The organism is Paraburkholderia sediminicola, from assembly GCF_046030555.1.
Lineage (GTDB): Bacteria > Pseudomonadota > Gammaproteobacteria > Burkholderiales > Burkholderiaceae > Paraburkholderia > Paraburkholderia sediminicola_E.
Genome location: NZ_JAQQCH010000012.1, coordinates 57510 through 227801, shown reverse-complemented (window position 1 = coordinate 227801; position 170292 = coordinate 57510). Strand labels below are relative to the sequence as shown.

At 62.2% G+C, this 170292-nt stretch carries 158 protein-coding genes, 1 tRNA gene and 1 pseudogene (1 of these 160 cut by a window edge); 83 read left to right on the top strand and 77 right to left on the bottom strand.

Annotated elements, in window-relative coordinates; genetic code table 11:
- Positions 1 to 99: 99 nt before the first annotated feature.
- The gene (locus PQQ52_RS19105; protein WP_408214403.1) at positions 100 to 1755 is read right to left on the bottom strand and encodes a Na+/H+ antiporter; all 1656 of its coding nucleotides are present in this window, start codon (positions 1753 to 1755) and stop codon (positions 100 to 102) included.
- Positions 1756 to 2160: 405 nt separating this feature from the next.
- Here PQQ52_RS19105 and PQQ52_RS19100 point away from each other — a divergent pair, with 405 nt between their 5' ends.
- Both PQQ52_RS19100 and PQQ52_RS19095 read left to right on the top strand, forming a co-directional pair.
- A complete protein-coding gene (locus tag PQQ52_RS19100) occupies positions 2161 to 3429 on the top strand; it encodes a sensor domain-containing phosphodiesterase (protein WP_408214400.1) in 1269 nt (422 codons plus the stop codon).
- A 175-nt stretch (positions 3430 to 3604) separates the two neighbouring features.
- Positions 3605 to 4321 (top strand): copper homeostasis protein CutC, encoded by a 717-nt coding sequence (locus PQQ52_RS19095; RefSeq protein ID WP_408214397.1) that lies wholly within the window; start codon positions 3605 to 3607, stop codon positions 4319 to 4321.
- A gap of 162 nt (positions 4322 to 4483) precedes the next feature.
- Here the strand turns inward: PQQ52_RS19095 and PQQ52_RS19090 are convergent, their stop codons facing one another.
- The 9 genes from PQQ52_RS19090 to PQQ52_RS19050 form a co-directional block, all read right to left on the bottom strand.
- On the bottom strand, positions 4484 to 8071 hold the full coding sequence (locus tag PQQ52_RS19090; RefSeq protein ID WP_408214395.1) for an indolepyruvate ferredoxin oxidoreductase family protein: 3588 nt from the start codon (positions 8069 to 8071) through the stop codon (positions 4484 to 4486).
- Positions 8072 to 8379: 308 nt separating this feature from the next.
- Positions 8380 to 9348 (bottom strand): ion channel, encoded by a 969-nt coding sequence (locus PQQ52_RS19085; RefSeq protein WP_408214393.1) that lies wholly within the window; start codon positions 9346 to 9348, stop codon positions 8380 to 8382.
- Positions 9349 to 9585: 237 nt separating this feature from the next.
- Positions 9586 to 9831: a hypothetical protein gene (locus PQQ52_RS19080; protein WP_408214390.1), complete on the bottom strand. Its 246-nt coding sequence runs from the start codon at positions 9829 to 9831 to the stop codon at positions 9586 to 9588.
- 61 nt (positions 9832 to 9892) lie between these two features.
- A complete protein-coding gene (locus tag PQQ52_RS19075) occupies positions 9893 to 10123 on the bottom strand; it encodes a hypothetical protein (protein WP_408214388.1) in 231 nt (76 codons plus the stop codon).
- A 134-nt stretch (positions 10124 to 10257) separates the two neighbouring features.
- Entirely contained in the window at positions 10258 to 11166 is a 909-nt protein-coding gene (locus PQQ52_RS19070; RefSeq protein ID WP_408214386.1) for a carbohydrate kinase family protein, read from the bottom strand.
- A 5-nt stretch (positions 11167 to 11171) separates the two neighbouring features.
- Entirely contained in the window at positions 11172 to 12446 is a 1275-nt protein-coding gene (locus PQQ52_RS19065) for an AGE family epimerase/isomerase (protein WP_408214383.1), read from the bottom strand.
- On the bottom strand, positions 12443 to 13429 hold the full coding sequence (locus PQQ52_RS19060; RefSeq protein ID WP_408214381.1) for a LacI family DNA-binding transcriptional regulator: 987 nt from the start codon (positions 13427 to 13429) through the stop codon (positions 12443 to 12445). The genes PQQ52_RS19065 and PQQ52_RS19060 overlap by 4 nt, the downstream gene beginning before the upstream one ends.
- Before the next feature lie 200 nt (positions 13430 to 13629).
- On the bottom strand, positions 13630 to 15483 hold the full coding sequence (locus tag PQQ52_RS19055) for an EAL domain-containing protein (RefSeq protein WP_408214378.1): 1854 nt from the start codon (positions 15481 to 15483) through the stop codon (positions 13630 to 13632).
- A 275-nt stretch (positions 15484 to 15758) separates the two neighbouring features.
- Positions 15759 to 16787 carry a bile acid:sodium symporter family protein gene (locus PQQ52_RS19050; protein WP_408214376.1) on the bottom strand — a complete coding sequence of 343 codons (1029 nt, stop codon included), beginning with the start codon at positions 16785 to 16787 and terminating at the stop codon, positions 15759 to 15761.
- Between the two features lie 557 nt (positions 16788 to 17344).
- Between PQQ52_RS19050 and PQQ52_RS19045 the strand changes: the two genes are divergently transcribed.
- From PQQ52_RS19045 to icmF, 4 genes are all read left to right on the top strand, one after another.
- Positions 17345 to 17896, top strand: coding sequence for a hypothetical protein (locus PQQ52_RS19045; protein WP_408214417.1), 552 nt, complete (start codon positions 17345 to 17347; stop codon positions 17894 to 17896).
- 510 nt (positions 17897 to 18406) lie between these two features.
- A complete protein-coding gene (locus tag PQQ52_RS19040) occupies positions 18407 to 19495 on the top strand; it encodes a porin (RefSeq protein ID WP_408214374.1) in 1089 nt (362 codons plus the stop codon).
- A 221-nt stretch (positions 19496 to 19716) separates the two neighbouring features.
- A complete protein-coding gene (locus tag PQQ52_RS19035; protein ID WP_325046206.1) occupies positions 19717 to 20661 on the top strand; it encodes a LysR family transcriptional regulator in 945 nt (314 codons plus the stop codon).
- 237 nt (positions 20662 to 20898) lie between these two features.
- Positions 20899 to 24513 carry a fused isobutyryl-CoA mutase/GTPase IcmF gene (gene icmF / locus PQQ52_RS19030; protein WP_408214371.1) on the top strand — a complete coding sequence of 1205 codons (3615 nt, stop codon included), beginning with the start codon at positions 20899 to 20901 and terminating at the stop codon, positions 24511 to 24513.
- Between the two features lie 58 nt (positions 24514 to 24571).
- On the opposite strand, the gene PQQ52_RS19025 is transcribed toward icmF, so the two are convergent.
- On the bottom strand, positions 24572 to 25531 hold the full coding sequence (locus PQQ52_RS19025) for an NAD(P)H-dependent flavin oxidoreductase (protein WP_201129319.1): 960 nt from the start codon (positions 25529 to 25531) through the stop codon (positions 24572 to 24574).
- A gap of 306 nt (positions 25532 to 25837) precedes the next feature.
- Between PQQ52_RS19025 and PQQ52_RS19020 the strand changes: the two genes are divergently transcribed.
- The gene (locus tag PQQ52_RS19020) at positions 25838 to 26728 is read left to right on the top strand and encodes an alpha/beta fold hydrolase (RefSeq protein ID WP_408214369.1); all 891 of its coding nucleotides are present in this window, start codon (positions 25838 to 25840) and stop codon (positions 26726 to 26728) included.
- Between the two features lie 131 nt (positions 26729 to 26859).
- Here the strand turns inward: PQQ52_RS19020 and PQQ52_RS19015 are convergent, their stop codons facing one another.
- On the bottom strand, positions 26860 to 27330 hold the full coding sequence (locus PQQ52_RS19015; protein ID WP_408214368.1) for an Lrp/AsnC family transcriptional regulator: 471 nt from the start codon (positions 27328 to 27330) through the stop codon (positions 26860 to 26862).
- 114 nt (positions 27331 to 27444) lie between these two features.
- Between PQQ52_RS19015 and PQQ52_RS19010 the strand changes: the two genes are divergently transcribed.
- Positions 27445 to 28344 carry a DMT family transporter gene (locus PQQ52_RS19010; RefSeq protein WP_408214365.1) on the top strand — a complete coding sequence of 300 codons (900 nt, stop codon included), beginning with the start codon at positions 27445 to 27447 and terminating at the stop codon, positions 28342 to 28344.
- A 340-nt stretch (positions 28345 to 28684) separates the two neighbouring features.
- Here the strand turns inward: PQQ52_RS19010 and PQQ52_RS19005 are convergent, their stop codons facing one another.
- From PQQ52_RS19005 to PQQ52_RS18980, 6 genes are all read right to left on the bottom strand, one after another.
- Positions 28685 to 29605 (bottom strand): MBL fold metallo-hydrolase, encoded by a 921-nt coding sequence (locus PQQ52_RS19005; RefSeq protein WP_408214362.1) that lies wholly within the window; start codon positions 29603 to 29605, stop codon positions 28685 to 28687.
- Entirely contained in the window at positions 29602 to 30099 is a 498-nt protein-coding gene (locus tag PQQ52_RS19000; protein WP_408214359.1) for a MaoC family dehydratase, read from the bottom strand. Before PQQ52_RS19000 ends, PQQ52_RS19005 begins: the two co-directional genes overlap by 4 nt.
- The gene (locus PQQ52_RS18995) at positions 30096 to 30341 is read right to left on the bottom strand and encodes a DUF1289 domain-containing protein (protein ID WP_408214356.1); all 246 of its coding nucleotides are present in this window, start codon (positions 30339 to 30341) and stop codon (positions 30096 to 30098) included. The genes PQQ52_RS19000 and PQQ52_RS18995 overlap by 4 nt, the downstream gene beginning before the upstream one ends.
- Before the next feature lie 4 nt (positions 30342 to 30345).
- Positions 30346 to 30867 (bottom strand): YbaK/EbsC family protein, encoded by a 522-nt coding sequence (locus tag PQQ52_RS18990; protein WP_408214353.1) that lies wholly within the window; start codon positions 30865 to 30867, stop codon positions 30346 to 30348.
- Between the two features lie 43 nt (positions 30868 to 30910).
- A complete protein-coding gene (locus PQQ52_RS18985) occupies positions 30911 to 31837 on the bottom strand; it encodes a hydroxymethylglutaryl-CoA lyase (protein ID WP_408214351.1) in 927 nt (308 codons plus the stop codon).
- 205 nt (positions 31838 to 32042) lie between these two features.
- Positions 32043 to 32984: a 2-hydroxyacid dehydrogenase gene (locus PQQ52_RS18980; protein ID WP_408214349.1), complete on the bottom strand. Its 942-nt coding sequence runs from the start codon at positions 32982 to 32984 to the stop codon at positions 32043 to 32045.
- A 281-nt stretch (positions 32985 to 33265) separates the two neighbouring features.
- Between PQQ52_RS18980 and PQQ52_RS18975 the strand changes: the two genes are divergently transcribed.
- Together PQQ52_RS18975 and PQQ52_RS18970 are read left to right on the top strand one after the other, a co-directional pair.
- A complete protein-coding gene (locus PQQ52_RS18975) occupies positions 33266 to 33868 on the top strand; it encodes an RBBP9/YdeN family alpha/beta hydrolase (RefSeq protein ID WP_408214347.1) in 603 nt (200 codons plus the stop codon).
- A 192-nt stretch (positions 33869 to 34060) separates the two neighbouring features.
- Complete coding sequence (locus tag PQQ52_RS18970) at positions 34061 to 35086, top strand: sulfate ABC transporter substrate-binding protein (protein WP_408214344.1); 1026 nt, start codon at positions 34061 to 34063, stop codon at positions 35084 to 35086.
- A 146-nt stretch (positions 35087 to 35232) separates the two neighbouring features.
- Here PQQ52_RS18970 and bioB read toward each other — a convergent pair whose 3' ends face one another.
- From bioB to PQQ52_RS18905, 13 genes are all read right to left on the bottom strand, one after another.
- Complete coding sequence (gene bioB / locus PQQ52_RS18965) at positions 35233 to 36333, bottom strand: biotin synthase BioB (RefSeq protein ID WP_408214342.1); 1101 nt, start codon at positions 36331 to 36333, stop codon at positions 35233 to 35235.
- A gap of 34 nt (positions 36334 to 36367) precedes the next feature.
- Entirely contained in the window at positions 36368 to 37099 is a 732-nt protein-coding gene (bioD, locus tag PQQ52_RS18960) for a dethiobiotin synthase (RefSeq protein ID WP_408214339.1), read from the bottom strand.
- Positions 37096 to 38280, bottom strand: coding sequence for an 8-amino-7-oxononanoate synthase (bioF, locus tag PQQ52_RS18955; protein ID WP_408214336.1), 1185 nt, complete (start codon positions 38278 to 38280; stop codon positions 37096 to 37098). The genes bioD and bioF overlap by 4 nt, the downstream gene beginning before the upstream one ends.
- Positions 38280 to 39629, bottom strand: a complete 1350-nt coding sequence (gene bioA / locus PQQ52_RS18950; protein ID WP_408214334.1) for an adenosylmethionine--8-amino-7-oxononanoate transaminase — start codon at positions 39627 to 39629, stop codon at positions 38280 to 38282. The genes bioF and bioA overlap by 1 nt, the downstream gene beginning before the upstream one ends.
- 1296 nt (positions 39630 to 40925) lie before the next feature.
- Positions 40926 to 42200, bottom strand: a complete 1275-nt coding sequence (locus tag PQQ52_RS18945; protein WP_408214332.1) for a dienelactone hydrolase family protein — start codon at positions 42198 to 42200, stop codon at positions 40926 to 40928.
- 324 nt (positions 42201 to 42524) lie between these two features.
- Complete coding sequence (locus PQQ52_RS18940) at positions 42525 to 42728, bottom strand: hypothetical protein (RefSeq protein ID WP_408214329.1); 204 nt, start codon at positions 42726 to 42728, stop codon at positions 42525 to 42527.
- Between the two features lie 57 nt (positions 42729 to 42785).
- Entirely contained in the window at positions 42786 to 43235 is a 450-nt protein-coding gene (locus tag PQQ52_RS18935; protein ID WP_408214326.1) for a YchJ family protein, read from the bottom strand.
- 7 nt (positions 43236 to 43242) lie between these two features.
- Positions 43243 to 44373, bottom strand: a complete 1131-nt coding sequence (locus tag PQQ52_RS18930; RefSeq protein WP_408214323.1) for an acyl-CoA dehydrogenase family protein — start codon at positions 44371 to 44373, stop codon at positions 43243 to 43245.
- Positions 44374 to 44409: 36 nt separating this feature from the next.
- A complete protein-coding gene (locus PQQ52_RS18925; protein WP_408214321.1) occupies positions 44410 to 45087 on the bottom strand; it encodes an SDR family oxidoreductase in 678 nt (225 codons plus the stop codon).
- Between the two features lie 39 nt (positions 45088 to 45126).
- Positions 45127 to 46335, bottom strand: a complete 1209-nt coding sequence (locus PQQ52_RS18920; protein ID WP_408214319.1) for an acetyl-CoA C-acetyltransferase — start codon at positions 46333 to 46335, stop codon at positions 45127 to 45129.
- Complete coding sequence (can, locus tag PQQ52_RS18915; protein ID WP_408214316.1) at positions 46328 to 47104, bottom strand: carbonate dehydratase; 777 nt, start codon at positions 47102 to 47104, stop codon at positions 46328 to 46330. Before can ends, PQQ52_RS18920 begins: the two co-directional genes overlap by 8 nt.
- 104 nt (positions 47105 to 47208) lie before the next feature.
- Complete coding sequence (aceK, locus tag PQQ52_RS18910; RefSeq protein WP_408214314.1) at positions 47209 to 49038, bottom strand: bifunctional isocitrate dehydrogenase kinase/phosphatase; 1830 nt, start codon at positions 49036 to 49038, stop codon at positions 47209 to 47211.
- Positions 49039 to 49247: 209 nt separating this feature from the next.
- Complete coding sequence (locus tag PQQ52_RS18905) at positions 49248 to 49652, bottom strand: MerR family transcriptional regulator (protein WP_408214311.1); 405 nt, start codon at positions 49650 to 49652, stop codon at positions 49248 to 49250.
- A gap of 188 nt (positions 49653 to 49840) precedes the next feature.
- Between PQQ52_RS18905 and PQQ52_RS18900 the strand changes: the two genes are divergently transcribed.
- The gene (locus PQQ52_RS18900; RefSeq protein ID WP_408214415.1) at positions 49841 to 50914 is read left to right on the top strand and encodes an MBL fold metallo-hydrolase; all 1074 of its coding nucleotides are present in this window, start codon (positions 49841 to 49843) and stop codon (positions 50912 to 50914) included.
- A 34-nt stretch (positions 50915 to 50948) separates the two neighbouring features.
- On the opposite strand, the gene PQQ52_RS18895 is transcribed toward PQQ52_RS18900, so the two are convergent.
- The 7 genes from PQQ52_RS18895 to argS form a co-directional block, all read right to left on the bottom strand.
- Complete coding sequence (locus PQQ52_RS18895; RefSeq protein ID WP_408214309.1) at positions 50949 to 52592, bottom strand: ABC-F family ATP-binding cassette domain-containing protein; 1644 nt, start codon at positions 52590 to 52592, stop codon at positions 50949 to 50951.
- 294 nt (positions 52593 to 52886) lie between these two features.
- Complete coding sequence (locus PQQ52_RS18890; protein WP_408214307.1) at positions 52887 to 54473, bottom strand: ABC transporter substrate-binding protein; 1587 nt, start codon at positions 54471 to 54473, stop codon at positions 52887 to 52889.
- Between the two features lie 360 nt (positions 54474 to 54833).
- Positions 54834 to 55667, bottom strand: a complete 834-nt coding sequence (locus PQQ52_RS18885; RefSeq protein WP_408214304.1) for a helical backbone metal receptor — start codon at positions 55665 to 55667, stop codon at positions 54834 to 54836.
- Between the two features lie 3 nt (positions 55668 to 55670).
- Positions 55671 to 56444, bottom strand: coding sequence for an SDR family oxidoreductase (locus tag PQQ52_RS18880; protein ID WP_408214302.1), 774 nt, complete (start codon positions 56442 to 56444; stop codon positions 55671 to 55673).
- Positions 56445 to 56459: 15 nt separating this feature from the next.
- Positions 56460 to 57098, bottom strand: a complete 639-nt coding sequence (locus PQQ52_RS18875) for a thiol:disulfide interchange protein DsbA/DsbL (RefSeq protein ID WP_408214299.1) — start codon at positions 57096 to 57098, stop codon at positions 56460 to 56462.
- Between the two features lie 184 nt (positions 57099 to 57282).
- Positions 57283 to 58095, bottom strand: a complete 813-nt coding sequence (locus PQQ52_RS18870; RefSeq protein ID WP_408214296.1) for an SPOR domain-containing protein — start codon at positions 58093 to 58095, stop codon at positions 57283 to 57285.
- Between the two features lie 61 nt (positions 58096 to 58156).
- Positions 58157 to 59947: an arginine--tRNA ligase gene (gene argS, locus PQQ52_RS18865; RefSeq protein WP_408214294.1), complete on the bottom strand. Its 1791-nt coding sequence runs from the start codon at positions 59945 to 59947 to the stop codon at positions 58157 to 58159.
- Positions 59948 to 60386: 439 nt separating this feature from the next.
- Between argS and PQQ52_RS18860 the strand changes: the two genes are divergently transcribed.
- Complete coding sequence (locus PQQ52_RS18860) at positions 60387 to 60713, top strand: DUF1840 domain-containing protein (RefSeq protein ID WP_325044450.1); 327 nt, start codon at positions 60387 to 60389, stop codon at positions 60711 to 60713.
- Between the two features lie 131 nt (positions 60714 to 60844).
- Here PQQ52_RS18860 and PQQ52_RS18855 read toward each other — a convergent pair whose 3' ends face one another.
- The 6 genes from PQQ52_RS18855 to PQQ52_RS18830 all read right to left on the bottom strand — a co-directional run bounded on the left by PQQ52_RS18855 (position 60845) and on the right by PQQ52_RS18830 (position 68496).
- A complete protein-coding gene (locus PQQ52_RS18855) occupies positions 60845 to 61054 on the bottom strand; it encodes an acid-shock protein (RefSeq protein WP_408214292.1) in 210 nt (69 codons plus the stop codon).
- A gap of 157 nt (positions 61055 to 61211) precedes the next feature.
- A complete protein-coding gene (gene metH, locus PQQ52_RS18850) occupies positions 61212 to 63977 on the bottom strand; it encodes a methionine synthase (protein WP_408214413.1) in 2766 nt (921 codons plus the stop codon).
- A 43-nt stretch (positions 63978 to 64020) separates the two neighbouring features.
- Positions 64021 to 65091, bottom strand: coding sequence for a homocysteine S-methyltransferase family protein (locus PQQ52_RS18845; protein ID WP_408214289.1), 1071 nt, complete (start codon positions 65089 to 65091; stop codon positions 64021 to 64023).
- A gap of 262 nt (positions 65092 to 65353) precedes the next feature.
- The gene (locus PQQ52_RS18840) at positions 65354 to 65611 is read right to left on the bottom strand and encodes a BTH_I0359 family protein (RefSeq protein ID WP_120344435.1); all 258 of its coding nucleotides are present in this window, start codon (positions 65609 to 65611) and stop codon (positions 65354 to 65356) included.
- 532 nt (positions 65612 to 66143) lie between these two features.
- On the bottom strand, positions 66144 to 67430 hold the full coding sequence (locus PQQ52_RS18835) for a DUF3108 domain-containing protein (RefSeq protein WP_408214287.1): 1287 nt from the start codon (positions 67428 to 67430) through the stop codon (positions 66144 to 66146).
- Positions 67431 to 67608: 178 nt separating this feature from the next.
- Complete coding sequence (locus PQQ52_RS18830) at positions 67609 to 68496, bottom strand: IclR family transcriptional regulator (protein ID WP_408214284.1); 888 nt, start codon at positions 68494 to 68496, stop codon at positions 67609 to 67611.
- A gap of 169 nt (positions 68497 to 68665) precedes the next feature.
- On the opposite strand from PQQ52_RS18830, the gene PQQ52_RS18825 reads away from it, so the two are divergent.
- The 6 genes from PQQ52_RS18825 to rfaE2 all read left to right on the top strand — a co-directional run bounded on the left by PQQ52_RS18825 (position 68666) and on the right by rfaE2 (position 75220).
- Positions 68666 to 69649, top strand: coding sequence for a fumarylacetoacetate hydrolase family protein (locus PQQ52_RS18825; RefSeq protein WP_408214282.1), 984 nt, complete (start codon positions 68666 to 68668; stop codon positions 69647 to 69649).
- 250 nt (positions 69650 to 69899) lie between these two features.
- Positions 69900 to 71120: an ABC transporter substrate-binding protein gene (locus tag PQQ52_RS18820; RefSeq protein ID WP_408214279.1), complete on the top strand. Its 1221-nt coding sequence runs from the start codon at positions 69900 to 69902 to the stop codon at positions 71118 to 71120.
- Positions 71121 to 71218: 98 nt separating this feature from the next.
- Positions 71219 to 72112, top strand: coding sequence for an enoyl-CoA hydratase/isomerase family protein (locus PQQ52_RS18815; protein ID WP_408214277.1), 894 nt, complete (start codon positions 71219 to 71221; stop codon positions 72110 to 72112).
- A 179-nt stretch (positions 72113 to 72291) separates the two neighbouring features.
- Positions 72292 to 73092 (top strand): PhaM family polyhydroxyalkanoate granule multifunctional regulatory protein, encoded by an 801-nt coding sequence (locus PQQ52_RS18810; protein WP_408214274.1) that lies wholly within the window; start codon positions 72292 to 72294, stop codon positions 73090 to 73092.
- Positions 73093 to 73675: 583 nt separating this feature from the next.
- Complete coding sequence (locus PQQ52_RS18805) at positions 73676 to 74548, top strand: ferritin family protein (RefSeq protein ID WP_028198988.1); 873 nt, start codon at positions 73676 to 73678, stop codon at positions 74546 to 74548.
- Positions 74549 to 74737: 189 nt separating this feature from the next.
- Positions 74738 to 75220: a D-glycero-beta-D-manno-heptose 1-phosphate adenylyltransferase gene (rfaE2, locus tag PQQ52_RS18800; RefSeq protein ID WP_408214272.1), complete on the top strand. Its 483-nt coding sequence runs from the start codon at positions 74738 to 74740 to the stop codon at positions 75218 to 75220.
- A 92-nt stretch (positions 75221 to 75312) separates the two neighbouring features.
- Here the strand turns inward: rfaE2 and PQQ52_RS18795 are convergent, their stop codons facing one another.
- The 3 genes from PQQ52_RS18795 to PQQ52_RS18785 are packed head-to-tail and all read right to left on the bottom strand — an operon-like array spanning position 75313 to position 77323.
- Positions 75313 to 75552 (bottom strand): hypothetical protein, encoded by a 240-nt coding sequence (locus tag PQQ52_RS18795; RefSeq protein ID WP_408194412.1) that lies wholly within the window; start codon positions 75550 to 75552, stop codon positions 75313 to 75315.
- A 53-nt stretch (positions 75553 to 75605) separates the two neighbouring features.
- Positions 75606 to 76421, bottom strand: coding sequence for a type III pantothenate kinase (locus PQQ52_RS18790; protein ID WP_408214270.1), 816 nt, complete (start codon positions 76419 to 76421; stop codon positions 75606 to 75608).
- On the bottom strand, positions 76418 to 77323 hold the full coding sequence (locus PQQ52_RS18785; protein WP_408214267.1) for a biotin--[acetyl-CoA-carboxylase] ligase: 906 nt from the start codon (positions 77321 to 77323) through the stop codon (positions 76418 to 76420). The genes PQQ52_RS18790 and PQQ52_RS18785 overlap by 4 nt, the downstream gene beginning before the upstream one ends.
- 106 nt (positions 77324 to 77429) lie before the next feature.
- Between PQQ52_RS18785 and PQQ52_RS18780 the strand changes: the two genes are divergently transcribed.
- From PQQ52_RS18780 to PQQ52_RS18735, 10 genes are all read left to right on the top strand, one after another.
- Positions 77430 to 78563, top strand: coding sequence for an MlaE family ABC transporter permease (locus PQQ52_RS18780; RefSeq protein WP_408214264.1), 1134 nt, complete (start codon positions 77430 to 77432; stop codon positions 78561 to 78563).
- Entirely contained in the window at positions 78560 to 79438 is an 879-nt protein-coding gene (locus PQQ52_RS18775) for an ABC transporter ATP-binding protein (RefSeq protein ID WP_408214261.1), read from the top strand. Before PQQ52_RS18780 ends, PQQ52_RS18775 begins: the two co-directional genes overlap by 4 nt.
- Before the next feature lie 16 nt (positions 79439 to 79454).
- The gene (locus PQQ52_RS18770) at positions 79455 to 80429 is read left to right on the top strand and encodes an MlaD family protein (RefSeq protein ID WP_408214258.1); all 975 of its coding nucleotides are present in this window, start codon (positions 79455 to 79457) and stop codon (positions 80427 to 80429) included.
- A 29-nt stretch (positions 80430 to 80458) separates the two neighbouring features.
- Positions 80459 to 81085 (top strand): ABC-type transport auxiliary lipoprotein family protein, encoded by a 627-nt coding sequence (locus PQQ52_RS18765; protein WP_408214255.1) that lies wholly within the window; start codon positions 80459 to 80461, stop codon positions 81083 to 81085.
- 31 nt (positions 81086 to 81116) lie between these two features.
- Positions 81117 to 82274: a VanZ family protein gene (locus PQQ52_RS18760; RefSeq protein ID WP_408214252.1), complete on the top strand. Its 1158-nt coding sequence runs from the start codon at positions 81117 to 81119 to the stop codon at positions 82272 to 82274.
- A gap of 111 nt (positions 82275 to 82385) precedes the next feature.
- Positions 82386 to 82709: a (2Fe-2S) ferredoxin domain-containing protein gene (locus PQQ52_RS18755; RefSeq protein WP_007179515.1), complete on the top strand. Its 324-nt coding sequence runs from the start codon at positions 82386 to 82388 to the stop codon at positions 82707 to 82709.
- Between the two features lie 8 nt (positions 82710 to 82717).
- A complete protein-coding gene (locus PQQ52_RS18750; protein ID WP_408214249.1) occupies positions 82718 to 83362 on the top strand; it encodes an alpha/beta hydrolase in 645 nt (214 codons plus the stop codon).
- 357 nt (positions 83363 to 83719) lie between these two features.
- On the top strand, positions 83720 to 84949 hold the full coding sequence (locus PQQ52_RS18745) for a D-alanyl-D-alanine carboxypeptidase family protein (protein ID WP_408214246.1): 1230 nt from the start codon (positions 83720 to 83722) through the stop codon (positions 84947 to 84949).
- 13 nt (positions 84950 to 84962) lie between these two features.
- Complete coding sequence (locus PQQ52_RS18740; RefSeq protein ID WP_408214244.1) at positions 84963 to 85919, top strand: D-amino acid aminotransferase; 957 nt, start codon at positions 84963 to 84965, stop codon at positions 85917 to 85919.
- A complete protein-coding gene (locus PQQ52_RS18735; RefSeq protein WP_325043375.1) occupies positions 85891 to 86160 on the top strand; it encodes a DUF493 family protein in 270 nt (89 codons plus the stop codon). Before PQQ52_RS18740 ends, PQQ52_RS18735 begins: the two co-directional genes overlap by 29 nt.
- A 71-nt stretch (positions 86161 to 86231) precedes the next feature.
- On the opposite strand, the gene PQQ52_RS18730 is transcribed toward PQQ52_RS18735, so the two are convergent.
- The gene (locus tag PQQ52_RS18730; protein WP_408214239.1) at positions 86232 to 87200 is read right to left on the bottom strand and encodes a transcriptional regulator GcvA; all 969 of its coding nucleotides are present in this window, start codon (positions 87198 to 87200) and stop codon (positions 86232 to 86234) included.
- A gap of 98 nt (positions 87201 to 87298) precedes the next feature.
- On the opposite strand from PQQ52_RS18730, the gene PQQ52_RS18725 reads away from it, so the two are divergent.
- The 6 genes from PQQ52_RS18725 (at position 87299) to PQQ52_RS18700 (ending at position 92560) form a co-directional block, all read left to right on the top strand.
- Positions 87299 to 87625 (top strand): DUF2917 domain-containing protein, encoded by a 327-nt coding sequence (locus PQQ52_RS18725; RefSeq protein WP_408214237.1) that lies wholly within the window; start codon positions 87299 to 87301, stop codon positions 87623 to 87625.
- A 73-nt stretch (positions 87626 to 87698) separates the two neighbouring features.
- Positions 87699 to 88424, top strand: a complete 726-nt coding sequence (gene lipB, locus PQQ52_RS18720; protein WP_408214234.1) for a lipoyl(octanoyl) transferase LipB — start codon at positions 87699 to 87701, stop codon at positions 88422 to 88424.
- Positions 88425 to 88437: 13 nt separating this feature from the next.
- The gene (gene lipA / locus PQQ52_RS18715; protein WP_408214231.1) at positions 88438 to 89445 is read left to right on the top strand and encodes a lipoyl synthase; all 1008 of its coding nucleotides are present in this window, start codon (positions 88438 to 88440) and stop codon (positions 89443 to 89445) included.
- Positions 89446 to 89823: 378 nt separating this feature from the next.
- The gene (gene tauA / locus PQQ52_RS18710) at positions 89824 to 90846 is read left to right on the top strand and encodes a taurine ABC transporter substrate-binding protein (RefSeq protein ID WP_408214229.1); all 1023 of its coding nucleotides are present in this window, start codon (positions 89824 to 89826) and stop codon (positions 90844 to 90846) included.
- 41 nt (positions 90847 to 90887) lie between these two features.
- Positions 90888 to 91694 carry a taurine ABC transporter ATP-binding protein gene (locus tag PQQ52_RS18705; protein ID WP_408214227.1) on the top strand — a complete coding sequence of 269 codons (807 nt, stop codon included), beginning with the start codon at positions 90888 to 90890 and terminating at the stop codon, positions 91692 to 91694.
- Positions 91691 to 92560 (top strand): ABC transporter permease subunit, encoded by an 870-nt coding sequence (locus PQQ52_RS18700; RefSeq protein ID WP_408214224.1) that lies wholly within the window; start codon positions 91691 to 91693, stop codon positions 92558 to 92560. Before PQQ52_RS18705 ends, PQQ52_RS18700 begins: the two co-directional genes overlap by 4 nt.
- Before the next feature lie 133 nt (positions 92561 to 92693).
- Here PQQ52_RS18700 and PQQ52_RS18695 read toward each other — a convergent pair whose 3' ends face one another.
- Positions 92694 to 93377, bottom strand: a complete 684-nt coding sequence (locus PQQ52_RS18695) for a histidinol-phosphatase (RefSeq protein ID WP_408214221.1) — start codon at positions 93375 to 93377, stop codon at positions 92694 to 92696.
- Positions 93378 to 93617: 240 nt separating this feature from the next.
- Here PQQ52_RS18695 and PQQ52_RS18690 point away from each other — a divergent pair, with 240 nt between their 5' ends.
- Positions 93618 to 95285: a Na/Pi cotransporter family protein gene (locus PQQ52_RS18690; protein ID WP_408214218.1), complete on the top strand. Its 1668-nt coding sequence runs from the start codon at positions 93618 to 93620 to the stop codon at positions 95283 to 95285.
- Positions 95286 to 95402: 117 nt separating this feature from the next.
- Here the strand turns inward: PQQ52_RS18690 and PQQ52_RS18685 are convergent, their stop codons facing one another.
- On the bottom strand, positions 95403 to 96173 hold the full coding sequence (locus PQQ52_RS18685; RefSeq protein ID WP_169485360.1) for a DeoR/GlpR family DNA-binding transcription regulator: 771 nt from the start codon (positions 96171 to 96173) through the stop codon (positions 95403 to 95405).
- A 565-nt stretch (positions 96174 to 96738) separates the two neighbouring features.
- Here PQQ52_RS18685 and ugpQ point away from each other — a divergent pair.
- From ugpQ to PQQ52_RS18645, 8 genes are all read left to right on the top strand, one after another.
- Positions 96739 to 97524: a glycerophosphodiester phosphodiesterase gene (gene ugpQ / locus PQQ52_RS18680; protein ID WP_408214215.1), complete on the top strand. Its 786-nt coding sequence runs from the start codon at positions 96739 to 96741 to the stop codon at positions 97522 to 97524.
- Between the two features lie 98 nt (positions 97525 to 97622).
- The gene (locus PQQ52_RS18675; RefSeq protein WP_408214212.1) at positions 97623 to 98735 is read left to right on the top strand and encodes an ABC transporter substrate-binding protein; all 1113 of its coding nucleotides are present in this window, start codon (positions 97623 to 97625) and stop codon (positions 98733 to 98735) included.
- 158 nt (positions 98736 to 98893) lie between these two features.
- Positions 98894 to 99832, top strand: a complete 939-nt coding sequence (locus PQQ52_RS18670) for an ABC transporter permease (RefSeq protein WP_408214210.1) — start codon at positions 98894 to 98896, stop codon at positions 99830 to 99832.
- A complete protein-coding gene (locus PQQ52_RS18665) occupies positions 99829 to 100620 on the top strand; it encodes an ABC transporter permease (protein WP_408214207.1) in 792 nt (263 codons plus the stop codon). The genes PQQ52_RS18670 and PQQ52_RS18665 overlap by 4 nt, the downstream gene beginning before the upstream one ends.
- 32 nt (positions 100621 to 100652) lie before the next feature.
- A complete protein-coding gene (locus tag PQQ52_RS18660; protein ID WP_408214204.1) occupies positions 100653 to 101723 on the top strand; it encodes an ABC transporter ATP-binding protein in 1071 nt (356 codons plus the stop codon).
- A 441-nt stretch (positions 101724 to 102164) separates the two neighbouring features.
- The gene (locus tag PQQ52_RS18655; protein WP_408214201.1) at positions 102165 to 103445 is read left to right on the top strand and encodes a dicarboxylate/amino acid:cation symporter; all 1281 of its coding nucleotides are present in this window, start codon (positions 102165 to 102167) and stop codon (positions 103443 to 103445) included.
- 46 nt (positions 103446 to 103491) lie between these two features.
- Positions 103492 to 105552: a sensor histidine kinase gene (locus tag PQQ52_RS18650; RefSeq protein WP_408214199.1), complete on the top strand. Its 2061-nt coding sequence runs from the start codon at positions 103492 to 103494 to the stop codon at positions 105550 to 105552.
- Between the two features lie 19 nt (positions 105553 to 105571).
- A complete protein-coding gene (locus tag PQQ52_RS18645; protein WP_408214411.1) occupies positions 105572 to 106921 on the top strand; it encodes a sigma-54-dependent transcriptional regulator in 1350 nt (449 codons plus the stop codon).
- A gap of 104 nt (positions 106922 to 107025) precedes the next feature.
- Here PQQ52_RS18645 and PQQ52_RS18640 read toward each other — a convergent pair whose 3' ends face one another.
- A complete protein-coding gene (locus PQQ52_RS18640; protein WP_408214196.1) occupies positions 107026 to 107556 on the bottom strand; it encodes a TlpA disulfide reductase family protein in 531 nt (176 codons plus the stop codon).
- Positions 107557 to 107877: 321 nt separating this feature from the next.
- Here PQQ52_RS18640 and PQQ52_RS18635 point away from each other — a divergent pair, with 321 nt between their 5' ends.
- Positions 107878 to 108396: a hypothetical protein gene (locus PQQ52_RS18635; protein WP_408214408.1), complete on the top strand. Its 519-nt coding sequence runs from the start codon at positions 107878 to 107880 to the stop codon at positions 108394 to 108396.
- Between the two features lie 332 nt (positions 108397 to 108728).
- Here the strand turns inward: PQQ52_RS18635 and PQQ52_RS18630 are convergent, their stop codons facing one another.
- Together PQQ52_RS18630 and PQQ52_RS18625 are read right to left on the bottom strand one after the other, a co-directional pair.
- Positions 108729 to 110348 (bottom strand): YifB family Mg chelatase-like AAA ATPase, encoded by a 1620-nt coding sequence (locus PQQ52_RS18630; RefSeq protein WP_408214193.1) that lies wholly within the window; start codon positions 110346 to 110348, stop codon positions 108729 to 108731.
- Positions 110349 to 110469: 121 nt separating this feature from the next.
- Positions 110470 to 110727 (bottom strand): accessory factor UbiK family protein, encoded by a 258-nt coding sequence (locus tag PQQ52_RS18625; RefSeq protein ID WP_074285568.1) that lies wholly within the window; start codon positions 110725 to 110727, stop codon positions 110470 to 110472.
- A gap of 400 nt (positions 110728 to 111127) precedes the next feature.
- Between PQQ52_RS18625 and PQQ52_RS18620 the strand changes: the two genes are divergently transcribed.
- The 7 genes from PQQ52_RS18620 to ptsP (PQQ52_RS18590) all read left to right on the top strand — a co-directional run bounded on the left by PQQ52_RS18620 (position 111128) and on the right by ptsP (PQQ52_RS18590) (position 118916).
- Complete coding sequence (locus tag PQQ52_RS18620) at positions 111128 to 111466, top strand: P-II family nitrogen regulator (protein WP_006048089.1); 339 nt, start codon at positions 111128 to 111130, stop codon at positions 111464 to 111466.
- Between the two features lie 44 nt (positions 111467 to 111510).
- Entirely contained in the window at positions 111511 to 113019 is a 1509-nt protein-coding gene (locus PQQ52_RS18615) for an ammonium transporter (protein ID WP_408214190.1), read from the top strand.
- Positions 113020 to 113258: 239 nt separating this feature from the next.
- The gene (gene gshA, locus PQQ52_RS18610) at positions 113259 to 114548 is read left to right on the top strand and encodes a glutamate--cysteine ligase (protein WP_325043265.1); all 1290 of its coding nucleotides are present in this window, start codon (positions 113259 to 113261) and stop codon (positions 114546 to 114548) included.
- A 101-nt stretch (positions 114549 to 114649) separates the two neighbouring features.
- Complete coding sequence (gene gshB / locus PQQ52_RS18605; RefSeq protein WP_408214187.1) at positions 114650 to 115606, top strand: glutathione synthase; 957 nt, start codon at positions 114650 to 114652, stop codon at positions 115604 to 115606.
- A 331-nt stretch (positions 115607 to 115937) separates the two neighbouring features.
- Entirely contained in the window at positions 115938 to 116465 is a 528-nt protein-coding gene (locus PQQ52_RS18600) for a PTS sugar transporter subunit IIA (RefSeq protein ID WP_408214184.1), read from the top strand.
- Positions 116466 to 116582: 117 nt separating this feature from the next.
- Positions 116583 to 116852, top strand: a complete 270-nt coding sequence (locus tag PQQ52_RS18595; RefSeq protein ID WP_085482323.1) for an HPr family phosphocarrier protein — start codon at positions 116583 to 116585, stop codon at positions 116850 to 116852.
- A 315-nt stretch (positions 116853 to 117167) separates the two neighbouring features.
- On the top strand, positions 117168 to 118916 hold the full coding sequence (ptsP, locus tag PQQ52_RS18590) for a phosphoenolpyruvate--protein phosphotransferase (RefSeq protein WP_408214182.1): 1749 nt from the start codon (positions 117168 to 117170) through the stop codon (positions 118914 to 118916).
- Positions 118917 to 118996: 80 nt separating this feature from the next.
- On the opposite strand, the gene PQQ52_RS18585 is transcribed toward ptsP (PQQ52_RS18590), so the two are convergent.
- The 3 genes from PQQ52_RS18585 to gpmA all read right to left on the bottom strand — a co-directional run bounded on the left by PQQ52_RS18585 (position 118997) and on the right by gpmA (position 122578).
- A complete protein-coding gene (locus PQQ52_RS18585) occupies positions 118997 to 119755 on the bottom strand; it encodes a HesA/MoeB/ThiF family protein (RefSeq protein ID WP_408214179.1) in 759 nt (252 codons plus the stop codon).
- 176 nt (positions 119756 to 119931) lie between these two features.
- Positions 119932 to 121518, bottom strand: a complete 1587-nt coding sequence (locus tag PQQ52_RS18580; protein ID WP_408214177.1) for a S41 family peptidase — start codon at positions 121516 to 121518, stop codon at positions 119932 to 119934.
- Positions 121519 to 121831: 313 nt separating this feature from the next.
- The gene (gene gpmA, locus PQQ52_RS18575; RefSeq protein ID WP_408214174.1) at positions 121832 to 122578 is read right to left on the bottom strand and encodes a 2,3-diphosphoglycerate-dependent phosphoglycerate mutase; all 747 of its coding nucleotides are present in this window, start codon (positions 122576 to 122578) and stop codon (positions 121832 to 121834) included.
- A 137-nt stretch (positions 122579 to 122715) separates the two neighbouring features.
- Between gpmA and PQQ52_RS18570 the strand changes: the two genes are divergently transcribed.
- The 5 genes from PQQ52_RS18570 to PQQ52_RS18550 all read left to right on the top strand — a co-directional run bounded on the left by PQQ52_RS18570 (position 122716) and on the right by PQQ52_RS18550 (position 125696).
- Positions 122716 to 123141, top strand: coding sequence for a rhodanese-like domain-containing protein (locus PQQ52_RS18570; protein WP_408214171.1), 426 nt, complete (start codon positions 122716 to 122718; stop codon positions 123139 to 123141).
- On the top strand, positions 123138 to 123398 hold the full coding sequence (gene grxC, locus PQQ52_RS18565) for a glutaredoxin 3 (RefSeq protein WP_028199035.1): 261 nt from the start codon (positions 123138 to 123140) through the stop codon (positions 123396 to 123398). The genes PQQ52_RS18570 and grxC overlap by 4 nt, the downstream gene beginning before the upstream one ends.
- 163 nt (positions 123399 to 123561) lie before the next feature.
- Entirely contained in the window at positions 123562 to 124032 is a 471-nt protein-coding gene (secB, locus tag PQQ52_RS18560; RefSeq protein ID WP_054035743.1) for a protein-export chaperone SecB, read from the top strand.
- Between the two features lie 21 nt (positions 124033 to 124053).
- Positions 124054 to 125052: an NAD(P)H-dependent glycerol-3-phosphate dehydrogenase gene (locus PQQ52_RS18555; RefSeq protein WP_408214168.1), complete on the top strand. Its 999-nt coding sequence runs from the start codon at positions 124054 to 124056 to the stop codon at positions 125050 to 125052.
- 95 nt (positions 125053 to 125147) lie between these two features.
- Entirely contained in the window at positions 125148 to 125696 is a 549-nt protein-coding gene (locus tag PQQ52_RS18550; RefSeq protein ID WP_408214166.1) for an O-acetyl-ADP-ribose deacetylase, read from the top strand.
- Here the strand turns inward: PQQ52_RS18550 and trmL are convergent.
- Both trmL and PQQ52_RS18540 read right to left on the bottom strand, forming a co-directional pair.
- On the bottom strand, positions 125669 to 126139 hold the full coding sequence (gene trmL, locus PQQ52_RS18545) for a tRNA (uridine(34)/cytosine(34)/5-carboxymethylaminomethyluridine(34)-2'-O)-methyltransferase TrmL (RefSeq protein ID WP_408214164.1): 471 nt from the start codon (positions 126137 to 126139) through the stop codon (positions 125669 to 125671). The genes PQQ52_RS18550 and trmL overlap by 28 nt on opposite strands.
- Before the next feature lie 18 nt (positions 126140 to 126157).
- Positions 126158 to 126952: a phosphoribosyltransferase family protein gene (locus PQQ52_RS18540; RefSeq protein ID WP_408214161.1), complete on the bottom strand. Its 795-nt coding sequence runs from the start codon at positions 126950 to 126952 to the stop codon at positions 126158 to 126160.
- 84 nt (positions 126953 to 127036) lie between these two features.
- Here PQQ52_RS18540 and PQQ52_RS18535 point away from each other — a divergent pair, with 84 nt between their 5' ends.
- The 8 genes from PQQ52_RS18535 (at position 127037) to PQQ52_RS18500 (ending at position 134308) form a co-directional block, all read left to right on the top strand.
- Positions 127037 to 128002 (top strand): methyltransferase domain-containing protein, encoded by a 966-nt coding sequence (locus PQQ52_RS18535; protein ID WP_408214158.1) that lies wholly within the window; start codon positions 127037 to 127039, stop codon positions 128000 to 128002.
- Positions 128003 to 128316: 314 nt separating this feature from the next.
- Complete coding sequence (locus PQQ52_RS18530) at positions 128317 to 128790, top strand: DUF2244 domain-containing protein (protein ID WP_408214155.1); 474 nt, start codon at positions 128317 to 128319, stop codon at positions 128788 to 128790.
- A 79-nt stretch (positions 128791 to 128869) separates the two neighbouring features.
- Positions 128870 to 130498 carry a cytochrome c oxidase subunit II gene (gene coxB / locus PQQ52_RS18525; protein ID WP_408214152.1) on the top strand — a complete coding sequence of 543 codons (1629 nt, stop codon included), beginning with the start codon at positions 128870 to 128872 and terminating at the stop codon, positions 130496 to 130498.
- A gap of 44 nt (positions 130499 to 130542) precedes the next feature.
- On the top strand, positions 130543 to 132156 hold the full coding sequence (gene ctaD / locus PQQ52_RS18520; RefSeq protein WP_408214149.1) for a cytochrome c oxidase subunit I: 1614 nt from the start codon (positions 130543 to 130545) through the stop codon (positions 132154 to 132156).
- A gap of 120 nt (positions 132157 to 132276) precedes the next feature.
- The gene (locus PQQ52_RS18515; RefSeq protein ID WP_211607278.1) at positions 132277 to 132411 is read left to right on the top strand and encodes a cytochrome oxidase small assembly protein; all 135 of its coding nucleotides are present in this window, start codon (positions 132277 to 132279) and stop codon (positions 132409 to 132411) included.
- Positions 132412 to 132453: 42 nt separating this feature from the next.
- Positions 132454 to 133068: a cytochrome c oxidase assembly protein gene (locus PQQ52_RS18510; RefSeq protein ID WP_408214147.1), complete on the top strand. Its 615-nt coding sequence runs from the start codon at positions 132454 to 132456 to the stop codon at positions 133066 to 133068.
- A gap of 33 nt (positions 133069 to 133101) precedes the next feature.
- On the top strand, positions 133102 to 133311 hold the full coding sequence (locus tag PQQ52_RS18505) for a DUF2970 domain-containing protein (RefSeq protein WP_408214144.1): 210 nt from the start codon (positions 133102 to 133104) through the stop codon (positions 133309 to 133311).
- A gap of 139 nt (positions 133312 to 133450) precedes the next feature.
- A complete protein-coding gene (locus PQQ52_RS18500; protein ID WP_408214141.1) occupies positions 133451 to 134308 on the top strand; it encodes a cytochrome c oxidase subunit 3 in 858 nt (285 codons plus the stop codon).
- 176 nt (positions 134309 to 134484) lie between these two features.
- Here the strand turns inward: PQQ52_RS18500 and PQQ52_RS18495 are convergent, their stop codons facing one another.
- Positions 134485 to 134694, bottom strand: a complete 210-nt coding sequence (locus PQQ52_RS18495; RefSeq protein WP_007179452.1) for a twin transmembrane helix small protein — start codon at positions 134692 to 134694, stop codon at positions 134485 to 134487.
- A 114-nt stretch (positions 134695 to 134808) separates the two neighbouring features.
- Here PQQ52_RS18495 and PQQ52_RS18490 point away from each other — a divergent pair, with 114 nt between their 5' ends.
- From PQQ52_RS18490 to PQQ52_RS18470, 5 genes are all read left to right on the top strand, one after another.
- The gene (locus tag PQQ52_RS18490) at positions 134809 to 135525 is read left to right on the top strand and encodes an SURF1 family protein (RefSeq protein WP_408214138.1); all 717 of its coding nucleotides are present in this window, start codon (positions 134809 to 134811) and stop codon (positions 135523 to 135525) included.
- A gap of 70 nt (positions 135526 to 135595) precedes the next feature.
- Positions 135596 to 136258 carry an SCO family protein gene (locus PQQ52_RS18485; protein WP_408214136.1) on the top strand — a complete coding sequence of 221 codons (663 nt, stop codon included), beginning with the start codon at positions 135596 to 135598 and terminating at the stop codon, positions 136256 to 136258.
- A 22-nt stretch (positions 136259 to 136280) separates the two neighbouring features.
- Positions 136281 to 137390, top strand: coding sequence for a COX15/CtaA family protein (locus PQQ52_RS18480; RefSeq protein ID WP_408214133.1), 1110 nt, complete (start codon positions 136281 to 136283; stop codon positions 137388 to 137390).
- A gap of 6 nt (positions 137391 to 137396) precedes the next feature.
- Positions 137397 to 138302, top strand: a complete 906-nt coding sequence (gene cyoE / locus PQQ52_RS18475; RefSeq protein ID WP_408214131.1) for a heme o synthase — start codon at positions 137397 to 137399, stop codon at positions 138300 to 138302.
- A 6-nt stretch (positions 138303 to 138308) separates the two neighbouring features.
- Complete coding sequence (locus PQQ52_RS18470) at positions 138309 to 138938, top strand: SCO family protein (RefSeq protein WP_408214128.1); 630 nt, start codon at positions 138309 to 138311, stop codon at positions 138936 to 138938.
- 66 nt (positions 138939 to 139004) lie between these two features.
- On the opposite strand, the gene PQQ52_RS18465 is transcribed toward PQQ52_RS18470, so the two are convergent.
- Positions 139005 to 139295, bottom strand: coding sequence for a YciI family protein (locus PQQ52_RS18465; protein WP_408214126.1), 291 nt, complete (start codon positions 139293 to 139295; stop codon positions 139005 to 139007).
- 269 nt (positions 139296 to 139564) lie between these two features.
- Between PQQ52_RS18465 and PQQ52_RS18460 the strand changes: the two genes are divergently transcribed.
- Positions 139565 to 140377, top strand: coding sequence for a MetQ/NlpA family ABC transporter substrate-binding protein (locus PQQ52_RS18460; protein ID WP_408214124.1), 813 nt, complete (start codon positions 139565 to 139567; stop codon positions 140375 to 140377).
- A gap of 10 nt (positions 140378 to 140387) precedes the next feature.
- Here PQQ52_RS18460 and PQQ52_RS18455 read toward each other — a convergent pair whose 3' ends face one another.
- Complete coding sequence (locus PQQ52_RS18455; protein WP_408214122.1) at positions 140388 to 141314, bottom strand: bifunctional helix-turn-helix transcriptional regulator/GNAT family N-acetyltransferase; 927 nt, start codon at positions 141312 to 141314, stop codon at positions 140388 to 140390.
- Between the two features lie 370 nt (positions 141315 to 141684).
- On the opposite strand from PQQ52_RS18455, the gene PQQ52_RS18450 reads away from it, so the two are divergent.
- The 5 genes from PQQ52_RS18450 to nagE all read left to right on the top strand — a co-directional run bounded on the left by PQQ52_RS18450 (position 141685) and on the right by nagE (position 149082).
- Complete coding sequence (locus tag PQQ52_RS18450; RefSeq protein WP_325046263.1) at positions 141685 to 142419, top strand: GntR family transcriptional regulator; 735 nt, start codon at positions 141685 to 141687, stop codon at positions 142417 to 142419.
- An 85-nt stretch (positions 142420 to 142504) separates the two neighbouring features.
- Positions 142505 to 143608 (top strand): N-acetylglucosamine-6-phosphate deacetylase, encoded by a 1104-nt coding sequence (gene nagA / locus PQQ52_RS18445; RefSeq protein ID WP_325046262.1) that lies wholly within the window; start codon positions 142505 to 142507, stop codon positions 143606 to 143608.
- Positions 143601 to 144608: an SIS domain-containing protein gene (locus tag PQQ52_RS18440; protein WP_408214405.1), complete on the top strand. Its 1008-nt coding sequence runs from the start codon at positions 143601 to 143603 to the stop codon at positions 144606 to 144608. The genes nagA and PQQ52_RS18440 overlap by 8 nt, the downstream gene beginning before the upstream one ends.
- A gap of 38 nt (positions 144609 to 144646) precedes the next feature.
- Positions 144647 to 147211 (top strand): phosphoenolpyruvate--protein phosphotransferase, encoded by a 2565-nt coding sequence (ptsP, locus tag PQQ52_RS18435; protein ID WP_408214118.1) that lies wholly within the window; start codon positions 144647 to 144649, stop codon positions 147209 to 147211.
- 95 nt (positions 147212 to 147306) lie between these two features.
- The gene (gene nagE / locus PQQ52_RS18430; protein WP_408214115.1) at positions 147307 to 149082 is read left to right on the top strand and encodes an N-acetylglucosamine-specific PTS transporter subunit IIBC; all 1776 of its coding nucleotides are present in this window, start codon (positions 147307 to 147309) and stop codon (positions 149080 to 149082) included.
- A gap of 132 nt (positions 149083 to 149214) precedes the next feature.
- Here nagE and cydX read toward each other — a convergent pair whose 3' ends face one another.
- The 5 genes from cydX to rpoH form a co-directional block, all read right to left on the bottom strand.
- Positions 149215 to 149331: a cytochrome bd-I oxidase subunit CydX gene (cydX, locus tag PQQ52_RS18425; protein WP_408214112.1), complete on the bottom strand. Its 117-nt coding sequence runs from the start codon at positions 149329 to 149331 to the stop codon at positions 149215 to 149217.
- Positions 149332 to 149359: 28 nt separating this feature from the next.
- Positions 149360 to 150496: a cytochrome d ubiquinol oxidase subunit II gene (gene cydB, locus PQQ52_RS18420; protein ID WP_408214109.1), complete on the bottom strand. Its 1137-nt coding sequence runs from the start codon at positions 150494 to 150496 to the stop codon at positions 149360 to 149362.
- Positions 150497 to 150530: 34 nt separating this feature from the next.
- Positions 150531 to 152120: a cytochrome ubiquinol oxidase subunit I gene (locus PQQ52_RS18415; protein ID WP_408214106.1), complete on the bottom strand. Its 1590-nt coding sequence runs from the start codon at positions 152118 to 152120 to the stop codon at positions 150531 to 150533.
- A complete protein-coding gene (gene cydP / locus PQQ52_RS18410) occupies positions 152110 to 152370 on the bottom strand; it encodes a cytochrome oxidase putative small subunit CydP (protein ID WP_408214103.1) in 261 nt (86 codons plus the stop codon). Before cydP ends, PQQ52_RS18415 begins: the two co-directional genes overlap by 11 nt.
- Positions 152371 to 152718: 348 nt before the next feature.
- Positions 152719 to 153654 (bottom strand): RNA polymerase sigma factor RpoH, encoded by a 936-nt coding sequence (rpoH, locus tag PQQ52_RS18405; protein ID WP_172315283.1) that lies wholly within the window; start codon positions 153652 to 153654, stop codon positions 152719 to 152721.
- A 362-nt stretch (positions 153655 to 154016) separates the two neighbouring features.
- Between rpoH and PQQ52_RS18400 the strand changes: the two genes are divergently transcribed.
- Both PQQ52_RS18400 and PQQ52_RS18395 read left to right on the top strand, forming a co-directional pair.
- Entirely contained in the window at positions 154017 to 154580 is a 564-nt protein-coding gene (locus PQQ52_RS18400) for an acyloxyacyl hydrolase (protein WP_408214100.1), read from the top strand.
- A gap of 43 nt (positions 154581 to 154623) precedes the next feature.
- A complete protein-coding gene (locus PQQ52_RS18395; RefSeq protein WP_408214098.1) occupies positions 154624 to 155007 on the top strand; it encodes a nuclear transport factor 2 family protein in 384 nt (127 codons plus the stop codon).
- A 102-nt stretch (positions 155008 to 155109) separates the two neighbouring features.
- On the opposite strand, the pseudogene PQQ52_RS18390 reads toward PQQ52_RS18395, so the two are convergent.
- Together PQQ52_RS18390 and ybiB are read right to left on the bottom strand one after the other, a co-directional pair.
- Positions 155110 to 156090 (bottom strand): annotated as a pseudogene (locus PQQ52_RS18390) (2-isopropylmalate synthase); the annotation flags it as partial.
- 510 nt (positions 156091 to 156600) lie between these two features.
- A complete protein-coding gene (ybiB, locus tag PQQ52_RS18385) occupies positions 156601 to 157572 on the bottom strand; it encodes a DNA-binding protein YbiB (RefSeq protein ID WP_408214095.1) in 972 nt (323 codons plus the stop codon).
- A gap of 229 nt (positions 157573 to 157801) precedes the next feature.
- Here ybiB and PQQ52_RS18380 point away from each other — a divergent pair, with 229 nt between their 5' ends.
- Together PQQ52_RS18380 and maiA are read left to right on the top strand one after the other, a co-directional pair.
- The gene (locus tag PQQ52_RS18380) at positions 157802 to 158500 is read left to right on the top strand and encodes a fumarylacetoacetate hydrolase family protein (RefSeq protein ID WP_408214093.1); all 699 of its coding nucleotides are present in this window, start codon (positions 157802 to 157804) and stop codon (positions 158498 to 158500) included.
- A gap of 25 nt (positions 158501 to 158525) precedes the next feature.
- Positions 158526 to 159170 carry a maleylacetoacetate isomerase gene (gene maiA / locus PQQ52_RS18375; protein ID WP_408214090.1) on the top strand — a complete coding sequence of 215 codons (645 nt, stop codon included), beginning with the start codon at positions 158526 to 158528 and terminating at the stop codon, positions 159168 to 159170.
- 75 nt (positions 159171 to 159245) lie between these two features.
- Here maiA and ftsY read toward each other — a convergent pair whose 3' ends face one another.
- Complete coding sequence (ftsY, locus tag PQQ52_RS18370) at positions 159246 to 160412, bottom strand: signal recognition particle-docking protein FtsY (RefSeq protein WP_408214087.1); 1167 nt, start codon at positions 160410 to 160412, stop codon at positions 159246 to 159248.
- A 241-nt stretch (positions 160413 to 160653) separates the two neighbouring features.
- Here ftsY and rsmD point away from each other — a divergent pair, with 241 nt between their 5' ends.
- From rsmD to PQQ52_RS18355, 3 genes are all read left to right on the top strand, one after another.
- Complete coding sequence (gene rsmD, locus PQQ52_RS18365; RefSeq protein WP_408214084.1) at positions 160654 to 161268, top strand: 16S rRNA (guanine(966)-N(2))-methyltransferase RsmD; 615 nt, start codon at positions 160654 to 160656, stop codon at positions 161266 to 161268.
- A 112-nt stretch (positions 161269 to 161380) separates the two neighbouring features.
- Positions 161381 to 161896: a pantetheine-phosphate adenylyltransferase gene (coaD, locus tag PQQ52_RS18360; RefSeq protein ID WP_408214081.1), complete on the top strand. Its 516-nt coding sequence runs from the start codon at positions 161381 to 161383 to the stop codon at positions 161894 to 161896.
- Between the two features lie 63 nt (positions 161897 to 161959).
- Entirely contained in the window at positions 161960 to 162217 is a 258-nt protein-coding gene (locus tag PQQ52_RS18355; protein ID WP_325044733.1) for a YfhL family 4Fe-4S dicluster ferredoxin, read from the top strand.
- Positions 162218 to 162317: 100 nt separating this feature from the next.
- Here the strand turns inward: PQQ52_RS18355 and hisC are convergent, their stop codons facing one another.
- The 8 genes from hisC to PQQ52_RS18315 form a co-directional block, all read right to left on the bottom strand.
- Entirely contained in the window at positions 162318 to 163397 is a 1080-nt protein-coding gene (gene hisC / locus PQQ52_RS18350; protein WP_408214078.1) for a histidinol-phosphate transaminase, read from the bottom strand.
- 130 nt (positions 163398 to 163527) lie between these two features.
- Positions 163528 to 164130, bottom strand: coding sequence for an aminoacyl-tRNA hydrolase (gene pth / locus PQQ52_RS18345; protein ID WP_091796808.1), 603 nt, complete (start codon positions 164128 to 164130; stop codon positions 163528 to 163530).
- A 142-nt stretch (positions 164131 to 164272) separates the two neighbouring features.
- Positions 164273 to 164896 carry a 50S ribosomal protein L25/general stress protein Ctc gene (locus PQQ52_RS18340; protein WP_408214075.1) on the bottom strand — a complete coding sequence of 208 codons (624 nt, stop codon included), beginning with the start codon at positions 164894 to 164896 and terminating at the stop codon, positions 164273 to 164275.
- Positions 164897 to 165059: 163 nt separating this feature from the next.
- Positions 165060 to 166016 (bottom strand): ribose-phosphate pyrophosphokinase, encoded by a 957-nt coding sequence (locus tag PQQ52_RS18335; RefSeq protein WP_006048037.1) that lies wholly within the window; start codon positions 166014 to 166016, stop codon positions 165060 to 165062.
- 45 nt (positions 166017 to 166061) lie between these two features.
- A tRNA-Gln gene (locus tag PQQ52_RS18330) sits at positions 166062 to 166138 on the bottom strand.
- Between the two features lie 50 nt (positions 166139 to 166188).
- Positions 166189 to 167070 (bottom strand): 4-(cytidine 5'-diphospho)-2-C-methyl-D-erythritol kinase, encoded by an 882-nt coding sequence (gene ispE / locus PQQ52_RS18325; protein ID WP_408214072.1) that lies wholly within the window; start codon positions 167068 to 167070, stop codon positions 166189 to 166191.
- A gap of 65 nt (positions 167071 to 167135) precedes the next feature.
- Positions 167136 to 167768 (bottom strand): lipoprotein insertase outer membrane protein LolB, encoded by a 633-nt coding sequence (lolB, locus tag PQQ52_RS18320; protein ID WP_408214069.1) that lies wholly within the window; start codon positions 167766 to 167768, stop codon positions 167136 to 167138.
- Positions 167768 to 169609 carry a tetratricopeptide repeat protein gene (locus PQQ52_RS18315; RefSeq protein WP_408214066.1) on the bottom strand — a complete coding sequence of 614 codons (1842 nt, stop codon included), beginning with the start codon at positions 169607 to 169609 and terminating at the stop codon, positions 167768 to 167770. Before PQQ52_RS18315 ends, lolB begins: the two co-directional genes overlap by 1 nt.
- An 87-nt stretch (positions 169610 to 169696) precedes the next feature.
- Here PQQ52_RS18315 and mutM point away from each other — a divergent pair, with 87 nt between their 5' ends.
- On the top strand, positions 169697 to 170292 hold the 5' portion of the coding sequence (gene mutM / locus PQQ52_RS18310; RefSeq protein WP_408214064.1) for a bifunctional DNA-formamidopyrimidine glycosylase/DNA-(apurinic or apyrimidinic site) lyase. Its footprint extends 235 nt past the window's final position; only the first 596 of its 831 coding nucleotides appear in the window; its start codon is at positions 169697 to 169699; its stop codon lies off the right edge, out of view.

The following is a 170292-nucleotide window of genomic DNA, read 5'->3' as shown; positions in this document are numbered from 1 at the left end:
ACCAGACAATAAGCGCCGCGCAGGCAAACAAAACCAACAAATCCCACCACCGCAGGCAAACAACCAAACCACGCTAAAGGCAAAATCAACCCCAAACCCTCACTTCCTCCGAACAGTAAGCGCCGTCTCCGACAAATCCACCTCCCGCATGAGCTTATTCAAAGTCTCATCATTGATTTCCTGACTATTGCGCAGCGCAAGCAGCGCCTTCCTCTCAGCCCTCATCGCCGCCAACTTCATCCGGAATTCCAGCGCATCGGCACGGCGCGCCAACTCCCGCGGCTCCTGTTCGTCTCCAAGCGTGACGAGCCGGCGCCGATAAACATCCATCACCCTCGCAGTGACATCCACGGCATAAGCCGATGCCGACTCATCAAGATCCGCACACTCAACATCGTGCAATTCGTCGACGGCGCGAATCGCCGCTTGTGCCGCCGTCGTGCGCGCCAGCGCTTCCTCCGCGGCATGCGGATCCTTACCCCGCCGCCAGCCCCGCAACAACAACGGCAGCGCCACCACCGCCACCAGCAGCGATAGCAGAATCACCCCAGAAGCAATGAAAATCGCCAGGTCACGCCCCGGCAGCGGCGCACCGCCCGGCAACACCTCGGGCAGCGACAACACGCCCGCCAGCGTCACCGCGCCACGTACGCCGGCTACCGTCGTCACCGTGACCGTGCGCAAGCCCGGCACGGCGTTCACCATGCCGTGCTTCGCCGCGCCGCGGCTCGCGAACCAGCGCAGCAGCCAGACCCATACGAAGCGCAGCGCGTAAAGCGCCGCCGCCACAGCGGCGATGTAGCCGATCAGCAGCCACACCTGCGCGTCGCTGGTTTCGTGCGCGTCGAGCAGCGCCCGGCCAAGAATGTGCGGAAACTGCAGTCCCAGGAGAATGAACACCATGCCGTTGAAGACGAACTCGATCATCGTCCACGTGCTGTTCGCGCGCACTCGCGACGAAACCGGTCCGACATTCACAATGCTCGCGTAATTCATCATCATGCCGGCCGAGACCGCAGCCAGAATGCCCGACAACTCGAAGCGCTCGGCGATCAGATAAGCGGCGAATGGAATCAGCAGGGTCATCACCACACCGGGCGCCGGATCGCCTTCTTCGTTAAGACTCAGAAAGCGCGCCGACACAAAACTGAACACCCAGCTCACCGCGGCGCCCGTCGTGAGACCACCCACCGCGATGATCACAAAACTGATCGACACATCGCGCAACGAGAACACACCCGTCAGCGCCGCGGCAATCGCGAACTTCAACGCGACAAGGCCCGACGCGTCGTTCATCAATGCCTCGCCTTCGAGGATGTGCATCAGCCGTCCAGGAATCTTGCCCTTGCCGGCGATACCTGACAGCGCCACCGCATCCGTCGGCGACAACACCGCAGCCAGCGCGAATGCGACCGGCAGCGAGATCGACGGCACCAGTGCATGCACGAAGTAACCGACCGCCAGCACCGTCATGAAAACCAGGCCGAGCGCAAGCATCAGAACGGAGCGGCGCGCCATGAACAATTCGCGTTTGGGAATGCGCCATCCATCCGCGAACAGCAGCGGCGGAATGAACAGCATCATGAAAATTTCCGGATCGAACGTGACGTGGAGTCCAAGCCTGGGCCATGCGAGCAACGCGCCGATCGCGATCTGGACGAGCGGCAGCGGCAAGGCGATCGGCAGCATCCGGGTAACGACGCCGGAAGCGGCGACAGCGAGCAAAAGAATCAGTACGGTAAAGACAATATCCATCGGTCTATTTCTGAAGATATAACGGCGCTTCCTCTGCGATAGCCGGCGATGTCGCCATATATCAGTCACGAGGCGTGCGTGAGGCATAAGGCCGAAGTTTAGCCCGACGACGCGTCACGTCATCGTCAACCCGGCAAGACTACGGCGAGTGCACGGCAATGCTCCGCGAGCGTGGCCGGCGAGCGTCGAGGTAAGGCTGTGCACCTTAACGGTGCGCATTGCGCCCGCAGGCGGCGCATCTTCTCTTTCGCCGGTGCAATCTTTCATGCAAATTTCGATCGAATGTGCGCCAGCGTGCGCACGGAGCTTGCTTAAGGAATATCGATGACGCACATTTTGAGAAACGGTGCCGAGGTTGTTCGCTTCCGCGTTCGGACCGGCCCGGCTCTCGCGTGAGAGGATTGCATGACGATTGCGCAACAGGAAAGGACGGCCAGCGCGCCGCATGGCTTCGACGTCGAGGTGACGTCGGGGCTCGAACGTTTTTCTGCGCAGCATGGCGAGCTGACGCTGACCAGCGTGTTTCAGCCGATTTTCAGCCTGTCGCATATGCGGGCGGTCGGCTACGAGGGGTTGCTGCGCGCGCACGATGCGCTCGACCGGCCCGTGTCGCCGCTCGACGTCTTCGGCGAGGCGGCGCGTCTGGGCGACGTGTTGCAGGTCGACCGGCTCGCCCAGACCCTGCATCTTGAGAATTTCAAGGTGCTCGGCGCCGAGCGCGAATGGCTATTCCTGAACGTTCATCCCGGCGCGCTGACCGATCCGTATTACGCCGCCGCCTTGCTGGCCACGCTGAAGCGCCTCGATCTGCCACCGCGGCGCATCGTGCTCGAGGTGCTCGAACAGCGCGCGGAAGATCTCGAACGTCTTGCCGATGCGGTGCGGCAGTTCCGTGAGCGTGGCTTCCTGATTGCACTCGACGACTTCGGCGCGGGCCACTCGAATATCGAACGGATCTGGCAATTGAATCCCGATATCGTGAAGCTCGACCGCATCATGCTCTCGCACGCCGCGCATCGCGCGGATATGGCGACGATCCTGCCGGGACTGGTGGCGCTGCTGCATGAAGCGGGCAAGCTGGTGCTGGTCGAAGGCGTCGAAACGGAGTATGAAGCGCAGATGGCGCTCGCCTGCGACGCGGACTTCGTACAGGGTTTTTTCTTCGGCCGGCCGAATCCCGGCGCGGCCGACGCGGCGCACGCCGTGACTTGCATCAGCGAAGTGACCGAACGCTATCGCGACCAGGCCGAAGCGCGCGAGCGCCGCAATGCAAGCCGTCTCACGCCGTATTTACGGGCGTTCGAACGTGCCGCGGAACGGCTCGCCGCCGGCGAACCCCTTGAGGAAGTGTGCTGGAATTTCCTCGCGCTCGACCATGCCGCGCGCTGCTTCCTGCTTGATGCGAAGGGCAAGCAGGCGGGCCGCAATGTCGTGTTGCGCGCCGATCGCGCAGCGCATGAAACGCGCTTTTTGCCGCTTGCCGATGCGCAAGGCGCGAACTGGCTGCGTCGTCCGTATTTCCGCGCGGCGATCAATGCGCCGGAACGTGTGCATGTGACGCGTCCGTATCTGTCGATCAACGAGGCGTTGCCATGCGTGACGCTGTCGGTGGCGACACGTGTTGGTGAGCAGATTTGCGTGCTGTGCGGTGATATCGATTGGGTCGAGGAATAGCGGTTCCGCTGGTTTGATTGGGGGGGCGGCGGTTCTGGTCGTTCAGAATGGAAGGGCCAGTAGCGGCTCTGATGGTTTAGATAGGAACAGTGAGTGGCGGCGCCGGTGGCTCAGATTGGCAGTGCGAGCGCCGGTTCTGAGATCATGTCGTTTTTAACGATACTCAGTCGCCCTTATGTCCGTCCTACTCGAAGTCATCGCCACGACCGTTGCCGACGCCCGGCTTGCCGCGCAGTCGGGTGCGAACCGCCTTGAACTCGTCACCGCGATGGGCGAAGGCGGTTTGACGCCGAGCCTTGGGTTGATCGAAGCGGTGGTTGCTGCGGCCGGCGTCCCGGCGGCCGGCGTCCCGGTCAACGTCATCGTGCGGCCGCATAGCCGCTCGTTCGTGTACGACGCCGACGACTACGCGGTGATGCTGCGCGACGTGCGGGCAGTCAAGGCGGCCGGCGCGAACGGCGTGGTGATCGGCATGCTGACGGCTGATGGCGAGATCGACCGCGACGGCCTCGCGCGTGCAATCGATGCGGCCGATGGTCTGGCGATCACGTTCCATCGTGCGTTCGACGAAACGCGCGACCTGCAAAAGGCGCTCGACGTGCTGCTCGGTTTTGATGCCGTGACGAATGTACTGACCTCGGGCGGCAAGCCGTCGGTGTTGCAGGCAGAGTCGATCGTACGTGACCTGGTGCGGCAAGCGTCCGGCTTACATTGCACTGTGCTGGCGGGTGCAGGTTTGACGATTGATGCAGTCGCTGGCTTCGTGAGCGCGACTCACGTTCAAGCGGTTCACTTCGGTTCGGGCGTACGCGTCGGAGGCAACGGACTCGCGCCCGTCGATGCGGCAAAAGTCGCGCAGGTACGATCGCTAGTGGACGCAAACCATGGCTGATGCACCAGGCAAAAAATCAACGCTATTGGGCGCAACGCGTAGCAATAAGATCCGACAGAAAATCAACGCTGCCAGACGCAACGCGTGACAAATCCACCAGGCGAAAAAATGCCGCGTCGGGGTTCAACCCGAAGCGGCATTTTTCATCAACGGACGAAAGAACTACTTCGCGACGACCACCGGTATCCCGCGCAACTGCCCGGCGCCCTTCACCTCTTCCAACGACTTCTTCACCGAAGCGCTCGTCGCCGCTTCGATCTGCAAGCGTGCTGCGAGATCGCGTTCACCACGCTTCACACCTGCCAGATTTGCCAGCTTCACGTGGCCATAGCCGCGTACCCGAGCATGTAGATCGGCGAGCTTCGCGACGTCGTCCAGATTGTCCGCATTGAGCTTCGAGAACACGCGTTGCAGCGTGATTTCGTAGTCGTCGGCGAGTTCGCGTTCCATTTTGCGTTCAAGCGTGCGGCCGAACGGATCGAGCATCGTGCCGCGCAGGCCGCTGAATTTCGCCATCACGCCAAGCACCGGCCACATCCATTGACCGAACGTCTTCTTGGTCGGATTGACGCCCGGCCGCGGACGCGTGAGTGTCGGCGGCGCAAGATTGAACTTGATGCCGAAGTCCTTGCCTGCGACACCTTCGAATTGCGCTTCCAGTGCTTCACGGAATGCGCTATCCGTATGCAGGCGCGCCACCTCGTATTCGTCCTTCACCGCGAGCAGGCGATAGAACGTCGTCGCTACTGCACGCGTGATGCGCTCGCTCTTTGCATCGATCGCGGTTTCGGCACGACGCGCCGCATCGACTAGCGCGCGATAACGATTCACGTAGCTCGAACCACCGTAGGTTTGCAGACGACCCTCGCGATGCGCGATCAGTTCGTCAAGCGTATCGACGCGCACTGCAGGCTTTGCCAGATGCCGTGCTTGCCACAGCGATTCCAGCGCAGCCGGGTCTTGCGCAGCAACCCGTCCAATCGAAAATGCCAGTTGATTCATCTGAACAGCGACGTTGTTCAACTCGATCGCGCGCATCATCGCACCGAACGAAACCGGCACGAGGCCGAGTTGCCAGGCATAACCGAGCATCAGAATGTTCGCGCCGATGGTGTCGCCAAGGAAACGCGTGGCGAGCGCCTGGGCGTCACATGTCGACATGTGGTCCTCGCCTGCCGCGTGGCGCATCTTGTCGATCAACGCATCGGCATGCAGCGTCGCGTCAGGGTTCTGCACGAAGGTCGCGTTCGGAATGGCATGCGTGTTCACGACGATGCGCGTGCGGCCATGACGCACCGTTTGCAAGGCATCGGCGCTCGCGCCGACCACCATATCGCAGGCGAGCAGCACGTCGGCTTGTTGCGTGTCGATACGCACCTGATTGAGCCACTCGTCGCGCGCGGCGAAGCGCACGAACGACAACACCGAGCCGCCCTTTTGCGCGAAGCCCATGAAGTCGAGCACCGACGCGCTCTTGCCTTCCAGATGCGCTGCCATGCTGATCAATGCGCCGACCGTCACGACACCCGTGCCGCCAACGCCCGTCACCAGAATGTCGTACGGCGCGGCATCGAGATGCGTCGCGGGAATCGGCAAGGCTTCGACGCGTGCAGCGAGCGCTACCGGATCGAACGCGACGCCCGCGGCTTTCTTCAGCTTGCCGCCTTCCACCGTGACGAAGCTTGGGCAGAAGCCGTTCACGCAGGAAAAGTCTTTATTGCACGACGATTGATCGATGCGGCGCTTGCGGCCCAACGCGGTTTCAACTGGCTCGACCGACAGACAGTTCGATTGCACACCACAATCGCCGCAGCCTTCGCAAACTTCCTCGTTGATGAAGAGACGCTTGTCCGGGTCGGGAAACTCGCCTTTTTTCCGGCGCCGCCGTTTTTCCGCCGCGCAGGTCTGGTCGTAGATCAGCACGGTCACGCCGTCGGTGTCGCGCAACTCGCGCTGAACGGTGTCCATTTCGCTGCGATGGTGGAACGTCGTGCCCTTCGGAAAGAGGTCGTGGTGACCGTCGTATTTCTCCGGCTCGTCGCTGACCACGACGAAACGCGACACGCCCTCGGCTTCCACCTGACGCGCGATCTGCGGCACGGAGATGCTGCCGTCGACCGGCTGGCCGCCCGTCATCGCGACGGCGTCGTTATAAAGAATCTTGTACGTGATGGTGGCTTTCGCGGCCACCGCCTGACGGATCGCGAGAATGCCCGAGTGAAAGTAGGTACCGTCGCCGAGATTCTGAAATACGTGGCGTGTTTTCGTGAACATCGAATGCGACGCCCAATCGACGCCTTCACCGCCCATCTGAATCAGGCCGGTGGTGTCGCGCTCCATCCACGACGCCATGAAGTGACAGCCGATCCCCGCATGCGCGATCGAACCCTCAGGCACTTTGGTCGATGTGTTGTGCGGGCAGCCCGAGCAGAAATACGGCGTACGCTTCACGCTATCCGCCGCATTCGAGAGGATTTGCGGCGCAACCAGATCGACCACACGCTCACGGCGATCGAGCGCCGGCTTGTGCTTCGCGAGCCAGTTCGCGAACACCGGCAGAATACGCGACGGCCGCAATTCACCGAGCGACGACAGCAGCAGCGTGCCGTCTTCAGCATTCTTGCCGACTACGATCGGCCGCGTACCTTGAGTACGGTTGTACAGATAGTCTTTGATTTGCTGCTCGATGACCGGGCCTTTCTCTTCGATCACCAGTACTTCAGACAGACCGGAAACGAACGCATCGATGCGCGTCATTTCCAGCGGGAACGATAAGCCGACCTTATAGATCCGCACACCGGCTGCTTCCAGATCCGCGACTGTCAGATCGAGCCGGCGCAGCGTTTCCATCAAGTCCAGATGCGCCTTGCCGCACGTGACGATGCCGACGTTCGCATGCGGACTCGGCGCGATCCATTTGTCGATGCTGTTGGTGCGCGCGAAATGACGCACCGCGTCGAGCTTCGCGTGCATCCGCGATTCGATCGTCAGACTCGGCAGATCGGGCCAACGGTTATGCAGGCCACCAGCCGGTGATTCGAAATCCTGCGGAATCGTCCATTCGGTTTGCAGCGCATCCAGGTCGACCGTCGAGCCGGATTCGACCGTTTCCGAAATCGCCTTGTAGCCGACCCACGCGCCCGAGAAACGCGACAGCGCCCAGCCGTATAGGCCGAATTCGAGCATGTCGGCAATGTTCGACGGATTCACCACTGGCATATGCCATGCCATCAACGCGAAGTCGCTCTGATGCGGCATCGATGACGACACGCAGCCGTGATCGTCGCCCGCCACCACCAGCACGCCGCCGTGCGGCGACGACCCGTACGCGTTGCCGTGCTTCAGCGCATCGCCCGCGCGATCCACGCCGGGACCTTTGCCGTACCACATTGCGAATACGCCTTCGACGGTGCGCTCCGGGTCCGATTCCACTCGCTGCGTACCGAGCACGGCGGTGCCGCCGAGTTCTTCGTTGATCGCCGGTAAAAAGCGAATATCACTCGCCATGAGCAATTTCTGCGCTTTCCACAACTGCTGGTCGACCATGCCGAGCGGCGAGCCACGATAGCCGCTGACGAAACCCGCGGTGTTCATGCCGTGCGCCTTATCCAGCGCGCGTTGCATCAGCACAAGGCGCACCAGCGCCTGCGTGCCGGTCAGGAAGATTCGTCCGCGCGTGGCGGTGAGATTGTCGGACAGCTTGTAGTCGGCGAGAGCGGGCGTGCCGTCGAGGGGCAGGCGAGCGGTCATGGGTGAGTCTCCATTGTTTTGCGTCCGCGCGCCGTGGATGGGGACCACCAAAAGTGACGCAGCGAAAGAGACTCTATTTTTTAGCGCCTATTGGAGTGAATTTTTTCTACTTGGCTAGGCGTTCAACGAAACCGCGCGACGGGGCGCGCGTTTTAATGAAGTTTTGAGATGGATCTGCCACGCGGCTGGCGGGTTCGGGTATGCCCTGGTGCGTGGCGCGAGGGTGGAATCAGCCTGGGCGCGGGCCCGACCTTTTTGCGGGCGGCGGCCGAATACCCTTCAACGCGGGTGGTCTACCGTTGAGTACCCTACGGCGCGGGCGCTTTGGCCATCGGCGCGGCGACCGGCGTTGAGTCGAACGGTACGACCTCGTCGAAATGCGAGTAATCGATGTGACTCACGCCGCCTTCCTCCCGCATGACGTCGACGAAGCGGTATTGCCAGCGGATCTGCTCGCAAGCCCACATATGGCGCGCTTGCATGGTCTGCGAGGTCGATTCGTCGACCCCTTCGAGCGTGAGCCACAGCGACGCATCACGACCTATGAGCGTTTCGGCGGTTTCGCCGAACAGCGGACTATTTTCGTCGATGACGTGCATTATCACCCAGCCCAGTTTAAACACGGGATGCTGGTCGCGCACCAGCGTCAGATCGTAGAGCTTGCGCAGCGTATAACCATCGGTGGTCTCCAGCCGCATGAGGCGCAGCTTCGCACGCGCTTCGGCGATCACATTCTGACGTGCGTTGGCGGCGCGCACCATCAGCGTCATGCGGCCCTCGAGCGGCCGCACGACCGCGTAGCGGGCAAACATGATCTTCGCGTGGGGCCGTGAAAAGCGCGCGAAGATCAGCCCCGTCGCCAACGCGATACTGGACATGCCGACAAAGATCTCCAGCGTCGCGATCCAGTGGGCGTAAATAGTTTGCGGGTGCATGTCGCCATAGCCGACCGTCGCGAGCGTTTCGACGCTGAAGAAAAACGCGCCGCCGAAACCTGATGGAAACTGATTGGCGATCGATGCCCGCCCGAGCATGTAGAGCGTGGCAAACACGGTGTTGAGCAGCAGGAACAAAACCCCGAGCGAGACAAAGAACGTCGGCCAGCGGACGACGAGCGCGCGGTGATAGAGATCCTGCCAGAGCGGCGTCGGCATGCCGTGTGCAATGACCACGCGATCGTCCAGACGCAATTCCCGGCTGCCGCGCGCGCGACGTTTCTGCGCACGCGCTTCGTCGTCGGCGATGCTGGAAAGGCGATCTGATGGTTCAATGGCCATCGCGTGCTCGTGGAGATGAAAACGCGTAAAGCGTAGCACGCCGGCTAGCGCGCGGAAGCTGATTTCCAGCGCGTTGCGGTGGCGTTGAAAGTGGCGCAGCTAAGGCGTGCGGCGGGGACCGGGAGGTGACGCTTCTCGGGCGCGGCTCGCGGTGCTTCGGACGAGCGCGCACGAGATCGTGCGATTCCGCTCGCTCGACGGACCGCACACGCCTTCGTCAATGCCCCCGCCGAGGGGCTACGGAAAGGCCCGCGGCTTCGGAATACCGGCGCCGTGCTCGATGTCGTCGACGGCTTGCAGGTGCGCTGCGACGACTGCTTCGGCTTCGTCCGCGTAACCGTTGTCGCCGCCGACGGTGGTCCACGACTTGACGGCTTTCTCGCGATGCCGGATTTCGTATTCCGCGTCCCAGCGTGCGCCGTTGAGTTCGAGAGGGCGGACGTGAATCGAGTACACGCCGTAGAGGAAGAGCTGTTCAGCCATGATCGCCTCCAGCCGGTTGATTCAGGAATGGCACTGTGCGATGGGCGCGGCGCCGGGTTGCCTAAAGTTCGATTTCCCCGAGGATGCGGTGCGCGAGGGCTTTGGCTTCTTCGAGGGCTTCCTCCGGTGTGGACGAGGTGGCTTCGACTTCGTAGACCGTGGTTTCCTGGTCAGCGCTTGCCCCGCCTTCGTCGCGGGAAAGGGTAACGACGCCCTGCCACGTGTCGCTTCGTACTTCTCTTATTGAGGCGGCGGCCGTGTAGATGCCCTTGGTGTAGGTGATGTCATCCATGGCGACGCTCCTTCTTCCAAAGGGTTGGGCTTTTCATCCTAGCACGATGATCGAGGTTCGGTTTTTCGCCTGCGCGGCGCCCGGTATTGACAACCGATTGTCTGCAACAATACGCGCCGCACAAGGCAAAAAAACTACAGCAGCGCGACAACCTCATCCAGCGAAGGCGCATGCGCACCCGCGTGGCGGCAAGCCGCCGCTCCGGCAGCCAAAGAAAAGGCAAGATGCTCCGGCCAGGCTCGCTGCGGCGCGGTCATCAGGCTGAATAGCAGACCGCCAATAGACGCATCCCCGGCACCCACGGTATCGACAACCTCAACCCGGGGCGGCTCGGCCTCCACAATCATGGCGCCGTCGATCAACATGGACGTTTCCGGCCCGCGCGTCACCAGCACGGTGGCTGCGGGATTCATGGCACGCAACTGCGCCAGCGCGGCCGCCTCGTCGTCCGTCTTGAACAGCATCCGCAAATCCTCATCCGACACCTTGATCAGATCCGCCAGCGCAGCCATTTTTCGCAACGTGGGTTCGTACCCGTGCTCCATCAGGTTCCGGTAATTCGGATCGAAACTGATCTTCACACCGCGCGAGCGCAACTCGGCGGCCAAAGCAGCGAGCGTATTGCCAAGAGGCTGACGCACCAGGCTGATGCAACCGAAATGTGCCCACTTCACCTGCCCGATCCAGCCCGCCGGCAAGTGAGCAGGGTCGAACGCCAGATCAGCGCCGTTCTCACCCATGAAAAAGTACGCAGGCGGATGCGTTTGATGAACGATCGCCAGCAAGGGGGGGCGTTCCACGCGCTGCATGAAGCGCATGTCGAGACCCGCGGCGACGCTCGCGCTCCACAGTTCATCGGAAAAATTGTCGACGCCTAGCGATCCGGCACACGCTGTCGGCAAGCCGAGCTGCGCAACGCAGCGCGCAACATTCCAGCCGGCGCCGCCAGGGCGCGAGAGCCATTGCGAGTCACCGGTCCGTACGAGATCGGTGAGGATGTCGCCGGCTGAAACGAAGAAGGGGAATTCGTTGTTCGCGCTCATTTTGCTTACTCCGCGGATTCGGACGCAGCGGCCGCGCCGTCAGGCAATGCGTGCGCCAACACTTCGTAGCACGCGCCCATCGTGTGATAGTCGGTTTTGCCGGCCGGACTCTTTTCGTCGCTGTACTTACGGTTGTCGCACGTGAGGATGCGGTACCACGCGCCGTACTTGTGATCGACGAAATGCGCCCAGCTGTAGCGCCAGATCTCGTCGTACCAATCCCAGAAGCGTTCATTGCCGGTGCGCTTGCCGAGCAGCGCCGCCGTTGCGAACGTCTCCGCCTGGACCCAGAAATACTTGTCGTGATCGCACACGGTGCCGTCCGGGCCGAAGCCGTAATAGAGGCCGCCGTGATCTTCGTCCCAGGCATGGGTCATCGCAGCGTCGAATAACTCGATGGCGCGCGGCAGGAGCCACGGCAACGGACGATAACGCTCGAGAATCAGCAGCAGCTTGGCCCACTCGGTCTGGTGCCCCGGCTGAAAGCCCCACGGACGGAAGATGTTCGAGCTGTCTTCCTCGTTGTAATGCCAGTCGACCGACCAGTCCGCGTGAAAGTGCTCCCACACGAGACCCTGCGACAGCTTCGCCTGGCGTAGCGTGATATTCGACGCCACCCGTTCCGCACGATCGAGATAGACCAGGTGCCCGGTTGCTTCGTGGGCGGTCAGCAGCGCCTCGGTGGTGTGCATGTTCGCATTCTGGCCACGGTACGAGCTGACGCGCCAGTCGGGTGTCGCTTCGTCGGCGTAGAGACCGGCGGCGGCGTCCCAGAAGCGGTGTTCCATCAACTCGAAGGTCGCACCAATCATCGGTTTGGCTTCTTCGATGCCGGCCATCGCCGCATGTGAATACGCGAGCAGCACGAACGCGAGGCCGTAGCAGTGGCGCGTCGCGTCGAGCGTGTGTTTGCGGCCGTCGCGCCACTCGAGCTCCCAGTCGTAGCCGTCGTGCTCAGCGTCCCAATGCGCTTCGCGCAGGAAGCGCAAACCGTGGCGTGCGTACTCGAGATGCTGCGGGTCGCCGAACTGGCGATACGCCATCGCGTAGTTGAAGACGTAGCGGCACGTGCTTACCAGGTGCCGCGTGGTCTTGTCGTAGACCGAACCGTCGTCGCGGAAGAAATGGAAGAAGCCGCCGCTCGGATCGAGTACGTTCGGCGCGTAAAAATGCAGCGTGTCCCGTACGTGAGAGAGTAGAAAGTCGCGGCTGCGGAAGCTCTCGACGGGCGGCGCCGCGGTGGCGCTGTTGGCGGGGTGAAGCAGATCGGATTGCGTCATGGCGTTTTTACCAAAGTACTGGCACGGGCAATGAGATGGACGGGCAAGCGGACTTCGAGTTCTGCGGGTGTGTCTTCAAGCAGCAATTCGACGCCGCGCCGGCCGAGCGCTTCCTTGTCCACCGAAATGGTCGACAGCGGCGGCGTGGCATGAGCGGCGGCGGGAATGTCGTCGAAGCCGATGATCGCGATGTCCTCGGGCACGCGGATGCCGCGCGCGAGGCACGCGCGCAGCGCGGCGAGCGCGGCGGCGTCGTTGTAGGCAAATACGGCGTCGGGCCGCGGACCGGGCGCGTCGAGCAACTGATGCATCGCGCGCGCGGCGCCGCTGGCGGGATCGAGGCCGGCGTCGATGGGGACTTCAAGCGATGGGTCGAACAGCAACCCCGCTTCGAAAAACGCGCGCCGGTAACCGAGCGCGCGCTGGGCAATGCTGAAGTGCGCGAGCGAGCCGCCGATGAACGCGACGCGCTTGCGCTGCTGTTCGAACAGATGTCGCATGGCGAGCGCGGCGCCCGCGGCGTTGTCGAGATTCACGGAGCGCAGGCCAGGCGCCCACAGGTCGATCAGCACGAGTGGGCGTTGCATCGCCACCAGCGTAGTCAGCGTTTCAGGCTCGACGAAACCGGCGATCGCCACCGCGTCCGGTGCATGCAGGCGCATCTGCTGGATCACGTCTTCGGTCGGACCGGCAGTCAGCACGGAAGGGACGATGCCGCGTTCGCGGCACGCGTCTTCCACGCCGTGCAGCACGTGCGAAAAGAACGGGCTGACGGCGAAGTTGTTGTGCTGACGGTGCAACAGAAAGGTGAGACGGCGAATACGCGGACGCAATTGAGCGGCGTCATAGCCCAACTGCCGCGCCGCTTCGACGACGCGTTCGCGGGTGGCTTCCGAAAGGCCCGGCTGATTCTTCAATGCGCGCGAGACGGTGCCGATCGACACGCTGGCCGCACGGGCGACGTCGCGGATGGTTGTGGCCATCGAATGAAGCGGCCGCAAGTGGGGTGGCCGCACGGTGTTTGGATTCGGGCGATTGTATAGTAAAACGAGGTTGAATCAGCTTCGGGAGCAGGCGATCAGCCCCCGGAAATACCCGTAGATATTGACTATGATGTGTTTTACGTTGTTTAGTAAAATATGCTAAACAGCACGTTGGCGGTGCGCCCGCACCCGCCCCGCCCCTAGTCGAAGGGCATCGCCGCCACTTCCGCCTGTCCACGCAGCAGCGCCACGCTCTCATCCGCATCGATCAGCACGAAACCGCTTGTCTCGTGCTTTGCGCGCCGCTTCGCCAGCGCCGCGACGGACGCGATTTCCTCGCTGCTGTAAAGCGAGGGGCCGCCGTCCGACTCGACGCGCACGCAGCCGATCGCCATCGTCACAAAGACAAAGAAGGTCGGATTGCCGCGCCGGTCTTCGCCGTGGATGCCGCCGGCCAGCCGGTCGGCGGGTGCGTAGAAACGCTGCGCGCCCTCGTTGAACAGGTGGATCGCGCGCAGCACGCGGTCCTGCCAGTCGTCGCTCTGGAACAGGATCAGGAAGTCGTCGCCGCCGACGTGACCCAGGAAATCGCGGGTCGGGTCACAGACGTCGGCGAGCACGGCGGCCGCGAATTTCAGGACTTCATCGCCCTGCCAGTAGCCGTACTGATCGTTGAAAGGCTTGAAGTGGTTCAGATCGACGTAGCACGCGCAGAAGCCCGCGTCGTTGCCCAGCAGGCGGGCGATGTGCGAGCTGATCGGGATGTTGCCCGGCAGGAAGGTCAGCGGGTTCGCGTAGCGCGCGGCTTCGATACGCACCTCGGTCACCGCGCGCACCAGCTTCTCGCCGGTGCCGAGACCGGCGTATTTGCCGTCGTTGTCGGTGATGACAAAGCCGTCGGCGAGATAACGCTGGTCGTCGCTCGCGAGCAGCTTGGCCATCTGCTCGACGGTCATCGATTGCTCGATGATCACCGGCGATGCGTTCGCGAACAGCAGGCACGGCCGCTTGCCGAATAGCTCGCGATGGTAAGGCAGTGCGTAGCGGTCCATGAAACTGCGGCGATTGATCAGGGCTACCGGTTCGTCGTGCTCGACCACCGCCACCGCGTGCAGATCGGGCAGGCGGTTGAACAGTTCGAGCACGTCGTTGTTGGTCGCGTGGCGCGGTAGCGCCGGCGCATGCACCATCATCTTCGCCGATGCCATGCCGCCCGACGGCGACGCGCTGCTCACCGTACGCGTGTTCTCCGGGAACACGGCGATGTGACCGGCGCGCAGTGCGTCGCGCGCGTCGTCGGTGACGGTGCGGGCCGGCTGGGCATGGGGCCGGCCGAAGAAATAGCCCTGCCCGCAGCCGATCCCCATGTCGCGCACCACGATCAGATCCGCTTCGTCTTCGATGCCTTCGGCCACCAGCCTTGCGCCGCTTGCGCTGGCGAAGTGCTGCATGGCGCGTACGGCTTCAAATTTCATTGAATCGCTGGCGATGCCGTGAATAAAGAAGCGGTCGATCTTCACGACGTCCGGTTGCAGGCGCACCCAAAGATTCATGCTCGCGTTCGCGGTGCCGTAGTCGTCGAGCGCGAATTGCGCGCCCGCCATGCGCAGCGACGAAATCACTGGCAGGAAGCTGGCAACATCCAGAATCGTGCTTTGCTCGGTCAGCTCGATCACGATTCGTTGAGGATCGACGCCGCGATGACGCAGTAGCGCGAGCGTGTCGTCGAGCGCGGTGGCCAACTGACGGATCGCGCCCGCGCTGAAATTGAGAAACAGCTTGCCGTCCAAATCGAGCCTCGCGAACGCTTCGATGCAAGTGCGCGCGGCGGCCTGCTCGAGCGCGAGCGCGCAGCCCTCGGCGAGCGCCTGCGAAAACAGGGCGAATGGCGCTTCGAGCGGCGTGCCGGCCGGCCCACGAATCAACCCTTCGTAACCGAGGACCGCGCCGTCGTCGAAATCGATGATCGGCTGGAAGACGGCGGACAAGTCACGCCGGGCGATCAATTCCTCGATGCGCGGCGTGGCGGATCGGGAGGGCGAACGAAGTTGCATGGCAGTTAGGCGTAGCGATCGACCTTCGTCTTATCGACCCATCCCGCCTGGAATTAAGTGAACCTTTGGTGAAGCGTTGCACCGCGGTGGTGCGTCCCGGCGGTGAGCTCGCGGCCGCTGGCTTTGCACGGCCAGGACTTTGCCTATGCCATCCGGCTGAGGCGACAGCGGCGGCGTTTGAGCGTGAAATAACAAAAAAGCCGCACGAGGCGGCTTTCTTCAAATGACGCTCAGGGAGGGCGCTTATGAATGTCCTGTTTGCATTGCGCGCATATTCAACGGCGAGCGACAGCGGCGGCGGCCCGCTCGCGCGAAGCCGCGCGGGTTTCGCCGCTGGTGTCGCGAGCCCCCCAGCGCTGCGCGAGCGCGGCGCATACCATCAACTGGATCTGGTGGAACAGCATCAGCGGCAAGACCACGGCGCCCACCGCATGCGAGGCGAAAATCACCTTGGCCATCGGCACGCCGGCGGCGAGGCTTTTCTTCGAACCGCAGAAGATGATCGTGATCTGATCGGCGCGGCTAAAGCCGAGCCGTTTGCTGACAAAGATCGTCACGGCCAGCGCGAGCGCGAGCAGCACAACGCAGATCAACAGCAGGCCGCCGAGCGCGGACAGTGGGATCTGGTGCCACAGGCCTTCATTGACGGCCTCACTGAACGCGCCGTACACCACCAGCAGGATCGAGCCCTGGTCGACGAACTTCAGCACGCCGCGATTACGCTCGATCCACTTGCCGATCAGCGGCCGCAGCAATTGCCCGGCCACGAACGGCACCAGCAGTTGCAGAACGATGTTGCCCACCGTATGCCACGGCGAGGCGCCGCCGCTCGCAGCCTGATTGGTGACGACGAGGCTGACGAGTGCGGGGGTGATGAAGATACCCAGCAGGCTCGAGGCCGACGCGCTGCACACCGCGGCCGGCACGTTGCCTTTAGCAATGGACGTGAACGCGATAGACGATTGAACCGTCGACGGCAGCGTGCAGAGGAAGAGGACCCCCGCGTAGAGCGCCGGCGTGACAAGTGGCGAAAGGAGCGGCTTAAGCGCGAGGCCGAGCAGCGGAAACAGCGCGAACGTACTGAGCAGCACTACCAGATGCAGGCGCCAGTGCGTCGCGCCCGCAACAATCGCTTCGCGTGAAAGCTTGGCGCCGTGCAGGAAAAACAGCAGGCCGACCGCAATGTTCGTCACCCAGTTGAACCCGACGGCGGCTTGCCCGTGAACCGGCAGGAGACTGGCAAGGATCACGGTGCTTACGAGGCACAAAGTGAAATTGTCGGGAAGCAGTTTCGGGCGAGCCATGGCGGAATCTCGATTCGGTGACGCGGAAAGCAGGGCGCGTGCGAATGCGCCCGCCTCAGGCTATGGGAAACGACTATTGTTGTTGAAAACTGATTGAATATGCAAATTCATTTGCCGAATCGATTAATGAGCTTCATGCATTAAATTGCGGCATCGACTGCCTTCCGCCGATGCCCACGGCCAATTCCAGTATTGGCGACCGTCTCTATTTGGTCCACTGGCGTTTTGACATTCCGGCGAAAAATCCGGTTGAAATTCGTCATACGCAAGCACGTTAAGCGGGGCTCGATACAGCCGCGCAACCAAGCTGCTTCAAGGCTTTCGCGCAAGGGCCTTGTCGCGGAAAAACGTCGCAGTAACAAGGTGTTACAACAGCGCTCGAGGCCTAACACTTTTTGGCTCGACACCCTTTGCCCGCGCCCATAAATTACTGCTCAAAGGCCATCGGGATGCCCCGCGCCGCGACAGATACGCAGCGCTCGTGCCGGTCCCAGAACAAGTCCATCGCAGCTCGAACGGTGGATTTCAGGCAGGTCTTCGGGCATGTGAGTCACTTGGTGGACGGGTTGTCGAGAACGAAGCACTGGGCGTTGGGCGCGGTTATCGCTGCGCTGTGTTCGTTCGCCTACGCGAAAGTGCCTGGCATGCCGCACGGCGGCGGTGGTGGTGGCGGTTACTCGCATGCCGCTGCGGGCCATGCAATGCGTGGTGACGCGCGCAACGGCGGCTATTACTATGGCGCCGCCAACGCAAGGCCGGCTCGCAACAACGTGGCCGGCAGCAACGTGCACTTGCCGCGTGGCGGCGCGAACTTCGCCGCCGGCAACTACGGCAACGGCTTGGGTGGCTACAACCCAGGTATGCGCCGGGTTACCGCTCCGGGCGCATATCCGAACGAGGGCCGTGGCGGGATGCAGTACGCCGGCGCTATCACCCCTGTCAGCGCCGAATCGCGCGCAGTGCCGCGGCCGCCGCCCAACGCACCAGTTCGCGCCGGTTCGATTCGCGCCGATGTCGCCCGCTACAACGAAGAGCGCGGCTCCTCGCGTTCAATGCAGCGCCAGACGGACGATCCGCGTCAACAGGAAGGCCTGCCGTACCGTAACTAAGCACGCCCTCCTCGCCTCACCGAATTCCCCTTCCACGCTTCGCCGAATCCGCCTTTCCGGCTTTCACGCCGGTTTGCCGCGGCATCTCCCGTCGTGCCGTTCAAAGAGCTTCTGTCAATGTGACGTTTCGACGCCACACTTTTTTGAAAACATTCGGCAGCAAACCCTCTCCCGTCGTCAAATTTGGTTGTGTTTGCCGCGACGCGTCATCCGCCTGTCATCTGAAGCGTTATCACCCGGTCGGCTGCAATGTCAGTAACGCTTTGCGCCGGACCGCGAGGTCTATGGCAATGCGGTGACTTCGGACGCGGCCAGTGCTTTATCAGGCCGATAAGTGACAAAACTAATCAGACCGCTATACCCGCAATAACCCACGATATTTTTGTCCATAAAAATGGTCCGCAAAGATGGTCTCGCCCAGATTGGCTCGATGATCGAACGGACAACAACAATTCGCGCGAGCTCCCCCTTTCGCACAGCCACACCCTTTTGACAAAGACAGGAGAACCCATGAAAACAAGCATCAGCAGTGCGCTGAAGACCACCCTCAAGGCAACCGCGTGTGCCGCCCTGCTGGCCAGTGCATCGTCTGCTTTTGCGCAATCGAGCGTGCAACTCTACGGTCAGGTCGACGAATGGGTCGGCGCGCAGAAATTCCCGGGCGGCAAGACGGCCGTCCAGGTGTCCGGTGGCGGCATGTCGACGTCGTACTGGGGCTTGAAAGGGGCTGAGGATCTGGGCAACGGCTATAAGGCGATCTTCGCGCTGGAAGGCTTCTTCCTCGCGCAGAACGGCCAGTATGGCCGCTTCACGGGCGACACGATGTTCTCGCGTAACGCGTACGTCGGTATCGAATCGCCGTACGGCACGGTGACGGCAGGCCGTCTGACCACGCCGCTGTTCGTGTCGACGATTCTGTTCAACCCGTTCGTCGACTCGTACCAGTTCTCGCCGATGGTATGGCATACGTATCTCGGCCTCGGCACGTTCCCGACCTACTCGACCGATATGGGCGTGACCGGCGACTCGGGCTGGAGCAACGCGGTGTCGTACGCATCGCCGAACTTCAACGGCCTGTCCGCGACGGCGATGTACGCGCTCGGCAACACGGCGGGTGAGAACGGTTCGAAGAAGTGGAGCGGGCAGGTGCTGTATTTCCACGGCCCGTTTGCGGCGACCGCGGTGTACCAGTACGTGAACTTCAACAGCGTGCCGGGCGACCTCGGCAGCTTCGATACCTCGGGTATTCCGGGTCTGAAGAGCCAGAGCGTGGCGCAAGCAGGCGTCACGTACGACCTGAAATTCGTAAAGTTCTATGGCCAGTACATGTACACGTATAACCAGCAGACCACTTCAAGCTGGCACGTGAATACGGGGCAGGGCGGTGTGACGATCCCGGCCGGTCCGGGCTCGGTGATGGCGTCGTACGCCTATTCGCGCGACGGTGGCGGCCTCAACCAGACCCGTCAAACGGCTTCGGTCGGCTACGACTATCCGCTGTCCAAGCGTACGGATGTCTACGCGGCTTATATGTACGACAAGATCAGCAGCCAATCGAGCGGCGATACGTACGGCGTCGGTCTGCGCGCGAAGTTCTAAGCAAGCAGCCTGGCTGCAAGGCGGGCGGCGCCTGCGAGCAGGTGCCGCGTGACGCCAACCCTGCCGAACCAGGCAACGCCTGCAAAGCCCACCTTCTTCGGAAGGTGGGCTTTGTCGCTTCTGGCGTCCGCCTTTGGTGCCTGCTTCTACCCGATTTGCCGACCAGCTTTTGATAAACCCGGCAGAATGACGTCGATTGATTCCTGAAGCGAGCGATTGAGATGGATACCCTCGTCAGCATGAAAGTGTTCCGCCACGTGGTCGAAGTCGGCAGCTTTGTCGGCGCGGCTGAACGGATGGAGATGTCGGCAGCCATGGCGAGCAAGCACGTGATGCATCTCGAACAACAGCTCGGCGCGCGTTTGCTGAACCGCACCACGCGGCGTGTCGCGCCGACCGAGGCGGGCCGCGAATACTACGAGCGCCTGAGCCAGGTGCTCACCGAACTCGAAGAAGCCGAGCAGGTGGTCGGCGCGGCGAGCGTCGTGCCGCAGGGGCGCTTGCGGGTGTCGTCGCTGTCGGCATTCGGCTTGAGCCACGTGATGGCCGCAGTGGCCGACTACGCCGCACAGTATCCGCAGGTCACCGTCGACATGACCCTGTCGGACCGCGTGGTCGAACTGATCGACGAAGGTTTCGACGTCGCAATCCGGGCTTCGCCGAGCGGGCTGAAGTCGTCTTCGCTGATCGCGCGGCAGATTGCGACCGCCCATCTGGTGCTATGCGCGTCGCCGGCCTATCTGCGCCGGCATGGCACGCCGAAGACCGTTGCTGACCTGGCGCGCCACAACTATCTGCAGTACGCGGGTGTGTCCGCGCTCGAAATCGCGTCCGCATCCGCGACCGGTGATGCCGCGCCGCGCGTGCGTCTGTCCGGCAATCTGATCGTCAACCACCTGGAGGCGCAGCGCGTGATCGTGCTGCAAGGCGCGGGCATCGCGATGCTCGGCACCGAGGTGATCGGCGACGATCTGGCCGCAGGGCGTCTTGTGCCGCTGCTGGTGGACGACGTGCCGCCGCGTGAGTTGCCGATCCACGTGGTCTATGCGAGCCGTCGGCATCTGTCGGCCAAGGTGCGCTCGTTTGTCGACTTCCTGGCCGAGCGGTTCGCGAACGAATCGCTCTGGCCTTCGCTGGAGCAGATCAAGGCGCTGGCGGTGCGATAGGCGGCCGGAGAAGCGCATCGGCCTGCCCCCGGCTACCAAACGCTGTAACTGGTAAGGCCTGCCCCCGGTCACCAAGCGCGGTAAGTGATACGGTCGGCCCCCGGTCATCAAATGCAGCAAGCGGTGCGCGCCGGGCCTCCGATGCGCCGGCTTGTACGGCCAGGCCGGTCGAGGCGCTCCCACCCGTTTAGCTATACTGGTTGCCAGCACCCATACGCGTAACGATCTGGGGGAGACATGACCGATCTGTCCACGCCGCAGCGCGCTGGCGGCCACAAGCTGCCAGCGGGCCGGCGCCTGCGCTTTGTCACTGCCGCCGCGTTGTTCGACGGCCACGACGCGTCGATCAACATCATGCGGCGCATTCTGCAAGCGAGCGGCGTTGAGGTGATCCACCTCGGCCACAACCGCTCAGTCGATGAAGTCGCCACCGCGGCACTGCAAGAAGACGCCGATGGCGTCGCCGTGTCGAGCTACCAGGGCGGCCACAACGAATACTTCCGTTATCTCGTCGATCTGCTGCGCGCGCGTGGCGGCGAGCGCATCAAGGTGTTTGGCGGCGGCGGCGGCGTAATCGTCCCCGAAGAAATTGCCGAACTCGAACGTTACGGCGTCGAGAAGATCTATTCGCCGCACGACGGTCAGCGACTCGGCCTGCAAGGCATGATCGACGACATGATTGGGCGCTGCGCTGAAGTTGCGCGTGCTGCTGCTGCCGTATGGGAGAGTCCGGTTGGCGAGTGGGTGGCCGATTTGTCGACGAATGGGCTGCCGCGTTTTGAGGCGCGCGCAGAGTTTCATGTCGAGCCAGGTGCCGAGGATCACGCCAACGCGCGCGATCTTTCCGGCCAGCTCCGGCAAGCGGACGGGACCCTCTACGCCAGCCAGGTCGCCGACATCGTAAATACTGCAGCGGCCAACACGGCCAACACGGCCAACACGGCCAACACGGCCAACACGGCCGTCGCCCCCGAACAGCCAGACCCTGCCGCCTTCACTTTCCGCCGTCTTGCACAACTGATCAGCGCGTTCGAAGCGGGCCGTGTCAAATCGGCCGAGCAGGAAATACTATCGACCCTGGCTGAAGCGATCGAGGTTCCCGTCCTTGGCATCACCGGCACTGGCGGCGCGGGCAAGTCCTCACTCACTGACGAGCTGATCCGCCGCTTTCGCCTCGACCATGGCGACGCTCTCACCATCGCCGTGCTGGCTATCGACCCGTCGCGCCGCAAATCCGGCGGCGCGCTGCTTGGCGACCGCATTCGCATGAACGCAATCGGTAATTGGGGCAACGGCGCGCGCGTCTACATGCGCTCCATGGCGACACGCGACGCATCGAGTGAAATCACCGACTCGTTGTCCGACGTGCTCACGTTGTGCAAGGCCGCGGGCTTCCATCTCATCATTGTCGAGACGTCCGGGATCGGGCAGGGCGATGCGGCGATCGTACCGTTCGTCGATGAATCGCTGTATGTGATGACGCCCGAATTCGGCGCCGCGAGTCAGTTGGAAAAGATCGACATGCTCGACTTTGCCAGCTTCGTCGCGATTAACAAGTTCGACCGTAAAGGTGCACCGGACGCGTTGCGCGACGTGGCGAAGCAGGTGCAGCGCAATCGCGGCGACTTCACGAAGGCGCCCGATGCGATGCCGGTGTTCGGCACGATCGCCTCGCGCTTTAACGACGACGGCGTGACCTCGCTTTATCACCATGTCGCCGAGGCGCTGCGCACACACGGCCTGCCTTCAGGCGGGGGCCGCCTGCCGGTGCTCGGCGACCTGCGCTTTTCGAGCGGCCGTAACGCCATCGTGCCGCCGGCGCGTGTGCGCTATCTGGCGGACGTTGCACAGACCGTTCACGCATACCGCGAGCGTGCCGACGCGCAAGCACGCGTGGCACGTGAGCGCTGGCAACTCACCGAAACCCGGCGGATGCTCGGCGAAGCTGATGCAGGCACAGGCACAGGCACAGGCACAGGCACAGGCACAGGCACAGGCACAAGTGCCGAGGCAGGCGCCGCGAACACGCCCCAAACCCAACTCGACGCACTCATCTCCCAACGCACCGCCGCCCTCGGGGAGCCCGAACGCAAACTGCTCGAAGCCTGGCCGCAAACCGTGGCCGGCTATTCCGGCGACGAACACATCGTCCGCGTTCGCGATCGTGAAATCCGCACCGCACTCACCGTCACGACACTATCCGGTTCCGAGGTCCGCAAAGTCGCGCTGCCGAAGTTTGTCGACCACGGCGAAATTCTGCGCTGGCTGATGCTCGACAATCTTCCCGGCTACTTTCCGTTTACTGCCGGCGTGTTCCCATTCCGCCGCGAAAACGAAGATCCGACACGGATGTTCGCTGGCGAAGGCGATCCGTTCCGCACCAACCGCCGCTTCAAATTGCTCTCCGAAGGCATGCCGGCCAAACGTCTTTCGACGGCGTTCGATTCAGTCACGCTCTACGGCGAAGAGCCGCACGAGCGGCCGGACATCTACGGCAAGGTGGGCAATTCGGGCGTCTCCGTCGCAACGCTCGAGGACATGAAGACGCTCTACGACGGCTTCGATCTGTGCGCGCCGGAGACGTCGGTGTCGATGACGATCAATGGCCCGGCGCCGACGATTCTCGCGATGTTCTTCAACGTCGCGATCGATCAGCAGATTGTGCGTCTGAACGATAGGGCGCAGCAGGAAGGACGCGAACCCACTGGCGAAGAACTCGCCGCCGCCCGCCGTACAGCGTTGGAAAACGTGCGCGGCACGGTACAAGCCGACATCCTGAAGGAAGACCAAGGCCAGAACACGTGCATCTTTTCGACCGAGTTCAGCCTGAAGGTCATGGGCGATATTCAGGCGTATTTTGTCGATCGCGGCGTACGCAATTTCTATTCAGTGTCGATCTCCGGCTATCACATCGCCGAGGCGGGCGCGAATCCGATTTCGCAGTTGGCTTACACGCTTGCGAACGGCTTTACGTATGTCGAGGCCTATCTCGCGCGCGGCATGTCGATCGACGATTTCGCGCCGAATCTGTCGTTCTTCTTTTCGAACGGAATGGACCCGGAGTACACGGTGCTCGGCCGTGTCGCGCGACGCATCTGGGCGATTGCAATGCGCGAAAGCTACGGCGCGAATGAGCGCAGCCAGAAACTCAAGTATCACGTGCAAACCTCGGGCCGCAGCCTGCATGCGCAGGAGATCGACTTCAACGATATCCGTACCACGCTGCAGGCGCTGATCGCGATCTATGACAACTGCAATTCGTTGCACACCAATGCATTCGACGAAGCGATCACCACGCCCACCGAAGATTCAGTGCGCCGGGCGGTGGCGATCCAGTTGATCATCAACCGCGAATGGGGCCTCGCGAAGAATCAGAATCCGAATCAGGGCAGCTTCGTGATCGAGGAACTGACCGATCTGGTGGAAGAAGCGGTGCTGGCGGAATTCGATCGACTGACCGAGCGGGGCGGCGTGCTCGGGGCGATGGAAACCGGCTATCAGCGCGGGCGCATTCAGGAGGAGTCGATGCTGTACGAGCATCGCAAGCACGACGGCTCGTATCCGATCGTCGGCGTGAACACGTTTTTGAGCACGCATCCGCATGAAGCGCCGCAGCCGATCGCACTGGCCCGCTCCACGGACGAAGAAAAGCAGAGCCAGTTGAAGCGTCTGCGCGATTTTCAGGCGCAGCACCGTGACGACGCACCCGCTGCGCTCGAACGCCTGAAGCGCGCCGTAATCGACGATGACAACGTGTTCGCGGTGCTGATGGACGTCGTGCGTGTCTGCTCGCTTGGGCAAATCACGCACGCGTTGTTTGAAGTGGGCGGACAGTACCGCCGCAATATGTGAGTGCTGGACATGCTGCGGCTCCAGAACCGAGCCGCAGCAAAATGCCTTAACCGGGCATTTACCGTGCAATCCCCAGCCGCGCTTTCGCGTCGTCATATTCCTTCGTCAAACGCTGAACCAGCTCACCAACGCTCGGCACATCATCCATCAAGCCGACGCCCTGGCCTGCGCCCCAGATGTCTTTCCACGCCTTTGCCTTGTCGCTGCCGAAGTTCATCGCGGTCTTGTCCGATTCCGGCAGCGCGTCCGGATCCAGCCCCGCGTTCAGAATACTTTCGCGGATGTAGTTGCCGTGCACGCCGGTGAACAGGTTCGTGTAGATGATGTCCGACGCCGTTGAATTGACGATCGCCTGCTTATAACTGTCGACCGCGTGCGCTTCTTTGGTCGCGATGAAACGCGTACCCATGTAGGCGAGGTCCGCGCCCATGGCCTGCGCGGCGAGAATCGAGCCGCCGTTGGCGATCGAGCCGGACAGCACGATCGGGCCGTCGAACATGCGCCGCACTTCGCCGACCAGCGCGAACGGCGAGGTCGTGCCCGCATGGCCGCCTGCACCCGACGCCACCAGGATCAGCCCATCGACGCCCGCTTCCAGCGCCTTCTGCGCATGCCGAAGGTTAATCACGTCGTGCAGCACGATGCCGCCGTAGCTATGCACCGCATCGACGATCTCACGCGCCGGTGCGCGCAGGCTGGTGATGAAAATCGGCACCTTGTGTTCGACGCACACCCGCACGTCGTGCTCGAGCCGCGTATTCGACTGATGGACGATCTGGTTGACGGCGATCGGTCCGATGATTGCGTCGGGGTTGGCCGCCTTGTGCTCGGCGAGCTGTGCCTGAATTTGCGTGAGCCATTCGTCGAGCAGTTCGGCCGGGCGAGCATTCAGCGCGGGGAACGAGCCGACGATGCCAGCCTTACATTGAGCCAACACGAGTTCGGGATAGCTGACGATGAACATCGGCGAAGCGACGACAGGCAGCGCGAGTTTTTGCAGGACGGCGGGCAATGCCATGGTGCGAGTCTCCTGATGAGCGGACCGGTGCGGTGTAGTGCGCCCGGCGATTGTGAGTTTAGCGGCACATGGCCGGTGGTGCGTGAGGCTGACCGGCGTCATGCCGCCGCGATCTCACCACGCATTTGCCACGGTCGCTCTAAATTTAAGAACGATCGTTCGATTATAGGCGAAGCTGCCGCGCCATGTCCGTTTAGAACAGTTGGAAGGAGTGTTCAGGTTCTACGTTTGCGTGGGCTATCCCACCCCGCGTCGACACATTGCGCTCCTACAATGCTTTGACTCCCAAACGATAAGAGACCCGCTATGGCCTTCGAGGATTTCACGCCCTTTCGTGTCGCCGTGGGCGACGTCGATATTTTCGGAGTGAAGGGCGGGGCAGGGCCGCCCCTTCTGCTGTTGCACGGCCACCCACAGTCGCATCTGATCTGGCAGCGCTGCGCGGCGCAACTGGCAGAACACTTCACCGTCATCGCGACCGACTTGCGCGGCTACGGCGCCTCGGGCAAACCACCGAGCGACGCCAATCACACGCCGTATTCCAAACGCGCGATGGCGGCCGATCAGGTCGCTGTGATGCGCCACTTCGGCTTCGAACGTTTCCTGGTATGCGCACATGATCGCGGCGCCCGGGTCGCGCACCGGATGGCGCTCGATCATGCCGACGCCGTCGAGCGTCTGATGCTGCTCGACATCGCGCCGACGCTCGCGATGTACGAAGCCACCGACCGCGCCTTCGCCACGCATTACTTCCACTGGTTCTTCCTGATCCAGCCCGAACCGCTGCCGGAGACGCTAATCGGCGCGAACCCGGCCGCGTATGTCGATGCGGTGATGGGCAGCCGTCACGCGGGCCTGGCGCCGTTCGCGCCCGAAGCGCTTGAGGCCTATCGCAGCGCGCTGGCGCAACCCGGCGCCGTGCATGCGATGTGCGAGGACTACCGTGCGTCGGCGAGCATCGACCTCGAACACGACCGGGCCGACATCGAGCGCGGCCACAAGATCGGCTGTCCGCTGCGCGTGCTGTGGGGCGATAAGGGGGTGATCGAGAAGTGCTTCGACGCGCTGGCGGAATGGCGTCACGTGGCGCGGGACGTGAGCGGACGTTCATTGCCGTGCGGGCATTACATCCCCGAAGAGGCGTCCGGTGAGCTGGTCGCGGAAATGCTTTCGTTCTTCGAAGCGGTCGAACAGTAAGAAGCTTTGTTCCTATGCAATGCGGCCGCCGACTCGGCCATGCACGAAACGGCTGCTGTTTCGTTTACCGCTCGATGCGGCCGCAGTTTCGCTCGAACGCGAGGCGGCCACGACGCGGCCGCGTGTATCGCTCAGCCTAGCGGCGGCAAGCGGCGCGCGACCGGCGTCGACTTGACGATTGCGGTGCTAGTCTCCGCGCGCTCGGTGACCTTCGACAGAATCTCGTCGAGTTGCTCGATCGAATGCAGATACAGGCGGCAGATAAAGCAATCGTCGCCCGTCACCTTGTCGCATTCGACAAACTCCGGAATTCGCCGGATCACGTCTTCCACCAGATGCAACTGCCCCGGTAAAGGCTTCACGCGCACGATTGCCTGTAACGTGAAGCCGAGTGCGCGCGGATCGATCTGCACGGTGAAGCGCTCGATCACGCCTTGTGCTTCGAGCCTTCGGACGCGTTCCGCCGTGCTCGGTGCTGAAAGGCCAACCAGACGGGCCAGTTCGCTGACCGGCTGGCGGGCGTCCACCGCCAGCGCGGCGAGCAGCGCGCGGTCGGTTTCATCAAGTGTCGCGGGTGCGGCGGGAGCAAGGCGTTTGGTCATGATGGCCTTCGATTATTAGGTTCCTTTGCAGGAAGCCTTAAGTTTAACCATGTATTCGGGCGATTGGATTAATTACACTGCTTCTCATGCAGGAATCAATTCGAGGATCGAATCATGGCGTCAAATGAAATTCGCCGCGGCGCGGCAGAAATGACCATGGCCATGCTGATGTCCGGCACCATCGGCTGGCTGGTGGTGTCGTCGCAGCAGAGCCCCTTCAATGTGGTGTTCTTTCGCTGCATCTTCGGCGGCGCGACGCTGGCGCTTGTGTGCGCTGTGCTCGGCCTGTTCAGGCGCAAGCTCTTTTCCTGGAAGATGCTCGGCCTCGCGCTGATCGGCGGCGCGGCTATCGTCATCAATTGGGTGCTGCTGTTCGCGGCCTATTCACGCGCTTCGATTTCGATGGCAACCGCCGTCTACAACACGCAGCCTTTCATGCTCGTCGCGCTCGGTGCGCTAGTGTTTCGCGAGCGCGTCAGCGCGTCGACGGTGGCCTGGCTGGTGGTCGCGTTTATTGGCCTCGTGTTCGTGGTGAAGGTCGAGCCGGCGGTATTGGCGGTGCCGGGTCAGTATCTGGTCGGCGTCGCCTATGCCGTGGGCGCGGCGGCCATGTATGCGGTCTCGTCGATCATCACAAAGCGTCTGAAGGGCACGCCGCCGCATCTGATTGCGCTGATCCAGGTGTCGCTCGGCGTTGTGATGCTGGCGCCGTTCGTGCGCTTCGATGCGCTGCCGACTAGCGGCGTGCAGTGGCTCGAGTTGATCGTGCTCGGGATCGTCAATACCGGGCTCATGTACGTGCTGCTCTACGGTGCGATCCAGAAGCTGCCGACCTCGATGACCGGTGCGTTGTCGTTCATCTATCCGGTGGTAGCGATCATTGTCGACCGGGTCGCGTTCGGGCAGAAGCTGGCGTGGATTCAGGTGCTCGGCGCGGTGCTGATCCTGGTCGCGGCGGCCGGCGTCAATCTCGGCTGGCGGATCGTGCCTCAGAAACGCTTATCTTCGACCTGACGCGCGGGGTGCGGCGCCGATGGATCGGTCGCCAATAATATGGATTCCGGAGCAACCGCAGCACTGCTTTGTTCATATAGACGGACCAATGACGCCTAACTTGCGCGACTACGGGGCTTCGTAGCGTGGTCTGTATGGGGGTTGACAAGGCGGCGTCAAGCTTCTGTAGGGAAATCACTGATGCGGTCAAAAAACCGGCACGCGTATGATTCATATCGACGCTGATCACGTCCGACAGAATTTCCGCCGCTCGCCTTGATAGTCGAGCGGCTTTCTTTTTGTGGCGACTGTTTTAGTGTTTTCGTGTGTCGTACGCCGCTTACCGCCGGCCCCGAATACGTCACGCCGGGCGCGCGACGATGCGCTCGTCATCGATTTCCAATGGCCCGTTTCTCGCCGCCAGCTCCTCGACGATCGTGTGCACCAAGGTGGGCCATTCACCACGCGGCTTGAGCATTGCGGCGGCGGCGCGCATCACGGCGGCACCGTCGACCATCTGCAGCAAAGTGTCGAAGCGCATCGCGCGGACTTCGAGCAGCTTGAACACGATCAACACCTTCAACGCATTCTTCGCATTACGCGCCGGATCGGCGCGCAGCCACGCGACGCGCGAAAATGCCCGTTCAAGCGCCTGATCGACGTTCGTGAAGGGCGAGCCATGGCCGGGAATCACGAGCCGCACGTCGAGCTTCACAATGGCTTCGAGCACCGCCTGTTCTTCGGCGAAACCGCTTTCACCTTCCAGCTCGGGAAAAATCACGCCAAAGCCGTTTTCCCACAGCGCGTCCGCGCTGATCAGAATGCGCTCGTCCGGGCAATAGAGCATCAATGAATGCGGATCGTGGCCCGGTGCGCCGAGCACTTGCCAATCGAGCGCGCCGAGCCGTAGTTGCGCGCCGGGCGCGATCATCTCGGTGAAGGTGAAGCGCTCGCAATGCTGGCCGGTGGCGCGAAACGTCAGACGGGCTTCGTCCCAATCGCGCACCGCGTCGGCTTCGGAGGCGGGAATTGCGGTACGGCATGGCCACGTCGACTGCAATAGCGTGTTGCCGCCGCAGTGATCCGAATGCAGATGTGTGTTGACGATCAGATCGAGTGGCCGCGCGCCGAGCGTTTGCTTTACTAGCGCGACGGTTTGAGTCGCGTGCGTCGCGTAACCGGTATCGACGAGTGCGGCACACGTGTCGTCGACCAGCAGCACGTTATTCGACGACAGCCAGCCGCGTTCGAAGACCCGGATCGATTCCGGTAGCGTGATCATGGTGCGCTTGTGTCCGCGTTTGTGCTCATGCCCGTGTCCGCGCCTGGAGTCGCCGACGCTTCCGGTTTCGGCATCACCAGGATCGTCGACGTGCCGATCAACATGGTGTCGCCGCGCTGATTCACCACGGCTCCTTCGAGATGCGTCAGATCGCCGTTCAGACTCGGCTTCCAGTAAGCGTCGCGTACACGCCAGGTGATCGTCAGCGTATCGTTCGCGTGGACGGCTTTCTTCAGCTTGATATCGAACTCCAGTCCGAGCGGTTGCGCGTAGGTCGAAAAATGCGTCGCCAGCAGCGCCATGAAATACGCGGTGGGTTGCGTGCCGGACGCGATCAAACCGCCGAAGCGGCTTTGCGCCGCATAGGCATCGTCGTGATGCAGCGGGTTGAAGTCGTTGACGAGTGTGGCGAACGACTTCACCGATTCGGCCGATAGCGCCAGCGTTGAGCTGAAGGTCTCGCCGATCTTCACGATACGCGGCGCTGCGTTCATCGTTGCGCCTTCGGCGGGTTTGCCGCGTTGACCTGCTTCGCCATGAACTCCGCGTGGCGTTCCTCGATCGCGTCCCAGATCGCGCGCTTCGCGTCGTCGTCGAACGAAGACCAGCCGGCGATTTCGCCGATCGTGCGCAAGCAGCCCTCGCACCAACCGGTCGAAGCGTCCATCTTGCACACGCTGATACAGGGTGACGGCACGGCAGCCTCGTCGTCTTCGTTATCGATGCCCGCTGTCATGGCTTCACACCGTCTCGCGCAATGCCACGTCGATCACCGGCGCACCCGTCAGCGCAATCAATTCCTGCACCGTCAGATTGAACACCGCATGCGGATGACCCGCGGCAGCCCACAGGCTGTCGAGTGCCAGCAGATCGGCATCGATCAGCGTGACCGGTTCCGTGGCGTGGCCGATCGGGCATACACCGCCAATCGCATAACCGGTTTTCTCGCGCACGAATTTCGCGTCCGCACGGCCGATCTCGCCGACTTGCGCCGCGACCTTTTTCTCGTCGACGCGATTCGCACCGCTCGCGACCACCAGTACCGGTGCGTCGTCTTCGCGGCGGCGAAACAGGATCGACTTGGCGATCTGCGCAACCGAGCAGCCGAGACCGGCTGCGGCTTCCGCGGAGGTCTTGCCGGTTTCCGGCAGCATCACAATGCGCCCCGCGTGGCCGCGTTCACGCAACAACAGTGCGACGCGGCGCGCGGAGTCAGGCAACGCGGCGAGATTGTCGGAATCGGGGGAAGCGTGGTCCGTCATCGTTTTTCAGGTCCTCAAAGAGTGGCGAGATGAGTGGCGGCGATCAGACGCAGTTGGCTTGTTCGCTGCGCGCTTTGGAGAGCAGCGCCTTGCCGGCGCGCGAGACGTTAGGCCGGCCGATCGACGTCGAAATGAAATCGCCGATCGCGACGACTTGGGCGAGGTCGATGCCGGTTTCGATGCCGAGGCCGTTCATCAAATACAGCACGTCTTCGGTCGCGACATTGCCCGTTGCGCCCTTCGCGTACGGGCAGCCGCCGAGCCCTGCCACTGAAGCGTGATAGATCTCGATGCCTTCCTGCAACGCGGCGTAGATGTTCGCGAGTGCCTGACCGTAGGTGTCGTGAAAATGACCCGACAGACGTTCACGCGGGAATACCTGGGTGACCGCTTCGAACACTTCGCGTGTGCGCTTTGGCGTGCCGACGCCGATCGTATCCGCGATATCGATCTCGTCGCAGCCGAGGGCCGCGAAACGTTCGACCACATCGACCACCGACGCCACCGGCACTTCGCCTTGATACGGACAGCCGAGCGCGCACGACACGCTGCCGCGAATCCGCAGACCATGTTCCTTCGCCGCCTGCGCGACGGGCGCGAATCGATCGATGCTTTCCGCGATACTGCAATTGATGTTCTTCTGCGAGAACGCTTCGCTGGCGGCGCCGAAGATCACGATCTCGTCCGCGCGCGCGGCGAGCGCGCCTTCGAAACCTCGCAAATTCGGCGTCAGCACCGAGTAGATCGTGCCTGGGCGACGCTCGATGCCGGCCATGACGTCGGCGCCGTCGGCCATTTGCGGCACCCATTTCGGCGACACGAACGACGCTGCTTCCACGTTGCGAAAGCCCGCGGCGGACAAGCGGTTGATCAACTCGATCTTGATCGCGGTGGGGACGAATTTTTTCTCGTTCTGCAGTCCGTCACGCGGACCGACTTCGACGATTTTGACGTGCTGCGGCAAGGCCATGATGTGTCTCCAGTGTCGACCGGAGTTTGCGCTTTAGCGCATTACTCCGGTCCCATGCAACGCGGTCGACCGGAGTTTGCGCTTTAGTGCATTACTCCGGTCCCATGCAATGAGCCCGCGCGTGGCGGCGCTCCTTCAATTGCTCAGTTGGTTTCGGTACTCGTGTTCAAAACCCGTGCTCGAGAGGTGTGTTCAGTAGATGTGTTCAGTATCCACGTTCAATATCGACCACGCCGCTCACCGTCGCGCCGCGCATCAGCGCTGCCATTTTCCGTGCAACCTGCGCGACGCTTTCTTCGCGCAAGGTGAGCGCGGACACGTGTGGCGTAATTGTGATGCGCGGCTCCTGCCAGAACAGATGATCGGCCGGCAACGGTTCTTCGCGGAACACGTCCAGCGTCGCGGCGGCGAGCTGACCGCTTGCGAGCGCTTCAAGCAGATCCTGTTCGACCAGATGGCCGCCGCGTGCGACGTTGACCAGATACGCACCCTTTGCGAGTTTCGAAAAGGTGTGCCTGTTCAGTACGTCGCCCGTATCCGGCGTATGCGGCAGCAGATTCACCAGCACTTTCACGCCGTCGAGAAATGCATCGAACTGCGCTTCGCCTGCGAACGTCGTGATACCGTCGATTTGCCGCGCACTGCGGCTATACCCGCGCACCGGCATGCCGAATGCCGCGACCGCTTGTGCGACATGCGCACCGAGCACACCCAGCCCGAGCACGCCGACGGTGAAGGTCTCGCGCGGATGCGGTTCGAGCACCTCCCAGCGGTGCTCGCCTTGCAGCGTCTGATATTCATCGAAGCGGCGCAGGTAGCGCAGCACGGCATGCGTCACGTACTCGGCCATTTGCGGCGCCATGCCAGTGTCTTCGAGCCTGATCAACTGGGCGTTGCGCGGCAGTGTGCCGGGTTGCTCGTGTTCGAGCGCGAGGATTGCATCGACGCCCGCGCCGAGATTGAAGATCGCGCGCAGGTCGCCGCGGCCGGCCAGCATCTCACGCGGCGGCCGCCATACGACCGCGAAGTCGGCCGGTTCGGTGTCGCCCATTTGCCATTCGCGCAGATCGGCTTCCGGCAGCGCACGGGCGAAGTCGTGAAGCCACGCGGCGGCGTCGGCATGCGGCATGTAGAAGAGTATTTTCATACGGTCCGAAAGGCGCGTGCGTTGTCGAGTCTGATGGCGGGAAAGGCCCGAAAGTACGGCGGCGATGCCAGCGGCGCTGCAGACGACGCTTGCGGCATGAGGCCTCCTCCTTTTATGGATAGGCTTCATTCTACTTTTTCGACGCGAATCGCGTGCGTTTGCGCACGGGCGTGCGATTTTGGCCGCGCCTTCACCCCATAACCAAAGCACAAAAACTTGGTTCACCCTTGCGGCGCCTGGCGGGACAATCATTTTCCGGATTCCGGCAGCGAGGAACAGACATGCTTTCATGCACCAAATCGACATGGCCGCCGCGGCTCGTCACCGTTCCCGGCCTGCACGGCAGCGAGGGCGCGCATTGGCAAACATGGCTTGAGAGGCAATTCGCGCGCTCGCTACGTGTCGAGCAGGCCGACTGGGACGCCCCGGACGTCGCCGTCTGGGCGAAGTCGCTGCGCGATCTGATCGCGCGCGAACGTGGGCCGTTCGTGCTGGCTGCCCACAGCTTCGGCTGCCTCGCGACTGCGCATGCGTTGCAGCAGGCCTCGTTTGCGAACGATGTAGTCGGCGTGCTGTTTGTCGCGCCTGCGAGTCCGGAGAAATTCGCCTTCGCCGGACCGTTCGACGCGCGGCGCCTCGGCGTGCCGTCGATTCTGATCGGCAGCGAAACCGACCCATGGATGCCGCTCGCCGGTTCGCGGGATCTCGCACAGCGTTTTGGCAGCGCATTCGTCAATCTCGGCGACGCGGGACACATCAATACCGCGGCGGGATTCGGCCCGTGGCCGCGTGCCAAGTATTTCGTCGATACGCTGGTGCATTGCGCGGCGCCGCTGCGCTTTCGCGAGGAAGCCTACGAGGTCGCGCAGCACGCGTTCGTTTGAGCGGGGCTGAGTGGGTTTGAGTGCTCCGTCCGGCGTTTGCGTGTCGATTGCCGGAGAGGTGATTGCGTCACCCGATGCATCATTGAGCGCCCAATTGAGCGCGAGTGAACAAGTAAGCGATCCGTTAGAATCCCGCTTCACGCCGCACGTTTGTGCGGCCACAGATTTTTATCATCGATAGGCGGGGACAGGATGGCAGGCAAGACGGGGACATCGCGCTGGTTCGCAGCCGGCATGACGGCGATAACGCTCGCGCTCGGCGGCATCTCGACGGCGTACGCGGACACGTCGCTGCTCAACGTGTCGTACGACGTGACGCGCGAGTTGTATAAGGACATCAACGCCGGCTTCATCGCGGCATACAAGCAGAAGAGCGGTGAGACCGTGTCGATTCGCCAGTCGCATGGCGCATCGAGCGCGCAGGCGCTGTCGGTGCTGCAAGGACTGCAGGCTGACGTCGTGACGATGAACCAGCCGAACGACATCGACCTGCTCGCCGAAAAGGGCCAACTGGTGCCCGCCAACTGGCGCGCGCGTTTGCCGGACGACAGCGCCCCGTACACCACGACGATGGTGTTTCTCGTGCGCAAGGGCAATCCGAAGCACATCAAGGACTGGGACGACCTCGCCAAACCTGGCGTGCAAGTGGTGATCGCGAATCCGAAGACGTCGGGCAACGGCCGCTACGCGTATCTGGCGGCATGGGGTTATCGCAAGCAACACGGCGGCACCGATGCACAGGCGCTCGACTTCGAAAAGGCGATCTTCAAAAATGTGCCGGTGCTCGACACGGGCGGCCGCGGCGCGACGACGACCTTCACGCAACGCGGGATTGGCGACGTGCTGGTGACGTTCGAAAACGAAGTGTCGTTGATCGACACGGGTGTGGGCGCGGGCAATTTCGAAGCGGTGTATCCGTCGGTGAGCCTGCTGGCTGCGCCGCCGGTGTCGATCGTCGACAAGGTGGTCGACAAGCGCGGCACGCGCAAGGAAGCGCAGGCGTATCTCGACTATCTGTGGTCGCCGGCTGCGCAGGAAATCATTGCGGAGCATCATCTGCGGCCGCGCGACAAGAACGTGCTCGCGAAGCATGCGTCTGAATTCAAACCGATCAAGACCTTCACCGTTGAAGAGATGTTCGGAAGCTGGCAAAAAGCCCAGCAAACGCATTTCTCCGATGGCGGGACGTTCGATCAGATCATCGTGGATAAGAAGTAAAGCGCTGTCTCAGACGTAAAAAGGCCGCCTCGTTTCTGAACTGCACTCCAGATCGTTGGACGAATGTCCAACGTCGAGGGGGAGTTCTTTGCGAGGCGGCCTTTTTTATTGCGCATGCTCATCACGCGCCGGGTGCATGGGGTTCTTCAGTTCGGCGCAGCGTGCGCGTTCTGATCATGCGCGCAGCTATGCTCGCAACCGCTCTGATCCAGCGGCATCTGCTGCGCCGCTTCCGCGCGAATGCCGAGGCGTTCGAGCAGCTTGCGGTCCGCTTCGGCTTGCGGGTTGCTCGTGGTCAGCAACTGGTCGCCGTAGAAAATCGAGTTCGCGCCAGCCAGGAAACACAACGCCTGCAATGCTTCGTCCATCTGCTCGCGGCCGGCCGACAGACGCACCATCGCGCGCGGCATTGTGATGCGGGCAATCGCGATCGTGCGGACGAATTCGAACGGATCGATTGCTTCGGTGCCAGTCAGTGGCGTGCCTTCCACTTGCACCAGGTTGTTGATGGGCACCGATTCCGGATACGGCTCCATGTTCGCCAGTTGCGCGATCAGGCCGGCGCGCTCACGGCGCGATTCGCCCAAACCGACAATCCCGCCGCAGCATACGTTGATGCCGGCATCGCGCACGCGCTCCAGCGTGTCGAGACGGTCCTGATACGTGCGCGTCGAAATGATCTGGCCGTAGAACTCCGGCGACGTATCGAGGTTGTGGTTGTAGTAGTCGAGACCCGCTTCGCGCAGACCTTGCGCCTGATGCGTTTCGAGCATGCCGAGCGTCACGCAGGTTTCGAGGCCCATCGCTTTCACACCGCGGATCATGTCCTTGATCGGTTCGAGGTGGCGGTCCTTCGGATTGCGCCACGCCGCGCCCATGCAGAAGCGCGTCGCGCCATTTTCCTTGGCAACCTTGGCGGCAGCCAGGACTTCATCGACCGGCATCAGTTTGTCGGCTTGCAGGCCCGTATCGTGATGCACCGACTGCGGACAGTACGCGCAATCTTCTTCGCAACCGCCGGTCTTGATCGACAGCAACGTCGACAGTTGTACCGTGTTGGCGTCGAAATGTTCACGGTGAGTTTGCTGTGCGCGGAACATCAGGTCGTTGAACGGTAGTTCGTACAACGCGACGATGTCGGCGACGCGCCACTTGGCCACCGGCTTGGCACCTGTTGTGGCGTTGTTGGCGTTGTGGTTGGCGGCGGCCGTGTCGGCTGGCGTCGGAGCGATGTTCAGTTGCGTCATGTCGTCAATCCTCGTGGATGGATGTGATGGGTTTTCAGCGCTGCGCGTGACGCAGCGTCTGCAGGAGTCGGCTGATATCGAGTTGGTCCGCCGCGAGCTCGGGTGAAGCCGGGTTCAAGTGCGGCACGATACCGAGCAAGGGGGCGTCGTGTTCGCGCGCAAGATGCTCGCGAATCGAGGCGATGTTTTCATCGGGGAACGTCATGTCGGGATCGACGCGATTCGCCACCCAGCCGGCAAGCGTGAGGCCGCGCGCAGTGATCGCTTCAGCGGTGAGCAACGCATGGCTGATGCAACCGAGGCGCATGCCGACCACCAGTACGACCGGCAGTTTCAGCGCGACGGCGAGATCGGCGGTGTCTTGCGTTACGGTCAGCGGCACGCGAAAACCGCCGACGCCTTCGACTACGATCACGTCCGCTTTCTTCAGCGCTTGCGCATGGCAATCGACGATGTGATCGAGATCGAACGTGACGTTTTCCAGCGCGGCGGCAATATGTGGCGCGGCGGGTTCCTTCAACATATACGGCGTGCGAATCGCGGGCGGCAGCAGGACGCTTGACGCGGCGTCGAGTTGATCCGCGTCTTCGTTATGCAACACACCGTCGACTTCGAATGCGCCCGCGGCGATCGGCTTCATCGCGGCGGCTTGCAGGCCTTCGCGAACAAAACCGCGCAGAAACGCTGCGGATACGAGCGTCTTGCCGATTTCCGTATCGGTGCCGGTGACGAATAGCGACAGCGCGCGTTGACTCGAGCCGATCATGCGGCCTTCGCCCCGAGTTGTTGCAAGCCCGCTTCCAGCCGGTCCAGATCCGCCTGCGAATGCGCGGCGGAAAGCGAAATGCGCAGCCGCGACGTCCCTGCAGGAACGGTCGGCGGACGGATCGCCGGCACCCAGAGGCCCGCGCGATCGAGCGTGGCCGCGATATCGAGCGTGGCATCGTTCGCGCCGATGATCAGTGGTTGCACGGCGGTGTGCGAATCGACTGGCAGCCATGGCGTGGCTTTAAGCATTGCGCGCGTGCGGTTGATCAGGTGCTGGAGATGGGCGCGCCGCGCATCGCCTTCTTCGCCACCGATGATGCGCAGGCTCGCCGACACCGCATGCGCTGCAGCGGGAACCGAAGCGGTCGTGAAGATGTACGGGCGTGCGCGCTGCACGAGCCATTCGATCACGGTCTCATGAGCTGTCACAAAGGCGCCTGATACACCCGCCGCCTTGCCAAGCGTGCCGATCGAAATCAGATTCGGCGAGCGCAACGCGGCTTCCGCGATCGCGCCGCGGCCTTGCGGACCGAGCACGCCGAAACCGTGCGCATCGTCGACGATCAACCACGCGCCGTGCTGTTCCGCGAGTTCGAGCAGGCGTGGCAAAGGCGCGATATCGCCGTCCATGCTGAACACCGTATCGGAGACGATCACTTTGACGTCGGCATCCGACGCGTCGAGCATCGCGCTCAAGGCTTCTGTATCGCAGTGCGGATAGATCTGCACGTCGGCGCGAGACAGGCGCGCACCGTCGATCAGTGATGCGTGATTCAGCGCATCGGAAAAGAGTGTCGTGCCGCGGCCCGCGAGCGCGGTGAGCGTCGCGAGATTCGCCATGTAACCGGTGCTGAAGTAGAGCGCCCGCGCATTGTCGACGAAGCCACCGGCGAATTCGGCCAGATCGTCTTCCAGTTGCGCATGCGCGCGCGAGTGGCCACCGAGCAGATGCGAGCCGCCGCTGCCCGCGCCATAGCGCTGCGCGCCTTCCGCGATTGCCGCGATCAGCTGCGGATGGGCGGCGAGCCCGAGATAGTCGTTGCTGGCGAAGCCGATGATTGCACGGCCGTCGACCGTCATGTGCGCGGCGCACGGCGTGTCGGCGGTGCGCCGCCGGCGGCGCAGGCCGCGTTCATCGATTTCCTTGAGGCCTTGTGTGAGCGTGTCGAGCAATTGCATTAGCGGGTCTCCGCGAGCGTCGCTTCGAAGGTCTCGCGTGTGCGTAAGGCAAGCAGCGCGATTTCTTCGTCGTCGAGGATGTAGGGGGGCATCAGATACACCGTGGTCGAAATCGGCCGCAGCAGCAGTTCACGCTGCAACGCGTTTTCGAAGAAGCGCCGCGAGAATGTTTTGGCTTGCTGAGCGTCGTCGATGATTGCGTCGAACGCGAAGATCGTGCCGCACTGGCGCAGATTGCGCACGTGTTTGTGTTCGGCCAGCGGCGCGAGTGCCGCCTTCAGCTTCGCGGATTTCTGCGCGTTGACGGCGAGTACGCTGTCGCTTGCAAAGAGATCGAGCGTGGCGAGCGCCGCGCGGCAGGCGAGCGGATTGCCCGTGTACGAATGTGAGTGCAGGAAGCCGCGCGCGGTATCGTCGTGATAGAAGGCCTCGAAGATTTCATCGCGGGACAGCACGATCGACAGCGGCAGATACCCGCCGCTGATGCCTTTCGACAGACACAGGAAGTCCGGCCAGATGCCGGCTTGTTCGCATGCGAAGAAGGTGCCCGTGCGTCCGCAACCGACGGCGATTTCATCGGCGATCAGATGTACGCCGTACTGATCGCAGAGCGCACGCAAGCCGGCGATATACGACGCATCGTGCATTGCCATACCGGCAGCGCATTGCACCAGCGGCTCGACGATCAGCGCGGAGATTTTCGTGGCACGTGCTTCGAACAACGAGCGAACCTGATCGAGCGCGCGGCGTGCGACGTCGGCTGAGGTTTCGCCGGATTGCGCGAGGCGCGCATCGGGCGATGCAACGACGTGCGCGTGGCGGATTAGCGGATCGTAGGCGTCTTTGAAGAGCGCGACATCGGTGACGCCGAGCGCGCCGATGGTTTCGCCGTGATAGCTATTGGCGATGCAAACGAATTCCTGCTTGTCGGCGAAGCCGCGATTGCGCCACGAGTGGAAGCTCATCTTCAGCGCGATTTCGACCGCCGACGCGCCATCGGACGCGAAGAACGCGTGACCGAGCGTGTTGTTGGTGAGCGCGCGGAGCCGCTCCGCGAGTTCGATGGCCGGTTCATGCGTGCAACCGGCGAGCATGGCGTGTTCGAGCGTGTCGAGCTGATCTTTCAGTGCTGCATTGATGCGCGGGTTGGCGTGGCCGAACAGGTTGACCCACCAGGAGCTGATCGCGTCCAGATAGCGGTTGTTCGCGCGATCGTAGAGCCACGCGCCTTGACCGCGCGCGATCGGGATTAGCGGCAGGCGTTCGTGGTGCTTCATCTGGGTGCAGGGGTGCCAGACGGCACGCAGGCTGCGGGTGATCCAGTCTTCAGGGGGTGCTGAGTTTTCCAAAAGGTACTCCAGAGTGCTTTTTTGCTCGCTGCTCGGCTGGCTTTTTTGGGGCCGTTTCATTCGCGCGGCGGTTTTTCTTTACGCTGCGCGCGGCCTTGGGAAGGCGTGCGGGGTCGAGATTAGCGGTTTATTTCGCGCTGCGCACCAGGGGCGGGAGGTGGGTTTTTGCCTGCGGCGCTGGGGTTGGGTGCTGTTCGCTGCAGGTGGTTTCAGATTCGTTCTGAAGGTCGCTGATCGGCGGAGTTAACGACGGCAAAGTAGTTGGATGTTGTGGGTGGGAATTTGCCTCCGGCGGTGGGGTTTTGGTTGTTTGCCTGCGGCGTTGGCCTTTCCTTGTTTTGTTATTGGTTTATTAGCGTCGCCCCTGTGCGGGGCAGGCACTTACTTCTCTTTGCCGGCCGCAAAGAGAAGTAAGCAAGAGAAAGCGGCTCAAACCGCTAACTCTTAAGCGGGTCCCCCGGCTTGGAGAGGATAGTGGTGCATCTGGAATCCGTGCCCTCGTACCTTCAGCGTCAGTGACAAAGGATTCATCAGCTCGCACTCCGCACTACGTGCGTCGCGGATGGGTCTGCATGGGAAACCCGGGGCTTCGTTTGGGCGTGATGGGGGTCCTCGGCTTCGCCCCGGCGACAACGGAGTTGCGTGGGAAACCTGGCGCTTCGTTTAGGCGTGGTGAGCGCCATCGGTTTCGCCTCCGCGACGGCGGCGTTGCGTAGGAAACCAGGGGCTTCGTTTAAGCGCGGTGGGCACCATCGGCTTCGCCTCCGCGACGACGACGCTGCTTGGGAAACCAGGGGCTTCGTTTGGGCGCGGTGGGGACCATCGGCTTCGCCTGGGCGGGGCGCCGAATGGAGCGCGAGTGCGAAAACGCGGTGATCGGTTCTAAGGAGGGTGCTTCGGCGCGCGTAGCGCCACCGGAAGTATGACGGCCTTGTCAGGAACGTCGAATGTGCAAGGGCACAGATTCCAGATGTGCCACTACCGCGACTGCGCGAGGGACCCGCTTAAGAATTAGCGGTGTGAGCCGCTTTCTCTTGCTTACTTCTCTTTGCGGCCGGCAAAGAGAAGTAAGTGCCTGCCCCGCACAGGGGCGACGCTAATAAACCAATAAGAAAACAAGGAAAGGCCAACGCCATAAAAACACAGACAAACAAGCGCCGTGCAGGCAAACAGATCAAGGAAAGGCCAACGCCACAGGCCCACAACAACAAGCGCCGCGCAGGCAACCAGATCACCAAAACCCAAACGCCGCGGGCATACAGATGAACAACCGCCGAGCAGGCAAAAACCTAACCTTCAATTCCGACTAGCAATAGCCGGCCGCCCACCATCAGACCCAGACGAAGAAGACTCCGCCGTCTGTGAAGACTGAGCCCCCCATACAACGGAGTTATCCACCGCATACAACCGGCAAGGCGCCGAACTCTGCTTCTGGCAATTCGCAATAGCGACTGACATCGGATTGTCGCCGCCTTCCGCCCACGACCAGGCCCCCGAGTCCGACACGGCAAAAGCCCGGCTAGGATACTGATGCAGGAAATTACGGTATCCATTACGGCCGGCTTCGTCGACAAACGGCACAGAGTCAACCGCATCGACAGCAGCAAATCCACTCGCCTTCGGCGCCGAAGGATCATCGACCCGATATTGCACGCCGGTAGGCATCCCCACCTGAGCAAGAAACGCTTCGACCGCCGGCCACCACACATGCACGCCGTCGCGATCGCCCACGAGCCGATGCGCGTCATTCTTGTAGTTGCCGAAATCCACCATCTTGGCGCTCGCACCGTGTGCGGCATACGCGGCATACATGCCGGCTACAAGCGGCGCCGTCCACACCGAATCGTTATCGCCATACAACCACAGCGACGGCACCTTCGTTTTCTCGCCATACGCGCCGAATGCGTGGGTCAGATTGCCCTGCCAGTCGGCACATGCGTCCTGCCGCAAACCACCCGAGAAATTGATCAAGGCTCGCACGCCCGGCGCAGCCTCAGGACCATAAGCGATCGTCGCAAGGCCGCCGTGTGAAGTACCGGCCACCACAATGTGCGTCGCGTCCACGTACGGCTGCTTCGACATGAAATCGATCGTAGCGGCGACGTCGCTGGCCTGGCCGATGCCGTTGCGTTCGACGTCGCAACCGTCCTGCTGATAAGTGCCGTCGGAATGGCCGAAGCCCTGGCGGTTCGGCGCCACCACCACGTAACCGCGGCGCACGAATTCGCGCGCGAACGGCAACGGGTCGCTGCGCTCCTGCGTGCGCGGGTCGCCGGGAATCTTGCCGTGGTTGAAAACGATCATCGGAAACGGGCCTGCGCCGTCCGGTTTGTAGATCGTCGTTTCAAGCGTGACCGTGCCGGCAGCGTTGACCGGCACGCGGATGATCTGTTCGTTGAGGCCCGCAGTGGGCAGATAGACATCGTCGTCGAGCGCGATGCGCGGCACGTGTGCGCGGGTGAGCGGCCCCGTCTGGGTGTCGGCGAGGGGGGCGGCATGCGCGAGTGCGACAGCGCAGATCGCCGTTGCACACATCACCACACCCTTCGTCAGAACCTTGCTGAACACCATTGACGCACCTGCCTCAAAAACCTGCCCTGAACACGTGACGCTTTGTCTGTCGAATATCGTCGCTAACAATTGCCTTTCATCGGCGTTTTCGACAAACAAAAACACACTCGCGTACGTAGTGCGCCAGGCGCACGCACGCTAATCGAGATCGCACGGGATAAACCCAAACGGCCGACGCGACCCCACGCGCCGATGATGAGCGCCACACACGCTGCCCGGAACCGCCGTCGAACCCTTGCTGATGGGCTCGCGGCCGGGCGTCTGCGCATTTTGCGGAATCGGTATGGACCTGTTCTCGCAACGTGACGTCACAAACCTACGGCCTCATCCTGGCACGACAATTTTGTTTTGTGCAATCAAGGAGAACCCGCGACGAAAAAATTGCCGCATGTCGATCAGGACACATTCGCCTGCCGGCAGGCCGCAAAGCGCCTGTTTCGCGGTGCTTGGCTGGACGAAGCAATTCGTCGCATCATGCGCGCTGTGGTGTCGAGCCAACACGAAAAAAAGCCCTCGTTTGAGGGCCATATGTGATCACGGTGCGATCTGCGCAGCTGAGTTATGTAAGGCTTTGGAAGGTGCGGCCTATTCGCTCACGTCACCGTCGACATAACGCCAGCATCCGTCTTCACCACGTACGAAGCGGCTCAGTTCGTGCAACCGGTGGGCGCGGCCGCCTACCTTGTATCGTGCGACGAATTCGACTGTCGCGTGATCGGCATGGGTTTCAGCGAAGGCCTTGATCTGCAGTCCGAGCCAATGCGGTGCGTCGGGGGCGGCAGGATCGGCGTCGAGATCCGTGGGACAGGTGTGCGGTGCCCAGGTCGCGCGCAAATAATCCGTTGCGCCCACAACATATGCGCTGTAGCGCGAGCGCATCAGTTCGAGCGCGCGCGGCGCGGTTTCGCCGCCATCGATATAGCGACCACAGCATTGCGCGAAGCGCGGCGGTTTAACGCCGCTGCGCTGATCGGGCGCAGCGCCGCCGCAAGGGCAGTCGGACGGTCGTTGCGTTGACAACAATGGCTTATTCATCAGACTTTCAGGCAAGACCGCGCGCGATCAAAATTTTCTGGATGTCGCTAGTGCCTTCGTAGATCTGGCACACGCGCACATCGCGGTAGATGCGTTCGACGGGGAAGTCGCTCAGATAGCCATAGCCGCCATGAATCTGCAAGGCTGCCGAGCAGATGCGCTCCGCGGCTTCGGAGGCGAACAGCTTGGCCATTGCGGCTTCGGTCAGGCACGGTTGCCCTGCATCCTTTAGCGACGCGGCGTGCCAGATCAACTGGCGTGCGGCTTCGAGTTGGGTCGCCATGTCGGCGAGGCGGAACTGCACGGCCTGGTGCGAAAACAGCGGCTGGCCGAAGCTCTCGCGCTCCTTCGCATAAGCCAATGCTGCCTCGAACGCGGCGCGCGCCATGCCGACGCTTTGCGCCGCGATGCCGATGCGCCCGCCTTCAAGCCCCGATAGCGCAATCCGATAGCCTTCGCCTTCCGCGCCGATCAGATTCGCAGCCGGCACGCGGCAATCCTCGAAAATAATCTGTGCCGTGTCCGACGAATGCTGGCCAAGCTTTTCTTCGACCCGCGCAACGACGTAGCCCTTCGTATCGGTGGGCACGATAAACGCGCTGATGCCGCGCTTGCCCGCCGCCTTGTCGGTCACGGCCATGACGATCGCGACGTTGCCGTTTTTGCCACTCGTGATGAACTGTTTGACACCGTTCAACACGTACGTGTCGCCATCACGCGTCGCGGTGGTGCGCAGCGCGGAGGCGTCCGAACCCGCTTGCGGTTCGGTCAGACAAAACGCGCCGAGCATCTCGCCGCGCGCGAGCGGCGTGAGCCAGTCGCGTTTTTGCGCGTCGTTGCCATAGGTCAGCAGAATGCTGCACACCGGGCAGTTGTTGACGGAAATCGCGGTCGAAGTGCCGCCGTCGCCCGCAGCGATTTCTTCGAGGATCAACGCGAGCGCCAGCGCGTCCATGCCGGCGCCGCCGTACGTTTCGGGCACCAGCACGCCATACGCGCCGAGTTCGGCGAGCTGGCGATGCACGTCCTTCGGAAAGATGCGCTCACGGTCCCATTGCGCCGCGTGCGGGGTGACCGCTTCGCGGACGAACGTGCGCACCGCATCGCGGATCATCCGGTGATCCTGATCAAGCACCATGGCTCGGTCTCCTCGTTAGTCGCCCCATGTGTCTCCTCACCAGTCGAGCGCCGTGCCGTCGTATTGATAGAAGCGTCCGTTGAACGCTTCGGGTGCGGCAGCTGCCTGCGCGAGCACGTCACGCATGCCGGTGACGCTACGCGCCGGATCGATCGCCGCTTGCGCGCCACCCATGTCGGTACGCACCCAGCCGGGGTGTAGCGAAATACATGTGGCGCGTGTTGTTTCGAGCGACGCGATTTTCAGCGCGTCGTTCAGCGCTGCCTTACTCGCCCGGTACAGCCAGCCCGTCGTGCCGCTTGCGTCGCCGATGCTGCCCATCTTGCTTGAAATCACCGCGAATACACCGCCGGCCTCTTCGACGAGCGGCAGCAGGATCGGGATCAACTGCATCGGGCCACGCACGTTGGTATGCATGACCTGGTCGAAATCCGCGGCGGTGATCGTCTCGAGGCCTTCGGTGCGCGGGCCGTACACGCCCGATACCAGCACCGCCGCGTCGAGCCGTTCGCCGTCGAGCTTCCGGCCGAGTGCGGCGATTTCCTCGGGCGCGGTGACGTCGAGTGAAAAGGTCTCCGCGCCGAGCGCCTTCAACGCGTCGAGTGCGGCGCCGTCGCGCGCAGTGGCGAGCACGCGCCAGCCGCTCTTCCTGTACTGCCGCACAAATTCCTGGCCGATGCCGCGCGATGCACCGACGATCAATACTGTCTTCATCGAATCACCTCAAGCCCTCAAACGCCTGGAAGCGGCGTGTTAAACCAGTTCGATGCCCATCGCGGTCGCTTCACCGCCGCCGATGCACAACGTCGCAACGCCGCGCTTCAGACCGCGTTTTTTCAACGCGCCGATCAGCGTCACGAGAATCCGTGCGCCCGACGCACCGATCGGATGACCGAGCGCACAGGCGCCGCCGTTCACGTTGACCTTGTCATGCGGCAGATGATGCTCCTTCATCGCGGCCATCGTGACCACCGCGAACGCTTCGTTGACCTCATACAGATCCACTTCATCGGCGCGCCAGCCATTCTTCTCGAACAACTTGCGAATCGCACCGACCGGCGCGGTGGTGAACTTCGCCGGTTCTTGTGCGAAGGTCGAGTGGCCGACCACGCGAGCAAGAGGCTCGACGCCGAGACGCTTTGCGGTCGACTCACGCATCATCACGAGCGCCGCGGCGCCGTCGGAAATCGACGACGAGTTCGCCGCCGTTATCGTGCCGGTTTTACTGAACGCGGGCTTGAGCGTCGGAATCTTCTCGAGCTTCGCTTTGAACGGCTGCTCGTCGTGATCGATGGTCACGTCGCCCTTGCGGCCTGCCACCTTCACCGGTGCGATTTCCCATGCAAACGAGCCGTCTTCATTCGCGCGCTTTGCACGATTCAGGGACTCGATGGCGAACGCATCCTGCGCTTCGCGCGTGAAGTCGAACGACGCTGCGCATTCCTCGGCGAAGGTGCCCATCAGACGGCCTTTTTCGTAGGCGTCTTCGAGACCGTCGTAGAACATGTGGTCGATTACCTGGCCGTGGCCCATGCGCATGCCGTTACGCGCCTTCGGCAAAAGGTACGGCGCGTTGGTCATGCTCTCCATGCCGCCGGCGACAATCACATCGACCGAGCCCGCGGCCAGCATGTCGTGCGCGAACATCGCCGCGCGCATGCCGGAACCGCACATCTTGTTGACGGTCGTGCTGCCCGTGGCAAGCGGCAAGCCGGCGCCGAGTGCGGCCTGACGCGCGGGCGCCTGGCCGAGGCCGGCGGGCAGCACGCAACCCATCACCACTTCGTCGATCTGCCCGGGTTTCAATCCGGCGCGTTGCACGGCGGCTTCGATTGCGACCGAGCCCAACTGCGGCGCGGTTAGCGTTGCGAAATCGCCCTGAAATGCCGCCATCGGCGTGCGGGCTACACCTACGATTACGATCGGATCAGACTTTGTCTCGCTCATGTTTGTCTCACTCATGTTTAAGTTCTTTGATCACACCTTCGACGATGGCCGGCACGTCGCCGAGCTGGGCCGCATCGGCGGCCGCTGCATCGTTGTCTGCCTGGTACGCACCGCCGGCCGATACGGCTGTGATGCAGCGCTTGTAGGTTGCATCGAGTGTCGCGGGGTTGTTGATTGTCATGCCGAGGTCGCGCACCTTGCCGTCATGGACGCCATACACCCAGCCGTGCACCGTGAGTTCCTGGCCGCGTGCCCACGCGTCGTTGATGATGGTGGTCCGGCATACGTTCATGACCTGCTCGATCGCATTCAGTTCGACCAGACGACGATGGCGCGCCTCGCCAAGCGGCCACTCTTCAATCAACGCGGCGTGCTTGGTGCGCACGTCCTGCACGTGATGCAGCCAGTTATCCGCCAGACCCACGCGACGGCCGTGCAATGCCGCGCCGACGCCCGAGCAGCCATAGTGACCCACCACCATGATGTGCTTGACCTTGAGTAGATCGACGGCAAACTGGATCACCGACAGGCAGTTCAGATCCGTATGCACCACCACGTTGGCGATATTTCTGTGCACGAACACTTCGCCCGGCGGCAGGCCGATGATCTGGTTGGCCGGTACGCGCGAATCGGAGCAGCCGATCCACAGATATTCGGGCGTCTGCTGGTGCGCGAGACGCGAGAAGTACTCCGGATCTTCGGACAGCTTGCGGGCCACCCACGCGTCGTTGTTATCGAACAGATGGGCCAGCGGATTGGCAGCGGGAGAAGCGTTCATGGTCATGGTGAGTCTGGGCGGTTGCTCGACCGATTGGCCGGTCGATGTCGTTACATAAGGGTTCGGACGACGCATTCAACGATGCGGGCGGCGCATGATGCGCATGAGGTTCAAGCCGCGCGCACGGTGCGCTCGTCTGCCTGGTTCTCCGGGGGGCCGGACGCCGCATCGGCGAATCGTTCCGGATAGCGGATGCAGAAGCGCACGCTGCTGTCGTACGGGAAAAAGTCGGGCAGTTCGCCTTTCAATAAATGATCCTTGTGCCGTTGCCACAGCGCTGGATCGAAGAAGTCCGCGTGATGCTGCATGAAGGACCGGCGCACGCGTGGGTCGCCGAGCAAAAACGTGCCGTATGTCTCCGGGAAAATGTCGTGCGGGCCGACTGAGTACCACGGCTCGCCCGACATTTCGTCTTCCTCGTTACGTGGCGCCGGCACGGCGCGCACGTTGCATTCAGTCAGATATTCGATTTCATCGTAGTCGTAGAACACGACGCGACCGTGACGCGTCACGCCGAAGTTCTTGTACAGCATGTCGCCAGGGAAGATGTTCGCCTGCATCAATTCCTTGATCGCGTTGCCATATTCCTTGATGCCGTGATCGACGTCGTCGTCGCTGCCGTTTTTCAGGAACAGATTGAGCGGCACCATCCGGCGTTCGATATACATGTGGCGAATCACCAGGTTGTCGCCGTCGTATTCGATCAACGACGGCACTTCCTTTTCGAGTTCGCGCACCAGCGCTTCATCGAGCCGCGAAACCGGCAGCGCGACGCTCGAATATTCGAGCGTGTCGGCCATGCGGCCCAAGCGGTCATGCCGTTTGACGAGCTGATACTTTCCCTTGATCTGCTCGCGCGTGGTGTCCTTCGGCGGCGGAAAGTGGTCTTTGATCAGCTTGAATACATATGGAAACGACGGCAGCGTGAACACCAGCATCACAAGTCCCTTGATGCCGGGCGCGATGATGAAGTGATCGCTGGAATGTTTCAGATGGTGCAGCAGATCGCGATAGAACAGATTCTTGCCCTGCTTCTGCAAACCCACCGACGTATAGATTTCCGCCTTTGGTTTGCCCTGCATGATCGTGCCGAGAAATTCGACGTAAGCGGACGGCACCTCCATGTCCACCAGGAAATACGAATGCGAAAAGCTGAAGATGATCTGCAACTGATCGCGTTTGAGCAGCACCGTGTCGAGCGCCAGCACGCCCGGCTTCACATGGCGCAGCGGCACGGCGAACGGCAATAGCAAGTCGCCGTTGATGATTCGTCCGATGATATACGCCGACTTGTTCCGATAGAACAGCGACGACAGTACGTGAATCTGGAAGTTGGGCGCTTCGTCGAACACGCCGAACGCATCGTGGATCGTCTGCATGACACACGCGACGTCGCGCTTCAGATCCTCAAACGGCGGCTCCAGCTGGAAGTTCGTGACGATGCGCTCGAGCGTCGCGGCAAGCCCGTCCTTGCCGGGGTAATACGCACGGTAGGTTGGCTTCGCGGCGGGTTCGTCGTTCTCGATATATTCGGTCGAGATCGCCGGGCGCACAAAAATGAAGTCGTTATTGAAATACGAACGGTGCAGGATCTTGCAGCACACCGAATTGAAGAACGTCTCCGCGCACTCGGGTTGGCGGTGCGTGGTCAGGAGGCCGATGTAGTGCAGCTTGATCTGCTGCCACACTTCGTCGTCGATATTCTCGGCGTCGTATTCGTCTTCGAGCAGTTCGACGCATTCCTCGACGCGATCGTCATATGAGGTAATGCGCTCGCGCGCCAGCGTTTGCAGCCCGTGCCAGTCGGCAGCTTCGAAGAGCGTTTTGGCATGGATCGCGGCGTCGCGGAAGATCCGGTAGTGCCGATCGAATCCTTCGAGCATCGTCTGGGCGACGTCGAAGCCGATCTGCGACGACAACAGTTTGGGGAAGTGATTCATGTCGACCGTGCATTCGTCCCATGTCGTGAAGACACCCGCGATTGTATCGTCCGGGTGGGCCCGCGACGCATCGCGCCGCTCGACTCGTGCCTGGCGTCTTTTGGAAGTTGCCAGGCGTTAGCCGACTTTCAGACTATCTCCGCTCAATGCCTCAGTTTGGCATGTCTTATCGGCACAACTTTCTGCAAAAATATTTGCGCGATCGCCGCTTAGGCGGACTTGGTCTCGCGTGCTCCGCTCTCCAGCAGCGCGCGCGCCTGGGTTTCGTACTGCGCGAGGTCTTCGAGCGTCGCGTTCAGGTCTTCCAGTTGACGTTCGAGCACCCCGCGATGGCGCGCCACCGTGGCAAGGAATGCGTGCAATTGCGGCACGGTGTCGGTGGGCGACTCGTAGACATCGAGCAGATCGCGGATTTCCGACAGCGTGAAGCCAAGCCTCTTGCCGCGCAGCGTGAGCTTCAGGCGAGTTCGATCGCGGCCCGAATAGACGCGCCGTAGGCCACTTGAACCTTCGCGGCTGGGTGAGAGTAAACCCTGATCTTCGTAGAAGCGAATCGCCCGCGGCGTGACGTCGAATTCCCGCGCGAGCTCGGTGATCGTGTATTGCGTGTTCATCGGGGCATCCCGTGGCCGGGCAGAAAATCGGATTGAACGATAGAATCGACGTTTACGTTATCGTCAACTTGATCGAAACGCAACTGCGGCGCTATACGGCACCGGTCTGTTACGACCGGGCCGCAACCACGCCGTGCGGCATCGCATACCTCGCCATGCCGGACGGCCGACGGAGGAAGACACCCACAATGAATGCACTTGAACATCAACTCAACTATCCGTTCAACGACACCCTGCCCGAAGCGGGCCACGCGATGGAAGTCGCGCCCGGCGTGTTCTGGCTGCGCATGCCGCTGCCGTTCGCACTCGACCACATCAATCTGTGGCTGCTACGCGATGAAATCGACGGTCAGCAGGGGTGGACGGTAGTCGACTGCGGTATTACGTCGGACACGATCAAGGAGAACTGGGAGAAAGTGTTCGACTCCGTGCTCGACGGCCTGCCGGTGCTGCGCGTGATCGTCACGCATTGCCATCCGGACCACATCGGCCTCGCGCACTGGATTTGTACCGGCGGCGACAAGAAGCGCTGGGACGTGCGCCTGTGGATGACGCTCGGCGAATATATGCAGGCACGCGTGATGGCGGCCGGCGACGGCTCCAATGCGGGTGGCGAGGGCGCGGCGCGGCACTTCGCGCGTCATGGCTTGAACGATCAGGTGTCGCTCGAAAAGCTGCGCAATCGCACGAGCTACTACGCGAGCCTCGTGCCGGCGGTTCCCGGTCAGTATCGCCGCCTGCGCGAAGCCGATGGCGTGAAAATCGGCGGCAAGACGTGGCGCGTGGTGACCGGTTTCGGCCATTCTCCGGAACACTGCGCGTTGCATTGCGAAGAGACGGGCACGTTGATCTCAGGCGACATGGTGCTGCCGCGCATTTCGACGAACGTCTCGGTGTTCGACATGGAACCGGAAGGCACGCCGCTCGCGCTGTATCTGGAATCGCTCGGCCGCTACGAGACGATGCCCGAAGACACGCTCGTGCTGCCGTCGCACGGCAAGCCGTTTCGCGGCGTGCGCACGCGGATCAAACAGTTGCGTGAGCATCATGACGCGCGTCTGGCGGAAGTGCGCGAGGCCTGTGCGGAGAAGCCGCAAAGCGCCGCGGATATCGTGCCGCTCATGTTCAAGCGCCAACTCGACATCCATCAGATGACCTTCGCGATGGGCGAGGCGTTGGCGCACTTGCATCTGCTGTGGCTGGCCGGCGAGTTGAAGCGCACGCAGGATGCGGATGGAGTGATCCGGTTCTCGATGGCTTAGCGCCATGACCAGGTGGCCACGCATCGTCGCGTGGTCAGTCCACCTTGACCGGTTCGAAGCGCCAACCCTCGATGGTCCATTGCATCGTATGGGTTGGTCGCAACGCTTCGAGGAAACCTGTGTCATGCGACACCGCGACGATCGCGCCCGGGAAATCCACTAGCGCGCCTTCGAACGCTAGCACCGACCCGAGGTCCAGGTGGTTGGTCGGCTCGTCGAGCAGCAGCAATTGCGCCGGCGTGCCACGCCACAACGCACAAGCAAGTGCCGCTTTCAGCCGCTCGCCGCCACTCAGATTCCGTGAGGGTTGCGTCGCGCATTGGGCGTCGAGTTGCAGCAATGCGAGGCGGCTGCGTAACTCACCTTCGGCCAGCGGCGTGTCGAGCAGGCCCAACTGCTCGACGATCGACCGCTCCTGATCGAGCAGATCGAGGCGTTGGTCGAGGTATGCGCACGGCACGTGTGTCAGATGCGTGCCGCCCTGGGGCGAGACTTCACCCGCGAGTACTCGAAGTAACGTTGACTTACCGCAGCCGTTCGGGCCTGTTACTGCGATGCGCACAGGGCCGCTGACTGTCCACGTCACCGTCGCCGCCGGATCGTTCGCTTCCAGCCAAGGCAGACGCACCTCGTCGAGCGTGAAAACTGTACGGCGTGCAGGAAGCTCAGCGCCGGGTAACGAGAGCAAGACAGCGCTTTCCGGTATGACGCGCGCCGCCGCTTCGCCGACCTTGTCGTTGAGATCGTTTTTGACCGTTTGCTGAGACTTGCGGACATGTCCCATCGCTTCGGTCGCTCGACCTTTTATCTTCGCGCGCTCCATACGTGAGACGTTAGCCGTATCGGCATAGTGCCGTGTGCGCGCTGAGCGGCGCTGGACCGTATCATGTTCCCGCGCCAGACGCTGGTGTTCACGTGCGCGTTCGGTTCTCGCGTGTTCCAGCGCGGATTGCGCGGCCTGCTGCTCCGCTTCGCGCTGCGCATGAAAGACTGCGTAGTTGCCGCCATACGCGCGCGGGCCATGCGGCGTCAGTTCGATGATCCGTTCAACCTCGCCGAGCATCTGCCGGTCGTGGCTGACGACGATCAACCCGCCACGCCACTCATGCAGTTGATCGCGCAGCCATGCGCGGCCGTCGCGATCAAGGTGATTGGTGGGCTCGTCGAGCACGAGCAAATCCGCCCCCGACAACAATGCGCCGACGAGCGCGACCCGCGCCCGTTGGCCGCCGCTTAACGTGTCCGCGCTCTCGTGTGCTTGCAGTTCGGGCAGATGCGCCTGCTGCAGTGCGATTTGAAAGCGCGTGGCGAGATCCCAGCGATCTGCGACAACGTCGAGATCGTCGGGTTGAGCGGCGCCCGCGGCAAGGCGTGCGAGCGCATCGAGTGCATCGTCGAGTCCGGCGGCTTGCGCGATCGTTTCCCCCTCCGGCCCAACCGTATTCTGCTTGACGTAGGCGACTGAGCCAAAGCGTTCGACCTTGCCCGCGGACGGCATCAGTTCACCCGCAATCAGCCGCGCAAGCATGCTTTTGCCCGCACCATTACGGCCGACGATGGCCGTAGATGTGGTGTCGAACGTGAGATTGAGAGAGTCGAATAGCATCGCTCCATCGTTGAAATGGAACGAGACATGTTGAAGCGAAACGAGTGTGGATGCTGGCGTGACATGAGCCATAAGCACCTCCGGAAATGTGTTGCACCTTTCGCCCGGCAAGCAAGGCTTGCGTGAAGCGAAAACATTTAAGGAAGGCTTAGTTGTTCATTTTGGCTGATGTTCGAAGAGAGTGATCTGTAAAAAAGTATAGCAAGCGCAACAGATCGGACGCAAGCGGGCCGCTGCGGTGTGTTGTCGCGTGCGGATACGCTCCGAACCGGGGGAGGTGCCTCGCGCGAATGAAAAACAGACCCGGTGCATGTGCAGCGGGTCTGTTTTGTTTCTCAACGTCGAGTGTGGCGTGACGCAGCTGTTTTACTGCACCGCCACCGTCCCAAAGTTCTGCCGTCCGAACGGACTCACGTGATAGCCACTCACGTTCGTCCGCGTGATGGCCGCCGCGGTCGGGTAGCCCAGCGGAATCCACAGCGCCTGATCGTGAATGATCTGTTGTGCCTGTTCATAGGCCTTCGCGCGTTTGGCCTGATCAGGCGTCGCTTTGCCGTCGGCGATCAGCTTGTCCAGATCCTGATCGCAGAAGCGCGCAAAATTGATCCCCGACTTCACCGCGTTGCAGCTGAAGAGCGGCGACAGATAGTTGTCCGGATCGCCGTTGTCGCCGGCCCATCCCATGAACAGCGTGTCATGCTGGCCTTGTTTGGCCTGCTTGATCAGCTCGCCCCATTCGATCACCTTCACCTCAGCCTTCACGCCGATCTTGGCAAAGTCGGCTTGCAGCAATTCGGCGCCGGCCTTCGGATTCGGATTCAGCACGCTGCCGTTCGGGCGCACCCAGATCGTCGTTTCGAAGCCGTTCGGATAACCCGCTTCCGCGAGCAGCTTCTTCGCCTTCACGGGATCGTACGGCCACGGCTTCACGGCCTTGTCGTAGCTCCACGTGTTCGGCGGATACGGATTGACAGCCGGTGTCGCGGTGTTGTCGAAGATCGCCTTCAAATACGTAGTGCGGTCGAACGCCATGTTCAGTGCGGCGCGCACCTTCTGGTTATCGAGCGGCTTCTTCTGCGTGTTCAGGGCGACGAACGCGGTCATGAACGCGGGCGTTTGCACGATGGCGAGCGACTTGTCGCCCTTAGCTTCGGCGAGATCCTGTGGCTTCGGCGATAGCGCGATCTGGCATTCGCCGGCCTTCACCTTTTGCGCGCGTACCGTGGCGTCCGGCGTGATCGCGTAGATCAGGCGGTCGATCTTCGGCTTCGCGCCCCAGTACGTCGGGTTCACGTCGTAGCGGATCACCGCGTCTTTCGTGTAGCTCTTCAATTCGAACGGACCGGTGCCGATCGGCTTCGCATTCAGGTCGACCTGTTTGCCGGCCTTGAGCAACTGGTCGGCGTATTCAGCCGAATAGATCGAGGCGAAACCCATGGTCAGGATCGACACGAAGGTTGCGTCCGGCGCGTTCAGTTCGAACTTGACGGTGTTGTCGTCGACTTTGCTGATCGACTTGATGAGCTTCGGCAAGCCCATTGATTGCGCGTGCGGGAAGCCGCTCGCGCCCGCCACCTTGTGCCACGGATTGCTGTCGTTGAGCATGCGGTCGAACGTGAAGACGACATCGTCGGCATTCAGCGCACGGGTGGGCTTGAAGTAGTCGGTGGTCTGGAACTGCACGTTCGGACGCAGATGGAACGTGTAGGTGAGGCCGTCGGGGCTCACGTCCCATTTGTCGGCTAGCGAGGGCACGACTTTCTTCGCGGCCTCGTCGTACGAGACCAGCGAATTGAAGATCACGTCGGCCGACGCATTGGTCGTGACGAGCGAATTGAACTGCACGACATCGAAGCCGTCGGGGCTCGACTCGGTACAGACGGTCAGCGGTTTGGCGAGCACGAGCGCGGGCGCCGTGAACAGTACGGCGGCTGCGAGCAGTTTGAAGCGCATAGGATCTCCCATAACAAGCGCAGTCAGGCAGTGCGTCTGGTTGTGTGGTTGTATTCCGTTGACGAAGGACGGGGCGCTGGCCGTCCGGCGTCCGGGGGCAGCGTGACCGTCGTCTTTATTGTGATACGTTTCCGGCGCTGGCGCATGGTCTGGATGTTGCTCTATACGCACGTCCTTGCACGTCCTCGCCTTCGCGAAAGCTTATCGAAGGGTGGTTGTGGCGACAACAATTTAATCCGCATATCCATATGGCGCCCGATTGTTGGAACGTAGCGGTACGGCTTGATGGCAGCGCTGAGCCGCGTGGAGCGGTGGTTTGGTTTCGTTTCGTTGTTCAGTGACGCGGTTCGGTGCCGGCGCTCATGACGCAGCCGCGCGCTGCAGCAGATATCCGATGCCTTCGATGGCGCGCACGCCGTACCACGACACCAACTCTCCATCGATCAACTCAACGCGTTTGCCGGCCAGACGCGGATCGCGTTTCAGTGCGTCGCAATGTGCCTGAGTGAAGCGATATGGCTCGCTTGAAAGCAAGATGCGATCGACGCCGGCAAGCCACGGCGCGTGGTCGAAGTCGAGCGTGGGATAGCGTGCCGCGCCTGCCGTTCCGCCTTCTACGTGAGGCAGCGTCTGCCAGTTCACGAGCCTCAGCATCGCGGCGATATAGGTATCGCGTGCGACTGTCATCCATGGTTCGCGCCAGATCAGATACAGCACGTTTTGCGGAGGAAACACGCGCGCGGCGGCCTCGTGCAGACGCGCTTCGAGCGCCGCGCTCAAGCGCTGCGCTTCTTGTGCGCGGTCGAATATCGCGCCCAGCAGCGAGTACAGCGAGAGATTGTCCTGCGGCGTCTGCGGATGGGTGACGACGATGTGCGGCACGAACGCGCGCAATTGCTCGACGGTGTCACGCTCGTTTTCGTCGATATTGACGATCAGATGGGTGGGCCGCAAGGCTCGAATCGCGTCGACATTGACGGCCTTGGTGCCGCCGACCTTGCGCACCTGCCGCACCTTGTCGTGTGGATGCGCGCAAAAACCGGTGCGCCCGACGATCTGCCTGTCGAGCCCGAGAGCGAACAGCAATTCGGTGATGCTCGGCACCAGCGAGACGATGCGGGTAGGGGCGCCCCGCGTATCGACGCCCGCCATTTCGTGCGCGACGCCGGCTGCATCGACCGCACGCGGTTGCATGATTTATTCGACGACGGCGCGGGGCTTGCGCGGCGCGCGTTCGAAGGCTCGATCGTAAAGCCAGCGCGGCAGCACGTGCAGCAGCATCGCCGCGATACGCATCTGCCACGGGAACACGGCGAAGGCCGTCTGCCGCTCGACCGCCCCGGCGACCTTCACCGCGAAGCGGTCGGCGTCCATCAGGAACGGCATGCTGTACGGGTTGTGCTCGGTCATTGGGGTGCGGATATAACCGGGCGCGATGGTAACCACGCCGACACCCAGTGGCCGCATCTCGACGCGCAACGCTTCCAGATACTTGAGTGCGGCTGACTTCGACGCGCTGTATGCGCCCGACCCCGGCAAGCCACGCACGCCGGCGACGCTGGCGATCCCGACCAGCGTGCCTTTCTTCGCGGCGACCATCGCGGCGGCGAACGGCTCAAAGGTGGCGACCATGCCGAAGTAATTGATGTCCATCACTTCGCGGAACGTGCGCAGATCGCCGTGCCCGGTGACCGCGCCGCGGCTGATGCCGGCATTGGCGATCACGACGTCCGGCAAACCGTGCTGCGCGATGAACTGCGCGGCCGCTTCGGCGAGCGCCTCGGCGTCGCGGACGTCGACGGAGTAGAGGGAGAGGGAATTCTGCGGATGGGACTGCTGGAAGGCGGCGAGGGCGTCGCCGCGGCGGGCAACCAGGCCAAGAGTCGCGCCGCGCCGCGCGTATTCGGCGGCGAGCGCGAGGCCGATGCCACTTGAGGCGCCGGTAATGAAAACCTTCAGGGGTGAACTCATTCCGGCGCCTCGGCTTTACATCTTCTTGGCGCGGACCTGGGCGACCAGGTAGTCCAGCACCTGGATCGTGCCAGGCAGGCTGTTGGTCGCAGCCGGACCCGTTTCATACTTGCCCTGCACGGCCAGCGTCGGCACACCGTCGATCTTGTAGTCGTCGAGCAACTTCTTGTCTTTCTGCAACGCGCTTTGCGTCGAGAACGAGTTGTACGCGTCCATGTACTTCTTCGGATCGACGCCGTTCTTCGCGAGGAATTTGGCCTGATCTTCCGGCGTCAGCAGGTAGTCCTTGTTGACGTGGATTTCATTGAAAACCTTCGGCGTCAGTTGCGTCGCGAGGCCGAGTGCGTCGAGCGCGTGATACATCTTCGAGTGCGGAATGAAGTCGTCGCGGAAGGCGACCGGCACGCGCCTGAACACCACGTCCGGACCTTGCTTCTTCACCCACGCCTCGAGGTACGGGTTGAATTCATTGCAGTGCGGGCAGCCGTACCAGAAGAATTCGGTGACTTCGATCTTGCCGGCCGGCACGTCCGTAGGTTGCGGCGTGGGCAGCACGGTGTAGTCCTTGCCGGACACCGGCGCAGCCGGCGATGCATGCGCCGTGGCGGCAACCAGGCCCAGCGAAAGGAACAGAATGCTCAGCAGTTTTTTCATGTTTTGTTGACCCAGGTAGGCGGTAAAGCGGTGGCGCCACGCAAATGCCCGTCACCGTTTTCAATGTCGGCGTTAGACGCTAAAGTCGTCCGTTGTGTTTGTCGGTTGTGCCTATGACTCGCGCCGCACGCCGATAGTTCGGCGGCGGCGCGCTCCGGCAAAGCACCGTTTGTTGATTGTTTGCTTATTGTTTCGTGAAGCGGATCACGGCTGTATCCACGCCCGCGTCGGACAGACGCTGACGGCTCGAATTCATGTCCTCGAACTTCGAGAACGGCCCGATACGCACACGGTAGTACGTCACGCCGCCCGCATCGCGCTGCGTGACCTTCGATTCGAAGCCCTGGAAGGCGAGGCGCGCACGCTGCTGCTCGGCGTCGGCCGAGGTTTTGTAGGCGCCCACTTGCAGGAAGTAGCCCGTGTTCGCGTCCCCCGGCGCCATGCCCGAGCCCGGCTTGGCGTTGGCAGCCGTGCCGGACGACGTGCTCTTCGGCGCCGAGCCTGCCGCGGTGGCGGCCGGTGCGCTGGCGCCTTGCGGTTTCTTCACCGCTGCGGTGGCCGTGCCGTTGCCGTTATCCTGCGCGGGCTTCGGTGCGACTGCCGTGCCGTTCGCATTGCCGCTCGACGGCGGCACTTCGACGATCTGCGGTTCTTCCAGCATGCCCGATTGGGTCTGCGAGTTGGTCTGGCCCGGTGCAGTGTTCGGCGGCGCCGGTTGTGCGGCCTGCGGCACCGGCTGACCCGGCGTCTTGCCTTGCAGCGGACGATTCGGGTCGTATTGCTGTGCCTGGCTCGCGCCGGTGTCAGGCGCCGCGGGCGGCGCGACCTTCGAGACGAACGGCGTGGGCGCACGGGTGATATACAGCGCCACCACTACCGCGATCGCGAGACCGACGATCAGGCCCAGCACGATGCCGAGAAAAGTCCCCCCGGTTTGTTTCGATTGCGATTGCTTTGTTGTGCGGCGTGGTTTTGCCATCGTATGAATCACCTGCAAAAAGAATCCTGGAACGGCCGTCGATTATAACGACGGCCGCGTGCATGTTGCGCCGGAGGACTTACATCTTGACGGGAGCGGAGACGCCGATCGTCGCGAGACCGTTGGCCAACACCTGACGCGTGGCCGCAAGCAGCGCGACGCGTGCATTGCGCTCGACTGCGTCGTCGACCAGCACGCGTTCGGCTCTGTCATTGTAGAACGAGTGGAATTCCCCGGCGAGGTCGCGCAGATAGAACGCGACCGCGTGCGGCGCGAGTTCGTCGGCCGCGTGCTCCAGCATGTCCGGGAACTCGGCGAGCTTGTTCAGCAAGGCCATGGCGCGTTCGCTGGTGAGCGGCGACACGTCCATTTGCGCCAGCGTGCTCTCGTCCGTGCTATAGCGCGCTTTGCATTCGGCGATGACCGAGCAGATCCGTGCATGCGCATACTGCACGTAATGCACTGGATTTTCGTCGTTTTGTTTCAACGCGAGATCGATGTCGAACACGAATTCCGTATCCGCCTTGCGCGAAATCAGGAAGAAGCGCACGGCGTCGCGGCCGCGGCGAATTGTCTCTTCGTCGATCAGATCGACGGCGGCTTCCGAGCCTGGCGTCGCGCCACCCGACCATTCGATCAGATCGCGCACCGTCACGTAGCTGCCCGCGCGCTTGGAGATCTTCACCTCTTCGCCGTTGCGCATCACCGTGACCATCTTGTGAAGGATGTAGTCGGGATAGCCCTTCGGAATACCGATGCCGAGACCCTGCAGGCCGGCGCGCACCCGCGCGATCGTGCCGTGATGGTCCGAGCCTTGAATGTTGATGACCTTGGTGAAGCCGCGTTCCCACTTGGCGACGTGATAGGCGACGTCCGGCACGAAGTACGTGTAGGTGCCGTCGGTCTTGCGCATGACGCGGTCTTTGTCGTCGCCGTCGTCGGTGGTGCGCAGCCACAGCGCGCCTTCCTGTTCATAGGTCTTGCCGGCGGCGATCAGCGCCTCGACGGTCTTCTCGACCCGGCCTTCCTTGTACAGCGACGACTCCAGATAGTACTGGTCGAACTTCACGCCGAAGGCCTGCAAGTCCATGTCCTGCTCGCGACGCAGATACGCCACGGCAAAACGGCGGATCGCATCGAGGTCTGCGACGTCGCCCGCCCCCGTGACGGGCTCACCATCGCTCGCGGCAACCGTGGCGCCGCTCAGATAGTCTTTCGCGATGTCGGCGATGTATTCACCGTTGTACGCCGAGGCAGGCCAGCCTTCGTCGCCCGGGGCGAGGCCTCGAGCGCGCGCCTGGGTGGACAGGGCAAGTGTGTGGATCTGCACGCCGGCGTCGTTGTAATAGAACTCGCGGTGCACGTCATAGCCTTGCGAGGCCAGCACGTTCGAGAGCGCGTCGCCGAGCGCGGCCTGGCGGCCGTGGCCGACATGCAGCGGGCCGGTCGGGTTGGCCGAGACGAATTCGATCAGCACATGCTTGCCGGCGTCACGCTGCGAACGGCCGAAGGCCTCCTTTTCAGCGAATACGGCGGCGATCACCGCCTGCTTGGCGGCGGCCGCGAGGCGCAGGTTGATGAAGCCGGGACCGGCCACTTCGGCGGCATCCACGAGCCCCAAGGCTCGCGGCTGCGCGAGCAGCGCGTCGACGATCTGTTGCGCCAGCTGGCGCGGGTTGGCGCGCAAGGGCTTGGCGAGTTGCATCGCGACATTACATGCGACGTCGCCGTGCGCAGCGACTTTTGGACGTTCCAGGGTGATCGTGGGCGAAACGAAAGTGGCTTCGCTCGCGCCCTGGGACGCTTGCGCGACTTGCTTCACCGTGTCGGCGAGCAGTGTTTCGAGGGTATGTTTATGTGCAGGCAGCATGCTTGTTGCGAGTCCAGTGAGGCAATCCGGTGATGCGGGAGAGGCGCCGGCTGCGCGACGCGCGCAGCCGATTCGTCAGAAGCGTGGAAAGCGGCGATGCACCCGCCGGGCACATCGGGGCGCCATCAGGCACGTTGTCTGCAACGCGATTAGCGCGGTGCGCGGCGACATGCCGGGGGCGCCTGCTGCTGCGGCATGGCGCGGCAGCAGGCGGGTTATGGCCAACCGGACCCGCCCCGCCACCTGCGCAATGCCGCGCGCGGCGCTTTGCGGCGCGCTTTTCCGTCCAGACGGATTTTAGCAGGTGCTAATATGTTCAATGAGATGCCCACCAAGGGCCGTGGCCGCCGTGCCTGATCGGCTGTCAACGTAACGCGCGCCGAGGGCTGGTTTCGAGCCGCTTGCGCGTCAATCCAACATAACGAAAAAGGGAACAGTCATGCTGATTACTTTCAAATGTCGCGCCAGTCCGGATGTGATGATGCTGGAGAATCTTGCCCAGTACCTCGTCGGTATCGTCGGGAAGCGCCTTGGTGAGCGTGGTGTTATCACCCACGACGAAACAGGCCCTGCGATCGCGAAACTCGAATCGGCCATCAGTACCGACAAGCAGGAGCGTGCCGAGCACGACGGCCATTTCCACGAAGGCGAAGACGGCCACGAGCATCACGAGATTCCGCCGGGACTCGCGCAGCGCGCGTATCCGTTCCTCGACATGCTGCGCGCCGCGCAGAAGGAAAACGCGGATATCGTCTGGGGTCTCTGATTCCCGAGCGGTCCGCCGGTTGTGGCGTTCGCTGCGCCTCGCGGCGAAGACTGCGACGCGCCAATGAAAAGAGCCCGCATCAGCGGGCTCTTTGTCTTTCAAGGCCTTAACGGCCCGTCTGCCGAACCTGATTACTGGCTGGCGGCGTCCGCCGGGGCGGCCATTGGTGCCGACGCACCCTTCTTCATTTTTTGCTTCTTGGGCTTCTTGACGTGCTTTTGCGTAGGCGGCGAATACGAACTCACCGAACTCGCGGCGCCGGGGGCCGCAGGCTGAGCCAGCGCCACCGAGGTGCTGGCGGCAAGCGAAACAGCAGCCAATAACAGCGTCAGCTTCTTCATACGATTCTCTCCGTTGACGATTGCAATTAGATAAGCCGACGCGTTTTGGCCGCGTCTGGCGGGTTGATGCCATTTCAGTTTACAAAGCCGAAAATTGCACTGCCGCAAATATTCAGCCTATCGTGCCCGATATAGTGGCTTTCCCGCCCCGCAAGGCTTACAGCAAAGGCGCGAGAGCCCGTTCAGCGTCTGTTTTCGACAACGACATGCGTTTTGCGTAGTCTTCCAGCTGGTCCTGGCCGATCTTGCCAACCGAGAAATAGGTGCTGTCCGGGTGTGCCAGATAAAAGCCGGAGACGCTTGCCGCCGGCAGCATGGCCAGCGATTCGGTCACGGTCATGCCGATTTCAGGGGCTTGCAGCACGTCGAACATGTCGCGCTTCACGAGGTGATCCGGGCAGGCCGGGTAACCTGGCGCCGGGCGGATGCCATGGTACTTTTCGGCGATCAGATCCTCGTTCGAGAGGGTTTCGGCGTTCGCGTAGCCCCAGAGGTCGCGGCGCACGCGGGCATGCATGGCTTCGGCGAATGCTTCGGCGAAGCGGTCGGCGAGTGCCTTGAGCATGATCGCGCTGTAGTCGTCGAGATCCTTTTCGAACTGCTTTTCCTTCACGTCCACACCCAGGCCGGCCGTGACCGCGAACATGCCGATATAGTCGGCCACGCCCGAATCCTTCGGCGCGATGAAGTCGGCAAGCGAGCGATTCGGCCGCATCACGCCGTCCACTACCGGACGCACGCTTTGCTGGCGCAGGTTGCGCCACGTCAGCGCAACTTCCGAGCGCGATTCGTCTGTGTAAATCTCGATGTCGTCGTCGTTCACCGTGTTGGCCGGGAGCAGGGCGATCACGCCGTTGGCCTGCAGCCAGCGGCCCTGGATCAGACGCGCGAGCATCGACTTGCCGTCCGAGAACACGCGGCGAGCCGATTCGCCGACGATTTCGTCGTTCAGGATCGCCGGATACGGGCCGGCCAGGTCCCAGGTCTGGAAGAACGGCCCCCAGTCGATGTAGCTCGCCAGATCGTTCAGGTCGAAGTTTTTGAACACGCGGCGGCCGATGAACTTCGGCTTCACCGGCTGGTAGCTGGCCCAATCCACCTTGGTCTTGTTCGCGCGGGCTTCGGCGAGCGTGACCATCGGCAGGGCTTTCTTGTTGGCGTGCTGGTCGCGGATGCGGTCGTAGTCGGTCTTCAGTTCGTCGACGTACCTGGCCGCGCCTTCATCGGACAGCAGGCTCGACGCCACGGAAACCGAGCGCGATGCGTCCGGCACGTACACCACCGGGCCTTCGTAATGCGGTGCGATCTTCACGGCGGTGTGCACGCGCGAGGTAGTCGCGCCGCCGATCAGCAGCGGGATCTTCTTGATGCGGAAGTAGTCGTCGCGCTGCATTTCCGACGCGACGTAGGCCATCTCTTCGAGGCTCGGCGTAATCAGGCCGGACAAGCCGATGATGTCCGCGCCTTCGACCTTCGCTTTGGCGAGAATGTCGTTGCACGACACCATCACGCCCATGTTGACCACTTCGAAGTTATTGCACTGAAGTACCACCGAGACGATGTTCTTGCCGATGTCGTGCACGTCGCCCTTCACCGTGGCGATGACGATCTTGCCCTTCGCGCGGACGTCGGCGCCGGCTTCGGCCATCAGCTTCTTTTCTTCTTCGATGTACGGGATCAGATGCGCGACCGCCTGCTTCATCACACGCGCCGACTTCACGACTTGCGGCAGGAACATCTTGCCCTGACCGAACAGGTCGCCGACGACGTTCATGCCGTCCATCAGCGGGCCTTCGATCACATTGATCGGGCGGCCGCCGGCTGCGGCGATCTTCGCGCGCACTTCTTCGGTATCTTCGACGATGAAGTTGGTGATGCCGTGCACCAGCGCATGCGACAGACGCTTCTCGACCGGCTGGTTACGCCATTCGAGGTTCTCTTCCTTCTTCGCGGCACCGGTTTTGAACTTGTCGGCGATTTCGAGCAGACGATCGGTGCCGTCTTCACGGCGGTTCAGCACGACGTCTTCAACACGCTCGCGCAACTCCGGATCGAGATCGGCATACACGCCGAGCTGGCCCGCGTTGACGATGCCCATGTCCATCCCCGCCTGAATCGCGTGATAAAGGAACACGGTGTGGATCGCCTCGCGCACCGGATCGTTGCCGCGGAACGAGAACGACACGTTCGAGACGCCGCCGCTGATCTTCGCGTAGGGCAGGTGTTCCTTGATCCAGCGCGTGGCGTTGATGAAGTCGACCGCGTAGTTGTTGTGTTCTTCGATGCCGGTCGCAATCGCGAAGATGTTCGGATCGAAGATGATGTCTTCCGGCGGAAAGCCGACTTCGTTCACGAGGAAATCGTAGGAGCGCTTGCAGATCTGCGTCTTACGTTCGAACGTATCGGCCTGACCTTTTTCGTCGAAGGCCATCACGACCGCCGCCGCGCCGTAACGGCGGATCAGGTTCGCGTGATGACGGAACGCTTCTTCGCCTTCCTTCAGCGAGATCGAGTTGACGATCGCCTTGCCTTGCACGCACTTCAAGCCCGCTTCGATCACGTCCCACTTCGACGAATCGATCATGATCGGCACACGCGCGATGTCCGGCTCCGACGCGATCAGATTCATGAAGCGGACCATCGCCGCTTTCGAATCGAGCATCGCCTCGTCCATGTTGACGTCGATGATCTGCGCGCCGTTTTCGACCTGCTGCCGCGCGACCGCGACCGCGTCGTCGAACTGGTCGTTCAGGATCATTCGCGCGAACGCCTTCGAACCGGTCACGTTGGTGCGCTCACCGACGTTGATGAAGAGCGTCCCGGGCGTGACGTTGAACGGCTCGAGGCCGGAAAGGCGCATGGTGTGATCGGTCATGGCGTAGGTGCGGTTCGGTTGCGTGCGGTTACGTGCGTCGGGTTCGATAGCGAAAGAGCGGCCGCGGTGGAGTGGGACCCGGCCGCCGGACTTAGGCTGCGTCGCGGTATTGCGTTGGCCATTGGCGCGGCTTCACTTCAGCCAGCGCTTTGGCAATCGCCGCAATATGCTCCGGCGTCGTGCCACAGCAGCCCCCGGCGATATTCACGAGGCCTGCCTGCGCGAACTCCTTCAGCAATCCCGACGTATCCGCCGGCAATTCGTCAAAGCCCGTATCGCTCATCGGATTCGGCAAACCGGCGTTCGGATAGCACGATACATAGGTATCGCACAGCTTGGCCAGTTCGGCGACATACGGGCGCATCAGCGCCGCGCCCAACGCGCAGTTCAATCCGAACGTGAGCGGCTTGGCATGACGCAGCGAGTTCCAGAAGGCCTCGACGGTTTGTCCCGAGAGAATCCGGCCCGATGCATCCGTGACGGTGCCCGAGATCATGATCGGCAGACGCTCGCCGGTGTCTTCGAACAGTTCGTCCAGCGCGAACAGCGCAGCCTTTGCATTGAGCGTATCGAAGATCGTTTCGACGAGAAACAGATCGCAGCCGCCGTCGAGCAACGCTTTCGCCTGCTGGTAGTACGCCGCGCGCAGTTCGTCGAACGTCACGTTGCGTGCACCGGGATCGTTCACGTCAGGGGAAATGCTCGCTGTTTTCGGCGTCGGTCCGATCGCGCCGGCGACGAAGCGCGGCTTGTCCGGCGTCGAGTACTTGTCGCAGGCGGCGCGTGCCAGCTTCGCCGATTCGAGATTCATCTCGATGGCGAGGTCTTCCATCCCATAGTCGGACTGCGCAACCGTGGTGGCGCCGAACGTATTGGTCTCGATGATATCCGCGCCCGCCGCAAGATATTGCTCGTGAATCTCGCCGATGATCTGCGGTTGCGTGATCGACAGCAACTCGTTGTTGCCCTTGATGTCGCGCCCGTAGTCCTTGAAGCGCTCGCCACGATAGCGGGCTTCGTCGAGCTTGTAGCGCTGGATCATCGTGCCCATTGCGCCGTCCAGAATCAGGATGCGCGACTTGAGCAGCGCGGGCAGCGCCGTGCCGCGCGTGTAGGCGGCGTCGGGACGGACTGGCGTGGCGGATTGAGCAGGCTGGTTCATGGCGGACGAGGGCTTGCGCCGGCTTTTTCGGGAAACCTGTCATTGTAGCCGCTGTGGGGCGGTTCCGCCGGGCGTGGGCCGGGCGGGCAGGGTGCGCGTGGCAGGGCAACGGGAACTGCAGGGGCACCGGAAAGAAAACGGCCCAGTGAGGCAGAAGCCTGCTGGGCCGTTAAATCGATGCTGACCGACTTGTCAGCGCCGCCGGCTGAGCCGATGGGCGCGGTCGATGTGTGTCGCCAAACCGTTACGCTAAACCTTTCGGTTAGTGAAGAATCACCGGTTGATGCATCAGGCTGTCGAACTGCCCAAGGAATTCGTCTACTTCATCCAACGACGGTTCCTCTTCGATCAATTTTTGCACGTGCTCGCGGAAACTGGCCGCCATTGCACCGTCTATGTAAATTTCGCGCTGCATGTTTTTGTCGACGATCTCATAGCCACCCGACTTCATGGCCAACGGACCTTCCTGCGGCGGAAACTCGACGACACAATAATTGGGGCTGTTGTAGATCATTTGCATGGCGACACTCCTTATTTCCGTTGGCTCCTGGCCATTCCTGCGCCATAGGTGGAGCTAGTGGTGTGGAATTCAAGGGGTGGGTCCGGATTGACGCTTGTAATGTTCCGAACCTACCGGTTAGACCGGCTTTCCAAGAAACGTTTCAAGCAGTGCAGCAAAACCGTGAGACTGCTCGATGGGCGCAAGAAGAGCGGCATCGCGCATTGCGGACTGTGCGCCTTCGATGGCGTCTGCTATTGCCTGCGTAGCAGCAGGTGGCGTGCCCGTGTCGTGGCGGCCCCCATGGCCAACGTCTGGCGACGCATTGTTCCCAGCTTACCGCGTAGATCGAAAACGCGCAGGGCTTCGCACGTGATGGCGTAGTCTTCTGGCAACGTATGGGCTGGCATCTCCCTGATCTGCTCGGCCGCGTCGAGGTGCTTTGCCCGAAAAGCGAGCGTCAGCCAGCGGCTCAATGCCGCACCGGTGACGCCATGGCGCGAGTCGGCCTCGCCGTGCAAGTTTCGCGGGCCCGGTCGCGTCCCTATTAGGTTCAGGGCTTTTCGGGCAGGTTGCCGGGGCCGGTTGAATCGACTGATGAAGCGGAAGCGGCATCGGGCATCACTGCCGGCGCGATAGAAGGCGCCTGGTTTGTCGAATTGTCAGCCGCAGTATTGCCGTTATTGGCGGTGTCCCCGCTGCTATTGAGTGGATTACCAGCATTCTCCGAATTGAGCTTGCCGCGCCACACCAGTTCGAATTGCGTGCCGTTCGGCTCGGTCTGCATGATTCGCGCGGGCAACCAGCCGAGCGACGGCGCGAGCCATACGTCGACGCGGCGTAGATCGCCATCGTGCCGAGGCAGGCGCTTGAAGTGGCGCGTTTCGAGGTAACCCTGCGCGGTGCGGATGGTTTCGTCGCCGATCGTCTCGACTGGCCAGTTCTCGCCACTATCGTTATCGACCACGAAGAATTGCCGCGTCACGCCTGGCTTATAGGCGGCAGGGTCGCCGCGCACGAGGGCGGCGAGTTGCATCACCATGCTGAAACGGTCTTGCGCGCCGTCGGGCAGCGGCAGCGTGGCCGGGGTACGCGTGAAGGCGATTTTTTTGTCGGTGCGATTGAAGATGGCCACGTCTTCCGGACGACGGCCGCGCTTTTCGACGTATTGATCCGGTGCGAGGCCGAATGCGTCGATGCGGCCATGGCTCGAATACACGAACGTGCCGACGAACGGGAGTGGCACGGAGACGACCATCTCGTAGCTTTGTGCGGTGCTGGTCCAGTGAATTGTGCCGGGCTGGTTACGCACGCCGTTGTAGAACGTGTCGTACTGGAGTTCCCCGGAAGGTGGAACGGAGAATTTCACGCCCGCTGAAGCTTGAGGCGCGCTGGCGGCGGTGGGCGCACTGGCCGTGCCGGTAGCGGACGCACTCGCATTAGCGTTGGCATCAGGGGTGTTCGCGGCGGCCGATGCACTCGCTGCTGCATCCGATGCGGCCGTGACCACGGGTGCCTGCTTTGCCGCTTGCGTCGCAGTCAGCACGTGTTCGCGTGGCTTGCGCGCGGCGGCCTTGTGCGCCGGCGCTGCAGCTTGCGGCGCTTCGGCGGCGGGTTTGCGCTCGATACGTTCCGGTGTCAGCAGTGCAACCTGCACGGGGACATGCTCGTTGTCCGATGGATTCAGCGTCGCGCGGTTGCGCTCGACCCATTGCGCCGCGATCCAATGCAGGACGGCCACGACCAGCAGAGCGGCAATCCATCGCCCCACCCGCAAACCGGCGCGCGGCCTGACGGGCGGCGTGCGATCAGAGCGGCTTGTGGCGGAAGGTGACGACATTGGCGAATGAATTTGAACGGGCCGACGGGAAGCGAATAGACGGGGCAGCACACCCCAAGTCCCGGCGTGGCGGCAACGGTGAAAGCCGCCAGGCCTGATGCTGAACGGACCGCGAACGGGTTCGACTACATACCAGCGAACGATGTTCCTGGACCCGGCTCATCAGCTCATCCGCGGGTCAGCGTGGCGCCGCACTATACCCGAGCTCATAAGAGAGCTTTTGTGCACATTCGCGCAGCGCCGTATCGATCTCGCCGCCCCAGCGGATATCGAATGCGCCTTCGTGACCGAGTGCGACCAGGCCCAGCGCCAGATCGCCGGTCGAGTCGAACACCGGCATGCAGAACGCGTGGATGGTCGGCAGCAACATGCCTTCCACGCGCGCCGCTTCATGCTGGCGCACGTCCGTCAGCACCCGCTCTACTTCTTCCCGCGTGCGCGGGCCGCCCATGTGCGACGAGCGGCGCGAATCGGCCAGTTCGCGCTCCAGCATCGCGGCGGTCTTGCTCGACGGCAAATAGGCGGCAAACAGCAGACCGGTGGCGGAATTGAGCAGCGGCATCACGTCACCGAGCTTAAGTGACGCCTTGGCCGGGTGGCTCGACTCCATCCAGTGAACCATCGTCGGACCCTGATTACCCCATACCGCGATGCCCACCGTCAGATCGAGGCGGTCGCGCAGTTCGGCAAGCGCAATGCGCGCGAGCTTCACGCCGTCGACGCGGGCAAGCCGCGCGAGACCCAATTGCAACGCGAAGCCGCCCAGTTCGTAACGGCCCGACAGCGGATCCTGTGCCACGACACCGAGGCGTAGGAAACTCACCAGATAGCGGTGCGCTTTCGCCGGACTCATGCCCGCACGCTGCGCCAGATCGCGCAGCATCATCGCGCGCGGTTCGTGGGTCAGCACCTCGAGCAATCTGAACCCGACCTCGATCGACTGGATGCCGGAGCGCAGCTTTTCCTCGCCAGTTTCGACGCTTTCGTCGTCCGACTCCGGCGCTTCGAGCGGTTCAGCGGAGTCGGCGTCGGTACGGATCGCGCCGGAGCGGGCAATTGGAGACATGAGCGAGGCGCATGGAGCGCGTTTTAAAGAAAGTGATAAGGAGGCGGGTTGGACCTCACAGCCGTGCCGCCACGTTGCGCAAACCGCCGTCGGGCAACGGCACTTGGGCCGAGCCGATTCACCATCGTAGAATAGATTCCTTCTATCGTCACTAACGGTTCACTCCTCTATGAAACTTGCCACGCTGAAGGACGGCACGCGCGACGGTCAGCTGATCGTCGTGTCCCGCGACCTGCACACCGCGGCCGTCGCCGACGCGATCGCGCCCACCATGCAGCGCGTGCTCGACGACTGGGCCTTCTACGCGCCGCAACTGCAGGATTTGTACGATTCGCTCAATCAGGGCCGCGCGCGCAACACGTTCCCGTTCGACGCCAGGGAATGCATGGCGCCGCTGCCACGCGCATTCCAGTGGGCCGACGGTTCGTCGTACGTGAACCATGTGGAGTTGGTGCGCCGCGCGCGTGGCGCGGAAATGCCGCCGGAATTCTGGACCGATCCGCTGATGTACCAGGGCGGCAGCGACGACTTCATCGGCCCGAAAGACGATGTGCTGTGTGCATCTGAGGAATTCGGCATCGACTTCGAAGCAGAAGTCGCCGTGATCACCACCGACGTACCGATGGGTGCCACGCCCGATCAGGCGTTGAAGAGCGTGCGGCTGGTGACGCTCGTCAACGATGTCTCGCTGCGCAATCTGATTCCCGCCGAGCTCGCGAAGGGCTTCGGCTTTTTCCAGAGCAAGCCGGCCACCTCGTTCGCGCCGGTAGCGGTGACACCCGACGAACTCGGCGAGAGCTGGCGCGAAGGCCGCGTGCACCGGCCAATGATCGTCCACTGGAACAACAAGAAAGTCGGCCAGCCCGACGCCGGCACCGACATGGTGTTCCACTTTGGCCAATTGATCGCGCACGCGGCGAAAACGCGCAATCTGCGCGCCGGCGCGATTGTCGGTTCGGGCACGGTGTCGAACAAGGACGCGAAGCGCGGCTATTGCTGTATCGCTGAAAAGCGTTGCCTCGAGACCATCGAGCACGGCGCGCCGCAAACCGAGTTCATGAAGTTCGGCGATACCGTGAAGATCGAAATGTTCGACGAAGCAGGCAAGTCGATTTTTGGCTCGATCGATCAGGGCATCGCGCCGCTGGATTGAGTTGCAGGTGTTGTGCGGTACGCGGAGTCAAGGCCGCGTCTGTACGCGCTTCGTTGTCTACGAAAGGGTTTCGCCCGATACCGGCACCATGACGCGCCGCTACACTGACTGGCGCGGCGCCCGCCTCGGGGAAGCGGTTGTCCGCTGATCGCGAAATCAACGCAAACTCGAACGCAAACCCGCACGTGAGCCGGGCACAAGCAGCACATCGGCGGACCATCAAAACGAAAAAACGACGTGAGGAGACAGCATGCCGCGATTTGAATCCTTTGAACGAGTCACCCAGCACGCTCGCGCATCGAGCGCCCGCGCAACACCATCGCGGCATGGGCTCGCCCGTCTTGCCGCCGCGTTGTGTGCCGCGCTGCCCGCCATCGCCCTCGCACAGGTGAAGATCGGCCTCGTGCTGTCGTTGACCGGGCCGGCTGCGTCGCTCGGCATTCCCGCACGCGATACCGCCACGCTGCTGCCCAAGCAGATTGGCGGGCAGAGCGTCGAATACATCGTGCTCGACGACGCGTCCGACACTACGCAGGCTGTGCAGGACACGAAGAAGCTGATCTCCGAGAATCACGTCGACGCGATCATCGGCTCATCGATCACGCCGAATTCGCTCTCGATGATCGACGTGGTTGCCGATGGCGAAACGCCGATGATCTCGCTGGCCTCGTCGGCGAAAATCATCGAACCCGTGGATGCGAAACGCCACTGGGTATTCAAGACCCCGCAGACCGACGCGATGATGGCTTCGGCGATTGCCGAACACGCCAGTGCGCACGGCGTTAAAACGATCGCGTTCATCGGCCAGGCCGACGCGCTCGGCGAAACCTTCTATACCGAAGTCGCAAAGTTCGCGCAGTTGCATCACATCAACATGGTGGCGAGCGAGCGCTTCAATCGTACCGATCCGAGCGTGACCGGGCAGGTCCTGAAGATGCTCGCGACCCACCCGGATGCGGTGGTGGTCGGCGCGGCCGGCACGCCCGCCGCGCTGCCGCCGAAGACGCTCAGGGAACGCGGCTACAAAGGACTGATCTATCACAATCATGGGGTCGGCAATAACGACTTCCTGCGCGTGTGCGGCGCCGATTGCAACGGCACGTTCCTGCCCGCGAGCCCGGTGCTGGTCGCCGCGCAATTGCCAGCGGACCATCCGGCCAAACGTCTCGCGCTCGACTACATCGCGCGCTTCGAGGCGTTGCGCGGACCGGGCAGCGTGTCGGCGTTCGGTTCGTACACGTGGGACGCCGGCATGCTGCTCAGCAACGCGATACCGATCGCGCTTAAAGCGGCCGCGCCCGGCACGCCGGAATTTCGCCGTGCGCTGCGCGATGCGCTGGAAGCAACGCGTGGTCTCGCGGACACCAATGGCGTGGTCAACATGAGCGCCACCGATCACCTCGGACTCGATCAACGGGCGCGTGTGATGGTCGAAATCAAGAATGCGAAGTGGGTTTATCAGCCGCATTGAGTTTGCGCGGGGTTTGCGCTGACGTAGCGCACGAAGGTGCCGAACGTGCCTTTAAGGCGACGGTTTCAACAGATACACCGATAGACGGATTGCTCACCATGTCTCAGGCACCACACAGTAACGACGCGTTTTATGCGCATTACCAGTCGCTGCAATTGCATCGCCACCCGCACGGTGTGCTCGAAGTCGTGATGAGCGGCGAGGGCGCGAACAAAAGCGGGCTCGCCACCGCTAACGCGCGGATGCACTTCGAGCTCGCGGAAATCTGGCGCGATATCGATCGGGATCCCGACACGCGTGTCGCGATCATTCGCGGCGAGGGCAAGGGATTTTCGGCCGGTGGCGACCTGCAACTGGTCGAAGACATGGCGACCGATTTCGACGTTCGCGCACGCGTGTGGCGAGAGGCGCGCGATCTGGTCTACAACGTGATCAATTGCAGCAAACCGATCGTTTCGGCGATGCATGGCCCGGCCGTCGGTGCGGGGCTCGTGGCCGGACTGCTCGCCGATATCTCGATCGCGACGAAGTCGGCGCGCATCATCGACGGTCATACGCGTCTGGGCGTCGCCGCCGGCGATCACGCGGCCATCGTCTGGCCGCTCCTGTGCGGCATGGCGAAGGCCAAGTATTACCTTCTGCTGTGCGAGCCGGTGAGCGGCGAAGAGGCCGAGCGAATCGGCCTCGTGTCGCTTGCCGTCGAGGAAAACGATCTGCTGCCCAAAGCATTCGAAGTCGCGCAAAAACTGGCCAACGGCTCGCAAACGGCGATTCGTTGGACCAAGTACGCGCTGAACAACTGGCTGCGCTCGGCAGGGCCGGCGTTCGATACGTCGCTGGCACTGGAGTTCATGGGTTTCGCCGGGCCGGATGTACGCGAAGGCGTGAACTCGCTGCGCGAGCGGCGCGCGCCGGATTTTGGCGGCGCGGACCCGTGGCGTGGCCAGCCGCAGCAGCCATCCGGCGGCGGCTCGGGCGGTGATCGCTCCTGAAAGTCGGAGAACGGCGCGTATTGCGCAAAGCCCCGCCGGTTGGCCCTTAAGGTGCTGCGCAGATGGGGCAGACAGCAGCCCAAACTAAGCGCGGTTCGCAGCGCCACGCGCGGTATGATCGAATCAGACGCGCGCGGGATGGCGCTATTTCCTTCCCTTTATGCAGCGAGGCGACAAGCATGACTGATACACATGGCACCACGCCGCCCTTTCCCGGTTTTCCCGGTTTTCCCGGTTTTCCGCCCGCTGAAATGCTCGAACGCATGTGGGGCATGATGCGTCTCTCGCCGTTCAACTCGGCGTTCTCCGGCGCGCAGCCTGGCAGCAGCCTCGGGCCGTCGCTGTCGATGATGTCCGACATGATGGCGCCGCTGACCAATGTCGAAGAACTCGACAAGCGCATTACCGACATGCGAGCGGTCGAACAGTGGCTCAAGCTGAATCTGAATATGCTGCAGTCCGCCATTCAGGCGCTGGAAGTGCAGCGCGCAACGCTCGCTACGCTGCGTGCGTTCGGCGCGTTCGCGCAGTCGTCGATGGCGCAGCCGGCTTCCGGCGCTGCTGCGCCGAGCCCCGCGCCGACTGGCTGGCCGCATCCGGAGACATCTTCGGCTTCGGGCGGTGCGAGTTCATCGGCCGCAGCCGAGCCGGCAACCGACGAAGGCGGGGCCACCGCGACGCCGCCGTTCGATGCTTCTGCCTGGTGGAATCTGCTGCAATCGCAGTTCAATCAGATCGCCCAGTTTGCGACGACGCAGCCAGGCGCGGCAGACGGTTCGGCGACCAGCTCGCCCGAGGGCGCGGCGAGCGCCTCGGCGTCGGCAGGGAAGGCGGCTGACGCGCCGAACGCGAGCGCAGCGGACGCAGGGCCCGCTGCCAAACGGCCGGCCGCGAAACGGGCAGCGACGTCAACTTCAACGTCCGCGAAACGCGCCGGCAGTTCGAGTGCCGGGCCGCGGGCGCCGAAAAAGTCTGTCTAACGGCAGGAATGAAACAGGACAGCGCGATCCATGCGACGAGGGCGCAAAGCCAGACGGGCCGGCGAGGCAAACTAAGTGAATTCGCCACCTGTCATGGTTTTGACCCCGATCGTCGGCCACACTCCGCGAATCGGCTGGTTTATTGAGAGCGGTCAATCAGGCACCGGATTTGCGTCTGTCAGGGCACGGGATCTGTAAATTCAGCGTGCTATCATTGTGTAAGCTTCATTCGGCTTTTGGGCATGCGCTGAAAACAACCAATCCGGCTGCCCTGGCGCCATTCGCCGCCGGTACACCGGCGCAGGGCTGGACGGTGCGGATTTATCGCAGACTGGCTCGACCTCAGGCATAGGGTATCCCTCACCCACGGTTGGCCGCGCAGCGCGTAACTTCTGGTTAGCAGCGCCGCGCAATCGCCTGGACTTCTTTGCTGCCCGGTGCATCTAGGCGGCAGATTACCGCGTAAAATTGAATGCTTGGCCGATAAACGAGGCGCAAACCGTGCGTTTCGTTCGTCATCAGTAAAAGTGCTACACGTAGTAGTGACAGACACAGACAGTATGCGCAGAACAGGGGTGGAACTATGAACACCATGCTTTATCCGGAACTTTATAAATCGCTCGAATCCGTTCGATGGGACATGGAGAAAGACATTCCCTGGGACAAGTTCGATGCATCGCTATTGACCGACGAGCAGGCCGCGACGATCAAGATGAATGCGATCACCGAATGGTCGGCGTTGCCCGCCACGGAAATGTTCCTGCGTGACAACCATCACGACAGCGATTTCTCCGCATTCATGAGCGTGTGGTTCTTTGAAGAACAGAAGCATTCGCTGGTGCTGATGGAATATCTGCGCCGTTTCAAGCCGGAAATGTGCCCGACCGAAGAAGAACTGCACGCGGTGCGCTTCGAATTCGACCCGGCGCCGCCGCTCGAAACGCTGATGCTGCATTTCTGCGGCGAAATCCGCCTGAACCACTGGTATCGCCGTGCAGCCGAATGGCACACCGAGCCGGTCATCAAGGCCATCTACGAAACCATTTCGCGCGACGAAGCGCGTCATGGCGGCGCGTATCTGCGCTACATGAAGAAAGCGATGGTGCAAACCGGTGACATCGCGCGCGCTGCGTTCGCCAAGATCGGCGTCCTGATGGCGTCGGCGCGCCGCACGGAAAAGCCGTTGCATCCGACCAACCTGCACGTGAATCAGGCGCTGTTCCCGCGCGACACGATTCAATCGCGTCTGCCGGATCCGGAATGGCTCGAACGCTGGCTCGACGAGCAGATCCGTTTCGACGACGGTTGGGAAAAAAAGGTGGTCGAGCGAATTCTGCACAATCTGTCGATTCTGTTCGAGCGCACTTTCAACACGGCGCAGGAATTGAACCGTTATCGCAAGGAAGTCGTCGCGCGCTTGCAGGCCGATCAGAAGTCGGCTGAACAGCCGGCATGATGGGTTCCGGTTCGCGGGGTTGAGTCTGAGGTTTGAGTCCGCGGGCTTGAGTCCGATCCGGCGTTAGCGCCGCGAAGCGGTTAAGGTTTTTTAAGAACGGCCCGGCAGGCGTGAGCTTGCTGGGCCGTTTTGCTTCATGCCGTTCGCCGTGTATCGTGGCGGCACTTCTCTTTTCTTTGCGACTCCGTTATGGCTGCCACTTTTGAACGCAAGATGTTGACGCGCGATGCGCTGGTGAAGCTTCGTGCTTCGATGTCCGCGCCGGTTGTATTTACCAACGGGGTGTTCGACATCCTGCATCGCGGGCATGTGACTTATCTTGCCGACGCCAAAGCGCTCGGCGCTTGCCTGATTGTCGGCGTCAATAGCGATGCTTCGGTGCGCATGCTAGGCAAAGGAGACGACCGGCCGATCAATAACGAGTCCGATCGGATGGCGTTGCTGGCGGCTCTGGAAAGCGTCGATTATGTGGTTTGCTTTGGCGAGAAAACGCCTGTGGAGCTGATTTCGGCGCTGCGGCCGGATGTGCTCGTCAAAGGTGGCGATTACGACATGGATGCTTTGCCCGAATCGGCCATTGTGCGGGGCTGGGGCGGCAAGGCTTTGGCGATTCCCTTCGAGCATGACCGGTCGACCACCGCACTGCTGAAGAAGGTTCGAGCGCAAGGGTAACGTCTTTGCGTGCGGGGCGCCTTCTTCTATCCGCCGCTTCCAGGTGAGATGCTGGCGCCTCGCGCTACCGCCTCTAGCACCCTGTGCCGCTTTTACTGCGGCAGTGCCGATGCCGCTATCGGCGCTGCCGGCGCCGGGCCGCCTACGACCGCCTGGTCGGCGGCTTCAGCTGCCGTGACGGGCTGCACCTTCAACCACTCCGCATGGAACTGGCGGTTCAGATGGTTCGGCTCGCGGCCGCCGGCTGTGGGCGTCGGCCCGAATACGCCGCGCATTGCGACGAATGCCAGCATGTTGGCAAGAAATAATATGGCGATCAGCCAGCGCAGCATTGTTAGTATTCCCCGTCCATAAGTTCAGCCGCCGTTATCCGAAAGGCCGCGGCTCAGGCATCGCGTTCCATCGCGCGTTCGGCAGCAATCAGCGCAAGCCCGGACAACACCAGTGAATCGTGGCGAGTATGCGGCACTTTTAACGCACTTGTCACTTCGTCCACCGCGCCGCCGCTCACCACCAGACGCACCGGCACTTGCCATTCGTCCTGCAAATCACGCCACATGCGCTCGATCAAACCGGCTTGCGCTAACGTGCACCCAGCCGACAACGAGTGCGGCGTATCGGTCGCGAAGAATGGGCCGTGGCGATCCCGGTCAGACGTGGCGCCTGCGTCAAGCAAGCCGCGCGCGGCGTTGGCGTCGAGCGTCGGCAGTTGCGCCGTGTGCTCGCCTAGCGAGCGCATCATCAGGGTCCAGCCCGGCGCAATCAGGCCGCCGACAAAGCAGCCGTCCGCGCGTAGCGCTTCAAGCGTGGTCGCCGTGCCGAACGTCGCAATGAGCAGATTCTGACCGGGAAACGCCGCGTATGCCCCAATCAGCCCGGCCCAGCGGTCGCTGCCGAGCGCATGCGGTGTCGTGTAGCTATTGGTCACGCCGCACTGCTGTGCGCAGGCGCGGATCGTCGTGAGCGGCAGTTGCGGCCAGCGAGCGTCGAGGAGTGCGGCAATCCGCGCCGCGACACTTTCACCCGCGACGTTCGATAACCATGCACCGGCTGGCGTCGGCAACTTCGACCAGTCAGGTTGGTCAGCGCCGCCGTGCGCGAGCGCGCCGGCCGCGATTTGCGTACCGTCGGGCTGCACCAGCGCCCACTTGATGCGGCTATTGCCCGCGTCGATCAACAGATAAGGCGCGCTGCTCGTCATGCGGCACCGTCGGCCAGACGCAGCGAGACATCACCGGTCGCGACGGTCAGACGACCCGCTGCTGTGTTGAGCAGCAGTTGCCCGCGTTCGTCGACACCCGCGGCCAGCCCACGCGCCAGTTCTTTACCTTGCTCCAGCAGCACGACTTCGCGGCCCGCGTAGGCGTGGACGGCGTTCCAGCGCGCCTGGAACGGCGCGAAGCCCTCAGCGCCGAAGCGCTGCAACGCAGGTTCGAGCGCGTTCAGTTCCGCGGCCAGCGTATCAGTGAGGTTCGCATTCGGCAGCGCGCGTTGCAGCGCGGTCGGCACGGTGCCGCGCGCTTGCGCCGGTACGTCCACGTTCAACGCACCGACCTTGGCGGCGAGCTCGTCCGCGCCCTTCACATTGGTGCCGATACCGATCACCACGGCGCTCGCGTCATCCGTGCTCCACGCGGTTTCGATCAGGATGCCGGCCAGTTTGTCGCCTTCGAGCAGGACGTCGTTGGGCCACTTCAGTGCGATCTGTCCAGGGCCTGCGACCGGCAACGAGCGCAGGCCGTCGACCAGCGCCACACCCACCGCGAGGCTCAAACCCGCCAGCCCTTCGAGCGGACGCGGCAGCACGCATGCCACCGAAAACAGCAGCGCATTGCCCGGCTCCGCATACCAAGGACGGCCACGGCGGCCGCGGCCCGCGGTTTGCAGATACGCGACCCGCACGATCGGCCGTGGCAACGCGTTAGCTTTGCGCGGCAATGCTTTGACGCGCGTCATCAGGTCGGCGTTGGTCGAGCCGGTTTCCTCGACAATCTCGATCGGCCAGTCATGCGCGTGCGGACCGAACAGCGCGACGGCGCGTTCACGGTCGATGCGCCAGTCGGAAGCCGCGGCGGCTTGGGGTGGGGTCTTGGAAGCGTTCATGTCTCATATTGTAGCGACAGCGAACGCTGCGAGCCCGCGAGCACAGTTCATCCGCCGCGCGTTCGCTACAATGGCCCCTAATCCGATAACCAGATTGCAGCGATCCTTGAACTACGACACTCCGCCCGGGCTTGAAGTCGCGGCAGGCAGCCAAGGCAAGATCGTCCGGCTCTCGGGCCAGTGGACGGCGCTCGCGCTCGCGCGCGACAAGGCCACCGGCCACGTGATCCCGCTGTTGCACTCGCTGGTCGGTGCTGAGGGCATCCGCCTGTGGGACCTGTCGCGTATCGACCGGATGGACCACGTCGGCGGCCAGGCGTTGTGGCGCGTGTGGGGCCACAAGATGCCCCCGGACACCACGCTCACCGATACGCAACGCGACATATTCGAGCGCATCGCGTTGCTCGACACGGTGCGGGAAAAAGCCGAGCCGCTTGTCAAATTCGACCCGTTCACACGGCTGGGCCTCGCAATCTTCTCGTTCTTCGAACACCTGTACGGCGGATTCGGCATGCTCGGGCAGGTCGTGCTCGATCTCCTCGCGATCCTGCGCAAACCGAAAATCACGCCGTGGACCGAAATCTCAGCAAACATTTATAACGCCGGCACCAAGGCGCTGCCGATCACCGCGCTGGTCGCGTTCCTGATCGGCATCGTGCTGAGCTATCTGTCGGCGCAGCAACTGCGGCTTTTTGGCGCGAATCAGTACATCGTCAATATTCTCGGGTTGTCGGTGATTCGCGAACTGGGGCCGGTGCTGTCGGCGATTCTGGTGGCGGGGCGCTCGGGCTCGGCGATTACCGCGCAGATCGGTGTGATGCGCGTTACCGAAGAACTCGATGCCATGCGTGTGATGGGCATCCCGCACGGGTTGCGGCTGATCCTGCCGCGGGTGATCGCGCTAGGCGTGGCCATGCCGCTCCTCGTGATGTGGACCAACATCATCGCGTTGACCGGCGGCGCGCTTGCCGCCAAGATCGTGCTCGGCATCGACATGAGTTACTTCGCGCGCGCATTGCCCGGCGTCGTGCCGGTTGCGAATCTGTGGATCGGCCTCGGCAAGGGCGTCGCGTTCGGCATGCTGATCGCGATCGTTGGCTGTCACTTCGGTTTCCGTATCAAGGCCAATTCGCAAAGCCTCGGCGAAGGCACGACGACCTCGGTGGTGACGTCGATCACCATCGTGATTCTCGCGGACGCGGTGTTCGCGATCCTCTTCCAGAACGTGGGGCTCGGATGATCGCGCCGCTCACTCAGGCCGTACGCGGCCAACCGATGCCCGAGATTGCGGAGCCGGTAATCGAGGTCATCGACATCACCAAGCGCTACGGTCGCAACATCGTGCATCAGCATCTGAATTTTGATGTGCGGCGCGGCGAGATCGTCTCGATCGTCGGCGGATCGGGCTCGGGCAAGACCACGCTGGTGCGGCAGATTCTCGGGTTGGAGCGGCCGTCGTCGGGAACCATCAAGCTGTTTGGTGAGGACATTGCCACCATTTCGCCCGAAACCGCGCTGCTCATGCGCAGCCGCTCCGGGATGCTGTTTCAGCGCGGCGCGCTGTTCTCGTCGCTTTCGGTATTCGACAACGTCGCTCAGCCGTTGCGCGAACTCGGCAAGGTGCCCGAAGACCTGCTGCGCGACATCGTGATGCTCAAGCTCGAGATGGTCGGCCTGCCGTGCAAGCACGCGTCGAAAATGCCGTCCGCGCTCTCGGGTGGGATGATCAAGCGCGTGGGTATTGCGCGCGCTATCGCGCTCGAGCCAGAGTTGCTATTTCTCGACGAACCGACCGCCGGCCTCGATCCGCAGGCGTCCGACGAATTCGTCGAGCTGATCTCCGCGCTCCATCGCGCGCTTGGGCTGACGGTGGTGATGGTCACGCACGATCTCGACACGATGATCGCGCTGTCCACCCGCGTCGCCGTGCTGGCGGATCGCAAGGTGCTGGTCGCCGCGCCGGTCGAAGAGGCGGCGGGCGTCGATCATCCTTTTATCCGCGAATATTTCCTCGGCCTGCGCGGGCGTCGCGCGCTGCAGGCGCTGCCGCCGGAACGCCGCGCGAAACTGCCGCGCGCGGCGCTCGAGTCGGCATCGTCCGAATTGCCGCTGTGAACCAGGGAACCTGACAATGGAAAACAAATCACACGCCTTCTGGGCAGGGCTTTTCACAGTGGCCTTGCTGGCTGCAATCGCCGTGGCGGCTTTTTTGTTCAACGTCGACCGTTCCGTGCGCGTGCCGTACGATCTGATTGCGCGTACCAACGTCACGGGGCTTTATACCGACGCGGCGGTGCGCTATCGCGGGCTCGACGTCGGCAAGGTGCAGTCGATCAAATTCGATCGGGATCATCCGGGACAAATTCTGATCCGCATCCTTGTCGACACGCACGCGCCGATCACGCACTCCACGTTCGGCAGCCTGGGTTTCCAGGGCGTGACGGGTATCGCCTTCATCCAGTTGGATGACAATGGGCGCGATCCGACGCCGCTCGCGTCGTCGCCGAAAGATGTGGCGCAATTGCCGATGCGTCCGGGCTTGCTCGATCAGTTGCAGCAGCGCGGCGACATTTTGTTGCGCAAACTCGAAAGAGTCACCGACGACGTCGACAATCTGTTATCGCCGGAAATGGTCAGCCAGTTGCATGGCACGGCGGCGAGCATTCAGAAGGCCGCCGACGGCGTCGCCACACTGACCCAGCAGATGGCGCCGGTTACCGGCAAGCTGCCCGCCACGATCAACCAGCTGGATCGCACGCTGGCGTCGACCAATCAGTTGATCACCAGTCTGAACCGCCCGGACGGGCCGTTCGAGACGAACCTGAACAAGGTCGGGACGGCGGCGCAGCAAGCGGGTGACGCGCTGGTGTCAATGGATAGTTCGATCCAGGAATTGTCGGCGCGTGTCGGCTACGACACGTTGCCACGCGTTAATTCGCTCGCCGAAGACGTGCGCTCGGCAGCCCGTTCGGTGGACCGTGCTGCCGACACGTTCAGCACCAATCCGCGCAGCGTACTGTTCGGCGCGCCGAGCGCGGCACCGGGCCCTGGCGAGGCTGGCTTCTCGTGGCCTGCCGCCCGTGCTGCTGCGGCCGCTGCCAAATGAATTGAAGGTTTGAAGAAAGGAAGATTGTCATGTCACGCTTGACTCACCGATTGTTGTCCTCGAGCACCGCGCTTGCGATGCTGCTCGCGTTCGGCGTGCTGGCTGCGGGATGCGCAGGCAACCCCGCAGCGATTTCGGACATCCGCTACGACTTCGGGCCGCCGAGCCAGGCGGCCTCGGCCGGCACGCAGCCGGCGGTGAAGGTGCTCGATGTCAGCGCGCCCGACACCCTCGAGTCCGACAAACTGATTTACCGACTCAGCTACGCCGACGCGCAACAGACCGCGTCGTACGCGAATAGCCACTGGACCATGGCGCCGTCGCAGTTGCTGACGCAGCGGTTGCGCAGCGCGCTCAGTTCGCACGGCACCGTGCTGACAGGTGCGGACGGTGTACGCGCTCCGGTGCTGAAGGTCGATCTGAGCGAGTTCGAACAGGTTTTCGATAGCCAGTCGGAAAGCCACGCTGCGGTCACTGCGCGCGCCACGCTGACACAAAACGGCAAGGTGATCGGCCAGCGCACATTCATCGCGCGCGCGCCGTCGAGTTCCCCGGACGCCGCCGGCGGTGCGCAGGCGCTCGCCGCCGCCAGCGACGACCTCGTCTCGCAGCTCAGCGCGTGGCTCGGCGTGCAGGCGCTGGTCGCCGCGCAATGAGCGGGCTGCAGCGCACGCAACGGAGCGCTGCATGAGCGTTAAACCCTGGCAGCGCCGTCCTTCGGCGCTCGCCCGGCAGGCACTGGCGCTGTATGCCGCGCTGATCGTCTATGGCTCGTGGTATCCGTTTTCCGGCTGGCGTTCGCTCGGCCTTGCTCCGTTTGCCTACCTGTCCGATCCCATGCCGCAGTACCTGACGGCGTTCGACGTCGTCACCAACGTGCTCGGCTATATGCCGCTCGGCGCGCTGGTGGTGCTCGCGGTGTATCCGCGCTGGCGCGGCACGCTGGCTGTCGCGTTGGCGTTCGTGCTCGGTGGCTTGCTGTCGGGCGTGATGGAAGCGGTGCAAACCTATCTGCCGACGCGCGTTGCCTCCAACCTCGACCTCGCCGCGAATGCGCTCGGCGCGCTGCTGGGCGCGGCGATCATGTCGCCGGCCACCGGCGCGTTGCTCGATCGCGGCTTGCTGCGGCGTTTGCGGCTTCTCTGGTTTGAGCGCGACACGGCGGCACTCGTGTGTCTTGTCGCCTCGTGGCCGTTCGCGACGATGTACCCGGCGCCACGCCTGTTCGGTCTCGGCAACTGGCCACGCGAGCTGTGGCTGCGTTTCGATTCGACGACGCAAGATGCGTTGCTCGCATGGGCGCCGGCAGGCTGGCACGTCGGCGCGTGGCCGACGCTGGTTGCCGCCTGGCTGCCGGACGACGCCTGGGAAGCCGTCATTACCACGCTCAACCTGTTCGCCGCACTTGTGCTGGCCTCGTTACCGGTGCGCCGCCATGCGCCGCTCGTGCGCCTGTTAATCGTGTTTATCGTCACGACCTTGTGCGTCAAGGCGGGCGCGACGTTTCTGCAATCGCAATCCGGTCTTGCGTTCGACTGGGCGACGCCCGGCGCGCTGGCAGGGCTCGTGTGCGGTACCGTCGCGGCACTGCTGACGCTGCGCTTGCGGCGCAGGTCGCGCGCGGCGCTTGCGGCCTGTGCGCTCACGGTCGCGCTGGTGTTCGTCAATCTGTTGCCGGTCAATCCGTATTTCGATGCCGTGCTGGCCGACTGGCGCCAGGGCCGGTATCTGCACTTCAACGGTCTCGCTCACTGGATCGCGTGGATCTGGCCGTATGCGGCGCTGGTGTGGCTCGCCTATCTCGTCGAACAGGTGTGGCTCAAACGGCGCGTGAAGCACGCATGACGCGGGGGCGACGCAGCCTGCAGCCCCGCTCGCTATAATCGTCCGCACAACAGGCGCGCCGCGGTGCTTCCAGCGCCATTCCCCACTCTCACAGCTTCGTCCCCGGACATCATGGACTCCTTCTACAAGTACCACGTCTTCTTCTGTCTCAATCAGCGCGAACCCGGCGCGGAGCGCCCGAGTTGCGCCAATTGCAATGCGCAGGAGATGCAGGAACACGCGAAAAAGCGTGTGAAGAAGCTCGGCCTCGCCGGCCCCGGCCAGGTGCGTATCAACAAGGCCGGCTGCCTGGATCGTTGCGAACTCGGCCCAACGCTGGTCGTGTATCCGGAAGGCGTCTGGTACACGTACGTCGATGAGAGCGACATCGATGAAATTGTCGATTCGCACCTTGTGAACGGCAAGATCGTCGAGCGTCTGAAAATCGATCAATAAGCTTCGCCATGAACGTACATACACAGAAATATCTGATCGACGGCCCGGTCGGCAAGATCGAGGTCGCGCTGGATCTGCCCGACGACATGCGCGAAAACGGCGCCGCGCCGCGCGGCATCGCGCTGGTCGCGCACCCGCATCCGCTGTTCGGCGGCACGATGGACAACAAGGTTGCGCAGACGCTCGCGCGCACGCTTGTGCAGTTGAACTACGTGACGTACCGCTCGAATTTCCGGGGTGTCGGCGAAACGCAAGGTGAGCATGACGCAGGCATCGGCGAGCGCGATGATCTGCGCGCCGTGCTCGATCACATGCGCGCGCAGGCAGGGCAGGGCGATCTGCCCCTCGTCCTGGCGGGTTTTTCGTTCGGCACTTTTGTGTTGTCGCACGTGGCCGCGAAGCTGCGCGAAGAAGGTCAGGCGATCGAGCGGATCGTGTTCGTCGGCACCGCGGCGAGCCGTTGGGAAGTCGCCCCCGTGCCGGAAAACACGCTCGTGATTCACGGTGAAACCGATGAGACCGTTCCCATTCAGTCGGTTTACGACTGGGCGCGGCCGCAGGAATTGCCGGTCGTCGTGATTCCGGGGGCAGAGCATTTTCTGCATCGCAAACTGCACGTCCTGAAGCGAATCATCGCCGACGCGTGGCGTTAAAGGGTACACCCCGGGGCACATGCGAGGCACGCGCGGGACACCCCGCGCGTGTTTTCCGGGGTACAGGTACGTGCAAACGCAAATTAATCGCCGCCCTTTGATCAAAGATACCAGGATAGCGCGCGTATAATGAGCGCTCTTTTTTGGGCGCAGCACATCGCCCACCCGGCAGTTCGCGCGACGCGTAGCTTCTCTGCGCGCGCAGCGGTGCTGGATGAGAGGCGTGCTGCGCGAACCGATCGCGTAGCCGGAAGTCCAATGGGCGCCGTGCCGTTTTTTACGGCCTGACGCTCGCCGACCGGCTCCTCCAAACTATGCGCCCTGCGCGCGATGTATTTTTCCGCACGAATCGACCCTATGCGTTTCTCCACCTCCGGCCGCACGTCATTCCCGTCAGTTTCTTCTTTCGTTCCCCCTACGCTTAGCCGTGCCGTGACCCTCGGCATCGTGCTGCCGGCAACGCTCGTTGCGAGCACGGCGTTCGCGCAAGTGCCGCCGCCCGCGGTGAATGCGCGCTCGTGGGTGCTCGTCGATGCAACCAGCAATCAGGTGCTCGCATCGGGCAATGCCGACGAACGCGTCGAACCGGCCTCGCTAACCAAGCTGATGACCGCGTACCTCGTCTTCGAAGCACTGCAGACGAAGAAGATCACGATGGACCAGACGGTGATGCCGAGCGAAGCCGTGCGCCGTGTGAAAACCGACGAATCGCGTATGTTTATCGAAGCGAACAAGCCGGTGACCGTGCACGATCTGGTGTACGGCATGATCGTCCAGTCGGGCAACGACGCGGCGATCGCGCTGGCCGAACTGGTGGGCGGCAGCGAAGCGCAGTTCGTCAACATGATGAACACCGAAGCGCAGCGCCTCGGCATGAAACATACGCATTTCGCCGACGTGAACGGCATGCCCGACCCGCAGCACTACACCACGGCGGGCGACCTCGCGGTGCTGTCGGCCCGTCTGATTCGTGACTTCCCCGACTACTACAACATCTTCTCGGTCAAGGAATTCACGTACAACAAGATCAAGCAGCCGAACCGCAATCGTCTGCTGTGGATCGATCCGACGGTGGACGGTCTGAAGACCGGTCACACGCAAGCCGCTGGTTATTGCCTGATCGCGAGTGCGAAGCGTTCGCTGCCGGGCACGACCGACGGGTCGCGCCGCCTCGTCTCGGTGATGATGGGCGAGACCAAGGAACACGACCGCGTGCAGGACAGCCTGAAGATGCTGAACTACGGCTACACCGCGTATGACACGGTGCGCCTGTACAAGGCGAATCAGGTGGTGGGCACGCCGCGCGTCTACAAGGGTGCGCAGGACACCGTGCAGATCGGTGTGAAGAGCGATCAGTACATCACCGTGCCGAAGGGCATGGGCGACAAGGCAAAGCCGCAGATCGAACAGATCGATCCGCTGATCGCACCGATCGCGAACGGTCAGCAGGTCGGCACGGCGAAGCTCGTGGCAGACGGCAAGGTGCTGGCGCAATTCCCGATCGTCGCGTTGCAAGCCGTGCCGCAAGCCGGCGTGGTCGGCCGCGTGTGGGATTCGCTGATGCTGATGTTCAACAAGAAGAAATAAGAGTCCGATTGCGATGACTGCTGTTTCCGATGTTTCGCTCGACCCAATCGTTTATCTGAACGGCGAGCTGGTGCCCTTGTCCGAAGCGCGCGTGCCGGTTCTCGATCGCGGCTTCATTTTCGGCGACGGTATCTACGAAGTCGCGCCGTTGTACGCGCACGCGGGCGGCCGTACGGCGTTTCGCTTCAGGCATCATCTGGCGCGCCTCGGGCGTTCGCTGGACAAGATCGGCATTGTTAATCCGTTCGACGCCGCCGGCTGGCGCGAGCTGATCGAGCGCGTAGTCGCGGCCAATGAAGCGGACGCTAGCCTACGCGCCGATCAGGACGCGATTGCCTACGTTCAGATCACACGGGGCGTCGCAAAGCGCGCCCATGCGTTCCCGGCTGGCATCCAGCCGACTGTGTTCGTGATGGTCACGCCACTGAACCTGCCGGACGCGGCACAGCGCGCCCAGGGAGTGCGCTGTGTCACCGCTGAAGACCGTCGCTGGCTCAATTGCGACATCAAATCGGTGTCGCTGCTCGGCAATGTTCTGATGGCTCAGTACGCGGCCGAAAACGACGCGTTCGAGACGATCCAGTTTCGCGACGGCATGCTGACCGAAGGTTCGTCTTCGAATATCTGGATGGCGAAGGACGGCGTGTTGTACGCGCCGCCGCGCAGCCACAAGATTCTCGAAGGGATTCGCTACAGTCTGATCGAGGAGCTCACGAGCGAGTGCGGCATTCGCTTCGAAGCGTGCGAGATCGCCGAAGCTGAGTTGCGTGCCGCTGACGAAATTCTGGTCAGTTCCGCCACCAAGGAAGTGCTGCCGGTCACGCAACTCGATGGTCAGCCGGTTGGCGGCGGCAAGCCGGGCGCGGTGTTTGCGGCGTTGTACGCGGCCTATCAGCGTGCCAAGACCAAGGAAGCGCAAGAAGCGCAGCAAGGAGTAGGGAATGAGCCCCGAGAAAGAATCATTGCTTGAGTTTCCGTGTGACTTTCCCATCAAGATCATGGGCAAGTCGCATCCCGAGTTCGCCGAGACGATTGTCACGGTGGTTCGGCAGTTTGATAACGAAGTCGACCCTGCTCGCGTGGAAACGCGGCCGTCCAGCGGCGGCAATTACACCGGTTTGACGGTCACGGTGCGCGCCACGAGCCAGGCGCAGCTCGACGATATCTATCGCGCGCTCACCGGGCATCCAATGGTGAAGGTCGTGCTTTAAAGCACTGTCCGAACGGGCGTCGACCTTGACTTTGGCGCCCGCACTGCAAGCCGTTCCAACGATGCCTCGTATTACGGCGTGACGCGCAAGGCGTCCGTCGCCAGATCAGGGCTTGCGGCAGGTCCCGCCTCGCAAACCCGCTCGAAAAGCTGTTTGAACCGTCCCACTTCTTCGAATACCCAAGCGCGGAACGCTTTGACGCGCGCGGTCTCCAGCATCTGCGGCGGGCAGATGAAGTAGTACTGCCACGGGCTCGGCCCATCCACATCGAATAGCCGAACAAGGCGCCCCGCGGCGATCTCGTGCATTGCCAGCGAACGGCGCGTGAGCGCAATCCCCTGACCGTCGATGGCCGCCTGCAGCAGATTCGACGAATCCTGATATAGCACGCCGCGCTTCGGTTCTTGCCAATCGGTGAGCCCGGCGGCGTCGAACCACGGGCGCCAGAGCTCGTCATCCGAACGCAGCAGCGGGACCTTGGCCAGATCGGCCGGCGTTTGCGGCAGCTTGCCGCCGTTGAAATTCGGCGCGCAGGCCGGAAAGAAGATCTCCTCCAGCAGCAACTCCGCGTGCAGCCCCGAATATTTGCCGTAGCCGAAGCGGACCGCTACGTCGACGTCGTCGCGCGCGAAGTCGGTCAAGGCATTGGTGGACAGCAGTTCGAGGTCCCACTGGGGATGCGCCTCGATAAAACTGCCGATGCGCGGCGTTACCCAGCGCGCCGCAAACGAGGAGAGCATGGAAACGACAAGGCGCCGCTCGCGGTCTCCGGCGCGGATTTCGACGGTGGCATCGGCAAGCGCCATCAATGCCGTGCGCACGCGCGTCGCATAGCGGCGGCCCGTGTCCGTGAGCCGCACGCGCTTGCCGTCGCGGGCGAACAGCGTGACGCCCAGTTCGGCTTCCAGCGCGCGAATCTGGTGGCTGACGGCGCCGTGCGTGACGAATAGCTCGTCCGCCGCGCGCGAGAAGCTTTCGTGGCGGGCTGCGGCTTCGAACGCCTTGACGGCGTTCAGCGAAGGTAATTGCCGGAGGTTCATCGCAATATTTCTCACATAGAGATGAAAATAGATCGTTTTGCGTAAACCCTTGCTACGCCTAGGATTGTAGTCATGAAACGAATTTTGGCGAGGGCATCATGCGAGAAATTTCCTCTAGTATCGCTTTTGAAATCCGCAACGGCGAAACCATTCCTATGAAGGTGGCACGCAGCACCAAGCTGGTCGTGCACGGCGGCGCGGTGTGGGTCACGCGCAGCGATGATACGGACGACTACTGGCTGCAGCCCGGTCATACGCTGCGGCTGCGGCGTGGCGAACGGTTGTGGTTGAGCGCCGAAGGCAGCACGCAGGCGAAAGTCGCGTTTTCGGTGCCGACGCGCTGCGATGAACGTGCGCTGAACTGGTTCGCGCGGGTCACAGAACGGCTGGCGGCCCGCATGCGTGGGGGCTGGCGCACGGTTTGAGCGCGGGCGGCGCTGCTTCCTGACGCAGCCAGTTCCGGCGGGGATTCCCAGATTTCGGTAAACTGTCAGGATCATGTGCGCCACCCCGGTTTCCCCGTCTCCATTGCCCGCTACGGCGCCGCTTACGCTGCGCTGGCTCGGCAACGAACCTTACCAGGCCAGTTTCGAAGCGATGCGCGCGTTCACCGACGAGCGCACCGCCGACACACCCGACGAAATCTGGCTGGTCGAACATCCCCCCGTATTCACGCTCGGCCAGGCCGGCGACCCGGCGCATCTATTGGCTGCCGACAGCGGCATTCCGCTTGTCAAGGTCGATAGGGGTGGACAGATCACATATCACGGACCCGGACAGGTGGTTGCCTACCTGCTGCTGGACCTGCGCCGCCGCAAGCTGATGGTGCGCGAGATGGTCACGCGGATCGAGCAGGCCGTGATCGATACCCTCGCGGCGTATAATCTCGGCGGGGAACGCAAGGCGGGCGCCCCTGGTATCTACGTGACGCCCGGGCCGGACGGCGGGTTGCATGCCGGTGCCAAGATCGCCGCGCTGGGTCTGAAAATCCGAAATGGCTGCAGCTATCACGGCGTGAGCCTGAATGTGAACATGGACTTGCGGCCGTTTCTGGCCATCAACCCATGTGGCTACGCGGGGCTCGAAACAGTCGATATGGCAACGCTGGGCATTGCCGCAGGCTGGGACGACGTGGCCCGTACCTTTGCAGCACGCCTCACCGCAAACCTCGACGGCAGTCCCGCGGCCGTCGCCCAACCGCAGGCCGGTGCTCTCACCGCCTGACTGGACCGAACAAATGACTGACGTTACCGCGAACCTCGCAGCTTCTCCTGTTGCTGATGCCGTGCCGGCTACCGCCGCTGCCTACGACGCCACCGCGAAGCAGAAAGCGCAAGCCAAGACCGCCCGTATTCCCATCAAGATCATTCCGATCGAAAAGCTGAAGAAGCCGGACTGGATTCGCGTCAAAGCGGCCACCGGCAATTCGCGCTTCTCCGAAATCAAGCAGATTCTGCGTGAGCACAACCTGCACACGGTGTGCGAAGAAGCAAGCTGCCCGAACATTGGCGAATGCTTCGGCAAGGGCACCGCGACGTTCATGATCATGGGCGACAAGTGCACGCGCCGCTGTCCGTTTTGTGACGTCGGCCACGGCCGTCCCGATCCGCTCGATGTGGATGAACCGGGCAACCTGGCTCGCACCATTGCCGCGCTGAAGCTGAAGTATGTGGTGATCACAAGCGTCGACCGTGACGATTTGCGCGACGGTGGCGCTGCTCACTTCGTGGAATGTATCCGTCAGACGCGCGCGCTGTCGCCGGAAACGCGTATTGAAATTCTGACGCCGGACTTCCGCGGCCGTCTGGATCGCGCGCTCGGTATTCTGAATGCCGCACCGCCCGATGTGATGAACCACAACCTCGAAACGGTGCCGCGTCTGTACAAGGAAGCGCGCCCGGGTTCGGACTACGCGCATTCGCTGAAGCTGCTGAAGGACTTCAAGGCGCTGCATCCGGACGTCGCGACCAAGTCAGGCCTGATGGTCGGTCTTGGCGAAACCGAAGAAGAAATCCTGCAAGTGATGCGCGATCTGCGTGAGCACGATGTGGATATGCTGACGATCGGCCAGTATCTGCAACCGTCGGAGCACCATTTGCCGGTGCGCTCGTATGTGCATCCGGACACGTTCAAGATGTACGAAGAAGAAGCGTACAAGATGGGCTTCACGCACGCAGCGGTAGGCGCGATGGTTCGCTCGAGCTACCACGCCGATTTGCAGGCGCATGGAGCGGGGGTGGTCTGAACAGTTCAGTGTGTTGTCAGTTTGAAAATGCAAAGCCCGCACGTGTTGCGGGCTTTGTTTTTTGGGTGTGGGAGTGGGTGGTTCAGCAGCGCTGCCCGGCAATCTGCCGGCGTTGCCTGGCCGTAACAACGCGCGAGCAGACTGCAGGTAATGGACATCACTCCGCCGAACGGCCAGCTTGCGCTAAGGCATCCCTCGCCGTCATCATTCGCTAGAACCCGCCCACAGCCCGCTGCAACAGTCACACCGATCCAACTCAACGTGAAAAGCAATGCTCGAACAGTGTAATTAGCAATCGCGGATTAGTTGGAACCGCCCCCGGACAAACTCCCTATAGTCGAAAGCCTCCCAGACAACACACACTAAAGGGGCTTCTCGATGAACCGCTTCCTTCGCCCGCTCGCCGCGGTTGCTACGCTGCTCGCGCTGTCCGCGCCGTTTTCTTCCGCTGCACACGCCGACACCAAAGAAGTCGTGATCGCGTATCAGGACATGGTCGTGCCGTGGCGCTATGCGCAGGCAACCGGCGAAGTGGAAAAAGCCACCGGGTACAAGGTCATCTATCGCAAGCTCGGCAGCGGCGCCGACGTGATTCGCGCGCTGGCTTCCGGCTCGGTGCAACTCGGCGAAGCAGGGTCGAGCCCGATCGCCGCCGGGCTGTCGCAAGGCGTCGATATTTCGCTGTTCTGGATTCTGGACAACATCAACGACGCCGAAGCGCTGGTCGCGCGCGACGGTTCGAATGTCACCGGTGTCGCTGGTCTGAAGGGCAAGAAGATTGGCGTGCCGTTCGTGTCGACCTCGCACTTTCACACACTGGTCGCGCTGCAGAACGCCGGCGTGAATTCGTCCGATGTGAAGATCGTGAATCTTCGTCCGCCTGAGATCGCGGCAGCGTGGGAACGCGGCGACATCGACGCGACTTACATCTGGGACCCTGTTCTGGCGAAGGTGAAGAAAAACGGCAAGGTGCTGATCACGTCGGGTCAGGTTGCACAGCAAACCGGCAAGGCGACTTTCGACGGCTTTGTCGTCGACCGCAAGTTCGCTAGCCAGAACGCGGAGTTCGTGGCGCGTTTCGTGAAGGTGCTGGCCGCGACCGACGCGAGCTACCGCGATCACACGTCGGCATGGACCGCGACGTCGCCGCAGGTCGAGGCGGTTGCGAAGGAATCTGGCGCCACCGCACAGGACGTGCCGGCGAGCCTCGCGCTGTATGCGTTCCCGACGCCGGCCCAGCAGGCATCGAGTGCATGGCTTGGCGGCGGTGCGCAATCTGGCGCGGCTAAATCGCTGGCCGCGACCGCCGCGTTCCTGAAGACGCAAGGCACGATTCAGAACGTACTGGCCGATTACTCGACCGGCGTCGATCCGCAGTTCGTGCAGCGTGCGACGCATTGACCTTTGAGCATGGTTATCCATCAGCATCATGAGGCACGGCGATGAGCGGTCTTGAGATACGGGGGCTGCATGTCGCCTACGAAGGCGCACGCGGCGCGGCGGCGCACATCGCACTCGCTGACGTCGATCTGCGCATTGAACCGGGCGAATTCGTCGTCGCGCTGGGTGCGTCGGGCTGTGGCAAGACAACCTTGTTGAACTGCATAGCTGGCTTCATTCAGCCGACAGAAGGCGAGGTGCGTCTGAACGGTGAGCCCGTGTCGGGGCCCGGCGCGGACCGCGGCGTCGTGTTCCAGAAATATGCGCTGATGCCCTGGCTCGACGTGCTCGGCAACGTCGCCCTTGGCTTGCGTTTTCAGCGTGTGCCGAAGGCGCAGCGTGAGCGTATCGCGCTGGAGATGCTGGCGTTGGTTGGGCTCGAAAAGCATGCGCGCTCGCGGGTCTATGCGCTGTCGGGCGGCATGCAGCAGCGCGTGGGCATTGCACGCGCGCTGGCAAGCGATCCGCAAGTGTTGCTGATGGACGAGCCGATGGGTGCGCTCGACGCGATGACGCGCGAGTCGATGCAGGAACTCGTGCTGGACGTCTGGGGGCGCACACGCAAGACCGTGTTCTTCATTACGCACAGCGTCGAGGAAGCATTGTTTCTGGCGACCCGCCTCGTCGTGATGACGCCGGGGCCGGGCCGTATCGCCGAGAGCTACGATCTGCCGTTCGCGCGGCGCTTTCTTGAGACTCGCGATGCACGCGAGGTCAAGTCGTCGCCGGAATTCATCGAGTGGCGAGAACGGCTGGTGCGCCTTCTGCACAAACGCACTGAGCGGAATCAGGAAGAGGTGCTGTCGTGACGGCTTCGCGTGAATCTTTGAGCAACGTGCCACTGACGCAGACAAGCGAGCCGCCGCGACGTAAAGCGCGGCCGGTACGCGGCTGGCGCTTGCCGGGCGAAGGTCCGACCGCGGCGCTGAGCGCGGTCTCGGTAACAACGCTCGCGGCGTTGTGGTGGTTCGCCACGCATCTGCACTGGTTGCCTCCGCTATTTCTGCCGACGCCCGAAGCCGTTTGGGCCGCGTTTCTGGACGCCTGGCACGGACGCATTCAAGGCGGTTTGCCGCTCTCCGAGCATCTCGCATGGAGTGCACTCCGCGTGTTCGGCGCGTTCGCGCTGGCCGCGGTCACTGCTGTGCCGGTCGGGATCCTGATGGGCGTGAGCCGCGTTGTACGCGGCTTGCTCGATCCGCCGCTGGAGTTTTACCGGCCGTTGCCGCCGCTCGCGTATCTGCCGCTGGTGGTGATCTGGTTCGGTATCGACGAGACGGCGAAAATCGTCGTGATCTACCTCGCCTGTTTCGCACCGATTGCGATGGCGGCGCGTGCCGGCGTGCGCAGCGCGACCATCGAGCAGATTCATGCGGCGTATTCGCTGGGTGGCCGCTTCGCGCAGATCGTGCGCTTTGTGGTTCTGCCGGCGGCGCTGCCTGAGATCCTGACGGGTCTGCGGATTGCAATCGGCTTTGGCTGGACCACCCTGGTTGCCGCCGAGATGGTCGCGGCCACCGCCGGCCTCGGTCAGATGGTGCTCAACGCGTCGAGCTTTCTGCGTACCGATGTGGTGGTGATGGGCATCGTGCTGATCGGACTGATCGCGTGGTTGTTCGATCTTGGCATGCGTGCGCTGGAACGGCGGTTGGTGCCGTGGAAGGGGCGTGTGTAGTTAGTGCGGTCCAGACGGCACCGGTCGCAAGCGACCAGGAAACGCCTCTGATGCCAACGGCAATTGGAAGCCGCCTTCCGCCTTCCGTCAGACACTCAGGCACTCAGGCACTCAGGCACGTCGCAGCCAGCCTTCAACGAAACAATTCAATCACCGGCCAGCCACGTTCCGTGGCGATGGCGCGTAGACGCGGGTCGGGATTGGTCGCGACCGGGTGCGTGACACGCTCGAGCAAAGGCACGTCGTTGATCGAATCGCTATAGAACCAGCTCTGTGGAAAATCCTGTAGACGATGGCCGAGCGAAGCCAGCCAGTCCTCGGTGCGTGTGATCTTGCCTTCGCGGAAAGTCGGCACGCCGACGGCGTTTCCGGTAAAGCGCGCCAAAGGATCGCCGCCTTCGGTGCCGAGATCGATGCCCAGCAGATGGTCGAAGCCGAGCGCCTTACCGATCGGCTTCGTAATGAACACATTGGTGGCCGTGACGATGCAGCATAGATCGCCTGCTTCGACATGACGTTGCACGAGTTCGCACGCGGCCGGCAGGATGGCCGGCGCAATCACATCCTCCATGAATTGCGCATGCCACGCGTCGAGCTGCTCGCGCGAATGACGAGCCAGCGGCGCCAATGTGTAGTTCAGATAGGCGGTCATGTCGAGCGTGCCGGCCACATACTGCCGGTAGTAATCGTCGATTTCTTCCGCGTGCTGCGCAGCGCCTTCTATGCCCAATCCGGCAATAAAGTGAGCCCATGCCTGATCGCTGTCGAGCGGCAGCAGCGTATGGTCCAGGTCGAACAGCGCAAGGTTGCGGCTCATCCAGAGTCCTCGTGATGTCGTGATGAAGTGGGCAAGCTAAGTGATCGGGCGAGTCGCGCGTCGGACGATGACCGGCACATAGCAACATGGCAATTCACAGTGTGGCACGAGCGTATATTTAAAAGCACAAAATTACAATAAGGCAAAAATGTGCAACACTACTGTCATAAACGCCCCGGGTGCCCGTTCGCGCGGCATGCGGTTCGGGTCATGGCAGCAGGAACGGATGCGCAGTGCCTTATGTTGATTCTCCTTAACCTTCTGGCTGGTGTGGCGCTCCTCGTGTGGGGATCGCACATCGTACGTACCGGCATCCTGCGCGTGCTCGGCGCCGATCTGCGCAGCGTCCTCGGGCGCAGCACCAGTAGTCGCTGGCGTGCCTTTCTCGCGGGCGTTGGCGTCACGAGCCTCGTGCAGAGCAGCAACGCCACGGCGGTGATCGTCACGTCGTTCGCTGCACAGGGTCTCCTGCCGCTCACCAGCGGCCTCGCGATCATGCTTGGCGCCGACGTCGGCACCGCGCTGATGGCACGGTTGCTCACACTCGATCTATCGTGGCTGTCGCCGATCCTGATTCTGGTCGGGGTGCCGCTCTTTCTGTCGCGCAAGCAAACGCGTCTGGGCCAGGTTGGCCGCACGCTGATCGGACTGGGCCTGATCCTGTTGGCGCTGCACCTGATCGTCGAAGCCGCTCAGCCGATGACGCAAGGCGCCGGCGTGCGCGTCATGTTCGGTGCGCTGACCGGCGATACGATGCTCGACGCGTTGGTCGGCGCGGCATTTGCGGTGCTGTCCTATTCGAGTCTCGCGGCAGTCCTGCTGACCGCCACGCTCGCCTCGTCCGGTGTGATCTCACTGAAGGTGGCGCTGTGTCTCGTGATCGGCGCGAACCTCGGCAGCGGCTTGCTGGCGCTGATGGGCACGCTCGCGCAAAACACGGCGGCGCGGCGTCTGGCCATGGGCAGTCTGGCGTTCAAGCTGGCCGGCGCATTGCTGATCCTGCCGTTCGCGCCGCTGCTTGCACGCGGGCTGCCGGTGCTCATCGCGAATCCTCGCGAAGCGGTGGTTGGCTTCCATGTGATCTACAACACACTGCGTTGCTGCGCCTGCCTTTCGCTGGTCGATCCGATGGCGCGCATCTGCTCGCGGGTGTTGCCGGATCGGCCACAGCCCAACGGTGAACTGCGGCCGCTGCATCTGGACGCCGCCGCGCTTCCCACGCCTACGCTCGCACTCGCGCACGCTGCCCGCGAGGTGCTGCGCATTGGTGACATCGTGCGCACCATGCTCAATAACGTCGCGGACCTGATACATCAGAACAGTCTCGAGAAGGCGCGCGAAACGATCCGTATGGACGACGACGTGGACGAACTGTATGCGGCGGTCAAAACCTATCTGACACTGATCTCGCGCGAGCAGCTCGACGAGGCCGATAGCCGCCGCTGGACCGACATCATCTCGTTGACGATCAACCTGGAGCACGCAGGCGACATCATCGAGCGGATCGTCCGCGATATCGAGGAAAAGAAGATCGCGCACCGGCTGTCGTTTTCGGAGGAAGGGCTGGGCGAACTGGACGATCTGCAGGCGCGGCTCGTCAGCAATCTGCAGCTTGGCCTCTCGGTGTTTCTGAATAACGATCTGCGTTGCGCCGAGCAACTGCTGGCGGAGAAGGAGCGCTTTCGCGATCTCGAGCGGGCGTATTCATATAAACACCTGGACCGGCTCGCCGGGCAAACCGTGCGCAGCATCGAGACCAGCGCGTTGCATCTGGATCTGATCAGCGACATGAAGCGGCTCAATTCACTGTTCTGTTCGACGGCCTATCCGGTGCTCGACGCAGCCGGCGCGCTGCACGATACGCGCTTGCGCAAGCGCGTGCTCGACACGATACACGTGAAGGAATAAACAGGCCGTCGTTGTGGGCCGCAACCGTCGCTTGTAGGTGCCAGCTGCGCCCTTGCATGCGACCGCTCGCTCGGCGCGCTTTCAGCGCGCTCGCGAAGCCCCGACCATACCGGCGCCCTACGCCAGAACGATCTCTTCCAGCTTCTTTTTGAGCGATGCAAAGTCGGCGGCTTCGGCCGCTTTTTTGTTGGTGACGAGCACATCGATCCGGTCGACCGGACAGTACGAGATCCGGCTGCGCTGTCCGATCTTGCTGTAGTCGGCGAGGATCACCACGCGGTCTGCGTTGGCGACCATGGCGCGTGCCACTTCGGTTTCAGCGTGATCGTAATTGGTCGCGCCATGCCGGTGGTCGATGCCGACCGGCGAGAGTAGCGCCATGTCCGCACGATAGCGCTGGATGTCGAGCACGGTGGTGGCGCCTGTCGTCGCCATTGCGCGATCGCTGATCGAGCCGCCAAGCAGGATCACTTCGTTGGCGGCTTCCGTTTGATCCACAGCGCCCCGCATTTTCAGCGCGACGTCGATGGAGTTGGTGACGATCGTCAGGTTCGCCAGTTTCGCCAGCTCTTCAGCGAGTGCCGCAGTCGTAGTGCCCGCGTCGATGAAAAGTGTCTGGCCGCTCGCAATCAAACCAATGGCCGCTTTGGCAATCGCCGTTTTGGATTTGACGCGCATGTGGGCACGCTCGGCGATGGGTGCCTCGTCGGCGGGTTTGATCGCGCCGCCATGCACGCGCCGCAATTCACCGAGCGCTTCCAGGTCGAGCAGATCGCGCCGCACGGTTTCGCGCGACACCCCGAGGTCCGCCATGATCCGTTCGGTCGACACGCGTTGAAGCGTCGACAGCAAGGCGCGAATTCTCTGATGACGGTCTTCCTGCCACATGCATTTTTCCTTGGATGCGAACGCGCGTTCACAGGGCTTGTTTTTAATGACGCCATCGTGGACATGAATCTGTGTCCGGACGATGTCAAGCGTACTACTTTAGCCGAATTGTGTTGTATTTTTTTGGCAGCTTGCAAGTTTGTGTATTTCATCTTAGCCTTCGCAGATCGAAGCGCGGCGCCCTTTTCGAACATCAAATGTTCGAAAAGGAATTGAAATGTCTCATTTCGAGCATTTTGCGGCGTTTTTTGGCAATTTGACTGACCCATGTCGTTGCCATAATGGATCTTGGGATTTGCTGCCCCATCAATTAGCTGCTGCACACGACGCTGCCTGGAAGTGACACGGTTCGGCATCCTGACAATAGGACTGCAGCGCTCGTCGCGAGTCGGATGGTGCGCGGCATTGGCCGTGTGGCTGGCTACCGCAACGCGCGCATTGGCGCGATACTACGCGCGGGGCTCACGCGTAAAGGCTGCAAGGCACAGTGGTCGTATGGCGGCAGTGGCAGCCGGGAACGTGTCGAGAGCATATTTAACCCGCTCTATCTGGAAGGTAACGAGACGTGGGAAACGGGATTGATCACACCTTATCCGCAGACTGGCCCTATCCGAGGCTGATTGCGCATCGCTGTGGCGGCACGATGGCGCCGGAAAACACGCTGGCCGGTTTCGACGCGTGCGTGCGCTACGGCTACCGTATGGTCGAATTCGACGCCAAGCTCTCCGCTGACAACCAGCTCTTTCTGTTGCACGACGACACGCTGGAACGCACGACCAACGGCCATGGCGCCGCTGCTGAACACACGTGGGAACAACTGGCCGCGCTCGACGCCGGCGCGTGGTTTGGGCCGCAGTTCGACGGCACGCGCCTGCCCACGCTCGCCGAAGCCGCCGGGCGTTGTGCGCGGGATGGCATTGCCGCCAACATCGAAATCAAGCCGTGCCCCGGTCGCGATGAGATCACTGGACGTCTGGTCTCAAGCGGTGCACTGACTTTGTGGCAAGGGCAGACGCCGCCGCTTCTGTCATCGTTTTCGTTCGAGGCGCTCGCGGCAGCGCGTGACGCGACCCCCTCACTGCAGCGCGGCATGCTGTTCGAAGAGGTCCCGGCCGACTGGTTGCGCATCGTGCGGGAACTGGATTGCGTGTCGTTGCACGCGAGCCACCGGTATCTGACTGAACCGCTGGTCGCCGAGATTAAGGCAGCCGGATTGCGCGTACTCGCCTACACGGTGAATGACCCGGCGCGCGCGCAGTTGCTTGCGCAGTGGGGCGTCGACATGATTTGTACAGATCGCATCGATAGACTGGAGCACGACATGTTTTCGGCGCGGGCGAACCCAGACTGAGCATGACGCGGGTGCGAGCTTGCACAGGCGTGCGCCCATAGAGCTGGAAACTAGAAATTTTCCAAACGTAGCAATTTCGGCAGAGGATGGGGAAGACTATGAAGCGCACCGCGTTAGCTCGTTTACTTTCGATGTCGGCCGCTGCGGGTGTTGCCGCAGCCGGCGTGAGCAGCGCTTCGGCCGCGCCGCTCGACGCACTGGTTGCCGCCGCCAAGCAGGAAGGTCAACTCACCGTGATCGCGTTGCCGCACGACTGGTGCAACTACGGTCAACTGGTGGCCGGCTTTCAGAAGAAATACGGCATCAAGATCAATGAACTGAATCCGGATGCGGGTTCGGGCGACGAAGTCGAAGCCATTAAGGCGAACAAAGGCAACAAGGGCCCGCAAGCGCCTGACGTGATCGACGTGGGTCTGTCGTTCGGTCCGACCGCGAAAGCCGAAGGTTTGCTGCAGCCGTACAAGGTCGCTTCGTGGAACTCGATTCCGAAAGAGTCGAAAGATGCCGACGGCTATTGGTACGGCGATTACTACGGCGTGCTGTCGTTTGAAGTGAACGCCGACATGATCGACAAGGCGCCCTCCGACTGGAGCGATCTGCTCAAGTCACACTATAAGAATGCTGTTTCGCTGGCCGGCGACCCACGTACGGCTAATCAGGCGATCCAGGCTGTGTTCGCCGCGGGCCTGTCGCAAAGCAAGGGCGATGTGAGCAAGGCCGACAAGGCCGGACTTAAGTATTTCGCCGACCTGAACAAGAACGGCAACTTCGTGCCGGTGATCGGCAAGGCCGCGTCGCTCGCGCAAGGCACCACGCCGATCGTTGTGCGTTGGGACTACAACGCGCTGGCCGACCGCGACACGCTGAAGGGCAATCCGAAGGTGCAGGTGGTGATTCCGAAGACGGGCGTGGTCGCCGGTGTGTATGTTCAGGCGATCAGCGCCTTCGCACCGCATCCGAATGCCGCCAAGCTGTGGATGGAATACCTGTACTCGGATGAAGGCCAGATCGGCTGGCTGACCGGCTATTGCCATCCGATGCGCTACAACGAACTGGTGGCGGCGAAAAAGGTGCCGCAGGCTCTGCTGGATAAGCTGCCGCCGCCGTCGTCCTACAAGAATGTGGTGTTCCCGACGCTGTCCCAACAGGATGCCTACAAGGACACCATCACGAAGCACTGGGACGAAGCGGTCGGCGCGAACGTCAAGTAATCGTCTCGGCGCAAGCGGTTGCGGCGGCAGCGGAGCAGCGATCAATCGCATGCTGCACACGCTGCCGTTGCTAACCGCAATATGCAGATTCAAAGCTGACGCGTCGCTTGAAGAGAGCGGCGCGTCAGGCGTTAGCCAGAAAGCCCCAAGGGTGAGCTATGAGCGCTTCATCGGATGCTGGAGCGGTGCAGCCGGAATTGCTGGTTCCGCCTGTGCCCACGCCAACGCCTCGCGTCGACGGTCCGGGCCGCGCGTCGCAGTTCCTCGCCTGGATCGGCGTGGTGCCATTTTTTACCTTCGCGCTATTGTTCCTGATTCTGCCAACCGGCTTTCTGATGGTCGGCGCATTTCAGGATCCGCAAGGTCACTTCACACTCGGCAACTTTCGCGACCTGCTTCAGCCTACGGTGATGGATGCCTACTGGATCAGCTTCAAGGTAAGCGCCGCTTCCGCGCTCGGCGGTGCGTTGATCGGCTCGCTGCTCGCATGGGCAGCGGTGCAAGGCAAATTGCCCGGCTGGATTCGTCCTACCTTGATGACGTTCTCCGGGGTCGCTTCCAATTTTGCCGGCGTGCCGCTCGCGTTCGCCTTCATCTGTACGCTGGGACGCGTCGGTCTGGTGACCGTATTGCTGAAGAAGTACCTCGGCCTCAATCTGTACTCGACGGGCTTCAGCGTTCTGAGCTTCTCCGGCTTGACGCTGACTTACCTGTACTTCCAGATTCCTTTGATGGTGCTGATCGTCACGCCCGCGCTCGACGGCCTGAAGCGCGAATGGCGTGAGGCCTGCGACTGCCTCGGCGGCACGGCTTTCCAATATTGGCGCCACGTCGCGCTGCCGGTGTTGTGGCCGAGCGTGCTTGGCGCGACGCTGCTGCTGTTCGCCAACTCTTTCGGTGCGGTCGCCACGGCTTATGCGCTGACCGGCAGTTCGCTAAACATCGTCACGATCCTGCTGTATGCGCAGATTCGCGGCGACGTGATGCACAACCAGAACCTTGGGTACGCACTCGCGCTCGGCATGGTGCTTGTGACCGGGCTGTCGAACGGCGGCTACATCTGGTTGCGTTCACGCGCCGAAAGGGGCCGTCGATGAAAAGCCAGTCGCGTGTGGGCGCGTGGACCGCAATGATTGTCGGGTCGCTGTACTTTCTGATTCCGTTGCTCGCTACCTTCGAATTCAGCCTGCGCATGAAGCGCGGGGTCTACAGCTTCGAAGCGTATAGCGTCGTGCTGAGCGATCCGCGTTTTCAGGCTTCATTTGGTTATTCGATCCTGATGGCGGTGCTGACGATTATCGTCGGTGTGCTGCTCGTGGTGCCGACCGCGTACTACGTGCAGTTGCGCCTGCCGAAGCTGCGGCCGGTCGTCGAATTCATCACGCTGTTGCCGCTGGTGGTCCCGGCGATCGTGATCGTGTTCGGCTATCTGCGTATCTATAACAGCAGCTCGATTCTGCCCCTCACCGGCAACGAACGCGCGACTGACCTGTTGTTGGTGTTCGGTTACGTGACGCTCTCGCTGCCGTATATGTATCGCGCGGTCGACGCAGGTTTGCGCGCGGTCGACGTGCGCTCGCTGACCGAAGCCGCCGAATGTCTCGGGGCGAACTGGCCGACGATCCTGTTCAAGGTGATCTTCCCGAATATCCGCTCGGGCATTCTGTCCGGTGCGTTTCTCACCTTTGCAGTGGTGATCGGCGAGTTCACGCTGGCGAGTTTGCTCGACCGGCCCGCATTCGGCCCGTATCTGCAATTGATCGGCGCAAACCGCGCGTATGAACCGTCGGCGCTTGCGATCATCGCGTTCGTGATCACATGGGCGTCGATGGGTTTGATTCAGGTATTCGGCTCGGCACGCGCGCTTAGCGGCCAGAAAATTTGACGGACTCATTTGACGGACTGAGGCAGCGAATCATGGCATTCCTTGAGATCGAAAATCTGCATAAGTCCTTCGGGGCGAACACGGCGCTGCATCACTTCGACATGAAGATCGAACGCGGCGAATTCATCACGTTCCTTGGGCCGTCGGGTTGCGGCAAGACCACGGTGCTGCGCATGATCGCCGGCTTCGAAACACCGACGCGCGGCATTATCCGGCTGGACAACAAAGACGTGACGCACCTTCGGACCCGGCAACGCAAGGTCGGGATGGTGTTTCAGTCGTATGCGCTGTTTCCGAACATGACGGTGGCCGATAACATCGGCTTCGGACTGAAGATCACGCATCGTCCGCAGGCGGAGATCAAGAAGCGCGTCGAGGAGATGTTGCAACTGATCAAGCTGCCACATCTCGGCGAGCGTTATCCCTGGCAATTGTCGGGTGGTCAGCAGCAGCGCGTGGCGTTGGCGCGCGCGTTGGCCGGCAAGCCGCAGGTGCTGTTGCTTGACGAGCCGCTCTCCGCGCTCGACGCGAAGATTCGCATTTCGTTGCGGCAAGACATTCGCGCGTTGCAGCGCGAGTTGGGTATCACGTCGATTTTCGTGACGCATGATCAGGAAGAGGCGCTGTCGATTTCGGACCGTATTGTGGTGATGAACGAGGGGCGCGTCGAGCAGATCGGTTCGCCTTCGGAGATCTACAACTATCCGCGCACGCGTTTTGTCGCATCGTTTGTCGGCACGCTGAACATTCTGGCGGGGCACGTGATCGACCCGAAGACCGGCAAGATGGCCGTCGACGGCCAGGAGCTGACCACCACGCAGGAACTTCCGGCAGATGACGCGGGCAAGAAACGCATGCTCGCGTTGCGCCCCGAAGCCATTGTCCTGGAGCCGGCCGCGCCGGGTCGCAACACGCTGAACGCAACCGTCGAAGAAGTGAATTTCCTTGGCGCGGTGGTACGCATCAGAACGCGCGTGAAGGATGCGGTCATTTCACTCGATGTGTTCAACGACCCGAACCGCGGTTTGCCCGAACGGGGACAGCCGGTATCGCTCGGCTTCTCGCACGAGAATTTGCTGGTACTGGAAGAGGGTGGGCCATAGAAGCCGAACAGCCGCGCTACGCGTGAGCGATAGCACCGCGTACCGGCTGAGCAGTTTCGGCTGAACCAGGCGAAAGCCGCAGCCCCAAAGGCTCTCCGGGTTTTCCCGGACTTATTGCCTCGACGGATTCCGGATTCCCCGACACCCTTTGTCCGGATTTCCGGAATCCCGGACGAGGCATGCTGTGGCATCCCAAAAAAGCTATAAAAATCAAAGCGCTCTGCCCGTCATCAAGCTGGCATCGACCTTGCAATTTAGATAACGCGGCCGCAACGGTCCGACAACTAAAGCAAGGAGACAACGATGTCTGATTTCCCTTCCCGGTATTTCTGAATTCGTCGTCTTGTCGCGGCCTGATGCCGTGCACAGGTGTGACGAGTATTCGTTCGCATGATGCGCAGCGTGGCAGGCCTTGAGCTCACCCATATCGCAGGAAACATCGTGAAGAAACCTATCCACAAAGTGCTGTACGTCCAGGTGATCGTGGCGATCATCATCGGCATCGCGCTCGGCCATTATTCGCCGGACTTCGCCGTTGACATGAAGCCGCTCGGCGACGGCTTCATCAAGCTGATCAAGATGGTGATCGGGCCGATCATCTTCTGCACGGTGGTGACGGGTATCGCCGGTATGGAAGACATGAAGAAGGTTGGGCGCGTCGGCGGTAAGGCGCTGCTGTACTTCGAAATTGTCTCGAGCTTCGCGCTGGTGCTCGGCCTGATCGCCACGCACGTGCTGAAGCCCGGTGTCGGCTTCAATATCGACCCGGCCACGCTCGACGGCAAGGCTGTCGCGTCGTATGCCGCGAAGGCGCACGGCCAGACCACGGTCGACTTCCTGATGCACATCATCCCGGACACGCTCGTGTCGGCATTCGCACAGGGTGAGATCCTGCAGATCCTGCTGATCGCGTTGCTGTTCGGCGCGGTGCTGGCCACGGCCGGTGAGAAGGGCAAGGTCGTCACGAACTTTATCGACGGACTCTCGCATGTGTTGTTCGGCATCGTGCGCATCATCACGAAGCTGGCGCCGATCGGCGCGTTCGGCGCGATGGCGTTCACGATCGGCAAGTACGGCATCGGCTCGCTGCTGCCGATGCTCAAGCTGATCGGCACGTTCTATCTGACGTCGATCGTGTTCGTGGTGGTCGTGCTCGGCATCATCGCGCGTGCGGTGGGCTTCAACATCCTGCGCTTCGTCGCGTACATCAAGGAAGAGATGCTGATCGTGCTGGGCACGAGCTCCTCGGAGGCGGCGTTGCCGCAACTGATGCTGAAGCTCGAAAAGCTCGGCTGCTCCCGCTCGGTGGTGGGTCTCGTCGTACCGACTGGTTACTCGTTCAACCTCGATGGCACCAACATCTACATGACGATGGCCGTGCTGTTCATCGCGCAAGCCACCAACACCGACCTCACGTGGACGCAGCAGCTCACGCTGCTGGCGGTGACGATGCTGACGTCGAAGGGGGCGAGCGGTGTGACGGGTGCAGGCTTCATCACGCTGGCCGCAACGCTCGCCGTGGTGCCGACCATCCCGCTGTCGGGCATGGTGCTGATTCTCGGTATCGACCGTTTCATGAGCGAATGCCGCGCGCTGACGAACATCGTCGGCAACGGTGTGGCGACGGTGGTCGTATCGGCATGGGAAAAGGAACTGGACCGCAACAAGCTGAACGCCGCGTTGCGGGGTGAGGTGGCGGTCAAAGAGCCGGCTGGGGTTTAAGCCGGACCTGCCACACGACTCCGATCACGGCCGCGGACGCCCACGTATGAAAGCGGCAGCCGTGCGCCGTGACCCCGCGCCGTCGGCCGACGAAGCTCACGCCGACGGCGCGTCGCCTTATGCCACAATATCCGATCCTCTCCGATCGGGAATTGCCAACGTGACGCGCCGCCTGCTGATCCTCTTCGCGCTCGTCGCCGGGCTCGTGGCGGCGTGCGGGCTCACGTACAGCATCGCGTGGCAGCGCGGCATCGACAATTTGCGGCACAATGCCGCAGTGCGGGTCGATCGCACCGCCAGCGCGCTGAAAAGCACGCTCGAGCGCTACGAATCGCTGCCTTATCTGCTGGCCGAACATCCCATTGTGCAAGACGTGCTGGTCAATCCCAGCCCAGGCAACGTCGAACGCGCCAATCTCTATCTTGAAGACCTCAACCGTCATGCGCGGGCAACGGTCACCTACATCATTCCGCTCGACGGCTACTGCGTCGCCGCGAGCAATTGGCACGGGCCGGGCAGTTTCATCGGCGCTGGCTATCAATTCCGGCCGTATTTTCTCGATGCGGTGAAGGGCGGCGTGGGCCGCTTCTTCGGCATCGGCACGATTTCGCAGGCGCCGGGTTACTACATCTCGCAGCCGGTGCGGCGTGACGGCAAGATCGTCGGCGTGGCGGTCGTTAAACTCGATCTCGAATGGTTTCAGGGCGCGGATGCGTTCGAGCCTCTGGTTGTCACCGACGATCACGGTGTGATCTTTCTGTCGTCGATACCGGCGTGGAAATATCACACGATCCGGCCATTGTCGGGACAGGTCGCCGATTCGATCTATCAGGCGCGCCAGTATGCGCAGCAGCCGATCGCGCCGCTGCCAGTGACGATCGAGCGCACGCTCGAAGGCAATGCGCAGATCGTACGCATCGGCGGTGGCCGCTATGCGCCGCGCTATCTGGCGTCGCGGCGCGGCATGGGCGAGCCGGACTGGCATCTGATCACCATGTCGCCTGTCGATCCGGTCGACGCCGACGCGCGTAACGCAACCATCGTGACCGGTTTCGGTTACGTGTCGCTGGTATTGTTCGCGTTCTACTGGAGGATGCGCCGCGCCCGGGTGCGCGAAGTGATGCGCAGTCGTTCTCTGCTGCAAAAGGCATACGCGGAATTGAACCGGCGAGTGGCAGAGCGCACCGCGGATCTTTCGCAGGCGAACGAGCAGTTGCAGAAGGAAGTCGCCGAGCGTACGCGCGCGGAACAGGAACTGCGTGCGGCGCACGATGAACTGATCCAGGCCAGCAAGCTCGCCGCGCTGGGGCAGATGGCGGCGGGCATCACGCATGAATTGAATCAGCCGCTCGCTGCGTTGCGCGGCTTCTCCGACAACACGCGGGTGCTGCTCGAACGCGGCGACCAGGCCTCGGCGCGCGAAAATCTCGAAGCGATTGCGGCGCTCACGGAGCGCATGGGCAAGATCACCAATCAGTTGAAGCTGTTCGTCGGCCGCGCGCGGCCACGCAGCGCGCGTGCGCCGATCATGCGAGCGTTGTGCAACGTCATCGCGCTGTTGCAAAAGCGGCTGCAAGGCGTCGAAGTCGAGTTCGCTCTGCTCGATGCCGATGCCGATGCCGATGCCGATGCCGATGCCGATGCCGATGTCGATGCCGATGCCGGTGCCGATGTCGGCGCGCGTACGCCGTTGAATCTCGCTGACGATCATCCCGAGCTGATTGCTCATTGCGACGATCTGCGCCTCGAACAGGTGCTGATCAATCTGCTCGGCAACGCGCTCGACGCAACGGAGGGAATGACACCGCCCCGCATTTCGATCGACATCGAAGCCACTGAGTCGAGCGTGTCGTTCGTCGTGCGCGACAACGGCCCAGGCATTCCCGACGACGTGCTGCCGCGCCTGTTCGAACCGTTCTTCACGACGAAGGAAATGGGTCACGGGTTAGGGCTTGGCCTTGCGATTTCATCGTCGATTGCGCGCGACTGCGGCGGCACACTGGTGGCGCGCAATGCGCCGGACGGCGGTGCATTATTCGTGTTGACGCTGCGCCGCGCGCGCGTGCAGACGAGCCACACATCGGACCCGCTCACCACGGGTTCCTGAATCAGACGAGAACCCCATGCTGAACCACGGCTTGCAAGTGCTATATATCGAAGACGACGAACTGGTGCGGCGCGCCAGCGTGCAGAGTTTGCAACTAGCGGGCTTCGACGTGATCGGCCATGCCTCGGTGGAATCCGCGGCGAAGATGATCAGCGCGGATTTCTCCGGGGTGATCGTCAGCGATATTCGCTTGCCTGGTGCGAGCGGGCTCGAGTTGCTTGCGCAGTGCCACGAGCGCACGCCCGACGTGCCGGTGATCCTGGTTACCGGTCACGGCGATATTTCGATGGCCGTGCAGGCCATGCGTGACGGCGCGTATGACTTCATCGAAAAGCCGTTCGCATCCGAGCGTCTGATCGAAACCGTGCGACGTGCGCTGGAGCGCCGCAAACTGGTGCTGGAAAACCTCGCGCTGCGCCGTGAACTCGCCGGGCAGAACACGGTGGCGCCGCGCATCATCGGTCATAGTCCGGCGATCGAGCAGGTGCGGCGGCTGATCGCGAACATTGCGCCGACCGACGCGTCGGTGCTGATCAACGGCGACACCGGGGCAGGCAAGGAGTTGATCGCGCGCAGCCTGCATGAACTGTCGCCGCGGCGTGACAAACCGTTTATCGCGGTGAACTGCGGCGCGCTGCCGGAGCCGATGTTCGAGTCGGAGATGTTCGGCTACGAACCCGGCGCCTTCACTGGCGCGGCAAAACGGCGGATCGGCAAGCTCGAGCATGCTTCGGGCGGTACGCTGTTCCTCGACGAAATCGAGAGCATGCCGCTCGCGTTGCAGGTCAAGCTGCTGCGCGTGTTGCAGGACGGCGTGCTGGAACGACTTGGCTCGAATCAGCCGATTCGCGTGAATTGTCGCGTGGTGGCCGCCGCGAAGGGTGACATGGCCGAGCATGTTGCCGACGGCTCGTTCCGTCGCGATTTGCTATACCGGCTGAACGTCGTGACGATCGCGTTGCCGCCGTTGGGCGAGCGTCGCGAGGACATCGTGCCGTTGTTCGAACACTTCCTATTGGATGCAGCGGTGCGTTACCAACGCCCCGCGCCGATTCTCACGGACCGGCAGCGTGCGAGCCTGATGCAGCGTGAATGGCCGGGCAATGTGCGCGAACTGCGCAACGCCGCCGACCGCTTCGTGCTCGGCGTGGCCGAGGATCCGGTCATGTCCTTCGCCGACGACGGTGCCGCGACCCAGCCGTTGAAGGAGCGTGTCGAGCAGTTCGAGCGGGCGGTGATCGCGGAGGCGTTGGAGCAGGCCGGCGGCGTAGTCGCGGCCGCGGCAGACAAGCTGCAGCTTGGCAAGGCGACACTCTACGAGAAGATCAAGCGATATGGCCTTGCGGCCAAAGGGGAAGGGGAACGGTGAGGGTTTGAAGCGCCGGCGGCGAAGAGGTATGGCCCCGGCGCCGGCATGTTTGAATCAGAATCAGAGCGCTTTACTTCAGGCGTTACTTGGCAGTCAGCCCGCAATCAGGCCGCGTTCAGCGCCTTTTCCAACAACTGGTCGAGTTCCGCGAATTGCGGCTCGCCGACGTAGCGCTTCAGAATCCTGCCGTCCTTGTCGACCAGGAAGGTGGTCGGCGTCAACTGGACATTGCCGAACTGCTTGGCGGCCGAGCCGTCGTCCATCGCAACCTTGAACGGCAACTGGCGGGTTTGCGTGTAGTTGGCCACGTACATCGGTGCGTCGTAGTTCATCGCGACGGCGACGAATTCGAGCCCTTTGCCTTTGAAGCGGTTATAGGTCTGGACCATCTGCGGCATTTCTTTCATGCAGGTGTCACAACTGGTCGCCCAGAAGTTGATCAGGTAAACCTTGCCTTTCAGATCGGCGGTCGAGACTTTCTGACCCGACAGCAACGTGAAGGTCGCATCGGGTACGCGCTGCTGGCCGGCGAACGCGAAATAGCCGGCAATCGCAATCGCGACGGCCACGACGGCAACGATGACGTAGCGAATCGGATTCGTGCGCCGTGCGGCGGTAGACGGGGTGGAACTCATGAACGGAACCTCGAGAGTCGCGCAGAAGGCGCGGAACAGTGCTTCGGCTTGGGCTTTAAACCCGGTATTGCTTGGCGTCGCTATTGTAGCCCCATTCCAGTCGTGCGGCAGAGGCCGGCCCAGGAGGGGATAATGGGATTTTACGTTCCTGTCAGTCCGATCTTTTGCCCCATGCTCCGAACCGTTTTTCATTTCCTCGCCCGGATCTCGATAATCCCGTTTGAACATCCCGTTAGCCGAATCTCAAGTTTCTCCCAGACTGGCGGCCGCCTGGCCGGTGCCACATCCCGTTTGCAGCGAGTGCGTGCCGTATTCGGCACGATGGCTTGCGCGCTGGCGTTGAGCGGCGCATTGGCGGCGTGTTCGCCGACCTTCGACTGGCGCACCATCATGAATAACGACAACGGCTACACCGTCGACCTGCCGGCCAAGCCAGGCAACGATCAGCGCGCGGTCCAGATCGACGGCACGCCGATGCAAATGGCGATGCAGACAGCTGAAGCCGGCGATGCCGTGTTCGCGGTCGGCACCGTCATGCTGCCGAACGACGACGAAGCGACACAGCGCGCCGCCCTCGAATTCCTGCGTACAGGCCTCGCCCGCAATGTCAGCGCCCCGCCAGACGCGCACGCGGTGCAAATCCCGCTCGCCGCCGGCGGTCAGGTACTGGGTCTGGAAATGAAGCTGACCGGTGAGGCCGGTTCGCAGCACGAAACGCGAACCGTCTATGCGCGGCTGGTCGCACGTGGCCGGCATGTGTATCAGGCGGCGATCATCGCTTCAAGGCCGCTGCAGCAGGAGCAGATCGACCAGTTTTTTTCGTCGTTCCAACTGTATTGATAGCGGTAGTTTTGGCCGGTTCGGCGCGCTCGAGATCACGATTCACAGTGAAAGTTCCTTCGCAGGATCGCGCGCTAATTCCCGGTTTACGTTGAAGTTTTTCGGTTGCGCACGAGACCTGTGGATAACTCTGTTGAGAACTTCGCGTTTTTTGCGTCAGATGCCCATCCCGTGGGCATTCTGGCAGATTGAGCCTGGTCAGGGAAGTCGAAAAAATCCAATTAAATCAATGCCTTTGGGATGTGGTCTTCCGAGCGCCTTTCAGATGTTTCAAAATCTATCTGGAACGCGCGTATGTGCATAAGTCAAGTCTTGACAGTAGATTTTTCTCCTTATACCGACCCAAAAGCCCGGCGATATTGAACGGCTTCACCGATCTGCGCGGCGCTCGGCATGGCGGTGCCGGCGAGGTCGGCGATGGTCCGCGCTACCTTCAGAACCCGGTAGTAAGCACGCGCCGACCAGCCGAAGCGCTCGCCGGCCTGGCGCAGCAAAGCTTCACCGGCTGCGTCGGGACGGCAGACCTCGTCCACTTCCCGTCCGCCCAGTTCCCGATTGGTTTTGCCCTGCCTCGCCAGTTGCCGCTGGCGAGCGGCATTCACCCGCTGGGCGATCGTCGCGCTGGTTTCACCGGCGACGGTGGAGCGAGCCGACAACTCGGCCGGCGTGAGCGCCGGAATTTCGATCTGGATGTCGATCCGGTCGAGTAGCGGCCCGGACAGCTTGCGCAGATAGCGCGCGGCGATCTCCGGCGTGCAGCGGCAACGACCGTTGGGATCGCCGCGCCATCCGCATGGACACGGGTTCATCGCGGCGATCAGCTGACAGGCTGCCGGAAAATCCGCTTGTAAGGCGGCGCGCGAGATAGTGATGCGACCGGCCTCGAGGGGTTCGCGCAGGGTTTCCAGCACATGGCGGTCGAATTCATCAAGCTCGTCGAGAAACAGCACGCCCAGATGCGCCAGGGTAATCTCGCCGGGTTGCGGCGGATTGCGCCCGCCGACCAGCGCCGGTGCGCTCGACGAATGATGGGGCGCGCGAAACGGCCGTTGCCGCCATTGCGAGGGCGTAAAGCCGGTCCGGCTGGCGGACAGCAATGCTGCCGAACTGAGCGCTTCGTCGTCGGTCATGGGCGGGAGCAGCCCTGGCAGGCGAGCGGCGAGCATCGATTTGCCCGCGCCAGGCGGCCCGACCAGCAAGACGTGGTGTCCGCCGGCCGCGGCGACTTCGAGTGCGCGGCGTGCGCCGCGCTGGCCGATCACGTCGGTCATGTCAGGAATCGTGGCGCTTGCGGTCTCGCTGATGTCGGGTGCCGCGACCGGATAGAGCCGGGCATCGGGCGCGCCGGCCAGGTGCGCGCATAGTGATGGCAGGTCGGTGGCGCCGTAGACATCGACACCAGGCACGAGCGCCGCCTCGGCCGCACTTGCCGCAGGCAGGTAGAGCTGCGGCGTGTATTGAGCGGACATCCCGGATGTCGCCGATTCACCCGAAGTAATGCGAGTCGGTGCACCGGCAAATGTAGAGCCGCCGCCGAGGCCGCCGTGAGGCACGCCGCTGCGAGCCGTCCCGCAGGCCATCGCGAAAGCTCCGCGCATTGGTCGCAGCGCACCGGTCAATGACAGTTCGCCGGCGAACTCACGATGCAGGAGCGACTCGGCCGGAATTTGTCCGCTCGCCGCCAGAATCCCTAAGGCGATCGGCAGATCGAAGCGGCCGGATTCCTTCGGCAAATCGGCCGGAGCGAGATTGACGGTGATGCGCCGCACGGGGAAATCGAAGCTGCAGTTTTGCAGCGCCGCGCGCACGCGCTCGCGGCTTTCGCGCACTTCCAGATCTGGAAGGCCGACGATCGAAAAAGAGGGTAATCCGTTCGCGAGGTGAACCTCGACGGTTACTTCGGGCGCGCGGCCAGAGGCCGGCGCGCGACTGCGCACCACGGCAAGCGACATGTTTTCTCCCGTCGGACGGCGCGCCGAGGGCGCGCGCGAGTCCCCTAAAACGCTGATGACGTCACGGCTCGCTTGCCAGTGATGTGCAGCACTACGCAGCTAAAGCGCTGCGAGCAAGGCCTTAGGACGTTTGCGTCGTGACCGGCAGCTTCTGCTCGAGCTCGGCGACGCGGCGCTCCAGCTCTTCGAGCCGCGCGCGGGTGCGCACCAGCACCTGGGTCTGCGTATCGAATTCCTCACGCGTGACCAGGTCGAGCTTGGAAAAGCCCTGCGACAGCATGGCCTTCACGTTTCGTTCGACATCTTTGGCCGGCGAGTTCTTGAACAGCTCGCTCATGCGAGCCTGAAAATCGTTAAAGACATCGTTCGGTTGTTTCATGGTGTTCCCTTTGGTGCACAAAAAATGTGCATGTTTCGTTGCGTCTGTGCTTTGTCACGTCGAATGGGCCGTCTTGGTGCATGGCCGGTTGACTGCCGCTGCCGCATGAGCCCGTTTGGTGCGCGCTCAAACGTCAAAAGCCTTCAAACACTCTAGCAACGATCCATGCGCCGCGCCAGCGTGCCCCGCCAACCTTGGCCATTCAGCCAGGGCCGCTTGCGCCCCTTTTGCAGCGTGCAGCGAGGCGAAGTCTGACACAACATGGCACGCGAGTTGCTGTTACTGCCCCGCGCGCACTGCCGGGTGCTTTTTACCGGTAGCGGAACGAGACCACGCGAACGGGTTACAGGGTACGCAAACAGGGTTACGCAACGGGTTACGCAACTTAGCGAGGGATTTCATGAAACTCATTACCGCAATCATCAAGCCGTTCAAGCTCGATGAGGCGCGCGAAGCCTTGTCGGCCATCGGCGTCTCAGGCATCACGGTGACGGAAGTCAAAGGTTTCGGCCGCCAGAAGGGCCACACGGAACTGTATCGGGGCGCTGAATACGTCGTCGATTTCCTGCCGAAGGTGAAGATCGAGGCAGCGGTCTCGGACGACATCGTCGACCAGGCGATCGAGGCGCTCGAGCGCGCGGCACGCACCGGCAAGATCGGCGACGGCAAGATTTTTGTCACCCCGATCGAGCAAGTGATTCGGATTCGCACCGGGGAGACCGGCGCGGACGCTCTGTAAAACCAAAAGATAGCGACACAGATAGCGATAAGAGGAAACGAAAGATGCGCAAATTATTGATGTCCTTGCTGATGGCCGGTTCGCTGCTCGCGGGCGGTATCGGCGCCGCCCTCGCGGACGACGCTTCCGCCCCCGCAGCCGCCTCGGCAGCGGCTTCCGATACGACGGCGAGTGCGCCGGCGCCTGACGCCTCGGCAGCGCCTGCTGCCGCCGCGGCTTCGGCACCGGCTGCTGACGCGTCCGCCGCACCGGCTGCCAGCGCCGCAGCAGCCGCGCCGGCAGCATCGGACGCCGCGCCCGCCGCGCCGACCGCGCCGTTCTCGGTCGATTCGTCGAAGATCAATTCGGGCGACACCGCCTGGATGCTGACCTCCACCGCGCTCGTGCTGTTCATGACGATCCCGGGTCTGGCACTGTTCTACGGCGGCATGGTCCGCAAGAAGAGCGTGCTCGCGATCCTGATGCAAAGCTTCGCGATTACCTGCCTTGTGTCGATCATCTGGGTCGTGGTGGGCTACAGCCTCGCCTTCACGCCAGGTAACTCGTTCATCGGCGGCTTCTCGCGCTTCTTCATGGCGGGCATGAACTACATCAAGGGCGACAAGGCCACGACGCTGACCGTCAGCCACCTCGCGCCGACGATCCCGGAAACGGTCTACGTCGTCTATCAGATGACGTTCGCGATCATCACCCCGGCACTGATCACGGGCGCGTTTGCCGATCGCATGAAGTTCTCGGCGATGCTGGTGTTCATGACGCTGTGGTCGATCATCGTCTACTCGCCGATCGCACACATGGTCTGGGAACCGACCGGCTGGCTGGCTAGCGCGGGCATCCTCGACTTCGCGGGCGGCACGGTGGTGCACATCAACGCCGGTATCGCGGCGCTGGTTTGCGCGCTGGTGCTCGGCAAACGTGTCGGCTACGGCAAGGAAGCGATGGCGCCGCACAACCTGACGCTCACGCTGATCGGTGGCGCCATGCTGTGGGTAGGCTGGTTCGGCTTCAACGCGGGTTCGGCAGTGGCGGCAGACGGCCGTGCCGGTTTCGCCATGTTCGCAACGCAAGTGGCAACCGCGGCAGCAGCACTCGCATGGATGTTCGCGGAATGGGCAACCAAGGGTAAGCCGTCGGTACTCGGTATCGTGTCGGGTGCCGTGGCAGGTCTGGTGGCGATTACGCCGGCTTCGGGCTTCGTCGGTATGACGGGCTCGCTGGTGATCGGCATCGCGGCAGGCGTGATCTGCTTCTGGTCGGCAACGTGGCTCAAGCACAAGCTCGGTTACGACGATTCGCTCGACGCGTTCGGCGTGCACTGCATCGGCGGTATCGTAGGCGCGCTCCTGACCGGTGTATTCGCGGTCAAGGACATCGGCGGCGCGGACGGCAGCGTCATTCTGCAAGCCAAGGGCGTGCTGACGACGCTGGTCTACAGCGGCGTGGTGAGCTACATCCTGCTGAAGGGCATCGACATGGTGATGGGCATCCGCGTGACGGAAGAACAGGAACGCGAAGGCCTGGACGTGAGCCTGCACGGCGAACACGTCGAATAAGGACTTTTTGTAGGCAAAGTCGAGCTCCAAGGCTTGACGGATCTGAATCAAGCGCAGCGATTTTGGCCCGCCTTTATGGCGGGCTTTTTTCTTGCTGGCTATCTTGTTAACAGTAGTTTTTCCTGCCTATCATGGCGATAGCGAGAATGCATTCGCATCGGCTTGCGAATGGAGAAACCGTCCCCAAATGGACAAAGCATTTGCACTACAATCTTTTTTCTCCAGTCTGCGAGTGATCAATGGTTCCGCACCTAGTTACGGCGTTAAACGGCCCGCTGCTCGATCTCGAGCGGAAGATCCTCGACGCTACGCCTGCCATCGAACGCTGGTTCCGGCTCGAATGGCAGGAGCACACGCCGCCGTTCTACTGTTCTGTCGATCTGCGTAACGCGGGTTTCAAGCTCGCGCCGGTCGACACCAATCTGTTTCCAGGCGCATTCAACAACCTGCCGCAAGAAGTATTGCCGCTCGCTGTGCAAGCCGCGATGGCGTCGATCGAGAAGATCTGCCCGGACGCGAAGAATCTGCTGGTGATTCCGGAGCGCCATACGCGCAATGCGTTTTATCTCGAGAATGTCGCCCGTCTGGCCGCGATCATGCGCCAGGCGGGCTTGAACGTGCGTTTCGGCACGCTCGACGAAAGCATCGTCGGGCCGGTCACGATCGCTCTGTCCGATGGGCAGAAGCTGGTGCTCGAACCGCTCGAGCGTTCGCCGCGGCGCCTCGGCCTGAAGAATTTCGACCCGTGTTCGATTCTGCTGAACAATGACCTGTCGGGTGGCATTCCGCCCATACTGGAAAATCTGCACGAGCAGTATCTGCTGCCGCCGCTGCATGCCGGCTGGGCCGTTCGCCGCAAATCGACGCACTTCTCCTGTTATGACGACGTGGCAAAGAAGTTCGCGAAGATGGTCGAGATCGATCCGTGGATGATCAATCCGTACTTCGCACACGTCGAAGGGGTCGATTTCCAGGAGCGCACCGGTGAAGAGGCGCTAACGGACGCGATCGACGGCGTGCTGAAGAAGATCGCCAAGAAGTATCGCGAGTACGGCATCTCCGAGAAACCGTATGTTGTCATCAAGTCTGATGCGGGCACGTATGGCATGGGCGTGATGACCGTGCACGACGCGTCGGAAGTGGCCGCGCTGACCAAGCGCGAACGCGCCAAGATGGCTGCTACCAAAGACGGCCTCGAAGTGCACGACGTGATCGTGCAGGAAGGCGTGTACACCTTCGAGCGGATCGGCGAGGAAGTTGCTGAACCCGTGGTGTACATGATCGACCGTTACGTGGTGGGCGGCTTTTACCGCGTGCACGGCAGCCGCGAGCGCGATCAGAATCTCAACGCGCCCGGCATGCACTTCGTGCCGCTCGGTTTCGAGCATACGGCGCTGCCTGATGCGCACGCCAAGCCCGGCGCGGCGGTGCCGAACCGCTTCTATATGTACGGCGTGGTGGCGCGGCTCGGCTTGCTGGCCGCATCGGTCGAGCTGGAAAAGACCGATCCGGAAGCGATTCAGGTTTAAGCCTCGCGAGGTGGTCGATGGCGGCATGCGTGCCGCCATCGCCATTTTCAGCGACTATATTTACGATCAATGCCAAGCCCTAAGGGCGCACCGGAATCCCCATGGACATTCTTTTCATCGCCGATCCGCTTACGCAGTTCAAGATCTACAAAGATTCGACCTACGCGATGATGGCCGACGCCGCGCGTCGCGGTCACACGCTTTACACGTGCGAGCCGAAGCATCTGGCGTGGACGGGCGGCGATGTCGAGGCGAACGTGCAGCGCTTTACGATCATCGGTGACGTGACGGATCTGCATCGCGACACCTGGTACGCGGCTGAAGCGGCCGCGCCGAAATCGCTGAAGCACTTCAGCGCGGTGGTGATGCGTAAAGACCCGCCGTTCGACATGGAATATGTGACGTCGACGTGGCTGCTGGAAATGGCCGAGCGCGGCGGCGCGCGCATCTTCAACAAGCCACAGGCCATTCGCGATCATTCGGAAAAGCTGGCAATTGGCGAGTTCGCGCAGTTCGTCACGCCGACGCTGGTGACGCGCGACGCTACCCGTCTGCGCGCCTTCCACGAAGAACACGGCGACGTGATTCTGAAGCCGCTCGACGGCATGGGTGGCATGGGCGTATTTCGCGTGAAGGCCGACGGCATGAACCTCGGCTCGATCATCGAGATGTTGAGCCACGACGGCGCGCGCTCGGTCATGGCGCAAAAATTCATCCCCGAGATCAAGGACGGCGACAAGCGCATTCTGCTGATCGGCGGCGAACCGGTGCCGTTTTCGCTCGCGCGGATTCCTCAGGGCAATGAAGTGCGCGGCAATCTGGCGGCCGGCGGCCTCGGCGTGGCGCGCCCGCTCACCGAGCATGATCGCAAGATCGCCGACACACTCGCGCCGGTGCTCGCTGCGCGCGGCCTGCTGCTGGTCGGACTGGACGCGATCGGCGACTGGCTCACCGAGGTGAACGTGACAAGCCCGACGTGCTTCCGCGAGATCATGGACCAGACCGGCTTCGACGTCGCCGCGATGTTTATCGATGCACTGGAGCGCGCGGCAGCGTGAGGCGCAGCCCTTGAATGGCCGCCATGGCCCCCAAACTATGTAGTAAATCCGCATCAAGCGAAACACCGGCTTTGGCGCGAAAATGGGCCTGATACAATGCCCGCTCTCCCGCGCCAAGCCGAATCGATGGCGTCTGTAGGACGCTACAGGCATGGATTGCGGACTGTAAGCGAGCAGTTTTCCGCTGGCGCCGCTGCGATATCCGGCACCGCGGGCCGCTCGTCAAATGATGTGTTCCGGTCCTCACGACCCACGGCCGGTCGAGGGCGCTTGCGAATCGGGCTTCGTCCCGGTTCACGGTTCGGGGCCGTTCTTTTGCAGTAAGGCTGACATGGCAGGCATTCTGATCATTGCGCACGCTCCGTTCGCCACCGCGTTGCGCGATTGTATTTCGCACATTTACGGTGGCTTGCCGGCTCGTATCGGCGTGATCGACGTATCGCCGGATTGCGATCCCGCACAGCAGGTCGCGTTCGCGCATTCGGAAATCGAGCGGCTCAAGGAAGAAAACGGCGCGCTCGTGCTCACTGACATGTTCGGCGCCACGCCGGCGAATATCGCCGGGCGGCTCGCTTCGTTGCCGAACGTCCGCGTACTGTGCGGCGTCAATCTGCCGATGCTGGTGCGCGCGGTCTGTTATCGCGCTACGCCGCTCGACACGCTGGTCGACAAAGCGCTTGCTGGAGCCACCAAGGGCGTGCATGCAATCGGGCCTGCCACGCCGGCGCCGGTTGCGCCGCCCGCGGGGTCCAGTGACTGTTTGCCGGCCTTGCCGCCCGAGGCCGCTTCCAGCGACTGTTTGCCCGCGTTGCCGGCCGAGGCCGACCTGACTCAGAAGGCCGGTTCGAGCGGGTTGTAAGCGGATCGCACAGCTTTAAACAATTGCGATCGGGTTGCATGCAACCCGTTTGCCACTGGTTTGCAGTTTCACCTTTCACCTTTCACCACAACACTTACCCGCGCTTCGGACCATCACATGCTGCAACAGGAAACGACTATTGTGAACAAGCTGGGGCTGCACGCGCGCGCGTCGGCCAAGTTGACGCAACTCGCGGGCAACTACCAGGCGGAAATCTGGATGAGCCGTAATGGCCGCCGTATCAATGCCAAAAGCATCATGGGTGTGATGATGCTGGCCGCGGGTATAGGCAGCACGGTGCTGATCGAAACGGAAGGCGCCGACGAAAAAGACGCGATGGACGCATTGTTGAAACTGATTGCCGATAAATTCGGCGAAGGTCAGTAAAGTCACGCGTTCCCCTTGCCTGGAGCAAAATGCCGCGGCTGTCCGCGGCATTTTTTTTAGCGCATGACAATCGGCGCATGAGCGTCTCTCCGGGTGCACGATCCGGTAGCTCACGCGACGCGTGAAGGTGAAGGATTCGCGTTGCCGGAATGCAAGCTCGACGAAGGCGGATTGTTGTGGCCGCTTACGATATTTCGTGCTGCGGTGCACACAGCCCTGGCGTACTTGTAAAGGGCGCGGAATTTATAATGACGAAGAGAGTCTGAGAGCATTGCAGCGGTTTGCCGCGGCATCACACAACTAGAGGAGGTGCGCGTGTCCTTCACGCTGCATGGAATTCCCGTGTCACGCGGTATCGCCATCGGGCGGGCTTACCTGATCGCCCCGGCTGCACTTGACGTAGACCACTATCTGATCGAACCCGCCCAGATCGAGGGCGAGGTCGAGCGTTTTCGCACGGCCCAGCAACTGGTGCATCAGGAGCTCGACGCGTTGCGCGCCGATCTCGCGGCAGACGCGCCCAGCGAAATGGGCGCGTTCATCAACGTTCATTCAATGATCCTGAACGATGCAATGCTCGTGCAGGAAACCATCGACCTGATCCGCACGCGCCGCTACAACGTCGAGTGGGCGCTAACCGAACAACTTGAGCGCCTGTCGCGCCATTTCGACGATATTGAAGACGAATACCTGCGCGAGCGTAAAGCCGACATCGAGCAGGTCGTGGAGCGTGTGCTGAAGGCGCTCGCCGGGGCATCGGTGGCGCTGGTGGATGGTGTGCACGGTACCTGCGAAGAGATGATCGTGGTCGCGCACGACATCGCGCCGGCCGACATGATGCAGTTCAAAACGCAAACGTTTCAGGGTTTCGTCACCGACCTCGGCGGCCGTACTTCGCATACGGCGATCGTCGCGCGCAGTCTCGGCATTCCGGCCGCGGTCGGCGTGCAGCATGCGAGCCAGCTGATCCGCCAGGATGACCTGATCATTGTCGACGGCGATCATGGCATTGTGATCGTCGATCCCGCACCGATTGTGCTGGAGGAGTATTCATACCGCCAAAGCGAAAAGGCGTTGGAGCAGCGCAAGCTGCAGCGGCTCAAGTTTTCGCCAACTCAGACGCTTTGCGGCACGCGCATCGAACTCTGCGCGAACATCGAATTGCCGGAAGACGCGCGCGCCGCGGTCGATTCGGGCGCAACCGGTGTGGGCCTGTTCCGCACCGAGTTCCTGTTCATGAATCACAAACACCATTTGCCGGAAGAGGAGGAGCAGTTTGCCGCCTATCGTCGCGCGGTCGAATTGATGAACGGCTTGCCGGTGACGATCCGTACGATCGACGTCGGCGCCGACAAGCCGCTCGATTCGATGGGCGGGGGCGACGGCTATGAAACCGCCGCGAACCCCGCCTTGGGGCTGAGAGCGATTCGCTGGAGCCTCTCGGAGCCGCAGATGTTCCTGACGCAACTGCGCGCTATTCTTCGCGCGTCGGCGTTCGGTACGGTGAAGATTCTGATTCCGATGCTCGCGCACGCGCAGGAGATCGATCAGACGCTCGATCTGATTCGCGAAGCCAAGCGTCAGCTGGACGATGCCGGCATCGCCTACGACCCGAACGTGCAGGTCGGCGCGATGATCGAGATTCCTGCCGCCGCGATTGCGCTGCCGCTGTTTCTCAAGCGGCTGGATTTCCTGTCGATCGGCACCAACGATCTGATCCAGTACACGCTGGCAATCGATCGCGCGGATAACGCGGTCGCGCATCTGTACGACCCGCTGCATCCTGCGGTGCTGCACCTGATCGCCTTCACGCTGCGCGAGGCGAAGCGGGCGGGTGTGCCGGTGTCGGTATGTGGCGAGATGGCGGGCGATCCGGCGTTGACGCGTCTATTGCTCGGCATGGGCCTCACCGAGTTTTCGATGCATCCGAGCCAGTTGCTGGTGGTCAAGCAGGAGGTTCTGCGCTCGCATCTGAAGACGCTCGAAAAGCCGGTGGCCGACGTGCTGGCGTCGTTCGAACCGGAGGAAGTACAGGCGGCGCTCAAGCGCGTGGCGCAGGCCTGAAACCGAAAGTCGGGATTGGGTTCAAATGAAAAACGCCGCACACATGTGCGGCGTTTTTCGTTCAACGTTTTGCCTGGGCATCAGGCCTGATGCCGCTGCCCGCATACCGGGCAATCCGGCTGGCGCGCAATGCGCATCGTGTTCCATTCCATTCGCAGCGAATCGAGCATCGTGAGGCGTCCCATCAGCGGCGTGCCGATTTCGCCAATCACTTTCAGCGCTTCAGCAGCTTGCATCGAACCGATGATGCCAACCGTGGGGGCGAACACGCCCATGGTCGAGCACGCGACTTCCTCGAACGGTTGATCTTCCGGGAACACGCACGCATAGCAAGGCGACGCTGCGTCGCGAAAATCGAAGGTGCTGATCTGGCCGTCGAAGCGCAGTGCGGCGCCCGACACCAGCGGCACGCCATGTTTCACGCATGCCCGATTGATCGCATGGCGCGTGGCAAAGTTATCCGTGCAATCGAGCACGACGGTGGCGTGCGGCACTTCGCGATCGAGCCACGCATCGTCGACGCGTTCAGCAACCGCGTTCACCACCACCTCGGGATTGATCTGGGCGATTGCGTCGCGCCCGGACTCCACTTTCTTGCGCCCGACCGACGCGCTCACGTGCAGAATCTGCCGCTGCAAATTGGTCAGGTCGACCGTATCGGCATCGACCAGCGTCAAGCGGCCGACGCCTGCCGCCGCCAGATACATCGCTGCAGGCGAACCTAGCCCGCCCGCGCCGACGATGATCGCGTGCGCGTCGATAAAGCGCTGCTGCGCCTCGATGCCGATTTCGTCGACGAGGATGTGGCGGGAATAGCGGAGGAGTTGATCGTCATTCATGGCGGGGCGCGTGGAGTGTCGCGCAATGAGATGCAGGACCGGTGGCCTGCCGTGCGCGGTTTCGTTATTTTAATCGCGCGGGGAGCGAGTGTTCGTGCTGGTGCTGGGTATTACAGCGTCTACCGCAACGTGTCTTCGCAGCATGTCTGGCTGCGAAGACACATCAGGTTTGTGGCTTAGTTGCTTTGCGAAGCAGGCGCCGAGGCCGGAACCGGACCCGATGCGCCCGGTACCGGTTGCGTCGGCTTCACTGCGACCGGCGCGGACGCCGATGTTGCCGGCTTGTTCTGCGCCAGACGGCGCTCGGTCAGCGACTTCGATTCCTGCACCGGCTTGCCTTCCAGCTTGTTCAGCGCCTGTTGCAGCATGAAGTCGTCGGGCGAACCGAACTCGACCGGCTTGCGCTCACGATCCTTCTGACGCTGTTCCGGCGTCTTCTTGTCGTTCTGCTCTTCAAGCTGGCGCAGTTGGTCCATGCGCTCCTGTTCGCGCTGGTCCGCTTCCTTCTTCTCGTTCGGGTCTTGCGTGTTCGCAAGGTGGTTCGAGTAGTCGACTTCGCGGGTAACCAGTGCGTCGTCCGGATCGCCTTCTGCGTATTGATCGACCGCGATGTCAGGACGAATGCCCTTGTTCTGGATCGAACGGCCGCTCGGCGTGTAGTAGTACGCCGTGGTCAGACGCAGGGCCGTGTCGGCTGTCATCGGGCGGACGGTTTGCACCGAGCCCTTGCCGAAGGTGGTCTTGCCGACGATCAGCGCACGATGCTGATCCTGCAGCGCGCCCGCGACGATTTCCGAAGCCGACGCCGAGTAGGCGTTGGTCAGCACGATCATCGGCACAGTCTTGAAGATCGGCGCTTCGTCCTTCAGCGGATCGCTGTCGAAGGATTGCAGGCGGTAGTTGTCGTACGTATCGCGATAGACCTGCTTCGAATCCGGAATCTGGCCGTTGGTCGACACCACCACCGAATTCGCCGGCAGGAACGCGCCGGCGACACCGACCGCGCTTTGCAGCAAACCGCCGCCGTTATTGCGCAGGTCGAGCACGAGGCCCTTCAGGTTCGGCTGTTGACGCGCGATGTCTTGCAGCTTGGCGGCCAGATCAGGCGTGGTGCGTTCCTGGAAGCTGGTGACGCGGATATACGCATAGCCTGGCGCCAGGATCTTCATCTTGACCGACTGGACCTTGATGATCGCGCGCGTCACCGTGAGCGGGAACGTGCGGTCGTCGGTCTTGCGGAAGATGGTCAGCGTGACCTTGGTGCCCGGATCGCCACGCATCTGCTTGACGGCCTGGTCGAGCGTCATGCCGCGCACAGGTTTGTCGTTGATGCGGGTGATCAGGTCGCCCGGACGGATGCCGGCGCGGAATGCTGGCGTGTCTTCAATCGGCGAGATCACCTTGATCAGGCCGTCTTCGGACGAAATTTCGATGCCGAGACCCGCGAAGCGACCCTTGGTCTGCTCCTGCAGTTCTTCGTAATCGGTTTTGTCGAGATACGACGAGTGCGGGTCGAGACTCGACACCATGCCCTTGATCGCGGCGGTGAGGAGTTTCTTATCGTCGACCGGTTCGACGTACTCATGCTTGATTTGCCCGAAGACTTCGGCAAAGAGCCTGAGCTGGTCCAGCGGCAACGGCGCGACGGCGCTCGAGGCGGCGCTAGCGGGTTGCTGGGCCGAGGCAGAGAGTTGCAGGGTGGCAAATACGCCGGTAGCAAGGCCCGCGGCAATCAGGCCGATATTTTTCAGGTTCTTTCGCATAGAGTCTGTTGCGGTCGGAAGCGCGTGGCAGCGTCGATAGAGATGGGGACGGACAAGTATAACTGCACACCCGCCCTGTCAGGGCGCAGCACAGGCAATCGTGATTCGACAGCACGCACCGGGCCTGGTTCGTGAGATCGGCGCTGCGGTGGTGAAGTAATGTGCGGTAACAGCAGGATGGCGCTCAGATGGCGGCCAGATGGCGCGCCCGGGGATGCGGGCCGCGCCGGCCGGTATGTCTTGCCGGTCGGCGAGGCCCGTTTGCCGCCACCCTGCTGCGTTTTTGCCGCAGGGCTGCGGCGCAAGGACGGGCTTAGCCCGCCTTGCCTTGCTTGGCCACAGCGGCTTGCGCCTTGGCAATCGCGTCCTGGTCGCCCAGATAGTAGTGCTTGATCGGCTTCAGGTTTTCGTCGAGTTCATAGACGAGCGGGACGCCATTCGGGATATTCAGGCCGACGATGTCGTCGTCCGAAATATTGTCGAGGTACTTCACCATGGCGCGGATCGAGTTGCCGTGCGCGGCGATCACGACCTTGCGGCCCGACTTGATGGCCGGCGCAATCGACTCGTTCCACAACGGCAGAACGCGCGCGACGGTATCCTTCAGGCACTCGGTGAGCGGCAATTGTTCGCGCGGCACCTTGGCGTAGCGCGGATCGTTGTAGGGCGCGCGTTCGTCCGACGGATCGAGCGCCGGCGGCGGCGTGTCGTAGCTGCGGCGCCAGACCAGCACCTGTTCGTCGCCGAACCTGGCGGCGGTTTCTGCCTTGTTCAGACCCGACAGGGCGCCGTAGTGGCGTTCGTTCAGACGCCAGGAGTGCACCACCGGCAGATACATCAGGTCCATCTGATCCTGCACGTGCCACAAGGTGCGGATCGCGCGCTTGAGCACCGACGTGTAGGCGATGTCGAACGTGTAGCCCGATTCCTTCAACAGCACGCCCGCTTGCTGCGCTTCACGATTGCCCTGCTCGGTCAGGTCGACGTCGACCCAGCCCGTGAAGCGGTTTTCCTTGTTCCACGTCGATTCGCCGTGGCGGATGAGAACGAGTTTGTACATGAGATTGCCGGTCGGTAGTAAGGAAGCGGTAAAGCGTTGCGAGGGTCCTCTAGAGGAGCGTCGCCATCGCGTCAGACGGTTATTTTATAATGGGTGGATTGCCCTTTTCGATTTCTCTCTTTTTCGGCGGATTTTCCGTGAAGTTTTTCACTGATTACACAAACCTTGTACTGATCGCAATCGTCCTCATCTCCGGTGGGTTGCTGCTGTGGCCGACGATCAGCCGGCGTGGCCGCGGGGGCCTGTCGGCCGCCGAGGCGACCCAACTGATCAACCGGCGCAATGCGGCGGTCATCGATCTGCGTCCGTCCGCCGACTTTGCCAAGGGCCATCTGCCCGCGGCGCGGCACCTTGAATTTCCAGAGTTGCAGGCGAAAGTCGCGCAACTCGTGAAGAACAAGAACAACCCGGTGCTGCTGGTATGCCAGACCGGCCTGCAGTCGAACAAGGCTGCGCGTATCGTGCAAGATGCCGGATACGCGGAAGTCCATGTTCTTGAAGGCGGTGTCGACGCCTGGCAGAAAGCCGGCATGCCGGTTGTGAAACAAGGAGCAGCCAAGTGAACAAAGTCATCATGTACAGCACCCAGGTGTGCCCGTATTGCCAGATGGCCGAACGTCTTTTAAAGTCGCGCGGCGTCGAGCACGTTGAAAAGGTACTGATCGACAAAGACCCGGCCCGTCGTGAAGAAATGATGACCCGGACCGGTCGCCGCACGGTGCCGCAAGTGTTCATCGGCGAGACGCATGTCGGCGGGTACGATGACCTGTCCGCGCTCGATCGCGCGGGCGGTTTGATGCCTCTGCTCGAAGCTGCCTGAACGAAGTTGCCTTACTTATGCGCCGGCCGGCGCGTGAGTGGGGCGCGTGAAATACAAGCCGGCGTTTCGTCTCTTTCAGGGTGGGGCGATACGCCGCAACGATCTGGCGGCCCGTGAAGCCATGGGCCGCCGCCATGCATACCTATCAGGGAATCACTCAATCATGTCCGACGAGAATAACCAGCCGTTCTTCAACATCCAGCGCATCTACCTGAAGGACATGTCGCTTGAGCAACCGAATTCGCCGGGCATCTTCCTCGAGCAGGAAATGCCGTCGGTCGAAGTCGAAGTCGACGTGAAGGCCGAGCGCCTCGCCGATACCGTGTTCGAAATCCTCGTCACGGGCACGGTCACGGCCAAGGTGTCGGACAAGGTTGCGTTCCTGATCGAAGCCAAGCAAGCCGGCATTTTCGACATCCGCAACATTCCGGCTGAACAGATCGATCCGCTGGTCGGCATTGCCTGCCCGACGATCCTGTTCCCGTACCTGCGTTCGAACATTGCCGACGCGATCACGCGCGCAGGCTTCCCGCCGATCCACCTCGCCGAGATCAACTTCCAGGCGCTGTACGAGCAACGTCTCGCGCAAATGGGCGGCCAGGAAGGCGCGGCGCAAAACGGCGTCACGCATTAACGCGTCCGTTCGGTGCCGGCTATGAAGGTTGCTGTCCTTGGCGCCGGTGCATGGGGCACAGCCCTCGCCGGCCATCTGGCCGCGCGGCACGACACGGTGCTGTGGGCGCGTGAACCCGCGCTCATTGCCGATCTCTCCGCGTCGCACGAAAACGCCCGCTATCTGGCGGGCGTTGCTTTGCCGCCGTCCCTTCGCCATGAAGCCGATCTGAACTCAGCGCTCGACCATGCGCTCGCCGACAACGCGTTATGCGTCGTGGCGACGCCTGTCGCCGGTCTGCGGGGTCTGTTCCGGGCGATGCACGACGCGGGCAAAGTGCCGGCGCATGTGGTGTGGTTGTGCAAAGGTTTCGAAGCCGACTCGCAGTTGTTGCCACATCAGGTGGTCGCAGCTGAACTGCCGGGGCATGGCAGTAACGGCGTGCTGTCGGGTCCGAGTTTCGCTCGTGAAGTCGGGCACGGCTTGCCGGTCGCGTTGACGATCGCGAGTACGTCGCTGACATGCCGTGAGCGTACGGTTGGCGCGTTCCATCATGGCGCCATGCGCATCTATACCGGCGACGATATCGTCGGCGTGGAAGTGGGTGGCGCGGTGAAGAATGTGCTGGCGATTGCCACGGGTATCGCCGACGGCCTCGGCCTTGGTCTCAATGCACGCGCGGCGTTGATTACGCGTGGTCTGGCTGAAATGTCGCGCCTCGGCGTGACGCTTGGCGGCCGGGCAGAGACGTTCACCGGTTTGACCGGCCTCGGCGATCTGATCCTGACCGCCACGGGCGATCTGTCGCGCAATCGTACAGTCGGTGTACAACTCGCCGCGGGCCGTACGCTCGACGATATTCTCGGCGGCCTCGGTCACGTGGCCGAAGGCGTGCGTTGTGCGCAAGCCGTACTGGCGATTGCTCGCGCGCATACGATCGAGATGCCGATTACGCAGGCAGTCTGCGCCGTGCTGTTCGACGGTGTGGCGCCCCGCGACGCCGTCAATGCCTTGCTGCGACGCGATTCGAAAGCAGAATAAGTCTTGTCTTTCAGTCGTTTAGCGCGAAAAGCGCTGAACGGCTGCCCGCTATCGCTGTCCACGTTTTATCGACGCTTCGGACCAGCGAGGTTCCCATGCCCAGTTTCAACAATTGCACGCTAGAGGCGCGCGTGGTCGACATCACGACCCTCGCCGTGGATGCGATCGTCAATGCCGCGAATACTTCGTTGCTGGGCGGGGGCGGCGTGGATGGCGCGATTCACCGCGCGGCCGGCAAGGAACTGGTGCGTGAGTGCGAGGCGCTCGGCGGCTGCGCGACCGGCGACGCGAAAATTACCCGCGGCTACCAGTTGCCGGCCAAACATGTGATCCATGCGGTCGGCCCGGTGTGGCGGGGTGGCGCGCATGGCGAGGCCGACCTTCTCGCCTCCTGCTATCAGCGCTCGCTCGAGGTGGCGCGTCAGGCGGATTGCACGAGCATTGCGTTTCCCGCGATTAGTTGCGGGATTTACCATTTCCCCGCTGACGAGGCCGTGCAGATTGCCGTCGGCACCGTGCTCGAAACCCTGCCGCGTACGCCGAAAATCGAGCGCGTGGTGTTCGCCTGTTTCGACGACGCCATGCTCGCGCGCTACGAAGCCGAACTGGAACGCCGTCAGGCTCCGCCGTCGAAACCGGTCTGACGCCACGCTTCGAACACGACCACAGCGACAGTATTCGAGAGATTCAGGCTGCGGTTGCCCGGCCGCATCGGCAGACGCACGCGTTGTTCGTTGGCGAATTGATCGAGCACCGTGTCCGACAGGCCGCGCGTTTCGGCGCCGAATACAAACCAGTCGCCGGATTGAAACGCATGCTCGTGAAACCGACCCGAGCCGCGGGTGGTGAACGCGAACATTCTCGTCGGATCGGGCGTTTCCTTGGCGACGAACGCTGCCCAATCGGCGTGCACGTTCATCTGCGCGTACTCGTGATAGTCGAGTCCGGCGCGGCGCAATTTGGCGTCGTCGAGCGGAAAGCCGAGCGGCTCGATCAGATGCAGTCGCGCGCCGGTGTTGGCACACAGGCGGATGACGTTGCCGGTGTTCGGCGGGATTTCCGGTTCGACGAGAACGACATTGAACATGATGGCTTCAGGTGGAGACTAGTTTTTCGGCGTACGCAGCGCGACGAAGTTGGTGACGCGCCGTGCACCGGCAGCTTTGAGCGTGCGCGCCAGCGCTTCGAGCGTCGCGCCGGTCGTCATCACATCGTCGACGATGCCGACATGCAGACCTTGCACCGGTTTGGCGACTTCGAATGCGCGGCCCACGTTCAACCGGCGCGCGTCCAGGTCGAGCCGTGATTGCGGCGCGGTGTGGATCACGCGACGCAGCAAGGTGGCGTCGCTGCGAATATTGAGCGCGCGGGCCAGCGGCCCGGCAATCTGCCAGGCCTGGTTGTAGCCGCGCTCGGTAAGACGTTTGCTGGCGAGCGGCACCGGCGCGAGCACATCGGGCCGCTCAGATGCTTCTTGCCAGGTGTCTTCAGCCAGACGCGCAAGGCGCTGCGCAAACTCGCGCGCCAGCATCAGCCGCGCGCGGAATTTCAGGCCGAGCGCCAGGGCGTCGAGCGGCTGGCGGTAATCGGCCAAAGCAAAGGTCGCCTCGAAAGGCGGCGGCTCGCCGATGCAATCCGCGCAGCGATATTGCGCACGACCTGCCCAGCGCGTTCCGGACAAAGGAACCGCGCACACCGTGCAACGCAACATGCCTTCGTTCCAATATGTCTCGTCGCAACCGGCGCACAGCGTCTTATGCGACAAATTGCCGCACAGTGCGCACAGGTTCGGCAGCGCGGCGTGCAGCACATGCGGCCATGCCGAATACACGCCGCGCGTGAAGCATGCAAAACGTGTGTTCGAGCCGCCGGAAGACGAAGAATTTTTTCGGAATGGCATGATTGGACCGCCCGCGAAGGCCTTTCAGGCTGAATGGACGGAAGCGAACGAGTATACTTCGTGCTCTACGCCAGTACGACACTCATGCCCCCAACTTCGTCTCAATCTGGCCGTCCGGCCTATGATCCCCGGCGCCTCAGGCAGATTTTCGACCGCCGTGCGGCGACCTTCGACACCGTCGCGTTCCTGCCGCGCGAAATCGCGCAGCGCATGCGCGAGCGTCTCGACTACATCAAGGTCACGCCCGCAAGCGTGCTCGACGCCGGTTGCGGCGCGGGCGAGGACATCCCCGCATTGCGTGAACGCTTTCCCGAGGCACCGGTGTTCGGCACCGACCTGTCGCACGGAATGCTCGGTCGCGCACTGCGTCACGATTCCGGCGACACGAGCTGGCGGCGCTTTCTGCCGGCAACGCTCGGCAAGGCGCTCGGCGCCCGCGGTCCGCGTTTCGCGCAGGCCGACTTTTCGGCTCTCCCGTTCGCGGCAGGTGCCTTCGAATTCATCTGGTCCAATCTCGCCTTGCACTGGCATTCACGGCCCGATCTCGTGTTTCCCGAGTGGCAACGGGTGCTGAAAGTGAACGGCCTGCTGATGTTCAGCACGCTCGGTCCCGATTCGTTGAAGGAATTGCGCGGCGCCTACGCCGAGGTCGAGGCCGCGCACGGTGTTGCTTCGCGCAAGCACGTGATCGACTTTGTCGACATGCATGACCTTGGGGATATGCTGGTCGAGAGCGGTTTCGAGATTCCTGTGATGGATCAGGAAACACTCACTATTACGTATAAGTCGCCCGAGTCGCTGCTCGCGGAGGTGCGCCGCTGGGGCGCATATCCATTCGAGCGCGAGGCCGCCTCGAATGCCGTCGCGCGTAGACTGCACAAGGCTTTGCTGGCGGCGCTCGAAGCCCGTCGGCGCGCCGACGGCACGATCGCACTGACCTTCGAAGTGATCTATGGTCACGCGTGGAAAGCCGTGCCGCGCACCACCGCTGAAGGTCATGGGATTGTGCGGATCGAGGATATCGGACACGGCTCGTCGAGGAGTCGGTGAGGAATCAGTGAAGCGGTAAAGAGGACATCTGTTATGTCTGAAATTACCGCTTCAAAAGACGCGCGAAAGCTGCGTCGAAACGGCGCGGAGGCTTGTCGCACCTGGCTTGTGAGCCGATTGAGGCTTGCTTGTGGATGCTATGGATCACGCCTATAATGCGTCAGTTTGTCGCCCGGAGTTCCCACATTTGGGGCGGCAGGCCCGAGGCGCAGGGCTGCAATATGAAGTGACGCGGCGGTGATTGAGGGGCCGTTCAGCGGTCGCAAGCAATGGCCGCAGGCGGCGATTGGTGGCGGTCTGCAGGGGGGGCAGCGATGGAAGCATCAGATCTGCTGGCGGATTCAGAACCCGTTCTCAAAGACTGGACGATGAAGCGCAACTGTTCATTGTCGCCGCGGCAGTTTATTGGTTTCTACGTATCGCTTGCGTTGTTCTCGTTGGCAATTGCTTTCATGCTGGTTCTGGTCGGCGCCTGGCTGGTGTTGCCGTTCACCGGTATCGAATTGCTGGCGGTGGGCATCGCGTTTGCCATATATGCGCGTCATGCTGTCGATTACGAGCGTGTCCGGCTGTTTCAGAACCGGCTTGTGATCGAGCAGGTCAGCGCCGAACGGCTCACGCAGTTCGAATTCAATCCGCGCTGGGTGCGGATCGAACCGGGTGCAACGCCGCGTGACCAGATCAAACTGGTCTCGCGCGGCCAGACGATCATGATCGGGCAACATCTCGCGCAGTATCGGCGCGCGCAGTTCGCAGGCGAACTGCGTATGTGGCTCACACGTTGCTAGCGAGCGCAGCTGACGTGTTGAGACGCGCGGCGTTCACGGGGGAGCGCGAGACAGCCTGCCAGCGGGGTCGAGGGTTTGAATGGAAATTTTGGGTAAGGAAGCTATGAAAACAATCAAGCGAGCCCTCATGGGTGTGCTGGCGATGAGCGGACTGCTTTTCGCCGGTGCCGCCCTGGCAGTGGGCGATGTTCCGGGCGGCCCTGCCGTCAACGAGATCAATCTCCAGCCGCCTGCGACAAAAATCGCTGAGGAGCTCTTCAGCCTCCACATGTTCATGCTGGTTCTTTGCCTGGTGATCTTCGTCGGCGTGTTCGGTGTGATGTTCTATTCGATCTTTGCTCACCGCAAATCGAAAGGTCACAAGGCTTCGAATTTCCACGAAAGCACCACCATCGAAATCATCTGGACGATCGTGCCGTTCATCATCGTCGTGCTGATGGCGCTCCCCGCCACCAAGACCGTGGTGGCGATGAAAGACACCACCAACGCCGACCTCACCGTAAAAGTCACTGGCTACCAGTGGAAATGGGGCTACGACTACGTGAAGGGCCCGGGCGAGGGCATCAACTTCCTGTCCACGCTGGCCACGCCGCGTGCGGAAACCGATGGCCGTGAGCCGATTTCCACCACGTATCTGCAGGAAGTCGACAATCCGCTCGTCGTGCCGGTCGACAAGAAAATCCGCATCATCACCACCGCGAACGACGTGGTCCACTCCTGGTACGTGCCGGCTTTCGGCGTGAAGCAGGACGCGATTCCGGGTTTCGTGCGCGACACGTGGTTCAAGGCCGATAAGACCGGCACGTTCCGCGGCTTCTGTACCGAACTGTGCGGCAAGGAACACGCGTTCATGCCAGTGGTGGTCGAAGTGCTGTCGGCAGACGACTACGCGAAGTGGGTCGATACGCAGAAGAAGAAAATGGCCGCTGGTCAGGACGACCCGAACAAGACCTACACGATGGCCGAGCTGATGGAGCGCGGCGGCAAGGTGTACGCATCGAACTGCGCGGTCTGCCACCAGCCGACTGGTAAGGGCGCAGGTGCATTCCCGGCGCTGGACGGCAGCAAGATCGCCAACGGTCCGATCGCCGACCACGTCAGCCTGGTGCTGAAGGGCAAGAACGCGATGCCTTCGTGGGCGCCGACGCTGAACGACGTTGAAATCGCTTCAGTCATCACCTACGAACGTAACTCGTGGGGCAACCACACCGGCGACATTCTCCAGCCGAAGCAAGTACTGGACGCACGCAGCGGCAAGCTGCCGGAAGGCGGCAACCATCTGGCCGACGCGGGCGCAGCAGCCAGTGGCGCGGAAGCGGCTTCGGGCGCAGCGGCAGCCTCGGGCGCTGAAGCGGCCGCTGCCGGTTCGGACAGCGCGGCAGCACCGCAGGCAGCACTGCCGGCAAACGTCTACTTCGATACCGGCAAGAGCGTGCTGCCGGCCGACGCGAAAGCGGCGGTCGACGCGGCCGCGGCCTACGCGAAAGCGCACCCGGACGCAAAGTTCACGCTGTCGGGCTTCACCGACGCCACCGGTTCTGCCGAAGTCAACGCGAAGCTCGCGAAGACGCGCGCTGAAGCCGTGCGCGACGCGCTGAAAGCAGCCGGCATTGCCGAAGACCACATCATTTTGAAGAAGCCGGAAACGATCACGGGCGGCGGCGACGCGAAAGAAGCCCGGCGTGTCCAGATCAGCCCGGCTGCCTGACGTGTTCATGGTCAGCACCGCAGTATTCGCATTAGGAGATTGTCATGTCTAGCATCGGACACGATGTAACCGCGGGCCACGAGCACGTGCACGGCGACCATGCCCACGAAACGCCGCATGGTTGGCGTCGTTGGCTGTTCGCAACCAATCACAAGGACATCGGTACGCTGTACCTGATCTTCTCGTTCACCATGTTCCTCTCCGGGGGCGTGATGGCGCTGATGATCCGTGCCGAACTGTTCGAGCCGGGTCTGCAGATCATGCGTCCCGAGTTCTTCAACCAGTTGACCACCATGCACGGCCTGATCATGGTGTTCGGCGCGATCATGCCGGCCTTCGTCGGCTTCGCGAACTGGATGGTGCCGCTGCAGATCGGCGCATCTGACATGGCTTTTGCGCGGATGAACAACTTCAGCTTCTGGCTGCTGCCGGTGGCTGCGGTGTTGCTGGTCGGCTCGTTCTTCGCACCGGGCGGCGCGACCGCCGCGGGCTGGACGCTGTACGCGCCGCTGTCCACGCAGATGGGCCCGGGCATGGACTTCGCAATTTTCGCGATCCACTTGATGGGTGCTTCGTCGATCATGGGCGGGATCAACATCGTTGTGACGATCCTGAACATGCGCGCACCGGGCCTCACGCTGATGAAGATGCCGATGTTCGTGTGGACATGGCTGATCACCGCGTACCTGCTGATTGCCGTGATGCCGGTTCTGGCGGGCGCGATCACCATGGTGCTGTTCGATCGCCACTTCGGCACGTCGTTCTTCAATGCGGCAGGCGGCGGCGACCCGGTGATGTACCAGCATATCTTCTGGTTCTTCGGGCACCCCGAGGTGTACATCATGATTTTGCCGGCGTTCGGGATCGTGTCGCAGGTGATCCCGGCGTTCTCGCGCAAGCCGCTGTTTGGCTATAGCTCGATGGTGTATGCAACATCGTCGATCGCGATTCTGTCGTTCATGGTCTGGGCGCACCACATGTTCGCGACCGGCATGCCGGTGACAGGCCAGCTGTTCTTCATGTACGCGACGATGCTGATCGCCGTGCCGACGGGCGTGAAGGTGTTCAACTGGGTCGCGACGATGTGGCGCGGTTCGCTGTCCTTCGAAACGCCTATGCTGTTCGCGGTCGGCTTCCTGCTGGTGTTCACGTTCGGCGGTCTGTCGGGCCTGATGCTCGCTATGGCGCCGCTCGACATCCAGTATCACGGTACTTATTTCGTGGTGGCGCACTTCCACTACGTGCTTGTTGCGGGTTCTCTATTCGCGCTGTTCTCCGGGTGGTACTACTGGGCGCCGAAGTGGACCGGCTGGATGTACAACGAAACGCGCGGCAAGATCCACTTCTGGGCGTCGATGTTCTTCTTCAACCTCGCGTTCCTGCCGATGCACTTCGTCGGTCTCGCAGGTATGCCGCGTCGTTACGCTGACTACCCGGCACAGTTCACGGACTGGAACCAGGTCATCTCGATCGGCGCATTCGGCTTCGGTCTGGCACAGGTCTACTTCCTGTTCGCGGTTGCACTGCCGGCCTACCGTGGCGGCGGCGAACTCGAAAAAGCTGGCGACAAGCCGTGGGACGGCGCAACGGGCCTCGAATGGACCGTGCCGAGCCCGGCACCGTTCCACACGTTCGAAAACCCGCCGACTGTCGAGTAATCGGTATTCGGTGAGGTTGCCGGCTCCGGCGGCGTGGTTGGAGTAAGTCGCCGCCGGAACCGGGCAGCCACACGAGCAGTGGCGGCACATGTAGTCACGAAAGTATTCAGAAAATCGAGCATGACGCGCAATCCTCAAGAAAGACGTACGCCCGAGCAGGTTCGCGCGGGCAACCGGCGGATCGGTATTGTGATGTTTGTCATCGCCGCGGCCTTTTTTGCGAGCGTCATCATTCATCAGAAGTGGTTCACCTGACGCGGTAGTTCGAGTCTGTGTGCAGGTTTGTTGAGGATTGAGATGTCGACGCAACCGCCGGCTCAGGCCGATCGCTCTTTTAACCGTTCGATGCTGATCAAGCTGTTCGTCGTCGCGTTGATGATGTTCGGTTTCGGTTTTGCGCTGGTGCCGATGTATCGCGCGATCTGCCAGGTCACCGGCATCAACAACCTCGTGCAGCGTGATGCCACGGCGCGTGAGGCGAAGAATACGCAGGTCGACGTGAGCCGCACGATTTCGATCGAATTCGATGCGAATGCGCGCGGCCCGCTGGGTTTCAAACCGGAGCAGCGTAGTCTCGACGTGCATCCGGGCGAAGTGACGACAGTGATGTACGAGGTCAGCAACGAGCAGGCGCGCACGATTCAGGCGCAAGCCATTCCGAGCTACGCGCCGAAGCAGGCAACCGAGTACTTCAAGAAGATCGAGTGTTTTTGCTTTACGCAGCAGACTTTGACTGCGAATCAGACGAAGCGGATGCCGGTGGTGTTCGTGGTCGATCCGAAGTTGCCGAAGGATGTGAAAACGATCACGTTGTCGTACACGTTCTTTGAATTGAATACGCCGGTAGCGGCGACGGCCGGGAGTGCAGCACCCACGGCCAATACGGCAGCAACCGCCGACAATCCCGCCTGACGGTGTTTGCCGCAGGCGAAGGAAAAAGACGTAATGAGCGATAACAGCGGCAGCCCACGCAAGAGCAGTTTCGGTCAGTCGATGAAAGCCGTGTTCTGGTCGTTTTTCGGGGTGCGCAAGCGTCGTGATCTGGAAGCGGACGCAACGCAGCTGAACCCGCTGCATGTAGTCGTAGCGGCATTGATCAGTGCGGCCATTTTCATCGGCGTACTGATCCTGATCGTGCGCGCCGTAGTCGGTTGAGGTAGGTTGGGCTGGCGGGCGCACGCGGAGTACGGGGCGAAGCAGCCTACGAATTAGAGTGAAGCGGTGCGGTATCGACGCGCCGCCGAAGATACAGCCGGAGATTCCGGAACAACTGGACTGAAGTGGAGAATCAAGAATGAGCGGTCAAAACGAGAGCCCGTACTATTTCGTGCCGCATCCGTCGCGGCATCCGATCAGCGCCGCCGCTGGGTTGCTGGTCATGCTCGGATCGCTTGCGGCCTGGATCAACGACCATGACTGGGCGCCGCTCGGCGTCGCCGTGGGTCTGCTGTGGCTGCTCTATACCTTGTGGCACTGGTTCGGCGACGCGATCGCCGAGTCGGAAGGCGGCATGTACGGCAAGAATGTCGACAAGTCGTACCGCTGGAGCATGAGCTGGTTCATCTTCTCCGAAGTAATGTTCTTCGGTGCGTTCTTCGGCGCGCTGTTCTATGCGCGTGAAATCGCACTGCATCAACTCGGCAGCCTCGACTACAAGCTGATCTGGCCGGATTTCTCGGCGGTATGGCCGAACAACGGTCCGGCAGCGCTGGTCTCGACCTTCAAGTCGATGCAGCCGTGGCCGGTGCCGACCATCAACACGGCGCTGCTGCTTTCGTCGGGCGCTACGTTGACGGTTTCGCACCACGCGCTGCGCGAAGATCATCGCAAGAAGGCGATCATCTGGCTGGCGGCTACGCTGGTGCTTGGTGTCTGCTTCCTGTTCCTGCAAGCCTTCGAGTATTTCCACGCGTACAACGAACTCAACCTGACGCTGTCCTCGGGTGTGTACGGTTCGACGTTCTTCCTGCTGACGGGCTTCCACGGTTTCCACGTGTTCCTCGGCGGCACGATGCTGGCAGTGGTGCTGGTGCGGCTGATCCGTGGCCACTTCACGGCGGAACACCACTTCGCGTTCGAAGGCGCCGCTTGGTACTGGCACTTTGTGGACGTCGTGTGGCTTGGGCTGTACATCGTCGTGTACTGGCTGTAACGCAGTTTGGCCTGCATACGTACTGGAGACCGGCCGGTTTCCGGAACGGTGCGCAGGCCGTTCGCGCATCGCCATTCAAAGGCGCGGCGCACGAGCAGTACGCATTTATGCAGCGCCGCCCTCGACCCTGTCAGGGCGGCGTTTTGTTTGGCGGCGTGAAATTTTTTCCGCCGAGCTCAGCGCCCGTAAGGAATGCCGGTTGACTGAATCCAGCCCATCCAGTGAGCGAACAGGATGAACAGGAACAGTGAGATCGACAAACCCACCCGCGTGGCGAGCGACCAGACCATCCGCTTGGTTTTGCCCTTGTCATGCATCATGAAATACAGCGCCGACACCATACTGGCGATGATCAGGACGAAGGCGATCGGAACGAGAATGTGCATGGAACCAACTGAAACCAGAAAGCGCAGAGGCAAGACGTTTATTATCGCACCGCGCGCCGGCGTCTGCCCTAGGTTCCAGACGCTGCCGCAAGCGGTGATGCTGGAGTGCATTCGATGAAATTCCGCCTCATTCCCGCGCTGCTGATTCTGCTGGTGATTGCGGTGACGGTTCGGCTCGGTTTCTGGCAGCGCGACCGCGCACATCAGAAAGAAGCGCTCGAAGCGCACATCACGCAGTTCGAAAATGCGCCCGCGCAGCCCCTGAGCGCCGCGCCGGTCGAACTGAAGGACATCGAATTCCATCGCGTGAAGGCACGTGGCAGTTTCGTCGCGGACAAAGTCGTCTATCTGGATAATCGCCCGTATAACGATCAGCCGGGCTTTTACGTCGTGATGCCTTTTAAACTGACCGACGGCGGTTATGTGCTGGTCAATCGCGGCTGGCTGCCGCGCAACACGAATAATCGCGAAACCATCGCGCCGTACACCACGCCGCAAGGCGAGATCGAAATCGAAGGCATTGCGCGTGCCGATGCCTCGCGTGCTTTCGAGTTGGGGCAGGGCGGATCGGCCGCGCATCAGAAGATCCGTCAGAATCTGGATGGGGCGGCCTACGCTGCGGAAACCGGGCTGCCGTTGCAATCGTTCGTGATCCAGCAATTGAGCGACGACGGCGACAAGCTGGTGCGTGACTGGCCGGCACCCACCACCGGCGTCGAAACTAACTACGGCTACATGTTCCAGTGGTGGGGCATGGCGGCCGCGGCCCTGGCCTTCGGCCTGTACGCCGCGCGCCGCGCCGCGAAGAAAGAGCACGCCCCGAGCGTGTAACGCATCGCCTGCGGTGTCGTGCCCGGAACAAGGGTATCGGAGCCGCGCAATCATTGAAAGAGGTCCTGTAGTGTCGACGCAATCTCCCCGTTCGCCGCAAGCCGGCAAACCCGCAGCTTCGAAAGTGATGCCAGGTCAACCTAATGGCCAGGGATCGTGGAAGCGCGGCCGCTGGATGCTCCTGTTGCTGGCGGTCATCTGTGCCGCGCCGATCGCCGTGTCGTACTTCGTGTATTACGTGGTCAAGCCGGCGGGCGGTAGCACGAGCTACGGCACGCTAGTCGAACCGCAGCGGCCGATTCCCGATTCGCTCGTCGTCACGGGTGAAGACGGCAAGCCGCTCAAGCTCGCGTCGCTACGCGGCCGCTGGCTGCTGATCTCCGTCGACAACAGCGCATGCGACAAAGCCTGTGCCACCAAGCTGTACTTCATGCGACAAATCCGCGCAGCTCAGGGCCCGGAACGCGAGCGCGTCGTCGAAGTGTGGCTGCGCACCGATGCAGGCAATGTGTCCGACGTGATACAAAAGGCCTATCCCGACACCGACATGCTGATTGCCAACCCGGCGCAGGTGTCCGCGTGGCTGCCGACCGACACTGGCACCCAACTCACCGATCACATCTACATGGTCGATCCGAACGGCAATCTGATGATGCGTTTCCCGAAAGATCCGAACCCCAGCAAGATCAAGGGCGACGTGACCAAGCTGCTCAAATGGTCGAGCATCGGCTGATGCCGCAACAAGGGTAAGAAAGATGTTCGTATTGCAATTGGCCCTGATCGGCTTGTGTATCGCGTTGTTGCCGCTGTCCTATGTGTGGGTCAAGGCCGACGACAACAAATTCCGCAAGCTGGTGTGGCTCACCACCTTCCTGACGCTAGACCTGGTGATGTTCGGCGGCTTCACGCGTCTCACCGATTCCGGTCTCGGCTGCCCCGATTGGCCGGGCTGCTATGGCACGTCGTCGCCGTTCATCGCGCACGCAGCGATTACCGCCGCGCATCAATTGATGCCCACTGGCCCAGTCAGCATGACCAAAGCGTGGATCGAGATGATCCACCGTTACTTCGCGATGGCGATCGGTGTGCTGATCATTGCGCAGACGTTGATTGCGTGGACTGCACGTATCAAGCGCCGTCCGTTGCACGTGTCGCCGTGGTGGCCCACTTCGCTGCTGCTGCTGATTCTCGTGCAGGGCGCATTCGGCGCGTGGACAGTGACTATGAAGTTGCAACCGATCATCGTGACGACCCATTTGCTGCTCGGCCTTGCGTTGCTCGGCACGCTCGGCTGGCTGGCTGCGCGCCAAACGCCGCTACCCGCGTATGAGCCCGAAGCCGCACGCTGGCGTGCGGCAGCGATCGCCGGGTTGGTGCTGCTCGTCGTGCAGATCGCATTGGGCGGGTGGGTCAGCACCAACTACGCGGTGCTCGCCTGCACGGACTTCCCGACCTGCAACGGTCAATGGATCCCGCCGATGGACTTCGCGCACGGCTTTCACCTGTGGCGCGCGCTCGGCATGACCGGCGACGGCGACATGATCACGCAAGATGCACTGGTCGCCATCCACTGGACGCACCGCACGTTCGCAATCGTCGTGGTCGCCTATCTGGCGTGGTTCGCACTGAAAATACGCCGATTCGAGTCGCTGCGGCGGCCGGCAAACGGTGTGTTGCTGGTGGTGCTGATCCAGTTCATGACCGGCCTGTCGAACATCGTCCTGCAATGGCCGTTGCCCATTGCGGTCGCGCATAACGGGGGGGCCGCAATCCTGCTGCTGCTGCTCGTTATGTTAAACTTTCGGATCGCTTATAGCCGTCCCGGCCGCGCCGTGTTGCCTGCGCGCGATGCCGCGCCAGCGTGACCCCACATGGACAGCACAACTCTCTCCCAAACGCCCGGTAGCCGGGTCTCCCAGTACATCGCCCTGACGAAGCCGCGCGTCACGCAGCTCGCTGTGTTTTGCGCAGTCATCGGCATGTTTCTGTCGACGCCCGGCATGGTGCCGTGGACCGTCCTGATCGGCGGCACCGTCGGCATCTGGCTGCTGGCCGGTGCGGCGTTCGCCATCAATTGCCTGATGGAACAGAAGATCGACGCGAAGATGCGTCGCACCTCGTGGCGGCCGTCCGCGCGCGGCGAAATCACTACCCCGCAAATCCTGCTGTTTTCGGCCGTGCTCGGCGGGCTCGGCATGTGGACGCTTTACACGTTCGCCAATCCGCTGACCATGTGGCTCACGCTCGCCACCTTTGTCGGCTATGCGGTTATCTATACGCTGCTGTTGAAGCCCGCCACGCCACAGAACATCGTGATCGGCGGGGCCTCGGGCGCGATGCCGCCGGCGCTCGGTTGGGCCGCCGTCACCGGTCACGTGCCGGGCGACGCATGGATTCTCGTGCTGATCATTTTCGTGTGGACGCCGCCGCATTTCTGGGCGCTCGCACTGTATCGCCGCAAAGACTACGAGAACGCCGGTCTGCCGATGCTGCCGAATACGCACGGCGAAAAGTACACGCGCCTGCATATTCTGCTGTACACCGTAATCCTGTTCGCGGTCACGATGATGCCGTTCATCTCCGGCATGAGTGGCGTGGTGTATCTCGCGGCGGCTGGGTTGCTTGGCGCCGTGTTCCTCGCGTATGCGTGGAAGATCTATCGGGAATATTCCGACGATCTGGCGCGTAAGACCTTCCGTTACTCGATCGTTTATCTGTCGCTGCTATTCGTGGCGCTGTTGATCGACCACTATGCGCGCGTCGTGATCGGCGCGTAACACCCCATGCTTACACAACGCTTTGTGCGCACGGCGCGTGCCGCCGCGCGTCTCACCGTGATCGCTTGCGCACTGGGCGGCGCGTTGCTGGTGGCGGGCTGCGGCAAGCAGCCCCCCGCGTTCCAGAACCTCGACATTACAGGCAACACGCAATTCGGGAGCGACTTCTCGCTGCCCGATACGTCCGGCAAAATCCGCACAATGGCGGATTACAAGGGCAAGGTAGTGGTGCTGTTCTTCGGCTACACGCACTGCCCGGACGTCTGCCCGACCACGATGGCCGAGCTCTCGCAAGCGCTCCAACAACTCGGCCCGGACGACGCGAAACGCGTGCAGGTGCTGTTCGTCACCGTCGATCCTGACCGCGACACGCCGGCCCTGCTCGCGCAATACGTGCCGGCGTTCAATCCGACGTTCGTCGGCTTGCGTCCGGCGGATCAGGCGCAGCTCACCAAGATCACGAAAGACTTCCGCGTCTACTACGCGAAAGTGCCGGGTAAGACGCCCGATAGCTACACGATGGATCACACGGCCGCGAGCTATGTGTTCGATCCGGACGGCAAGTTGCGGCTGTTCGCGCGCGACGGCCAAGGCGCCACGCCGTGGGTGCACGATATCAAGCTGCTGCTCGATTGATGCCTTGATGCAAACGGGCGCGTGCGTTTGCTGCGCGCCCGTATTCAATTTCCTTCGCTGCAATCCTCAGGCCGGTATCGGCAAATTCATTCCCGGCGCTAGCCGCGTCGCCTTGAACTCCGTCACCTCGTAGCGCGCGAGCTTCTGTTCGGCGAACGGGTCGCTGGCGAGAATCTCATCCAGCTTATCGCGCTCGATGCGCACCGCCAGAATGATGCCGCCGTCGCGCGGCACTTTCGGCCCGGCCGCAACGAATACGCCTGCTTCGAATTGTTTGGTCAGAAACGCGCGGTGCGCTTCCAGCACATCGTCGACGCGTTCGAGCGATGCGGTGTAGGTAAGATTGATGACGTACATGGGCGTTCTCGTAAGCGAATGAATGGGCCACCAGGGTTCGCGGCGTCGGTCTTCCATTATCTGTCACCGGACGATTCGTTGTTGTGCACGGTCAACGTCGGCACATCTCTCTCCGCGCCGTAGCAGGAGCATAACCATATGCGATCGCGATATTTCCCATCTCGCCGGGCATATGAGAGCATTTACGGTCCAGTTGGCGGCGCGTTCACAAGACGCTTCCCGCCGGCTTCCACCCGAATCTGACATCGATCAGAAAAAGCGAGAATCACATGCAGCGCAGAAACATCCTTAAAGCCCTCTCAGCCGTAGTCGCCGGCGCGGCGATCGTCACCAGTTTCGGCGCGCATGCCGACGACAAGGTCATCAAAGTTGGCACCATCGGCGGCCCGGATGCGCAGATCTGGGAAGTCGTCACGAAAGTGGCGAAGCGCGAAGGTCTGAACGTGAAGGTCGTCGAATTCAACGACTACGTGCAGCCGAATGCCGCACTGGACGCGGGTGACCTGGACGCCAATAGCTTCCAGCATCAGCCCTACCTCGACAGCCAGGTCAAGCAACGTGGCTACAAGATCGTCAACGCTGGTCTGACATACATTTCGCCGCTCGGCATCTATTCGAAGAAGCTGAAGTCGCTGAAGGATCTGGCGCAAGGCGCGAAGATCGCAGTGCCGAACGACCCGTCGAACGAGAACCGCGCGCTGTTGCTATTGCAGGCGCAAGGCGTGATCAGGCTGAAGGCCGGCGCGGGCACGAACGGCAATAACGCAACGCCGCTCGACGTCGCCGAGAATCCGAAGAAGATCAAGCTGGTCGAACTCGACGCAGCACAACTGCCGCGCTCGCTGTCGGATGTCGACGCTGCCGCGATCAACACGAACTTCGCGCTGGCCGCCGGTCTGCAGCCGACCAAAGATGCGATCGCGCTCGAAGACATCCGCAGCCCGTACGCGAACCTGATCGCCGTGCGCGCGCAAGATAAGGACAAGCCGTGGGTCAAGAAGCTGGTTGCGGCTTACCAGTCGGAAGACGTGCGCCAGTTCATCAAGACGCAGTTCAAGGGTTCGGTGGTGCCGTCGTTCTAAGCGAACGACCCTACAGCTCCAACTCCCATCGCTCGATCGTCAGATCCTTGCCGAAGCGCCGCTCCGCCGTCGTGCAGACGAGCTGGAAGCCGGCGCGTTCGCATAGCCGGCGCGGCTCATTGAGCGTGCTGGCAGTCGTCAGCGTGAGCTTGGTGTACCCCGCGCGTCTGGCGAACCGCGCGCATTCGCTCAGCAACTGCGTGCCGATGCCAAGACGCTGGACGTCCGGCTCGACCCATAACAGCCGCACACCGGCTACCGTCGTCGAGACCCCGACGATGCACGCCGAGCCGACCACCACACCTTCCTGATCGGCGACCCAGCACATCTCGCGCACAGGATCCCTGCGTTGCGCGTAATCGGCGACGACGCGCGCAAGCAAGCCTTCGAACGATTGATCCCAGCCGTATTGCGCGGCGAACCACTGTGCCTGCCGATGCACAAGCCAGCCACTCTCGCCGGCACGCGGTTGCCGAAGAATCACGAGCTCGTGCTGCGGCTTACTGTCGAGCAGCCGCTCGATCACTTTCATCGCGGCGATCAGTTGTTCCTGGGAGAGTGTCGTGAGGCTGTTCAGCAGCGCCGACACTTCTTCGATCGCCGCCTTATCGAGCGGTGCGTAGGCTGCGTGGCCGTTGTCGGTGAGGGCAATCAGCGACTGGCGCGCGTCCGTGTCGGACGGGCGCCGTGTAATCAGATTGCGTCGTTCGAAGCTGGTCAGAAGGCGGCTGAGGTAGCCGCTGTCGAGGCCAAGGTTGCGTCCAAGCACAGAGGCCGTCTGCGCGCGTCCGCGAGACAGTTCATGCAGAACGCGCACTTCCGTCAGCGAGAAGGCGCTCTTTGCCAAATGCTCATGTAGCGCGCCAATGTGCTGGGTATAGAAGCGGTTGAAATGGCGGACGGCCTGAGCGCGCCGCAGCGCCTCGGAATCTGTCAAATGCTGCTCCCCGGGAAATTTTATGGCTTCCTAGCCAGCACTATATTGGAACGTATCTCATTAAAAAAGCCACGCGACGATGGAGTACATCCGACTGGTATCAGAAAGGTACTGATTTTCGCGAGCCCACTCAGGCCATGAGGACCAGGGTGGTCCGCACGGATGCCCACTGGCATGTCGAATAGGGGTAAATCCCGATCCCTGAAATCGACCCTCCAACGCCCGTAAATTCCCCTCTGAAGCTTATTCGGCAAGGCTTTCCGCGAGATCATGCCAACATGGGACCAATCAATTGACTGGTATTATGTTGGTTATATAATGGGCTCTAATTTTCGTAGGCCGCATTCTTCGAGACGACCGCCGGAGCCCCATGGAAACTCGCTGGTCCGCACTGATGCCTGACGCTCGCAACGTCACGCCGCTCTATCTGCAGCTTGCGCGCAATCTGGCGACGGCGATCCACTGCGGCGTGTGGTCGGCGGGTGAAGCGCTGCCTTCGGAGCGCACGCTCTCGGATGCAATCGGCGTGTCGCGCATCACCGCGCGCAAGGCAATCGAGCTGCTGGTCGAGCAAGGCTTGATCCGGCGGGCGCGAGGCGCGGGCAGCTTCATCACACCGCGCGTGGAAGACCCGCTATCGCGGCTTACCGGCTTCACGAAGAAAATGCAGCAACGCGGTTTCCGACCCGATTCGGTATGGCTCGAGCGCGATATCCGCGCCGCCAACCGTGATGAACTGGTGCATCTCGGCCTGTCGCCCGGTGCGGCGGTGACGAGTCTGCGGCGCCTGCGGCGCGCGGACGGCATCGTGATGGCGGTTGAGCATTCGGCTCTGCCGGCGGCGATCGTGCCTGATCCGCAGGCCATCGGCGTCTCGCTTTACAGCTATCTCGAACAACGTGGCGCCGCCGTCGTGCGCGCCTTGCAACACTTTCGCGCGGTCAACGCTTCGAGCGAGATCGCCTCGTTGATGGATATCGAACCGCGCTCGGCGCTGCTGGTCATTACCCGTATCGGGTATAGCGCGGACCAGCGTGCGATCGAACTGACCGACACCTATTGCCGCGACGATTACTACGACTTTGTCGCTGAGTTGCGCACCTGAGAGCGGCCGCGCCGCCCGGCGTCGCGTGCAGCGCCATCGGGCGCAATTCAGCCACACCCCGCATTACGCCTCACCAGAGAGAATCATGCTGACCGGAAACATACTCACCACCGATGGGTGGATTCACGGCACGCTCGAATATGAAAACGGCCGCATCACGGCACTGACCGGCGAACGCGCCGATCCGTCGAAGAACGACGCGCCGTACATTCTGCCCGGCTTCATCGATCTGCACGTGCATGGGGGCGGTGGCTCCGACGTGATGGAAGGCGATGACGCGATCGAAACTATCACCCGCACGCATGCGCGTTACGGTACGACCAGTTTGCTCGCCACCACCATGACCGCACCGCGCGACGAACTGATGAGCGTCGTCGCGGGTTTGGGCAACAACGCGCGTATTCGCACGCCAGGCGGTTCACGCGTGCTCGGCGTCCATCTGGAAGGCCCGTACATCAATCCCGGCAAGCTCGGCGCGCAGCCGGACGCCGCCGTGTCGGCGGTCATGGACGAAGTGCTGAAGTATCTGTCGATCGCACCGATTCGCGTGGTCACGCTGGCGCCGGAAATCGCCGGCCACATGGAGATCATCTCCGAGATGGCGGCGCGCGGCGTGCGCGTGCAGCTCGGCCATTCGCTCGGCACTTACGACGACGCCGTTGCCGCACTCAAGCATGGCGCCTGCGGTTTCACGCATCTGTTCAACGCGATGTCGCCGCTGCATCACCGCAATCCCGGCCTTGTCGGCGCCGCGCTCGCGCACGCCGAATTCGCCGAAATCATTCCCGACTTGCTGCACGTCCATCCGGGTGCGATCCGCGCGGCGCTGCGCGCGATTCCGCGCCTGTACGTGGTGACGGACAGCACCTCGGCTACCGGCATGCCCGACGGCGAATACCGTCTCGGCAGCCAGCATGTGACGAAGTGCCTCGGCGGTGTGCGTCTTGCCGACGGCACGCTCGCCGGCAGCACCCTGACCATGGATCAGGCGCTGCGCAATCTCGTATCGATCGGTTTGCCGATCGCCGATGTTTCAAACCGTTTGTCGCGCTACGCCGCCGACTACCTCGGCATCGAAGACCGCGGCCGCATCGCGCGCGGTGCATGGGCCGATGTGGTCGTGTTCGATCGTGAACTGGCGTTGACCGCGACATACGTCGAAGGAGAAGCAATTGTCGAATATGCTTAAAGAGGCGCTGGCGTCCGCTGAAACGGTCGCCGCGCAACTCGCGGAAACCTCGCACGTCGAGGCGCTGGCGGCGAAGCTCGCCCAGCAACCGCGCCATGTCGCGCTGACGGTCGCGCGCGGCAGCTCGGACCATGCAGCGAGTTACTTCGCAAGCCTGACGATGAGCCGCCTCGGCGTGCCGGTCGCCTCGCTGCCGATGTCGGTCGCGACGCTCCAGCAGGCGCCGCTGCAAGTGCGCGATCAACTCGCGCTGGCGTTCTCGCAGTCGGGCAAGAGCCCTGATCTGGTCGGCACGATGGAAGCGTTGCGCAATGCCGGTGCGTTGACGGTGGCCGCGGTGAATGCGCCGAGCTCGCCGCTGGCGGACGCATGTGAATTTCATCTGCCGCTCGTCGCCGGTCCGGAACTGAGTGTCGCGGCCACCAAGAGCTACATCGCCATGCTGTCGATTTCCGCGCAACTGGTCGCGCACTGGCAGAAAGACGATGCGTTGCTCGGCGCGTTGACCACGCTACCCGACGCGCTGCAAGCCGCCGGCAAGCTGGACTGGTCGAAAGCGGTGGACGAATTGCGCGGCATTGAACGCATGATCGTGATCGGCCGCGGTCTGGGTCTCGCGATCGCGCAGGAAGCCGCGCTCAAATTGAAGGAAACCTCCGGCATCCAGGCCGAAGCGTTTTCGAGCGCGGAAGTGCGGCACGGTCCGATGGAACTGATCGATCGCGACTATCCGCTGCTGGTCTTCGCACCGCGCGGTCCGGAGCAAGCCGGCTTGCTGCAACTCGCGCGCGACATGCAGGCACGCGGCGCCCGCGTGCTGCTCGCCGCGCCGGACGACGTGCCCGAAGCGAGCTTGCCGCTCGCCACTACCGCTCATGCGGCGCTCGACCCGATCGCCGCGATCCTGTCCTTTTACGTGATGGCCGCCGGCCTTGCCGCCGCACGCGGGCGCAATCCTGACGCGCCACGCCATCTCAACAAAGTCACCGAAACTCACTGACGAGAAATCAGATGCGACGTGTCGAGGAGTCCCGCTTGATGAGCCATTCTGAAGGCCATATTGTTTTGCTCGCGCCGATGACCGGTCCGGTCGTGCCGCTGGCGAACGTGCCCGACCCTGTGTTTTCGGGCGGCATGTTCGGCGACGGTATCGGCATCGATCCGATCGAGGGGCGACTCGTCGCGCCGTGCGACGGCATCATTACCCATCTCGCGCGCACCGGTCATGCGGTGACGCTCGCGACGGCCGAAGGCGTCGAGATTCTGCTGCACATCGGCATCGATACGGTCGAGCTGAATGGCAAGGGCTTTGCGCCGATGGTCGCGCAAGGCGTACAGGTGCGCACTGGCGACGTCCTGATCGAATTCGATCAGGACCAGGTCGCGCTGAACGCGCCGAGTCTCGTCTCGGTGATCGCGATTGCCAATTCGGACGCATTCGAGATCGTCGAGCGTGCGCCGGGCGGCATGCTGAAGGCAGGCGAAACACCATTGCTGGTGCTCCGCGCTCGCGATGGCGATGCGGCGCATGCATCGCGGCAGGCGAGTGCGACCAACGTTACCGAAGAAGCCCGTCAGCAAGTCACGCTGGTTCACGCAGGCGGTTTGCATGCGCGGCCAGCTGCGCGCGCTCGTGAAGCGGCGCGTGGTTTCGATGCGCGCGTCGAAGTGCGTTACGAAGGGCGCAAGGCGGCGATCGAGAGTGTGGTCGGTTTGCTCGGTCTGGGCGCCGGCGTTGGCGCGACTGTCGAGTTGCTCGGCGTTGGTCCGCAAGCCAAAGCCGCGATCGAGGCCATCGCTCGCGAATTGACGCGTGAAGCGCACGGCGAAGTCGAAGAAAAGCCGGCGCGGCAAAGCTCGCCGGCGCCGCAAGCTGTTGCGCGCGCTGCCGGCGAAGCGCTCGCGCCGAATACGCTCGCGGGCGTGTGTGCGTCACCAGGCGTCGCGGTCGGCAAGCTGGTGCGCTGGGACGATGCGGATATCGATCCGCCGGAAAAGGCGAACGGCACGTCGGCGGCTGAAAGCCGTTTGCTCGACAAGGCGATTGCTACTGTCGACGCCGACCTCGGTACGACAGTGCGCGATGCGTCGCAACGCGGTGCGGTGGGTGAGGCGGGCATCTTCGCGGTGCACCGCGTGCTGCTCGAAGATCCGACTCTGGTCGACGCCGCGCGCGATCTGATCAGCCTCGGCAAGAGCGCCGGCTTTGCATGGCGTGAAGCGATCCGCGCACAGATCGCCATCCTGACGAATATCGAAGACGCGCTGCTCGCCGAACGTGCCGCCGATCTGCGCGACATCGAAAAGCGTGTGTTGCGCGCGCTCGGTTATACGAATGCGGCGGCGCGCACGCTGCCGGAAGAAGCGGTGCTGGCGGCTGAAGAGTTCACGCCGTCGGATCTGTCGTCGCTGGATCGCACGCGTGTCACCGCGCTGGTGATGGCGCGTGGCGGTGCCACGTCGCATGCGGCGATTCTCGCGCGGCAAGCGGGCATTCCGGCGCTGGTGGCAGTCGGCGATGCCTTGCATGCGATTCCGGAAGGCACGCAGGTCGTGGTCAACGCCACCACCGGCCGCCTCGAATTCGCGCCAACCGAGCTCGATGTCGAACGTGCGCGTCTTGAGCGTAGCCGCCTTGCCGGCGTGCGCGAAGCGAACCGTCGCACGTCGCAACAGGCTGCGGTGACGTCCGATGGCCGGGCGATCGAAGTTGCCGCGAACATTGCCACGCTCGACGACGCGAAAACCGCTGTTGATAACGGCGCCGATTCCATCGGCCTGCTGCGCACCGAACTGTTGTTCATCCATCGCGCCGCAGCGCCGACCACCGACGAACACCGTCAGAGCTACCAGGCCATCGTCGATGCATTGAACGGCCGCACGGCGATCATTCGCACGCTGGACGTCGGCGCGGACAAGGAAGTCGATTATCTGACGTTGCCTTCCGAACCGAATCCGGCGCTCGGCCTGCGCGGCATCCGTCTCGCACAAGTGCGCCCGGATCTGCTGGACGATCAGTTGCGTGGTCTGCTGGCGGTGCAACCACTCGGCGCCGTGCGCATCCTGCTGCCGATGGTCACGGATGTCGGTGAATTGATCCGCATCCGCAAACGCATCGACGAATTCGCTCGCGAATCGGGCCGTACCGAGCCGATCGAAGTCGGCGTGATGATCGAAGTGCCGTCGGCCGCGTTGCTCGCCGATCAACTGTCGCAACACGCGGATTTTCTGTCGATCGGCACTAACGATCTGACGCAATACACGCTTGCCATGGACCGTTGCCAGGCCGATCTCGCGGCGCAAGCCGACGGCTTGCACCCGGCCGTGCTGCGCCTGATCGCGGCGACCGTGCAGGGCGCGAACAAGCACGGCAAATGGGTTGGCGTATGCGGCGCACTGGCGGGCGATCCGCTGGCCGTGCCGTTGCTCGTCGGCCTCGGCGTGACCGAGCTCTCGGTGGATCCGGTGTCGGTGCCGGGCATCAAGGCGCGAGTGCGCAACCTCGATTATCAGCTGTGCCGTCAACGCGCCCAGGATGCCCTGGCGCTGGAATCGGCGCAGGCGGTAAGAGCAGTGAGCCGCGAAACCTGGCCTTTGGACTGAACTCCACACAGTTCGCAACCAGCTTCGCTCAGTAACCCCGTAAAGCTAGAACTCAACGACGACCGTCGACAACGAGACAAGGATTGGAGGTATCAATGGATGGGAATCCGTTTCTGAAGATTCAGCGCCTGGGACGCGCGCTGATGCTGCCGATTGCAGTGCTGCCGGTTGCCGGCCTGCTGCTGCGACTGGGCCAGCCCGATGTGTTCAACATCAAGATGATCGCCGACGCCGGCGGCGCGATCTTCGACAACCTGCCGTTGCTGTTTGCAATCGGCGTGGCGGTCGGTTTCGCGAAAGATAACAACGGCGTGGCGGGTCTCGCGGGTGCGATCGGTTATCTGATCGAAATCGCGGTGATGAAGGACATCAACGACAAGCTCAACATGGGCGTGTTGTCCGGGATCGTGGCGGGTATCGTCGCGGGCTTGCTGTACAACAAGTACAAAGATATCAAGCTGCCAGACTACCTCGCATTTTTCGGAGGGAAACGCTTCGTGCCGATTGTCACCGGCGTGGTCTGTCTGGTGATAGGCATTGTGTTCGGCTACGTGTGGCAACCGGTGCAAGGCGTGATCGATACGGCCGGCCATTGGCTGACCACCGCGGGTGCGCTCGGCGCGTTCGTGTTCGGTGTGCTGAACCGTTTGCTGCTCGTCACGGGTCTGCATCACATCCTCAATTCGTTAACGTGGTTCGTGTTCGGCACCTTCACGCCGCCGGGCGGCGTCGCGGTGACTGGCGACCTGCATCGCTTCTTCGCAGGCGACCCGACCGCGGGCACGTTCATGACGGGCTTCTTCCCGGTCATGATGTTCGGCCTGCCGGCCGCGTGTCTGGCAATGTTCCATGAAGCGCCGAAGGAGCGCCGCGCCCTTGTTGGCGGCCTGCTGTTCTCGATGGCCCTCACGTCATTCCTGACGGGCGTGACCGAGCCGATCGAGTTCAGCTTTATGTTCCTCGCACCGGTGCTGTATGTGATCCACGCGCTGCTGACGGGTCTGTCGCTCGCGATCTGCTCGGCGTTAGGCATTCACCTCGGCTTCACGTTCTCCGCCGGCGCAATCGACTACGTGCTGAACTACGGCCTGTCGACCAAGGGCTGGTGGGCGATTCCGATCGGCCTCGTATATTCGGTGGTGTATTACGGCCTGTTCCGCTTCTTCATTCGCAAGTTCAACATGGCGACGCCGGGCCGCGAACCCGCCGCCGAAGGGGAACAGATCGAGTCGTTCACGGAAGGCGGTTTCGTTTCGCCGGTTGCCGGCGCAGCCGTGCCGCGTGCACAGCGTTATATCGCCGCGCTGGGTGGTGCGTCGAACCTGTCGCTGGTGGATGCCTGCACGACGCGTCTGCGTCTGTCGGTGGTCGACGCGAACAAGGTCTCGGAAAGCGAACTGAAGACGATCGGTGCGCGTGGTGTGCTCAAGCGCGGCTCGACCAACGTGCAGGTGATCATCGGACCGGAAGCAGACATCATCGCTGATGAAATTCGCACGGTGATCGCGCAAGGCGGTGGCGATGCGGTGAAGCCGGTGATTGCTGCTGCACCCGCTGCTGCTGCAGCGCCTGTGGCGGCTGCAAGCGGTGCTGAAAGCGGTCCGCTCGACCCGGATCCGCTGCGTTGGCTCGCCGTGTTCGGCGGCGCGGGCAACGTCGTATCGCTGGATGCGGTGGCGGCAACCCGTCTGCGTATTGTGGTTCGCGATCCGTCGGCGGTCGATCGTCAACGTCTGGCTACGCTCGATACGGCGTGGGTCTCGGCGGACACGTTCCACATCGTAGTGGGCGACGCAGCCCAACGCTACGCTGCACAACTGGCGACGCGTCTGTCGTCAGCGGGCGGCGGCGCAACGCCTCTGCCTGCGTGAAGTAACGTTAAGGCGCGGCCTGCGCCGCTCCATTTCCGCGCTTCTCTTCTGATGGCACGGCAATAAAAAAGCGGCACCTTGATTCAAGGTGCCGCTTTTGCGTTTACCAGCGCGTGGCCGGCAACGGTTACATCAATGCGTCTTATGCTTGTCTGCTTCCGACGGCCGGCGCGATTCCAGCCACATCACGTTGATGATGCCGAACGCCAACGCTACGCCAATGCCGAGAAGCCAACTGAAATACCACATCGCAAACTCCTGTTAATCGTATTCCTGATCAATACATCGAATGGTGATTTTCTTCGAGCGCCGCGGCGGTTACCTTGCCTCGCATCACGCGATACACCCAGCTGGTGTAGATCAGGACGATCGGCAGGAAAATGATCACGGCGATCAGCATGATCTGCAGCGTCAGGCGGCTCGAGGTCGAATCCCACACGGTCAGGCTGCTGCGGCCGTCGAGCGAGGAGGGCATGATGAACGGGAACATCGAGAAGCCCGCCGTCAGGATTACGCCGATGATCATCAGCGAGGTCGACAGAAAGGCGCTTTTTTCAAAGCGCGAGCGCGCCAGCAACAAGGCAAGTACGCCGCCGACCAGACCGGCCGCCGGCGCGGCCACCATCCACGGATAGTTTGCGTAGTTGGTGAGCCACAGGCCGGGCGCACCGATCACGTTCTTCAGCAACGGATTGGCAACCGTATCGAGCGGCGCGGCATCGACGATCTGATAGCCGCCGATCATCGTGGCGATCAGCGCGCCGGCAAGCAGGAACAGCACCACGGCGGCGAGCGACGCGATCCGCAGCGCGAGCGATGCACGCTCGGCGACGACGTCGTCCGCCTTCATCTTCACGAAGGCTGCGCCGTGCGCGGCCAGCATCGACACGCTCACGAGCCCACACAGCACGGCAAACGGGTTGAGCAGCGCGAAGAAACTGCCGTGATACGTGACGCGCAGATCGGTGTCGAACGAGAACGGCACGCCTTGCAGCAGGTTGCCGAACGCCACGCCGAACACCAGCGCGGGGACGAAGCCACCGACAAACAACGCCCAATCCCACGCGCTGCGCCAGCGCGGGTCTTCACGTTTGCTGCGGTAGTCGAAACCGACCGGCCGGAAGAACAGCGAGAACAGCACCAGCAGCATCGCGAAGTAGAAGCCGGAGAACGACGCGGCATACACCAGCGGCCACGCGGCGAACATCGCGCCGCCCGCTGTGATGAGCCACACCTGATTGCCTTCCCACGTCGCGCCGACCGTGTTCACGACGATGCGCCGCTCCGCGTCGGTCCTGGCGATGAACGGCAGCAGAATCGCCGCGCCCATGTCGAAGCCGTCGGTGAGGGCGAAGCCGATCAGCAGTACGCCGATCAACACCCACCAGATCAGTTTGAGGGTTGCGTAATCCATGATGATCTTTCCCTTGGAACAGAGTGGCGGCGAATCATGCGGCCGTGTTAGTCGGCAGCGGCTGATTCAGCGGCTGTTCGTGGTGATAGCGCCCGGTATGCAGCGACGAGGGCCCGAGCCGGGCGTACTTGAACATCAGCATGATTTCGATGATGAACAGCACCGTGTAGAACACAACGAAGCCCGCAATGCTCAAGTAGAGATCACCCGGCGTCAGACTCGAAGCGGACAACGCGGTCGGCAGAATACCCGCGATGGTCCACGGTTGACGGCCCACCTCAGCGACGATCCAGCCGAATTCAGCAGCAAGCCACGGCAATGGAATCGCCCATACGGCCCAGCGCAGGAACCAGCGGCGCTTCTCCAGCAGCAGGGAGCGTTGTGCGCAGAACCAGAATGCCAGTACGAAAGTCGCGAGGAACAGGATGCCGAGGCCGACCATCAGGCGGAACGAGAAGAAGACGGGCGCCACCGGTGGAATCGTCTTCTTGGCGGCCTGCACGATCTGATCCGGCGTGGCGTCGGTGACGTTCGGGGTGAACTGCTTGAGCAACAGGCCGTAGCCAAGGTCCTGCTTGTGTGCGTCGAAGGCGGCTTTGGCTTCGTCTGTAGCATCCCCTAGTTTCAGTTTTTGCAGCGCGGCGTAGGCGAGCATGCCGTTCTTGATGCGCACTTCGTTCTGCGCCATCAGGTCTTTCAGGCCGACCACGGGTTCGTCGATCGAACGCGTGGCGATCAGACCGAGCGCATACGGAATGCGGATCGCATAGTCGGTGCGCTCTTCCTTCTGGTTTGGAATGCCGATGATCGTGAACGGTGCGGGTGCGGGCGCCGTTTCCCATTCGGATTCGATGGCGGCCAGCTTGACCTGCTGAACTTCGCCGGTGCGGTAACCGGATTCGTCGCCGAGCACGATCACGCACAACGTCGACGCCAGACCGAAGCCGGCGGCGATGGCGAACGAGCGCAAGGCAAACTCGGTGTCGCGGCGCTTCAACAGATACCACGACGACACACCGAGCACGAACATCGAAGCGGTCACGTAACCGGCCGATACCGTGTGCACGAACTTTACCTGTGCGACGGGATTGAACAGCACCGAGAAGATGCTGTCGAGTTCCATGCGCATGGTCTGGTAGTTGAAGGTGGCGCCGACTGGATTATTCATCCAGCCGTTGGCGACCAGAATCCACAGCGCCGACAGGTTCGAGCCGAGCGCGACGAGGAACGTGACGCTCACGTGCTGCACTTTCGAGAGCCGGTTCCATCCGAAGAAGAACAAGCCGACGAAGGTCGACTCGAGGAAGAACGCCATCAAACCCTCAACGGCCAGCGGCACGCCGAAAATGTCGCCGACATAGTGCGAGTAGTACGACCAGTTGGTGCCGAACTGGAACTCCAGCGTGAGACCGGTGGTGACGCCCATCGCAAAGTTGATGCCGAACAGCTTGCCCCAGAACTGGGTCATGTCCTTGTAGATCTGCTTGCCGGTCATCACATAGACGGACTCCATGATGACGAGCAACCAGGACAGACCGAGCGTAAGCGGCACGAATAGAAAGTGATAAAGCGCCGTGATGGCGAACTGGAGGCGCGACAGTTCTACGACTTCGCTAACGGGCATGTTGATCACCTTGGGACGGATGCGAGGCAGGCACGGATAGCAGCGCCTGCGCGACTTGTTCAGGCGGCAGCGACATATGCTCCGCCTGCGGATGATTGAAGAATGTGTATTTGAGCGCCATCAGCAGTGCGAATTTGATGGCGAGGACGATGGCGATATCCCGCGCCAGCGTCGGACCGCGTACCCAGGCGGCGAACCGTTTGCGTAGGCTCGAGCGAGGGTTGTTATCGGGATTCAAGGCTATGGTCATGATCGGTCGAAGGCGACTTCACACCGGTGATTCCGGCTGGATCCAGGTCGCCTGAGCGGTCTGGCAAGTGCATCCCGATTCTAGAAGCAAGGACCTCGCACGCGTAAGTTCGGCACTGCGGCATTGGGTCGCGAACATCGTCCTGTGCGAACAGTATTGCTATGAGGTTTGTGATACGTCAAGAAACGCGTGTTGGACGGGTATGTTCTTGAGTGAGTGCGCATGAGTCCGCGATTGAGCGCATGCGTCGTCGAGTGGGCACAAAAAAGCCCTGCCTTCTTGCGAGGGCAGGGCTCTGCGTCTAAACTGCGCGCGCCGGACGAGCCGGCGCAACTAAGGTTTTAAGCCTTACGCATATTCGGCCAAAGCGCCGCGCATTTTCTTCATTGCGCTCGCTTCGATCTGACGAATACGTTCGGCCGACACGCCGAATTCGTCGGCCAGTTCGTGCAGCGTCGAACCACCTGACCCGTCGTCTTCAACCTTCAGCCAGCGTGCCTCGATGATGCGGCGGCTGCGGGCGTCCAGCGCATCCAGCGCGCTTGCGATACCGTCGCTTTGCAGCTTGTCGCGCTGACGCGAAGCCAGCACGGCAGTCGGCTCGCTATGCGAGTCGGCGAGGTAGGCGATCGGTGCGTACGACTCTTCACCGTCTTCGACCTGGCCTTCCAGCGCAATATCGCCGCCGGACAAACGCGTTTCCATCTCGGCCACTTCTTCGCGCTTAACGTTCAACTCTTTGGCAAGACCTTCGATCTCGTCAGGCGTGAACGCGCCCAAGCCCTGCTTGTGGCTGCGCAGGTTGAAGAACAGCTTGCGCTGCGCTTTGGTGGTGGCAACCTTCACCATCCGCCAATTGCGCAGGATGTATTCGTGGATCTCAGCCTTGATCCAGTGCATGGCGTACGACACGAGCCGTACGTTCTGCTCCGGGTCGAAGCGCTTCACGGCCTTCATCAGGCCGATATTGCCTTCCTGGATCAGGTCGGCATGCGGCAGTCCGTAACCAAGGTAATTGCGTGCGATCGATACGACCAGCCGCAGGTGCGACAGAACGAGACGGCGCGCGGACTCAAGGTTGTCCTGCTCGCGAAATTCGGTGGCGAACTGGCGTTCTTCCCCCGGCGTCAGCATCGGAATCCGATTTACGGCCTGGATGTAGGCGTCGATATTGCCCAGTTGACCGGGCAACAGCGAGGAATGCGAGAGCGCCAGCGCACCTGCCGAAGCGGCCTTAGCCGACGACGGGCTCAGAGTACTCGGAAGGGTCATTGCATGGCTCACGTAGGAAACTCCTTTGGAATCAGACAAAAGCGTATTCAGTTAAACGACTCCAGCGTTGGATGTTAGCACTCTGATTTGCCGAGTGCTAATACTTAGAGGCTGTAGGGGCATCCAAGTTCCGTATATTCCTATTGAAATTTGGACTTTGATAGCCATGCGGTGTCTCTGCAAGCGGTCACGTGCAGGCCGTAGGATTTACCTGACCGAACACCTTCGTTCTTATAAGTGACCGATTTTTTCAAGAATCGAAGTGACTAATTGCGAGAATTCAGGTTTCTTCATACGATCCGCCCGATGTAAATTATCTTTAAAATAAACGGGACAGTGTCCGCTGATCAACGTTCGGCTAGCTCGGGTGCTCGATGAAGAACAAAAAAAGCGCGTTGCGTGGTCTGGCTCTAAAAGGTGCTTCGGCGGCTATTCTGTTTGGCGCTTCAGGACTGGCCGCAGCCGACCAGTTCGGCGTGCAGATTGCCGGCGGCGTTGGGGATCACCACATTAAAAAACTCGATCTCGGCCTGGTTTGGGATCCGAATCTGACGTGGTGGCAGATCGGCGATTGGCATTTCTCGCTGATCGGTGAAGCGCACCTGGCCTGGTGGCATACCAACGAAGGGACTGTGCACGAGAATATCGGCGAAATCGGTGTGACGCCGATCATTCGCTTCATTGACGGAGCGGGTGCGATTCGCCCGTATATTGAAGCGGGCGCCGGTATCCGCTTTCTTTCGAGTCCGAGGATCTCTTCTGACCTCACACTCGCGATAGCGTTCCAATTCGCCCCCATGGCGGGCGTCGGCCTGCAATTTGGCAGCCGCCAGCAGTACGAAGCGGGCTACCGCTTCCAGCATATTTCCAACGGCGGTATCAAAGAGCCGAATCCTGGTATAAATTTCCACCAGCTATATTTGCAATATAACTTCTGACGACCGTGGCCACGTTCGGCTCACCGGTGCGAGGGGCTGAGCAATGGCGGCAAAGATGATCGAAGCGATTCGCGGGCTCGAGCGGGAGCGCTTTCGTGCGATGGTCGACGGTGACGGACCGTCGCTCGATACCTTGCTCGCGGACAACGTGAGCTATGTCCATACGAATGGCAAGCGTGAAACGAAGCGGCAGTTCATCGACGGTATTACGGCGGGGCGCCGCCGCTATCGGCAGATCGAGGTGCAGTCGCAAGAAGTGTTGCCGGTGGGGCGTGAGACCTGCATCGTCACCGGGCGCGCGCTGATCGAAATGGAAGCGAATAACGGGGCGCTCCTGTTTCCGATTGCGTACACGGCGATTCATACGCAGGAAGACGGGCAATGGCGTCTGATCGCCTGGCAGGCGACGCGTTGCGCGATCGAGTGAGCCTTTTGAGCTCACTCCGTTTCGCGGGTTGCATTTGGTGAACGCTCAAGCAGCTACGCGCTGCAGATCTTCATCGCTCCGCACCGGCCGCCGCGCCGCAACACCCGCATACGGATGCCGCGGATGCACCGGAATCTGATTGCAGCGTTCCGCCACGCCTCGCACCGCGTCGATATCGGAGAAGTCGAGACCCGGGTCGACACCTTGGGCGTGAAGGTTCATCGCGACCGTCACGAGGTCCACGTTGCCCGTGCGCTCGCCGCTACCGAACAGACATCCTTCGACGCGATCCGCGCCGGCCAGCAGCGCCAGTTCCGTGGCGGCCACGGCGGTGCCGCGATCGTTATGCGGATGCACCGACAGCACGATGCTGTCGCGATAGCCGAGATTGCGGTCCATCCATTCGATCTGGTCGGCGAACACGTTCGGTGTCGCGGCCTCCACGCTCGCGGGCAGATTGACGATCATCTTGTGATCGCGTGTGGGCCGCCACGTCTGCGCAACGGCGTCGCATACTTCGCGGGCGTACGGGAGCTCGGTCGTATTGAAGGTTTCGGGCGAATACTGGAACGTCCAGCGCGTATCGGGCCGCGCTTGTGCGTGTTCCTTGATGATGCGCGTGCCTTCCACCGCCAGTGCCTTGATTTCGTCCTTCGACTGGTTGAAGACGATCTTGCGAAACGACGGACAGATCGCGTTGTACAGGTGCACGATGGCGCGCGGCGCGCCCTCCAGCGATTCGAACGTGCGCGCAATCAGGTCTGCGCGCGACGGCACGAACACTTCGATCGTCACGTCATCGGGAATGCGCTTTTCTTCGATCAGTTTGCGGACGAAATCGAAATCGGTTTGCGAGGCCGACGGGAAACCGACTTCGATCTCCTTGAAGCCGATCGCCACCAGCATTTCGAAGAATTCGAGCTTTTGCGCGGCATTCATCGGCTCGATCAGCGCCTGATTGCCGTCACGCAGATCGGTGCTCATCCAGATGGGCGCCTGGTTGATCGTGCGGCTCGGCCATTTGCGGCCGGTGAGGCGCACAGCGGGGAAGGGACGGTATTTTTCAGCGGGATTGCGCAACATGATGAACCTCGTTCGTTGTGTCGTATGCGAAAGGATGTGGCCTCAAGCGGTTGGCGGGCGGCCACGGATGCACGGCCCGCCAGCCGGTGGCTAGCGGTAACAACGAACGGGCGCGAACGAACAACGTCATGGTGACGGCGAAAACGAACGTGGATGATGCCCATGCAACGTGCATTTGACCCTCGCGCTTCGTCCGAACGGTAAACGGACGAATGCAAACGACTACAGGTTGTGAAGAACTACGGTCGGGGGTGAAACGGGAACTGCGGAACTGCTTTGAGGACCGCGCTTTGGTCAACGCAAGTTGCCAGCGCGCGGCGCTACGTCTGACTTACGCTAGACGTAGCGATAGAGGCCGCGCCAGGCGGCCGAAGGTAATTCGGAGGGTGTTCGGAAGGGAACGCATAGGTCTAATGTATGACGGCTCGCAGTAGCGTGTCAACCCGCGGCCCCATATTCAGCGCGGGCATGCGGCACCGTAAGCGCCGTACCGCACTCCCGCCGCGCACGTTACATGGGCGTTTTCGCGACATCCACGATCAACTCCACCTGCCGTTCGATCGCGCTCGGGACGGGCGCTTCGCCGCGCAATACGGCGCTGATCCACGCGGCCGTGGTGGATGCGTCGCGAGCTTCAGGCAAGTCGACTTCAGGCGCGTCGGGCGACGAGCGTTCATGCGGAACGCGCGTTTCGCAGATGCCGTCGTGCAGCCAGTCGACCTGCACCTGGCGCCGCGTGTCGGCCACCGCTTCGCCTTCGGTGCCGCGCGCGAGCAGGGCGCCGCCGTCTGCGGCGTCCGGGTGCGTGTTGAACAACTGCGTGAGACTGTCACGATACGGAGGATGCGTGTAGTTCACGAGCCGCAGCCCCGCGGGCGCGAACGGCTGCAGGATTTTCACGAGCGTATGCGTTGAATTACGCACGCCCATCCGCCGACGTAGCGAGAGAAGGCGCGCGACCTTTGGCGCGAGCACGTCGATTGGCGCGAACGCAAGACGCCGCTCGGCGAGGCCGTCTTCGATATCGGCGTGCGATTGCGCGTGCGGAATCCGCAGATGCGTGAAGATTTCGCCGCTCGTCACGCGACCCGGATCTTCGGTGACGCCATGCACCAGAACCGGCACCCCCTCGCGTGCCAGCAGTAGCGCGAGCAGCGGCACCAGGTTGGGCTGTTTGCGCGCGCCGTTGTACGTGGGTATCGACACGGGCCGGAACGCCGCGTGCGGCAAATGAATCGGTTCGAACGACGCATGCGCGCCGGCCAGCATGGCAGCGAGTTCGTCGGCGGTTTCGCCCTTCACGCGATACGCGAGCAGCACGGCGCCGAGCTCGAGATCGGCCACGCGGCCGTCGAGCATCGCGGTGTAGAGCCCGCGCGTATCTTCAGCGGTCAGCGCGCGGGCGCCGTTCGGGCCGCGGCCGATTTCCTTGATATAGCGGGCGCAGGGGAAAGGATTGGCAGTGTCGGCGGAGTCAGTCATCGGGCGCAGTGGGGCGGGGTGGCGTGCCGCCTTTGGGCGGTTGGCCACGGTATTTAAAGGACGCTATTGGGTGTGAGTATCGCATCTATGGCGATCCCGCGAGACGATGTGCCGGGACCGCCGGGCCGCGCGGGCCTATGCCGATCGGCTGCACCGCGCTTTGCTGCGCGTTACACTCAACGCTTTATCGCTGCACGGGCGCGGCACAATTCAAGAAATGGAGAACGGGATGAGTTACGTATTTGCACCCGCACCGGTGGTCGCGGTGCCGGTCGTGGGGTCCAGTGAGCAGTTCGCGGTACGTCGCATCTACTGCGTGGGTCGCAATTACGAGGCGCACGCGCGTGAGATGGGGCACGATCCCGACCGCGAACCGCCGTTCTTCTTCGCCAAGCCCGCCGACGCCGTGCTGTACGTGGCACCTGGGGCGACCGGCGAATTTCCCTATCCGACGCAATCGAAGAACGTTCACTTCGAGATGGAGCTGGTGGCGGCGATTGGCAAAGGCGGCAAGGACATTTCGGCCGAAAGCGCGCTCGACCACGTGTACGGCTATGCGCTCGGCCTCGACATGACGCGCCGTGATCTGCAGGCCGAAGCGAAGAAGCTGGGCCGTCCGTGGGATACCGCGAAAGGCTTCGATCATTCGGCGCCGCTCGGTCCGATTCATCCGGCAGCGACGGTTGGCCATGTCGGCAAGGGCGCGATCTGGTTGTCGGTGAACGGTGATGAAAAGCAGAACTCGGACGTGTCGCAACTGATCTGGTCGGTGGCCGAGACGATTGCCTATCTGTCGACACTGTTCGAACTGCAACCGGGCGATCTGATTTTCACTGGTACGCCGGAAGGTGTCGGCGCAGTGGTGCAGGGCGACCTCATGAAAGGCGGCGTAGACGGGCTCGGCGAGCTCAGCGTGCGCGTCGTCTGAAGCGCGGTTGGAGGAGACATACAACATGAAGCTTTACAGCTATTTCCGAAGCTCGGCGTCCTATCGCGTGCGCATCGCGCTGAACGTGAAAAATCTGCCGTACGAGTACGTGCCGGTGCACCTCGTGCGCGACGGCGGCGAGCAGTTGAAGTCCGAGTACCGGAAGGTAAATGTGGACGGTATCGTACCCACATTCGTCGACGGCAACGAAGTGATGCCGCAGTCGCTCGCCATCATCGAGTATCTGGAGGAAACGCATCCCGAGCCGCCGCTATTGCCCGGCACGCCAGCCGACCGCGCGTATGTGCGCTCGGTAGCGTTGCAAGTGGCGTGCGAGATTCATCCGATCAACAATCTGCGTGTGCTGAAATACCTGAAACATACGCTGCGTGTCGATGACGATGCGAAAGACGCGTGGTACCGGCATTGGATCGAAGCGGGCTTTGCCACGCTCGAGGCGCATCTGGCGGGCGATCCGCGCACCGGCAAGCTGTGCTTCGGCGACACCCCCACGTTGGCCGACGCGTGTCTGATTCCGCAGGTGTTCAACGCGCAGCGCTTCAAGGTCGACACAGCGAAGTTCCCGACGATTCAGCGCATCCATGATCACGCGATGCAACTCGACGCGTTCGCTCGTGCGGCACCTGGTGCTCAGCCCGACGCGGAATGATGCTGTGGTTTGAATGAAAAAAGGGCGCTCGGAAGAGCGCCCTTTCTACTTGTTTCGCAACAACCGTTGCGGTGTTCAACTGCCCAGCAACGCGTCCGAGAACTCTTCCGCGCTGAACGGCTGCAGGTCTTCGACCTTTTCGCCGACGCCGATGAAGTACACCGGGATCGGGCGCTGACGCGCAATCGCCGCGAGAATGCCGCCCTTCGCTGTGCCGTCGAGTTTGGTGACGATCAGGCCGGTGAGGCCGAGCGCGTCGTCGAAGGCTTTCACTTGCGTGAGAGCATTCTGGCCGGTGTTCGCATCGATCACCAGCAGCACCTCATGCGGCGCGCCATCTTGCGCCTTGCCGATCACGCGCTTCACCTTGCGCAGTTCTTCCATGAGATGCAGCTGGGTCGGCAGACGCCCGGCAGTGTCCGCCATCATGACGTCGATCTTGCGCGCGCGCGCGGCGCCGACCGCGTCGAAAATCACGGCCGCCGGATCGCCGCTTTCCTGCGACACCACCGTCACGTTGTTGCGCTGGCCCCAAATCGCAAGTTGCTCGCGCGCGGCGGCGCGGAAGGTATCGCCCGCAGCCAGCAGCACCGACTGATCGAAGCTTTGCAGATGCTTGGCGAGCTTGCCGATGCTGGTGGTTTTGCCCGCACCGTTGACGCCTGCGATCATCATGACCAGCGGTTGCGCGCGGCCGAGCATGAGCGATTTTTCCAGCGGCTTGAGCAGGTCGATCAGCAGCGTGCGCAGCGCCGTTTTCACCTGCTGAGGATCGATGAGACGCTCGGTGCGCACTTTCTCGCGCAGCGATTCGAGCAGAAACTCGGTGGCTTCGACGCCTGCGTCCGACATTAGCAGCGCGGTTTCGAGTTCTTCGTACAGATCCTCGTCGATCTTCGCGCCGACGAAAATGCCGGTCAGGTTCGAGCTCGTTTTCGACAGGCCGGTCTTCAGGCGAGTCAGCCATGAGCGCTTCGCGCTCGCGTCCTGCACCGGCGGGGGGACAATTTCAACGGTTTCGGGCGCGGGAGCTTCGGGTTCAGGCTCATTGGTGGGCTGGGCGGTAGCCGGCTGCGTTTTGGCACCAACCGGAGCAACCGGCCGTGGCGCCGACGGCGCGACGGGCTCTGCCGGCACCTCAACTGCGGGTTCGGGCGCCAAGGCTTCCGGCGCCGTCTGCGATTCTTCGGGCGCGTTATCGGACTCTTTCGAACCCTTGAATCGTTTGAAAAAGCTGAACATGATCTGGCATGGTGAGAGCGCGCGCCGATGCGCGTAGCCGGGACGGGCCCGGTGGGAGCGGCAGGCAGCGTTGCGATGCGGGATGCAAGGCGCTGGAAGCCGCACATTTTATCAGGCGCGCCGCCGCCCGTCGTATCGGCCGAACGGCCAGGCTCGCCGCCGTGCGCCCCTGTGGTAACGTTGGCGCTCCAGCCCGCACGCATCGGCGTGGCGGGCGCCCCTAAAACGTAATCGAAACTGCATGCCCCGTTCTGTTCCTTCACGCGCCCACGGCGCTTCGTCCAAAGGCGGCAAGCCGCACGCCATCCGTATCATCGGCGGCGACTGGAAGCGCACGCCGTTGCCCGTGCTCGACCTCGACGGCCTGCGCCCCACGCCCGACCGCGTCCGCGAAACGCTGTTCAACTGGCTCGGCCAACGGCTGGAGGGCCAGCGTTGCCTCGATCTGTTCGCCGGCAGTGGGGCGCTCGGCTTCGAGGCCGCCTCGCGCGGCGCAGCGCGAGTGTTGATGGTCGAGCGTAACGCGCGGGCCGCCAGCCAGTTGCGCTCGAACCAGGAGCGCCTGGCGGCGCGCACGATCGAAATCGCGGAAGCCGACGGCTTGCGCCTCGCGGTGAGTCTCGCACCAGGGTCGTTCGACGTGGTTTTCCTCGATCCGCCGTTCGGTGGCGATCTGCTCGACAAGGCGCTTGCGCTGGCCGTTCCGTTGCTGAGCCCTGAAGGCTTTCTGTATGTAGAAGCAGGCGATCCGCTCAAGCTCGATGGGAACGAGACGCTCGCCGGCTGGGAAATCGTGAGGCAAGGCAAAGCGGGCGCTGTCCACTTTCATTTGCTGCAGCGCGAAAATAAGGAATAATGCGCGTTCCAAAACAAGCAGCGGGCGGGTTACCGTCACGCATGCGGTCGGTGCCAAACGCGTCGCGTGGACGCTTTGACGTGCCCCTTTGTCTGAAGAGAGGAGAAGTCTCATGGTAGTCGCCGTGTACCCGGGCACGTTCGACCCGCTGACGCGCGGTCACGAAGACCTCGTTCGACGCGCGTCGAGCATTTTCGACACGCTGGTGGTGGGCGTTGCCGACAGCCGCAACAAGAAGCCGTTCTTCACGCTGAAAGAGCGTCTCGATATCGCTCATGAAGTGCTCGGGCACTACCCGAACGTTCAGGTGATGAGCTTCAAAGGGCTATTGAAGGACTTTGTCCGTAGCAATAACGCGCGGGTGATCGTGCGTGGCCTGCGCGCCGTCTCGGACTTCGAATATGAGTTCCAGATGGCCGGCATGAACCGCTATCTGCTGCCGGACGTCGAAACCATGTTTATGACGCCGTCCGATCAATATCAGTTCATCTCCGGCACCATCGTGCGTGAAATTGCGCAACTGGGCGGCGACGTCAGCAAGTTCGTTTTCCCATCGGTCGAACAATGGCTGAAGGAGAAGGTTGCTGCGCTAGATCCGGATGAGGGTGTCTCGGCGGGGCAACCGTAACCGGCGTAAACTGTCGGATTGACGGATCAAAGCTGGCTTCGGCCGGCGCGAAGTGAGAGAAGTATGGCCTTGATGATTACCGACGAGTGCATCAATTGCGACGTGTGCGAGCCCGAGTGCCCGAACGACGCGATTTCGATGGGCCCGGAAATCTACGTGATCGACCCGAAGAAATGTACCGAGTGTGTCGGCCATTTCGATGAGCCGCAGTGTATTCAGGTCTGCCCGGTCGAGTGCATTCCGCGTGACCCAGAGCATCTGGAGACGGCGGAAGGTTTGATGGCGAAGTACCACGCGCTGCAGGTTGCGAAAGGCGCGTGAGCGCTGAATGATGGTGAACGGCGAGGCGCCTGCCTCGCCGTTTTCTTTTGCAGCAACCTTTTGTGTTGCGCGCGAAGTGATCCCGACCGTTATCCGATTGTCATCCGACGTAAGCGCTGAAGATGTCGCGCAGTGCATCCAGCAGAATGTTGCATTCGGCGTCGGTGCCGACCGAGATTCGCAGATGCTGGTCGATTCGCGCCACCTTGAAGTGGCGCACGAAGATTTCCTTTTCCCTTAGCCGTGCCACGAGCGTCGCTGCATCGTAGCCTTCGTGGCGCGCGAACAGCAGATTCGCCGCCGACGGCACCACCTCGAAGCCCAGTGCCGTCAGGCCTGCCGCCAGCCGCTCACGGCTAGCAATCACTTTGGCGCAGTTGTCGCGGAACCATGCGTCGTCTTCGTATGCAGCGACGGCCGCGACTTGCGCCAGCCGGTCGAGCGGATACGAGTTGAAGCTGTCCTTCACGCAGTTCAGGGCGTCGATCAGCTCCGGATTGCCGAACGCAAAGCCGATGCGCATGCCGGCCAGCGAACGCGACTTCGATACCGTTTGAATGACCAGCAGGTTGGGATAGCGGTCGATCAGCGTGATGGCCGATTCGGCGCCGAAATCGACATAGGCCTCGTCTATCACCACGACCGATTCGGTGTTTCTCGCCACCAGACGTTCGATATCGGCGAGCGGCAGCGGTCGTCCAGTCGGCGCGTTCGGGTTTGGGAACAGTACGCCGCCGTTAGGTGCTGTGTAGTCGTCGACATCAATCGCGAAGCTGCCGTCGAGCGCGATGGTCCGATAGTCGACTTCAAAGAGCCGTGCGTAGGTTGGGTAGAAGCTGTACGTGATATCCGGGAACAGCAGCGGTTTATCGTGTTTCAGCAAGGCCTGAAACGTGAGCGCGAGCACTTCGTCCGAGCCGTTGCCGGCGAACACCTGCTCCGGGCGAATGCCGTGGTGCGCGGCAACCGTTTCGCGCAATTTGCGCGCCGTCGGGTCGGGATAGCGCCGCAGCGACTCGCCCGCGTCGCCCAGTTCCTGCCGGATCGCTTCAAGCACGCGCGGCGATGGAGGATACGGATTCTCGTTGGTGTTCAGTTTCACCGGATGCGCAGCGACGGGCTGCTCGCCCGGCACATACGGCGTCAGACGGTGAACGATGTCACTCCAGTAGCGGCTCAAGCGATTCTCCTGTCGATGGCGAAACGGCGAAACGGCGAAACGGCGAAACGGCGAAACGGCGAAACGGCGAAACGGCGAAACGGCGAAACGGCGAAACAGACCCGGTTGCGTGGATGTGGGCGCGGGGCGCTCAGGGATTACGATGCAGTTGCATCATCGCCCGTTCGAGTTCGCCTTTGATGATCTGCGGCATCACGGCCAGCGCACGTTCGATCGACGCATCGATCACATCCTGTTCTTCCCGCCTCGGCGGCTTCAGCACGTAATTGGCGACGTCCGGCTTGGCGCCGGCGCGCGCGCTTTCGGGAATCAGGTCGCGCGGATGGCCGATGCCGATTCGCAGCCGCCAATACTGTTGCGATGACAGATGCGCGGTGATGTCCTTCAGCCCGTTATGGCCGCCGCTGCCGCCGCCTAGCTTCAGCTTGACGCTGCCGGGTGGCATGTCGAGTTCGTCGTGCGCGACCAGAATTTCGTCCGGAAGAATCTTGAAGAACTGCGCAACCGCCACGACTGATTGTCCCGAGCGGTTCATATACGTTTGTGGTTCCAGCAGATGCACTTCTTCGCCGTGAAGCCGTGCCTTCGCGTAGAAACCGTGGAAGCGCCGTTCATCGCGCAGCGTCGTACCTGCTTCGCGCGCCAATTGATCGACTAGCCAGAAGCCAGCATTGTGGCGCGTCGCGGTATATTCGGCGCCCGGATTGCCGAGCCCGACGATCAGCTTGATCATGATTTCTTAGGTCCGTCTAGCCCGGGAGCCGAACACAGCCGAGCCGAAAAAAACCGAAAAAAAACCCGCCGGGGCGAACCTCGGCGGGTCACATCGACCGTTTCATTGAAACGGATCGAGAGGATTGCTCGCTCAGTGCAGCTTAAGCAGCCGGCGTTTCGCCTTCGCTTGCGGCAGCAGCGGCGTCGCCTTCAGCGATTGCGCCAGCCGGGATCGTTGCAGCTGCGATGACCGGGTTTTCTGCTTCAACGTGAGCAACCAGTGCGACGCCGGCCGGCAGGACGATGTCCTTGGCATGCAGCGAGTGACCAGCTTCGATCGTCGCGAGGTCGATTTCGAGGAATTCCGGCAGTGCCGACGGCAGGCACTCGATTTCGATTTCGTTGAGGACGTGCGAGATCACCGCGCTCGACAGCTTCACTGCCGGGTTGGTTTCCTGGTTCATGAAGTGCAGCGGCACCTTGGTGTGCAGCTTCTTCTTCGCGTCGACACGTTGGAAGTCCACGTGCAGCACGAGCTGACGGAACGGATGGTACTGCACGTCGCGCAGCAGAACCTGTTGCGACTTGCCGCTCACTTCCAGTTCGAGGATCGACGAGTGGAAAACTTCTTTCTTCAGCGCGTGCCACAGTGCGTTGTGGTCCAGTTCGACCAATTGCGTGTCAGCACCAGCGCCATATACGATGCCCGGGGTCTTGCCCGAGATACGCAGGCGGCGGCTCGCACCCGTACCTTGCAGGGAACGCTCGAAAGCGACTACTTTCATGTTGAATCTCCAATGCACTGCCCGCGACCAGGCAGTAAAAACGGGGCCTCCAAGCCGTTATGGCTGAGGCCCCAGAGCGATGGCACGAACCTTCGTTCGTTCATGCCAATTGTGCAAAAGCGCAGCGTGCGGTACTGCATGCACGTTGCGCCTTCGCAAATACTTAACTTTCAGCGAACAGCGACATCACCGAATCACCGCGGCGAATCCGCGAGAACGTTTCGGCAAGCAGACCGGCGCTGGTCAACGAACGGATCTTGGCGCAAGAGCGGGCTTCTTCGCCGAGCGGGATCGTATCGGTAACAACGAGTTCGTCGAGTGCCGAAGCTGCGATACGCTCGCCTGCACCGCCCGACAGAACCGGGTGGGTGGCGTAAGCGAACACCTGCTTCGCACCGCGTTCCTTCAAAACCTGAGCTGCCTTGCAAAGCGTGCCTGCGGTGTCGACCATGTCGTCCATGATCACGCAGGTGCGGCCTTCGACTTCGCCGATGATGTTCATCACTTCGGCAACGTTCGCCTTCGGGCGGCGTTTGTCGATGATCGCGAGATCGCAATTCAGTTGCTTGGCCAATGCACGGGCACGCACCACGCCGCCGACGTCCGGCGAAACGACCAGCAGGTTCTCGTAGTTCTGCTTGCGCAGATCGCCGAGCAGCACGGGCGTAGCGTAGATATTGTCGACCGGGATGTCGAAGAAGCCTTGAATCTGGTCGGCGTGCAGATCCATCGTAATGATCCGCTCGACGCCGGCGATTTCCAGCATGTTCGCCACGATCTTCGCCGAGATGGCGACGCGCGCCGAACGCGGGCGTCGATCTTGACGGGCATAACCGAAGTAGGGGATGGCTGCGGTGATCCGGCCGGCGGATGCGCGCTTGAGCGCATCGACCATGATCATCAGTTCCATCAGATTGTCGTTCGCCGGTGCGCACGTGGACTGCAGGACGAAGACATCCTTGCCACGCACGTTTTCCTGAATCTCGACCTGGATTTCACCGTCCGAGAAACGGCTAACCATTGCTTTGCCGAGGGGAATACCGAGGATTTTGACGACTTCCTGTGCAAGCGCAGGATTTGCGTTGCCAGTAAAAACCATCAGGCCGTCATGGCTGCTCATCGTGCACCTACTTCAGGCTGGGGGCGAGGGAAATGCGAGAATTTTTGGCAGGGGAGGAAGGAGTCGAACCTTCGAATGCCGGAATCAAAATCCGGTGCCTTAACCAACTTGGCGACTCCCCTACACTAACTTTGAGCTTCACCGAACGAGGGACCGTTCGACGATGCAAAACTTATGACGCGAAAGTAAAGAGTGGATGCTGATCGAGACTTGCAGTTACTGCGCTGTTCCATTCGCCGGGCAGCTTGGCTTGCGCCGCTTCTGCTTCAGCTTTGCTACGGAACGCTGCAAATACACTTGCACCTGATCCAGACATCCGCGCTGGTGCAATGTTCTCAAACCATCGCAGCACTTGCGCAACTTCCGCGTATTTTCCCACGACAACCTGCTGCATGTCATTCCGGCCAAAACTTTCTGGCCATTCAGTGTTGCAGCTAAGTTCTGCAGGAAAGTCCGTAATTATGAGGGGTTTCGAGTCTCTTGTCAACGTTTTTTCGGAGAAAATCGCTGCAGTCGGAACATGAACCCTCGGCGTCACTACCAAGAAATGACGCGGCGGCAATTGTACAACGTCTAAAGCTTCTCCAACACCCTGGGCGAATGCATTTTTTCCAAAAATAAAAAATGGCACGTCCGCGCCGAGTTTCAACGCCAGCGCCTGCAATTCCAGTCGCGGCAAATCGAGCTTCCAGAGTCGGTTCAGCGCGAGCAGCGTGGTGGCGGCGTCGGAACTGCCGCCGCCGAGGCCCGCGCCCATTGGCAGGCGTTTGTCGATTTCGATATCGACGCCCTCGGGCGAACCCGTGCGCGCCTTCAGGAGCGTTGCTGCGCGCACGGTGAGATCCTGTTCCGGCGGCACGTTCGCGATTTCGGTGCTTCGTGTGATGAGGCCGTCGTCGCGCCGCTTGAAGTGTAAGGTGTCGCCCCAGTCGAGCAACTGGAAGACGGTTTGCAGCGTGTGATAGCCATCTGGCCGACGGCCGGTGATGTGCAGGAAGAGGTTGAGTTTCGCGGGCGCGAGGCAATCGCGCAGCGAATCGGTCGTTTCAATCATGAGTCAGGGCTACATGCGCCATAGCGGCGCCGAAGAGGCGGCAAGGGTTGCGCGAACAGACGCGACTACTGATCCAGCACCAGCTTGATGTCGAGCGGCGGTTGCGAGCGGCTCAGATTCAAGCGCTTCACGCCAGTGGCCGGCGCGTCGGCATAGGCCAGATAATCGATCGTCCAGCCGTCCTGCGTGATCTGCTTCAGGCGTGAGGGCTGTTCCGGATCCTTCTCGGTCCTGGCGCGCGAAGTCGGCGCCGGCGAAGGCTGCAGCCAGTAGCGCAGCCCTTCGACCGGCAGCGAGAAGCCGAGTGCGTTCTGCATCAGCGTGGCGACATTGTCGGCGGTGAGCGGTTGGCGATTCGGCAGTTCGAGCGTGGCCGAAGCCGGCGACGAGGTCACGACCGCCAGCGTCTGGCCGAGCGGATTGCGCAATTGCAGGGTGACCGTGTCACCCGTTTCCTGCCAGGTGAAGTTGCCATACGCATTGCGCTGCTGGCCGTTCTGATCGTTGTACTGGATCGCGAAACGGCCCTGATAAGCGCGCGTGGTCTGCGCAGTGACGGATGTCGCCGCATTCGACGTGGACGGCCCCTGCGGCTTCACCGATGCACAACCGGCCAACGCGACAACTGCTGCCGCTACGAGTCCGAGCGCCGCGCTACGCGGCGCCCGGGGATAGGAGATCAAGCGGGAAAGACGCATCAAAGATCGTTCACCTGAAGTCGTTGCAGCGTTTTAACCAGCGTGTCGTTGTCCGGTTCGAGCTTGCGCGCGTCGCGGAAGGCGGCGCGAGCCTGATCCTGATCTCCGGTTTTCCACAACACTTCGCCGAGGTGCGCGCCGATTTCGGCGTTCGGCTGGAGGTCGTAAGCTTTGCGCAGCAGCTTGATCGCGTCCGACGTATCGCCCATCCGGTACTTGACCCAGCCCACGCTGTCCATGATGAAGGCGTCGTTCGGCGCCAGCGACGAGGCCTTCTCGACCAGCTTGTCCGCTTCCGGCAGGCGCTGATTGCGATCGGCCAGCGAATAACCGAGCGCGTTGTAAGCCTGCGGGTTATCGGGCTGCGTCTGGATCAGCTTACGCAGTTGCGCTTCCATGACATCGTAATGGCCTGTCTTTTCGGCGGCCATGGCGTAGTCGTAGGTCAGATCGGGATCGTCCGGGAAATTCGCGGTGGCTTGCTGCAGGCGTGTTTCCGCCTCCGGGTAGCGCTTCGCGTCGAACAGAATGGCCGCGTCGGTGCGTGCAATCAGCGCCTGGTCGCGCGGATCGGGTGCCTGCAAGCCGGCCAGCAGCTTGCGCGCGTCTTCAGGCTTGCCCTGCTTGGCGAGCAATTGCGCACGCGTGATCTGCGCCGGCACGTATTGCTGGCTTGACGGCGAAACCTTGTTCAACCAGTCGCCCGCCGCCGCTTCGTTCTTCTGCTCGAGCGACAGTTGCGCAAGATAGATATACGCCTGGCCCGGATCGGCGCCCGGCGTTTTTTCAGCTTGCTGCGCGTACTGGGTGAGGTAAGTTTGCGCGTCGTTGAAATTCTTCTGCTGGATCTTGATCAGCGCGAGCGCCATTAGCGGCGTGAGGTCGGCCGCGTTGTTCTTGTGCATGATCTCGAACTGCTTCTGCGCGTCGTCCAGACGGTCGCTCGCGAGATACATCTGCGCGAGCGCGAGACGCGCGTCATGCGATTTCGGATTCTGCTGCACGTACTTTTCGAGCGACGCGATGCCTTCCTTGCGCTCCTCCGGGCCCATTTGCGACAGCATCAGCGCGGCAGGCAAATAATCCGGCTTGAGCGTGAGCGCCTGTTCGAGCGACTTGCGCGCGCCCGGCGCGTCGTCGGAAACGAGCTGCTGGCGCGCGATGGCCAGTTGCGCTTCCGGCCGGTTCAGGTCGGCTTTCAGTAGGTCTTGCAGCACATGCAGGCCGCCGATCCGGTTCGGACCGCGTGAGAGCAGCAACTGCAGGGCCAGAATCGCGCTGCCGCGATTGTCCGCGGGCACTTTCGAGAGTTCACGAGCGAGAATCGGCTCGGCGTCGTCAGGCTTGCCGGACAGCACGAGCAGTGACGCGTCGAGTTGCGCGGCGCGTTCCGAATTCGGCGCATACTGCTGCCACAATTGCGCGGCGGCCAAAGCGTCCGACGGGCTTTGCGCGGCCAGCGCGATTTCCGTGGCGCGTTGCGCCATGCGTGGATCGTGCGTGTCGCGCGCGAGCGCGAGGTAGGTCTGGTAGGCGGGTGCCGGCTGGTCGCGTTGCAAGGCGACTTCAGCGGCGAGCACCTGGAATACGATCTGGCTGGACAGCGGCACGCCCGGCAGAGACTTCTGGTCTTCTGCCGTCGCCGGGCCGAGCGGGTCCGGCAGGGTGACGGACGTGTCGTCCGAGTCTGGCGATGGATCCTGCGCGTGCGCGGGCACGGCGGCCAGCGCCCAGACGGCGAGTGCGGCGGCACCGAGCATGCGTCGAGCGGATACGGCGTGCGGCACGCGGGATGCGCTAGCCGGGCGCTTCGAAAACAGCTTCACGAAGGACAAGTTCATGGAAATCCGTTCAATGTTTCGGACGATTGTAACGCGCTCGCTACAATAAGCGCACAACCACTCACGCAAGTTGCAGACCAGTTAGACATGCCAGAGTTGCCAGAAGTTGAGGTTACCCGAAGGGGAATCGAACCATATGTGTCCGGCCGCAAGGTTGAACGCGTCGATGTGCGTTCGCCCGCGCTGCGTTGGCCGATTCCGGCGGACCTTGCGAAAACCTTGCGCGGCAGCGTGGTGCGCAAGGTTGAGCGGCGGGGCAAGTATCTACTGTTCGAAGTCGACGCCGGCTGGTTCATTGTGCACCTGGGCATGACCGGCACGCTGCGTGTGCTGCGCCATGTGCCGCATCCGCCGGCCGCGGCGAAACACGATCACGTCGACTGGATTTTCGACGAATTCATTTTGCGCTATCGCGATCCGCGGCGCTTTGGCGCCGTGCTGTGGCACCCGCGCGAAGCCGGCGACGTGCTCGAGCATCCGCTGCTCGCGGGCCTCGGTGTCGAGCCGTTTTCGCCGGCATTCTCCGGCGCGTTGATGCACCGGCTCACGCGTGGGCGCAAGGTGTCGGTGAAGCAGGCGTTGCTGGCGGGCGAGATCGTGGTCGGCGTGGGTAATATCTACGCGTCCGAAAGCCTCTTTCGCGCGGGTATCCGGCCCACCACCGCGGCGGGCCGCGTCTCGCT

What these genes read in the sequence shown, in the direction of transcription:
- PQQ52_RS19090 (WP_408214395.1), bottom strand. Translation starts at nt 8,071, where the DNA reads ATGACCGCTCGCCTGCCCCTCGACGGCACGCCCGCTCTCGCCGACTAC.
- rsmD (WP_408214084.1), top strand. Translation starts at nt 160,654, where the DNA reads ATGCCCCGTTCTGTTCCTTCACGCGCCCACGGCGCTTCGTCCAAAGGC.
- nagE (WP_408214115.1), top strand. Translation starts at nt 147,307, where the DNA reads ATGGATGGGAATCCGTTTCTGAAGATTCAGCGCCTGGGACGCGCGCTG.
- PQQ52_RS18380 (WP_408214093.1), top strand. Translation starts at nt 157,802, where the DNA reads ATGAGTTACGTATTTGCACCCGCACCGGTGGTCGCGGTGCCGGTCGTG.
- pth (WP_091796808.1), bottom strand. Translation starts at nt 164,130, where the DNA reads ATGATCAAGCTGATCGTCGGGCTCGGCAATCCGGGCGCCGAATATACC.
- PQQ52_RS18920 (WP_408214319.1), bottom strand. Translation starts at nt 46,335, where the DNA reads ATGAGTGAGACAAACATGAGCGAGACAAAGTCTGATCCGATCGTAATC.
- PQQ52_RS18770 (WP_408214258.1), top strand. Translation starts at nt 79,455, where the DNA reads ATGGAAAACAAATCACACGCCTTCTGGGCAGGGCTTTTCACAGTGGCC.
- PQQ52_RS19105 (WP_408214403.1), bottom strand. Translation starts at nt 1,755, where the DNA reads ATGGATATTGTCTTTACCGTACTGATTCTTTTGCTCGCTGTCGCCGCT.
- lipA (WP_408214231.1), top strand. Translation starts at nt 88,438, where the DNA reads ATGACTGACGTTACCGCGAACCTCGCAGCTTCTCCTGTTGCTGATGCC.
- bioD (WP_408214339.1), bottom strand. Translation starts at nt 37,099, where the DNA reads ATGATCGGCTCGAGTCAACGCGCGCTGTCGCTATTCGTCACCGGCACC.
- PQQ52_RS19095 (WP_408214397.1), top strand. Translation starts at nt 3,605, where the DNA reads ATGTCCGTCCTACTCGAAGTCATCGCCACGACCGTTGCCGACGCCCGG.
- PQQ52_RS18785 (WP_408214267.1), bottom strand. Translation starts at nt 77,323, where the DNA reads ATGAACGCTTCCAAGACCCCACCCCAAGCCGCCGCGGCTTCCGACTGG.
- cyoE (WP_408214131.1), top strand. Translation starts at nt 137,397, where the DNA reads ATGGACAGCACAACTCTCTCCCAAACGCCCGGTAGCCGGGTCTCCCAG.
- cydP (WP_408214103.1), bottom strand. Translation starts at nt 152,370, where the DNA reads ATGACCATAGCCTTGAATCCCGATAACAACCCTCGCTCGAGCCTACGC.
- PQQ52_RS18820 (WP_408214279.1), top strand. Translation starts at nt 69,900, where the DNA reads ATGCCGCGATTTGAATCCTTTGAACGAGTCACCCAGCACGCTCGCGCA.
- cydX (WP_408214112.1), bottom strand. Translation starts at nt 149,331, where the DNA reads ATGTGGTATTTCAGTTGGCTTCTCGGCATTGGCGTAGCGTTGGCGTTC.
- PQQ52_RS18555 (WP_408214168.1), top strand. Translation starts at nt 124,054, where the DNA reads ATGAAGGTTGCTGTCCTTGGCGCCGGTGCATGGGGCACAGCCCTCGCC.
- PQQ52_RS19100 (WP_408214400.1), top strand. Translation starts at nt 2,161, where the DNA reads ATGACGATTGCGCAACAGGAAAGGACGGCCAGCGCGCCGCATGGCTTC.
- PQQ52_RS18885 (WP_408214304.1), bottom strand. Translation starts at nt 55,667, where the DNA reads ATGCAACCGCGTGCGGTCGATGCAGCCGGCGTCGCGCACGAAATGGCG.
- PQQ52_RS19065 (WP_408214383.1), bottom strand. Translation starts at nt 12,446, where the DNA reads ATGACGCAATCCGATCTGCTTCACCCCGCCAACAGCGCCACCGCGGCG.
- bioB (WP_408214342.1), bottom strand. Translation starts at nt 36,333, where the DNA reads ATGACGCAACTGAACATCGCTCCGACGCCAGCCGACACGGCCGCCGCC.
- PQQ52_RS19015 (WP_408214368.1), bottom strand. Translation starts at nt 27,330, where the DNA reads ATGACCAAACGCCTTGCTCCCGCCGCACCCGCGACACTTGATGAAACC.
- PQQ52_RS18535 (WP_408214158.1), top strand. Translation starts at nt 127,037, where the DNA reads ATGCCCCCAACTTCGTCTCAATCTGGCCGTCCGGCCTATGATCCCCGG.
- PQQ52_RS18415 (WP_408214106.1), bottom strand. Translation starts at nt 152,120, where the DNA reads ATGCCCGTTAGCGAAGTCGTAGAACTGTCGCGCCTCCAGTTCGCCATC.
- PQQ52_RS18530 (WP_408214155.1), top strand. Translation starts at nt 128,317, where the DNA reads ATGGAAGCATCAGATCTGCTGGCGGATTCAGAACCCGTTCTCAAAGAC.
- PQQ52_RS18755 (WP_007179515.1), top strand. Translation starts at nt 82,386, where the DNA reads ATGGACTCCTTCTACAAGTACCACGTCTTCTTCTGTCTCAATCAGCGC.
- PQQ52_RS18690 (WP_408214218.1), top strand. Translation starts at nt 93,618, where the DNA reads ATGTTGATTCTCCTTAACCTTCTGGCTGGTGTGGCGCTCCTCGTGTGG.
- PQQ52_RS18940 (WP_408214329.1), bottom strand. Translation starts at nt 42,728, where the DNA reads ATGGCCCTCAAACGAGGGCTTTTTTTCGTGTTGGCTCGACACCACAGC.
- PQQ52_RS18470 (WP_408214128.1), top strand. Translation starts at nt 138,309, where the DNA reads ATGCTTACACAACGCTTTGTGCGCACGGCGCGTGCCGCCGCGCGTCTC.
- PQQ52_RS18945 (WP_408214332.1), bottom strand. Translation starts at nt 42,200, where the DNA reads ATGGTGTTCAGCAAGGTTCTGACGAAGGGTGTGGTGATGTGTGCAACG.
- PQQ52_RS18480 (WP_408214133.1), top strand. Translation starts at nt 136,281, where the DNA reads ATGTTCGTATTGCAATTGGCCCTGATCGGCTTGTGTATCGCGTTGTTG.
- PQQ52_RS18815 (WP_408214277.1), top strand. Translation starts at nt 71,219, where the DNA reads ATGTCTCAGGCACCACACAGTAACGACGCGTTTTATGCGCATTACCAG.
- PQQ52_RS18640 (WP_408214196.1), bottom strand. Translation starts at nt 107,556, where the DNA reads ATGAGTTCCACCCCGTCTACCGCCGCACGGCGCACGAATCCGATTCGC.
- PQQ52_RS18985 (WP_408214351.1), bottom strand. Translation starts at nt 31,837, where the DNA reads ATGGCCTTGCCGCAGCACGTCAAAATCGTCGAAGTCGGTCCGCGTGAC.
- PQQ52_RS18500 (WP_408214141.1), top strand. Translation starts at nt 133,451, where the DNA reads ATGAGCGGTCAAAACGAGAGCCCGTACTATTTCGTGCCGCATCCGTCG.
- PQQ52_RS18695 (WP_408214221.1), bottom strand. Translation starts at nt 93,377, where the DNA reads ATGAGCCGCAACCTTGCGCTGTTCGACCTGGACCATACGCTGCTGCCG.
- ftsY (WP_408214087.1), bottom strand. Translation starts at nt 160,412, where the DNA reads ATGTTCAGCTTTTTCAAACGATTCAAGGGTTCGAAAGAGTCCGATAAC.
- PQQ52_RS18660 (WP_408214204.1), top strand. Translation starts at nt 100,653, where the DNA reads ATGGCATTCCTTGAGATCGAAAATCTGCATAAGTCCTTCGGGGCGAAC.
- PQQ52_RS18890 (WP_408214307.1), bottom strand. Translation starts at nt 54,473, where the DNA reads ATGCGCTTCAAACTGCTCGCAGCCGCCGTACTGTTCACGGCGCCCGCG.
- PQQ52_RS19005 (WP_408214362.1), bottom strand. Translation starts at nt 29,605, where the DNA reads ATGATCACGCTACCGGAATCGATCCGGGTCTTCGAACGCGGCTGGCTG.
- PQQ52_RS18460 (WP_408214124.1), top strand. Translation starts at nt 139,565, where the DNA reads ATGCAGCGCAGAAACATCCTTAAAGCCCTCTCAGCCGTAGTCGCCGGC.
- PQQ52_RS19040 (WP_408214374.1), top strand. Translation starts at nt 18,407, where the DNA reads ATGAAAACAAGCATCAGCAGTGCGCTGAAGACCACCCTCAAGGCAACC.
- tauA (WP_408214229.1), top strand. Translation starts at nt 89,824, where the DNA reads ATGAACCGCTTCCTTCGCCCGCTCGCCGCGGTTGCTACGCTGCTCGCG.
- PQQ52_RS18650 (WP_408214199.1), top strand. Translation starts at nt 103,492, where the DNA reads ATGAAAGCGGCAGCCGTGCGCCGTGACCCCGCGCCGTCGGCCGACGAA.
- PQQ52_RS18355 (WP_325044733.1), top strand. Translation starts at nt 161,960, where the DNA reads ATGGCCTTGATGATTACCGACGAGTGCATCAATTGCGACGTGTGCGAG.
- secB (WP_054035743.1), top strand. Translation starts at nt 123,562, where the DNA reads ATGTCCGACGAGAATAACCAGCCGTTCTTCAACATCCAGCGCATCTAC.
- PQQ52_RS18790 (WP_408214270.1), bottom strand. Translation starts at nt 76,421, where the DNA reads ATGACGAGCAGCGCGCCTTATCTGTTGATCGACGCGGGCAATAGCCGC.
- PQQ52_RS18585 (WP_408214179.1), bottom strand. Translation starts at nt 119,755, where the DNA reads ATGAATGACGATCAACTCCTCCGCTATTCCCGCCACATCCTCGTCGAC.
- PQQ52_RS18830 (WP_408214284.1), bottom strand. Translation starts at nt 68,496, where the DNA reads ATGTCTCCAATTGCCCGCTCCGGCGCGATCCGTACCGACGCCGACTCC.
- PQQ52_RS18675 (WP_408214212.1), top strand. Translation starts at nt 97,623, where the DNA reads ATGAAGCGCACCGCGTTAGCTCGTTTACTTTCGATGTCGGCCGCTGCG.
- PQQ52_RS18625 (WP_074285568.1), bottom strand. Translation starts at nt 110,727, where the DNA reads ATGAAACAACCGAACGATGTCTTTAACGATTTTCAGGCTCGCATGAGC.
- PQQ52_RS19050 (WP_408214376.1), bottom strand. Translation starts at nt 16,787, where the DNA reads ATGGCTCGCCCGAAACTGCTTCCCGACAATTTCACTTTGTGCCTCGTA.
- icmF (WP_408214371.1), top strand. Translation starts at nt 20,899, where the DNA reads ATGACCGATCTGTCCACGCCGCAGCGCGCTGGCGGCCACAAGCTGCCA.
- PQQ52_RS19020 (WP_408214369.1), top strand. Translation starts at nt 25,838, where the DNA reads ATGGCCTTCGAGGATTTCACGCCCTTTCGTGTCGCCGTGGGCGACGTC.
- PQQ52_RS19080 (WP_408214390.1), bottom strand. Translation starts at nt 9,831, where the DNA reads ATGGCTGAACAGCTCTTCCTCTACGGCGTGTACTCGATTCACGTCCGC.
- PQQ52_RS18880 (WP_408214302.1), bottom strand. Translation starts at nt 56,444, where the DNA reads ATGAGTTCACCCCTGAAGGTTTTCATTACCGGCGCCTCAAGTGGCATC.
- PQQ52_RS18935 (WP_408214326.1), bottom strand. Translation starts at nt 43,235, where the DNA reads ATGAATAAGCCATTGTTGTCAACGCAACGACCGTCCGACTGCCCTTGC.
- PQQ52_RS18860 (WP_325044450.1), top strand. Translation starts at nt 60,387, where the DNA reads ATGCTGATTACTTTCAAATGTCGCGCCAGTCCGGATGTGATGATGCTG.
- PQQ52_RS18725 (WP_408214237.1), top strand. Translation starts at nt 87,299, where the DNA reads ATGCGAGAAATTTCCTCTAGTATCGCTTTTGAAATCCGCAACGGCGAA.
- PQQ52_RS18845 (WP_408214289.1), bottom strand. Translation starts at nt 65,091, where the DNA reads ATGAACCAGCCTGCTCAATCCGCCACGCCAGTCCGTCCCGACGCCGCC.
- PQQ52_RS18855 (WP_408214292.1), bottom strand. Translation starts at nt 61,054, where the DNA reads ATGAAGAAGCTGACGCTGTTATTGGCTGCTGTTTCGCTTGCCGCCAGC.
- argS (WP_408214294.1), bottom strand. Translation starts at nt 59,947, where the DNA reads ATGCTGCCTGCACATAAACATACCCTCGAAACACTGCTCGCCGACACG.
- PQQ52_RS19070 (WP_408214386.1), bottom strand. Translation starts at nt 11,166, where the DNA reads ATGAGCGCGAACAACGAATTCCCCTTCTTCGTTTCAGCCGGCGACATC.
- PQQ52_RS18990 (WP_408214353.1), bottom strand. Translation starts at nt 30,867, where the DNA reads ATGACGGACCACGCTTCCCCCGATTCCGACAATCTCGCCGCGTTGCCT.
- PQQ52_RS18730 (WP_408214239.1), bottom strand. Translation starts at nt 87,200, where the DNA reads ATGAACCTCCGGCAATTACCTTCGCTGAACGCCGTCAAGGCGTTCGAA.
- PQQ52_RS18735 (WP_325043375.1), top strand. Translation starts at nt 85,891, where the DNA reads ATGAGCCCCGAGAAAGAATCATTGCTTGAGTTTCCGTGTGACTTTCCC.
- gshB (WP_408214187.1), top strand. Translation starts at nt 114,650, where the DNA reads ATGGACATTCTTTTCATCGCCGATCCGCTTACGCAGTTCAAGATCTAC.
- ispE (WP_408214072.1), bottom strand. Translation starts at nt 167,070, where the DNA reads ATGATTGAAACGACCGATTCGCTGCGCGATTGCCTCGCGCCCGCGAAA.
- PQQ52_RS18685 (WP_169485360.1), bottom strand. Translation starts at nt 96,173, where the DNA reads ATGTGGCAGGAAGACCGTCATCAGAGAATTCGCGCCTTGCTGTCGACG.
- PQQ52_RS19075 (WP_408214388.1), bottom strand. Translation starts at nt 10,123, where the DNA reads ATGGATGACATCACCTACACCAAGGGCATCTACACGGCCGCCGCCTCA.
- PQQ52_RS18795 (WP_408194412.1), bottom strand. Translation starts at nt 75,552, where the DNA reads ATGCTGCGCTGGCTGATCGCCATATTATTTCTTGCCAACATGCTGGCA.
- PQQ52_RS18635 (WP_408214408.1), top strand. Translation starts at nt 107,878, where the DNA reads ATGGCTTGCGCGCTGGCGTTGAGCGGCGCATTGGCGGCGTGTTCGCCG.
- PQQ52_RS18440 (WP_408214405.1), top strand. Translation starts at nt 143,601, where the DNA reads ATGCTTAAAGAGGCGCTGGCGTCCGCTGAAACGGTCGCCGCGCAACTC.
- gshA (WP_325043265.1), top strand. Translation starts at nt 113,259, where the DNA reads ATGGTTCCGCACCTAGTTACGGCGTTAAACGGCCCGCTGCTCGATCTC.
- lipB (WP_408214234.1), top strand. Translation starts at nt 87,699, where the DNA reads ATGTGCGCCACCCCGGTTTCCCCGTCTCCATTGCCCGCTACGGCGCCG.
- coaD (WP_408214081.1), top strand. Translation starts at nt 161,381, where the DNA reads ATGGTAGTCGCCGTGTACCCGGGCACGTTCGACCCGCTGACGCGCGGT.
- aceK (WP_408214314.1), bottom strand. Translation starts at nt 49,038, where the DNA reads ATGAATCACTTCCCCAAACTGTTGTCGTCGCAGATCGGCTTCGACGTC.
- PQQ52_RS18810 (WP_408214274.1), top strand. Translation starts at nt 72,292, where the DNA reads ATGACTGATACACATGGCACCACGCCGCCCTTTCCCGGTTTTCCCGGT.
- PQQ52_RS19060 (WP_408214381.1), bottom strand. Translation starts at nt 13,429, where the DNA reads ATGGCCACAACCATCCGCGACGTCGCCCGTGCGGCCAGCGTGTCGATC.
- rfaE2 (WP_408214272.1), top strand. Translation starts at nt 74,738, where the DNA reads ATGGCTGCCACTTTTGAACGCAAGATGTTGACGCGCGATGCGCTGGTG.
- PQQ52_RS18925 (WP_408214321.1), bottom strand. Translation starts at nt 45,087, where the DNA reads ATGAAGACAGTATTGATCGTCGGTGCATCGCGCGGCATCGGCCAGGAA.
- PQQ52_RS18450 (WP_325046263.1), top strand. Translation starts at nt 141,685, where the DNA reads ATGGAAACTCGCTGGTCCGCACTGATGCCTGACGCTCGCAACGTCACG.
- coxB (WP_408214152.1), top strand. Translation starts at nt 128,870, where the DNA reads ATGGAAATTTTGGGTAAGGAAGCTATGAAAACAATCAAGCGAGCCCTC.
- trmL (WP_408214164.1), bottom strand. Translation starts at nt 126,139, where the DNA reads ATGTTCAATGTCGTTCTCGTCGAACCGGAAATCCCGCCGAACACCGGC.
- ybiB (WP_408214095.1), bottom strand. Translation starts at nt 157,572, where the DNA reads ATGACTGACTCCGCCGACACTGCCAATCCTTTCCCCTGCGCCCGCTAT.
- PQQ52_RS18740 (WP_408214244.1), top strand. Translation starts at nt 84,963, where the DNA reads ATGACTGCTGTTTCCGATGTTTCGCTCGACCCAATCGTTTATCTGAAC.
- PQQ52_RS18670 (WP_408214210.1), top strand. Translation starts at nt 98,894, where the DNA reads ATGAGCGCTTCATCGGATGCTGGAGCGGTGCAGCCGGAATTGCTGGTT.
- PQQ52_RS18550 (WP_408214166.1), top strand. Translation starts at nt 125,148, where the DNA reads ATGCCCAGTTTCAACAATTGCACGCTAGAGGCGCGCGTGGTCGACATC.
- PQQ52_RS19010 (WP_408214365.1), top strand. Translation starts at nt 27,445, where the DNA reads ATGGCGTCAAATGAAATTCGCCGCGGCGCGGCAGAAATGACCATGGCC.
- PQQ52_RS18615 (WP_408214190.1), top strand. Translation starts at nt 111,511, where the DNA reads ATGCGCAAATTATTGATGTCCTTGCTGATGGCCGGTTCGCTGCTCGCG.
- PQQ52_RS18980 (WP_408214349.1), bottom strand. Translation starts at nt 32,984, where the DNA reads ATGAAAATACTCTTCTACATGCCGCATGCCGACGCCGCCGCGTGGCTT.
- lolB (WP_408214069.1), bottom strand. Translation starts at nt 167,768, where the DNA reads ATGCGTCTTTCCCGCTTGATCTCCTATCCCCGGGCGCCGCGTAGCGCG.
- PQQ52_RS18750 (WP_408214249.1), top strand. Translation starts at nt 82,718, where the DNA reads ATGAACGTACATACACAGAAATATCTGATCGACGGCCCGGTCGGCAAG.
- PQQ52_RS18395 (WP_408214098.1), top strand. Translation starts at nt 154,624, where the DNA reads ATGGCGGCAAAGATGATCGAAGCGATTCGCGGGCTCGAGCGGGAGCGC.
- nagA (WP_325046262.1), top strand. Translation starts at nt 142,505, where the DNA reads ATGCTGACCGGAAACATACTCACCACCGATGGGTGGATTCACGGCACG.
- PQQ52_RS18335 (WP_006048037.1), bottom strand. Translation starts at nt 166,016, where the DNA reads ATGAGCAGCCATGACGGCCTGATGGTTTTTACTGGCAACGCAAATCCT.
- PQQ52_RS18930 (WP_408214323.1), bottom strand. Translation starts at nt 44,373, where the DNA reads ATGGTGCTTGATCAGGATCACCGGATGATCCGCGATGCGGTGCGCACG.
- PQQ52_RS18900 (WP_408214415.1), top strand. Translation starts at nt 49,841, where the DNA reads ATGAATGCACTTGAACATCAACTCAACTATCCGTTCAACGACACCCTG.
- PQQ52_RS18515 (WP_211607278.1), top strand. Translation starts at nt 132,277, where the DNA reads ATGACGCGCAATCCTCAAGAAAGACGTACGCCCGAGCAGGTTCGCGCG.
- PQQ52_RS18745 (WP_408214246.1), top strand. Translation starts at nt 83,720, where the DNA reads ATGCGTTTCTCCACCTCCGGCCGCACGTCATTCCCGTCAGTTTCTTCT.
- PQQ52_RS19025 (WP_201129319.1), bottom strand. Translation starts at nt 25,531, where the DNA reads ATGGCATTGCCCGCCGTCCTGCAAAAACTCGCGCTGCCTGTCGTCGCT.
- PQQ52_RS18995 (WP_408214356.1), bottom strand. Translation starts at nt 30,341, where the DNA reads ATGACAGCGGGCATCGATAACGAAGACGACGAGGCTGCCGTGCCGTCA.
- PQQ52_RS18315 (WP_408214066.1), bottom strand. Translation starts at nt 169,609, where the DNA reads ATGAACTTGTCCTTCGTGAAGCTGTTTTCGAAGCGCCCGGCTAGCGCA.
- PQQ52_RS18630 (WP_408214193.1), bottom strand. Translation starts at nt 110,348, where the DNA reads ATGTCGCTTGCCGTGGTGCGCAGTCGCGCGCCGGCCTCTGGCCGCGCG.
- PQQ52_RS18970 (WP_408214344.1), top strand. Translation starts at nt 34,061, where the DNA reads ATGGCAGGCAAGACGGGGACATCGCGCTGGTTCGCAGCCGGCATGACG.
- PQQ52_RS18490 (WP_408214138.1), top strand. Translation starts at nt 134,809, where the DNA reads ATGAAATTCCGCCTCATTCCCGCGCTGCTGATTCTGCTGGTGATTGCG.
- PQQ52_RS18775 (WP_408214261.1), top strand. Translation starts at nt 78,560, where the DNA reads ATGATCGCGCCGCTCACTCAGGCCGTACGCGGCCAACCGATGCCCGAG.
- PQQ52_RS18835 (WP_408214287.1), bottom strand. Translation starts at nt 67,430, where the DNA reads ATGTCGTCACCTTCCGCCACAAGCCGCTCTGATCGCACGCCGCCCGTC.
- PQQ52_RS18975 (WP_408214347.1), top strand. Translation starts at nt 33,266, where the DNA reads ATGCTTTCATGCACCAAATCGACATGGCCGCCGCGGCTCGTCACCGTT.
- PQQ52_RS18595 (WP_085482323.1), top strand. Translation starts at nt 116,583, where the DNA reads ATGCTGCAACAGGAAACGACTATTGTGAACAAGCTGGGGCTGCACGCG.
- PQQ52_RS18600 (WP_408214184.1), top strand. Translation starts at nt 115,938, where the DNA reads ATGGCAGGCATTCTGATCATTGCGCACGCTCCGTTCGCCACCGCGTTG.
- PQQ52_RS19035 (WP_325046206.1), top strand. Translation starts at nt 19,717, where the DNA reads ATGGATACCCTCGTCAGCATGAAAGTGTTCCGCCACGTGGTCGAAGTC.
- PQQ52_RS18705 (WP_408214227.1), top strand. Translation starts at nt 90,888, where the DNA reads ATGAGCGGTCTTGAGATACGGGGGCTGCATGTCGCCTACGAAGGCGCA.
- PQQ52_RS18505 (WP_408214144.1), top strand. Translation starts at nt 133,102, where the DNA reads ATGAGCGATAACAGCGGCAGCCCACGCAAGAGCAGTTTCGGTCAGTCG.
- PQQ52_RS18805 (WP_028198988.1), top strand. Translation starts at nt 73,676, where the DNA reads ATGAACACCATGCTTTATCCGGAACTTTATAAATCGCTCGAATCCGTT.
- PQQ52_RS18495 (WP_007179452.1), bottom strand. Translation starts at nt 134,694, where the DNA reads ATGCACATTCTCGTTCCGATCGCCTTCGTCCTGATCATCGCCAGTATG.
- PQQ52_RS18340 (WP_408214075.1), bottom strand. Translation starts at nt 164,896, where the DNA reads ATGAAAGTAGTCGCTTTCGAGCGTTCCCTGCAAGGTACGGGTGCGAGC.
- PQQ52_RS18400 (WP_408214100.1), top strand. Translation starts at nt 154,017, where the DNA reads ATGAAGAACAAAAAAAGCGCGTTGCGTGGTCTGGCTCTAAAAGGTGCT.
- cydB (WP_408214109.1), bottom strand. Translation starts at nt 150,496, where the DNA reads ATGGATTACGCAACCCTCAAACTGATCTGGTGGGTGTTGATCGGCGTA.
- can (WP_408214316.1), bottom strand. Translation starts at nt 47,104, where the DNA reads ATGACCATGAACGCTTCTCCCGCTGCCAATCCGCTGGCCCATCTGTTC.
- ptsP (WP_408214118.1), top strand. Translation starts at nt 144,647, where the DNA reads ATGAGCCATTCTGAAGGCCATATTGTTTTGCTCGCGCCGATGACCGGT.
- PQQ52_RS18540 (WP_408214161.1), bottom strand. Translation starts at nt 126,952, where the DNA reads ATGCCATTCCGAAAAAATTCTTCGTCTTCCGGCGGCTCGAACACACGT.
- PQQ52_RS18895 (WP_408214309.1), bottom strand. Translation starts at nt 52,592, where the DNA reads ATGGCTCATGTCACGCCAGCATCCACACTCGTTTCGCTTCAACATGTC.
- PQQ52_RS18620 (WP_006048089.1), top strand. Translation starts at nt 111,128, where the DNA reads ATGAAACTCATTACCGCAATCATCAAGCCGTTCAAGCTCGATGAGGCG.
- maiA (WP_408214090.1), top strand. Translation starts at nt 158,526, where the DNA reads ATGAAGCTTTACAGCTATTTCCGAAGCTCGGCGTCCTATCGCGTGCGC.
- PQQ52_RS18760 (WP_408214252.1), top strand. Translation starts at nt 81,117, where the DNA reads ATGAGCGTTAAACCCTGGCAGCGCCGTCCTTCGGCGCTCGCCCGGCAG.
- PQQ52_RS18665 (WP_408214207.1), top strand. Translation starts at nt 99,829, where the DNA reads ATGAAAAGCCAGTCGCGTGTGGGCGCGTGGACCGCAATGATTGTCGGG.
- gpmA (WP_408214174.1), bottom strand. Translation starts at nt 122,578, where the DNA reads ATGTACAAACTCGTTCTCATCCGCCACGGCGAATCGACGTGGAACAAG.
- PQQ52_RS18825 (WP_408214282.1), top strand. Translation starts at nt 68,666, where the DNA reads ATGAAACTTGCCACGCTGAAGGACGGCACGCGCGACGGTCAGCTGATC.
- PQQ52_RS18840 (WP_120344435.1), bottom strand. Translation starts at nt 65,611, where the DNA reads ATGCAAATGATCTACAACAGCCCCAATTATTGTGTCGTCGAGTTTCCG.
- PQQ52_RS18510 (WP_408214147.1), top strand. Translation starts at nt 132,454, where the DNA reads ATGTCGACGCAACCGCCGGCTCAGGCCGATCGCTCTTTTAACCGTTCG.
- PQQ52_RS19085 (WP_408214393.1), bottom strand. Translation starts at nt 9,348, where the DNA reads ATGGCCATTGAACCATCAGATCGCCTTTCCAGCATCGCCGACGACGAA.
- PQQ52_RS19055 (WP_408214378.1), bottom strand. Translation starts at nt 15,483, where the DNA reads ATGCAACTTCGTTCGCCCTCCCGATCCGCCACGCCGCGCATCGAGGAA.
- PQQ52_RS18765 (WP_408214255.1), top strand. Translation starts at nt 80,459, where the DNA reads ATGTCACGCTTGACTCACCGATTGTTGTCCTCGAGCACCGCGCTTGCG.
- PQQ52_RS18875 (WP_408214299.1), bottom strand. Translation starts at nt 57,098, where the DNA reads ATGAAAAAACTGCTGAGCATTCTGTTCCTTTCGCTGGGCCTGGTTGCC.
- PQQ52_RS19000 (WP_408214359.1), bottom strand. Translation starts at nt 30,099, where the DNA reads ATGAACGCAGCGCCGCGTATCGTGAAGATCGGCGAGACCTTCAGCTCA.
- PQQ52_RS18465 (WP_408214126.1), bottom strand. Translation starts at nt 139,295, where the DNA reads ATGTACGTCATCAATCTTACCTACACCGCATCGCTCGAACGCGTCGAC.
- bioF (WP_408214336.1), bottom strand. Translation starts at nt 38,280, where the DNA reads ATGCAATTGCTCGACACGCTCACACAAGGCCTCAAGGAAATCGATGAA.
- PQQ52_RS18580 (WP_408214177.1), bottom strand. Translation starts at nt 121,518, where the DNA reads ATGCGAAAGAACCTGAAAAATATCGGCCTGATTGCCGCGGGCCTTGCT.
- ctaD (WP_408214149.1), top strand. Translation starts at nt 130,543, where the DNA reads ATGTCTAGCATCGGACACGATGTAACCGCGGGCCACGAGCACGTGCAC.
- PQQ52_RS18905 (WP_408214311.1), bottom strand. Translation starts at nt 49,652, where the DNA reads ATGAACACGCAATACACGATCACCGAGCTCGCGCGGGAATTCGACGTC.